This window comes from Mycobacterium sp. MAC_080597_8934, from assembly GCF_000523975.1.
Lineage (GTDB): Bacteria > Actinomycetota > Actinomycetes > Mycobacteriales > Mycobacteriaceae > Mycobacterium > Mycobacterium avium.
Window position 1 is genome coordinate 230,686 of the sequence record NZ_JAOS01000004.1, and the last position, 227,501, is coordinate 458,186.

Consider the following 227,501-nt stretch of genomic DNA (forward strand, 5'->3'; position numbering starts at 1 on the left):
CGCGCCGAAGAAGTCCCGCAGACCCTGGGTGAGCGCGGCGGGCAGCCGCTCGGTGCGCAGCGCGTCGTAGTAGGACAGCGCCGAGGAGAAGCCGGGGATCGGGATGCCCAACCGGGTGGCCGTGACCACGACCCGGCGCCAGCCGTCGATGGCGGCCTCGATCGCGCTGCGGAAATACGGCGCGACGATCAGGGTCGGCAGGTCGGGGTTCTCGTCGAAGGCGTCCTTGATCCGGTTGAGGAACTTGGCCCGGATGATGCAGCCGCCGCGCCAGATGGTGGCCAGGTCGCCGGGGGTGATGTCCCAGCCGTATTCGGCGCTGCCGGCCTGGATCTGGTTGAAGCCCTGCGCGTAGGCGATGATCTTGGACGCGTACAGGGCCTGGCGGATGTCCTCGGTGAACTGTGCTGCGTCGCTTGGCTTTTCGCCGAGCCGGCCCGACGCCAGCCCGGTGGTGGCCCTGCGCTGGGCCACCGAGCCCGACAGCGCGCGGGCGAACACCGCCTCGGCGATGCCGGTCACCGGCACGCCGAGGTCCAGCGCCGATTTGACCGTCCAGCGGCCGGTGCCTTTCTGTTCGGCCTCGTCGAGGATGAGGTCGACGAGCGGCTTTCCGGTCTTGGCGTCGGTCTGGCGCAGCACCTGCGCGGTGATCTCGACCAGGAAGCTGTCCAGGTCGCCGGAGTTCCATTCGTCGAACACGTCGGCGATCTGCTCGGCGGTCTTGCCCAGCGCGTCGCGCAGCAGCTGGTAGGCCTCACCGATCAGCTGCATGTCGGAGTACTCGATGCCGTTGTGCACCATCTTGACGAAGTGCCCGGCCCCGTCGGGGCCGATGTGCGTGCAGCACGGCACCCCGTCGACGTGCGCGGAGATCTCCTCGAGCAGCGGGCCCAGCGACCGGTAGGACTCGGCCGGGCCGCCGGGCATGATCGACGGGCCGTTGAGCGCGCCCTCCTCGCCGCCGGAGATGCCGGCGCCCACGAAGTGCAGGCCGCGTTCGCGCATCGCCTGCTCCCGGCGGATGGTGTCGGTGTAGAGGGCGTTGCCGCCGTCGATGATGATGTCGCCGGGCTCCATGGCGTCGGCGAGCTCGTTGATCACCGCGTCGGTGGGGTCGCCGGCCTTGACCATGATCAGCACGCGGCGCGGTTTTTCCAGCGCGTCGAGGAATTCGGCGATGGTTTCGCAGCGCACGAACTCGCCCTCGTCGCCGTGCTCTTTCAGCAGCGCGTCGGTTTTGGCGATCGACCGGTTGTGCAGCGCCACGGTGTAGCCGTGCCGGGCGAAATTGCGGGCGATGTTCGAACCCATCACGGCCAGCCCGGTGACGCCGATCTGGGCGGTGCCGGTGGTGGGACGCGACGGGGTAACCGACGAACTCATGTCTTCGCCTCTCAATTGGGGTCTCGGCAAAAAGCTTTCGGTGACACTGTGGCACAGCGCCCGATCACCGGGTGACCGGTCCCGGCGGCATCAGAGGTTGAGCAGGCGTTCCAGCTCGGTCAGCCACGGCACCGCTAGGGCGACGGTGGGCACCACGAACACCGCCGCGGCGGCCAGGTAGGCGGCCGCCGAGAGCAGGCGGCTGTTGCCGCGCCCGCCGAGCCGGCGCACCCGGACCACGGTGCTGGGCCGCCGGCGGCCAGCGCGCCGGACGGCGCCCGCCCGGATGCGCAGGCGACCAGCGCCCGGGCCAGGGGAGCGCGGCCGGCGGCGCGCACGGCGGCGTCGTCGGCGAGCAGCTCGACCAGCAGCTGCACCGCGCCCAGCGCGTTGGCGCTGCGCACCAGCCGGGGGAACGCGGCGTGCACCGCGGTGAATGCCTCGAGCACCAGGTCGTGGCGGGCCCGCAGGTGCGCCCGCTCGTGGGTGAGGATGGCGGACACCTCGGCGTCGGCCAGGGTGCTCAGGGTGCCCTCGCTGACCACCACCCGGCTGCGCACTCCCGGCAGACAGTAGGCCAGGGGTTGCGGGACGTCCAGCACCCGCAGATCGCGGGTGCGGCTGCAGGGCTGGGACAGCGCGGCGCCGTGGCCCATCCCGACCAGATCGACGACCATCCGGTGATGGGCCCGCCGGCGGCGATTGGCGATGGCCACCCGCACCACCGCGACCATCAATCGGGCGCCGACCAGCACGGTCAGCGCGAAGACGCCGATGTATGCCGTCCACAGCGGCCACCCGAGGCGGCCCTCGGCGCCGAGGATGCTGGTGGTGGGCCGGCCGTCGGGACCGGGCACCAGCACCCGGGTGGCGATGGCGATCCCGGCGCTGAACGCCGAGAGGACCGCGGCCAGCGCGACGGCCTGCCACAACACCATCGCGGCGCGGGGAGCGCGCAGCGGCCAGCGCGCGCGGGCCAGCATCGCCGGCACCGGGCCGGTTAGCAGCACCGCGAGAATGGTGAAGGCCAGGGCGGACACCCTGTTAGTGTCCCTCAGCCCTCCGGGCCGGCGCCAGCAGATGCCGGGTTATTGCGTTGATTGGCTTCCAGTTCGGCGAGTGCGCGGCGCAGCGCCTCGGCCTCGTCGGCGCCGACGCGCTCGACGAAGTGCACCAGGGCGGCCTGCCGGCTGCCGGAGTCCTCGGCTTGGGCCAGCGCGTCCACCATCAGGCCGGCCACCAGCTCGTCGCGGCCGTGCACCGGGGCGTACCGGTGTGCCCGGTCGTCGCGGATCTGGGAGACCAGGTTCTTCTTGGCCAACCGTTGCAGCACGGTCATGATCGTGGTGTAAGCGAGGTCACGCTGGGCCGACAACGCCTCATGGACCTGGCGAACGGTCTGAGGTTCGGGGGTGGACCACAGGTGGTCCATGACGGCCCGTTCCAGATCCCCCAGCCGTGTCAGTTTGGCCATAGTTCGTTCCATCTCCTGAGCGTCGAAACCAGCGTACTCCGGCTTACTACCGGCGGTCGTACGGAACGCTGACAAATGCCTGTGCCGGCCACCGTGGGCGGCACCCGCCCGCACCGGCCCCGCACCGGATCCCGGGGGTTTTCCGGGGCTTTCCGGTGCGTCCCGGGACTTTCCGGGACTTTCCCGGACTTTCCGGGACAAGTTGAACAATACCCCTTGCGAAGTTAGGGCAGCCTTGCCTATTCTAAATCCCGTCGAGCGATAACGGACCGCGTGAGAGTCCTGAGGGCTGCAGTGACCCCCGGTCTACTCGATCGGCGAGCCCCGTGCCCTGTGCACGGGGCTCAGCCGTTTCTGGGGCCGGTATCGGCGACATCGCCGTCCCGCCGCGCCGGCCCGCCCGGGCGATGGTGTAGACACGGGAGCGTGTCAGAGCCGCAGGAAGCGATCATCCCGCCCGACTTTTCCGCACCCTTCGACCGCGAGATCGGGCTGCAGTTCACCGAACTCAGCCCCGACGGCGCCCGCGCCCGGCTCGAAGTCACCCCGAAGTTGTTGCAGCCCATGGGACTCGTCCACGGCGGCGTCTACTGCTCGATGATCGAAAGCATGGCCAGTGTGGCCGCCTACACCTGGCTGGCCACCCGCGGCGGCGGGAATGTGGTGGGGGTCAACAACAACACCGACTTCTTGCGTTCCATCGGCTCGGGCACGGTGTACGGCGTGGTCGAGCCCATCCACCGGGGCCGCAGCCAGCAGCTGTGGTTGGTCACCATCACCGACGACGACGACCGGGTCGTCGCCCGGGGTCAGGTGCGGCTGCAGAATCTCGAGGTTCGCAATACCTGATCGGCGCACGCCGAAAACCCCAGGAATCATGCTGGCGAGCAACGCCTTAGCCCGGGGTTCACTGAAGGCCATTGTGCCGCAACGGGTTTGGTCGATGCGGCCGGGCGGCTAGCTGGCTCGCCGGGCCGCGGGCCGCTTGGTCTCGGCGGCCAACACCGCCAGCTGTTCGAGGCGGGTACGGGCGAACGCCTGCTGCTCGGTGATGGTGAGCTGGCCGCGCCGGGTGCTCAGGAAGGTCACCGTCCAGGACAGCAGGGTGCTGACCTTGGTCTTGAAGCCGACCAGATACACCAGGTGCAGCACCAGCCACGCGAACCAGGCGAACAGGCCGCTGAATTCCAGGGGGCCGATCTTGGCGACGGCCGAGAAGCGCGACACCGTGGCCATCGAGCCCTTGTCGAAGTACTGGAACGGCTCCCGCTCGGCCGGATCGGCGCCGCCCAGTTCGGCCTTGATCGTGTTGGCGACGTACTTGGCGCCCTGGATGGCGCCCTGCGCCACGCCGGGCACGCCCTCGACGGCGGCCAGGTCGCCGATCACGAAGACGTTGGGGTGGCCGGGGATGGACAGGTCGGGCAGCACCTTGACCCGCCCGGCCCGATCGAGCTCGACCGTCGACTGCTCGGCCAGGTCGCGGCCCAGCGGGCTGGCCGATACGCCGGCGGACCACACCTTGCAGGCCGATTCGATGCGTCGGACGGTGCCGTCGGAGTCCTTGACGGTGATGCCGTTGCGGTCGACGTCGGTGACCATCGCGCCCAGCTGGATCTCCACCCCCATCTTCTCCAGCCGATCGGCGGCGCGCTTGCCCAGCTTGTCGCCGAACGGCGGCAGCACGGCGGGCGCGGCGTCGAGCAGGATGACCCGCGCCTTGGTCGGATCGATGTGCCGGAAAGAGCCCTTGAGCGTGTAGGTCGCCAATTCCGCGATCTGGCCGGCCATTTCGACGCCGGTGGGGCCCGCCCCGATCACGGTGAAGGTCAGCAGCTTGGCCCGTCGTTCCGGATCGCGGGACCGCTCGGCCTGTTCGAACGCGCTCAGGATCCGCCCGCGCACCTCGAGCGCGTCGTCGATGGACTTCATGCCCGGCGCGAACTCGGCGAAATGGTCGTTGCCGAAATACGACTGGCCCGCGCCGGCGGCGACAATCAAAGTGTCGTAAGGAGTTTCGTAGGTGTGGCCGAGCAGGTCGGAGACGACGAACTTGCCGGCCAGGTCGATGTGGGTGACGTCACCGAGCAGCACCTGCACGTTGCGTTGCCGGCGCAGCACCACCCGGGTGGGTGGGGCGATGTCGCCCTCGGACACGATGCCGGTGGCCACCTGGTACAGCAGCGGCTGGAAGAGGTGGTGGGTGGTGCGGGCGATCAGTTTGATGTCGACATTGGCGTGCTTGAGCTTTTTCGCCGCGTTCAGGCCGCCGAACCCTGACCCGATGATGACGACTTGATGCCGACGCTCGGGTCCAGCTGTGCTTCCTGAATGGGGGCTCATGTTTCCGCTGCTCCTGACGGGGGCTTCTGGACGCGCGACTGCACTCAGCCACCACGCTAGTCAGGCGAATACCCCGAAACCTAACTCACAACATGTGTAATCAACCACACCAGCAGTATCACTCCAGGTCGACAGCGCACGGTGTGGCGAAGTTATCAGCCGACGAATCATCCGGCCGTTATTGCGGCGAACCTTCTCCCGCGCAGTGGTCGTGGCCCTCTTGAACCGTTCCGCCGGGTACCCGCGCCAGCGCCGCCGCCTCGGCCTCCTCCCGGGTCGGCCCCCAGGCCCCGAAGTATTTGGATTTGGACGCGTTCAGCACCAGCGCCATGCAGCCACCCTGGCCGCTGGCCAACAGGCGGCAGTCGCTGATGCTCTTGCGGCAGGTGTCCATCGCCGCCTTCTCCGCCGCGCCCTGGCTCGCGGCGCCGTCGGCAATGCTGATGTGCCCGGTGGAATCGGAGATGGCCATCGCGATCCCGTTGTTGTCGGCATGCGCGACGGCCGTCGCGGCGAACGCCACCCCGACGGCGATCGCCGCCGCCGATGCTCGTTTGGTCATGGCCTTCCCGGCTTTACTTCCGCGCTGCGCGGTTGTGGCGCAGGTGAACGCTGCTAACGGAAGTATCGCCGCGCCGCGAGCGATCCGCGACTCGGGGGTGCTCCGGCCTCAACGCCTATGCGCCGACGAGCGGGCGCAGCGCTTCGCCGGCGGCCTGGACGATGCCGGGGGTGTAGAAGGGCAGGTTGATGATCACGCTGTCGATTCCGGCGTCGATCACCTTGGTCTTGATCTGGTCGGCGACCGAATCCGGGTTGCCGACCACCATGCGCTGGGTCATCTCGGCGGGGATCTGATCGAGGCTCGCGTTGTCGTCGATCATCACCGTGGTCAGAGTGCTGGTTTCCAGGGTCGCGGGATCGCGGCCCACCTCCTCGCAGGCCCGCCGCACGGCGTCCAGCTTGCGGGGCAGCTCGTCGAACCCGGCGATCACGTTGAGGTGGTCGAAATGCCTTGCGGCAAGCGGGATCGTCTTCTTCTCGCCGCTGCCGCCGATCATCAGCGGAATGCGGTCCCGGTAGCGGGGATTCGCGAACGCATCGCTGGCGCGGTACCACTTGCCCTCGAAGGTTGCCCGCTCGCCTCTGATCATCGGCAGGATGATCTCCAGTGCCTCGTCCAGCCGATTGAACCGGTCGGTGAAGGTGCCGAATTCGAAGCCCAACTGGTCGTGCTCGAGCTGGAACCAGCCGGTGCCGATGCCCAGGATCGCGCGGCCCTGGCTCACCACGTCCAGCGTGGTGATGATCTTGGCCAGCAGGGTGGGGTTGCGGTAGGTGTTGCCGGTGACCAGGGTGCCCAGCTGGACCCGCTCGGTGGCCGTGGCCAGCGCCCCCAGGGCGGTGTAGGCCTCCAGCATCGGCTGATCGGGCGACCCCAGCATCGGCAGTTGGTAGAAGTGGTCCATCACGAAAACCGAATCGAATCCGGCGGATTCGGCCTCGCGAGCCTGGGCGATGACGGTGGGGAAGAGCTGTTCGGCGCCGGTGCCGTAGGAGAAGTTGGGAATCTGCAGACCAAGTCGGATAGCCACGGTCATCACCGTAACGATCGGGCCGGTCGGCGAGAAGGGTGCGGCGTTACGCCTCAGGCGAAATGCGCCAGCGCGCCGTGGCTGACATGCAGGGTCTGGCCGGTGATGTGACGTGCGGCCGGACTGGTCAAAAACAGCGCCAGGCGCGCGACCTCCGCGGCCACCGGCGCGGGGCTGCGGGAGAGCCCGTCGTAGCCCGGCTGGGCGCCGCGCCCGCTGGCCACCGCGTTGACGGTGATGCCGCGGGTGCCGAACACGCTTGCCTGTCCCGCCGTCCAATTCGACAGCGCCGCTTTGACCGCGGCCTGGGCGCTGCCCGCGGGCGGGTTTTCCGGCACCACGCTGATGATCGAGCCGCCCGAGCGCAGGTGATCGCCCACGGTCTGAACCGTCAGCGCGGCCGAAAGCACCGTCGCGTCAAGGGCATTGCGCCATGCGCTGGCCGTGTCGGCGATCGAGTAGGTGCGCGGATCGCCGGCCTCCCAGCTGGGTGCCGGCACGTGGACGATGGTGTCCAGGTGATGCGGGAACAGCGGGCGGGCCTGTTCCAGGGCGGCCGGGTCGGTGGTGTCGCAGACGATCGCCTCGGCCTCGAGCTCCTTGGCGGCGATCTCCAGATCGCTCTTGCGCGCACCCACCAGGGTCACTTTGTGGCCGTCGTCGCGGAAGCCCTCGGCCACCGCGCGTCCCAGCTCGGTGTCTCCGCCGGTAACCAGCACCTCCACCGCCATGACCTCCTCGTCCTCAACCGGGAACCCGGGCGCTGGCGGTTCGGCGCGGTAGCAACACCGCGGCCCCCGTCAACGGCCTGAGATCCCAGCGCGTGATGGCATCAGTTCCAGATATGTTACTGGACGGTAGCTAGTCGGGGAAATTCCGACCGCCGCGACGCGCGGAACATTTGGATAACTATTTCGGGACGGCCCGGGCACCGCTGTCTTGTGCCTTGCTTGCGGAGACAGCACCGCCACGCGGCCCGCATCAGCGTCGGGCTAGGGTGCTTTTATGCGGCGGATCGGGATCCTGACCGGGTTGCTGTCGGTGGTGCTGATTGCCGGTATGACCGGGTGTGGCTCCAAATCCCAGCCGCCGCCGACCGCGGGCAAACTGATGGTGTTCGCGGCCGCGTCACTGCGACCGGCGTTCACCAAGATCGCCGAGCGGTTCAAGGCCCAAAACCCCGGTACCGGAATCGAATTCGAGTTCGCCGGCTCCTCCGAGCTGGCCACCCAGCTGACCCAGGGAGCGACGGCCGACGTGTTCGCCTCGGCCGACATCGCGCAGATGGACGTCGTCGCCAAGGCGGGCCTGCTCGCCGCCGACCCGACGAACTTCGCCTCCAACACCCTGGTCATCGTCACCGCGCCGGGCAACCCGAAGCGGATCGGGTCGTTCGCCGACCTGACGAGGCCCGGGCTGACCGTGGTGACCTGCCAGCGGCCGGTGCCCTGCGGGGCGGCGGCCCACCGCGTCGAGGACAGCACCGGCGTGCACCTCAACCCCGTCAGCGAGGAGCCCAGCGTCACCGACGCCCTCACCAAGGTCACCAGCGGCCAGGCCGACGCCGCGCTGGTCTACGTCACCGACGCCAGGACCGCGGGGAGCAAGGTGGCGACGGTGAATTTTCCGGAGGCCGCCGGCGCGGTGAACGTGTACCCGATCGGAGTGTTGAAGCAGGCGCCGCTTGCCACCCAGGCGCGGAATTTCGTCGACCTGGTGACCTCCCCGCCCGGGCAGCAGATCCTGGCCCAGGCCGGCTTCGCCAAACCCTGACCGCGCACGGCGCCAAGGACAAAGCCGAAATTCCTGCGATTGCGCGCCGCCGGCGGCACCTCATATTTCCCACGCGATCCCTCTTCGCGTTGCATATTTGCGGACGACCTCGCGAATCGACCGCGCGGGCTTAGCCGAATCGCTAGCATCCTGACCGTGGCAGGGGAGGACCTTCGATCACCGCATTGTCGCGCGGTCAAACTTCCTGCGCCGCTGGGTTAACCAAGTAGCGGGTATCGGCAACGCAAGGGAGTTCGGCATGGCGGTCCGTGGCATCAGGGCACTCAAGAAAATCATGCAGACAACATTCGATCCGGAGCTGGTCGTTCCGGACGAAGCCAGGGTTACGGAATTCACCGGCGACAACAGCTTGTCGCGGAAAGACCTTTCTCAGCATCCAATTCCCCCGGGTTCCCTGACATGGAAGTATTGGGGACGGCTTGATGTGATCTTTTTCGGCAGCGGAGTCGTGGGCACCATTGCCGGGGCGTGGCCGCAGATGGCGAAAGCGACCTCGAGTTCCGTTCTTTTTACCGGTGACAGTTCGTTCGGTGCACGCTCCAAGATATATAAGGTACGGCGTCAGAGATCTCGTGAGTACATCTATGGCACGGTGTACGACGCGCCGGAGGATGCGAAGAAATACGGCCTGAAGACTCGGAACATGCACAAGTCCATCAAGGGCACCCTGCAGGAAGGCACCTTTCATGCGTTGAACGCCGACACCTTCTATTTTGGGCATGTCACCTTTTTCTATCATCTGTTGCTCAAGGTGGTTGAGCAGCTGTATTTCGACGGGGCCATGCCGCGTGCGATGAAGGAGCAGATATTCGAGGAATCCAAGGAGTGGTACAGCATGTGGGGGGTGGACGACAGTCCCCAGCCGGCCACCTACGACGATTTCGAGCGGTATCTGGACAACATCGAGCGCAATCATTTGGTGAACTCTCAGGTGACCCAGGTCATGCTGGAGCAATTCATGGAGCGCCGCGTGCCGCCGCGGTGGTGGCCTCCGGTCATGAAGAAGTTCGTGTGGCCCTGGGTGGCGGGTCGGCGGCAAGTCGTCGTCAACAGTTTCCCGCCCCACGTGCAGGAGCTGTTCAATTTGGAGTGGACCCCCGAGGACGAGGAGATCGCGCGCCGCTTCATGCGGATGTATCGACGGCTGTACGCGATTCTCGAGCGTGTTGTCCCGCTGAAGTTCCTGTACTTGCCAATTGCCGTCGAAGGCTTCAAACGGGAAGGGGTCGATCCGCGCAAGATCACCCTGGAGTCCGCACAGCAAGCACTCCGGGAAAATCGCGCTCGCCGCGCCGCGCGGGAAAATGCGTCAGCAGACGAGACCAATGGGGTGCTCGCGTCCGGCTAATAAGGCGCCGGTCCGCGTCGGACCCCCGGGGGTCCTCTTTCGCCCGTCTCGGCCGTACCTGACATGCTGTGCAGCGAATAACCGGCGGCCCCACCTATTCGTCGGCGGGCCGAACGAGGCAGACAAGGCAAAGGGGTAGGCATTAGCAGACGCGGCACGGCGCTGCCCCGCTGGGTGTACCTTCCCGCGGCGGCCGGGACCATGTTCGTGGTGCTGCCGTTGTTGGCGATCGCGGTCAAGGTGGACTGGCCGCACTTCTGGTCGCTGATCACGAGCCCGTCGTCGCGCACGGCGCTGCTGCTGAGCCTGAGGACCGCCGCCGCCAGCACCGCGCTGTGCGTGGCGCTGGGGGTGCCGATGGCGCTGGTGCTGGCCCGCGGCGGGACACGGCTGGTCCGGTCGCTGCGGCCCCTGATCCTGGTGCCGTTGGTGCTGCCGCCCGTGGTGGGCGGGATCGCGTTGTTGTATGCGTTCGGTCGGCTCGGGCTGCTGGGGCACTACCTGGAAGCCGCGGGTATCAGCGTTGCGTTCAGCACCACCGCCGTGGTGCTGGCGCAGACCTTCGTGTCGCTGCCGTTTCTGGTGATCTCGCTCGAGGGCGCGGCGCGCACCGCGGGCGCCGATTTCGAGGTGGTGGCCGCGACACTGGGCGCGCGACCCACCACGGTCTGGTGGCGCGTCACCCTGCCGCTGCTGTTGCCCGGTGTCGTGTCCGGGGCGGTGCTGGCGTTCGCCCGCTCGCTGGGTGAGTTCGGCGCGACGCTGACCTTCGCCGGATCACGGCAGGGCGTCACCCGCACCCTGCCGCTGGAGATCTACCTGCAGCGGGTGACCGACGCCGACGCGGCCGTGGCGCTGTCCATCCTGTTGGTGGTGGTGGCGGCCGTGGTGGTGCTGGGGCTGGGCGCTCGCCGGCTGACCGGGACCGACGCCAGGTAGCCGCCGGCCATGAGCGAATTGCAGCTGCGCGCGGTCGTCTCGCAACGGCGCTTCGAGGTGGAGTTCTCGGTGGCCGCCGGGGAGGTGCTGGCGGTGCTGGGTCCCAACGGCGCGGGCAAGTCGACGGCCCTGCACGTCATCGCCGGGCTGTTGCGCCCCGACCGTGGGCTGGTGCGGCTGGGGAACCGGGTGTTGACCGACACCGCGGCCGGGATCGACGTGCCGACGCACGACCGCCGAGTCGGGCTGCTGCTGCAGGACGCCTTGCTGTTCCCGCATATGAGCGTCGCCGCCAACGTCGCGTTCGGGCCGCACAGTCGCCGGCCGATGTGGCGCCGGGGCCGCCGGGCGGAGAAGGCCACCGCCTTGCGCTGGCTGCGGGAGGTGGACGCCGAGCCGCTCGCCGACCGAAAACCGCGACAACTCTCCGGCGGGCAGGCGCAGCGGGTCGCGATCGCGCGGGCGCTGGCCGCCGAACCCGACGTGTTGCTGCTCGACGAGCCGTTGGCCGGTCTCGACGTCGCGGCGGCCGCGGCGATCCGGTCGGTGCTGCGCAGGGTCGTCACCCGCATCGGCTGCGCGGCGATGCTGGTCACCCACGACCTGCTGGACGTGTTCACGTTGGCCGATCGGGTGCTGGTGCTCGAATCCGGCAGGATCGCCGAAATCGGCCCGGTGGCCGACGTTTTGACCGCGCCGCGCAGTCATTTCGCGGCCCGGGTCGCGGGGGTGAACCTGGTCAACGGGACCGCCGAGGGCGACGGTGCCCTGCTCGCGCGCTCCGGTGCCCGCTGGTATGCCGCCCCGGCGGCGCCCGCCGGCCAGGTCGCGTCCGGCCAGCGCGCCGTCGCGGTTTTCCCGCCGACGGCGGTGGCCGTCTATCGCGAGCAGCCGCACGGCAGTCCCCGCAACACCGTCGAGGTGACGGTCGCCGAGATGGACGTGCGCGGGGCGGCGGTGTTGGTGCGCGGCGCTCAGCAACCCGACGGCGCGCCGGGGCTGGCGGCCGAGATCACCGTGGACGCCGCTTCGGAATTGCGGTTGACGCCGGGGGACCGGGTGTGGTTCTCGGTCAAAGCCCATGAAGTGGTGCTGTATCCGGCAACGGCCGCGGCGGAACGCTGAACGGCGCCCGCCCGGCGCGGCCGCGCTCCGCAGATTGCACATTGGCAACATCAGTGAAACCGCACTGCATTAGTCCGCAATGCTCCTTGCGTCACAGCGGTAACACGGTAGGTTCGTCGCCATGGATCAGGTGGAACCGACCTCGACACGCCGCAAAGGACTGTGGACGACGCTGGCGATCACCACGGTGAGCGGCGCCAGCGCCGTCGCCATCGCGTTGCCGGCGACCTCGCATGCCGATCCCGAGGTCCCGACCCCGGTCCCGCCGAGCACGGCGACCGCCCCGCCCGCCGCGCCGGCGCCCAACGCGCAACCGGCACCCGCCGCGCCGGCGCCCAACGGGCAAACGGCACCCGCCGCCCCGGCGCCAAACGGGCAACCGGCGCCGGCGGCTCCGGCGCCGAATGATCCCAACGCGGCCCCACCACCGGTGGGGGCACCGCCGAACGGGGCACCGCCGGCGCCGCCGAACGGGGCACCACCGCCGCCCGTCGACCCGAACGCGCCGCCGCCCCCGCCGGCCGACCCGAACGCCGGGCGGATCCCCAACGCCGTCGGCGGGTTCAGCTACGTGCTGCCCGCCGGCTGGGTGGAGTCCGACGCGTCTCACCTCGACTACGGCTCGGCGCTGCTGAGCAAGGTCACCGGCCCGCCGCCGATGCCCGACCAGCCGCCCCCGGTTGCCAACGACACCCGCATCGTGATGGGCCGTCTCGACCAAAAGCTTTACGCCAGTGCGGAAGCCAACAACGCCAAGGCCGCGGTGCGGCTGGGCTCGGACATGGGCGAATTCTTCATGCCCTATCCCGGCACCCGCATCAACCAGGACAGCACCCCGCTCAACGGCGCCAACGGAAGCACCGGCAGCGCGTCCTACTACGAGGTGAAATTCAGCGACGCGTCCAAGCCGAACGGTCAGATCTGGACCGGCGTCATCGGTTCGGCCAACGGCGGCAACGCGCAACGCTGGTTCGTCGTCTGGCTGGGCACCTCGAACGACCCGGTGGACAAGGTCGCGGCCAAGGCGCTCGCCGAGTCGATCCAGGCGTGGACGCCGCCGGCCGCCCCGCCGGCGGCTCCGGGCGGACCAGGGGCACCGGCTCCAGCGGCTCCAGGCGCGCCGGCGGCTCCGGCTCCAGCAGCCCCGGGGGCCCCGGCGGCACCGGGCCAGGCGCCGGCCGTCGAGGTCAGCCCCACCCCCACACCGACACCGCAGCAGACCCTCTCGGCCTGAGCGACCGACGAGTCCGGGCCGTCGCGTCGGCAACCGGTTGATCAACCGTCGCCGATTCGTCACTCGATTCGTGACCCAAACTGGGTATACCGAAGTGACGGCCCAGCAAACAGCTGGGCTTTGCCAGCGATTGCGAGGAGATCCTCATGGACGTCACTGCTGCCACCGAATACCTGGCCCGCTCCACCACGCTGACCAGCGTCGGCATCATCGGCTACATCATCATCGGCGGCCTGGCCGGTGCCCTGGCCAGCAAGATCGTCCGGGGTAGCGGCGCCGGCATCCTGATGGACATCGTGATCGGCATCGTCGGCGCGCTGATCGGCGGCTTCATCCTGAGCTTCTTCGTCAACACCGCGGGCGGCGGGCTCATCTTCACCTTCTTCACCGCGCTGCTCGGTTCGGTGATCCTGCTCTGGATCGTCGGCATGGTGCGCAGGACGTAATCGCCTTAACCCGTTGCGGCCGTGGTGGTTAGCGGCATGATGGGGTGATGTCTTCTCCGGTGACCACCACGGCGATGCGCGCCTGGCGGGTGCGTCGGCCCGGTCCGATGGACACTCATCCGCTTGAGGAAGTGACCACCGAGGTGCCGCGCCCCGGGCCGTCCGACCTGCTGGTCGCGGTGCGTGCGTGCGGCGTGTGCCGCACCGATCTGCATGTCACCGAGGGCGACCTACCCGTGCACCGCGACCGGGTCACGCCCGGTCATGAGGTGGTCGGCGAGGTCATCGAAGTCGGCGCCGAGGCCGGCGACGAGTTCGGCGTCGGGGACCGGGTGGGCATCGCCTGGCTGCGCCACACCTGCGGGGTGTGCAAATACTGCCGGCGCGGCGACGAGAACCTGTGCCCCGAGTCCCGCTACACCGGCTGGGACGCCGACGGCGGATACGCCGAATTCGCGACCGTGCCAGCGGCTTTCGCGCACCCACTGCCCGGCGGTTATAGCGACAGCGAGCTCGCGCCGCTGCTGTGTGCGGGCATCATCGGCTACCGGGCGCTGCTGCGCGCCCAGCTACCGCCGGGCGGACGGCTGGGCCTGTACGGTTTCGGCGGCAGCGCGCACATCACCGCGCAGGTCGCCCTGGCGCAGGGCGCCGAGGTGCACGTGATGACCCGCGGCGAGCGGGCCCGCGAGCTGGCGATCGAACTCGGCGCCGCCTCCGCGCAGGGCGCCGCCGACCCGCCGCCCGTCCCGCTGGACGCCGCCATCCTGTTCGCCCCCGTCGGCGATCTGGTACTGCCCGCGCTGGCGGCGCTGGACCGCGGCGGCACCCTGGCGATCGCCGGCATTCACCTGTCCGACATCCCGTCGCTGAACTACCAGCGCCACCTGTTCCAGGAGCGCCAGGTGCGCTCGGTCACCTCCAACACCCGGGCCGACGCGCGGGCCTTCCTCGACTTCGCGGGCACGCATCACATCAGCGTCACCACGCCGGAATATCCCCTCGGACAAGCGGATCGGGCGCTGGCGGATCTGAGCGCCGGGCGCATCGCCGGTGCGGCGGTGCTGCTGGTCTGAGCAGCCTCGGCCCTCAGGTGGACAGATGCCAGACGAACGCGGCCGCCAGCGCACCGAGCCCGTTCAGTGACCAGTGCAGGGCGATGGGCGCGATCAGGCTGCCGCTGCGCCGGCGCAGCCAGCTGAACACGAACCCGGCGGCCCCGGTGGCCAGCACCGCCCCGGTCACCCCGGCCATCATGCCCACCATCCCGCCGCCGAACAGTCGGGTGAACCCGACGTTGCCGCTGGTCAGGCCGAATGACGTGGCAACGTGCCACAGGCCGAACAGCAGCGAACCCGCCAGGGCGACGCCGCGGAAGCCCCAGGCCCGGTTGAGGGCGCCGTGCAGCACGCCGCGGAAGGCCAGCTCCTCGGGGATGACGGTCTGCACCGGGATGACAACCATCGAGGCGATCATCGCCCCGGAGATGGTGGCGTAGCGGTTGTTCATGAACATCGGCCGGGTCGCCGGCAGCAGCACCCCGATCGCGATCACCGCGGCCACCACCGCCACGGCGGCCAGCGCATAGCCCACTCCGGATTTCCAATGGTCACGGCCCAGCCCGAGGTCGGCCCAGCCCAGCCCGCGATAGCGCATCAGGATGACCAGCCCGACGGCGGCGGCGGGGACGGTGCCGATGCTCGCCCACGGCGTGGTGAAGTGCGCGACCAGGTTGGTCAGGACCAGCACCACCACAACGACGGCGATGTCGAGATGGATCCGGAACCGGTGCAACCCGGGGGGCTGGGACGCCTGCAGGTCGGCTGTCGCGGTGGCGTCACGCATCCGGCCAGTTTACCGGCGGCCAACGGCGCGAGGGGGCATGCGATTGCCGTCACGCGAATCTCCGCCGCTCGACTCCCAGGTCCAATGGGTCGTCTCGCTCCCGTCACTCACTACGTGAGTTCCGCTCGCTCGGCTCCCAGGTCCAATTGGCGATCGCCGGGTCGTCCTCGCCGTGCTCGCGGGTGTACATCCGCGCGGCGAGCCGGGCGTCGACCATGCGCTGGCGCAGCATCGCGGCGCGACTGGCCAGCCCCTCCACCCGGTCGAGCACGTCGATGACGAGGTGGAAGCGGTCCAGGTCGTTGAGCATCACCATGTCGAAAGGCGTTGTGGTGGTGCCGCGTTCCTTGAAGCCGCGCACGTGCAGCTGCGCGTGATTGGCGCGGCGATAGGTGAGCCGGTGGATCAGCCAGGGGTAGCCGTGGTAGGCGAAGATGACCGGCCGGTCCCTGGTGAACAGCGCGTCGAATTCGCGGTCCGGCAGCCCATGCGGATGCTCGGAGTCGGGCTGCAGCCGCATCAGGTCGACGACGTTGACCACCCGCACCGCCAGGTCGGGTAGCTCCCGGCGCAGGATGTCGGCGGCGGCCAGCGTCTCCAGCGTCGGGATGTCGCCCGCGCAGGCCAGCACCACATCGGGTTCGGCGCCAATCGATCGGGCGGTGCTGGCCCAGTCCCAGATGCCCAGCCCGCGGGTGCAGTGCGCGATCGCGGCGTCCATGTCCAGGTAGGCCAGCGCGGGCTGCTTGCCGGCGACGATCACGTTGATGTAGTCGCGGCTGCGCAGGCAGTGATCGGCCACCGACAGCAGCGTGTTGCCGTCCGGCGGCAGGTACACCCGGGTCAGCTCGGCGCGCTTGTTGGCGACCAGGTCGATGAACCCGGGGTCCTGATGCGAGGCGCCGTTGTGGTCCTGGCGCCACACGTGCGACGTCAGCAGGTAGTTCAGCGACGCGATGGGTCGCCGCCACGGCAATTCCCGGCTGGTGGCAAGCCATTTCGCGTGCTGGTTCAGCATCGAGTCGACGATGTGCACGAACGCCTCGTAGCAGTTGAAGAGGCCGTGCCGCCCGGTCAGCAGGTAGCCCTCCAGCCAGCCCTGGCACAGGTGCTCGGAGAGCACCTCCATCACCCGGCCGTCGGGCGCCAGGTGCTCGTCGTCGGGCTCGGTCGCCGACAACCACACCTTGTCGGTGGCGCCGTAGACGGCGTCGAGCCGGTTGGAGGCGGTCTCGTCGGGCCCCATCATCCGGAACCGGTCTTTGTTGCGGGCGATCACGTCGCGCAGGAAGGTGCCCAGCACCCGGGTGGCCTCGTGGGTGACCGACCCCGGCCGGGACACCGGCACCGCATAGTCGCGGAAGTCGGGCAGGTCGAGGTCGTGCAGCAGCAGCCCGCCGTTGGCGTGCGGGTTGGCGCTCATCCGGCGATCACCGATGGGCGCCAGCGCCCGCAGCTCGGCCCGCAGCCGCCCGTCGTCGTCGAACAGCTGCTCGGGACCGTAGCTGCGCAGCCACTCCTCGAGCTGGGCGCGGTGTTCGGGGTTGTCGTGCGTCTCGGCGAGCGGCACTTGGTGCGACCGCCAGGTGCCCTCAACCCTCTTGCCGTCCACCACCTTCGGCCCGGTCCAGCCCTTGGGGGTGCGCAGCACGATCATCGGCCACACCGGCCGCTGCACCTCACCGCCGCCGCGTGCCGCGCCCTGGATGGCGGCGATGCCGTCGAACGCCTCGTCGAGGGCGGCGGCCAGCTGACGGTGCACGTCGGTCGGATCGTCACCGGCGACGGTGATCGGCCGGTAGCCGTAGCCGCGCAACAGCGCTTCCAGCTCGGTGTGCGGGATGCGGGCCAGCACGGTCGGGTTGGCGATCTTGTAGCCGTTGAGCGCCAGGATGGGCAGCACGGCGCCGTCGGTCACGGGGTTGAGGAATTTGTTGGAGTGCCAGCCGGCGGCCAGCGGCCCGGTCTCCGCCTCGCCGTCGCCGATGACGCAGGCCACCACCAAGTGCGGGTTGTCGAAGGCGGCGCCGTAGGCGTGCACCAGCGCGTAGCCCAGCTCGCCGCCCTCGTGGATCGATCCCGGCGTCTGGGCCGCGACGTGGCTAGGAATGCCGCCGGGAAAAGAGAACTGCCGGAACAGTTTTCGCAATCCCTCGGCGTCCTCTTCGATGCCGGTGTACACCTCGCTGTAGGTGCCTTCCAGATAGGCGTTGGCGACCAGGCCCGGCCCGCCGTGCCCCGGTCCGGTCACGTAGATGACGTCGGCGTCGCGGTTGCGGATGATCCGGTTCAGGTGCGCGTAGACGAGGTTCAGCCCGGGCGTGGTGCCCCAGTGCCCCAGCAGCCGCGGCTTGACGTGCTCGGCGCTCAGCGGCTCTTTGAGCAGCGGGTTGTCCAGCAGGTAGATCTGCCCCACCGACAGGTAGTTGGCGGCGCGCCAATACTTGTCGATGAGGTCCAGTTCGCGGTCGGAGAGCGGAGATCCGGCGGGCGTGGTGGTTGAGGTTTCTAGGCTCACCGAGCCGATTCTGCGCGCCTTCGGTGAAGAATGCTCGTCCCCGGCTACTGTTCGCCGCGGGCCCGCGCCTCGTACGCCTGCCGTTTTTCCACGTCGACGGCGTCGGTGAAGACATGTTCGCCGCCGAGCAGCCGGTTCAGGCCCTCCGACAGCGCGCGCGGCATGAACTTCTGCGAGGCGATGATCGCGCCCGCGGTTCTGGTGACCCGCACTCGTGGCCGCGGGTGGGCCACCAGCTTGACGATCGCGTCGGCGATGTCGGACGGTTCGGCGTTTCTGACGCCCTTGGCGCCCGACGTGCCCGCGATCAGTTCGGTGTTCACGAACGTCGGCTTGACCACCGAGAACTTCACCCCGGACCGGCGGTATTCGATGCGGGCGGCGTCGGTGAAGCCGACGACGGCGTGCTTGCTGGCGCAGTAGGTGGCCGCCCCGGCCAGGTAGGTCTCGCCGGCCAGCGAGGCGACGTTGATGACGTGTCCCCGCCCGCGCGGAATCATCCGCGCCAGCGCCAGCTTGCTGCCCAGGATCACGCCGTAGACGTTGATGTCCAGGATCCGTCGGGTGACGGCGTCGGACTCGTCGACGACCCGGCCGAGCGGCATGATGCCGGCGTTGTTGACCAGCACGTCGATCGGGCCGAGCTGGCGCTCGACCTCGTCGAGGAAATCGGAGAACGAGTGCGGGTCGGTGACGTCGAGCTTCCCGTAGACGTCCAGGTCCAGCGCGGCGCCGGACTCCTTCACCCGCACCTCGTCGATGTCGCCGATGGCCACCTTGGCGCCCAGCTTGTGCAGCGCGGTCGCGGTGGCCAGCCCGATCCCGCGGGCCCCGCCGGTGATGACGACGACCTTGTCCCGCACCTTCAGCCCGATCGAAGCGGTGTCTGCCATCTGCCCTCCAGATTCTTGACGGGTGTCAACATCGACGGGCTAAGCACAGCACTCGGCGTCGGCCCGCGCAACAAGCGGCCGGTCGGTGGCCCCCGGTCAGCGCAGCGCGAGCCACACCAGGCTGGCGCCGCCGGCCACGGCGCAATAGATCGCGAACGGCGTCAGCGTTCGGGTCTGGAAGTACCGGGTGAGATAGCGCACCGCCAGGTAGGCGCACACGAACGAGGCGACGCTGCCGGCCAGCACCTGCCCACCGATCCCGGCGCCGAGCGGCCCGAACAGCTCCGGGATCTTGTACACCCCGGCGGCCAGGATGATCGGCGTCGCCAGCAGGAACGAGAAGCGGGCGGCGTCCTCGTGCGACAGGCCGCGCCACAACCCGGCCACGATGGTGATGCCGGAGCGGCTGATGCCGGGCAGCAGGGCGAGGATCTGCGCAGCGCCGATCAGCACGCCGCGGCGCAGCGGAAGTTGGGCGAGGCGGTTGTCGGAGGCCTCGTCGCCGTGCTGCTGCTCCGCGTCGGGCACCGCGGGCTCATCCGCCACCGGCGCGACGCGTCGGCGCAGCACCTCACCGGCATACAGCGCGACGCCGTTGAGCAGCAGGAAGGCCGCCGCCGGGACGGGCTTGCCGAGGGTGGTGCGGAACAGCTGCTCCAGCGCCAGCCCGGCCAACCCCACCGGGATGGTGCCCACCACGATCAGCCAGGCCAGCCGCTCGTCGGGGGTGCGGATGCGGCGATGCCGCAGCGAGGAGAAGAAGCCGGCCAGGATGCGCACCCAGTCGCGCCAGAAGAAGACCAGCAGCGCGGCCGCGGTGGCCACGTGCAGGCCGACGATGAACGCCAGGTAGGGCGATCGGTGGGCCGACACGCTCAGGTCCTGCGCCCAGCGCCCGCCGACCAGCGCCGGCACCAGCACCGCGTGGCCGAGGCTGGAGACGGGGAACAGCTCTGTGACGCCCTGGAAGGCGCCGACCACCACGGCCTCGACGTAGCTCAGGTGCGCGGTCATAAGGGGATGCCTCCATCGGACGACAGGTCGCGGATCGGCCTGTGACGATAGCCGACCGCCCGCCGCGGCGAGCGGCGCAGGGCCGATGCGCGCCGAAACAGCTTGCCCGCCCGGCATTTTGGGCCGGCGCGGTATCCCGATGGCGCGCTCAACGCCCGCCGCGCGGCGGCCTGACCAGGCGGGTACGGTGTGCAGATGGCCGACCGGTTGCTCGACGCCGTGCGCGTCCTGGACTTGTCGAACGGCGTCGCCGACGCGGTCACCCGGCTGTTCGCCGACCTCGGCGCCGACGTCCTCAAGGTCGAGCCGCCGGGCGGCTGCCTGGGGCGTGACGCGCTGCCCACGCTGCGCGGCGCCAGCATTCCGTTCGCCGTGCACAACGCCAACAAGCGCAGCACCGTGCTGGACCCGTTCGACGACGAGGACTGCGCCCGCTTCCTGGACCTGGCCGCCGACGCCGACATCGTCGTGGACACCGGCGTCGACGAGCGCGGCGCCATGTTCGGCACCTCCGCCGAGGAGCTGGCCGCCCGCTACCCGCACCTGGTGGTGCTGTCGATCACCGATTTCGGCGCCACCGGCCCGCGCTCGTCGTGGCGCGCCACCGATCCGGTGCTGTATGCGATGTGCGGGGCGCTGTCGCGATCCGGCCCCACCACCGGCACTCCGGTGTTGCCGCCGGACGGCATCGCGTCGGCAACCGCGGCCGTTCAGGCTGCGTGGGCCGCACTCGCTGCATACTACAACCGATTACGTTGCGGCACAGGCGATTACATCGACTTCTCGTGGTTCGACGCCGTCGTGATGGCGCTCGACCCGGCGTTCGGCGCGCACGGGCAGGCCGCCGCCGGCATCCGGCGCAGCGGGCGGTGGCGGGGCCGGCCGAAGAACCAGGATGCCTACCCGATCTATCCGTGCCAGGACGGCTACGTCCGGCTGTGCGTGATGGCGCCGCGGCAATGGCACGGGCTGCGCCGCTGGCTGGGGGAGCCGGAGGACTTCCAGGATCCCAAGTACGACGTGATCGGCGCGCGGTTCGCGGTGTGGCCGCAGATCAGCGAGCTGCTGCAGAAGCTGTTCGCCGGGCAGACCATGAAGGATCTGGTGGCCGCCGGCCAGGCGCACGGGGTTCCGATCGCCGCGGTGCTGACGCCGTCGCAGATCCTGGGATCCGACCACTTTCAGGCGGTGGGCGCCATCACGGACGCCGAACTCGTCCCCGGCGTGCACACCGCCGTGCCGAGCGGATATTTCGTCGTCGACGGCCGGCGCGCGGGCTTTCGCGCGCCGGTGCCCGCCGCCGGCCAGGACGAACCGTACTGGCGCGGCGCCCCGTCGGTGGTGCCGTCGCCGGTGGGCCGGCTCGGCGACCATCCCTTCGCCGGCCTGCGCATCCTGGACCTGGGCATCATCGTCGCCGGCGGCGAGCTGAGCCGGCTGTTCGGTGACCTGGGCGCCGACGTCATCAAGGTCGAGAGCGCGGACTACCCCGACGGGCTGCGCCAGGCCCGCGCCGGCGAGGCCATGGGCGAGTCGTTCGCCTGGACGCACCGCAACAACCGGGCGCTGGGACTGGACCTGCGCAGCGCGCAGGGCAAGACGATCTTCGCCCGGCTGGTGGCCGAGGCCGACGCGGTGTTCGCCAACTTCAAACCGGGAACCCTTGCCGCACTGGGTTTTTCCTACGAACAGCTGCGCGCGATCAACCCGCGGATCGTGCTGGCCGAAAGCAGCGCCTTCGGCGACACCGGGCCGTGGAGCACCCGGATGGGCTACGGCCCCCTGGTGCGCGCCACCACCGGGGTGACCCGGTTGTGGACGTCCGACGATGCGCGGGAACACGACGACGACGGCCGGCACGCGTTCTACGACGCGACGACGATCTTCCCCGATCACGTGGTAGGGCGGGTCACCGCGATCGCGGCGCTGGCCGCCCTGATCCACCGCGACCGGGCCGGCGCCGGAGCCCACGTGCACATCTCGCAGGCCGAGGTGGTGGTCAACCAGCTCGACACGCTGTATGTCACGCAGGCCGCGCTGGCCGCCGGTGTGGCCCAGATCCGCCCGGACACCGGCCTGCACGCGGTCTACCCTTGCGCCGGGGACGACGAGTGGTGCGTCATCTCGATCCGGTCGGATGACGAATGGCGGCGCGCCGCTTCGGTTTTCGACCACGCCGAATGGGCGGACGACCCCCGCTTCGGCACCGCGGAGGCGCGGCTGGCCCATCGCCGCGAGCTGGTGGAGCTGGTCTCGGCATGGACCCGCACCCGCACCCCGGTGCGGGCCGCCGAGCTGCTGCAGGCGGCCGCGGTGCCGGCCGGCCCGATGAACCGCCCGCCGGACATCCTGGAGGACCCGCAGCTGATCGCCCGCAACCTCTACCGCCCGATGCGGCATCCGCTGATCGACAACCCGCTGCCGGCCGAGACCGGCCCGGCGCCGTTTCGCCACATCCCGCCGGCCCGCCAGGCCCCGGCGCCGCTGCCCGGCCAGGACACCGTGGCGATCTGCCGCGACCTGCTGGGCATGAACACCGCCGACATTCGGCGGCTGATCGACGAGCGGGTGCTGTTCGGGCCCGCCGACCCGGCCGGTCCGGCGCCGGGGCCGACGGCCCGGCCGGATTCATAGCCACGCTAAATTCGTTGCATGACCGTCGACCCCCGCACCCCGGTGCTGATCGGCTACGGCCAGGTCAACCACCGCGACGACATCGACCCGGCGGTCCGCTCCGTCGAGCCCGTCGACCTGATGGCCGCCGCCGTCGAGCGGGCCGCCGACGCCGCGGTGATCGAGGCGGTGGATTCCATCCGGGTGGTCAACATCCTCTCGGCGCAGTATCGCGATCCCGGGCTGCTGCTCGGCCAGCGCATCGGCGCCCGCGACTTCGGCACGCTGTACACCCCGGTCGGCGGCAACGTGCCGCAATCGCTGGTCAACCAGGCATGCCTGGATATCCAGCGGGGCCGCGCCAACGTGGTGCTGCTGGCCGGCGCCGAAACCTGGCGCACCCGACGGGGATTGCGGGCCAAGGGCGGCAAACTGGTCTGGACCGAGCAGGACCGCTCGGTGCCGATGGCCGAGGTCAGCGGCGAAGACGTGGCGATGGCCGGCGAGGCCGAGATCAGGATCTCCCTGGACCGGCCGGCCTACGTCTACCCCCTGTTCGAGCAGGCGCTGCGGGTGTCCACCGGCGAGTCGGTCGAGGACCACCTCACCCGCATCGGGCGGCTGTGGGCGCGGTTCAACGCGGTGGCGGTGGACAACCCGCACGCCTGGATCCGCACCCCGCACAGCGCCGACGACATCTGCCGGGCGGGGCCGCACAACCGGATGATCAGCTGGCCGTACACCAAGTTGATGAACTCCAACAACATGGTCGACCAGGGTGCGGCGCTCGTACTGACCTCGGTGGAGCAGGCGCGACGGCTGAAGGTCCCGCCCGAGCGGTGGGTCTACCCGCTGGCGGGCACGGATGCGCATGACACCGCGTCCATCGCCGAACGCCACGAGCTGCACCGCTCGGCGGCCATCCGGATCGCCGGCGCCCGGGCGCTGCAACTGGCCGGGCTGGGCATCGACGACGTCGACCACGTGGACCTGTACTCGTGCTTTCCCTCCGCGGTACAGGTGGCGGCGGCCGAACTCGGGCTGGGCCTCGACGACCCCGCCCGACCGCTCACGGTGACCGGCGGGCTGACGTTTGCGGGCGGGCCGTGGAGCAACTACGTCATGCACTCCATCGCCACCATGGCCGAGTTGCTGGTGGCCAATCCCGGGCGGCGTGGTTTGATCACCGCCAACGGCGGCTACCTGACCAAGCACAGCTTCGGCGTCTACGGCACCGAACCGCCGGCCGAATTCCGTTGGGAGGACACCCAATCGGCCGTCGACCGGGAGCCGACGACCGATGCGGCGGTCGAGTGGGAGGGCGTCGGCACCGTTGAGGCCTGGACGACGCCCCACGACCGCGAGGGTGAGCCGGAGAAGGCGTTCCTGGCGGTGCGCACCCCGGACGGGTCGCGCGCCCTGGCCGTCGTCACCGATCGCGCCGCCGCGCAGGCAACCGTGCGCGAGGACATCGGTGGCGCCAAGGTCGCCGTCGCCGCCGACGGCAGCGCGGCGCTGCAGTAGCCCGGGGCAGTGGCCCGGGCCCCGGCGCCGGCGTCACCGCCGGTCATCGAACCGTTACCGGACCGACGGTCGCGTAGCCAGTGCCTATTTGCCTATTGTTGAGTGCTGAGGGTTGGGGGAGGTGAGCCCAGGTGCACATCCTGGTTACCGACGCCACCGGCGCACTCGGGCGGCTGGTCGCTGGGCAGCTGATCGCGGCCGGGCACACCGTCACCGGAATTGCTGAGCTGCCGCACCCCTGCCTGGACGGCAACGTCGAATTCGTTTGCGCGCCGCTGCGCGACCGGGTGTTGCGCGAGCTGACCGACGAGGCGGACGCGGTCATCCACCTGGCCCCGATCGACCCCACCGCGCCCGGCAACGCCGCCATGGACGGGCTGGCGCGCGTCACCGACGCCGCCGCCCGGGCCGGGTCCCGGCTGTTATTCGTGTCGCAGGCCGCCGGCCGGCCCGAGCTGTATCGACCAGCCGAGGACCTGGTGGCCTCGAGCTGGGGGCCCAGCGTGGTGGTCCGGATCGCGCCGCCGGTCGGTCGTCAGCTCGACTGGATGGTGTGCCGCACGGTGGCCACCGTGCTGCGCACCAAGGTGTCGGCGCAGCCGATGCGGGTGCTGCACCTCGACGACCTGATGCGCTTTTTGGTGACGGCCCTCGACACCGACCGCACCGGCGTGGTGGACCTGGCCAGCCCGGACACCGTCAACCTGGTCACCGCCTGGCGGATGCTGCGCGCCACCGACCCCCGTTCCCGGCTGCACCGGGTGCGCAGCTGGTCGCAGCTGATTCCGGATCTCAATGTTGCTGCCGCGCAAGAGGATTGGCTGTTCGAGTTCGGCTGGCACGCGCTGGACGCGGTCGCCGACACCGCGCGTGGGCTGGTCGGGCGCCGGCTGGACACCGCGGGCGCGATCAATCACGGCGCCCAGCTCGCGCTGCCCGTCGAGGTGCTGCCGCAGCGGGCGGGCAACGGCGCGCACAGCGCGGCGCCCGAAGGCGTGGAAGGCGAATTCGACGACCGGATCGATCCGCGGTTCCCGGTGTTTTCGGCCACCGCGCTCACCGATGCGCTGCCCGGGCCGCTCACCCCGATCACGCTCGACGTCCAACTGAGCGGGCTGCGCACCGCGAGCCGGGTGTTGGGCCGGGTGCTCGCGCTGGGCGGCGCGGTCGGCGAGGAATGGGACAGCAGGGCCATCGCGGTGCTCGGCCACCGGCCCTATGTCGGGGTGTCGGTCAACATGGTCGCCGCCACCCAGCTGCCCGGCTGGGACCAGGACGCCGTCGCCCGCGACGCCCTGGTGGGCCGGCCCCAGGTCGGCGATCCGCTGCCGTTCGGTGAGCCGGCGTTGGCGGGCGGGGCGCTCGGCTCGATCGCCAAGGCGGTGGCCGCGGGACGGTCGGTGGCGCTGCTGCGGCACTTGCGGGCGAACACCCGCGACTACTGCGCCGCCGCCGTCGCCGAGCAGGTGGACGCCGCCCAACTGGCATTGCTGCCGCAGGCCGCGCTGGAGGTGCGGCTGCGGCTGTTGCGCGACCGCATCCACCAGGGCTGGATCCTCAACGCGCTGTGGCTGCTCGACACCGGGATCACGGCGGCGGCGCTGGTGCGCAGCCAGGCCGGGCAGAGTGTGCCCGGCCTCGGCATGATCACCGAAAGCGGCCTAGTGGCAGCCGAAACCGCCGAGCTGGCGGCGATGTTGGCGGCCGACCCGCCGTTGTGTGCGCTGGCCGCCGACGGCAACCTCGCCAGCATCCGCGCGCTGGCGCCGAAGACCGCCGCCGCCGTGGACGCCGCGGTGGCGCGGATTGGACACCGCGGGCCCGGGGACGCCGAGCTGGCCAGCCAGACGTTCGCCGACGACCCGGCGATGCTGCTGAGCGCCGCCGCCGCTGCCGCCGCGGCGCCCGCCGAGCCCGCCGCGCCGGCGACGCTGGCCGAGCGGCTGGCGGCCAACGCCCGCGGCTCTAAGGAGCTGGCCCACGACGCCACCATGCGGTTCACCCACGAGCTCCGAATGACGTTGCGCGCCTTGGGATCTCTGCGGGTGGAGGCGGATCTGATCGACGCCGTCGACGACGTGTACTACCTGACCTGCAACGAGCTGGTGACCATGCCCGGCGATGCCCGGCTGCGGATCAAGCGCCGCCGCACCGAGCGGGAGCGGTTGCAGGTGCAATGCCCACCCGAGGTCATCGACGGCCGGTGGACGCCGCCGCAGCACTGCGCCGAGGGATCGCCGGCCCAGCGCCCCGCGGGCTGACCCGTCAACCGAGCAGCTCGCCCAGCGGTGCGCCGGGATCACCGAGCCGGTCGGCGTCGATGGGCGCCCGGGACCGGATCAGGGCCTTGACGTCGTCGAGCACATCCCAGATGTTGACGTTCATCCCGGCCAGCACCCGGTCGTCGGCGTCGAGCCAGAACGCGACGAATTCGCGGGCTGCGACGTCGCCGCGGAACACCACCCGCTCGAACCGGGGCGCATGCCCGACGTACTCCATGCCCAGGTCGTACTGATCGGTGAAGAAGTAGGGCAGTTCGTCGTATTCGCCCGGCCTGCCCAGCATCCCGGCCACGGCGATCGCGGGCTGTTTGAGCGCGTTGGCCCAGTGCTCGGTGCGGATCCGGGTGCGCAGCAGCGGATGTTCGGCGGCGGCGATGTCGCCGACGGCGTAGATGTCGGGATCGCTGGTGCGCAACGACGCGTCGACCAGCACACCACCATCGGCCAGGGACAGCCCGGCCGCCTCGGCGAGTTCGATGTTGGGTCGGGCGCCGACGGCCACCAGCACCGCGTCCGCGGGGATCGCCGACCCGTCCGTGGTGCGCAGGCCGGTCGCCGAGCCGTCGGCCCGGGTGATCTCTCGCACCTGCGTCTCGAGCCGCAGATCCACGCCGTGCTCGCGATGCAGCGTGGCGAACACCTCGCCGACGGTTTCCCCCAGCGCCGCGGTCAGGGGTTGTCGGGCCGCCTCCACCACCGTGACCTCGACACCGCGCTGGCGCGCGGCCGCGGCCACTTCCAGCCCGATCCACCCCGCACCCACCACGGCCAGCGACTTCCCTTCGCCCAGAAAGGAATTCAACGCCACCGCGTCTTCATACGTGCGCAGGTAATGCACGCCGGCGCAATCCGATCCCGGTATCGGCGGGCGCCGCGCGGCCGATCCGGTGGCCAGCAGCAGCTTGTCGTAGGCCACGGTGGTGCCGTCGGGGAGCCCGACGGTGTGGCCGGCGGCGTCCAGCGCGCACACCCGGGTGTTGAGCCGCAGGTCGACGTCGTTGTCCCGGTACCAGTCCGAGTTCTGCACGGTGAAGTCGGTCAGTGACTTCTTGCCGGCCAGAAACTCCTTGGACAGCGGCGGCCGTTCGTAGGGCAGGTGCTCCTCGTCGGCGAACACGATGATGCGCCCGTCGAAGTTGTTGTCCCGCAATGCTTCCACGGCTTTTGCCGCCGCAAGTCCGCCGCCGATGATGACGAAGCCGGTCGCGCTGGCCATGATGGGTTGCTCCGTTCTGTCGAAGTTTCAGCCTACTCGCGGGCGCTCAACCCACCAGCTCGCGCAGCGCGAGCGCGTTGCGTACCGCGTGGCCGCCCAGGTCGTTGTTGAAATACATCCACACGTCCTTTCCGTCACCGTCCCAGGCGGTGATCCGCTCGGCCCAGCACCGCAAGTCGTCGTCGGAGTACGAGCCGGCATAGTTGGCGGCCGGGTCCGGTCCGTGCATCCGGATGTAGACCAGGTCGGTCGTCGCACGCGGGATGCACGCCAGTCCAAGGCCGCTCGTCACCACGTACGCCGCACGGCGGCGCTCCAGCAGCGCATACACCGCGGGGTCGTTCCACGACGGGTGGCGCAGTTCGACGGCGACGCGGATGGACGCGGGCATGCGCTCCAAGAAGGAATCCAGGCGGGCGTCGTCGCGCTGCTGCTCGGGATGCAACTGCACCAGCAGCACGCCGCGCCGATCGCCCAGCAACTCCCAGCACCGCTCGAACCGTTCGATCCACGGTTCGGGGGAGGCCAGCCGGCGGTAGTGGGTGAGTCCGCGGTGCGCCTTGACCGACATGGTGAAGCCGTCCGGCAACTGCTCGCGCCACCCCGCGAACGTCGAATCCTTGGGCCAGCGGTAGAAACTGGCGTTCAACTCGACGGTGTCGAACACCTCGATGTAGCGGGCCAGCCGGCGCGCCGACGGCGTTCCCGGCGGGTACAGCACATCCGCCCAGTGGTCATACGACCACCCGGAGGTACCGATGCGCACGGTCACGGGGCGGTCAGCCGCTGACCTGCCGGCGCACGTCGTCGTCCAGCGACGCCCGCACCAGGGCGGCGGCCAGCCGCGCATTGGCTTGCGGCGCAAGGCTTCCCAGCTGTCCCGGCTCGGCGGGCAGCCCCAGTTTCTTGGCGGCTCCGGTGGCCCGGTCATCGAAGTAGGGCTGCACCCAGGTCCACACGTCTTGGACTTCGCGCAGAAAGATGTCGGCGCCGGTGTCGCCGATGCCCTTGAATTTCTTCAGCATCCGTTTCGCCGACGCCGTGTCGTGCTCGCTGCGAGCGGCCAGTTCGCGCAGATCACCGGAGTAGTCGTCGCGCACGCGCTCGGCCATGTCGGTGAGCCGGGTGGCCGAGCTCTCGTCGTAACGCACGTAGTGGGCGCGCCCGAACGCATCGATCATGGTCTGCCGATCCGCGTCCAGCACGGCCTTGGGGGTTCGCAGACCCGCCTTGAACAGTTCGGCCGCCGCGCCCACGGCGATGGCCGCGTCGATCGGCTTGCTGGCCAGCATGCACAGCACCAGAAGCTGAAACAGCGGCATGGGCTTGTCGCTCAGCTTGATGCGCGCCTGCGCGGCGTACGTCTGGCCGGCGACGTCGAGCAGTCGTCGCACTCGCTGGTCGCGGTTGCTCATACCGGTTCGCGTACCCCCGGCGTGCGCGGGCAAACGGCGCCGCTACTTGGGCGGCAGGCTTTCGGCGTATCCGACGCCGCGGGCGACCCAACCCGCAAGCTGGCGTTTGGTCCGCACCCCGGCGGCGTCGACTCGTAACCAGCCACGGGTCTCCCGCCCGGCCATCACCACCGGGCCGACATGGGCGCGCGCGGCGAGTTTGTCGGTGTCCTCGGGCGGCACCCGCACCAGCAGCCCGCCCTGGCCGCTGGCCGCCACCGACATGTTGCCGTTGAGCAGAAACGCCAGCCCGCCGAACATGCGCTTCTCCTCGATGCCCGGTTGACCGCCGAGCAGCTCGCGGATCCGGTTGGCCAGGTCCTCGTCGTAGGGCATGCGCCGACCTTAATGCCGGCCGCCGACACGGGCGTCGAGGTCAGTCCAGGTCCACCCGGATGGTCAGCAGGTCACTGCCCATCAGGCGCACCATCGCGCTGTTGAGGCGGGGCAGGTTGCCCAGCCGCTGCACGGGGTCGTCGTCCGGCAACAAGTGCGCGGTGCCGGTGCGCCAGCGGCCGCCGACCCGCACGCGGACGGCCGGATTGGCCTTGATGTTGCGCACATAGTCGGAGTGTTCGCCGTGTTCGGAAACCATCCAGAACTGGTTGTCCACCACGCGTCCGCCCACCGCGGTCCGCCGCGGCTTGCCGCTCTTGCGTCCGGTGGTTTCGAGCATGGTCATCGGCAATTGCCGGCCCACCGGGTTGACCAGCAGGCGTTGAACTCGGTGTACCACTCGCCGTTTGAGACTCACGCGGTCATTCAACCGCGACACCCGGCGTCACGCCAGCGTGGCGTTCGGCGCCGAGAGCCACGCCGGCGTGACGCTGGAGGCGCGGTCATGCCGCGGCGGCGGCCGGCGCGGTGACGGGTTCCAGCGCCTGCGCGACGATGTCGGCCACGTCGGTCATGGGCGTGACCGTCAGCGCCTCGAGCACCTCGGCAGGCACGTCATCGAGATCCGGCTCGTTGCGCGCCGGGATGAAAACCGTTGACAGCCCGGCACGTTGGGCCGCCAGCAGCTTTTGCTTCACGCCGCCGATCGGTAACACCCGACCGTTCAGCGTGACCTCGCCGGTCATGCCGACGTCGGAGCGCACCTGGCGCCCGGTGGCCATCGACACCAGCGCGGTCACCATCGTGACACCGGCCGACGGGCCGTCCTTAGGCACCGCCCCGGCGGGCACGTGCACGTGGATGCGCCGGTCCAGCGCCTTCGGGTCGACCCCGAGCGCGGCGGCGTGGGAGCGCACGTAGGACAGCGCGATCTGCGCCGACTCCTTCATCACGTCACCCAGCTGACCGGTCAGCTGCAACCCCGGCTCCCCGTCGGTCGCCCCGGCCTCGATGTAGAGCACATCGCCGCCCAGGCCGGTGACGGCCAGGCCGGTCGCCACCCCGGGCACCGCGGTGCGTTCGGCCGACTCGGGCGTGAACCGGGGCCGGCCCAGGTAGTCGACGAGATCGGGCTCGTCGATGGTGACCGGCCCAGGCTGCTCTGCCAGCTTGGTCGTCACCTTGCGCAGCGCCCTGGCCAGCAGCCGTTCGAACTGTCGCACGCCCGGCTCGCGGGTGTAGTCGGCGGCGATCTTGCGCAGCGCCGCATCGGTCACCGTCACCTCGTCCTCGGTCAGCGCCGCCCGCTCCCGCTGCCGGGGTAGCAGGTAGTCCCGGGCGATGGCGACCTTGTCGTCCTCGGTGTAGCCGTCGATGGTCACCAGCTCCATCCGGTCCAGCAGGGCCGACGGGATGTTCTCGACGACGTTGGCGGTGGCCAGGAACACCACGTCGGACAGGTCGAGGTCCAGATCCAGGTAGTGGTCGCGGAACGTGTGGTTCTGCGCCGGGTCGAGCACCTCGAGCAGCGCCGCGCTCGGGTCGCCCCGGTAGTCGGAGCCGACCTTGTCGATTTCGTCCAGCAGCACAACGGGATTCATCGATCCCGCCTCGCCGATCGCACGCACGATTCGGCCCGGCAGCGCGCCCACGTAGGTGCGCCGGTGGCCACGGATCTCGGCCTCGTCGCGCACCCCGCCCAGGGCGACGCGCACGAACTTGCGGCCCAGCGCCCGCGCCACGCTCTCGCCCAGCGACGTCTTGCCGACGCCGGGCGGGCCGGCCAGCACCATCACCGCACCCGAGCCGCGGCCGCCGACCACCTGCAGCCCACGCTGGGCGCGGCGGGTGCGCACGGCCAGGTACTCGACGATGCGGTCCTTGACGTCGTCGAGGCCGTGGTGGTCGGCGTCCAGGATGTCCCGGGCCGCCTTCAGGTCGGTGGAGTCGTCGGTGCGCACGTTCCACGGCAGCTCCAGCACGGTGTCCAGCCAGGTGCGGATCCAGCCGGATTCCGGGCTCTGGTCGCTGGCGCGTTCCAGCTTGCCGACCTCGCGCAGCGCGGCCTCGCGGACCTTCTCGGGCAGGTCGGCGGCCTCGACGCGGGCCCGGTACTCATCGGACCCGTCCGGTTCGCCCTCGCCCAGCTCCTTGCGGATCGCGGCCAGCTGCTGGCGCAGCAGGAATTCCTTCTGCGTCTTCTCCATGCCCTCGCGCACGTCCTCGGCGATCTTGTCGCTGACCTCGACCTCGGCCAGATGCGAGCTGGTCCAGTCGATCAGCACCCGCAGCCGCTCGGCCACATCGACCGTTTCCAGCAGCTGGCGCTTCTGCGCGCTGGTCAGGTAGGACGCGTAGCCGGAGGTGTCGGCCAGCGCCGACGGGTCGGTCAGCCGGTTGACGTAGTCGATGATCTCCCAGGCCTCGCGGCGTTGCAGCATGGCCAGCAGCAGCTTCTTGTACTCCGCGGCCAGCGTCTTGATCTCGTCGGTGATCGCGGCGTCGGGGACCGGGGTCGCCTGCACCCACAGCGCCGCGCCGGGCCCGGACGCGCCGGCCCCGATCTGGGCCCGGCGCTCGCCGCGCACCACCGCGGCGGTGCCGCCCCCGGCGATGCGCCCGACCTGCACGATCTTGGCGATCACGCCGTGCGACGGGTAGCGGTCCTCGAGCCGGGGGGCGATCAGCAGCTGACCGGATTCGCTCGCCTGAGCGGCGTCGATCGCCGCGCGGGCCGCGTCGTCCAGCGCGATCGGCACCACCATCCCGGGCAACACGATGGTGTCGGTGACGAACAGCACCGGCACCGAGTAGGCCTCAGCCATCAAATCCTCCAAAAGTTGAGTCTGATGCGCTTAACCCAGCCCGGCGCCGGTTTGTTCCCGAGGACGGTTTCGCTACCAGCGTCACGCCCGCGCACCGTCGGCCGGCGAGCGTCACGCCGGCGTCACTGGCGGCTCGACGGGCGGCAGCGGCGCCAGCCGCCGCAGCGGCGTCACATGCCGCGGCGACAGCTCCTCGAGACAGGTGACGCCCAGCAGCCGCATCGTCCGGATCACGCCTTCGGCCAGGATCTCGATCGCCCGGGTCACGCCGGCCTCACCCCCGGCCATCAGCCCGTACAGATAGGCCCTCCCGACCAGGGTGCAGCGGGCCCCCAGCGCGATCGCCGCGACGATGTCGGCGCCCGACATGATCCCGGTGTCCAGCAGGATCTCGGTGTGCTTGCCCAGCTCGCGCGCCACGGTGGGCAGCAGGTGGAACGGCACCGGGGCCCGATCCAGTTGGCGCCCACCATGATTCGACAACACGATGCCGTCGGCGCCGCGGTCGACGACGGCGCGGGCGTCGTCCAGCGTCTGAATCCCCTTCACCACCAGCTTTCCCGGCCACCGCGCCTTGATCCACTCCAGGTCGTCGAAGGTGAGGCTGGGGTCGAACATGGTGCTCAGATACTCGGCGACGGTGCCGGGCCAGCGATCCAGCGACGCGAACGCCAGCGGCTCGGTGGTCAACAGGTCGAACCACCATTTCGGGTGCGGCACCGCGTCCAGCACGGTGCGCAGCGTCAGCGTCGGCGGGATCGTCATGCCGTTGCGGTTGTCCCGCAGCCGCGCCCCGGACACCGGGACGTCGACGGTGGCCAGCAGGGTGTCGAAACCTGCGTCGGCGGCCCGGCGCACCAGCGCCATCGAGCGTTCCCGGTCTTTCCACATGTACAGCTGAAACCACTTGCGCGACTGGGGAACTGCGGCCGCCAGGTCCTCGATCGCGCAGGTGCCCAGGGTGGACAGCGAGAACGGGATGCCCGCCCGCGCCGCCGCCCGCGCACCGGCGATCTCGCCCTCGGTGTGCATCAGCCGGGTGAAGCCGGTCGGGGCGATCCCGAACGGCAGCGCCACGGGCCCGCCCAGCACATCCCATCCCGCGGTCACGGTGCTGACGTCACGCAGGATCGTCGGGTGAAACTCGATGTCGCGGAAGGCTTGTCGGGCGCGCTGGATGGACAGCTCGTCCTCGGCGGCGCCGTCGGTGTAGTCGAAGGCCGCCTTCGGGGTGCGGCGTTTGGCGATGCGGCGCAGGTCCTCGATGGTGTGGGCGGATCGCAGGCGGCGTTTGGTCGCGTTGAACTCGGGCCGCTTGAACTGCATCAGTGGCGCGAGGTCGCGCACCCTGGGCACTCGCCGTTGGACTCCCACATGTGCCACCGTAGTCATATGGACTCGGCCGCCGACCCGTTCGATCTCGAACGCTTCGTGGACGCCCAGGAGCCGGTCTACGCCGACGTCGTCGACGAGTTGCGTGCCGGGCGAAAACGCCGCCATTGGATGTGGTTCGTCTTTCCGCAGCTGCGCGGCCTGGGTGGCAGCGCGATGGCGGACCGGTACGGCATCTCGTCGCTGCCGGAGGCCCGCGCCTACCTGCGCCACGAGCTGCTCGGGCCGCGTCTGCGCGAATGCGCCCGACTGGTCGAGCGGGTGCAGGGCCGATCCGTCGGGCAGATCTTCGGCTCGCCCGACGACCTGAAGCTGTGCTCGTCGATGACGCTGTTCGCGCACGCGACCGACGACAACGCTGACTTCCTGGCGGTCCTGCAGAAGTACTACGACGGCCGGCAGGACCCGGTGACGCTGGCCCGCCTGGCGGACTCCTAGATCGGGCTCAGGATCCGCCAGCCCTGCGGCTCGACGACCACCGTGTCGAGCACCTCCGGCGGTGGGGCTGCCGAGCCGCCGATCACCCGCCCGCGCCGGCCGCCCAGCTCGTCGAGCGAAACCCGCAGCGGCTCATCGCCGATGTTGAGCACGATCAACAGGGCCTCATCGCCGCTGCGGGTCTCGTACACGTAGTGCCGGTTTTGCAGCAGCAGCGCGGTGGTGGTGGCCGCGTGCAGCCAGGGATGGCGGCGGCGCAGCCCGATCAGGTACTGGTGCAGCCTCCACACCTCGGTGCCGAAGTCATCCAATGGTATTGGGGGAGAGCAGAACTCGGGCCGTACCGCGTCGTCGCCGCCGAACCGTTCCTCCTTGACCCCGCGAAAGCCGAGCTCGTCGCCGGCGTACACGCTGGGCACCCCGCCGACCGTCAGCAGCAGCACCAGGGCGTGCGCCAGGTGCGCGGGGTTGTTCAGCTGGCTGGCGATCCGGGTGACGTCGTGGTTGCCGATGAAGGTCAGCGGCGAGAACCGGCCCAGAAATGCGTTGTGCCGCTGCAGCGCCCAGTCCAGTTCATAGAAGTTGCCGTCGTTGAGGCTGCTCCAGATCGCCTTCCACAGCTCGTATTGGGTGGCCGAGTCGAAGCCGGTGGCCCGCACCACCGCGGCGTAGTCGCCGTGGATCAATTCGCCGACGAACCAGGCCTGCGGGTAGCGGTCGCGCACCCGGGGCAGGGTGGCCGCCCAAAACGTTTCCGGCACAGCGTAAGCCGCGTCCAGCCGCCAGCCGTCGGCGCCGCGTCCCAGCCAGTGCGCCATGACGTCGACGGTGTAGTCGACGACCTCGGGATTGTCGTGGTTGAGGGTGATCAGGCCGTCGTGGCCCTCGAAGGTGTGAAAACGCCCGCGACTACCGCGAAACCAGCGGGCGGCGGCGTGATCGTCAGAGTCGATGGCGGCGCGATACCGCGGGAAATCCACACCGACGTGGTTGAACACGCCGTCGAGCAGCACCCGCAGGCCGCGCCGGTGCGCTTGCGCGATGAGGTGGTCGAAGTCGGCGTCGTCGCCGAGCCGGGGATCGATGCGGTAGTGGTCGGTGGTGTCGTAGCCATGGGTGCGCGAGGTGAAGATCGGGCCCAGCGCGATGCCGGAGGCGCCGAGTTCGATCGCGTGGTCGAACCAGTCGACGAGCCGCCGCAACCGGTGTTGTTCCGGTTGCGGCGGCTCGCTGGACTGCGGTAGCGGGTACGCGCCGACGAACCCCAGCGGGTAGACCTGCCACCAGATGACGTGCTGGACCCAGTCGGGTCCGGTCACGACACTGGCCACGACGGCACGGTCAGCCGGCGGTCGCCAGCGTCTGGGAGGTGACGATCGCTTGGGCCACACCGGAAATGATCGCGGCGGCCTTGAGCGCCTCCTGGATGGTCTCCCGGCTGACGCCGGCCTCGCGCAGCGTGTGCTCGTGCGAGGCCACGCAGTCCGGGCATCCGTTGATGGCCGAAACGGCGAAGCACCACAGCTCGAAGTTCGCCTTCTCCACGCCGGGATTGCCGATGATGTTCATCCGCAATCCCGCACGCAGGTCGTCGTACTTGCCGTCCAAGAAGCCGCGGCCCCGGTAGAACACGTTGTTCATCGCCATCACCGATGCGGCGCCCAGCGCCGCGTGGTACGCCTCGGCGGACAGGGTGTCGGCCGCCTCGGCGCCAATCTCGGTGAGCACCTGCGTGTTTCGGGTCGCCGCGGCGCTGGCCAACAGCGTGCCCCAGAGCTGCTCCTCGTTGAGCTCGGTGGTGCGCGTGACCGAGCCCAGGTTCAGCTTGAGATCCTTGGCGTACTCCGGCAGTGCTTCCTTGAGATTCTCGACGCTCATCTCGCCTCCTGATCAGGCTTGTACCCAGCCGGGCCCGGATTAAGCAGAGGCCTTGAGCAGTTCGGTGGCGTTCAGCGTCGGGTCACCCTTGCGCCAGTTGCACGCGCACAGCTCGTCGGACTGCAGCGCGTCCAGCACCCGCAGTACTTCCTCGACGTTGCGGCCCACCGAACCCGCGGTGACCGAGACGAACTGGATCTCGTTGTTCGGGTCGACGATGAAGGTGGCCCGGTCGGCCACGCCGTCGGCGTTGAGAACACCCGTGGCCAGGCTCAGTTCGCGCTTGATGTCCGAGAGCATCGGGAACGGCAGGTTCTTGAGGTCCTCGTGCTGGGCGCGCCAGTTGAAGTGGACGAACTCGCTGTCGATCGAGACGCCGAGCACCTGGGCGTCGCGGTCCTCGAACTCGTCGTTGAGCTTGCCGAAGGTGGCGATCTCGGTGGGGCAGACGAAGGTGAAGTCCTTGGGCCAGAAGAACACCACGCGCCACTTGCCGGCGTGGTCCTCGCTGGTGATGGTGGTGAAGTAGTCACCGGGCTGCTTGGCGTCGACCTTGGACAGGTCGCCCGCGATCAACGCGGTCAGCTCGTAGGCGGGGAACTGGTCGCCGATGGTCAGCAGAGGCATGTCGCTCCTATCTGGATCTACTTATCTGGATCAACTCAAGATTAGCTTTCGTCCACCATGTTGCCGCGTACCCTCAATGAAGTAAAGGTGATATTTCCCACTACACTTATAGGTATGCCCGATAAGACTTATCAGCCCACGATCGCCGGTCTGCGCGCCTTCGTCGCGGTCGCCGAGAAGCGCCAATTCAGCGGTGCCGCAACGGCTTTGGGAGTCAGCCAGTCGACGCTGTCGCAGGCGTTGGCGGCGCTGGAGGCGGGGCTGGGCACGCAGTTGGTGGAGCGCTCCACCCGGCGTGTCTTCTTGACACCCCAGGGCGCCGAGCTGCTGCCGCACGCCCAGGCCGTGGTCGAGGCGGCCGACGCCTTCACCGCGGCGGCGGCGGGTTCGGCGGACCCGTTGCGGGCCGGCATGCGGCTGGGGCTGATCCCCACGGTGGCGCCCTACGTGCTGCCGACCGTGCTGGCCGGAATCGCCGAACGGCGGCCCGGCCTGACCCTGCGGGTCACCGAGGACCAGACCGAACGGCTGCTGGCGGTGCTGCGCGAGGGCGCGCTCGACGCGGCGCTGATCGCGCTGCCCGCCGAGACGGCGGGCGTCACCGCGATCCCGATCTACGACGAGGATTTCGTGCTCGCGCTTCCGCCGGGCCACCCGCTGGCGGGCAAGCGCCGGGTGCCGGCGACGGCGCTGGCCGACCTGCCGCTGCTGCTGCTGGACGAGGGGCACTGCCTGCGCGACCAGGCGCTGGACGTCTGCCACAAGGCGGGTGTGCGGGCGGAGCTGGCCAACACCCGGGCCGCCTCGCTGGCCACCGCGGTGCAGTGCGTGACCGGCGGCCTGGGGGTGACGCTCATCCCACAGAGCGCGGTCCCGGTGGAGGCGTCGCGCAGCCGGCTGGGCCTGGCCCAGTTCGCCGCGCCGCGCCCGGGCCGGCGCATCGGTCTGGTGTTCCGCTCGTCGAGCGGGCGCGACGACTCCTACCGCGAGCTGGCCGGGCTGATCGGCGAGCTGATCAGCAGCCAGCACCAGGTACGGCTGGTGAAGTAACCCTGTCGGCGGCCCGGCGGGGGTAGGTTTCGGCTCATGGAAAAAGTGATCGCCGTGCTTATGCGTGCCGATTCGGAGGAGGACTGGTGCGCCCGCCAGCGCGGCGTGGTCGCCGATGCGCTGCTCGAGTTGGGCCTGCCCGGGCTGGCGGTCAATGTCCGCGACGATGCGGTGCGCCGGTCGTTGATGACGTTGACCACGCTGGACCCGCCGGTGGCCGCGGTGGTCAGCATGTGGACCCAGCAGTGCTACGGCGAGCAAGTGGCGGCCGCGCTGCGCCTGCTCGCCGCCGAGTGCGAGCAGCTGGCCGCCTATCTGGTGACCGAGTCGGTGCCGCTGCCGGCGCCGCAAACCGAACCAGCCTCTCGCACACCGGGTTTGGCCAACATCGCGTTACTGCGCCGGCCGGCCGGCATGGACCAGGAGACCTGGCTGACCCGCTGGCAGCGCGACCACACCCCGGTGGCCATCGAGACCCAATCGACGTTCGGCTACACCCAGAACTGGGTGGTGCGCACCCTCACCCCGGGCGCACCGGAGATCGCCGGCATCGTCGAGGAATTGTTCCCCGCCGAGGCGATCACCGATCTGCAGGCGTTCTTCGGGGCGGCCGACGAACAGGACCTGCAGCACCGGCTGGGCCGAATGGTGGCCAGCACCACGGCTTTTGGCGCCAACGAGAACATCGACACGGTGCCGACCAGCCGCTACGTCGTCAAGACACCGTTCGCGCAATGAGGTACCGGAGATGACCACACTCGACGACGCCGTCGCCCTGGCCGCCGCGGAAAACGGTCTGGCGGTGATATCCACCGTCCGCGCCGACCAGACCGTGCAGGCCTCGCTGGTCAACGTCGGCCGGTTGGCGCACCCGGCGAACGGTCAACCGGTGCTGGGCTTTACCACCTACGGCAAGGTCAAACTGGCCAACCTGCGGGCCCGGCCGCAGCTGGCCATCACCTTCCGCAACGGCTGGCAGTGGGCGACCGTCGAGGGCCGCGCCGAATTGGTCGGCCCGGACGACGCCCAGCCGTGGCTGACCGACGCCGACCGGCTGCGACTGCTGCTGCGCGAAGTGTTCACCGCCGCCGGCGGCAGTCACGACGACTGGGACGAGTACGACCGGGTGATGGCCCGGGAGCGGCGGGCCGTCGTGCTGATCGCCCCGACCCGCGTCTACAGCAACGGCTGACCTAAGCTGCTGGCGTGACGCTGCAGATCGACGACGACAAGCGGGTACGCACCCTCACGCTGAACCGCCCGGAGGCGCTGAACGCGTTCAACGAAGCCCTCTACGACGCCACCGCCGAGGCGTTGCTGGCCGCGGCCGAGGATCCCGAGGTGGCGGTCGTGCTGCTGACCGGGGCGGGGCGCGGGTTCAGCGCCGGCACCGACCTGGGCGAGATGCAGGCCCGCATCACCGACCCGGACTTCACCCCGGGCAAGCATGGCTTCATCGGACTCATCAACGCGCTCAGCGCATTTCCCAAGCCGCTGATCTGCGCGGTGAACGGCGTCGGCGTGGGGATCGGTGCCACCATCCTGGGCTACGCCGATCTGGCGTTCATGTCGTCGACGGCCCGGCTGAAGTGCCCGTTCACCAGCCTGGGGGTGGCCCCCGAGGCGGCCTCGTCCTACCTGCTGCCGCAACTGGTCGGCCGGCAGAACGCCGCCTGGCTGTTGATGTCCTCGGAATGGGTCGACGCCGACGAGGCGCTGCGGATGGGCCTGGTCTGGCGGGTCTGCGCGCCCGACGAGCTGCTGCCGCAGGCCCGTCATCACGCGGAAATCCTTGCCTCCCGCCCGATTTCGAGTTTGATGGCGGTCAAGCACACGATGATGGAACCGGTCCGGCCGCAGATCGCGGCGGCCACCGCGCGGGAGAACGCGCACTTCGCGGAGCTGATGGGCGCCCAGGCCAACGCGGCCGCGCTGGCCGACTTCAACAAGCGCTGAGCGGCAGGCACCAGGCAAACAGCACTAAGCGGCCCAGCTGAGGCGGGGGAGCGGCCTCAGACCGACGGGGCGGTCTCCAGCTCCGCCGAAGCGGCCAGAATCGCCCGCAGCGTGCGCCGGCACCGGCCGCAGTCGCCGCCGGCCCCGCACGCCGCGGCGATCTCCTTGGAGGTGGTGGCGCCCCGCGCCACCACCTCGGACACGGTCTGGTTGGTGGCCCCGACACAAAGGCACACGTACATCAGCGCACCCCTCGCACGTAGGCATCCCCTTCGTCGAACGCTCGGACGGGCGACGCCGCGCCGCCTCGGCCGGTGGCCGCCGGGGGCGTCGATCGCCCACGCGAAACCACCGGACACAGCTGCCGCATATCCCGCCGCATATTAGTGGAGTCTAACCTAAGTCAGTTAGTGGAGTCTAACCTAACAAGAAGCGATCTAGCTCACCCGTAACACGCACTGAGCGCAGCCAAACCTTGCTGGAAGATTCGCTGTGGCCGTGGCAAAGTGCTGCTACAGCCCAGGTTCGTGCGCTCCAGCCCGGCGCACCGACCGCGGCCGAACAGCCAGCCGCTCACACCGTAGGAGTGAAAATGCAAGGGGATCCGGAAGTTTTGCGTCTGCTCAACGAGCAGCTGACCAGCGAACTCACCGCGATCAACCAATACTTCCTGCACTCCAAGATGCAGGACAACTGGGGGTTCACCGAGTTAGCTGAGCACACCCGGGCCGAGTCCTTCGACGAGATGCGCCACGCCGAGGCGATCACCGACCGCATCCTGCTGCTCGACGGGTTGCCGAACTATCAGCGCCTGTTCTCGCTGCGCATCGGCCAGACGCTGCGCGAGCAGTTCGAGGCCGACCTGGCCATCGAATACGAGGTGATGGACCGGCTCAAGCCGGCCATCATCCTGTGCCGGGAGAAGCAGGACTCCACCACCGCCACGCTTTTCGAGCAGATCGTCGCTGACGAGGAAAAGCACATCGACTACCTGGAGACGCAGCTGGAGTTGATGGACAAGCTGGGCGTGGAGCTCTACTCGGCGCAGTGCGTGTCGCGGCCACCGAGCTGATGCCGGAGCGGCACGGCACGCCCTCGGGGTCAGCGGGCTGACAAATCCACGCCGACAGCTGGGTACTCATAGCCGACGCCGATGCGACGGAAGGCAGCCATGACGACCCCGAGAGCAGCAGTGAGTGCACCGGCCCGCGCCGATACCGGATCCGGCGGCGAGCGGATCAGCCCGCAGCGGCGCAACCTGATCTTCGTCGCGATCGTGCTCGGCATGCTGCTCGCGGCGTTGGACCAGACCATCGTGGCGACCGCGCTGCCGACCATCGTCGCCAACCTGGGCGATGCCGGCCATCAGTCCTGGGTCGTGACCAGCTATTTGCTCGCCTCGACCATTGTCACCGCGCTGGTGGGCAAGCTCGGCGATCTATACGGCCGCAAGCGCGTCTTCCAGGCCGCAGTCCTGTTCTTCGTGGCCGGCTCGGTCCTGTGCGGACTGGCCCAGTCGATGGCCATGTTGGTGGGAGCGCGTGCGCTGCAGGGCATCGGCGGCGGCGGGATCACCGTCACCGCCAGCGCGCTGATCGGTGAGGTCGTTCCGCTGCGGGAGCGGGGCCGGTACCAGGGCATCCTCGGGGCGGTGTTCGGCGTCACCACGGTCATCGGCCCGCTGTTGGGCGGCTATTTCACCGATTACCTGAGCTGGCGCTGGGCGTTCTGGGTGAACGTGCCGGTCTCGGTGATCGTCATTTTCGTTGCCGCCGCGGCGATTCCCGCGCTGGCCGCATCGGCCAAACCGGTGATCGACTACGCCGGAATCGTTTTCGTCGGCCTGGGCGCGGCCGGCCTGACGCTGGCCACCAGCTGGGGCGGCAGCCGCTATCCGTGGGGCTCGCCGACGATCATCGGCCTGTTCGCCGCCGCCGCGGTGGCGCTCGGCGTTTTCGTGGTGGTGGAACGCCGCGCCGCCGAGCCCATTCTGCCGGTCCGCTTGTTCGCCAGCCCGGTGTTCACCGTGTGCTGCGTGCTGTCCTTCGTGGTGGGTTTCGCCATGTTGGGCGCGATGACGTTCCTGCCCACCTACATGCAATACGTCGACGGGGTCTCGGCCACCACGTCGGGGTTGCGCACCCTGCCCATGGTGGTGGGCATGCTGTTCACCTCGACCGGCAGCGGCACCATCGTCGGGCGCACCGGCCGGTACAAGATCTTCCCCGTGGCCGGCACCGCGCTGATGGCGTTGGCGTTCCTGCTGATGTCGCGGATGCAGCCGTCGACCCCGGCGGTGATCCAGTCGCTGTATCTGTTCATCCTGGGCGCCGGCATCGGGCTGTCCATGCAGGTGCTGATCCTGATCGTGCAGAACACGTCGGACTTCGAAGATCTCGGCGTCGCCACGTCCGGGGTGACGTTCTTTCGGACCATCGGAAGTTCCTTCGGCGCAGCGATATTCGGCTCGTTATTCGTGAACTTCCTGAACCGCCGGATCGGTCCGGCGCTGGCGGCCAGCGGCGCGCCGCCCGGCGCGGTCAGCTCGCCGGGCGCCCTACACCGCCAGCCTCATGAGGTGGCCGCGCCCATCGTGGCGGCCTATGCGGAATCGCTCACCGAGGTGTTCTTCTGGGCGGCCCCGGTCGCGCTGGTGGGTTTCGTGCTGGCGCTGTTCCTGCGCGAAATCCCGCTGCGCGACATCCACGACAGCACAGTCGATCTCGGTGACGCATTCGGCATGCCGACCACCGAGACACCCGACCAGATGCTGGAGAACGCGATCGCCCGGATGTTGCGCGGCGAGACCGGGATGCGGTTGCGCAGCATCGCGATGCGACCCGATTGCCGGCTCGACGTCGCCGGGTTGTGGGGAGTGTTGCGCATCAACCGCTACACCCAGATGTACGGCACCGCGCGACTCACCGACATGGCGGAGTATCTGCGGATTCCGTTCGAGGTGCTCGAGCCGACCTTCTCGCGCCTGGTCACCGCCGGTTACGCGGGCAGCGACGGCGACCGGCTGTGGCTCACGCCGGCCGGGGCCCAGCAGGTCGGCTACGTGCATTCGCTGCTGTTGGCCTGGCTGGTCGACAAACTCGGGCGGTCGCCCGGCTTCGAGGGGCGCCCGGACCGCCAAGCGGTGCAGGCCGCCCTGGAACGCGTTGCGTATCGCGTTCTCGCCCAACGTGATTGGCATGACGAGCAGCCGACCGCGGCGATCACGGCGGCGGCCCGCTAGCCGGGCCGAGCACTCGTCGCCGGCGGCCGGCGAACCCGGGCGTACCATCACGCCATGAGCCGAATCGGAACATTTGCTGACGACGACCTGGCCGGCTGGTTCGTGAAATCTCCGGACATCGGCGCCGCGCTGGGCGCGTTCAGCCAGGCGGTCTACACCAAGAACCGGTTGCCGTTGCGCACCCGGGAGCTGGCCCGCGCCGTGATCGCCCACCGCAACGAGTGCGTCGTGTGCGTCAACACCCGCGACGAGGACGGCCCGGCGGCGGGCGTCGACGAGGAGCTGTACGACCACGTCCATGAGTGGCGCACCTGGCCCGGCTACAGCGAACAGGAGCGGCTGGCAGCCGAATTCGCGGACCGCTTCGCGACCGATCACACCGGTCTGCGCGACGACGAAGACTTTTGGAGCCGCTGCGCCGAGCACTTCTCCGACGAGTTGCTCGCCGATCTGGCCCTGTCCTGCGCGCTGTGGGTCGGCATGGGCCGGGTGCTGCGGACCCTCGACATCGGGCAGGCCTGCAAGCTGACCATCCCCAGCCGCGGATAGCCCGGCGTGCGACGCCGACGGGGGAGGCGCCGATGAAGATCCGCTTCGGCGTCGGGCTGGGCGCCGACAACGCCCCCGCCGAGCTGGGCGCCATCGTCGACCATCTCGAGTCGACCGGGGTGGATTCGCTGTGGTTCTCCGAGCTGGTGTACTCCCCGGCGGTCGATCCGGTGGTCGGGATGGCGTTTGCGCTGGCGCGGACGCACCGGTTGAAGGTGGGCACGTCGGTCGCCGTGCTGCCGGGGCGGCACCCGGTGCTGGTGGCCAAGCAGTTGGCGTCGCTGGCGGCGGTCGCGCCCAAGCGGGTCCTTCCGGTGTTCGGGCTGCGCTCGGCGATTCCGGCCGAACGCGAGGTGTTCGTGGTTCCCGACGGCGAGCGGGCGGCGGTGTTCGACGAGTCGCTGCGGCTGCTGCGCGCGGCGCTGGTGGAGGATTCGGCGACGTTCACCGGGCGGTATTTCAGCGTGACCGGTGCGGCGGTCACGCCCAAACCCGCACCGCCACTGGATATTTGGCTGGGCGGTTCGGCGCCCGCGGCGTTGCGGCGGATCGGTGCGCTGGCCGACGGCTGGCTGGGCAGCTTCCTCACCCCGGCGGAGGCCCGGGCCGGGCGCGAGGCGATCGAGCGGGCCGCGGCGGCCGCCGGACGGCACATCGAACCCGACCACTTCGGGATCTCGCTGGCCGTCGCCGACGGCGAACTGCCGCCGCCGGCGATCGCGGCGGTGCGGCGCCGCCGCCCCGACCTGGACCCCGACGAACTGATCGCGAGCGGATGGGATCAGCTGCACCGCAAACTCGACGCCTACCTCGATGCGGGACTGACGAAATTCGTCATCCGGCCGGCGGGCACGGCGCCGTTGGACGGCTTTCTCGATCGGTTCGTCACCGAGTTGGTCGGCCGCCAGAACTGAAATCGCGGGCGCCGCGCCCGCGACCCTGCACAATGACTGCCATGACCGGACACCGCTTGCCGCCGCGGCGATCGCCCAGCTGGAGGCCGAGGGCGTCGACACCGTGATCGGGACGGTCGTCAATCCCGCCGGGCTCACCCTGGCCAAGACGGTTCCGATCCGGCGGACGAACACCTTCGCCGATCCCGGTCTGGGCGCCAGCCCGTCCTGGCATGCCTTCGCCGTCGACCAAACCGGCATCGCGTTCACCGCCGAGGTCGGCGTGGTGGGGGACCAACGTCTTCGGATCGACCTGTCCGCGTTGCGCATCGTCGGCGACGGCCTGGCCTGGGCGCCGGCCGCGTTTTTCGCCCAGGACGGCACGCCCATACCCAGCTGCGCCCGCGGAACGCTGAAGCGGGTCGAGGCCGCGCTCGCCGACGCCGGCATCGACGCGGCCATCGGGCACGAGGTCGAATTCGTTCTGGTCGCCCCGGACGGGCAGCGGTTGCCGTCGACGTTGTGGGCGCAGTACGGCCTTGCCGGGGTGCTGGAGCACGAGGCGTTCGTCCGCGATGTGATCGGTTCGGCGACCCGGGCCGGCATCGCGATCGAACAGCTGCACCCCGAGTACGGCGCCAACCAGTTCGAGCTCTCGCTGGCGCCGCAACCCCCGGTGGCCGCCGCCGACCAGCTGATCTTGATGCGGCTGATCATCGGCCGCGCGGCCCGCCGGCACGGGTTCCGCATCAGCCTGTCACCCGCACCGTACGCCGGTGATGTGGGATCCGGTGCCCACCAACACTTTTCGCTGTCCATGGCGGAAGGGCCGCTGTTCTCCGGCGGCGCAGGCACGGCGGGCATGACCCCGGCGGGGGAGAACGCGGTGGCGGGCGTGATCCGCGGGCTGCCCGAGGCGCAGGGTGTGCTGTGCGGGTCGATCGTCTCCGGCCTGCGGATGCGCCCGGGCAATTGGGCCGGCGCCTACGCCTGCTGGGGGACCGAAAACCGGGAAGCCGCAGTGCGGTTCATCGTCGACGGCCCCGGCAGCCCGCGCGGCGGGAACGTCGAGGTGAAGATCGTCGATCCGTCGGCGAATCCCTACCTGGCGTCGGCGGCCATCCTCGGGCTCGCCCTGGACGGAATCAAGTCGCAGGCGGCGCTGCCTCCCGAGGTGACGGTCGACCCGGCGGCGCTGTCCGACGCCGACCGTGACCGCGACGGTGTGGTGCTGCTGACCGATTCGGCCGCAGAAGCGATTGCGGCCCTTGATGATTCGGAGCTGATGCGGCACATCCTGGGCGACCCGGTGGTCGACATGGTGGTGGCGGTGCGCCGCCTGGAGCAGGAACGCTACGGCGACCTGGACCCCACGCAACTGGCGGACCGGTTCCGCATGGCCTGGAGCCTGTGACGACGCCGCCATGGTCTCCGACACCGATGCCCTGGCCGAACACATCGGCGCCGTGTCGCTGATCGACCAGCACGTCCACGGCTGCTGGCTGACGACCGGCGGGCGGCGACGATTCGAGAACGCGCTGAACGAGGCCAACACCGAGCCGATCACCGGTTCGGGTTTCGACTCGCAGCTCGGGTTCGCCGTGCGCGCCCACTGCGCTCCCATCCTGGGGCTGCCCAGACACGCCGACCCGCAATCCTATTGGGAGCGCCGTTGCCAACTCAGCGAACACGAACTGGCGCGGCTGTTCCTGCCGGCCGCCGGGGTCAGCAACTGGTTGGTGGACACCGGAATCGGGCACGGCGTGGTCGCCGGTGTCGCCGAGATGGCCGAGCTGGCGGCCGGCCCCGCGGCCGAGCTGGTGCGTCTCGAGGAGGTCGCCGAGCAGGCGGCGCAAGCGCCGGGCGACTACGCGGCGGCGTTCGACGAGATCCTGGCCGCGCGGGCGGCCGGCGCGGCCGGCACCAAATCGATCCTGGCCTACCGGGGCGGGTTCGACGGAGACCTGAGCGAGCCGTCGGCGACCGAGGTCGCCCGGGCGGCGGCCCGGTGGCGCGAGCTCGGCGGCACCCGGTTGCGCGATCGGGTGCTGCTGCGATTCGGGCTGCACCGGGCGCTGCGGTTGGGCAAGCCGCTGCAATTGCACGTCGGGTTCGGCGATCGTGATTGCGATCTGCACAAGGCCAATCCGCTGCTGCTGCTTGACTTCCTGCACCACAGCGGAGATGTGCCGATCGTGTTGCTGCACTGCTATCCCTACGAGCGGGAGGCCGGCTACCTGGCGCAGGCCTTCAACAACGTCTACGTCGACGGCGGGTTGAGCGTGAACCACTTGGGGGCGCGGTCGCCGGCGTTCTTGGCGCGCCTGCTGGAGCTGGCGCCGTTTTCCAAGATCCTCTATTCCTCCGACGGATTCGGTCCCGCCGAACTGCATTTTTTGGGAGCGGTGCTGTGGCGCAGGGGTATTCACCGCGTGCTGCGCGAGTTCGTGGAAGCCGGTGACTGGAGCCGCACCGACGCCATCCGGGTGGTTAATCTGATCGCCCGCGAGAACGCCGCGCGCCTCTACGGCCTGGCGCCGTAACAGCCCGCCGGGCCCCGATGGGCCGGGGCCGCGCCGTGCGCCGCCGCGCGCGAATTTTCCCGATTCCGCCTGTTATTGACAACGCCGTCAGCTAGGCTGCCATCGACGAATCGGGCAACGTCACCCAACTCACGAGGAAGCAAGGAGGTTTGGGCAGATGTTGTCCCGTGCTGCCTTCTTCACGGCGGCCGTCACCGCAGTTCTCGCCGGTCCGGCCACCGTCGCGCCGCCGGCCGACTCGTCACCCGCCCGGGCCAGCTAGTCACGCCCTGCCCCAGTCTGCGCCGGGGCATCGCCGGAATGGCCAATGAGGGGTGGCCATTTTCCCGAGTCCCGGCAAGAGATCGCTCGACCAGTCCGGCCCCGCCCGGCCGACGGCCGGACTGGTCGCGATCACCGGCAATTCGCGCGGGCACACTCGTAATCGCTCAAAACCGGTCGCCGCTGGCCGCGCGCGCGTAACGTTCTACCGCACGGACGACCCGTCCCACGCCCGAGCTGGGGGTCAGACCATGTTGGCGACCATACAAACGGCAGCGACCACGCAACCGGCGGCGGCCACGCAATCGGCTTTCGACGACCGCATCGAAGGGCGCCTGGAAACCCTGCGCAAGGTGCTGACGAAGGATTCGGTCAAGAAGCTTCGGCTCGCGCCGATCAAATTCCTGTCCGCGCTGGTTTCCGACGGGGACCTGCGCAACCTCAAGTTCGACCGGAACGCCGACCCGACAGCCTCCGGCCCGCGCGAGCAGTCGATGGAAATCGACACGTCGCTGCGGCAGCCGGTGTATCGCATCAGCCGGCGGACCCGGGAAGCCATGGCCCGGGTGCAATCGAATCTGGGGCTCGACAACCAGGACACCGATTGGATGATCGACAATTACTTCATCCACGAGCTGCTGCACAACTCCCAGGGGATGTCCGGCGGCAACCACTCCGAGCTCAGCCGCCATGCCCCGCGGGTGCTGCTGGACGTGGACTACCAGGCCGACGCCCTGGCCGCGGTCACCGCGACCGCGCTCGCCTGGCTGGTGCCGCGCGAGTTCGGATTCCGGGCAAATCGGTGCGCCAACGAGAATCACTGGACGCTGTACGAGCGTGCGCTGAAAGCGATCCTGAGTCAGATGGAGATCTTCACGCTGCTCGGTTACTGGAACACGCCGCGAGCCCAGATCTCGCTGGTGGCCACCGGCCTGGAGCGGATTCTGCGAATTGCCACCTGGCACTACCAATTTCATCGGCTGAGGTCGCCGTTCAGGCCGAAGCGCCCGCTGGCCGACTTCCAAATCCTCGCCCAGCCCGTGCTGGACTTCCGGAACCTGGCGTGGGCGGCGATTTTCGAACCCAGCACGCTGTGTAAGGATTGGCCGTCGAACGAACGCGCCAACGTGGCGAAGTGGCTGAAACGAAAGTCGTTGCGGGGCCGCCTGTTTCCGTTGCACGGTCGCCCGCAGTTGGTCGTCACGGCCGCGACACCGCTGGGGACGACGCGGTTCATCCGGCACAACTCGACCGAAACCCATTACGAGGACGCCTTCGCGGGCTTCTTCGACAACGAACCCAGGCGCAGCAAGGAGTTCTTCACCACGTTGTTCATGCAACAGCAGTGGCTGCGGGGCGGGGCCGAAGCCAGCGCATTCAACTACGCCTGGTTGAACCTGCGCAAAGACCGCCAGGTCGACCTGCTCAAGGTGACCCAGGGGCTGGCGCCCGACCTCAAGCCCGAGCAGCGGGGCAAGGTGCTCGACCAGCTGATGACGCCGTCGAGATCGCAGATCCTTTCGGCGCTCTGACGTCTCGGTCAGACCAATGCTGAAGCGTCAAAGACCCAGCTAGTGTCCCCATTTGCCAAGCCCTCGAAGTGGTTCGGGGGAGCGAAGGCGACGAGGCTTTGCATGTCCCAATAGTCTTTCCAGACGGTCACTTTGCCATCGATCACCTTGTGGACGGTGACGAATCGCAGCACGCCCTGCTCGCCGGTGGCGAACGTCCATGTCTCGGAGTGCTCGTAGAGCACGTCGGAGCCGTTGGACACCAGCACGCCGGGGTGGTTCTGGTAGCCGGCCAACTGCTCGAGCCCCATCTTGAGCCGCTTGACGATGTCCTCCGGGCCACGGGCCGACAACGCCGGAACGGGCATGTCGACATACAGGCAGTCGTCGGACAGGAAGGTCTTGACCGCATCCCAATCACGCCGCGACAGGGCCTGCCACAGCCCGCGCACGACATCCTCCACCGCGATCATAGAAACCTCTGTCATAGCGGCAAATGAAACTCCGTCGGCGCGGCGGTGTCAACCGCCCGGTTCACCCGGCGGTCGGCTCATCCGGTCGGCGCTTCCGCGGCGGCCAGCGAGCGGGCCGGGCCCAGCCGCACCGGCAGCGACGACCATCCCCGCAGCACCCGGGTCTCGCGCCGGCTCCCCGCCCCCGCGGCACGCGCCTCGGGGAAGCGCTCGAAGAAGGTGCGCAGCCCTACCTCGCCCTCGGCGCGGGCCAGGGCCGCGCCCAGGCAGAAATGCCGTCCGCCGGAGAACGCGAGATGCCTTCCGGCGTTTGGCCTTTCGATGTCGAAGCGGTGCGGATCGCCGAATACCGCCGGATCGCGATTGGCGGCCGCCAGATACACCAGTACCAGATCGCCGCGGTGCAGCTGCCGGCCCGCCACTTCGACGTCGTCGAGCGCCATCCGCGCGGTCAGCTGCACCGGCGATTCCAGCCGCAGGATCTCCTCGACGGCGTTGGGCCACAACTCGGGCCGGCGCCGCAGCGTGTCGAGGTGCTCCGGCGCGTCCAGCAGCATGCGGATGCCGTTGCCGAGCAGGTTCACCGTGGTCTCGAAGCCGGCGGCCAGCACCAGCCCGGCGATCGCCGCAAGCTCGGTCTCGTCGAGATAGGTTTCGGCCGAACCGCTTTCGGCGGTCTGGATCAGCTGGCTCATCAAATTGTCGCTGGGGTTGCTGCGCAGCTGCTGCAGATGCCCGGCCAGCCAGGAGCTGAAGCCGGCGATGCCACGCTGCACGCTGCGGTATTGGCGCCACGGCAATCCGATGTCCAGGCTCGGGGCGGCCAGTTCGCCGAATTCGAGCACCCGGCTGCGGTCCTGCTCGGGGACGCCGAGGATCTCGCTGATGATCGCGACCGGGAGTTGCGAACAGTACCGTCCCACGATGTCGACGACGCCCGGCCCGCCGGTCAGCTGGTCCAACAGCTCGGCCGCGGTGCGCTCCACCCGGTCGCGCAGCGCGACGACCGCGCGGGGCGTGAACACCGCCGACACGGTCTTGCGGTAGCGGGTGTGCTCGGGCGGCTCGACGGCCAGCAACGACGGGGCGCGCAGCGGGTGCAGCAGGTCGTCGCGGGTGCGACGCTCCAGCCACCGCAACGGCGCCGGCAGGTTCGATCCGAAGACCAGCACCCGGAAGTCCTCGGAGCGCAGCAGCTCGTGGGCGAGCGCGTGGTCCGCCGTCAGATAGGCGACGCGACCCTTCACCAGCGTGCCGCGGGCCCGAGCTTCGTCGTAGAAGCGCGCCGGATCGGCGGCCACCGCCGGATCGGCGATCAACCGGGCGTGCACGTCACCGCGGCGGGCGCCCAGCGCGGCGGCGCCGCGGATGAAGCCGTGCATCGCGAACCAGTGCAAGCGTTCCTTCACCGGCCCCTCCCTCGTTCAGCCGTCGTCACCAGCGTATGCCCCGGCCGACACGAGAATCAGCACTCGGCAACGATTTTGAAGTCGGTGGTCACCACTTTGTTGGGGTTGGCGCTGTTGATGCCGTACGCGCTGCCGGTGATGGTGTATGCGTCGTTGGTGAGATCGACGTGCGCGTCGCCCACTCCGCCCTGCCAGTAGCTGCCGGTGAAGCCGTCGACGTTGCGGATCTTCACCCACTGCGGCATCACCCGGTAACCGCTGAGCAGCACCACCGCTTCGATTCCACCGTCGTGGTCGGGGATATTGATGGTCCGATACATCTGGTCCTGCCGGCAGGACGGCGGGCGGGTCGTGTGGGTGGCGCCGTCGATGGTCAGCCGGGCGGCCTTGCGCGGCACGGTCTGCGCCGCGCTGCACCCGGCGATGCCGGCTACAACGGCCGTCAGCACCAAAACGACTGTGGGCAAGCGTTTTTGCACCAGCCGAACTCCTTACTGCCGCTTCGGCATCAGCGCGGGCAACGACTTGACGATGCTACGCCGCACGAATTCCGGACTCAGACCCTTGAACACGTCGATCAGGCGAATGCTCCTGGGCACGTACCAATGCAGCCGCCGCGGATGGTGGTAGGCCCGCCACGCCACCTCGGCCACGCTGCTGGCCGGCATCAACCGCAGCATGCCCTTCTTGGGCGCGGTGGCGCGAAGCTCCTCGGCGGTCATCGGCGCGGCGCCGTCGTTGGAATGGTTGGTCGTGGTGGTGAGGATGGCGGTGTCGATCAGACCGGGCAGCACGTCGGCCACCCGCACCCCGTGCCGCTGCCACTCCACGCTCAGCGCCTCCGTCAACCCCTTGACGGCGTGCTTGGTCGACGAATAGACGGCCAGCCGCGGCATCCCGTAGGTGGCCGAGGACGACGACGTGGAGAACATCAGGCTGCCGGCCGACTTCTTGAGGTAGGGCAGCGCGCCGTACGCCCCGGTCAGTACCGCCTTGTAGTTGACGTCGACCACGCGCATCGCGGCGTCGTACGGCACGTCCTCGAACCAGCCGGATTCCCCGATGCCGGCGTTGTTCCACATCATGTCGAGCCCGCCGCCGGTGTTGCCGGCGCAGAAATCGGCCAGGGCGCCGTCCAGCGCCGCCTTGTCCGTCACATCGACGGCGCGGGTCCACAGTCGATGGTCACCCAGCTGCTGCTGCAGCGTGGCCAGGCCGTCGTCGTTGCGGTCCACGGCGCCGACCCGCCAACCCTTGGCGTGGAACAGCTTTGCGCCCTCGCGACCCATGCCGCTGCCCGCGCCGGTGATGAAGATCGATTTCACGGCGCGTCGGCCTCGACCACGTCTTTGATCCTGTTCAGCGTCTTGGTCATATCGCGGATGTTGCGGCGCTTGCGCAGAAAGCCGCCGAATACCCAGTACACCGGGAGCCAGGGCGCCGGATTGAGCCGAAACGACTCGGTCACGTCGGTGCCGCCACCGCTGGGCGCCAAGCGGTAGTGCCAGTTGTTGACCTCGCGGTCACCCAGGAGCACGGTGAAGCCGAACTCGCGACCCGGTTCGCAGGCGGTCACCTTGCACGTCGTCCAATACACCGGTCCGATCTCGTTGCGCCGGACGTGACCGCGGAATTTCGCGCCGAGGGCCGGGCCGGTCGCGCCGCCCAGCCACTCGGCCTCGAACACCTCGGGGGAGAACCGCCCCATGTTGCGCACGTCCGCGATGAGGTCCCAGATCTTGGCCGCGGGCGCCGCCATGTGCACCGTCGCCGAACCTTCCATGGGCTGATCCAAACACAGCTTGCGGCCGGCTCATAGACCTCGGCGGCGTTTGATCAGCGCGGGACCGCCGCCTGGATCAGGCCGTTGATGATCTGCTTGATGCCCTGCGCGGGGTGCGAGTACCAGCCGATCGGCAGGCCGGACTGGGCGCCGCACTTCGGCCACGGCTCCACGCCCTCTTCGGCGAAAACCCGGTTGGCCACGGCGATCTGCTGTTCGCGGGAGGCGGCCGCGGGGTTGCCGACGCCGCCGTAGCGGGCCCAGGTGGCCGGTTTGAATTGCAGTCCACCGTATTCGCCGTTTCCGGTGTTGGCGTGCCAGTTGCCACCGGATTCGCATTGAGCGATCGCGTCCCAGTTGGGCGTGGGCTCGGCGCTCACCACACCCGTGGACGAAGCCATCGACGCTGCAACGAACCCGCCGACCACTACGGACTTGACGAGAAGCTTGCAGAGATTTGTCATGTCCAGGATTTCGGCCCGTGTGGCCAAAGCGTTACCTATTCGAAAATGCCGCGAGATATGCCTTCTATCTGCGAAAACCGCCATTTCGGCAGGCGAAAACAAGGCGTTAGAAATTGGTGAGGAAAAATTAAATTATTGCTGGCAATACGACTGCGTGGCCGAGGTCAGGGCCCGTTGGTAAAGGGTGTCGAGCCGACGGTCGCCGACGACGGCGCGCCGCGCGTCGGCCAGCAGCGCCGCGCATGCCGGCGAATGCAGCAGCGGCCAATCGGCCGCCAGCGCAGTCAGCATGGTCCGGCTGAGGTCGTCGATCGCCGCCCGCGAGGCCGTCAGGTCGGGCGCGTCGGCCGGGGCCTCGCCCGGATTCAGCTTCCAGCTCGCGAACCGGCTGTATTCGATGGCCTCGGTGGCGCGGATCTGGTCGCCGAAAACCCGGGTGACGTAGTCGCGGTCGATGTTCTCGGCGGCGGCCTGGTCGCCGAGTAGGGCCAGCTGTTGGGCGACGCGTGCCGGGTCTTCGACGGCACCGTGGCTGTTCCATTTGTAGGCGGCCACCGGCTCGGCGAGCTGCAGCCGCTGGACGGCGGTGTCGACCAGCTCGGTGAGCGGATCGGCGGTGTCGGCTCGGGCCTTCGCCGCTGGCACCGCGAAGGCCCCGGCGAGGGCCCCGGTCACCAGACAGCCCGCCACGACCACACGGGCGGCCCGACCCCTGGCGCCGCGGCGCCCGGTCGGGGCCGCAACAGCACTACTGCGCCCGACGGTGTCATCGTCGAGCGCAGTAGTGGCCGCGAGCGGTCGAGGGGTTATCCGCCGCCACCCGGGGACGCGCCCAGGGTGCCCTGCAGGTCGGGCTTCATGGCGTTGAGCTGGGCTCCCCAGTACTCCCAGCTGTGCGTTCCGTTGGCGTTGAAGTTGAACACGGCGTTGTGGCCGCCGGCGCCGTTGTAGGCGTCCTGGAACTTCAGGTTGCTGCTGCGCACGAAGTTCTCCAGGAACTCGGCGGGCATGTTGGCGCCACCCAGCTCCGACGGTGTCCCGTTACCGCAGTACACCCACAGCCGGGTGTTGTGGCCGACCAGCTCGGGGATGTGCAGGCTCGGGTCGTTGCGCTGCCAGGCCGGGTCGCTGGACGGGCCCCACATGGCGTCGGCCTTGTAGCCGCCGGCGTCACCCATCGCCAGACCGATCAGCGACGGCCCCATGCCCTGGGACGGGTCGAGCAGCGCCGAGAGCGATCCGGCATAGATGAATTGGTCGGGGTGGTTGACGGCCAGGATCATCGCCGAGGATCCGGACATCGAGATGCCGACCGCGGCGCTGCCGGTGCGCTTCACACCCTTGTTCGAGGCCAGGTACGACGGCAGCTCGCTGGTCAGGAAGGTCTCCCACTTATAGGTGGAGCAACCGGCCTTGCCGCACGCGGGCTGGTACCAGTCCGCGTAGAAGCTGGACTGTCCGCCGACGGGCATGATCACCGACAGGCCGGACTGGTAGTACCACTCGAAGGCGGGGGTGTTGATGTCCCAGCCGTTGTAGTCGTCCTGCGCCCGCAGGCCGTCCAGCAGATACACCGCGGGGGAGCCGTTGCCGCCGCTCTGGAACTGGACCTTGATGTCGCGGCCCATTCCGGCGGAGGGCACCTGCAGGTACTCGACGGGCAGGCCCGGACGCGAAAACGCATTCGCGGTCGCCGCGCCGCCGGCAAGACCGATCAGGCCCGGCAGGGTTACAGCTGCCGCTGCGCCGACCAAAAGCCGGCGCCCCCAGGCCCGGACCTTCTCGCTCAGATCTGTCATACCTGCCCCTTGTCGGATGTGGTCGCATGTGATCGTGGTCTCACAGGAATTTACCGTGTGAGTCCGTCAAATGTCGATTGGGACGCGAACGAGTCTCGGTTTCGCATCTCTTTTCGTCTCGCAGGTTTTCACCTCGCAATTTCGCCGCCCGCAGCGCCGGGCGGCGACGGGTGCGGGGATACCCGGTCGGCGCCGGTCCAACCAGTTGTCCAACCGGCGTGCGGCAAAACATCCGGGTCGGCGCGGATTTCTGCGCGTTGGTCAGCGCGCCATCCGGTCGCCGGTTTCCTTTCGCGTGCAATTCGCGATCGGGGAATCGATGCACTCCGCCCTGCCATGCGACCCGTTTTCCGGTGGGTTATCAGGTGATTCGGCCACCGGTTTGTTCCCGACGGCTGACCGGGCGCTGCCGGCCTTTCGCGGACCGCGTAGGCTCTCTCGGAGCAAGCCGATGAAGACCACGCTATCCCGCGTCTGTTCCGGCTCTCACGAACCCGTGTACCAGCGGTTTCATGGTGCGCGTCAGCGTGTCTGGGAGCGGAGCGCGGGACCGATTGGGGCACAGATTTGGACACGGTACTTGGCCTGTCGGTGACACCGACCACCGTTGGGTGGGTTCTCGCTGAAGGACATGGCGCGGACGGCACCATCCTGGATCACCAGGAATTGGCGTTGCGCTCGGGCGGCGCTGTGCGTGCCGCCAGTGCCGCGGAGCAGGTGGTCGACGAGGTGTTGAGGGTCGAGGCGGCGGCGGCCGGCAGCGATCGGCGGCTGCGTGTCATCGGCGTGACCTGGAACGACGATGCGTCCGTACCGGCAGCGCTGGTGCTCGAGGCGCTGACCGACGCGGGCTTGCACAACGTGGTGCCGGTCCGGTTCCTGCAAGCCGTCGAGACGCTCGCCCAGGCCATCGCCCCCGTCATCGGGTACGAGCAGACCGCCGTCTGCGTTCTCGAGCACGACTGGACGACGGTCGTCATGGTCGACTCCCACGACGGGCAGACCCAAACCGCCACCAAGCAGGTGCGCGGCGGTTTCGACGGCCTGACCCGCTGGCTGACCGGCATGTTCGAGCGCGACGGCTGGCAGCCGGGCGGCATCGTCGTCGTCGGCGCCCACAGCGACATCGACGGCTTGTCCTGGCAACTCGAAAAGGCTTTGCCGGTACCGGTTTTCGTGCAATCAATGGCCCAGGTGACGATCGCGCGGGGCGCGGCCCTCTCGGCGGCGCGCAGCACCGAGTTCACCGACGAACAACTCGTGGCGCGCCGCAGCGAGCCGGTGACCCCGGCACCCGTCCGGCACCGGCGGTTGTCCTACGCCGGAGCCATGACCGCGCTGACCGCCGGGGCGATCTCCTTCGTCGGCTCGGTGTCGCTCGCGGTGGGCATTCACGTCGGTCCGGCGAGTGCGACCGCGTCCGCCAAGCACGCCACCCATCCGCCCGCGCCGCAGGTCGCCGAGGCGGTCAAGGCCGTCACACCGCTGCCGGCGGTACCGCAGACCAAACCGCAGACCAAGCCGCCGAGCGGGCCGGCCCCCGCGCCCGCCGGCGAACCGGCCGCTCCCGATGAACAGCCCGGCATCGGCGACGACCGGCAAATGGAGTCCGGCAACCGGCAGCCGTATCTGACCCGGGTACTCGAGCACATCCCCGGTGACACCGGTGAGCCGGCGGCCGATTCGGCGCCGCGTCCCACGCTGGACCCGCAGCCCTGATTTCACCCCCAGCGGCTCACCGGTACTCCGCCCGATCCTTGGCGTGCACCGCGGTGAACGACAGTGACACGTCGTCGGCGACCTGGACCGACCCCATCAGCAGCGAGAAGGGCTTGATGCCGTAATCGGATTGCCGGACGGTCGTTTCCACCGACAACCGCCAGGCCTCGCCGAGATCCTCTGTGCCTAGATCGATTACATGGTCTCGGGCAGCGCCCCGGATCTGTAGCTTGCCGGTCAGCCGGTACCCGTCGCCGGCGCGCTCGATGACGTCGGAGGTGTAACGAATCTCGGGAAAACGGCTGGCGTTCAAGGACTTCAAGGCATTCGACCGCACCAGCGCTTTCTCGGCCGTGGACAGCCCCTTCACGCCGCCCTCACCGCGCAGCACCTCGAACGAGTCCACCTCGACGGCCAGCTCGGCCCGCACGGGCCGCGAGCCGGCCCAGCTGACGCCGCCGCGCCACCGGGTCATCGCGATGGTGAGGCGATGGCCCATGCGCGCCGCCCGACCGCTGACACCGGTGTGCAGCAGCAGTTCACCGTCGGCAGGGCCGATGGTCCACGCGTCGTCGGATGCCACGGATCGACTGTGTCAAAGTCACACGTCAAAGTCACACGTCAAAGTCACACGTCAAAGTCACACGTCAAAGTCACACGTCAAAGTCACATGGTCAAAACGGTGCGGTAATGCGCTCGCCCGCCTTCCAGGGCGGCGTAGCCGTCGGCCGCCCGGGACAACGGCAGCTCCTCGATCCAGGCGCGCACCCCGGACAGGACCGCGAACTGCATGGTGTCCTCGACGTCCTTGGCGGTGCCGGAGGGATGACCGACGATGCTGAGGCCCGGCGTTATCAGCTGCAGGGGACTGATCGGCAGCGGCTCGGGCGTGACGCCGATGGTGACAAGCTCGCCCTGCGGCGCAAGACCGCCGACCGTGGCGGCCATGGCCTGCGAATTGCCGGCGGTGGCCAGCACCACCGCCGCGCCGCCCAACGCCCGCAGCGCGTCGGCGGGGTCTTCGGCCGTGGAGTCGATGTAGTGATGGGCGCCCAGTTTCCGGGCGTCATCGGCTTTACCGGTACCGCGGTTGATCGCGATGGTCTCGAAACCCATTGCGGCGGCGAATTGCACGCCGAGATGACCCAGGCCGCCGACCCCCAGGATCGCCACACGATCGCCGGGCAGCGCCTTGGTGTGCCGCAGGGCGTTGTAGGTGGTGACCCCGGCGCAGCCCATCGGGGCGGCTTCGGCGTCGGTGAGCTCCTCGGGGATGCGGGCCAGCGCGCTGGTCGGGACCGTCACCGATTCCGCGTATCCGCCGGGATAGTGCCAGCTGGGTACCTTCCCGTTCACGCAGTGGATGAAAAGGCCTGCGCGGCAAGGGTCGCACCGGTAGCAACACCCGCCGAACCAGCCGACCGCGACCCGCTGGCCGACCGCGAACCCTTCGACACCCTCGCCCAGCTCGGCGATCCGGCCGGCGATTTCATGCCCCGGCGTCAACGGCCACGACAGGCCGGGGAATGCACCGTTGACGAAGTGAGCGTCGGTGCCGCAGATGCCGCAGGCACCGACCGTCAGCCGTACCTCGTCCCGGCCCGGCGGCCGGGTTTCGGTGTCGACCAGTTCCAACGCTGCGCCGGCGGATTGAATCTGGACGGCTTGATGTGTTGGCATCGGTCCAGCCTAGATGGCCTTAGCCTAATGCGCGACAGGGCATTTCGACGACCCGTTGGTGTGATAGTCGACCTGCCAGTGCTTGATTCCGTTGAGCCAGCCCGACCGCAGGCGTTCGGGTTTGCCGATCGATTCGAGATCGGGCATGGCGTCGGCGATCGCGTTGAACATCAGATCGATCGTCATTCGCGCCAGGTTGGCCCCGATGCAGTAGTGTGCGCCCGTGCCGCCGAACCCGACGTGCGGGTTGGGGTCACGCAGGATGTTGAAGGTGAACGGGTCGTCGAACACGTCCTCGTCGAAATTGGCTGAGCGGTAGAACATTACGACGCGCTGACCTTTTTTGATCTTCACCCCGGACAGTTCGTAGTCTTGCAGCGCCGTCCGCTGGAACGACGTCACCGGCGTGGCCCACCGCACGATCTCGTCGGCCGCGGTGGCGGGCCGCTCCCTTTTGAAAAGCTCCCACTGGTCGGGGAAGTCGGTGAAGGCCATCATGCCTTGGGTGATGGAATTGCGGGTGGTCTCGTTGCCGGCCACGGCCAGCAGGATGACGAAGAACCCGAACTCGTCGTCGGAGAGCTTGTGGCCGTCGATGTCGGCCTGAACCAGCTTGGTGACCAGGTCCTCGCCCGGGTTCTTGGCCCGGTCGGCGGCCATCTGCATGCCGTACATGATCAGCTCGACGGAAGCGGTGATGGCGTCGTTGCTCGCGAACTCGGGGTCCTGGTCACCGACCATCTCGTTGGACCAGTGGAACAGTTTCTTGCGGTCCTCCTGCGGCACACCCATCAGACTCGCGATGGCCTGCAGCGGCAGCTCGCAGGACACCTGTTCGACGAAGTCGCCGGAACCCTCGGCGGCCGCGGCCTCGACGATGCGGCGAGCGCGCTCGCGCAGGTCGTCGCGCAGGCGCTCGACCGCGCGCGGCGTGAAGGCCCGGGAGATGATCTTGCGCAGCCGGGTGTGTTGCGGCGCATCCATGTTCAGCAGCACGAACTTGCCCCGTTCGACCTGCTCGGCGACGGTGCCGTCCTTGTAGCGGGGCAGGGCGGTCTTCTGCAGGCTGGAGAAGACGTCGCTGCGCAGCGAGACCTCCTTGACATCCTTGTGCTTGGTCACCACCCAGAAGCCGCCGTCGTCGAACCCGCCCGCGCCGATCGGCTGCTCGTTCCACCAGATCGGCGCGACGCGACGCATTTCGGCCAGTTCTTCCACCGGCAGCCGCTCGGCGTAGATGTCGGGATCGGTGAAGTCGAATCCAGGCGGCAGATTGGGGACCGGCTTGGTGGTTGGCTCGACGGTTGCCATGGGCCCGCTCCTCGAGGACGAAGTGGTCTAGTCGTCTTTGTGCAAGGAAACCACTGCCACGCCACCGTTGGGAAGCATTGGCGCAAGATCGCCGGGCGCGAATTGGAACGTGTTCTCTGTCCCGGGCGGATCCGGCCGATCGGCCCTTGTGGCGCGGGGTTCGGCGGATATGCTTTGGTGCAGGTCACCGGCGAGCACAGGCGGGGTGGAAGATGATTCGGGAACTGCTCACTGCGGTTTCGGTAGCGGGCATCGCGGTCGGCGTGGCGCCGGTTGCGGCAGCCGGATACGACGGCGACGTGCCGGGCATGAATTATCAGGCGTCCTTGGGCGCGCCGTGCGACAACTACGAGCGGTTCATCTTCGGTCGAGGGCCCAGCGGGCAGGCCGAGGCGTGCCACTTCCCGCCGCCCAACCAGTTCCCGGCGGCCACCACCGGATACTGGGTCATGTCCTACCCGCTGTACGGCGTCCAGCAGGCCGGCGCGAAGTGCCCCGGTCCGCAGGCCGCCGCGCAATCGGAGGCCGGGCTGCCCATGCTGTGCCTGGGTGACCGCGGGTGGCAGGAAGGATGGTTCACCGGGGCAGGGTTCTTCCCGCCCAGCGGATGATCGGCGCCGCCATGAGCCCGGCCCCCTGTGAGCGCAGTCGGACCGCCGAGTCCGGCAAACCGCTGGTGCCTCGCTGGCTGCGGTTCGTGCTGGCCTCGGATCGCGCCGGGTCGGCCTGGTACATCGGCACCGGCTTCTTCTTCGCGCCGGTGCTGGCGGTGCTCTCGCCCTGGCCCGTCGTCACCGCTGTGCTGTGGGGTGTCATTGCCCTGGCCGGGCTGTGGCTGGGACTGCTGGGCATCGCGATGGCCGTCGGGCTGGCCCGGATAATGCGCTCCGGGGCCGAAATCCCCGAGGACTACTGGCGCTCCCTGGTGCACTACTAGGCCCACTGTCGGCCCGTTGCCCTTACCGACGGGCCCTCCGGCGCCGGCGAGAAATGACCCCCCGACCCGTCTAGAGTTCCGTCTAGGGTCAGGGCAACGGCCCTGCGATAAGTCCTGTGACAAAAGGAGACTCGAGATGGCCTTCAACCCCAAGGATGCGGTCGACGCGGCGCGGGACATCGCGACCAACGCGGTGGAGAAAGCCTCCGACATCGTCGAGCACGCCAGCGACATCATCCGCGGCGACATCGCCGGCGGCGCCAGCGGCATCGTGCAGAACTCCATCGACATCGGCACCTACGCGGTGGACCGGACGAAGGAAGTCTTCACCGGCCGGCACGACGTCGACGACGTCGACGAGGTCTAGCCCCGTCGGTCAGACGGACGCGGCCTCGTTCAGCTCGTCCAGCCGGTTGGTCGCTTCCAGGTACTCCTGCACCCAGCGCTCGATGACGGTCGCCGTCTTCTCCACCTTGGTGAACTGCCCGACCACCTGACCGACCGGGTTGAACGCCACGTCGACCGATTCGTTCGGGTACTTGTTGGTGGCCCGCACCGCCATGCCGGAAACCATGTACTGCAACGGCATCCCGAGCGGCTTGGGGTTGCCCGGCGCCTCCCAGGCCTCGGTCCAGTCGTTGCGCAGCATGCGGGCCGGCTTCCCCGTGAACGAACGGCTGCGCACGGTGTCGCGGCTGCCCGCCTTGGCGTAGGCCGCCTGCTGGACCGGGGTGTTCGAGGACTCCTCGACCATCAGCCACTGCGAGCCGGTCCACGCGCCCTGCGCGCCCAATGCCAGGGCCGCGGCGATCTGCTGGCCGCTGCCGATGCCGCCGGCAGCCAGCACCGGCAGCGGGGCGACCTCCTTGACCACCTGCGGCCACAGCACGATCGAGCCCACCTCGCCGCAGTGCCCGCCGGCCTCGCCGCCCTGCGCGATGATGATGTCCACGCCGGCGTCGGCGTGCTTGCGCGCCTGCGAGGGGGAGCCGCACAGCGCCGCCACCTTGAGCCCGGCGTCGTGGATGTGCTTGATCATGTCGGCCGGCGGGGTGCCGAGCGCGTTGGCGATCATCTTGACCTTGGGGTGCTTGAGCGCCACCTCCACCTGGGGCGTGGCCGTCGCCTCCGTCCAGCCGAGCAGCTGCAGGCTGTCGCTGTCGCTGTCCTCGATCGGCACGCCGTGGTCGGCCAGGATCTTCTTCCCGAAGTCCAGGTGCTCCTGGGGCACCATCTTGCGCAGCGTCTCGGCCAACTCTTCGGCGGACAGGTGGGAGTCCATGCCCTCGTATTTGTTCGGGATCACGATGTCGACCCCGTACGGGTGGTCGCCGATGTTCTCGTCGATCCACTTCAGCTCGATCTCCAGCTGCTCGGGGGTGAAACCGACGGCGCCGAGCACGCCGAACCCGCCGGCCTTGCTCACCGCCACCACGACGTCGCGGCAGTGGGTGAACGCGAAGATCGGAAACTCGATACCGAGCTCATCGCAGATAGCGGTGTGCATGCCTACTCCCTGGGCGGTGGCGGAATTGAAACGTGTTCTAGTTTAGTACGGAGCGCACTGACGTGGCCAGCGGGTCCTGACCTGCGTTTTGGTACTACGGCCCGTCGCCATCGGCTTGCTTGTCGGCCGGTCGAGCTACCATTCGCACATGCGTTCGATCATCGCCCGCGAGGACATCCAGGACGACTATGACGTCCTGCGCGCCGTGGTCGCACGCATCCAGCGGCATTCCTACGATGCGCTGACCAACCCGGAACGCATCCGGCTGCTCGAGGTCCTCGAACACCAGACGCGCCGACTTCAAGTTCCCGGTCACCAACTGATCAACCAGATCGAGCAGGACGCCACGCCGGCCGAGATCGGCGGCAAACTCGCCCACGTGCTGGCCGACCGATTGCTCATCACCCGCGCTGAGGCTGCCCGCCGCATCGACGACGCCCGAGATCTCGGCGTCCGGCGCACCCTGACCGGCGAGCCGTTGCCGCCACGGTATGCGGCCACCGCCGCCGCCCAGCGGGACGGGCGCATCGGCACCTCGCACGTCGCGGTCATTCGCCGCTTCTTCGACCAGTTGCCATGCTGGGTGGACGTTCCCACCCGGGACGCCGCCGAGGCCGACCTGGCGCGCTGGGCCGGCGAGCACCGCCCCGAGAGCCTGCGCAAGGTGGCCGACCGGATCGCCTGCTACCTCAATCCCGACGGCGTGTTCCACGACGAGGATCGGTTGCGTCACCGCGGACTGACCCTGGGCGCCCAACAACCCGACGGCATGTCGCAACTGCGCGGCTGGTTGACGCCCGAGGCCCGGGCGACCATCGAGGCCGTGCTGGCCAAACTGGCCGCGCCGGGCATGTGCAACCCCGACGATCCAGCACCCGTCGTCGACGGCCCGCCCGGCCAGGAGGCGATCCAGCGCGACAGCCGCAGCGCGGCCCAGCGCAACCACGACGGCCTCAACGCGGCCCTTCGTGCGCTGCTGGCCGGCGGAAAGCTGGGGCAGCACAACGGGTTACCCGCCAGCATCGTCGTCACCACCACGCTGCGGGACCTCGAGTCCGCGGCCGGTAAGGGGCTGACGGGCGGCGGCACCCTGTTGCCGATGTCCGATGTGATCCGCCTGGCCCGCCACGCCCACCACTACCTCGCCGTCTTCGGCAACGGCAAACCGCTGGCGCTGTACCACACAAAACGCCTGGCCTCGCCGGGGCAACGAATCGTCTTGTACGCCAAGGACCGTGGCTGTTCGCACCCGGGCTGCGACGTTTCGGGCTATTACTGCGAAGTCCATCATGTCACCGGTTACGCCAAATGCGGCCGCACCGACATCGACCAACTGACCTTCGCCTGCGGCGGCCATCACCCGCTGGCCGAGCAGGGCTGGATCACCCGCAAGAACGGCCGAGGCGAGACCGAATGGATCCCACCACCGCATCTCGACCACGGCCGGCCGCGGACCAACGCCTTCCATCACCCCGAGAAGCTGGTCGCGGACAGCGATAACGACACCGGCGACAACACGTCCGACGCCCCCGACGACCCCGCAGCCGCCGATCCCTTGATCCGGCGCCGAGCGACCGGGTAGCGTAGTGCTGCAATTACGAAACGATGCGTAGCGTAATTGGGGCTACGGGACCATCACGTATCCGACCATTACCTATCCGACCATCGAGAGGACATCGGCTTGATGCGCAGCCGCTACGCCGGCGAACCGTTTACCACCTCCACGGCCGAGATCGCCGCCGCCCTCGAGGATGTCAGCATCCCGACGCTGTTGCTCTCGCTCGTCCACATCACCGGCGACCCACGCTTCATCCGCGACTTCAAGCAGATGGGCATCTTCCTCAACGAGGTCCAGGGGTTCATGTCCGAGGAGGACAAGGCCCGGGCCCGCGCAGAGGCGCTCTCGGTCATCACCGACTACCGCGACCGCGGTTGCCCCGAACCCGAGCCGCTCAGCCCCGAGCTCATCCGGGAAATGATGGACTGGGCCGCCTGCGAACACGTGCCCGACGACTACCTACCGCTGATCTGCGAAGAGCTGGACCTCGACGGCGTCGACCCGCGCCGCCCCGCCGCCTTGCCGGCCGAACGCGCGGCCGGGCTCCCGGTGCTCGTCGTCGGCTGCGGCGAGTCCGGCATCCTGGCCGGCGTCCGCCTCAAGCAGGCCAACATTCCGTTCACCATCGTCGAGAAGAACGCCGGCCCGGGCGGAACATGGTGGGAGAACAGCTATCCCGGCGCCCGGGTGGACGTGGCCAACCATTTCTATTGCTACAGCTTCGAACCCAACAACGACTGGACCCATTTCTTCGCCGAGCAATACGAGCTGCAGGACTACTTCACCAAGGTCATCGACCAACACGACCTGGCCGGCCAGGTGCGCTGGCAGACCGAGGTGCTCGCGGCCGAATGGGACGACGGCGACGGCACCTGGACGGTGTCGCTGCGCTCGGCCGACGGCCACACCGAAACAATGCGGGCGCGGGCGCTCATCACCGCGGTGGGACAGCTGAACCGGCCCAACATCCCGGCCTTCGACGGCGCGCAGACCTTCCGGGGCCCGTCGTTCCATTCGGCGGCCTGGGATCACTCGGTGGAGCTGAAGGGCAAGCGGGTTGCTCTCGTCGGCGCCGGCGCCAGCGGATTTCAGATCGCACCGGCGATCGCCGCGGACGTCAAGCGGCTCACCGTGTTCCAGCGCACCGCGCAGTGGATGTTCCCCAACCCGATGTATCACGACGAGGTCGGCGACGGAGTGCGCTGGGCGATGCGCCATCTGCCGTTCTACGGCCGGTGGTATCGCTTCCTGGTGTTGTGGCCCGGCTCCGACAAGGGCCTGGACGCTGCCGAGGCCGACCCGAACTACGCCGACCAGGAGCACGCCGTCAGCGACGTCAACGCCGCCGCCCACATGATGTTCTCGCAATGGATCACCAGCCAGGTCGGCGAGGATTCGGAGTTGCTGGCCAAGGTGATGCCCGACTATCCCGCCTGCGGCAAACGAACCCTGCAGGACAACGGCAGCTGGCTGCGCACCCTGCAGCGCGACAACGTCGAACTGGTGCGCACGCCCATCGACAAGATCACGCCGCACGGCATCGTCACCGTCGACGGGGCGGCGTACGACGCCGATGTCATCGTGTACGCCACCGGATTCCGGCACACCGATGTGCTGTGGCCCCTGAAGGTGACCGGCCGCAACGGGGTCGACCTGCACCAAATGTGGGGGAGCCGGCCGTATGCCTACCTGGGCATCACCGTGCCGGAATTTCCGAACTTCTTCATCATCTACGGCCCGGGAACCCACCTCGCTCACGGCGGCAGCCTGATCTTCCAGTCCGAGCTGCAGATGCGCTACATCGACCAATGCCTGGCGCGGCTGTGCGAGCCCGGTGTGCATTCCATCGAACCGAAACCCGACGCCGCCATCGATTGGCACCGGCGCACCCAGGCCCAGATCAAGAAGATGGTGTGGTCACACCCGGCGGTCAAGCACTCCTATTTCAAGAACGCCGACGGCGAGATCCATACGGTGAGTCCATGGCGTCTCAACGAGTACTGGTCCGCGGTGCGCGAGCCCGATTGGTCGCAGTTCGTGGTGCGGATGAAAGATGCTGTGCCACAAGGGAATCGACAGGGACAGCAATAAGGAAAGTGAGCACGACACTATGCGCACCGTAGTCGTCGACGGGCCCCGCAGCATCCGGGTGGACACCCGCCCCGATCCCGTGCTTCCCGGGCCCGACGGGGCGATCATCGAGGTGAGCGCGGCCGGTATCTGCGGATCCGACCTGCACTTCTACGAGGCCGACTTCCCGATGCCGGACCCGATTGCGCTGGGCCACGAGGCGATCGGCACCGTTGTGGAGGCCGGGCCGCAGGTGCGCAACGTCAAGGTCGGCGATCAGGTCATGGTGTCCTCGGTCGCCGGCTGCGGCAGCTGCGCTGGCTGCGCCACCCGGGATCCGGTGCTGTGCCACTCCGGTTTCCAGATCTTCGGGGGTGGTGTGCTGGGCGGCGCGCAGGCCGATCTGCTGGCGGTGCCCGCGGCCGACTTCCAGCTGCTGAAGATCCCCGAGGGCATCAGCACCGAGCAGGCGCTGCTGCTCACCGACAATCTGGCCACCGGCTGGGCCGCCGCGCAGCGGGCCGACATTCCCTTCGGTGGCACGGTGGCGGTCATCGGGCTGGGTGCGGTCGGCTTGTGCGCACTGCGCAGCGCGCTGTTCCAGGGCGCGGCAACGGTTTTCGCGGTCGATCAGGTTGACGGCCGGCTGGCGCGTGCCGCCCGGTGGGGGGCGACGCCCGTCAAGGCGCCGGCGCTCGAGGCGATCCTCGCGGCCACCGGCGGCCGTGGCGCCGACGCGGTGATCGACGCCGTCGCCACGGACGCCTCCCTGACCGAGGCGCTCAACGCGGTGCGGCCGGGCGGCACGGTCTCGGTGGTCGGCGTGCACGACATGAACCCGTTCCCGCTCAACGCGCTGGGCTGCCTGATTCGCAGCATCACGCTGCGGATGACCACGGCGCCGGTGCAGCGCACCTGGCCGGAATTGATTCCGCTGTTGCAGTCGGGCCGGCTGGACGTCGACGGAATCTTCACCACGACAATGCCTTTGGACGAGGCGGCCACCGGGTATGCGACCGCGGGGTCGCGGTCGGGCGACGACGTCAAGATCCTGCTGAAACCGTAGCGGTGTTCACCGGGCCGCGGTGATGTACTGCGACCGCATGAAGCCGTCGATCTTGACGTCCACCTCCGGCGGCGTCATGCCGTAACCGGCTTGCAGATCAAGCGTGTTGCGGACGGGGTCGACCACCCAGCCATGCGCGGCCAGCCATTCCGCGGGGTCGGACTGCGGTTCGTACGTCAACGCCGAGAAATCGACATTCCCGGACACGTCGACCCCGGGGTGACTTTCCTCCAGGGCGTGCAACTGGTCGTGGTCGAGGCGCGACCCCAGCGCGCCGATGGCGATTCGGCTGCCCGGCGCGCTGAGCCCGCTGATTCGGGTGAACAGCGCGTGTTGGGCTTCGTCGGTCAGGTAGGGCAGCAGCCCCTCCACCGACCAGGCGCTCGGGCTCTCCACGTCGAACCCGGCCGCTTCCAGCGGCCGGGACCAGTCGGCGCGCAAGTCGGCGGCGACCTCGACCCTGCGCGCCTTCGGCACGGCGCCCTGCTCGCCGAGCACCCGCGCCTTGAACTCGAGGACCTTGGCTAAATCGACTTCGAAAACCGTTGTCGCTGGTGGCCATTCGAGACGGTAGGCCCGCGAATCCAGTCCGGCGGCGATGATCACCGCCTGTCGTATGCCCGCCGCGCCCGCGGCGTCGAAGAAGTCGTCGAAGAACCGGGTCTGCACGCCGTACAGGCGCGGGAAGGCCAGCTCGTCCTCCGACGTCCCCGGATTGGCAAGCACCCCAGTCAAATACGGATCCCCTGACGCGGCGATGAAGGTCTTCGCGTAGTCGTCGCGCACCAACGGCCGCGGGCTCACCGTGTGCAGGGCGCGCCATCCCGCCACGAGCAGCGCGGTGTATCCGACGCTGCTCACGATGTCCCAGTTGTCATCGTCGGAACGTTGGGAGCCGAACTGCGGTGTGGTCATAGCAGTCAAACCTACCCCGCGGCCGGGGCGCTCACAGCTCGAGAAGCACGGTGACCGGACCGTCGTTCACCAGCTCGACCTGCATGTTCGCCCCGAACACCCCGGTCTGCACGTCGGCGCCCAGTCCCCGCAGGGCCGCCGCGAACTCGGTCACCAGCGGCTCGGCGATCGCCGCGGGCGCGGCCGCATTCCAGGACGGGCGGCGGCCTTTGGCGGTGTCGGCGTACAGGGTGAACTGACTGACCACCAGAATCGGCGCACCGACGTCGGACGCGGATCGCTCATCGGCGAGAATCCGCAGCTTCCAGAGCTTTTCGGCGAGCCTTCGCGCCTTGTCGCGGTCGTCGGAATGCGTGACGCCGACGAGCGCCAACAAACCCTGGGCATCGGGCCGGAGGGCGCCGACCACCGCGCCCTCGACCGTCACCGCCGCCGACGAGACCCGTTGCACCAACACCCGCATGGGTTTCGATGGTGCCAGACCGGGCCACCACCCTCAGACCTTTGGCGACCCAGACCTCCCGTCGTTGGGTACGCTCGGTCGGGTGTCCGTGCTCGTCGCGTTCTCCGTCACCCCGCTGGGCGTGGGTGAGGGTGTCGGCGAGATCGTCGCCGAAGCGGTTCGGGTGGTTCGCGATTCCGGTCTGCCCAACAAGACCGACTCCATGTTCACCGTGATCGAAGGCGAGACATGGGAAGAGGTGATGGCGGTCGTGCAGCGCGCGGTGGAGGCGGTGGCCGCCCGGGCGCCGCGGGTCAGCACGGTGATCAAGGCCGACTGGCGCGCCGGGGTCAGCGACGCGATGACGCACAAGGTCGCCTCGGTCGAGCGCTACCTGTCCGACGGCTAGCCTGACACCGCCGCGCGAAACGCCCGCACACCCCGTCGGCAGACCCATCAGTAGGCTCGTGCCGGTGAGCGCACGCGCAGGCATCGTTGTCACCGGAACCGAGGTCCTCACCGGCCGTGTCCAGGACGCCAACGGCCCCTGGATCGCCGATCGGCTTTTGGAGCTCGGCGTCGAGCTGGCGCACATCACCATCTGCGGCGACCGCCCGCACGACATCGAAGCCCAGCTGCGCTTCCTCGCCGACCAAGGCGTGGATCTGATCGTCACCAGCGGCGGACTGGGGCCCACGGCCGACGATATGACGGTCGAAGTGGTGGCGCGTTTCTGCGGCCGCGAGCTGGTGCTGGACGCCGAGGTCGAAGAGAAGATCGCGAACATCCTCAAGAAGCTCATGGCGCGCAACCCCGCGTTCCAATCCGCCTTGGATCCCGGCACATTCGAGTCGCTGCGGGCCGCCAACCGCAAGCAGGCGATGGTTCCGGCCGGAGCGCAGGTGCTCGACCCGGTCGGCACCGCGCCCGGCGTCGTGGTGCCCGGCAAGCCGGCGGTGATCGTGCTCCCGGGGCCGCCCCGGGAGCTGCAGCCGATGTGGCACACGGCCATCCAGACGCCGGCGGCGCAGCAGGCGATCGCCGGCCGGACGGTGTATCGGCAGGAGATGCTGCGCATGTTCGGGCTGCCGGAGTCCGGGCTTGCCGAAACGCTGCGCGAGGCCGAGGCGGCCGTCCCGGGGTTCGGGCAACTCGAGATCACCACCTGCCTGCGGCGTGGCGAGATCGAAATGGTCACCCGCTACGAGCCGACGGCCGCGACGGCCTACGCGCAGCTGACCAAGCTGCTGCGGGACAAGCACGGTGACCAGCTGTACTCCGAGGACGGTTCCCGGGTCGACGATCTGGTGGCGCGGCTGCTGGCCGGCCGCCGGATCGCGACGGCGGAGTCGTGCACCGCGGGGTTGCTGGCGGCGCGACTGACCGACCGGCCCGGATCGTCGGACTACGTGGCCGGCGGTGTGGTCGCCTACTCGAACGAGGCGAAGGCCGAGTTGCTCGGCGTCGACCCGGCGTTGATCGAGGCGCACGGCGCCGTGTCCGAACCAGTTGCTCAGGCGATGGCCGCGGGCGCCCGGCAACGCTTTGCCGCCGACACCGCCGTGGCGATCACGGGCATCGCCGGCCCCGGCGGGGGTACCGAGGAGAAGCCGGTGGGAACGGTGTGCTTCAGCGTGCAGGTCGGCCCACCCGGTGCCACGGCCCGCTCGGACACCCGCACCCTGCGGCTTCCGGGCAACCGGTCGGACACCCGCGAGCGCTCGACGACGGTGGCCATGCACCTGCTGCGGCGCCTGCTGACCGACGCCTGAGGCCGAGCGTCACGCCAGCGTGGCCGCGGCGGCCCGGCGTCACGCTGGCGTGACGCTCGGGGCCGGTTGGTGCGCCGTCACGTCATTTCGGTTGGCAGGAAAGCGCTTTCGCTGGTCGCGAAGCGTATGCCGGTGGCGTCCTTGCCGATCAGCGTCAGCACCGCGACGGTGAGCAACACCGGCACGATCGTCGCCGCCAACGCGAACGGGTAGCCATGGGTCTCGGCGAGGCGCTCCTGAATCGGTAAATTGAACGCCGCCAACAGGTTTCCGAGTTGATAGGTCACGCCGGGGTAGAGGCCGCGGATCGCATCGGGCGACATCTCGGTGAGGTGGGCGGGAATCACGCCCCAGGCGCCCTGCACGAACAGCTGCATCAAAAACGATCCCAGACACAGCATCGCCGCGGTGCGCGAGTAGGCGAACAGCGGCACGATCGGCAGCGCCAACATGGCGCAGAACACCACGGTGTAGCGGCGGCTGAAGCGCTGGGACAGCGTGCCGAAGACGAGTCCGCCGATGATGGCGCCGACGTTGTACACCACCACGATCCACTTGACCGTCGTGCTGGACAGACCTGCGCCGTGATTGGCGTGCGCCCCCAGGAACGTCGGGTAGACGTCCTGCGTCCCGTGGCTCATCCAGTTGAAGGCCGTCATCAGCAGGACCAGGTAGACGAATCGGCGGATGATCGCGCCGTTGCGCAGCACGTCGCGGATCCGGGTGCTGGTGAGCCGCAGCTGATCCTGCGCGGCCTCCCACACCTCGGACTCTTCCACCCGGTAGCGGATGATCAGGCTGATCAGCGCGGGCACGATGCTCAGACCGAACAGCCAGCGCCATGACAACTCCAGCCAGTCCATCACCACCAGCGAGGCGACACTGGCCAACAGGTAACCGAACGCGTAGCCCTCCTGCAGCAGTCCGGAGAAGAACCCGCGCCGCTCGACCGGCACTTTCTCCATGGCCAGCGCGGCGCCCAGCCCCCACTCGCCGCCCATGCCGATGCCGTACAGCAGCCGCAGAATCACCAGCACGGTGAAGTTGGGCGCGAACGCGCACAGGAACCCGACGACGGAGTAGAACATCACGTCGACCATCAACGGCAGCCGCCGTCCTACCCGGTCCGCCCACAGCCCGAACAACAGGGCACCGACCGGCCGCATGATCAGCGTGGCCGTGGTGACGAAGGCGACCTCGGCCTTGCTGTGGTGGAACGTCTTTGCGATGTCGGCGTAGACGAGCACGACGATGAAGTAGTCGAAGGCGTCCATCGTCCAGCCCAACAACGCGGCGATGAAGGAATTACGCTGGTCGGCGGTCAACTTCCGGCCGGGACTTGGTTTGGTCACGTCAGCATCGTGGCCTACCCGGGCCGTCGGCGCGACCCGTTCCGCCGGGCGCGGCGCGGGAGTAAGTTCGCCAGACATGCGGATCATCGACGCCGACGGTCACGTCGCCGAGAATTCCTCGCTGGCGATCGAGGCGATCCAGCGGTGGCCGGAGCACGTCAAGCCCGGCCGGCACGGGCGGCTCGGCCTGATGATCGAGGGCCGCAACTACCCCGAGGACCGCGGCCCGGGCGCCGGGTGTCCGCCCGAGCACGGCATCAGCGACGCCCCCGACATCAACTGCCGGTCCGCCGAAGGCGTGCTGGGCGACGCCGACCGCGATCACATCGACACCATGGTGCTCTATCCCAGCCTGGGCTTGTGCGCACCGAGCCTGCGCGACCCCGAGTTCGCCGCCGGGTTCGCCCGGCTGTACAACCGGTGGGTCGCCGACTACTGCGCCCAGTCGGGCGGACGGCTGTGCGGCGTCGCGGTCACGCCGATCGAACACGGCCAACTGGCGATCGACGTCATGAGGGAAGCCAAAGACCTTGGGCTGGTGGCAACGTTGGTGCCGCCGGCGCTGCAGAGCCGCAACCTCGACCACCCCGATCTCGACCCGTTCTACGACGCCGCCGTCGAACTCGAGATGCCGCTGGGCGTGCACGGCGCGCCCGGCATCCATCTGCCGAAGATCGGCGTGGACCGCTTCACCAATTACATTCAGGTGCACTGCATCAGCTTCCCGTTCGACCAGATGACCGCGATGACCGCGATGGTGTCCGGCGGTGTCTTCGAGCGGCACCCGAAGTTGCGGGTCGCCTTCTTGGAGGCGGGCGCGGGCTGGGTGCCGTTCTTCATCGATCGCCTGCACGAGCACTTCGAGAAGCGCGGCGACTGGGTCGAGCGCGGCTGGCGCCGCGATCCGCACGAATACCTCAAGGCGGGCAACATCTTTGTGACGTGCGAGCCGGAGGAACCGATCCTGCCCGGGGTGATCGACGTGCTGGGCGCCGATTTCATCATGTTCGCCAGCGACTACCCGCACTGGGACGGCGAATGGCCGGAGAGCACCAAGCATCTGCGCACCCGCGCCGATATCAGCGAGGAAGCCCGGGAGAAGATCGGCGGCTTGAACGCGCAACGCTTCTACAACCTGAACTGACCTGATCGGGGTGCCCACGCGGGCGACGGGTGACAGGATGGCGGGATGGGCCCTTTTGTGCTGCGCGCGGCATTGACCGGATTCGCGCTGTGGATCGTCACCCTGTTCGTGCACGGCCTGACGTTCGTCGGCGGTGACACGAGGCTGCAGCGGGTCGGCATCATTTTCGTCGTCGCCGTGATCTTCGGTCTGGTCAACGCGTTCATCAAGCCGATCGTCCAGATCCTGTCCATCCCGCTCTACATCCTGACGCTGGGTCTGATCCATATCGTGATCAATGCCCTGATGCTCTGGATCACCGCGTGGATCACCGAGCACACCACCCACTGGGGCCTGCAGATCGACCACTTCTGGTGGACCGCGATCTGGGCCGCCATCGTGTTGTCGATAGTGAGTTGGCTACTGTCCCTTGTGATTCGACGCACCGCCGGCTGAGGTCAGCGAGCGTCGTCCACCAGGGCCAGCACGTCACGCGCGCAACCCCAGGACAGGGTGACGCCGTTGCTGCTGTGCCCGTAATTGTGGATGCAGCGTGCCCGTCGGAGCGGTTCGGCCTGCAGGCGCACCGACGGACGGTCCGGCCGCAGCCCGGTGATCACCTCGATCACCTCGGCTTCGCCCAGTCGTGGCTCGATTCGGCGGCAGCGCTGCAGAATCCGTTCGGTCACGGCGGGGTCCGCGGTGGTGTCCCAGCGGCCGGCAATGCTGATGCCGCCGCACACCACCCGCTGCGGGTGCGGAAAGTAGCAGGTCCACTCGGGGCCGTCGTTGAGTTCCATAAACAGTTGGCGCACACCGGGATTGGTGAGCACGACGTGCTGACCGAACAGCGGCCGGACGGTGTCGTCTCCGGTGAGCGTGCCCGCGCGCAGGCCCGCGCAGTTGACGACGATGTCGGCGTGGTCGGTGACCTCGTCCAGCGAGCCAACCCGGTGCTCCTCGATCTCGCACCCGGCCGCCGTCAGCCGCCGGGTCAGATAGCCGAGATAGTGCGGCATGTCGATCATCGGCACGGTGGCGTGAAATCCGGTTCGATAGCCGGGCGGGAGGTCGGCCGGGTCGGCCGGGCGCAGCTCGGGGATCAGCGAGGCCGCCGTCGACATCGCCTCGGAGGCGGTCAGCTCGCCGACGGCCAGCGCCGGCGCCAGCTGCACACCCGAATCGGGGTCGCGGGCGAGTTCGGTGAACACCCGCAACGAGTGCTCGGTCCAGCGCAGCGTCTCGGCCGCGCGTTCGGCGGGCCGCGGCGGTGCCCAGACGGCGCCGGCCACCGCCGAGGTCGTGTCCGCCGGCATCGTGTCCGCCCACACGCGGACCGGCCATCCCGCCTCGGCCAGACAGATGGCCGACGTCAGTCCGCTCACGCCGGCCCCGATCACGACGATCTGCTGGTTCCGGGCCATTGCGGGGCTCACCGGGTCGCGACGGGCCGGTCAGGGATGAGCGGCTTGCGGGGCCGGTGCGGCCGCGGGCGACTGCGCGCCGGACGGCGGAGCGGCGGGCGCCGATGGGGCCTGCTGTCCGGCTCCCCCAGCAGGCCGTTGAGAATGCCGAGCGTGCCCTGCACCCCGGCGGGCGGGGCGCTGGGCGGCGGAACCGCGTCCGGGGTCAGCTGCCAGGGCTGACAACCCGACGTCTTGAACGATTTGTCGCCCGGATCGATCTGGACGACCTGCGGCTTTTTGGTCATCGCGTTGTCGATCACGGCGCCGTCCGGGTTGCCCATCCGCTTCCAGTAGCAGGTGCCGTTGCCGACGGGTCCGCCGGAACTGTAGACGCCCGGCGCGATGTCGGTTCCCACCGCGTAGATGCCGTCCTTGTCGATGGTGGTCTTCGGTGCCGCCGGCGCGGGTGCGGGGGAGGCACTCGGCGACGGGGAGGCGGCGGGGGACGGGGAGGCCGAAGGCGCTGGTGACGGTGTCGCGGCGGGACCGGGCGCCGGTCCGTGCGTCTCGTCCGGGTCGGCGCCGGCAACGACCGTCGACGCGGCCCAGCCGGCCGCCATGAGACTGGCGGCGGCCGTCCTCGCCGCGATGGCTACTGCACGCATAGAAGTCGAGGGTACCGGGGCCGACGAGCTAATTCATGTCCCTGTGAAATCGCCCGCCGGCCGGAGGCCGCCGAGTCGACGCGCCTAATGGGGCCGGCTAATCGAGGCGCCTAATCGAGGCGCCGCACGCGCCCCGCATGGCCGAGCGCACGCTGATAGGTTTCGAGGTTGTCGCGGGAGATCTTCGCGTGCACGGGGCGCTCGAGCAGGAACCGCAGCACCGGGTTGTAGGCGTGGTAGGTCTCGTGGAAGGTCAGCACGGTGGTGCCGTCGGGTTGCTCGTCGAGTCGGTGATAGCCCTCAGCGCGCGACCACAGCGGCTTGCCGACGGCCACATAGCGTGACAGCTTGTTGATCTCGGCCTCGGTGACGGTCTCCCACGATCGGCCCTTGCCACCGGACAGCAGATACTTGGGGACTGCGAATACGCAGGTGCGGACCAGCCCCTCGCCGGCCTCATTGCCCTCGTTCAGAATTTCCATGCTGCCGGTGGGCCAGGTGAGGATCCTCGGGCGGGGCGCATTCGGCGGTGCCGGCGGATGCAGCACCCGCCACACCCGCTGCGGCGGCGCCTCGACGTGGAAACGCACGGTGTACGACCGCATCACGGTTCTCCCCGGCTGTTCTCCCAGGTATTCCAGAAGGTGATGGTCTCCGGGGGCGGCCGCTTGGCCGGCCGGAAGTCGGTGCCGATGGCGTATGCCACCGGGAACAGTGCCGCCTGAGTGACCGTGGCCGGGATGCCGAGGATATCGGCCACCTGTTGCTCCCTGGCCAAATGCATTGTGGTCCATACGGATCCGAGCCCACGGGAGCGCAGGGCGAGCAGGAAACTCCAGCCGGCCGGGATGATCGACGCCCAGGCCGACGCGGCCGTCAACAGGTTGGCGTTGTCGATGCGTTGGACCTCGGCGATGGCGGCGCGTTTGTCGGCGTCGGTGACGACCAGCCAGCGCCAGTCCTGCGCATTGCTCGCGGTGGGCGCCTGCATCGCCAGCTGGATGCACTCCAGGATCACGTCGCGACCGACCGGGCGGGTCAGGTCGAGGCGTTTGCGAACCGACCGTGTGGTGCTCAGCAGCTCGTCGACAGTGGCGATGTCCATGGGTTCCTTTCCGATGGGTGATCAGAGGTCGATGGCACCCGACCGGTCGATGCAAAGGCGTTGGCGCGCAGTGCATCCCGGATAACTGACGGATGCGGCGACGCTGTCGTCGATCATGGCGGCTCCACCACCGGTGCCATCCGGCACGTTGATATGGGCCATCGCGCACTCCTGCCCGCGCAGACAAGGCGGAAATCAGCTAGCCAGCTGAGCAAACCAGACTCGTCGCCCGGCTGTCTAGGGCGCGGCGTCGCGGTTGAGGATGCGCTTGGCGTCACCGACCATCTCGGCGACGATCTCCGCCACGGGCCGGATCTCGCGGATGCGCCCCACCCCTTCGCCGACGAGGATGGCGGCGGTATCGAAATCCTCTGCGGCTACCGCTGTTTCGTAGGCATCGATCGCTTCGGGCAGCCGCGCCGACAGCTCGGCCTCGTTGCCGTGCCAGGTACCCAGGAAGGCGTTGTTCAGGGCCCGCACCGTGTATCCGGCGGGCCAATCGAGGCGGCGCACAACGTCGTAGACCCGAGTGCGCACGGTGTCGTCGCCGCCGGCCGCCACGGCACGCTGCTGCGCTTTAGGCGAGACGAGCGCTTCCGGCGTCGCCCAGAACCGGGTCCCGACGACGGCGCCGTCGGCTCCCAACGCCAGCGCGGCGGCCAACCCGCGGCCATCGCCGACCCCACCCGCCGCCGCCACCAACGTGGCCGGAGAGCGGTCCGCCACGACGTCGACGACCTCGGGCACCAGGGTGAACGTCGACCGCACGCTCATGCCGTGTCCGCCGGCCTCGCCGCCCTGCGCCACGATGACTTCCGCGCCGGCATCGAGGGCGCGACGGGCCTGATCGAGGTTCTGCACCTGCGCGATCAGCGGAACGCCGGCCGCATGGATGCGATCGGCGAAGGGCGCCAACTCGCCGAACGACAGCATCACCGCCGCCGGGCCCCGGTCCAGCGCGAGGTCGAGCACCCCCGGGTTGCGGGCCAGGCTCCGGGTGATGAACCCGTATCCCACCCGGGCGCCCTCGGCCCGGTCGATCTGCCGCTGCAGCCATTCGGCGTCGGGATAGCCCCCACCGATGAGCCCCAGCCCGCCCGCCCGCGTCACCGCCGCCGCGAGTCGGCCCCCGGAGACCAGGGCCATCGGCGCGAGCAGGATCGGCTGCTCGATCCCGAATAGGTCGGTCAGGCGTGTCGGCAAACCCGTGGCGGCGCTCACGTGAGTTCACCGGTCAGGAACTGAGCCCTCCCGTGGCCGAAAGACCAGTCCTCGTCGTCGTTTTCGGTGATCGAGACGATCAGGTCGGCGGGGTCGAGCCCGCACCGGCCGGCGAGGCGCGACGCCAGCAGCTCATAGAACTTCTGCTTGAGCTCACGCGGCCGCCGTCGGCTCACCACGTGCAAGACCACCTGGCGAGACGACCGATCGATGCCCAGACCGGTGTCCAGCGTAACGATTTCGTGTGCCGGGTGGGTATGCACCACCTGGTAGCGATCCCGCGGCGGACGCCGAACGCATCGACAACCGTGTCGTGGATCGCGTCCAGCAGGGCACTGACCTCCGAGGGCGTCCGACCCTCGATGAGGTCGATATACAACAGCGGCATTTGTCCTCCTGCGAACAACAGCGCGGATTGCGCTTCCAGTGCAACCGACGTTAGGTCTCCGGGAATCCCGCGTGAAATGCCTTGTGTGAAAGATCTATGCTCATCGGGCATGGACGTGGTGCAGGCCGGCCGAGTCGAGTTGCGTCACCTCCGCGCGTTCGAAGCGGTGGCGCGCCTCGAATCGTTCACGCTGGCCGCGCAGGAACTCAGCATCACCCAGCCCGCGCTGAGCCGAACCATCAAACAGCTCGAAGACGCGCTGGAAGCGTCGCTGCTGGACCGCACTTCGCGCCACGTGGCGACCACCCCGGCCGGGCGGGTCTTCCTCGGTCACGTCGAGCGGATCCTGACCGAGCTGGGGCGTGGCGTCGACGCGGTCCGGCAACAGGCGAGCATTCGCCTCGGATTCAGCTGGCTGCTGCCCGATCCGTGGGCACAGGACACCGTCGCGCGGTTCGAGCGGACCACCCGGACCACCGTCAGCCTGATCCGCACCGACGACGCGCTCGGGGCGGTCCAGCAGGGCCGGGTGGACATCGCCCTGGTGCGCGGGCACGTGACCTCGACCGCCGTTCGCATCGTGCATCTTTTCGATGAGCCCCGGGTGGCGGTGTGTTCGGTGCATTCGCCCCTGGCCAAGCGGGCGAAGCTGGACTGGGCCGAGGTGCCGCGCTGGCCACTGGTGGTCAACACGGCCAGTGGCACCACCGGGCCCTGGTCGTGGCCGGCGGGGGACGGGCCCAAAACCATAGTCGAGACAACGAATTTCGACGAGTGGATCGAATCCGTCGCGGCCGACCGCGGCATCGGGGTCATTCCCGACGTGGCGATCAGGCGCAACATCCACCCCGGCGTGCGGTTCGTCGCGCTGCGGGACGCGCCCGACATTCCCGTCGCGTTGGCGTTTGTGAAGCGGGCCAGCGGCCCCGTACTGCGGCGCTTCATCGAGGCGGCCGTGGACGCCGCGGCAAACCAGTGATTCGGGCGTGGGCGGCCGTCAGGCCAGCGGCGCCAGGCCGGAGCGGATCAGAGCCAGACTCGCGGTGACGTCGTCGCCGAGCTCGCCGGAACAACCTCTGCGGCCCCAATTCTCCACCGCGGCAACCAGTGCCGCGGCGACCGCGGAACCCGCAACCTCGGCGAACAGATCGATGTTCGCTAGCTGCGGGTTGCGTGCCCTGACGAAGTCCGTGAGCACGCGGGCGAACGAGGACTGCACGACTCGCAGGTGACCGGCAATCCGCTCGGCGCTGATCAGTTCCGCACGGGCGGTCGCGGCTTGGCGCACCACTTCGATGTCGTGCGGGAAGGCGGCGACGCTGGCCAGCACGGCATCGAACAGCGATTCCGACGGCGGGCGCTGGGCGAGCGCTTCGGCCAGCCACTCCAACTGGGTCTCGTAGTCCTGGAAGAGCACGGATTCCTTGGTCGGGAAATGCCGGAAGAAGGTGCGTTCGGTGACACCGGCCTCGCGGGCCAGCTCCGTGACGGTGACGTTGGCAAACCCCTTGCGCGCGAAGCTCTTCAACGCCGCTTGGCGAAGCGCCTCGTGCGTCGATCGTCGTCGTTGTTCATGACGGTTGCCCGGGCCGGTCATCAGCGGTGATCGTATCCCAGGCGAGCGGGTCAGAACTGACATCTTCCAATTATGTCAGTACTGACATATCCTGGCACGCGGTTGCCGGATGGAAACGAGGGCCCGACATGAGCGACACGAACTACGACGCGATCGTGGTGGGCGCCGGGCACAACGGCCTGACCGCCGCGGCGATCCTGCAGCGGGCCGGCTTGCGCACCGTTTGCTTGGAAGCCAACACGTATGCGGGCGGCATGGCGGCGACGGTCGAATTGATCGACGGCTTCCGGTACGAGATCGCCGGTTCGGTGCAGTTCCCCATGGCAGCCGAGCTCGCCAAAGACCTCGGGCTGGACACGCTGCCGGCGGTGGAGCCCGACGTGATGTCGACGAACATCGGTGAGCACGGCGAAGAGCCGATGATCTTCTACCGCGACCCGGTGCGGCTGATGACGCATCTGAGCGACAAGCACGGGCTGAACGCGGTCACCGGCATGGCCGACTTGATCGGCTGGAGTCGGGGACCGGCGAAGGCGCTGGGCCGCTTCGACGTCCGCCAACCGCCCAAGACACTCGACGAGATGTATGCCTGCGCGGTCGACGACAACGAACGCCGGGCGATCCACGAGATGCTTTTCGGCTCGGCCATGGACGTGATCGACCGCTATCTGCCCGACCGGGACAAGCACGCGGTCATGCGTGGGATGCTGGCATTCCTGGCCGTCAACTCGACGTACCGCGGCCCATACACTCCGGGCAGCGCAGCATGTTTGGCGTTCGCGCTGGCCGTACCGGACGACAGCACCGCGATGATGACCAAGCTGCGGGGCGGCATCGGCGCGCTCACCGAACACCTGCGTGAGCTCTTCGTCTCCCAGGGCGGCGAAATCCGGTTCCGCACCAAGGTCGAGGAGATCCTGGTCACCGGGCGGCAGGTGACCGGCGTGCGGCTACGCGACGAGTCGACGGCCTCGGCGCCGATCGTGGTGTCCAACCTGTCGCCCGACATCACGCTGACCGAGCTGATCGCGCCCGAACACGTTCCCGCACAACTGGTCTCGCGAGTCTCCGGCCGCGACCACCGGGCCTCGTTCGTGCAGATCCACTTCGCGCTAGTGTCCTGAGTCATTAATTCGTGGGTTCTTGTTATAGTAGGTGATGCCGTCCCCGCATGCCGCGAAGATCGTGTTGACCGAGGATGAACGCGCCGAGTTAGAGGGTTGGGTGCGGCGCCGCAATAGTGCCGCGGGGTTGGCGCTGCGGGCCCGGATCGTGCTGGCGTGTGCTGATGGCGGCAGCAATGTCGAGGTCGCCGACCGGCTGGAGTTGGATCGGAACACGATTTCCAAGTGGCGCAACCGGTTCGCCGCTAAGCGGTGCGACGGACTGCTCGACGAGCCGCGACCGGGCCGGCCTCGGGTAGTGGGTGACGAGCAGATCGAGGCGTTGATCACTGCGACGTTGGAGACAGCGCCACCGGGTGCCACACATTGGTCAACCCGGTCGATGGCGCAGCACCTGGGACTGAGCCAGTCGATGGTCTCACGGGTGTGGCGGGCGTTCGGATTGGCTCCACACAAACAGGATTCGTGGAAACTGTCCAAGGATCCGCTGTTTGTGGCCAAGGTCCGCGACATCGTCGGGCTCTATCTGGACCCGCCGGAGCGGGCCATGGTCTTGTGCGTGGACGAGAAGACTCAGATCCAGGCGCTTAACCGCACCGCACCGGTGTTCCCGATGCTGCCCGGCACCCCGGCGCGAGCCACCCACGACTACGTCCGTCACGGCACCTCAAGCCTGTATGCCGCGCTGGATCTGGCCACCGGCAAGGTGATCGGCTCTCTGCATTCGCGGCATCGCGCCCAGGAGTTCCTGGCTTTCCTGAAGAAGATCGACGCCGAAGTCCCCGCCGATCTGGACTGCCACGTCGTGCTCGACAACGCCTCCACCCACAAAACCCGGCGGTAAAACGTTGGCTGACCAACCATCCCCGCTTCGTTCTGCACTTCACCCCGACCAGCTCAAGCTGGCTCAACCTCGTCGAACGCTGGTTCGCCGAACTGACCACCAAGAAACTACGCCGCGGCACCCATACCTCAGTCCGCCAACTCAACACCGACATCCGCGCCTGGATCGAGCACTGGAACGACAACCCTAAGCCCTACGTCTGGACAAAAACCGCCGACCAAATCCTGGAATCCGTCGCCAACTACTGCAAACGAATTAATAACTCAGGACACTAGACGGGCTGCCCGAATTCGCCCCGCCCCACGAGTTCCTCAATGAGGAAGGCATGCAACAGTCGGTCGGAATTTTCGGGTCACCCGAGGAGCAACAGCTGCACTGGGAAAACTGCCGCCGGGGCGTCGTTCCGGACAACCCGTCGATGGGCATGCAGATTCCGTCGGTGCACGACCCCAGCATGGCTCCGCCCGGCAAGCACGCGGCCAGCGCGTTCGCTTACGCGTTCCCGGTCGAAGTCGCCCGCGACCAGCATGGCCATCTCAAAAACGCTATGGCGCAACGGGTTATCGACAAGATCACCCGGTTGGCGCCGAACTTCAAGGACATCGTGATCCGCCACATCACCTTCGCGCCCTACCACATGAACACCATGTTCGGCGCGCCCTCGGGCGACTTCTGCCACGGGCTGCTGCACCCCGACCTGATGGGCCCGAACCGGCCCGGCCCGAAGGGCTTTGTCGACATGCCCATCGAAATCGACGGTCTCTATCTCGCCGGCGCCGGATGCCACGGCGGGCCCGGCATCACGTTCACGCCCGGTTACAACGCCGCCTATCAGGTTCTCGACGACGCATCGTGACGGGCCCGATCAGCCGCCGAACACCCCGGTGAGCTGAGCCTGCGCGGTCGCGGCGGCGCCGATCGTCTGCGCCGCCTGCGCCCCCGCCAGGCCGGCGGGCAGCTGATAGTCGTTGGGCAGCTGATAGAGGGTGAACCGGTAGTGGTGGGTGCCCGTTCCGGCGGGCGGACACGGCCCCTGGTAGCCGGCCTGTCCGGCGGTGTTCGGCAAAGTCGTTGTGCCGGGCGGCGTTTGGCCCGCGGACGTGCTGCCGGAGCCCGGGGCGATGCCGGTCACCACCCAGTGCACGTACGGCCCCGCCGGGGCGTCGGGGTCGTCGACCACCAGGGCCGCACCCGTCGGCGCCGACCACGCCAGCGGCGGTGCGATGCCCTCGCCCTTGCAGGTGTACCGCGCCGGGATCGGGGCGCCGTCGGTGAATGCCGGGCTGGTGATCGTCAACGGCCCGCCGGCCGGGGCGTTCGGCGCCGTGCGGCCCAGGGTGGTCACCCTGGGTGTCGACGCAGTCGTCGTCGGGCCATGACCGTGGCCGCCGCAACCGACCGCGCCCGCCGGCAGCGCCAGCGCGCAGATGATCGTGCCGATCCGGCGAGAGGTGTCCACCAGCGTCGCTTCCATACCGCACAGTCTGACGCCCCGGTGGGCGCCGCGGAAGCATCCGTTCCCGGCCGGGCGACGGCACCGGGCCACAGCGAAGAGCAACGGTTATGAGGCCGCGCGCTTCTTGACCTCCGCCACCCGCTTGCGCAGGCCTTCGGTGGCGGTGTCCATCAGGCTCTTGGACCCCTTCTTGATGAGGAATCCCGGCACCGGCATCACCAGGTCGACGGTGAGCTCGAAGTGCACGCGCGTGGCGTCGCCTTCGGGCGTCAGGGTGTAGCGACCCTGTTGAGCGCGTTGCTGTTTGGAGCTGACCAGCGTCCAGCCCACACCGTCGTCGTAAATGGTGTACGCGAGTTCCTGTTCGTCGCTGATGCCGACGAGCTTGACCACCTGCCTGGACCTGATGGGGTGGTTCTCCTCGTCGCGCTCGAGCACCTCGACCTTCTGGTGTGCCGACGACCACTCGGTCAGCGACTCGAGGTCGAACAGCACGTCCAGGATCTCCTCCGGTGTCGCTTCGATGACGACTTCGCGGGAATCGGTGATAGCCATGCCCGGGAGATAGCCGGTGCGGTGCCGCCCGAAACCCGTGGCATCGGCAGCTAGTCGACGGCGACCCGGGCGAGACGGGGGAGCACGGTGTCGCGCCAGCCCGGGCCCATCTGTTCGAAGGCCCGGGCCATGCGGGCGTCGTCAAGGTCAAATCCGCTGTGTTCCAAGAAGACTCGGGTTCCCTCGCCTTCGGCTTCCAGCCGCCAGGTCAATGTCCAGGCCGCGGTGAAGGTGTAGACGAAGCGGCGCGGCGGGTCAACCTCGAGCACCTGGCACGGCTGCTTGCCGTAGCCCTGCATGTCGAGCGTGAATCGGTGTCCCACCACCGCGGCAACCTGCCCCTCGGCCCACCACAGTTTCATCAGCTCGGGTTCGGTCAGCATCCGCCACACCTTCGCCGGTGGCGCCGCCACGAATTGGTCCACCCGGATCGTCGCGAACCTGGACGTGTCCGTCATTCCAGCTCCTCTGCTACCTCGGCGAGCCGGCGCAGTCGTGTGCGCCAGAACTTCTCGAATGGATGCAGCCATTCGCCCAGCTCGGCCAGCGGCTCCGCGGTCAGGTGGTAGATGCGCTGGCGGCCGCGCCGCTCGTCGGCCACCAGGGCGGCCTCGCGCAACACCTTGAGGTGCTCGGCGACCGCGGGCCGGCTGAGCTCGAACCGTTCGCTGAGTTCCCCGGCCGACAGCGGATGGCGGGCGAGGAGCTGCAGCAGTTCGCGGCGCACCGGGTTGGCCAGGGCGAGAAAGACGCGATCGACGCCGGTCACGACCACCAAGATACGTCGGACATTTCCGACATGTCAACTTTTTCCGACACATCGCAGGGCGCATCGGCGGGCGGGGTGCGGACCCGACGCGGGCGGCCCTGCTGCGGCTACCTTGCTGGTGTGCATTTCGCGTGGGAGCGGCTGACCGGCAGTGTGCATCGCTGCCGGCTGCCGTTCTGCGACGTCACCGTCGGGCTGATCTGCGGCCGCAGCGGAACCCTCCTCGTCGACACCGGAACCACGCTGACCGAAGCGGCCGCGATCGACGCCGACGTCCACCGGCTCGCCCGACGGCCGGTGAGCCATATTGCCTTGACGCACAAGCACTTCGACCACGTGCTGGGTTCGTCATTGTTCACCGACGCCGAGGTCTACTGCGCGCCGGAGGTGGTCGAGTATCTCGGGGCGGCGACGGATCAAATCCGCAACGACGCGCTGCGCCATGGCGCCGACGCCGCCGAGGTGGATGCCGCCATCGCGGCCCTGCGGCCAGGGCAGCAGGGGGTCCGCGACGCCCGGATCGATCTGGGGGACCGCACGGTGACGATCACCCACCTGGGTGCCGGCCACACCGCGTCGGACCTGGTGGTGGTCGTGCCCGCGGCGCGCGACGGCGAACCCACGGTGGTGTTCACCGGTGATCTGGTCGAGGAATCCGCCGACCCCGCGATCGACGCCGACTCCGATGTGACGGCCTGGCCGGCCACCCTGGACCGGCTGCTGGCGCTCGGCGGGCCCCGGGCCCGTTACGTGCCCGGGCACGGCAGGGTCGTCGACGCCGCGTTCGTCCGTCGTCAGCGCGAGTGGTTGCGCGCCCGCGCGGCCATTCGGTGAACGGCGCCCGCGTTCAATGCCGAAAGGCGTGGCGAAAAGTGTTGTGTCCCAAGGGTTGACGCCAACGACCGACCCGCCGCCGAACCCGACCGCACCGACGGGCGCAAGTACCGGATGCGGCAACAGTTTTGGTTCAACTCCTGCGACTCCTGATTGAACGGCCCTTTCCGGGGATAGACTCGCGGTCAGGGGAATCGTGCCGAGAGGAGCGTAAGACCATGGCGATCATCGACAAAGAGACGCAAGTCCGGCCATCGTTCGACGACGAGGTAGCCGCCACGCAGCGCTACTTCGACGACCCCCGCTTCGCCCGCATCACGCGCCTCTACACCGCTCGGCAGGTGGCCGAGCAGCGCGGCACCATCCGCACCGACTACACCGTGGCACGCGACGCGGCGGCCGCGTTCTACGAGCGGCTGCGCGAGCTGTTCGCCCAGAAGAAGAGCATCACCACCTTCGGCCCGTACTCGCCCGGCCAGGCGGTCACCATGAAGCGGATGGGCATCGAGGGCATCTACCTCGGCGGGTGGGCCACCTCGGCCAAGGGCTCCACCACCGAGGACCCGGGGCCCGACCTCGCCAGCTACCCGCTGAGCCAGGTGCCCGACGACGCCGCGGTGTTGGTGCGCGCGCTGCTCACCGCCGACCGCAACCAGCAGTACCTGCGGCTGCAGATGAGCGAACAGCAGCGCGCCGCCACCAAGGAGTACGACTACCGGCCGTTCATCATCGCCGACGCCGACACCGGCCACGGGGGAGACCCGCACGTGCGGAACCTGATCCGCCGTTTCGTCGAGGTCGGGGTGCCCGGCTACCACATCGAGGACCAGCGGCCCGGCACCAAGAAGTGTGGCCACCAGGGCGGCAAGGTCTTGGTGCCCTCCGACGAGCAGATCAAGCGGCTCAACGCCGCGCGCTTCCAGCTCGACATCATGCGGGTGCCCGGGATCATCGTCGCCCGCACCGACGCCGAGGCCGCCAACCTGCTGGACAGCCGCGCCGACGAGCGCGACCAGCCGTTCCTGCTGGGTGCCACCAACCTCGACATCCCGTCGTACAAGGCGTGCTTCCTGGCGATGGTGCGCCGCTTCTACGAGCTGGGTGTCAAGGACCTCAACGGCCACCTGCTCTACGCGCTGCCGGAGGCGGAGTACGCCGAGGCCACCGCCTGGCTCGAGCGCCAGGGCATCCAGGGCGTGATCTCCGACGCCGTCAACACCTGGCGCGAGAACGGGCAACAGTCCATCGACGACCTGTTCGACCAGGTGGAGTCGCGGTTCGTGGCGGCCTGGGAGGACGACGCCGGGCTGATGACCTACGGCGAGGCCGTCGCCGAGGTGCTGGAGTTCGCCGCGAGCGAGGGCGAGCCGGCCGACATGAGCGCCGACGAGTGGCGGGCCTTCGCGGCGCGCGCCTCGCTCTACTCCGCCAAGGCCAAGGCGAAGGAGCTGGGCTTCGACCCGGGCTGGGACTGCGAGCTGGCCAAGACCCCCGAGGGCTACTACCAGATCCGGGGCGGCATCCCGTACGCCATCGCCAAGTCGCTGGCCGCCGCGCCGTTCGCCGACATCCTGTGGATGGAGACCAAGACCGCCGACCTGGCCGACGCCAAGCAGTTCGCCGACGCCATCCACGCCGAGTTCCCCGACCAGATGCTGGCCTACAACCTGTCGCCGTCGTTCAACTGGGACACCACCGGCATGACCGACGAGCAGATGAAGCAGTTCCCCGAGGAACTCGGCAAGATGGGCTTCGTCTTCAACTTCATCACCTACGGCGGACACCAGATCGACGGCGTGGCCGCCGAGGAGTTCGCCACCTCGCTGCAACAGGACGGCATGTTGGCGCTGGCCCGCTTGCAGCGCAAGATGCGTCTGGTCGAATCCCCTTACCGCACACCGCAAACGCTCGTCGGTGGGCCCCGCAGCGATGCCGCACTGGCCGCCTCGTCGGGCCGCACCGCGACCACCAAGGCGATGGGCGAGGGCTCGACCCAGCATCAGCATCTGGTGCAGACCGAGGTGCCCAAGAAGCTGCTCGAGGAGTGGCTGGCGATGTGGAGCGAGAACTACCACCTCGGCGAGAAGCTCCGCGTGCAGTTGCGGCCCCGCCGGGCGGGTTCGGACGTGCTGGAACTCGGCATCTACGGCGACGGCGACGAGCAACTGGCCAATGTCGTCGTCGACCCGATCAAGGACCGGCACGGCCGCAGCATCCTTCAGGTGCGCGACCAGAACACCTTCGCCGAAAAGCTCCGGCAGAAGCGGCTGATGACGTTGATCCACCTGTGGCTGGTGCACCGCTTCAAGGCCGACGCGGTGATCTACGTGACTCCGACCGAGGACAACCTGTACCAGACCTCGAAGATGAAGTCGCACGGCATCTTCAGCGAGGTGTACCAGGAGGTCGGCGAGATCATCGTCGCCGAGGTGAACCGGCCCCGTATCGCCGAACTGCTGCAGCCCGACCGGGTAGCGCTGCGCAAGCTGATCACCAAAGAGGGTTAGCCGCCGGCCCGGACCGGAGTTTGCACGCCCGCGCCCCCGGGTAAGAAACAGAGGGCGTCGCGGCGCGGCGCCCCTTCGAGATTGGGGTTGCGATGAGATCTGGACCGAGGACGACGATCGCCGTGTTCGGCGGCGCGGCCATGCTCGTGCTGGCGGTCGGCTGCGGCGGCGGCCATAAGGGCGGCCCGAGCACCACCAGCACCACCACCCCGACGACGACGCCGTCGACGAGCGTCGTGCCGTCCACCACACCCGGCGGCGGTGGCACCGTGCCCGGCGGCCCGACCGGTGGCGGCGGCCCCGGCGGCGGTGGCGGCAGCATCCCCGGTGTCGGCGGGGGCGGCGGCGGACCGGGTGGCGGCGGCGGTTGCGTGGGCAACGTCTGCGGCGGCTACCCGTGATCGCCCACCGCCGTTGAGTCGGCGCGGTTGACCCCGCGCTTTCTGTAGCTCCCTCGCTTGTTTCGCTAGCCGGTGGGGCCATGTTCATCTGGCCCCACCGGCTGATACCTTTTCGGGTTTTTGCTTCCGGCTCGGCGTCGGGCACGGCTATGGTTCGGGGGACTCGACTGCAAGGGGAACCCCATGGGCAAGCTCAGGTTTGGTTACTTCATCGCCCCGTTCCACCGTGCGGGCACCAATCCGACGCTGGCCCTGCAACGCGACCTGGAATTCATCGAGCATCTCGATGCCCTCGGTTTCGACGAGGTCTGGCTGGGCGAACACCACTCGGCGGGCAGCGAAATCATCAGCTCCCCGGAGATCTTCATCGCCGCCGCGGCCGAGCGCGCGAAGCGCATCCGGTTCGGCACCGGCGTCATCTCGCTGTCGTATCACAACCCGCTGTGGGTGGCGGACCGGCTGATGCTGCTGGACCACCTCACGCACGGCCGCATCATCGGCGGGGTGGGTCCGGGCTCGCTGCCCAGCGACTCGTCCATGATCGGGCTGACTCCCACCGACACCCGCGAGCTGCTGGAGACCAATCTCGACATCGTGGTCCGGCTGTTGGCGGGGGAGACGGTCAGCGCCAAGACGGCCAACCACCAGTTGTTCGACGCCAAGTTGCAGCTGGCCCCGTACTCCGACGGTGGCATCCCGCTGGCGGTGGCCGCCGTCGCGTCGCCGACCGGCGCCCGGCTGGCGGGCAAGCACGGCATCGGGCTGCTGTCCATCGGGGCGACGCTGACCGTCGAGGGTTTCAATGCGCTGTCCTACCACTGGGGCATCGTCGAGGAGCGGGCGGCGGCCTTCGGCACCCAGGTCGACCGCACGAATTGGAGCCTGGTCGGTTTGTTTCATCTGGCCGAAACCGAGAAGCAGGCCCGCGAAGAGGTCAAGTTCGGCATCGAGCCGTGGTTCCGGTACTTCCAGAAGGTGGCCGCCTTCCCGCAGATGACGATGCCGGGCGATCAGCTCGACGAGATGATCGACGTCATCAACGAGAACGGGGCGGGCGTGATCGGCACGCCCGAGCGGGCGCGCGAACAGGTGCAGCGGTGCTGGGATCAATCCGGCGGGTTCGGCTGCATGCTGCAGATGGGTCACGAGTGGGCCAACCCGGCCGCGACCAAGCGCTCCGCCGAACTGTTCGCCGCCGAAGTGATGCCGCATTTCCAGGGCCAGGCGCAGCCGACGCTGGACGCGGCCGCGCGCGCCGGCCAGGCCCGCGACAGCCTCGCGCAGTCGCAGTTGGACGCCGTCGCGCACATGACGAAGAAGTATCAAGACGAGGTCGAGTCCAAGTAGCCGCCGGTACACGAATTAGCTTGGGGCTGAACGAGACCGGGTCAGCGCGCCTGGCCGGCTTCCCGCTCGGCGGCCTTCACCAGCCGGCCCGCGAAAAACTTCACCGCGCCGCCCATGGCCACCCGCATCAGCGGGCCCGTCCCGCGCACGCCCTCGGTGAACGAGCCGGTCCAGCGGATGTCGGTGCCGCCGGCCGGATTCGGCGTGAAGACCACCTCGCCGGTGTAGTCCTTGGCCGGGCTGGGCGGCCCCACCAGCTTGTAGGCGTGACGGCGATCGGGCTCGTACTCCGTGGTCTCCTCCTGAACCAGCACCGGCCACAGGCCGACCTTGCGGATCGCCCCCACCCCGCCCGGCGCGGGATCGCCCTGGCGGGCCCAGCTCGAATGCAGCACGATCGGCTTTGCCCACCGTGACCAATTCGCGCCGTCCGCCACGAGCCGGAACAGGGTCGCGGCGGGCGCGCTGCTGGTGCGGGTGACTTCGAAGGAGAACTTCCGGCCCGGCATGCCGGTAGGCTACCGCCCAACCCGCGCGGCCGGCGGATCGGGTGGATCGCTCGCCCACGAAGACCTGTCCACGAAGATACCGCGCTACCGCCGGAATGAGCGAATACGGCCGTCGCTCTTGCGGTTTGCCCGAACGTCACCGACCCCGGCCGGCCGCATCGCGTGCCTAGACTGCACGGTATGGATGACGCCCTTCGGCGCGACGATGGTGTGCCCGGCCTGCTGCGGATCGAGGACTGCCTGGACGCCGACGGCGGGGTCGCACTGCCGCCCGGCGTCAACCTGATTTCGCTCATCGACCGCAACATCGCCAACGTGGGGGACACCGTCGCGTATCGCTACCTCGACTACAGCGGTTCGGACGACGGCACCGCGCACGAGGTGACCTGGAGCCAGTTCGGTGTCCGGCTGGAAGCCATCGGCGCGCGCATCCAGCAGGTGGCCAGTCGCGGTGAGCGCGTTGCGGTGCTGGCGCCGCAGGGCATCGACTACGTCGCCGGGTTCTACGCGGCGGTCAAGGCGGGCACCATCGCGGTCCCGTTGTTCGCCCCGGAACTGCCCGGGCATACCGAGCGGCTGGACACGGCGCTGCGCGATTCGCAGCCCAGCGTCCTGCTCACCACCACCGTCGCGCGGGATGCGGTCGAGCAGTTCCTGGCCGGCCACCCGCACCTGCACCGGCCGCGGGTGATCGCCATCGACGAGATACCCGACTCGGCCGCCGAGTCGTTCGCGCCGACCGAACTCGGCATGGACGACGTCTCGCATCTGCAGTACACGTCGGGCTCCACCCGGCCACCGGTCGGCGTGGAGATCACCCACCGCGCGGTCGGCACCAACCTGGTGCAGATGATCCTGTCCATCGACCTGCTGGACCGAAACACCCACGGCGTCAGCTGGTTACCGCTCTACCACGACATGGGGTTGTCGATGATCGGCTTCCCCGCGGTGTACGGCGGCCACTCCACGCTGATGTCACCCGCGGCGTTCGTCCGCCGGCCGCAGCGCTGGATCAAGGCCTTGTCCGACGGGTCGCGGCACGGCAACGTCGTCACCGCGGCGCCCAACTTCGCCTACGAGTGGGCCGCGCAGCGCGGGCTGCCCGGCCGCGAGGACATCGACCTGCGCAACGTGGTGATGATCATCGGCTCCGAACCGGTCAGCATGGATGCGATCCGGACGTTCAACAAGGCGTTCGCTCCGTACGGGTTGCCGCGGACGGCGTTCAAGCCGTCCTACGGCATCGCGGAGGCGACGCTGTTCGTGGCGACCATCGCGCCGCGGGCCGAGGCGACGGCGGTGTATTTGGACCGCCGGCAGTTGGGCGCCGGGCATGCGGTGCGGGTGCCGGCCAACGCCCCCGATGCCGTCGCCGCGGTGTCCTGTGGCCAGGTGGCGCGGAGTGAATGGGCGGTGATCGTCGCCGACGGGGCCGAGTTGCCGGACGGCCAGGTGGGCGAAATCTGGTTGCAGGGCAACAACATTGGCCGCAGCTACTGGGGTATGCCGGAGGAGACCCGGCGGGTGTTCGGCGCCACGCTGCGGTCGCGGCTGCCGGACGGCAGCCACGCCGCGGGGGCCGATCCCGACGGCAGCTGGCTGCGCACCGGCGATTTGGGTGTGTATCTCGACGGCGAGCTGTACGTGACGGGCCGGATCGCGGACCTGGTGCGCATCGATGGCCGCAACCACTATCCGCAGGACATCGAGGCCACCGTCGCCGAGGCGTCGCCGATGGTTCGGCGTGGTTATGTGACGGCGTTCTCGGTGCCCGCCGTGGACGATCCCGAAGCGGGCCGGCTGGTCGTGGTCGCCGAGCGCGCTGCGGGCACCAGCCGTCAGGATCCGCGGCCGGCGATCGAGGCCATCCGCGCCGCCGTCGCGCAGCGGCACGAGCTGGCCGTCGCCGACGTGCGGCTGCTGCCCGCCGGCGCCATCCCGCGGACCACCAGCGGCAAGCTGGCCCGCCGGGCCTGCCGCGCCCAATACCTCGACGGCAGCCTAGGCGCCCGCTAATCGGGCGGGTCGACGGCACCGCACCGGCCCGGCGCCGGTGGCATCCTGGCCAGGTGGGGTTGCTGATCAGAGTGGCCGAGCTGTTGATCCTGGTGCTGCCGCTGGTCGGCGCGACCGTCGCCGTGGTGCGGGCGTTCGGCGCGCAGCGGCGGCGCACCGACGAGCCGGCGCGGGAAGTCGACGGGGCCCGGCCGCCCGAGGCCCGCGCCGGCGCCGACAATCAGGCGGCCCGGTGGCGCTCGATCCGGCGGGTCCTCGACGAGCACAGCCGCACCGACGAGCGGTGGCTGGACTACGAACTCGACGTCGCCAAGCTGCTGGACTTCCCGCTGATGACCGACATGCGCGATCCGCTGACCATCGCGTTCCACAAGGCCAAGCTGCGCGCCGACTTCCTGCGACCCGCCAAGGCCGAAGATCTCCTGGACGATCCGGACGCGGCCGCGCACTACCTGGCCGCGGTCGAGGACTACGTAACGGCGTTCAACGCCGCCGAGGCCGAGGCGACCCGCCGGCGCCGCACCGACTTCTCCCGCACCGACCAGCAACGAATTGCCCGGGCGCAGAGCCTGTTCCGGGTGGCGGCGGACCCCGCGGCGGCGGCGCACGAACGCCAGCGCGCCTACGATGTGGCCCGTCACGAACTCGAGGGTCTGCTGGTGTTGCCGCCGGCGACCCGGGCGAACATCGAGCGCGCGATCTCCGGGGAGATCGAGGGTTGAAAACCCGAGTGCGCCACCGCTTTTCGTTCCGGGCTACGGGCAGCTGTATCCGCCGTCGATAACGATGTCCGAACCGGTCATGTAGCTGGACGCCGCGCTGGCCAGATACAGGTAGATGCCGGCGAGTTCGTCCGGCCGGCCCATCCGGCCGAGCGGGATCTTGGGCTGCCACTGCCGATGGTATTCGTGCAGCGGTTCGACGAGCTCGGTGCGGATGTAGCCGGGGCTGACGCTGTTGACCCGGATGTCGTGCGGCGCGAATTCGACGGCCATGGCCTTAGTCAGCTGGATCACGGCCGCCTTGCTGGCGCAGTAGTGGCCGACCTGCTGCGGGACGTTGATGATGTGCCCGGACATCGAGGCGGTGGTGATGATGGCGCCGCCGCGGCCCTGCCGCACCATCGCCCGGGCCGCCGCCTGGGCGGTGAGAAACACCCCGGTCACGTTGGTGTCCTGGATGCGCTGGAATTCCGCGGCCGGCATCTCGAGCATCGGGGAGACCGAGATGATGCCGGCATTGCAGACCGCGATGTCGATGCCGCCGAGTTCGGCGATCATCCGGTCCACCATGCCGCTCACCTCATCGGGTTGGGTCACGTCGCAGCGGATCGCGACCACACCGCCGGTACCGCCGGCGGTGAGCGCGTCCGCGGTGCGTTGCAGCGCCTCGAAGTCGCGCGCCGCGATGGCCACCCGAGCGCCGGCTTGCAGATACGCCTGCGCCACCTGCTTGCCGATCCCGCTGGACGCCCCGGTGACCAGCGCCCGCCTGCCGCGCAGGTCGAACAGATCCAACACGCTCATTCGCCATCCCCATTCGCCACGACCGACCCGATGAACTGACCCGAAAAACGGGAGAACACGTTCTAGTGTGTCCGCTATGGGCCGATTCACCAGGGCAGAAATCGAGATCGCCGTCGACAATTACACGCGGGTGGTCGAAGGATGCAGCGCGTCCGGCGACTGGCGCCCCTTCGCGGACCTGTTCACCGAGGACGTCGTCTACACCGAGCATCACTACGGGGTCTTCCGCGGCCGTGAGGCGGTGCGGGACTGGATCGTCGCGGTGATGGCGCCGTTTCCGCACATGCGATTTCCGTCCGGCTGGACCGCCTACGACGAGGACAACGACGCGGTCGTGGTGATGATCAAGAACCTGCTGGATCACCCGACCGACCCGCAGGGCGAGCCGTTCTGGTTCCCCAACTGGACCCGGCTGGTCTACGCCGGCGACGGGCTGTTCAGCAGCGAGGAGGACATCTACAACCCCAACCGTGATGCGCCCGGGGTGATCGCCGCCTGGTTGCAGGCCGGCGGCCGGCTCGCCTCCAGCGAGATCCTGCAGCCCAACCCGTGATCAGGCCGGCGACAGATCCGGTTGGCGCCTGCGCCGCCGGGACCTGACCCTGTCCAGCGCCTGATCCCAGGCCAGCAGGGCGGTGGCCTTGAGGTAGGTGGGGGACAGGCTGTCCCGCGAAAGCAGCGCCGTCGCAGCGGCTTTCGTGCTCGCCGACGCCTTGGACAAATGACCCGAGTCGAACGGCGGCTGCGGGTCGTACTCCAGGGCGAGCTGGATGGCCTTGGCGCGGCCGTCGCCGCCGATCTGCGCCGCCAGCCACAGCGCCAGGTCGAGCCCGGCGGACACACCGGCACTGGTGACGATGCCGTCCTCGTGCACGATGCGTTCGTCGGCCACCGCGGTGACGCCGAACGCCTTGAGCGCGGGGATGGTCAGCCAGTGCGACGTCGCGCGCCGCCCGTCCAGCAGGCCCGCGGCCGCCAGGATCAGCGAACCCGTGCACACCGACGTCGTCCAGGTGGCGGTGCGGTGCGCCGCGCGCAGCCAGTCGAGCAACGCGTCGTCACGGGCATGGACCGCGGTGCCCGGGCCGCCCGGCACCAGAATCACGTCGGGAGAAGGTGTTTCGGCCAGCGAATGCGTAGCACCGATGACCAGCACACCGGAATCGGCGGTGATCGGTCCGGTTTCGTGCCAGACGAACCGGACCTCGGCGCCGGGCAGGTTGCGCAGCACCTCGTACGGGCCGATCATGTCCAGCGCGGTGAATCCCGGATAGGCTAGGAACGCGATCTGAGTCATCGGGGTGGTCCTTTCTCCATCAAGCCCGGGGCATCACGCGAATGCCTTGCGGTATTGGTCGGGTGAAATGCCAACGCGGCGAATGAAATTGCGCCGCATCGTTTCCGCGGTGCCGAAACCGCACCGGGCGGCGATGGTGACGACGGTGTCGTCGGTCTCCTGCAATTGACGCCGCGCCGCCTCGGTGCGAATGCGTTCCACGTACTGGCCGGGCGCCTCACCGATTTCGGCGGTGAACACCCGGGTGAAATGGCGCGGGCTCATCGCCGCCCGGCGGGCCAGCTCGTCGACGGTGTGCGGGCGCCCGGGCTCGGCCTCGATGAGCTCCTGCACCTCGCGGATCGAGTCCCGCCGGGCGCGCGGCATCCACACCGGCGCCGCGAACTGCGTCTGCCCGCCCGGCCGGCGCAGATACAGCACCAGCCAGCGGGCAACCGTCTGTGCGACCTCGGTGCCGTGGTCGTCCTCGACCAGCGCCAGCGCCAGGTCGATGCCCGCGGTGACCCCGGCCGCGGTCCACAAGGTGTCCGAGCTTCGGACGAAGATCGGGTCGGCGTCGACGTCGACGGCGGGGAACTCGCTCGCCAACCGATCGGCGAAGGCCCAGTGGGTGGTCACCCGGTGCCCGTCCAGCAGTCCCGCCTCGGCCGCAAGGAACGCGCCGGTGCACACCGTCACCATCCGCCGGGCACGCCCGGCGACAGCCTTGATCCAGGCGATCAGCTCGGCATCGCCGCGCGCGGCGTCGACGCCGGCGCCGCCGGGCAGCACGACGGTGTCGATCGGTCGGCCCGGGTTCGGCAGCGCGGTGGCGACGAACCCCAGCCCGGCAGGCGTCGTGACCGGCTGCCCGTCAACCGAGGCCAGCACCACCTGATACCCGCCGCCGGTCAACAACGATGCGCCGGAGAAGACGTCGTGCGGTCCCACCACATCGAGCGCCTGCACTCCGGGAAACCCGACGATCACCACCTGGCGCGGCACCAACTCCGGCATGAACTCAGTGTTGGGCACCCGGCCCGCGTCGTCTACGCCATGCACCCCACGAATCAGGACACGGGACCTGCCCCACGGCGGCCGCGGCGGGCTTGGCAGACTGTGCCCCATGGCACAGATAACGTTGCGTGGAAACCCGATCAACACCGTCGGCGAGCTGCCCTCCGTCGGCTCCAAGGCCCCGGCCTTCAGCCTGACGGGCGGCGACCTGAGCCCGGTCACCAGTGATCAATTCAGCGGTAAGCCGTTGGTGCTCAACATCTTTCCATCCATCGACACGCCGGTGTGCGCGACCAGCGTGCGCACCTTCAACGAGCGGGCCGCCGGCGCCGGCGCCACCGTGCTGAACGTGTCCAAAGACCTGCCGTTCGCGCAGGCGCGATTCTGCGGCGCCGAGGGCATCGAGAACGTCAAGACCGCGTCGGCCTTCCGGGACAGCTTCGGCGACGACTACGGGGTCACCATCGCCGACGGGCCGATGGCCGGGCTGCTGGCCCGGGCCATCGTGGTGGTCGGCGCCGACGGCAACGTCGCCTACACCGAGCTGGTGCCCGAGATCGCCCAGGAGCCCAACTACGACGCGGCGCTGGCCGCGGCGGGCTAGCGGCACGGCTACCTAGGCGTCGTCGGCCCAGTCCAGTCGCGCCGAGGTGGCCGCCAGCACCTCGCGGCAGCCTTTCCACATCTGCTTGATGATGTCGGCGGCCGGGGGGAGGTCGCGGATACGCCCGGCCACCTGGCCGGTGTTGGCCACGCTGGCGTCCAGGTCGCCCTCGAAGTAGAGCCGCTGCACGCGTTGCAGCGCCGCGGCGCCCTCGCCGGCGGCGCCCGCGGCCTCCAGCCGCTCCGCGGCGGGCGTGCGAATGACGCGCATCATGCGTTTGCCGTCGAGGGGGAGCAGGACGGTGGCCGTCTCGTCGGCCGCGACGACCGCCTGCTTGAGGTTGACGTGCACCGGCGAGTCCGCGGAGGCGAGCAGCCGGGTGCCCATCTGCACGGCTTCGGCGCCGAGCACGAACGCGGCCGCCATCGATCGGGCGTCGCAGATCCCGCCGGCGGCCACGATGGGGACGTCGACGTGGGCGGCCACCAACGGCAGCAGCACCATGGTGGAGGCGCCGAACCGGTTCTTGAATCCGCCGCCCTCGACGCCCTCGACCACCAGGCCGTCCACCCCGGCGTCGACGGCCTTCTTGGCCGCGGCCAGCGTGCCCACCACGTGGAACACGGTGATGCCCGCGTCGTGCAGCCGACCGGTGAACAGCGCCGGATCCCCGGCCGAGGTGGTGACGAACCGAATGTCATTGGCGACAAGCAAATCCAGCATCGCCGGGTCACGGTTGAACAGCAGCGCGATGTTGGCGCCCACCGCACCGGCGGTCAGCTCGCGCACCCGTCGCAGGTCGGCCCGGCCCTGATCGGACGTGGTCTCGATGATGCCCAGCGCGCCGGCGTTGGAGACCGCGGCCGCCAGCTGGGCGCCGGCGATGTAGGTCATCGGGGCGCCGAGGATCGGTATGTCGATGTGTGCCAGGCGGCAGACCCGGTTGGCAGCGGGGACTGGGGCGTCGGTACTCATCGGTGCCGCGGCTCGATCAGGTCACGGAAGCTGTCTGACCCCTGCACGCGGGCGCCCAGATTCCGCACCCGTTCGGCCAGGGTGCGGTCGGAGGTCACCACGCAGATGCCGGGCGGGTCGGGGTCGACCGTGACCAGCCGGACGATCTCGTCGTCGGCCGAATTCGCCGCCGCCCGGGGTGCGTGGGCGATGCCGATCACCGACGAGGTGACGACGGCCGCCGGTGGCCGCTCGAAGACCACGGTGACGTCGTCGTCGCGGCCCGACGCCCATCGGTCCAGGCTCTGTACCAATGCGACCATGGCGCCGTCGCGGTCCTTCCACCAACCGTCCGGGCGGCTGCCAATCACATTCATTCCGTCGACTATCCACCGCACAACGCTTACCGTAAGGCTGCTGCTGCCGTCGCACCCAGCGATGAGGCCACGATGGGAAGGGCCACATGACATCGATCGCCGACACCGATGACCGGGTGGTCGCCCTGGCCCGCGGGATGCGGGACCTGGTGCAAGACCAAGCTGCCGAATCGGAGCGGATGCGCACGCTGACCCCGGCGATCGTCGACGCGATGTGGGCGAGCGGGCTGATGTCGGCGTTCAACCCGATCGAGGCCGGCGGGGTCGAGCCGTCGTTCACCGAGATGATCGAGACGTGGATCGAAATGGCTTGGCAGGACGGCTCATTCGGCTGGGTGGGCATCGCCAACCTGCCGTCGTCGTTCGCCGCGGCGGCCTATCTGCCCGACGACGGCTTCGCCGAGGTGTTCACCGCGCACGACAACCACGTCACCATGGGCGGCCAGTTCTTCCCCAACGGGCAGGGCGCCGCCGTCGACGGCGGTTACCTGGTGAGCGGGGCGTGGAACTTCGGCTCGGGGATCGGGCACTCCCAGTACGTCGCCGCCGGGTTCCTGCCGATGGACAACGGCGAGATGCGTTGGATCAGTGAGGGTTTCCCGGAGATGCGGGTTGCCGTCATTCCCCGCGAGCAGATCAGCTTCGACGACGGCTGGTACGTGCAGGGCCTCAAGGGCACCGGCTCCTACGACTACAGCGCCCGGGACGTGTTCGTGCCCGCCGCCCGCACCTTCGAGCTGTTCGCCCGGGCGCCGTTCCGCGGCGCCTCGCCGGCCACCCGGATGGGGCTGATGCCCGTCACCGCCGCCGGGCACGCGTCGTGGGCGCTGGGGGTGGCCAAGAGCATGCTCGACGACGTGCAGGAGCTGGCGGCGACCAAGTTCCGGATGAGCGACATGGCGTCGCTGGCCAGCCGCCCACCTTCCAGAAGGGGCTGGCGCATCACCGCGCGGCCTGGCGCGCGGCCCGGCTGTTGGTGCTGGATGCGTTCACGACCGCCGAGGCGGCGGTGGCGGCCGGGCAGGAGCTGACTCCGGCGCTGCGCGCCGACATGCGGGTGGCCGCCGTCTACGCCACCGACACGGCCCGCGGCTGTGCCGAGTGGGCGCACCTGGTCGCCGGCACCAGCTCGATCCGCGAGGGCAGCCGGCTGGAGCGGGCCTTCCGCGACATCTACACCGGAACCCAGCACGCCTTCATCAGCGAGAAGGTGGCCATCGACGTCGCGCAGATCTGGCTGGGCATCATCGAGGACCAGCCCGGCTTGTGAGTCCCCGCCTTTCGCTCCTGCGGCGACATCGTGTCCCGCTACCATCAGCGGATGCGTGGCTCGAAAATCCTGATCACCGGCCCGACCGGTCAAATCGCCACCCCCGTCGCCAGGGCGCTGGCGGCCGACAACGAGGTGTGGGGCATCGCCCGCTTCACCGATGCCGCCGCGCGAGAAAGCCTTGAGCAGGCCGGGATCCGGTGCCAGACGGTGAATCTGGCCGCCGGCGACTTCACCGGTCTGCCAAGCGATTTCGATTTCGTCCTCAACCTCGCGGTGGCCAAGAGCGGAAGCTGGGACAAGGACCTGGCGGCCAACGCCGAGTCGGTGGGTGTGCTGATGGCCCACTGCCGCAACGCCAAAGCCTTCCTGCATTGCTCGTCGGCCGCGGTCTACGACCCGCCCGGCGACGAGCCGCGCAGCGAGCGCTCCGCCCTGGGCGACAACCACAAGCCGCTGTTTCCCACCTATTCCATCTCCAAGATCGCCGGGGAGGTGGTCGCCCGGTCGGTGGCGCGCATCGTCGGGCTGCCCACCACGATCGCCCGGCTCAACGTCCCCTACGGCGACAACGGCGGCTGGCCGTTCTACCACATGGAGATGATGCTGAGCGGCATCCCGATCCCGGTGCCACCCGGAGAACCCGCCCGCTACAACCCCATTCACGAGGACGACATCATCGCCACCATCCCCAAGCTGCTCGACGTGGCGTCGGTTCCGGCGACCACCGTCAACTGGTGCGGTGACCAGACCGTCAGCCTGCAGGAGTGGTGCGGCTACCTCGGCTCGCTGGTGGGCAGGGAACCGGTCTTCGAGCCGAGCGAGCGCGCGCTGCGCGGCAACCCGACCACCGTCGACCGGATGCACGAGCTCATCGGCGGCACCACGGTCGACTGGCGCGACGGCATGCGCCGGATGGCGGCCAAGTTCCACCCGGAGCTCGTCGGCGTCTGAGCCCGGCCACCCCCGGCGGATGCTTGACCACGCAGCGCGCACAATGCTAAGCAAGTGCTCAGCACTGAGCGCAGTGGGCGCTGGGCACGACGGCTCGCCAGAGGACTCGCCAGAGGAAAGGGATCAGATGACGGTGCAGGCGGTATTGGACGACATTCGCAAGCGCCCCGGAACGGGTGACGTCATCGCGGTCATCGATCCCGCGACGGAGGAGAAGATCACCGAATTCACCGACTGCGGCGCCGAAGCGGTCGACGAAGCCGCCGCCCGGGCGAAGGCGTCCTTCGAGTCGGGCGTCTGGTCGCAGCTGCCGGGCCGGGAGCGGGCCAAGATCCTGTGGCGGATCGGGGATTTGATCGACGAACACGCCGAGGAGTTCGCCCAGCTGGATTCGCTGAACACCGGTATGCCGTTGCTGCAGGCGCAGCTGCAGATGTCGACGTGTTCGGAGTTCTTCCGCTACTACGCCGGCTGGTGCTCGAAGATCAACGGCACCGCCTACGACGTGAAGACCGACGGCATCGCGACCGACACGTTCGTCAACATGCACGCCTACACGCTCAAGGAGCCCTACAGCGTGGTGGGGCTGATCTTTCCGTGGAACGGCCCGATCTTCAACGCCAGCGCCAAACTCGCGCCGGCGCTGGCCGCCGGATGCAGCCTGCTGGTCAAGCCCGCCGAGGAGACGCCGCTGTCGGCGCTGCTGCTGGACCGGCTGGTGCACGAGGCCGGGGTTCCCGAGGGTGTGGTCAACCTGCTGACCGGCTACGGCCACACCGCGGGCGCGGCGATCACCGCGCATCCCGACGTCGAAAAGGTCGCCTTCACCGGGTCGACCGAGGTCGGCAAGGAGATCGTGCGGGCGTCGGCCGGCAACCTGAAGAAGGTCACGCTCGAGCTCGGCGGCAAGTCGCCGGTGCTGATCTTCGACGACGCCGACCTGGACAAGGCCATCCTGATGGCGTCGCTGGGCATCTTCGTGCACTCCGGCCAGGGCTGCGTGTGCGGGTCGCGGATCTTCGTGCAGCGCGGCGTGTACGACCGCGTGGTCGAGGGCATCGCGATGATGGCCAACACGTTCAAGCTGGGCGCGCCCAGCGAGGAGGGCTGCGTGAGCGGGCCGCTGATCAGCCAGAAGCAGCTGAACCGCGTGATGGGCTTCATCGACGAAGGTAAGAACGACGGCGTCGAGGTGGTCACCGGCGGCTACCGGCTGGACCGCAAGGGTTACTTCGTGCACCCCACGGTGCTCACCAACGTCGACCCCGGCATGCGGCTCTACCAGCAGGAGATCTTCGGTCCGGTGGTCGCCATCCTGCCCTTCGACGACGAGGACGAGGCGGTGGCGATGGCCAACGACACCACCTACGGCCTGGCCGCCACCGCCTGGACGGAGAACCTGGGCCGCGCCCACCGGATCGTCAAGCGGCTGCAGGCGGGCAGCGTCCAGGTGAACTGCCAGTTGGTGTTCGACCACGACGTGCCCTTCGGCGGATACAAGCAGTCCGGCTGGGGCCACGAGTTCGGTAAAGAGGGCCTGGAGATCTACCTGAAGACGAAATCGGTCTGGGCGCAGCTGTAGACCAGTCGCCGCAGCGACGAGAGTTGGTGAACTGCAAGCACATTCGCCAACTCTCGTCGCCGGTTGGTCGGTTACGACCCCTTGGTGTAGCGGCTCAGGAACCCGATTGCCGCAATCCCGGCGACCACGCCGATCACCCCCCACAACACCACCTGGAAGACCATCGCGCCGAACAGCCAGCCGAATGTCATCCCGAGGTAGACAAGCCAGAACAGCCGAAAGACGCTCCACGCCGCCACGGCGCCGGCGCCGAGCCCGATGTAGAGGCTGCGCTGCCGATCCACGCGGTTGATCTGTTCTTCGATGCTGGCGGGCACGATCTTCATTGCTGGCTTCCTTTCGGTGGGGCGGCGCCGGAGTGGCGCCGTCGCTGCGCCCAGTACAAGCCCGGCCGGCGGCTACCGATCCCAATCACGTCCGGGACGCACTACCCTGCACGGCAGGGGGCTGTCGGAAGGGTTCGCCGGTGAACGTGTCGCGAGTTGCCCTGGTCCCCATCGGCGTCCTGGCCTGGGCGCTGATCCTGCCGGCGGGATCCGCGGCGGCCGATCCGCCAGCCACCCAGGTGATCACCGTCGTGGCGGTCGGGCCGGACGGCCAAGCCATCAACGGCTATCGGGTGGCGTCCGGGCCCGACAGCGTCGGGCACGCATCCGAGTGTTCGCAACCGTCACCGTCGGCGGTCGACGACAACGTCTACTACTGTTCGCCGAGCGCCGCCGGCGCCGGCACCTGCTGGCCGTCCACGCCGGGATCCCTTCTGTGCGTAGACAATCCGTGGGACAGGCAGATGCACCGGGTGACGTTCGACGGGCAGCTGGCACCCGTGCGCGCGGCCGCCGACCCGGACCCGTTCGCGCTGACCCTCGACGACGGCACCCGCTGCCTGCTGCGCAACGGCGGCGCGTGGGGCGGGCGGGCCGACGGGTACGTCGGCGTCTACGGATGCGGCGGCGCCGGTTCGGATCTGGCCGTGCTGTGGCAGCCCAGCCAGGGCCGCGGCTCCTGCATCGACCGCTCGGCACCGGCGTGGACCGTCAAGGTCGGCCGGCTCGGGGCGCCGGACGCAGTGCTGCCGCCGCCGGCGACCCGGACGGTGACCGCCGCCTGGCTGGCCGGCGGCAGGGCCGGTCAGTAGCGCCGCCGCCGTACTGCTATAACGCACGTATGTCAGGCCCAGGGCACACCATCACCCATGTTTCCGACACGGCGCGCTGGACAGCGTTGCACCGGGCCACCGAATCGGCGCGGCCCGACGCGGTTTTCCGTGACCCGCTGGCCGAACGTCTCGCCGGTGACCACGGCCGCGCGATCGTCGACCACGTGCCGCGCACGACGCGCAACGGGTGGTGGCTTGTCGCGCGGACCAAGATCATCGACGACGCCATCGCCGAGGCCATCGCCCAGGGCTGCGACCGGGTGCTGAACCTGGCCGCCGGGCTGGACACCCGGCCGTATCGGTTGAACCTGCCGCCCGACCTCACCTGGGTGGAGGCGGACCTGCCGGCGTTGCTCGCCGAGAAGACGCAGGTTCTCGCCGACGAGGTGCCGCGCTGCCGGTTGACCCGAACCGCCGTTGACCTGGCCGACGCGGCGGCCCGGGACGCGTTTTTGAACGAGGCGCTGGACGGTGCGACCAAGGCGCTGGTGCTCACCGAGGGCCTGTTGATGTATCTGGACGACAGTGACGTGTCCGCGCTGTCGGCGGCGCTGCAGCGGCCCGAGGTCCGCTGGTGGATGCTCGACTTCGCCGGACCCGGCCTGAAGAAGATGATGAACAAGAAGATGGCGGGCATGCTGGCCAACGCGCCGTTCAAGTTCGCCCCGGACAACGGGTTGGCCTATTTCGAAAACCTGGGTTGGCGAACGGTCCAGGTGGAGGCGCTGTATTCGGCGGCCCGCCGGCTGCGGCGCTTGCCGCTGGTGATGCGCCCGCTCGGCTGGCTGCCGCAGCCGGATCCGCGCCGTCCGGGTCGCCGGGCGTGGAGCGCGGCCGCGCTGCTGACGCACTGACGGCGCCGGCGGGCGTTGCTACCAGACGCGGATCCAGTCGATGAGCATGTCCGCGGGATAGCTGCCCGGGCCGGGGTCGCCGCCGCCGGACCCGGCCACCGCCAGGTTGAACACCGGAAAAACCGTGTAGCCCGGGCCGTTGAACGGCCAATCCGGCAGCGAACTGGCGGGCACGTCGAAGTACGGTTGCGCGCCGTCGACGTAGTCCTTCCAGAACCGGATGCCGGCCTCGTCCCACTGGCATCGCCAGGTGTGCCAGGCGCTGTCCACCGCGATGTTGTGGGTCTTCCACTCGCCGCCGTTGGCTTTGGCATGCACGGTGGTGGCCGAGGGCCAGTTGCCGTTGCCGTACCACTCCATGACGTCGATTTCGCCCTGGTCGTCATTACCCAGCCAGTAAGCCGGCCAGGCGCCGGCGGTCAGGCAGTCCAGTTTGATCCGGGCCTCCCAGGTGTGGCCGACGCCGCCGCGCCACAGACTCTGCACCTTGCCGCTGTAGTAGGTGGGGCCGTCCTTGGCGGCGCGCAGCACCAGGTTGGACTTGCCGTCGAGGAAGACGTTGCGGCGGTCGTCGCGGTACTGCCCGATGTTCTCCGGGCGTTCCCAGTAGGTCGGATCCTTGATCGTCTCGCGGGCTTTGGCCACCGCCCATTTGGACGCGTCCGGCGCCGAGCCGGCCGGACCGTCGAACTCATCCTGGAAGAGGTAGGTCCCGGATTGGCCGCTGGGCGCCGCGGGCGGCGGGGCCGGGCTGGCCCCGGCTCTCGGGTTCGGCAGCGCCGCTGCGAGCACGCCGATTCCGGTGGTCACAATCATGCGGCGGCGATCGATCTCCGGCATAAGCAAGGGACCCTAGCAGCCCGCCGGCGCGGATTCGAAACGGCAAATGTGTCGGTGGTCGTCGCTATCGTTCGGTCCGGCCGGCATGGACGGCGGCGGGCAGTGGCACCGGATTGCGCATATGCGAATTCACGGCCAATTCTCATCCTGGCGGATGGTTTGGTCTCAGGATTCGGCGGGCATTCTGGAATCACGATCCGATAACCACTGTCCCGGCTTTTGCGAGTGGTGCTGAGAGGAGTGACGATCGTGGCGAATACATCAGAAGGCACGGTTATTTTCCTTCAGTCCCATCCGCTATGGGCCGCCGCTCAGCGCCGCGAGCGGGAACGCAGTGAAGCGATGCGTCGCCACCCGTCCTACCGCGCCCGGCAGCGCGCCGCGGCCTCGGGCACCGGCAATCCCGTCGTTCCGATGACCCGCAACTTCAAGCTGTATTCCAGCGGTAACACTCCGGCGTGAATTCGAAGCCCTGAACTGTGGGGGCCCGAATTCGGCTTCGCCGATCTGCCAAGCCTCGCGCGCCCCGGAATTAAGACTTGCCACCGCGATTTGCGCGCGACCCGACACCGAATTCCGCACGTGCCCGGATAACCGCGCCGCGACTGCGGGCGCCGCGGCGATCGGCTCGGCAACGCCGGTGCCGTCGATCAGAGCTTGCCGGCCACGAAGTCGGCGGCCTGGTCGGCCATGCCCGCGTCGATGTAGGCGCCGGCGAGATGCTGCGGCCAGTTCTGCTTCCACGTGTTCGGGTCGGCCGGGTTGCAGATCGGGTCGGCGCCGTGGCACAACTCGATGGTCCGGTCGTTGTAGGTCGGGTTGAAGTTGGTGATCGGACCCACCCACTGGCTTCCGTTCCCGAACAACGCGACGGCGGCGATGTGCTGGTCTACGCCCGGCGGCAGCGGGCTGTCGAATCCGAATGCGCCGACGGGTGCCGCGAGCACCACGTCGGTGACCGCCGCGCCGAGCGAGTAGCCGCCCAGCACCAGCCGGGTGTCCGGGCAGCTGTTGACCATGTCCTGAATGTGGCGGCTCATGTCGTTGGCGCCCTGGGCGACCTCGGTGTCGGCCGGGTACTGCACGGCGTAGACGCCGACGGTCCTGTTCACCCTGGACCGCAATGCGCTGATGAACGCATTGCCCAGCACGCCCGGTCCGGGGGACTCGTTGCGGCCGCGGGCAAACACGACCTGCACCGGGGTGCAGTTCGCGGCGGACGCGGGCGCCGCCGCCCCAGGGGTGCCGGGCGGGAGCAGCAGGGCGGCCGCCATGGCAACGGCCGTCATGGCAACAGCGGCGGTCACGACGGCCGGGCGGACGGCACCGGGATCACGGGTCAACGAGGCGCGCACACCGATGATGTTAAGGCGCGGTCGCTTCGCCCGCCGGACAGCCGGTGCGCCGGCCCGCGGTGATCGCTCAGCACGAACATCGACCACGGTGACGGCGGTGTCGCGCAAGGCGATAGGTTCGGCTGATGAATCACGTCGACGAGCGTTTGTTCGCCCTGGCCGAACAGGTCCAGGGTTTCATGCCCGCCGAGGAGGGACGCGCGCTCTACGACACCGCGCTGCGCTACCTCGACGGCGGCACCGGCGTCGAAATCGGCACGTACTGCGGCAAATCCACGCTGTTCCTCGGCGCCGCGGCCCAACAGACCGGCAGCGTGCTGTACACGGTCGACCACCATCACGGCTCCGAGGAGCACCAGGCCGGCTGGGAATACCACGATGCCTCGTTGGTGGACGAGGTGACCGGCCTGTTCGACACGCTGCCGACGTTTCGTCGCACCCTGGACGCCGCCGGGCTGGACGACCACGTGGTGGCGGTCGTGGGGAAGTCACCGATCGTGGCCCGGGGCTGGCGATCACCGCTGCAGCTGTTGTTCATCGACGGCGGCCACAGCGAGACCGCCGCGAACCAGGACTTCGACGGATGGGCCAAGTGGGTGACGCCCGGCGGTGCGCTGGCCATTCACGACGTCTTCCCCGACCCCAGGGACGGCGGCCGGCCGCCGTATCACATCTATTGCCGGGCAATCGATTCCGGTCAGTTCAGGGAGGTGTCGGCCACCGGGTCGCTGCGCGTGCTGGAGCGGATCGGCGGCCGGGCGGGCGAGCCGGTCGAACAGGACTAAAGCGTCAGCGGCCGCTGGCCACGCATTCACAATCGAAGTCGGTCTGCAGGCCCACCGGCAGCGCGTCGCCGCGGAAGATCCCGGCGCCGGCGGTGGCATCCGACAGGGCGTCCGCCGCCAGGATCATCGCCGCGCCCGTCCACGTGGTGCGCTCCTCGGGCCAGCGTTTTCCGTCCGCGAAAACCAGTCCCGTCCAATATGATCCGTCGCCCTCGCGCAGGTGTTGCATCGCGGCGAACTGGCGATGAGCCTCGGAGCGCCGGCCCAGTGCCTCCAGCGCCATCACCAGCTCGCAGGTTTCGGCGCCGGTCACCCACGGGCGATCGCCCACGCACCGGATGCCCAGGCCGTCGACCACGAAGTCGTCCCAGCGCTGCTTGATCCGGGCGGCCGCCGCCGGACCGCGCACGGCGGTACCGAGAATCGGGTAGTACCAGTCCATCGAGTAGCGGTCCTTCTCGGTGAACGCCTCCGGATGCGCGGTGATCGCGTGGCCCAGCCGGCCCAGCGCCAGCTCCCACTCCGGCTGCGGGTCGTCGACCAGGCCGGCCAGCGCCAGCGCGCACCGGATGCTGTGGAACACGCTGGAGCACCCGGTCAGCAGAGCCTCGGGCAACAGGCCGGCTTCGCTTCGCGCCCAAGCGATCTCGCCGTAGCCGACCTGCATGTCGATGACGAAGTCGATGGCCTTGCGCACCACCGGCCACATCTCGGCGGCAAACGAGTCGTCACCGGTGACCAGCACGTGATGCCACACCCCGGCGGCGATGTAGGCGCAAAAGTTGCTGTCGCTGTTGGCGTCTTCGATGACGCCCGCGCGGAATTGGATGGGCCAGGAGCCGTCGGGCCGCTGGGTCCGACGGCTCCAGTCGAAGGCCGCCCGGGCCGGCTCGAGCAGCCCGGCGGTGGTGAGCGCCATCGCGCACTCCACGTGGTCCCACGGATCGGTGTGGCCGCCGTCGAACCAGGGGATGGCGCCCGACGGTTCCTGCGCGGCCGCGATCGACAGCGCGGTCTGCCGGCATTCCTCGGGTGTGAGCACCCCGGGGACCGCGGGCAGGCTAGACCGATGCAATGGAATATCCCGCGTTCGCTTGGCTTTTCGCGTCCTGCTGTTTGACGAAGTACATCGCCACGCTCTTGCCCACCAGCGGGTTGAGCAGCGACTCCGCCAGCTGGGTGATCTTGGGTCGCCGCATCAGGTCCCAGACCAACAGCTTGTGGTAGGCGGCCACCGCGCGGTGATCGGTGTTGTTTACGCCCACAGCGCATTTCAGCCACCAGAATGGGGAGTGCAGGGCATGGGCGTGATGCGCGTGGGTCAATGTCATTCCCCCGCTGAGGATCTTGGCGCGCAGGTCGCTGGCCCGGTAGATGCGGACGTGGCCGCCTTCGTTGCTGTGGTATTCGTCGGACAGCAGCCAGCAAACCCGCTCCGGCAGCCAGCGGGGCACACTGACCGCCAGCGTGCCGCCGACCTTGAGCACCCTGATCAATTCGGCGATGGCGGCGTCGTCGTGCGGGATGTGCTCGAGGATCTCCGACGCGATGACGCAGTCGAATGTCTGGTCGGCGTAGGGCAGCTTGAGCGCGTCACCGACGACCACCGTGGCCGACGCGCCGGCGGGCGCCTCGCCGCTGTCGGCCATCGCGCGCAGGACGGTGTCGACCGAACGCAATTCGGCCTCGTTCTGGTCGAAGGCGACGACGTCGGCGCCGCGCCGGTAGGCCTCGAACGCGTGCCGGCCCGCGCCGCAGCCCACGTCGATGACCTTGCTCGACGGCCCGATGCCCAGCCGGTCGAAATCGACCGTCAGCATGGCGCCCGGCCCGCTGCGTTGCGCGCGATCGCGCGCTCGTAGACCCGAACGGTCTGCGCCGCCACGGCTTCCCAGCTGAACACGTCGACCGCGCGGGTGCGGCCCGCCCGGCCCAGGCTGCGGCGCTTTTCCGGCGAATCCAGCAGCTCCCCCAGGGCGCGGGTGAGGGCGTCGACGTCGGCGGCGGCACCAGCTCGGCGCAGGCGCCGTCCGTGCCGAGTACTTCCGGCAGTGCGCCGACCCGGCTGGCGACGATCGGGGTGCCGCTGGCCATGGCTTCCACGGCCGGCAGCGAAAACCCTTCGTACAGCGAGGGGATGCAGGCGACCTCCGCGGAGGCGAACAAGGCGGCCAGCTCGACGTCGGACAGCCCGCTGGTGATGTGCACGATGTCGGAGATCCCGAGCTCGGCGATGAGTTTGTGGGTGGGGCCGTTGGGTTCGACCTTGGCCACCAGCCGCAGCTCGAGGTCCCGCACGGTGCGCAGCCGGGCGACCGCGTGCAGCAGGGTGCGGACGCCCTTGAGCGGTGTGTCGGCGCTGGCGATGGCGATGATCCGGCCGGGCTGGCGCGGGCCCGAACCCGGCTTGAACAGCTCGGTGTTCACCCCGAGCGGCACCACGTGCAGTTGCTCGGGGGAGACCCCGAAATCGGAGATGATGTCGGCCGCCGACGACGACGAGACCGTCAACAGGTCGGGGATGTGGCGGGCGACTTCCTGCTGCATGGCCAAAAACCCATACCAGCGGCGCACCAACGGTTTTCGCCACCATCGTGCGGCGGCCAGATCCAGCACCCGATCCCGGGTGATCGGATGGTGCACGGTGGCCACCACAGGAAGTCCCGCGCCGGCGATGCTGAGCAGGCCGGTGCCCAGGCTCTGGTTGTCGTGCACGACGTCGAAATCGGCTGTGCGCCCGGCAAGTAACCGCGCGGCGCGCAGCGTGAACGTCCGCGGTTCGGGGAAGCCCGCCGTCCAGGTGGTCAGCAGTTCCAAAAGGTCGATGGAGTCCCGTATTTCGCTCGGCCGCGGCACCCGGAACGGGTCGGGTTCGCGATACAGGTCGAGGCTGGGCACCTCGGTGAGCCGGACCCGCGGGTCGAGCAGGTCGGGATACGGCTGCCCGGAGAACACCTCGACGTCGTGACCGAGCTCCACCAGGCCGTGGCTGAGATGGCGCACGTAGACGCCCTGTCCGCCGCAATGGGTCTTGCTACGGTAGGACAGCAGGGCAATTCGCATACTCAACTCTTCTTTGCTGGAAAATGACCGCGGAATGGCGCCGAATCCATCGCGGTCAACGGACTCCCGAACTCCGCGACAGCAAACTGGACATGTGTCCAGACTATAGTTCGATCACCTAAGCGAGCGCAACGAGTCCGGAATCCGCCGTCCCGCGCGTAGGCGGCCCCCGGGATGTCCGACACGCAAAGATCATGCCACTGGCTCGTGGGCGTCCTCCGTCCGACCGGTCGGTAGCCCGGCGCGCGGCGCGCCCGGCGGCACACCGGCCGCGCCCGGCTGACCGGCGGCGACGACCCGAAACCGCGACCGCGGGTTTTGCTACCATCGCGCGGTGCGGGATTCGGCCGGACCGGGTGCACGCGGCGATCGACGACCGCCGTCACGGCGCGAGGTCCTCGGCTACGCCGCCGGATGCGCCCTGGCGCCGGTGCTGCTGAGCCTGGGCGCGGTGGCCGGCGCGGGCGGTCCGACCGCCCGCGCCGCCGGGTCGAAGCTGATCGACTTTGCCGAGCGCAGGATCGCGCCCGAGGAGATCAAGGCGGCCGGCTACGACGGCGTGGTGAACTACGTATCGCTGTCGCGGCCGGGCGCCGACTTCGAGGCCAAACCGCTGACCCGGGACTACGCCGACGCGCTGCGCGCCGCGGGCCTGCACATCGTCAGCAACTTCCAGTACGGCAAGCCCGGATGGCCGGACCCGTCGGACTTCACCCGCGGCTACGACGGCGGCGTCGCCGATGCGCACACGGCCACGCAGCTGCACGCCGCGGCCGGCGGCCCGGACTCGGCGCCCATCTTCTTCAGCGTCGACGACGACATCGACGCCGACACGTGGAGCAACGCTGCGGTGCAATGGTTTCGGGGGATCAACTCGGTGCTGGGCGTCGGCCGCACCGGCATCTACGGGCATGCCCGGGCGTGCGGGTGGGCGATCCGTGACGGCGTCGTCGGGCCGTCCAGCACTCCCGGCCACCGGTGGGCGTGGCAGACCCGGTCGTGGTCGCATGGCGAGCGGGAGCCCGCGGCGGTGCTGTACCAGGCCGTGGTCAACAGCCCGGGCAGCCCGGGCCCGCTGCTGGGCGGCATCAACGTGGACGTCGACGACGTCCTCGCCGCCGACTACGGGCAGTGGGACTTCGCGCGGTGACCTAAATGCACGACACCCCGCGAGCCGGTGACTCGCGGGGTGTCGCCCGATGTCACTTCAGGTCGAAGCGGTCGTTGTTCATCACCTTGACCCAGGCCGCGACGAAGTCCTCGACGAACTTGCCCTGATTGTCGTCCTGGGCGTAGACCTCGGCCAGCGCCCGCAGCACCGAGTTCGAGCCGAACACAAGGTCATTCGCGGTTGCGGTCCACTTGAGCGCGCCGGTGGCCCGGTCGTGTCCCTCGTAGACGTTCTCGGCGGTCTCCGACGCCTTCCACTCGGTGCCCATGTCGAGCAGGTTGACGAAGAAGTCGTTGGTCAACGCGCCCGGCCGGTCGGTGAACACGCCGTGCTTGCTGCCGCCGTGGTTGGCGCCGAGGGCGCGCAGCCCACCGACCAGCACCGTCATCTCCGGCCCCGTCAGCCCCAGCAGGTAGGCCCGCTCCAGCAGCAGCTGCTCGAGCGGGGCCTTCTCGCCCGGCCGCGCGAAGTTGCGGAATCCGTCGGCCCGCGGCTCGAGCACCGCGAACGAGTCCACGTCGGTGCTCTCCTGCGAGGCGTCGGTACGCCCGGGCGCGAAGTGCACCGAGATCTCGTAGCCGGCGTCCTTGGCCGCCTTCTCGACCGCGGCCGAGCCGGCCAGCACGATCAGGTCGGCCAGGGAGATCTTCTTACCGCCGGACGCCGACGCGTTGAAGTCCTGCTGGATCTTTTCCAGCACGGGCAGCACCTTGTCCAGCTCCGAGGGCTCGTTGGCCTCCCAGTTGCGCTGCGGCTGCAGGCGCAGCCGTCCGCCGTTCGCGCCACCGCGCTTGTCGGTGTTGCGGTAGCTGCCGGCCGCCGACCACGCGGTCTTGACCAACTGCGGCACCGACAGCCCGGAGGCGAGCACCTTGTCCTTCAGGGCGGCCACGTCGTTGTCGTCGACCAGCGGGTGGTCGACGGGCGGAACCGGGTCCTGCCACAGCTGCGGTTCGGGGACCCACGGCCCCAGGAACCGCGAGACCGGTCCCATGTCGCGGTGCAGCAGCTTGTACCACGCCTTGGCGAAGGCGTCGGCCAACTCCTCGGGGTGGTCGAGCCAGCGCCGGGTGATGTCGCGGTAGATCGGGCTCTCGCGCAACGAGATGTCGGTGACCAGCATCGTGGGCGCGCGGCCCGGCCCGCCGAACGGGTCGGGAATGGTGCCCGCGCCGGCGCCGTCCTTGGCGGTGAACTGCCAGGCCCCGGCGGGGCTCTTGGTCAGCTCCCACTCGTAGCCGTACAGGGTCTCCAGGAAGGTGTTGTCCCACTTGGTCGGGGTGGGCGTCCAGACCACCTCCAGGCCGCTGGTGATGGCGTCCTTGCCCACGCCGGTCCCGTACGAGCTCTTCCAGCCCAGACCCTGCTGTTCGATCGGGGCCGCCTCGGGCTCCGGGCCGACCAGGTCGGCGTCGCCGGCCCCGTGGGTCTTGCCGAAGCTGTGGCCGCCGACGATCAGGGCTGCGGTCTCCTCGTCGTTCATCGCCATCCGGCCGAAGGTCTCACGGATGTCGATGGCCGCGGCGATCGGATCCGGCTTGCCTTCGGGCCCTTCGGGATTCACGTAGATCAGACCCATGGTGGTGGCCCCGTAGGGCTGTGCCAGCTCGCGCTCGCCGGTGCCCGGGTAGCGCTTGTCGGTGCCCAACCATTCGTCCTCTTCACCCCAGAGGATCTCCTCGGGCTCCCAGACGTCCTCGCGGCCGAACGCGAAGCCGAAGGTCTTGAATCCCATCGACTCCAGCGCGCAGTTGCCGGCGAAGATGATCAGGTCCGCCCAGGAGATCTTGTTGCCGTACTTCTTCTTGACCGGCCACAGCAGCCGCCGGGCCTTGTCCAGGCTCACGTTATCCGGCCAGCTGTTGAGCGGGGCGAACCGCTGCATGCCCTGCCCGCCGCCGCCGCGGCCGTCGTGGATGCGGTAGGTGCCCGCGGCATGCCAGCTCATCCGGATGAACAGGCCACCGTAGTGGCCGTAGTCGGCGGGCCACCAGTCCTGCGAGGTGGTCATCACCGAGATCACGTCGGCCTTGAGCGCCTCGACGTCGAGCTTGGCGAATTCCTCGGCGTAGTCGAAGTCTTCGCCCAGCGGATTGGCTTCGGCGACATGGGGGTGCAGCCTGGACACGTCGATCTGGTTGGGCCACCAGTCCCGGTTGGTCAGGGGGGCATTCGACTTCGGGTGCGGCGAAGGGATTGCTGGGTTTTCGCTTTCGCTTTTGCTGGCCGTCCCGGTGTCTGGTTGGGGTGGGCGGCTGGCGGATGTATCAGATGACACAGCATTCCTTTCGAGGGTGGGTGAATCGGGCTGCGATCAAGAACCTGCCGTCGAGCAATCGGCGCACAGGCCCCAGTAGATGACTTCGGCCTCGTCGAGGACGAAGCCGTCGAGAACGTTGTCGTCGTCCGACGGCGTCAGGCAGGGAGCCTCGCCGACCGCGCAGTCGACGTCGGCGATGGTCCCGCAGGACCGGCAGACGACGTGGTGGTGATTGTCGCCGACCCGCGACTCGTAGCGGGCGACCATGCCCAGCGGTTGGATGCGCCGGACCAGGCCCACGGCGGTCAGCGCGTTGAGCACGTCGTACACGGCTTGGCGGGACACGTCGGGCAGGGCCATTCGCACCGCCGAGAAGATCGTCTCGGTGTCGGCGTGCGGGTTGGCGTCCACGACTTCCAGCACGGCAACCCGGGGCCGGGTCACCCGCAGATCGGCCATCCGCAACCTGTCCGCGTAATCGGCCGTCGATGACACCGCACCAGAATGACTCACTTATTTGGAACGAGTCAAGAGTTTATTGTGAAGTGGAGCACAACAGCGGATGTCCAATGAGCTGCGTCACCCGCCTCAGGTGGGTTTGAGCGCGGAGCCCCGACGCCACTGATCCCAGCTCAGCGTCCAATCGCCGTTCTGCGCCAGCGTCAGCGGCGGGCCGCCGCTGTTGCGGACCTCGACCACGTCGCCGGGCACCGAGAAGTCGTAGAACCATTTCGCGTTGTCGGCGTTGAGGTTCAGGCAGCCGTGCGAGGTGTCCTGGTGGCCCTGCGCCCACACCGTCGCGTCGAGCTCGTGCAGATAGATACCGTCCGAGCTGATCTTGGTGGCGTAGTTGATGGTTTCGCGATACCCGAGCCGGGAATTCTTGGGCAACCCGAACGTCGAGGAGTCCATGACGACCGGGTTGCCCTTGTCGAGCACGGTGTAGACGCCCGGCGGGGTCCACAGCGAAATCGACCGACCGCCGATGTTCTCGGTGCCGCCCATCCCCATGGACGTGGGCATGGTGCGCACCAGGACGCCGTTGTCGAACACGCTGACCTGGTGGGTGGCGTCGTCGGCGATCGAGACGTGCGCGTCGCCGATGCGGAATGACACCCGGCTGTCGTCCTGCCCGAACAGGCCGTCGCCCAACGCAATTCCGTAGATCTTCGCCTCGGCGGTGACGGTGGTGCCGGGCGCGTAGTAATGCTCGGGGCGCCAGTGCGCGTTTTGGCCGTCCACCCAGAACCACGAGCCCGTGACCTTCGGATTGGTGGTCACGGTCAGGTGCCGCTCGGCGGCGGCCCGGTCGGCGATCTGCTCGTCGAAGTGCGCGACGATCACCGTCCCGACGCCGTAGCTCGCGCCGTCGCGCAGCGGCGATTCCGACGTGGTGGTGAACGACACCTTGGTCTGGTTCGAGGGCCGCAGCGTGGAGAACGTCGAAACCTGTTTGGTCTCAACACCATCGGTGCCGCGGCTGGTGATCGTCAGCGTGTAGTTGCGGCCGTAGCCCAACGCGACGGTGGGTTTCCACACCAGGTTGTCGGGGGTCATCACGCCCTGCACCGCCGTGCCGCCCTCGTTGACCATTTCGACGCCGGCCAGGGTGCCCGTCTCGGCCTTGACCAGCACCGGCGCGACGGGGTCGACATTCCGCGCGCCGGGGCCCGGGGTGATCCTCACGCGCGCCGGCCCAGTGGTTTTCGGGGCGGCGCCGCCGGGGCAACCGCCGTGCGGGCACGGTGCGGCCGCCGCCAGTTGGATAGCGCCGGCCAGCGCGACGACGACGAACACCGCGGCCAGGAATCGGCGCGGCCGGCGGACGCCGAGGATGCGGCCGACGAGCCGATCGCTGCTCTTGGACGCCATGACGCTGTTCGAATCCCGCTTCCTCATCACCCGCCGACGATGGTGTGCTCGATGTTGTAGGTCAGGTATCCCGGGACGTACCGTTTTTAAACCGACCGGCATCCGCGGGAGAGCATGGCTTCATGGCCGACGAGGACCTCGACACTCTCTACTGGGCGCCGCCGCAGCAGTTCACCGCCGAGCGCGCCCGGCTGGCCGCGGCGGCCTCGGCGCGTGGCGACGATGCCGCGGCCCAACGGATTTCGGCGGCCCGCAAACCCACCGCGGCGGCCTGGATCGTCAACCGGTTGGCCTTGCGGCACAAGGACGCCCGACAGCGACTGGCCGACCTCGGTGAGCGGTTGCGGGCCGCGCACGCCGCTTTGGACGGGGCGCGCATTCGCGAATTGTCCGCCGAGCAGCACCGGCTCATCGACGAACTCACCGGCGCCGCGCTGCGGGCGGCCGACGTGCGCACGCCGTCGGCCGCCGTCCGCGAAGACCTGACCGGCACGCTGCAAGCCGCCGTCGCCGACCCGCAGGTGCGGGCGCGCCTGGGCCGGCTCACCCGGCCCGAGCGGTGGTCGGGCTTCGGTGACTTGGGTGACTTGGCTGACGTGGGTGACGCCCCGAGCCCCGAGCCCGAGCCGGCGAACCGAAAGCCGGCGCGCGCCGCCGCGCAGAACCGGCACGCGCAGCGGCTGCACGCCGCCGTCGCCGCCGCCGAAGACGCCAAAGCCCGGGCCGACGCGGAGTTGTCCGAGGGCAGGGCCCGACGCGATGCGGCCCGGCAGCGGCGCGACGCGGCGGCCCGGGAACTACGGGACGCCGAGCGGGAACTGCGCGGCGCCGAGGGCGACTACGACACGGCGGAAAAGGCCAGCCGCGCCGCCGCGGAAACGCTGCAGCAGGCCAGGGCCCGGCTACGACAGGGCTGAGCCCGCGGCGTTTCTTCCGGCCGGGCCGGGGTATCAGCACAGCCGTGACTTCTTTGTGGATGAGCGAGCGCACCGAACGTCCTTGGGCCGCAAGCCAGCTTGACCAGGGGCCGGCGTCCGCCGACGTGATCGTGGTGGGCGCCGGCATCACCGGCCTGATGACGGCGGCACTGCTGGCACGCGCGGGCAAGGACGTGCTGGTGCTGGAGGCGCGCACGGTGGGCGCCTGCGCGACCGGCAACACCACCGCGAAAATCAGCCTGCTGCAAGGCAGCCAGCTGTCCAAGGTGCTGCCGCGGCACGGCCGGGAGGTGACGCGCGCGTACGTGGACGGCAACCGCGAGGGCCAGGAATGGGTGTTGGGCCACTGCGAGGCGCACGGCGTGGCGGTGCAACGCGAAGACGCCTACACCTACGCCCAGTCCGTCCGGGGCGTGCCGTCGGCGCGCGCCGAGTTCGAGGCCTGTCAGGCGGTCGGGCTCCCGGTGGTGTGGCAGGACGACGCCGACGTGCCGTTCGCCTATCACGGCGGGGTGCGCCTGGCCGACCAGGCGCAGTTCGACCCGATGCCCTTCCTCGACTCGCTGGCCGTCGAACTGCTCGGCCGCGGCGGCCGGCTGGTCGAGCACACCCGGGTGCGGCGCGTGTCCTGGCGCGGCAAGGGGGTGCGCGTGCACGTCAACCGGGGCAGCGATGCCGCCGGCCACGACGTCGAACTGCACGCCGACCAGCTGGTGCTCGCCACCGGCATCCCGATCCTGGATCGCGGCGGCTATTTCGCCCGGGTCAAGCCCAGCCGGTCCTACTGCCTGGCCTTCAAGGTCCCCGGCAACATCACCCGGCCGATGATGATCTCCACCGACTCGCCGACCCGTTCGGTGCGGTACGCGCCGGTGCCCGACGGGGAGCGGCTGATCGTGGGCGGCGCGGGTCATACCGTGGGCCGCGAGAAGAGCCCGTCCGATGCGCTGGATGAACTGTCGGCGTGGACCCGCAAGCATTTTCCGGGTGCGGTGCAGACTCACTTCTGGTCGGCCCAGGACTACACGCCCATCGACCACCTGCCCTACGTGGGCCCCATCCTGCCCAACAGCGAAACCATTTTCGTGGCAACGGGTTTCAACAAGTGGGGGATGACCAACGGGGCCGCGGCGGCGTTGGCGCTGTCCAGCCGGATCCTGGGCGGGCGAATGGACTGGGCGCGCGCGTTCGCCAGCTGGAGCCCGCACGAGCTGTCGGGTCTGGCCACCGCCGTGCAGGCCAACCTCGAGGTCGGCTTCAACCTGACCAAGGGCTGGATCACTCCGGCGGTGCGGATCGGGCGCCGCAGCCCGGTCGACGGTGACGGCGGTGTGGTCAGCGGCCCGCCGTGGCACCTACAGGCCCGCTGCCGCGTCGACGGCACCGAGCACCGCGTGTCACCGGTGTGTCCCCATCTGGGCGGCATCGTGAACTGGAACGACGCCGACAAGGCGTGGGAATGCCCGCTGCACGGGTCGCGCTTCGCACCCGACGGCACCTTGCTGGAAGGACCGGCGACCCGGGACCTGACCGCGTCGCGCTGAGCGACTCATCCGGCGCGGGTCTTGGCGAAGACGATCCAGCGCAGTTCGATCGGGGAGTCGTCCCGTTCGACGTCGAACACGTCGAGGCCACCGGCCCAACCCTCGAACCACCCGGTGGGCGGCCAGGATTCGGCGGGCGAATGGGTCTTCTCGTACTCGTAGGCGGAGTCATCGGCGACGAGCGCGAGCGGCAGCCCGCCCGCCGCGCCCATCACCTCGTCGCGGGTGAAGACCATGCTGTTGCACTGCTGACTGAATTGCACCGCGGCGGCGTCGGGAACGTAGCCGTCGTGGGCCAGGAAGGTGTTGAAGACCAGCCGTCCGCCGGGCGCCAGGCATTCGGCGGCGAGTTCGAACATGCCGCGCAACTCGTGGGCGGTGCGGAAGTCGGGCACCACCTCGGAGAGCACCATCAGCTGGTAGCGGTCGCGGGTATTCTCCATCGCCGTGAACACGTCGCTTTGAATAACGTTGACGCCCAAGGATTCCCGCTCGGCATCGGCGCGCATCGCCTCGGCGAACTTCGCGGTCATCTCCACCGCGTCCACCGGGTGACCGCGCCGGGCCAGCGCCAGCGCGTTGCGCCCGGTCCCCGCGCCGACGTCGAGCACCCGATAGGTGGCGGGGTCGTCGGCCTCGGCGGCCAGGGTCAGCACCCGCGCGTCGGGCTCGGTGCCGAACAGCGGCGGCGGACGCACGGCGACCCACTGTTCGTAGTCGGCCTCGATGGTGCGCCAGTCGGCCTGGACGTGGAAGTTCACGCCGGTGCCGAACGGGGCGTGATACGAGATGAGCACGTCCGACCGGGGGGAGGCCTTGAAGGCCTTGGCCAGTTCGACTTCCAGCGCCGAGCGCAGCTGCGCGAACTGCTCAGGGGCATACCAGACGCCCAGGGTGGCGCAGACGTTGCCACACAACTGGAGGTATTCGTCGATCATGGCCGGGACGGCCGGCACCCTGATGGTGCCCTCGGCCGACGTGCGGCGGTAGATCCGCCGGATCACCGCCTCGCGCAGCAGCGACGGATCGAACGAGCGATTCGGCGGATCCTGCACCAGAACCTTCTACACGACGGGCCGGCTTTGCACCACCGCTCGGGCACCCCGGCGCCGATCAGCCCCCGCGGGCGGCCTCCTCGAGCAGATCCGCCGCGGCCGCGACGCTTTCGCCGGGTTTGGTCATCCGGGTGGCGACCTCCCGGGCCCGGTCGTGGTAGCGCCCGTCCAACACACAGCGAAGATCGGCGGTCAATGAGTCCAGGGTGGACGCCGAGAACGCGCGCGCGAGGCCGACTTCCAACGCGCTGACCGCCTCGGCCCAGACCGGCTGATCGAGCCACAACCACAGGATCAGCATCGGCACGCCGGCCCGCAAACCCGCGGCGGTGGTGCCGGACCCGCCGTGGTGCACCACCGCGCGGCAGGCCGGAAAGACCGCGGCGTGGTTGACCGCCGGCACGATTTTCACGTGGTCCTCGGGCGGGATGCCGGTGAAATCGTTTGGGCCACTGCAGATCAACGCCCGTTCGCCCACCCGCGCGCAGGCAGCGCTGATCACCGCGACCGTCTCGGCGGGGGAGCTGACGGGGGTGCTGCCGAAGCCGAAGTAGACGGGCGCGGTCCCGTCGGCGATCCAGGACAGTACCTCGTCGTCGACGCCGGTCGGCAGGCCCAGGGTCAGCGACCCCACGAACGGCCGCCGGTGCCCCGCCGTCGCCCACTGCTCTGCCAGTCCGGGCACGCACAGCTCGTCGTAGGCCTGGATCTCCAGCGCCGCCCGGTCCGATCGCCCGGCGTCGACGGGCAAACCGAGCGCCTGACGCTGGGCGGCTTCGGCGGCGGCGGTGACGTGTGACTGCATCCAGCCGAGCCCCAGCGTGTCGGCGGGGAAGAAGTGCAGCGCCGCCAGCGGGGCGCCGACGCGCTGGGCGACGTTGGCGGCCAGCCGCTGCTCGTTCATCCCGGCCACCAGCAGATCGGCGCCTGCCGCCAGCGCGGCGAGCGTTTCGCTCTTGGCGGCCCACACCGCGGTGACCCGCTCGGTCAGCTGCGGTAGCGCGCTGATCGGATTCTGCACCGTGTGGACGAAATCGGTGGCGGTGTTGATCTGCTCGCGGCTGTCCGGCCCGTAGGCCACCGCGCGCAGTCCGGCCGACTCCGCCAGGCCGAGCTGGTCGGGCGACAGCGCGATCCGGATGTCGTGGCCGCGGCCCTGCAACTCCCGGGCGACGGCGGCGCAGGGTTCGACGTCGCCCCGGCTGCCGTAGGCGGCCAGCACAATCTTCATCAACCAACCTCACTCACGGATGCTGCTACGAATCCAAGCAGAACCCCCCCGGGCCGGCCGGCCGGAAGGTTCCGGCGGGCCTGCGGGCCGAGGTGACCACGGTTTTTGCTGGAAGCGCGCGGCTGAGACCGCACTGAGAACAATTTGCTCACGACGCGTCATACCCTTGTCGATCGCAGCCGTCACGCCCCGGTAACCTAGCGTTAACCCACCGCAACAATTTCGCTGTATTCGTGAACGTGGGCGACAGTTGCAGATGTGTGCGACCGATCCTGGACAGTTGGGGGCTCTCATCCGGCTGGACTTCGATGCGGTACCGGCAGTACCAGAAGGATTGCGATTTGTTTGCTGCTCAGGTGGCTATCCCCAGATCACGGCCCACATCACGCACGCCCGGCATGACCCGCGCTGACGCCATCCGTCCCGGCACGGCCAGCGCAGCGATCGGAGGAGAACGACATGGACTTCGCGGTACTACCGCCGGAGGTTAACTCCGCGCGGATTACGCCGGTCCGGGGTCGGGACCCATGCTGGCCGCGGCGATGGCGTGGGACGAGCTGGCCGCCACCCTGCATTCGACGGCGGACTCCTATCAGGCGGAGATCACCGCCCTGACCTCCGGGCCGTGGGTCGGGCCGTCGGCGGCCGCGATGATCGCGGCGATCACGCCCTACCTGACGTGGATGCGCACCACCGGAGCCCAGGCCGAGGAGACCGCCAACAACGCCCGGGCGGCGGCCTTCGCCTACGAGACGGCGTTCGCCGAGACGGTGCCGCCCCCGGTGGTCACGGCCAACCGCACGCTGCTCGCCCAGCTGGTCGCGACCAACATCCTGGGGCAGAACACGCCGGCGATCGCCAGCACCGAGGCGGAGTACGCCGAGATGTGGGCGCGCGACGCGGCCGCCATGTACGGCTACGCCGGCGCCGCCGCCGGGGCGACCCGGCTGACCCCGTTCACCCAACCGGATCCGACCACCAACTCCGGCGCCGATCAGTCGCAGGCGGTGTCGAAGGCCGCGGCCACCGCCGCCGGCAGCACCCGCAACACCGTGACGCAGCAGCCGTTCTCGGCGGTGCCCAACATGCTGAACAACCTTGCGGTGTCGCCGAACGCGCTCGGCGACCCGTCGGTGACCGACCTGCTGGGGCTGGAGAGCGACCTGATCGCGATCTTCCTCGACGCGCCGGCCAGCGTGGTCGGGATGGGCGTCGACGCACCCTCGGCCACGATCGCGCTGCCCTTCGACATCGCCGGCGCCCTGACCGGTTTCCACACCGACGACATCGTCAGCGGCTGGGCCGGCGTGCAGCCCTGGCCGGGCACCGGAGCGGTGCCGCCGTCGCCGTTCCCGGTCATCACCAACCCGGCGGGCGGTTTCGGGACGCTGGCGTCGGCGGGCCTGGGCCAGGCGAACACCGTCGGCACCTTGTCGGTGCCGCCGACGTGGACGGCCGCGGCCCGGCGATCCGGCCGGCCGCCCTGGCGCTGCCGGCCACCACGGTGACCGCCGCCGCCGAAACCGCGGCCACCGCCGCACCCGCTGGCACGGGAGTTTGTTCGGCGAGATGGCCGCGGCGGGTTTGGCCGGGCGCGCGATGGCCGGCACCACCGGCCTCGGTCGCGAGCGGGCCCGGGCCGAGGCCGCCAAGGCGCCGCGCGAACCGGGCCAAGAACCGGGCAAGGCGCCGAAGCAAGAGCCGGCGGCGCCGGCCGTCAGCGCGGGCGGACCGATCACCAGCATCGCCGCCGAGCTGCGCGAGCTGGCATCGCTGCGGGACGCGGGGATCCTGACGCAGCAGGAATTCGAAGAACAGAAGAAGCGCCTGCTGCCAGGCTGATTTCCAGGGTTCACGGTGATTTGGCCCTAGCGCCGCGCCCAGAGTGCTACCGTTTGCTGGCCCTTCGACCGTTCGACGAGATCCGGTAGCACGCATGCCCACCCTCCGCCTCGGCCGCGCCGCCCGGGTTGCCGTGCTCGCGGTGTGCATCGGGTTGGCCGGCGCGCCGCTCGTCGCGGGGTGTGGCGCCGCCCCTCCGGCCACCACCGCGGCGACCGCGTCGGTGACCACGTCGGCGACCAAAGCCGTTGCAGCACAAGATAATCCGTCGTCCACGACCGCTACTCCCGGCCGGTACGGGAATCCCGCGGCCGCCGCCCGCTACTGGGCGGCGCAGTCGCTCGAGGACAACTGCGGACTGGTCTCCGTCGCCGACGTGGTGGGCGAAATCACCGGCACCGCACCGAGTGAACGGCAGATGCTCGACCTGGCCGAGTCGACCCCGTCGGGCACCAATCCCGGTCCGATCTACGCGCCGCGCAACGACCCCAGCCATTCGGGCCCCAACGCCGGCATCGAGTTGGCCGATCTCGTCGTGCTGCTCGATCACTTCGGCATCAAGTCGGAGATGGTCTCGGCGACCGAGCCGGACCGCACCGGCCTGCCCGCGTTGGAGCAATACCTCGCCAAGAACCGCAAGATCATCGCCTTCGTCAACTCCTCGGTCATCCTGAACGCCGATGACCAGCGCACCAAAGCCGACCACTTCCTGGTCGTGACGGGCATCGACACGGACACCCAGATCGTGCACCTCAACGACCCGGGTATCGACCACGCCGACGAACAGGTCGGTGTCGCCACGTTCATGACGGCCTGGGAGACCAGTGATCAGTCGATCGTGGTGACCGCGGCGCCGATCTGAACGGTGGTGCGGCCCCGGGGTTTCGGGCACAGTGAGCACAGCGAACAATAGTGTGCAGTTGCGCCGAGTGAAGGTGTGTGATGGACGAGTCGACGGCCGCCCGCGCCGCGGTGCCGATGCGGGTCGAGGCCTTGCTGCGTTACCCGGTGAAGTCGATGCTGGGCGAAACGCTGGACCGGCTGGCTGTCGACGAGCACGGCGCCCAGGGCGACCGGCGGCTGGCGCTCGTCGACGACGAAACCGGACACGTCGCCAGCGCCAAGAATCCCCGGCTCTGGCGTGACCTGTTGACGTGCACCGCGCGCGCCGATGCGAGTGGGGTGCGCATCAGCCTGCCCGACGGGATGGACGTGGCCGCCGATGACCCCGGCGTCGACGAGTTGATCTCCCGGTTGACGCGACGCCGGGTCCGGCTGATCGCGCGCCGCCCCGACGGCGCCACGCTGGTGCGCCCCGATCCGGAGCAGCTGCTCGAGCGCGGCCTCGACGCCGAGGTCGACGGCCGCATTCTGCGGATCTCCGCGGCCACCCCGGGTCATTCGTTCACCGACGAAGCCCCGCTGCATGCGATCACCACCGCCACCCTGCAGCACATCGGGGTGGAGGCGCTGCGCTACCGGCCCAACCTGGTGATCGCCACCCCGCCGGGCTACCCGCCGTATGCCGAAAACGATTGGGCGGGAAGCGAAATCACGGTCGGGGAGGCCAGGTTGCGGGTGCTGACGGCCACGTCGCGCTGCGTGGTTCCCACTCTCGAGCACGGCCGGCTGCCGCGGGCCCCGCACGCGCTTCGCACCCCCGCGGCCGAAAACCGTTTGGACACAGGCGGTCACGGCCCACAGCCGTGCGCCGGGGCCTATCTGGCGGTGCTGGCCGAGGGTGTCATCACCGTCGGCGACCCGGTCACCATCGAATCGTAGCGTCCGGCGCGGCGGGCAGTTGTGCGGTTATGGCGGCCTACCCCCTTCGTCGCGGCACCGACTCGCGGCGAGCCGGTCACCGAGACGCCTACCCGAATCGTCGGACCTTTAACGCAGAGCCGTCAGTCATCGGCGTTGGGCGTGGGGCTTTGGGCGGATTCCCATTTCGCCTCGAGTGCCCGGGTCACCCGGGTGCCGGCGGGAAGGTCGAGTTGAAAGGTCTCGCCGCCGTCGCTTTCCAGGGTGACGAGATAGCCCCCGTCGGTGGCGTCCTTGAAGACGACCTTGTAGGGCCGTTCGCCGGAACCGCGGTCGACGGCGATGAGGTCGCCCGGGGTGACGTCGTCGATCAACTCGTTGCCGGAGACTTTGGACATAGCCCCGACGGTAGCCGATCGGCCGGGGCCGCTCAGAGCTTGGCGCCCAGCCCCGCGATCAAGTTGATCGTGACGGCAAGGATCACCGCGCCGAGCAGGTAGGACAGCAGGGCGTGGCGCAGCACCGTGGACCGGATGGCGGTCAGCCCGATCTCGGTGTCGGACACCTGGTAGGTCATGCCGACCGTGAACGCCACGTAGGCGAAATCCCGGAAGCGGGGCGGCTCCGGGTCGTGGAAGTTGATGCCGCCCGGCTGACCCGAGTAGTACAGCCGCGCGTAGTGCACGGTGAACAGGGTGTGCACGGCGAACCAGGACGCGGCGACCGCCAGGATGCCCAGCACGGCGGCGGCCACCGCCCGAGCGCCGGCATGCGACCCGGCGGCCACCACGTAACCGACCCCGGCCAGGCTCGCGACGCTGGCCGACAAAATGACCGCGTCGGCAACCCACCGGGTGGGATCCTCCCGCGTCGCCCAGACGCGGGTCTGCTCGGCGTCCATGCCGAACAGGATGAGCTGCGTCCACACCACATACACCCCGGCCGTCACCACCCAGCCGACCAGCGCGAACCGCCAGCCGACGGTGTTGCCCACCACCACCGCGACGGCGACGCCGAGCAGCACGGCCACCGACATCCGCACCGCGACGGTGTCGCGGAACAACTTGACCAGGGGCAACGCCGCAGCCACGGTGAGCGGTCGCTAGGTGCGCGGCGAGCCCTGGTTGAGGTGGTTGGCCGCGAACGTCGCGGCCTGCGCGGTCATGCCCGCGTCGATGTAGGACACGTGCGCCATGATGTTGCCGCCGCCGGAGCAGATCGGGTCGTCGGGGGCGCACAGGCTGATCGTCTTGCCGCCGTAGAGCGGGTTGATCGTCGGCAGCGGCTGGCCGCCCCACAGCATGGTGGAGAAGCCGCTCGAGGGCTCACCGAACAGGGCCACCGCGGCGACGTGGTCGGCCACCGAGGGTGGCATCGCGTTGGTGGCCAGGTCGATCACGGTCGAGCCCTGCGAGTAGCCGCCGAGCACGATGCGCGAGTTGGGGCAGGCGGCCACGGTGTCCTGGACGTGCGCGCTCGCGTCGTCGGCGCCGGCGTTCGCGCTGTTGTGGTAGTCGTCGTTGGCCGGGTAGTTGACCGCGTACACGTCGACGGACCGCCCGCCGAGCTGCGAGGTGAGCGAGTCGACGAAGGCCTGGCCGATGTTGCCCAGGCCGGGTTCCTGGTGGGTGCCCCGGGCGAACACCACCGAGACGTCCGAGCAGGGGTCGGCGGCGGCGACCGGGTTGCCCACGGGTGCACTCAGCAGCGCCCACGTCGTCACAACCGAGATACCAACCAAGCGGGCAAGTCTGCGTGCATTCATCCTGGAATCCTGACACACCGCCCGGCGCGGCGGTGCCGGTGCCCGGCCGGCACGCCTCACCGGGCGCGCCATTGCGGCTTGCGTTTCTCGGTCCAGGCCCGGATGCCTTCGGCGACGTCCTCGGTGGCCCCGGCCACCTTGCGCATGGTCTCGCCGAAGCGCACCGACTCGATCCAGCCCATGTCCGCGGTGCGCCACGCCACCTCTTTGGTCGCCCGCTGGGCCAGGGGTGCGGCCTCGGTCAGGGTGCGGGCCCAGGCCCGCGCCTCGGCCTGCAGCCGGTCGGGCTCCACCAGCTTCCAGACCAGCCCGATCTCCTTGGCCCGCTCCGCGCTCATCGGCTTGCCGGTCAACAGCAGCTCCATCGCATTGGCCCAGCCCACCCGGCGGGGCAACCGGATCGCCCCGACGATGGTGGGCACGCCGATCGCCACCTCGGGATAGCAGAACGTCGCCTCGGTGCTGGCGATGACGAAGTCGCAGAACAACACCCCGGTCAGGCCGTAGCCGATGCAGGGGCCGTGCACGGCGGCGATGGTCGGCTTGAACAGTTCCATGCCGGACTCGAAGGAGTTGATCGTCGGCTTCTCCCAGAAGGTGCCGCCGAAGGTGCCGACCGAGCCTTCGCCGTCCTTGAGGTCACCGCCGGCGCAGAACACGTCGCCGTTGGCGGTCAGGATCCCGACCCAGGCGTCCAGGTCGTCGCGGAAGCGGTCCCAGGCCGCATTGAGGTCCCGGCGCAGCGCGCCGTTGATGGCGTTGCGCGCCTCGGGGCGGTTCAGGGTGATGGTGGCGACGTGGTCGTGCAGCTCATAGGTGACCAGACTCATGAGGGGAGACTATTTCCCCGTCGCCATCGCGTTCGCACAAGGCCGCCGCCCACCCGGCTCACGGTGTGCGCGGCCGCCGCACATCGCCGAAAATATTAAGGCGCCCAACGGTTTTAGCGGGTGAGCGTTTTGCTTCGTCGAACCTGACGCTGACCCGCTCGAAGGCCTTGACGCGTTCGGCCTTGACCTTCTTGGTGTAGGTCCGGCGATCGGCCGACGTGAGATCCGCGTCGTCGCTGAATGCGCCGAGCAGGGCGCGCGGGTACAGCCGCTCCACCAGAACGACATTGACCTCCGCGCACACCACCAGCACGGTCGACGCCAGGAACAGAAAGGCCAACGCGCCCAGCACCAACGCGAACACGCTGTTGGTGGCGCTGGCCCGCTTCACCACGTGCGCGACATAGCCGGCCCCGAACCATTGCAGGAGTCGCCAAACGAGCGCTGCGGCAACGGCTCCCGGCCACACCTGCCGGTAGGACAGCGCACGCGCGGTGGTGAGGCGGAACAGCACCAGGCAGATCAGCGCGTTGATGGCCACCGAGGCGAGTGCAAGTCCCGCCTTGCCGAGGAAGCCGAGCCCCGCCGTGGCCTGGCCCGCCGCGGCCAGCAGGGTCGCCGCGATGGCCGCCGAGCCGAGCACCAAAAGCAGCAGCAGGCTGCGCAGCCGCGACCGAATCGGGTTGGGGCGCTTGTGTTTCGGCACTGCCCACACCGAGTCCATGGCGTTCTGCACCGCCTGACCCACGCCCAGGCCGCCGTACAGGGCACCGGCCAGGCCCACGATCACGCCGGCCGCTCCTCCGCTGAGGCCCTCGGGGTGGTGCAGCTGGCTTCCGATGACCGGGAACTCGCTCAAGGTGCTGTGCAGCACCTGGGCCTGCAGATCGGGCCGGCCCGCCAGGATCACCCCCAGGCCGGTGGTCAACAGCAGCAGCAGCGGAAACAGCGACACCAGCGCGTAGTAGGTGATCAGCGCGGCGAGGTAACCGCCCTGGTCGTCGTTGTATTTGTAGACGACACCGACGATCACGCCGACGGCCCGATTCCGTCGCTGAAGCCTGTCCAGCCAACCGACCATCGCCGATCACTTCCCCCACCCGAGCCGGCTTCCCATTGGATGCGCTTGCCGCCTGATACCCGCATTCGGCCGCCGTCAACCGCGGGCGGGCCGCAGCCCGGGATCTCGCCTCCTGCGCTTGGCGCTGTACAGCTCCGCGTCCGCGGCCGCGTACAGCGACGCGATGTCGGCGCTCGCGCCCGCGCCGGACGCCGTGCCGACGCTGGTGTCCGGGGTGTGCCGGCGGACGCTGGCCACGAACTTGTCCGCCTTGGCACTGGCGGGGTTGTGGTCGGCGATGCACACCGCGAACTCGTCGCCGCCGAACCTGGCCAGCACGGCGCCGGCGGGCGCGACCTGGCGCCAGAAGGCGGCGCACCGCACCAGATACTGGTCGCCGGCGACGTGGCCCTCGGTGTCGTTGAGTGTCTTGAAGTTGTCGATGTCCAGCGCGACGACGGTGACGGTGGCTGCGGCCGAACGGGTTCGGGACAGCAGGTCCGCGGTGGCGATCTCCCACCCCGCACGGTTGAGCAGGCCGGTGAGGGGATCGGTGCACGCCGCCGTGACGAGGGCGCGCGTCAGCAATCCGAACGACTCGGCGGCTCCGATGATCGCGATCACGAAGATCGCGTAGTCGATCGACAGCTTCGGCGTGGGCGCGACCGCCAGGGCCGCCACGGACAGGCCGGCGAGCACGGCGACCAGGGCCGCGCCGCGGCGCGGCGAGTAGAACGCGCGCAGGTACATCGCCAGGAACATCGGCGCGATCAGGCAGACGAACTCGGCGATGATCACCCGGTGGAAGGCCATCACGATCGGCGTGGCCACGATCGCCGTCACCGTCGCGGGCGCGGGTTTGTCGGGCCGGGCGGCCAGCCAGGCCAGCGCCCCCAGACCGAGGCCGACCGCGACGATGCCGCCGGCCGGATTGGACAGGGTCAACCCCGCGCGGATCGGGAACAAGGTGAACACCACACCGTAGGCGTAAAGGAATGTGGTGGCCCCCAAGAAGATTCGCAACATGCGGGCCTGTTGGGTGCGGTAGAAGACGCTGCCGGCATCGGCGCGCAGCCGCAATCGATAGGGACGGGCGTCTTTATCGCCGGATGGGTGGGGGAGGCTTCGGCCCATCCCGTCAAATCTCCTCGTCACCCCCCGGTATGGCGACGTGCGGCATTGCCATTTTGACACCGCGTCGGCCCCGACGCGTGACCGGACGGCCGTGCGCGGCCGTCGCCGAAGGACGCCTATCGTGGCAGCAGTGGCCGAACCGTCCTTCCCGGTGTCCGGGGCGCAGCTGCGCGGCCGGCTTGACGGTCTGACCATTCGCGACGCCGCGCGCCTCGGCCGGCGGCTGAAGAAGCTGCGCGGCGCCGCGCCCGACGAGCTGCGCCAGCTGGCCGATCAGATCGCCGCCGCGGAAGCGGTCGTCGCCGCCCGCCACGCCGCCGTCCCGGCCGTCAGCTATCCCGATCTGCCGGTCAGCGAGCGGCGCCGGGAGATCGCCGACGCAATACGCGCGCATCAGGTGGTGGTGATCGCCGGGGAGACCGGATCGGGCAAGACGACCCAGCTGCCCAAGGTCTGCCTCGAGGCCGGCCGGGGCATCCGCGGAACCATCGGACACACCCAACCGCGCCGGCTCGCCGCGCGCACCGTCGCGCAGCGCATCGCCGACGAGCTGGGCAGCCCGCTGGGCGAGACGGTCGGCTACACCGTCCGGTTCACCGACCAGGTCAGCGACCGCACCCTGATCAAGCTGATGACCGACGGCATCCTGCTCGCCGAGATCCAGCGCGACCGCCGCCTGCTGCGCTACGACACGTTGATCCTCGACGAGGCGCACGAGCGCAGCCTGAACATCGATTTTCTGCTGGGCTACCTGCGCGAGTTGCTGCCCCGCCGGCCGGATCTGAAGCTCATCATCACCTCGGCGACGATCGAGCCGCGGCGGTTCTCGGAACACTTCGCCAACGCGCCCGTCATCGAAGTGTCGGGACGCACGTACCCGGTGGAGATCCGCTACCGGCCGCTCGAGATCGCCCTGCCCTCCGCAACCGCGGACGATCCCGACGACCCCGACCACGAGATCGTGCGCACCGAGACACGCGACGAGGTCGAGGCGATCGTCGACGCGATCGCAGAGCTCGAGGCCGAGCCGCCCGGGGACGTGTTGGTGTTTCTGTCCGGGGAACGCGAAATCCGGGACACCGCAGAGGCTTTGACGGGGCTGAAGCACACCGAGGTGCTTCCGCTGTACGCCCGGCTGCCCACCGCCGAGCAGCAGAAGGTGTTCGCGCCCCACACCGGCCGGCGGGTGGTGCTGGCGACCAACGTCGCCGAGACGTCGCTGACCGTGCCCGGCATCCGCTACGTCGTCGACCCGGGAAACGCCCGCATCTCGCGCTACAGCCGCCGGTTGAAGGTGCAGCGGTTGCCGATCGAGCCGATCTCGCAGGCGTCGGCCGCGCAGCGGGCCGGCCGCTGCGGCCGCGTCGCGCCCGGCGTGTGCATCCGGCTGTACTCCGAGGCCGATTTCGCGGCCCGCCCGCGCTACACCGAACCCGAGATCCTGCGCACCAACCTCGCCGCGGTGCTGTTGCAGATGGCGGCGCTGCGGCTGGGCGATATCGAGAACTTTCCGTTCCTCGACCCGCCGGACCGGCGCAGCGTCCGCGACGGTGTGCAGCTGTTGACCGAGCTCGGCGCGTTCGACCGGCAGGGCGCGATCACCGAGCGGGGCCGTCGGCTCGCCCGGCTGCCGGTCGACCCCAGGTTGGGCCGGATGATCCTGGCGGCCCAGACCGAGGGTTGCGTGCGCGAGATGCTGGTGCTGGCTGCGGCGCTGAGCATCCCGGATCCGCGGGAACGGCCGAGCGACCGGGAGGAGGCGGCCCGCCAAAAGCATGCCCGGTTCGCCGACGAGCACTCCGACTTCATGTCGTATCTCAACCTGTGGCGCTATCTGCGTGAGCAGCGAAAGGAGTTGTCCGGCAACCAGTTTCGGTGGCTGTGTCGCGCCGAATTCCTGCACTATCTGCGGATTCGGGAGTGGCAGGATCTGGTCGGGCAGTTGCGCGGCATCGCCCGGGAGCTGGGCATCACCGAAGAGTCCGGTGAGCCGGCCGACCCGGCCCGGGTGCACGCGGCGCTGCTCGCCGGGCTGCTGTCGCACGTGGGTATGCGCCGCGAGGACTCCCGCGAGTTTGCCGGTGCGCGCAACTCCCGTTTCGTGCTGGCCCCCGGGTCGGTGCTCAGCAAACGGCCGCCGCGCTGGGTGGTGGTGGCGGAGCTGGTCGAGACCACCCGCCTCTACGGCCGCACCGCCGCGCGCATCCAGCCCGAGGCCGTCGAGCGGGTGGCCGGCGACCTGGTGCAGCGCAGCCACAGCGAACCGCATTGGGACCCCGACCGCGGCGAGGTGATGGCCTACGAGCGGGTGACGCTGTATGGGCTGCCGCTGGTGTCGCGCCGGCGGGTCGGGTATGCCCGCATCGATCCGGTGCTGGCCCGCGAGTTGTTCATCCGGCACGCGCTCGTGGAGGGGGACTGGCACACCCGGCACCGCTTCTTCGCGGACAACGCCCGGCTGCGCGGCGAACTCGAGGAGCTGGAGGAGCGCGCCCGCCGCCGCGACCTGGTGGTCGGCGACGACGACGTCTACGCGCTCTACGACGCCCGCATCCCCGCCGACGTGGTGTCCGCGCGGCACTTCGACGCGTGGTGGAAAAAGCAGCGACACCAGACCCCGGATCTGCTCACCTTCACCCGCGCCGACCTGCTGCGCACCGAGGAGACCGGCGACGCCGACCGTCCCGACAGCTGGCGGGCCGGCGACGTGACGTTGCCGCTGACCTACCGGTTCCAGCCGGGCGCCGCCGACGACGGGGTCACCGTGCACGTGCCGATCGACGTGCTGGCGCGGCTGGGCGGTGACGAGTTCGCCTGGCAGGTGCCGGCGTTGCGCGAGGAGCTGGTGACCGCGCTCATCCGGTCGCTGCCGAAAGACCTGCGCCGCAACTTCGTTCCCGCGCCCGACACCGCGCGGGCGGTGCTGGGCGCCATCGATCCGGCCGCCGAGCCGCTGCTGCCTGCGCTGCAGCGCGAATTGCGCCGGCGCAGCGGGGTTTCGGTGCCCATCGACGCGTTCGATCTGGACAAGCTGCCGGCGCATCTGCGGATGACGTTCGCGGTGGAGTCCACCGACGGCACCGAACTCGCCCGCGGCAAGGATCTGCGGGCACTGCAGGAACGGCTCACCACGCCGGCGCGGCAGGCCGTCGCCGACACGGTCGGGGCCCGGCTGCAGCGCACCGGGTTGCGCGGCTGGCCCGACGACCTCGACGAACTGCCCCGCGTCGTGCAGCGCAGCCTCGACGGCCGCACGGTGCGGGGCTACCCGGCGTTCGTGGACACGGGCGCTGCGGTCGACCTGAGGGTGTTCGCGACATCGGCCGAACAGGTCCGCATGATGGGCGCCGGTCTCCGCCGGCTGGTACGCCTGAGTATTCCGTCACCGGCCAAAGCCATTGCGCGTCAACTTGATCCACGCACCCGCCTGGCGCTGGGCGGCAACCCGGACGGCTCGTTGCCGGCGCTGCTGGAAGACTGCGCCGACGCCGCGACCGACGCGCTGGTGCCGCAGCCGGTGTGGACCCGCGACGAGTTCACCGCGCTACGACAGCGGGTGGCAAAGACGCTGGGGCCCACCACCATCGAGCTGGTGGGCCGTGTCGAGCAGGTGCTGGCCGCCGCCCAGCAGGTGCAACTGGCGTTGCCCGCGACGCCGCCGCCTGCCCAGGCCGACGCGGTTGCCGACATCCGCGCCCAGCTGGACCGGCTGTTGCCGGCCGGCTTCGTCACCGCCACCGGCGGCGCGCGGCTGGGCGATCTCACCCGCTACCTGTCGGCGATCCGTCGCCGCCTGGACGGGCTGGCCCGGGCCGGCCAGGCCGACCGCGACCGGATGCGGCGGGTGCACGCCGCGCAGCACGCCTACGACGAGTTGGTGGATGAGCTACCCGAGGCCGCGAAGACGGCCGCCGACGTCCGCGACATCGCGTGGCAGATCGAGGAACTGAGGGTGAGCCTGTGGGCCCAGCAGCTCGGCACGCCGCGACCGGTCAGCGAGCAACGCATCCACCGGGCGATCGACGCGGCGCGGCAGCGCTACCGCGTGGCTTTGCCTCCCACTCTCAACCTATAGCGCACCCCGGGGCTTGCCGCAAGACCGGGGCGGTGACGCAAAATCGCTGTCTCGAACCACAATTCGGAATGGGGGCGAAATGCGGGGTGTGCGTTTCTCGGAGCGGTCGGTCCGCGACCATGCGGTGCTTGTCGCCGGAGCCGGCCCGACGGGGCTGATGCTGGCCGGCGAGTTGGGGTTGGCCGGAGTCGACGTCGCGCTGGTCGAGCGGCGGGCCGACCAGCAGCTGATCGGCTCGCGCGCCGGCGGTCTGCATGCCCGAACGCTCGAAATCCTCGACCAGCGCGGGATCGTGGATCGTTTCCTGGCCGAGGGGCAGGTGGCGCAGGTCGCCGGCTTCGCCCAAATCCGGCTGGACATCAGCGACTTTCCCACCCGGCACCCCTACGGACTGGCGCTGTGGCAGAACCACATCGAGCGCATCCTGGCCGACTGGGTCGGCGAACTCGGTGTGCCGATTTACCGCGGCCACCGGATAGCGACCTGCACCCAGGACGACACCGGCGTGGACGTCGTCGCGTCCGACGGCCGAACCCTGCGCGGGCAGTATCTGGTCGGCTGCGACGGGGGCCGCAGCGTGATCCGCAAAGCGGCCGGTATCGACTTCCCGGGCTGGGAGGCGACGACGAGCTATCTGCTCGCCGAGGCCGAAATGGATTGGCGGACAGGGCAATCACCGCAGTGGGGGATTCACCACGATGCGCTCGGCGTGCATGCCCTGTCCGAGACGGAGCCGGCCGGGGGTGTGCGGGTGCTGGTCACCGAGCGGCAGCTGCAGAGCGCGGCCGAGCCGAACCTGGACGACCTGAGGCAGGCGCTGATCGCGGTCTACCGCACGGATTACGGAATCCACAGTCCCCGTTGGATTTCCCGGTTCACCGATGCGGCACGCCAGGCCGCGCGCTACCGTGACCGGCGGGTGCTGCTGGCCGGGGACGCCGCACACATCCATCACCCGGTGGGCGGGCAGGGACTGAACACCGGCGTGCAGGATGCGGTGAATCTGGGCTGGAAGCTGGCCCTGGTGGTCGGCGGCGCGTCGCCACCCGCCCTGCTGGACACCTACCACGCCGAACGGCATCCGGTCGGCGAGCGCGTGCTGCGCAACGCGATAGCGCAGATGGCACTGCTGCGTCCCGACGAGCGCACCCGGGCGCTGCGCGACCTCGTCACCGAGCTGCTGGGCATGGACGAGCCGCGGAAACGGTTCGCCGCGATGATGTCCGGCCTGGACGTTCACTACGACCTGGGTCCGGGGCATCCGCTGCTGGGCCGGCGCATGCCCGATCTCGACCTGGTCACCGCCGACGGCGCATCGCGGGTGTTCGCCCTGCTGCAAAACGCCCGGCCGGTGCTGCTCAATTTCGCCGGCGCCGGGCGCCGCAGCGTCGCCGGCTGGGCGGATCGCGTGCGCGTCGTCGACGCGAAATGTGTGGCGGATTGGGAACTTCCGGTGCTCGGGCGGGTGAGCGGACCGCCGGCGGTGTTGATCCGGCCGGACGGCCACGTCGCGTGGGCCGGCGACCCGAACGACCCGGGGCTGCACGACGCCCTCACCACCTGGTGCGGGCCGCCCGCGGCCGGCGGATGAGCGCGCGCCGATGGTGACTTGTGCCGGCGCCCCCAGGGTGTAACGTGCGTGTTCGCTGATCGAGAGCAGGAAGCACGTGGACATGGCAACCGACCAACCGGCGCCGCCGCCGGTGACGTGGGCCGAAGCCCAACCGCTGCTCAGGCCGGTGCTACGCCCGCAAAGCTACGCCAACCGGCTGGTCAACGACGGCGCGCAGCCCTGGGTGCGTCCGGTGTTCCCGCTCATCAACGAGATGGTGGTCGTCGACCTGCCCGCGGTGCGGGCGATGGTGACACCGGCCGAAACCGGTGCCTGGGGCATCACCGGCGATCAGGCCTTCACGGTGGCCCGGGAGAACCTGACCGCGCGTCAGCAGATTCTGACCCCGGGGGAGAAGTACCTGCTGAGGGACACCGACGGCGACAGCTACATCGACTCGATGGTGTTGGCGACGGGTTGGCTGGGCTCGCTGGCGGTCCCGGGCGGCCCCCGGCCGCTGGTGTTCTTTCCCGGCGACGGGTCGTTGGTGCTGGGCACCGACGCGCCCGACGGCGTGGCCGAGCTCTTCGAGGTCGCCGAGCAGCTGTACCTGGCCGCCGAACAGCCCGTCTCCCCGCAGGGGTACACGATCGCCGGCGCCATCATCGTGCCGTTCGACCAGGCTGGCCCCCACCCGGGGCGCGGGCTGGCGCTGAGCGCCCGAAGCCTTTTGGCCGCAACGGAATACCGGCACCAGACCGAATATCTGCGGGAACACTATGAGCGCGAACGGTTCCCGCAGCAGGTGGCCGAGGCGCGGCTGATCGACACGCCGTGGGGCCGCCGCACCACCACGGTGTGGGCGCAGGGGTCGGCCTGGGAGCTGCCGCACACCGATTACGTGACGTTCGCGACCGGTGACCCGTCGAACGCTGCCGACACGTTCACCGTGCCGTTCCCGACGGTCGTCGATGCGGTGGGCTTGCTGCCCGTCGCGGGGATCAGTCCCGTCCGGTACCGGGCCGACGAGTGGCCGGCGGCCGACGTGCTGGCGGCCTTCCGCGCGCACGCCGTGGACCTGCCCGACCGATGAGGCCCGACGCGGTCCGGCGGCCGCGCTAGTCAGGCGGCTCGTCGTCCGAGCCGCGGACGGCGGCATCCTCCCGGTCGCTGGGCTTTCCGGGAACACCCTCGGCTTCGCGGTCGTCGGCGACCTTCTCCTCGAGTTGGTCGACGATGTTCTCCAGCTCCTGAGCACGGCTCAGCGGGTCTTTGTCGGGTTCGCTCATATCGCTTTCCATCGGCGCATTCCATTGGGGGTGGCGCGGGCTTGGTGTGGGGGCCCAGGCGCGGGCAGCCCGCCGGTATCCAGTACCCGATCGTAGGACCGCTAACCCGAGCAGACGCGACACGGCAGCGCGGCGATGGAAGTATCGCAGGGGTGGCTACCCAGAAACCGCAGACCATCTCCTACCCGGCTCCCGAGGCCCGGCCGCGTCGTCACCACACCGACCCGCTCGACCCTCATGTGATCGTCCTGTTCGGCGCCACCGGGGATTTGGCGAAACGCAAGCTGATCCCCGGTTTGGCGTATCTGGACCAGTCCGAGCTGGCACCCGACATCCAGATCGTCGCCACGTCGCTGGAGGACCTGAGCAACGACGAATTCCGCGAGCTGGCCAAGAACGCGATCGACTCATTCGGCACGCACAAGCTGACGCCCGACCAGTGGCGCAACTTCGCCGACATCATCACCTACATCCCGCAGAGCGCTGGCTCCGACGCGCTGGCCGCCGCGGTGGCCGACGCCGAGGCCAAGCTGGGGCCGAACGTGCGGCGGCTGCATTACCTGTCGGTGCCGCCGAAGGCGGCGCGCGCGGTGATCACTATGCTGCGCGACGCCAAACTGGTCGAGCGGTCGCGGGTGGTGATGGAGAAACCGTTCGGCACCGATCTGGCCAGCGCGGTGGCGCTCAACAACTTCGTGCACCAAACCTTCGAGGAATCCCAGATTTTCCGCATCGACCACTTCCTGGGTAAGGAGGCCGCCCAGAACATTCTGGCGTTCCGCTTCGCCAACGGGTTGTTCGAGCCGATCTGGAACCGCAACTTCATCGACCACATCCAAATCGACATCCCCGAGGCCCTCGGCCTGGATCAGCGGGCGAGTTTCTACGAGGAGACCGGCGCCTACAAGGACATGGTGGTCACCCACCTGTTCCAGGTGATGGCCTTCGTGGTGATGGAGCCGCCGACGGCGCTGGAACCGTTCGCCATCAGCGAAGAAAAGAACAAGGTGTTCCGGTCGATGCTTCCGGTCAAGCCCTCGAACGTGGTTCGCGGTCAGTACATCGGCTATCGCGAGGAAGACGGAGTGGCAAAGGATTCCGACACCGAGACATTCATCGCCCTCAAGGTCGGCATCGACAACTGGCGGTGGGCCGGGGTGCCCGTCTACCTTCGCACCGGCAAGAGGATGGCCGAGGGCATCCGCATCATCTCGATCGCGTTCAAGGAGGCACCGCGGACCATGTTCCCGCCCGGGTCGGGGGTGGGCACGCAGGGGCCCGACCACCTGACGTTCGATCTTGCGGACAATTCGCGGGTGTCGCTGTCGTTCTACGGCAAGCGGCCCGGCCCCGGCATGAAACTGGACAAGCTGTCCATGCAATTCTCCACCCAGGAGATCGAAACCGCGGTCGACGTGCTGGAGGCCTACGAACGGCTCATCCTGGACGCGATGCGCGGCGACCACACCCTGTTCACCACCGCCGAAGGCATCGAATCACTGTGGGAGCGTTCCGAAGAGCTGCTCAACGACCCGCCACCGGCCAAGCTGTACCAGCCGGGGACGTGGGGCCCCAACGCAATTCACCAGTTGATCGCGCCCAACGCGTGGCGGCTGCCGTTCGAGCGCGAGTGGCGCGATCCCAGACCCTACCCCGGAGTGGGCGGCTGAGAAGTGCTGCGGTTCAGCCCAATTCGGCGCTGAGATAACTGATGGCCTGGCGGAATTCCCTGAGGATTTCGTTGTCGGGCAACTCGAAGCCGTAGTCGGCGTACACCCGCTCGGTGGGCAGGCGGGTGACGCTCCAGCCGGTGGCCTCCAGGTGGTCGCCGGCCGGGCGGCGCTCGCCGAGCCAGACCAGTTCGGCGACGTCGATGTCCAGTCCGTGCTGGCGCCAGGTGCTGCGCATCGCCCGGGCGCGTTCGTCGGTGAACACCCGCATGTCGGTGATGTTCTCGGTGGCCAGCCTGCTGCCCGGCGCGCTGAGCGCGGTGATGTTGTCCAGCAGCCGGTCCTGGGCGTGCGGCGGCAGGTAGGGCAGCAGCCCCTCGGCGATCCAGGCGGTACGGGCGCTGCTGTCAAAGCCGTTGTCGCGCAACGCTGTTGACCAGTCATCGCGCAAATCGACGGCGACGGTGCGGCGCTCGGCGGTCGGTTGCGCGCCCAGCCGGGCCAGGGTGTCGGTCTTGAAGGAGATGACCTCGGGCTGGTCGACCTCGAACACCACGGTGCCCGCCGGCCAGGACAACCGGTAGGCCCGCGCGTCGAGTCCGGCGGCCAGGATGACGGCCTGGCGAATGCCGACGGCGGTCGCTGAGCGGAAGAAATCGTCGAAAAACCGCGTCCGCACCGTGATTTGCTCGCGCCGCTGCTGCAGCGTCATCGGCATGTCGTCGGTGTCGAGCGGGATCTGGCCGTCCAGCATCCGGACGAAAAAGGGATGCCCGACCGCGCGCACCAACGGTTCGGCGAACCGGTCGTCGAGCAGCGGGTCCGGACCGCGAGAGGCCAGCGCCCGGGAGGCCGCGACCATGGTCGCGGTCGCCCCCACGCTGGAGGCCAGATCCCAGCTGTCGCCCTCGGTACGTGCCGAACCGGTCGATGACATCTGTTCTCCCCTTCCGCGATCCGGCCGCCGCGGGACCGATTGGCCCCCGGCCCGGTCGCCACCCGCGACTACACCGCCGGTATCGAAGGGTACTTTCTGGCTATGCCGCGCGCATCGCGCACGCCGGTGATCCCCCGCTGAGCCCGACGACAGGAAGTGAATCGCCCGATGGCACCGACCCTGCGCCCGCGCCGATCGGCCCTGTACCTGCCCGGCAACAAGCCGCGGGCGCTGGAGAAAGGCAAATCGCTGCCGGCCGACGTGCTGATATTCGACCTCGAGGACGCCGTCGGGCCCGACGCGAAAGGCGAATCCAGAGCCGCGGTGTGCGAGGCGATCTCGTCGCCGGATTACCGGCCCCGCGAGATCGTGGTGCGCATCAACGGCCTGGACACCGAGTGGCACGACGACGATCTGGCGGCGGTGGCCGGGTCCGCCGCCGACGGCGTGCTGGTGCCGAAAGTCGAGACGGCACAACAGGTTCAAGCCCTGGACCGGGCGCTGGACACGTTGGGCGCCGCGGCGTCGCTGCAGCTGTGGGTGATGATGGAAACACCGCGGGCCTTCCTGCGGGCCGAGGAGGTCGCGTCGGCCAGCGACCGCCTGGCCGGGCTGGTGGTCGGCACCAATGACCTGGTCAACGAGTTGCACGGCCGGCACGTCGCGGGGCGCGGCCCCGTCTTGCCGGCGCTGGGCCTGGCGTTGTTGGGGGCGCGGGCGGCCGGAAAGGTCGTCTTGGACGGCGTGTTCAACAACATCACCGACGACGCGGGTTTCCGGGCCGAGGCGGCCCAGGGCCGGGAGATGGGATTCGACGGCAAGACGCTGATCCACCCGTCCCAGATCGCCCCGGCCAACGAGGTGTTCGGCCCGTCACAGCACGAGCTGGCCGACGCCCGCAAGGTGGTGTCGGCCTACCAGCAGGCGCAGGCCGCGGGAACCAGCGTCATCACCGTCGACGGCCGGATGATCGAGAGTTTGCACGTGCGCGATGCGCAACGGATCCTCGCCCTCGCCGATCTGATCTCCGAACGGGACGCGGCGTCCTAGCAGCGCGGAAGCCCGGGCCGGGGCCACTGGCGTCGGCCACACGGTAGGTTGAACGCGATTCCCAGACCGGAAAGGAGACGAGGTGGGCCAGACCGCGGCCATGGCCGAGGCCGACCGCACGTGGATGGTGGACACGCTGCTGGCGCTGCTGCAGACCCCGAGCCCGTCGGGGCGCACGGACGCGGTGATGCAGGTGATCGGCGACATCCTCGACGACTTCGGCGTGCCCTTCACGCTGACCCGGCGCGGGGCGCTGACTGCCGAGCTGCCGGGGGAGTCGGCGACCACCGACCGCGCGCTGGTGGTGCACTCCGACACCATCGGCTGCATGGTCCGCGGGCTCAAGGACAACGGCCGGCTGGAACTCGTTCCGGTCGGCACCTTCTCGGCCCGATTCGCCGCGGGTGCACGGGTGCGCATCTTCATCGACGATCCCGAGGAGTTCATCACCGGCACGATCCTGCCGCTCAAGTCCAGCGGCCACGCGTTCGGCGACGAGATCGACACCCAACCCACGGGCTGGGAGCACGTCGAGGTTCGCATCGACCGCAAGGTGTCGTGCCGGGACGACCTGGTCCGCCTCGGTCTGCAGATCGGTGATTTCGTCGCCCTGATCACCAGCCCCGAGCTGACCGCCGACGGCTTCGTGGTCTCCCGGCATCTGGACGGCAAGGCGGGCGTGGCGATCGCGCTCGCCCTGGCCAAGAACTTCGCCGAGAACAAGGTGGTGTTGCCGCATCGCACCACGATCATGGTCACCATCACCGAGGAGGTCGGTCACGGCGCCAGTCATGGTCTGCCGCCGGACGTCGCCGAACTGATCTCCGTGGACAACGCGGTGTGCGCGCCCGGCCAGCACTCGCTGGAGGATGGGGTGACGATCCCGATGGCCGATATGCACGGCCCGTTCGACTACCACCTGACCCGCAAGTTGTGCCGGCTGGCCCAGGACCGCGGAATCCCGTTCGCGCGCGACATCTTTCGCTATTACCGGTCCGACGCCGCCGCGGCGATCGAGGCGGGCGCGAACACCCGCGCCGCGCTGGTCGGCTTCGGGCTCGACGGCAGCCACGGCTGGGAGCGCACCCACATCGATTCGCTGGAGGCCGCCTACAACCTGTTGCACGCGTGGCTGCAGACGCCGTTGACGTTCGCCAAGTGGGACGCCAAGCCGACGGGGAGCCTGCGCGACTTCCCGTCCTCGAAGCAGCCCGCACCCAGCGAGCGGTGGGTGCCGTTGTCGCGCGGCGACTACGAAAGCCCGGGGGACGCGTCGCCGGGGACGCACTGGCCGCCCTCGCAGGGGCCGCAGTCCTGACGCGGGGCGCCCGGGGCGGTCAGCCGGCGCGGGCGATCCGGTCGGCGCGCCAGCACCGGGACTGCATCGGGATGTCGATCGCGTCGGCCCCGGGGAAGCGCTCGGTCAACACCGCCCGGGCCTTGGCCAGCCGGCGGGCGCGGTCGGCCGGGGACGCGGTGATGATCCTGCTGTAGGTGGCCAGCATCGCCACCGCGTCGTCGAGCGTCATGGTCCGCACGAACGTGAACGTCTCGCGGGCGACGTGGTGAAAGATCTGCGGATCGGGGAGCACCACGTTCTCGTGTCGCCGCCGGAAGCGATCGGGCGCGTCCGCCTCGCTGGTGTCATCGCCGGGCAGCAGGTCGAGGTCGCGCACCCAGTCGACGTCGCGGTCCCGGCTGGTCCAGATCAGCCCGAAGCGCCCGCCGTCGCGCAGCACCCGGCCGATCTCCGGGACGGCCCGCTGCGGGTCCATCCAGTGCCAGGCCGACGAGACGAACACCGCGTCGGCGCAACGGTCGGGCAGCGGTATCGCCTCGCCGCGCCCCTCGAGCACACGGACAGCGGGCGACCGGTCGGCCAGCACGGCCCGCATCCGCGCGTCGGGTTCGACGGCGATGACGTGCGCGGCCCGGCCGGCGAGTGCCCGGGTGAACAGGCCGGTGCCGGCGCCCACGTCGACGGCCACCCCGCAGTCGGGCGGCATCAGCCAGTCGACCGCCTCCGGCGGGGCTTGCGGGCGCAGGCCGTCGTAGTCCTCGGCGATCGAGCCGAAAGACATTGCGCGCTCTTGACGATCGGTCACAGCCGACAAGGTAATCCAGCGGGCTGTGCGGGACATGAGAGGCGTTACCACAGCGCGCTGTGGTTGACCAGCGCATCGGCGATGAGCCCGACCCCGAAGACCAAGAACAACAGCCGCACCGACATCGGGCCGTAGCGGGTCAGCGCACGGACCAGCCCGCGCTGAATGCGCATCGCCCGCGGTGTGCGTCGCAGCGACAGCGCGAGGATGGCCAGCGGCGGCGACACGGCGATGGCGCAGTAGGCGATGATGACCAGCGGCCACAGCGGCGGCCGCGGATCCAGCGCGGCCAGCATCGCCAAGCCGGTCAGGTAGGGCACCGCCGTCGGCGCCTGCCCGCTGCCCACCGCCAGCCCGAGGAAGCCGAGCAGCCAGGGCCGTTTGCGCATCGCCGCCATCGCCCAGCCGGGAGCCGACGACTGCGCGGTCAGCGGGAAGTACGCCAGGCAGATCAGCGCGATGCCCAGCACCAGCTCGCCGCGGAACCGGATGGCCGGCGTGACGTGGAAATCCAGCGCCGTGGTGATGAAGCTGATGCCCAGCACCGTGCACAGGCCGAAGGTGGTGGTCACCGCGAACACGCCGGCCACGAAGCTCAGGGCGCCCGGGACGGGTGATCGCCGGCTGAGCCGGCTGTCGAAGATGACCGCCGAGACCACTCCCACGTTGAGGACGTTGAGCGAATCCAGAAACGCCAGTCCGGCCAGCGCGAATACCAGGGCTGCCACGCCGGTGCCCGGCCTAGCGGGCGGCCCCGCCGGCTGACCCGGGCTCGCTGGGCACTGACCACGGCGACACGATCCAAGCGGCAATCACGCTGCAGACAATACGAGACCGGCCGACCGCGGGGGAGCCGTGGCGGCGCCGCCCTGGCCGCGCGGCATGATCGGGAGTCGGCGACACCGGCAGGTGGGCCGCCGCGGCTACGTCAGGAGTGTGGATGGGACTGCTCGACCGCAAGACCGCCGTCATCACCGGCGCCAACTCCGGTATCGGGTTGGCCACCGCCGAGCGGTTCCTGGCCGAGGGCGTCGAGCGGGTGTTCATCACGGGCCGCCGGCAACGCGAACTCGAAGACGCGGCAAGGCAATTGGGGGCGCGGGCCACCGCCGTGCGCGGCGACGTCGGGGCACCGCGCGACCTGGACCGGCTTTACGGCGAGGTGGCGGCGGCCGGCGCGGGTCTGGACATCGTGATGGCCAACGCCGGGACGACGAGGGTGGCGCGGCTGGGCGAGATCACCGACGACGACCTCGACACCCTGCTGGGCACCAACGTGAAGGGCGTCGTGTACACCGTGCAGAAGGCGCTGCCGCTGCTCAACGACGGCGCCTCGATCATCCTGACCGGCTCCACCACCGCCGACCGCGGCCGAGCCGGGCTGAGCATCTACGCGGCCACCAAGGCCGCGGTGCGATCGCTGGCCCGGGCCTGGGCCAACGAACTCGCCCACCGCAACATCCGGGTCAATGTCCTCGTGGCCGGGTCCACCGCCACTCCGGGGAGCGACCGGCTGGCCGCGCAGACCGACCCCTACGTGTCCGTCGAGGAGTTCCGCGCCGGCCGGATCGCGACCATCCCGCTGGGCCGTTTCGCCGATCCCGTCGAGATCGCCCATGCCGCAGTGTTTTTGGCCAGCGACCTGTCCAGCTTTTGCACCGGGTCCACGGTCACCGCCGACGGCGGGTTCAACCAAGTCTGACCCCGACCACCTCACCAGCGTTGCGGCACAGGCGAATCGGCGCACAGCTAGGTCGTGGCGCCGAGGATCTTGATCGCGAAGACCAGCGTGTCGCCGGGGCGGATCCCCGCGCTGGGCTGGCCGTCGGGATAGCCGTCGGCGGAGGTCATGGCGACCGCGACGGTGGACCCGACCTTTTGCCCGGCGATGGCCTTCTGGAAGCCTGGCACGACGCCGCCGAGGGGGAAGTCGACCGGGGCGCCCCGCTGGTAGCTGCTGTCGAACACCGTGCCGTCACGCCCGTTGACGCCCATGTAGCAGACGGACACCCGCGCGGTACCCGGAACGGCGGGCCCGTCGCCGGCGCGCAGCGTGTGCACCTGAGTCTGGGTCACGCTGAACGGTGCCGTTACGTTCACCACCGGAGCGGCGGTATCGGTGGATCCGGTGACCGCGACGCTGCCGGTGGTCCCGGTCAGCGTCCAGTCCGGCGTGCCACCGCTGGGCGGCGCGGCGGTCGGGCAGGAGTCGGCGGCGCCGGCCGTGCCCGCACCGGCGAGCATCGCAGCGGCGGCCGTGAAACAGGCCGCGAACGCGGCGGCAGAAAACGTCCGGACGGAGTTCACGGCCGTCACGCTACCGGCACGGCGCCGTTCCTCGGCCGGCGGGCGGGGTGGCGCGCGGGACCGCGAATACCGTCGGCGGGGGAGGTCGCTCGCAGATTTGACGGCAACATTTTTCGTGGCCATGCTTCCGTGAATTGCCCGGTACCTGCTATTTCGCAATTAGACAAATGCACAATAATACGAATTTGGCCCTTTCCGGCGCGGCGGTAAGGATATTTATCCGGTAGGAGAGTGCGGCTCTCGGACGTCGCTTCGCGGTGTGATGTAACTAACAGTTTCATCCCGGCTCTGGCCTTGCCCAGCTAGCCAAATGTACGCTAACGCGAGCCGCGAAAGCCCCTCTGACGTGCGCGTATAACTGGCCGACTATGCGCCGCCATTAGTAGACATTCGTGGAATAAGGCTGCCGACATCCGTCGCATGGCCTTTAGTAGACATCAGTAAAATAGCCGTCAACCGGCGACTTATCCGCCTGGATTTGGCGCCCCTATCGCTGCAGCCTTCCGGTAATTCCGCCGCAGCTCCGAGGAGGTTTTGTGGTCACATTCGGGACGGTGCATAACTGGGATCCGGGAACCGGTTCGGTCATTTCCTGGCACGCGACTCCGGCGGCGCGGGAAAAAGCCCGGCAGGCACCGATTAGCGACGTGCCGGCCAGTTACCAGCAGTTGCATCATCTTCGCCGGTTCAGCGAACACGCCGCCCGGGGCCTGGACATGGCGCGGCTGAACATCGGGGTCTGGGATATCTCCGGCGTGTGCGACGTGGCGGCCATGACCGAAGCGATCAATGCCCATCTGCGCCGGCACGACACCTACCACAGTTGGTTCGAGCATCGGACCGACGGCCGCATCGTCCGACACACCTTCGCCGATCCCGCCGACATCGAGTTCGCTGCGCTGCAGCGCGGCGAGATGACGCCGACCGAGCTGCGCGCCCACATCCTGGCCACCCCGAATCCGCTGCGGTGGGACTGCTTCACCTTCGGTCTCGTCCAGCACCCGGATCACTTCACCTTCTATATGAGTGCGGACCATCTGGTCATCGACGGGATGTCGGTTGGCGTGATCTTCCTCGAAATCCATCTGACGTATGCCGCTTTGGTGAGCGGCGGGCGCCCGCTGCCGCTGCCCGAGCCGGCCAGCTACCACGACTACTGCCGCCGGCAGCACCAGCACACCGAGGCGCTGACCCTGCAGTCCCCCAGGTGCGCGCATGGATTCGATTCGCGCAGGACAACGGCGGAACCCTCCCGAGTTTCCCGCTGCCACTTGGCGATCCGTCGGTGCCGTGCGGAAGCGGTGTGGTGGTCGCACCGCTCATGGACGAGAGTCAGACCGAGCGGTTCGACGCCACCTGCACGAAGGCGGGGGCTCGCTTCAGCGGTGGCGTGTTCGCCTGCGCGGCCTTCGCCGAGTACGAGCTGACCGGGGCGGAGACGTATTGCGCGATCACGCCGTATGACCACCGCAGCACGCCGGCCGAATTCGTGACTCCGGGCTGGTTCGCCAGCTTCATCCCGGTCACCGTCCCGGTCGCCGGGGCCTCGTTCGGTGACGCGGTGATCGCCGCGCAGGCGTCCTTTGATTCCGCTATCGGTCTGGCCGACGTCCCCTTCGACCGCGTTTTGGAGCTGTCGTCTTTCCGCGGGCGAATCAGCAAACCGACGGGCGACGTCCACATGCTCTCGTTCGCCGACGCGCGGGGGATCCCGTTCAGCGGGCAATGGGACGGCCTGAACGCCGGGATTTACGGCGACGGCCGGTCGTCCGATCAGGTGCTTATGTGGGTCAACCGATTCGACACCGAGACCACCTTGACGGTGGCGTTCCCACAGAATCCGGTCGCCCGCGATTCGGTCGAGCGCTACATCCGGGCGGTCAGGGCGATGTGTCTGCGGGTGGTGGAGCACGGTGCCGCCGCGGTGCCGAACCGCCGGCGCGTCGTTGCCGCGGTCAACGCGTCGGCCGCCCGATCGACCGCCAACGCCGCCGACCGCACCGACCGTCGCCTGCAAGGCGCGGGCTTCGGCGCCAACCCGGTCCTTCGGTGACCTCGCCGCGCTCAACCCGGGCCGGACACGGCTGCACCCTCTGCCACGGCGGATCAGTACCGGCGATGCCAGCGCACCGGGCCCGCCCGCAGCGGCGGTTGCTCGTCGGCCGGCTCGATGCGCGTGACGCGCGTGACGGCGGGGCGGATGCGCTGGTGCACCCGATGCTCCCGGTCGTAGTCGGCCCGCCGGGCCGGATCGCGCAGTAGCGCATAGGCCGCGAGGATTTCGCTCAGCCGTTCGCTGCCCTCGGTCGCCGAATCCGGCGGGACGTGTCGGGGTGGTGGGCGCGAAGGTGGCGCCGGTAGGCGCGGGTGATTTCGGCTTGCGTCGCTGTCGGCGAAACACCAAGCACCAGATAGGGATTCGTCATGGACAGCCACCGTGCCTTACGCCGGGGTCGACAGCCTGACCGCGGGTGAGGGGCGCGCGCCGGGATCACACGCGCGCCCCGGTCCCGCCGGTGATCTCCCGTGCGGTCCACCAATGGCGGCCACGAAAGTGGCGGTGCGCGCGCAATCTCATGCGTCGGTCGCTGTCCGTACGCAGCAGTAAGTGGTGGGCGGCACGGGGATTCACCGTGTCAACTTCGGCTGCCGACGCATCACCTCCTTGTCATCACCGACAAGTTGGAATGATCGGGTCGCAACCGCGGCCGACCTGCACCGCGGTTGCGACCCCGCTCTCAGGCGTTGATCGCCGTCTTGTGGTTGTGGTTGATCTCGATCCGCCGCGGCTTGGCCTTCTCGGCCACCGGGATGGTCAGCCGCAACACGCCGTCGTGGTAGTTCGCCTCGATCTTGTCGGTGTCGAGGTTGTCGCCAAGGAACAGCTGCCGGCTGAACACACCGCGGGGGCGCTCGGCCGATACCATCTCGCGGTTCTGGTCCAGGTCGGGTCGTTCGGCACGGACGGTGAGCACGTTGCGCTCCACGTCGAGGTCGAGCGAATCAGCATTGACGCCAGGCAAATCGAATTCGACGACGAACTGGTCGCCGTCCCGCCAGGCGTCCATCGGCATGACCGCCGGCCGCGCCGCGGTGCCCAGCACCTGTTGGGTCCACCGGTCGAGGTCGCGGAACGGATCTGTACGCATCAACACCATGATTCACCTCCAGCTCAAAGCAGAAGATCTATGTCTGTTGACATATGTTTTTGATACCACTACTGGTATACTTCTGCAAGTAGTAGTCAGATATTTTCTGGAGGGGACTGACTTGAGAGGTGATCCGACACCCCGCTCGGCGCGCGGCGTCTACGGCATCTCGGTGGCTTCCGAACTGTCCGGGATCCCCCCGCAGACGCTGCGGCACTACGAGCGGCGAGGGCTGCTGACCCCCGCGCGCAGCGATGGGGGGACCCGCCGCTACAGCGACGACGATCTGGCGCGCCTCAAGCGGATAAGTCAGCTGGTCGATCAGGGCGTCAACCTGGTCGGGGTCGCCCGCATCCTGGATCTGGAAAGCAAGAACGATCAGCTGAAGGCCGACTACTCGGCGCTCGAGCTGCTCAACGCCAAACTCAAGACCCGGCAAAAGTCGGAACGGGCCGCGGCGCCGCGCCAATGTCGTGGCGAGGCGCGGCGAGAAGCCGTCTGATCAACGCCTGGACCCGCGTCGGGGGCTGTCCCTGCCGGAACAGCCCCCGCCGATTTGCGCTCACGCGTTGATGGCGCGCTGGTGCTTGCCCGCGGCCACTTCGATCTTGCGCGGCTTGGCCGCCTCGGCCACCGGGATCGTCAACCGCAACACCCCGTCGACGTAGTCGGCGTGGATGTTGTCGGTGTCGAGGCCGTGGCCCAGGTAGACCTGCCGGCTGAACACGCCGCGCGGGCGTTCGGACACCACACCATTGCGGTCCTCGTCGATGGCGGGTCGTTCCGCACGCACCGTGAGCACGTCGTGCTCGACGTTGACGTCCAGCGACTCGGGCAGCACGCCGGGCAGATCGAACTCCACCACGAACTTCTCGCTGTCGCGCCAGGCGTCCATCGGTACCAGGGCCGGTTGCGCGGCGGTGCCCCAGGGCACGGCGCCCCACAGCTGCTGCGTCAGGCGGTCGATGTCGCGGAAGAACGGGTCAAACGTCAGCATGTTCACCACCTCCTTTAGGCCAAGGACGATGATCTATTGTTTTCAGAAGAGAAAACTTATGGCGTAGACATCATATTCCTGCGCGGAGACGATCCACCCGGCCCGGGTGTGGCCCACGCATCGGTCTGGGCGGCGTGGTAGCGGGGTAGTCGGTAGCCGGAGGTGAACGAGACGTGCACATGCAATGCTGTGTTCTGCTCAAGTACGGGGAGATGGTGCTCAAGGGCGGCAACCGGCGCTGGTTCGAGCAGTGGCTGCTGACCAATCTCGACGACGCACTGTCGGCGTGGCCGCCCGAGCACCGCCCCGCGGTCCGGCGCCGTGGCGGCGTGCTGGTGTTGTTCACCTCCCCGGCACTGCAGGACGAGTTGGTTACGTTGGCCCGCAACCTGATCGGCATCAGCCTGGTGCAGCCGGTCTGGCGGGTGCCCAGGTCCGCTCGGGCTGCCGAAACCGCTGCGGTGGAGTTGCTCCGAGACCACTGCACCCAGGACGGGGCGCCGACGTTCGCGGTGCGCTGCCACCGCCGCGACAAGCGGTTCGGGTTGAGCTCGGAGCAATTGGCCGCCCGCATCGGCGCCCGCGTCCGCGCCGACCTGGGGTGGCGGGTCGACCTGTCGCACCCGGAGCTGGAATTGACCGTCGAGGTCGACCGGCGCGAGATCTTTCTCGGCACCCGAACGCATCCCGGACAGGGCGGCTTGCCGGTGGGGTCCAGCGGCCGGGCGGTGGTGTTGCTCTCCGGCGGGTTCGATTCGCCGGTGGCGGCATACCGCGCCATGCGGCGCGGACTGGCCTGCGATTTCCTGCACTGCACCGGCGCCCCGTTCACCGATGCCTCCTCGACGTACAAGGCGTATGCGTTGGTTCGCCAACTCACCCGCTTCCAGCCCCGATCCCGGTTGTACGTGGCCGCGGTGGGCCGGGCCCAGCGGACATTGGCGGCCAGCGGCGCCGGGGAAGCCCAGATCGTCGCCCAGCGGCGGCTGTATCTCCGCCTGGCCTGTGGCCTTGCCGAACGGATCGGCGCCCAGGCCGTCGTGACCGGCGACAGTTTGGGTCAGGTGGCCAGCCAGACGCTGCCCAACCTGGCCGCCACCGAACAGGCCGCCACCCTGCCGGTGCTGCGGCCGCTGCTGGGCTTCGACAAGCAGGAAATCCTCGCCGAGGCCCGGCGGATCGGCACCGCCGAGATCGCCATGCTGCCCGACCAGGACTGCTGCCAGCTGTTCCTGCCGCGCCGGGTGGCCACCCATGCCGCCGTGGACCAACTCCTGCCGGTCGAGGCCCGGGCCGGCGTCGACACGCTGGTGGGCAACCTGCTGGACCGTATGCAGCGATTCGATTTCGGACCTGAGGCCGCCGATGTCGAGCTCGCCGCGACGGCATCCAGGGTGGGCTAATCCGTGCGCCCGGCCAGCCGGTGTGCGATCGCGTCGAATGCGCTCAGCGTGTCCAGCATGTGCGGCTCGTGGGAATGTGGCTGGGTGGACACCTTGGCGGCCACCATCTCCGCGGCGCGGTTGACATAGATCATTTGACCGCACATGCCGAGGCACAGCAGCACGTTGTCGCCCGGGTAGGACAGCCACATCTGGTTGCGGTACATCCCGCCGGACATCTCGTTGTCGTCGGGGCTGGCGGCGAATGCCTGACGGGAGTCGGGCCCGCCCCTGAGGGTGTCGACGATCCACGCCTCCGGCAGTACGCGCCGGCCGGTCAACGAGACACCCTCGCGCAGGAACAGCGACCCGAACCGGATCATGTCGGTAAGGCAGGCACTGATCCCTCCGTCGAAGAACCCGGTGCCGGCCGGGTCGACCGCGATGGTGGCGTCACGCTGCGCGCCGATCCGGCTCCACAGCAGTTCCGACATCAGTGCGGGCATCGGCTGGTCGGCGGCCACCTCGCAGATCCACCCGAGCACATCGGTCTCGCACGAGCGGTATTCGAACGGTCCGCCGTGCACCGACTTCTGTCGCAAGGTCAGCAGGAAGTCGCGCAGCGTTGCGGGCGCGTCGGGCCGGTGGTTGGGCGCCCACCCGACCGCCTGGTCGAGCAGGTGTATCTGCGCGGCCGGGTCGTCGTAGTTCTCGGAGAACGCGACACGCGATCTCATGTCCAGCAGGTGGCGCACCGTCGCCCCGGCATAGCCGCAATTAGCAAGGGCAGGAATGTATTTGGTGACCGGCGCGTCGAGCTCGATAGCGCCGGCGCCGTGCAGCGCGCCGACGACCGCCGCCACCAGGGACTTGCTCACCGAGAACAGCAGGTGCCGGGTCTGGCGACGCATGCCCTCGAGGTAATGCTCGGCGATCATCGCGCCGCGGTGGGCGACGGCCCATCCGTCGGTCGCGGTGCCGGCCATCACGGCGCCGACCGTACTGGCCGTCCCGTCGGTCACCGCCACCCGGATTTCGGCCAGCTCGGACGGGGCGGTAGGTATCGCGGCGACGGGTCCGGTTCCGCGCGCGATCACCGCGGTCGGCACGAAGTCTTCGACGTGCTGGAAGGACCACCGCGCGTAGGGCGGCGACAGCCAGTTGTCCAGGGAGATGCCGGCCGGGGCGTTCACGCGCGCGCGACGAGCCGCGAGACGATCGGCGTGGCCGGCGCCAGGGGAGTGGAGGCGAACTTCGCCTTCATGCCCTTGACCCAGCGCTGGCAGCGCTCGGTGAGCCGGTAATCGTCGGTCTGCAGGTGTCCGCGGGTGACCAGCACACCGAGTTGTGCGCCCTCGGAACGCAAGTCGCCCGGCGCGGCGACCCGCATGTAGAACGCCTCGGACCCGTCGAGCAGCGTGGCCCAGTCGTTGGCGGTGCGCGAGAAGGAGACCCGGCCGTCGTCGTCGATGCGCCACACCCCGGTGCGGGGCGTGGCCGTGAAAAGCTCAACGTCCGGCGAGGTTTCCGCGAGGATCACCTGCCCCCACACCTCGTCCTCGCCGTAGCCCCGCTCCCAGCGGGCGTTGATCCCCTCGATGTCGAGCTCGTAGTCCACGTCCATGTACTCGAGCAAGTGAAACAGGAACAGCGGCATGTCAGCGTAGGCCTCGGTGGTCAGGTTCGTCATCGGGCTGGCGCCGGACAGACGCGGGTTCACCTCGCCGAGGTAGAGCTCGTCGGAGTCCAGGTCGTGCAGCAGGTCCACTTCGAAGTAGCCGCGGTACCCTTCACGGCTCAGGATGTCGCCCAGCTTTCCCACCATTTGCCGCGCGGCGTGCGTCTGGCCGGGTGGCAGCACTTCGCGCCAAATGTCGTTGCCGCACCAGGCGCCTCGGTGCGGAGTCAGCTCCGGATAACCGACCAGGCTTGTCATCGCGGGCCCGATCACGGTGCCGTGGCGCGTCACCGCGCCCTCGAGGCACACCTCGACGTTGCGGATGCGCTTCATGACTTTGAATTCCTGCTGCGCGGTCAGGTCACCGGCGTGCTCGTCCCAATCGCGCTGGCCGCGCACGAAGAATGTCCCGCTGCCGGCGGCGCCGTAGGGGATCGAGACGACGAGGTCGTCGCCCAGTCCGGCGTCCTGCGCAAGCGTCAGCAGTTCCTGGTAGGAGCCGGCACGACCCATCACGTGCGGCACGCTCGGGATGCCCGCCTCATCGGCCAGACGCGTCATGACGGTCTTGGAACCCAGCCGGTTGCGCAGTTCCACCGGCGGATGCATGACCTGCAGACCCGCCTGCCGCGCGAGGGCCTGAGTCTCCTCGTCCATCATCACGAAGCAGGCCTTACCGCCGGGTCCGCGACCCGCGATGAACTCGAGCGTCTCGGGATCGCGCAGCAGGTGGTTGCAGACATCGCCCATGGAGTCGAAATCGATGCGGTCGCGCCGCCGGGGCACGAACACGCGCGAGTGTATGCCCTCGAACGAGTCAAAGTAGGTGAGGTAGAAGAAGTTTCGTATCCAGCGGTCGATGCCGAGCAGGTTGAACGGGGTGGGGGAGATGAAGTACAGCGGCACCGAGTTGGTGTGAAAGAACGCGCGGATGTCGGACAGCCCGTTGAGCACGCGGCGCGGCTGGGGCTCGCCGGCGTGCGTCATCACGCCCGCCCCGGCGACGTCGAGGGCGGCCTCCGGCGACGAGATGGCGGCGGGGGCAGGGCTGCTCCGCCCGGCGCGCTGATCGTGAGCTCACATTCGTCCATTGCCCCAGTGTGCGCCCCGCCCATGGCGGTGTCGAAACACGCTTTCGCTCAACGCCGGACGAACATCCGTCCCGCGCCGGCGGGCGCGGTCATCAGCCGTCGTTGGGTCCGTAGGCGCGGGCGATGGCGGGGGAGTCGGGCCAGCCCGAATAGGTGGGCCGGGAGGGCCAGCCCTGCGGGGAGTCCTGCCAGTCCTCCTGGCGCCCCCACGGCAGGATGTCGATCAACCCGAAGGAGTGACTGAGCTGCTCGGTGCCGCGTCCGTTGGTGTGCCAGGTGCGGTATACCGTGTCGCCGTCGCGCAGGAACACGTTGACCGCGAAGCCGCCGCCGGGCGGTGCGTCCATGTCGGCGCCGAACGTGCTCTGCGATGACGAGTACCAGTCCATCCGGTTGCCGACCTTGTGCTTGTAGGTCTGACCGGTGGGCGGCCACGAATTCATCGGACGGCTTCGCCGCCGGGCCGTCGCCCGCAACTTGCCCGATGGCCTTGACCCGCAGGCCCGGACTCGGTTCGATGACGGGTAGCAACGAGGGGAGACCCACCATGAAGACATTTGTTCGCCAGCTTGTGGTCGTCGCCATGTTGGCGTTCGCGTCGATGGCGGCCGTGACGATAGCGACGCCGGCGGTGAGCAAGGCCGACTGCGCGGACGGCGAGTGGTGGGATCCCACCGGCAAGGTGTGCCGACCGCTCGGGGTCGGGCCGCAACCGTTGGCCTGCGACCCGGGCCAATGGTGGGACCCGACGGCCAACGTGTGCCGGCCGCTGGGGGTCGGGCCGCAACCGCTCGCCTGCGACAACGGCTGGTGGTGGGACCCGGGCACCAACGAATGCCGTCCGCCCGTAGTGCCACCCGCCGACTAGCCGGTATCAATGCCGGCGCGCTAGGCAGCCGAAAAGGGTTGCGCGAGTAGCCAACCCGACGCCGTTGTCACGTGCACAGGCTGGGGGCGTCGCACACATTGCCGGGGCAATAGATGTTGTGGGCGGCGTTGACCAGGCTGCCGACGTCCAACAACGTCACGCCCTTGTTGTCCAAGCGGGCATGAAGGTCGTCGGCGATCTGTTGCGGCGTCCAACCCCACGTGAGGTCGTAGCAGACGTCGTGCGCCTCGGCAATGAGTGCCTCTTCGGTCTTCGGGGGCCAGGTGAGGCCGGCCGCGCGCAGTTGCGCCAGGTAGGCGTCGTCTTGCGGTGTGGCAGCCGCGATCCCAGCGCCACCGACCAGCGCGGCGCCGATCATCAGGGGGGTGGCAACTCTGGCCAAGCACCGAAGTGGGGACATGGCGTTGCCTTCCTCATCGTGGCGTGGTGCGGACGCCGCCAGTATGCGGGTACACGGCAGCCCGAATGTGAAGGATAGCCAAAACGCCCGGTTGTGATCGCCGAACTGGTCAGTTCGGCGGGTTTGCTCCGCCGTAGTCCCCGAACGACCACAGGTTGCCTTCCGGATCGCGGACGGTGAATTCGCGTGCACCGTAATCGGTTTCGGCAAGGGGGCGGACGATCTCGGCGTTGTGCTGCCGGACGCGCCGGTAGAGCGCATCCGGATCCGCGGTGACGACGTAGCCGCCGGCGGTTCCGGGTTCGCGACACCACTCGGCGCCGGGCTTGTGGCTGCCGAGCATGATGCCGCCGCTTCCCTCGGGCCAGTTCAGTTGCGCATGGTCGACGGTCTCGCCGTCGCCGTAGCGGGCCGTCAGAACGAAGCCGAATGTCTCGACGTAGTAGTCGATCAGTTTGGGTGCGTTATGGGCTTGCAGTGTCAACCAGACGGTCGGATTCGAAGCAGTCATGCTCCCACTGTGACCCGAGCGAGTGCCCGCCGTCTTGAATGTTTCGGAACTCTTCGGCCAGCCACCGCTGCGGCGGCACACCGGCGAACCGGACGAATTCCCGGCTCAGGTGCGCCTGGTCGCTGTAACCGGTGTCGGCCGCGACCCGGGCGAGGTCGACGCGACCGTGCCGGCGCGCCGACTCGGCGATCCGCCCCGTAGCGTGCTGGAACCGCATCAGCATCGCGACCGTTTTGGGCGAGTGACCGACCTCCCGCCGGAACAACGTGGCCAGATGTCGCGTGGTGACGCCGACCGCGTCGGCCAGGGCCGTCACCGGCATCAGGCCGCGGCTGCGCTGCAGCAGGTGCCAGGCATGCAGCACCTCGGGACGCACCGTCGCGCCGTCTCGACGCCGTCGCGCATCGATCAGGTACTGGGCGACCAGCCCGAACACGTCGGGCCACCGGTGCGCTTCGGCCACCCGGTGGTGCAGGTCGACGATGTCTCGTCCCAATACGGCGGTCGCGTCGTAGTCGGCGACGGGAAGCTCGGCGCTGGGCAGACCGAACAGCGCGCGCGAGGCCAGCGGATGCACCGCGAGCTGCACGCCGGCCTGACCGCGGCGTTGCCGCACGTGACTCGCCCGCAGGTGCAGGCCGCCGAGGATCAGCGGCGTGGGTCGGGCAGCCGGCAGCGCGGTCGCGGTGTCGGCGGCTTCCACCCCATCGTCGAGACTGACGATGAAGGTCAGCATCGACGACGGCATGCCGCGGTGCACGCCCTCGGGCACATCCAAGGTGCGGTAGCCCACCATGGACGTGACTCCGGGCGCGCTGCCCGGCGCCGCCGTCGTGTAATCCCAGGCCTGACCCACGATGCCACGCTAGCGCGCAGGCCGGCACCTTGCTTGCGGGTTGAACCTTGGCTCCCGGTGGATCGCGGCCGAAATTTCATGCCGGTCTCGGTTGGGCAAAGGTCCGGTAGCCTACCCGCGCTGCGAGGGCCGAGATCGCCTGTCCGGCTTTACCTTGGCTGCCATGGCTGGACTGGACAATCACCTGAAGCGCTGCCGCACAGCGCTTCACGGAGCCGTGTCGGCGGTGATCGTTGCCGTGGTGGCGGTCCTCGGCCTCGCCATCGCCCCGGTGGCCGATGCGGCCGCACCCATGGCGACGTTGACGGTCGAGCATACGTGGCAGACCGGTTTCATCGCCCGCTTCGCCATCACCAACTCGAGCACGGTGCCACTGTCCGATTGGAAGCTCGAATTCGACATGCCGGCGGGCCAATCCGTCCTGCACACGTGGAACAGCACCCTCACCCAATCCGGCACGCATTACGTTCTGACGCCGGCGAACTGGAATCGCGTCATCGCACCCGGTGGTTCGGCGACGGGTGGTTTCCGAGGAGTGTTGACCGGCACCTATTCGCCACCGACGAATTGCGTGCTCAACGGTCAATACCGTTGCACCTGAACCCGGCTGCCGACGGAGGTTGCGACGGCTCGGATGGGCTTTGACGGCTCATCGGCTTGAGCCACGAATTCCTTGTGTCGCTTTTTGTGGGATATACGGCTCAGCAGTCATGGGCCTGCACGGCCCGCCGGGCCCAGACTGGCTCCAGGCGCACCGCCATCACGATTCCAAGGAGCAGTCCATGCCGTCGCGACGGGTTTTGATCACCGGGGCATCGAGGGGTATCGGCCGCGCGGTGGCCGATCGGCTGGCCGAGGGCGGCTACGAACCAATCGGCCTTGCCCGGAGCGCCCCCAAGGATTTTCCGGGGGAGTTCTACGAGGTCGACTTGGCCGACCCGTACGCAACCGCGGCGACGCTGGACAAGATCGTCGGGCACGCTGCCGTGCACGCCGTGGTCAACAACGTGGGTTTCGCCCGGTTCGGCCGACTCGGCTCGATCGAGCTGGACCACCTGTTCGACACCTACGACCTGAATGTGCGCGCCGCCGTTCAGGTCGTGCAGACGGCCCTGCCCGGCATGCTCGACGCGGAATGGGGCCGCATCGTCAATGTGACCAGCTTGACCACGCTCGGCACGCCCGAGCGGACCCCGTACGCTGCGGCCAAGGCGGCGCTCGAGGCGTGCACCCGCATCTGGGCGGGCGAGCTCGCCTCGGCCGGCATCACGGTGAACGCCGTGGCACCGGGACCCACCGAAACCGACATGTACCGCGAACGCAGCCCGGTCGGATCGGAACGCGAAGCCCGCTTCCTGCAAAGCATTCCGCTGCATCGGGTCGCCAGGCCGCTGGAGATCGCCCACGCGATTTGTTTTCTCCTCGACGAGGACGCCGGCTACATCACCGGTCAAATCCTACGCGTCGACGGGGGCGGAAGTATCGCCGCGTAATGCCAAGGCGGCCAACACAGTCCAGCTCAACCGAGGAGACATATCATGACCACCACTTCGTCGATCGAAACCATCGCCGACATCGCCATACCCGACACCGCATTGGTTCGCGAGATCACCGAGTTCATCCGGGATGCCGAGGACGACCTGCTTTTCCACCATTCCCGACGGGTATTCCTCTTCGGCGCGCTGCAGGGCCGGCGCCGGGGACTGCAACCGGACCTGGAACTGCTGTACGCGGGCGCCATGTTTCACGACCTGGGCCTGACCGAGCGCTACCGCGATTCCGCCCTGCGCTTCGAGGTCGACGGCGCCAATGCGGCGCGGGAGTTCCTGCTGCACCGCGGCGTCAGCAAGGCAGACGCCGGCAAGGTATGGCTGGGCATCGCCTTGCACACCACCCCGGGGGTGCCCGAATTCCTGGATCCCGAAATCGCCTTGGTGACCGCCGGTGTCGAGACCGATGTAGTGGGCGTTGGCCGCGACGATCTTGCTCCCGAAGCGCTCGCGGCGGTGATCGCCGCCCATCCGCGCCCGGATTTCAAAACGCGCATTCTGCAGGCCTTCAACGACGGGATGAAGCACCGCCCGCACAGCACGTTCGGCACGATGAACGCCGATGTGCTCGAGCACTTCGACCCGACGTTCGCCCGGGACAACCTCGTCGATCTGATCCTCAACAACGGCTGGCCCGAATAGCATCGCGCCGCAAGGTCGCCGCTTCAGTCCGATGCGGCTGAATGTCCTGCGGATCGCTTGCCTTGCTCGGTGTACATCGCGTCGATCTGGGCGGCGTATCCGGTGGCGATCGGTTTACGTTTGAGCTTGGCCGTCGGTGTGAGGTATTGGCTGCCGGGTTCCCAGACGTCGGCCAACACCGTGTAGCGCTTGATCTGTTCGACCCGCGACAGCCGGCGATTGGCGGCCGCCATTCCCTTCTCGATTTCGGCGCGCACCGCCGGATTGCGGACAAGTTCGCGGAGCGAACCCGAAAGACCGTGCGCGTGCGCATATTCGGTGACGGAGTCGGGATCCAGGGTGATCAGGGCGGTGTTGTACGCCCGAGCATCGCCGATCACCACGACGGGGCCGGCCAGCGGGCAGCTGGCGGCGATGGTGTTTTCGATGTTGGTTGGCGACATGTTCTTGCCGGCGGCGTTGATGATGAGTTCCTTTTTGCGGTCGACGATGCGCAGGTAGCCGTCTTCGTCGATCTCGCCGATATCGCCGGTGTGCAGCCACCCATCGGAATCGATTGCCTCCGCGGTCTTCTCGGGCGCCTTGCGATAGCCGCGCATCACGTTCTTGCCCCGCACCAGCACCTCCCCGTCGGAGGCAACGGTTACCTCAGTACCCGGAACCGGGATACCAACCGTTCCGATCTTGATCCGTTCCGGACGATTCACGGTCGCACCGGCCGCACATTCGGTCATCCCGTACCCCTCGCATACCGGGATGCCCAAGCCCAAGACGAACTCGTGAACCTCCCGCGGGATCGGGGCCGCGCCGGTGACGCCGATCCGGAGCCGGTCCATGCCCAGCCGCCGGCGCACCTTTGACAACACCAGCCGGTCGGCGAACGCGTACCGAAGCTTCTCGGCAAGTCCGACCGGGCGGCCATCTGACACGGCCCGGGCCCTCGCGCGGCCGACCCCGAACGCCCATTTCGCAAGCGCTCGCTTGCCGGCAGGTTCCGCATCTACCGCGGCTTCCAGACCCGCCTTGGCCTTGATCCACACCCGCGGCACGCCAAGGAAGAGCGTCGGCCGCACCTCGGTCAACGCGGGCAGCACAGCCTTGAAATCGCCGACGGTGGTGATCTGCAGGCCGTAGAGCAGGTTTTGATAGTGAGTGATCCAGCGGTTCGCGGCGTGTGCATCGGGCAGATAGGACACCGCCCGGTCGGCATGCGTGATCCCACCCACCTCTTCGGTGATCCGGGCGTTCTCGATGAAGTTGGTGTGGGTGAGCTCAACGCCTTTCGGAGGGCCGGTGGTGCCCGAGGTGTAGACGATGGTCAGCACGTCGTCCGGCCCGACCGCCCGCCATGACCGCTCGAAGTCGAAACCGGCTGCGGGGGAGGCCTCGAGTTGATCGAGCCCGATGGCACCGTTCGCCGCGCCGTCGACGCACACGACGTGTTCGACAGTGCCGCCCTGCTGCGCCGCGGCGAGAACCTGCGGCAGGAAAGTGCCTTCGCAGATCACCACGTGGTTGTCTGCGTTGTCGAACTGATACGCCAGCAGCTCGGGTGGATTGGTGTTGTACACCGAAAACGGTGTGGCACCCGTTTGCAGGACCGCAGTGTCGCACAAATGGAACTCGGGGCGGTTACTCATCATCAGCGCAACGGTGTCGCCGTTCCCTACGCCGAGCCCGGCCAGCCCCGCCGCGATCGCCCGCACCCGGTCGCGGTACTGACGCCAGGTGATGGTCGTGGCATCGCCGAGGGTGCGCAGCGCCACCGCGTCCGGGTGCTTGGCTGCGGTCGCCTGGAAGGCTTCGCACAGGGTGGTGGGCCGGCTGGCCGGTGCATGGGTCATCAGCTGCCTTGAACTAGTCATCAACGTTGTTTACAGTACAGCTGTATTGTCACGTAGCGATCGCGCAGACGCAAGGTGGGAACCATGGGGAGTGGCCGGCGGGGGCTAGGGCCGCGTTTCGACCCCGAAAGCCGCGCTGAGGGCTTGTTTCGGGAGCCGCGGGTAGCCTACGACGCGACGACGGTGGCGACGCACGACGGCGCGCAGCTGCATGTGCGCAGTTACGGTTCGGCGTTCGGCCAGCCGATCGTGCTGATCCATGGTTTCGGATGCCGCATCGAGTACTGGAACCCGCAGATCAACGCTCTTGCCGCCAAGTATCGGGTGATCGCCTACGACCAGCGCGGGCTGGGCCGCAGCACGCTGGGCTCTGACGGCGTGCGCCCCGACGTGCTGGGGCGCGATCTTGCCGCCGTGCTCGACGCGGTGTTGGCACCGGGGGAACGGGCGGTGTTGGTGGGACACAGTTTTGGTGGGATCACCATCATGGCGTGGGCACAGCGCTTCGCCGCCCACGCGGTGTCGGCGGTGCTGTTGGCCAACACCATCGCCGAGCGCTTCAGCGCCACCACGATGCTGCTGCCATTCGCCGACCGCTATCGCCACATCCGCCGACCGTTGATCACCGCGTTAGCGGGCTCGACGATGACGCTTCCCTCGATCCGCTGGTCACGGTGGCCCCTGCAGCGGATGGCATTGTCCCGCTACGCCGATCGGCAGGCGGTGGACTTCGTCTATGAGATCCTGGCCGATTGCCGCACCGATGTGCGGGCGGTGTGGGGAGCGGGGCTGTCCGGGTTGGACGTCACCGCCGGGTTGGAGAAACTCCCGGTGCCGACCACCGTGGTGACCGGCACCGAGGATCGGCTGACGCCGCCGGCAGTTGCACACCGGATCGCCGAGACACTACAGGTCCGGGGCAGTCTGCACCGGTTCGCGCGGTTTCCCCGCGCCGGGCACTGCACGAATATCGAAGTGCCATACGCGTTTAACGCCGAGATCGAACAGCTGGCGGACGCGACCCGCTGATAACCGGCGCCGGGGCCACGTTAGTTTTCGACGGTGATGCGCAGCCGGGGCTTGCGGGCGTCAGTCGGCTTGGCGACGCGGTCCCACACCGCGTCGACCATGGGCTGCAACAGCAGCTCGCCCATTTGGCGAATCAAGACGCCCAGGATCTGGTTGGACTCGGGGCGTTTGGTGGATGCCACTCCCGAACCCCGCAGGGCCGTGATCTCGCGGCGAGTCAGCTCGATGAGCGCATCGAGCAGGTGCAGCCGATCCTCGGAGGGATCGAGCACCGCGCGCCGCACGTAGTTGACCACCGGGGGGTTGTCGCGCAGCATGCGGGCGACCGCCTCGTCGCGGGCCGCCGCGACGTGCCGCGCACTGCCCTCGGCCGGAACCTGAGCCAGCGCGTGGGCGAAGTAGTCCACCACCAGCTGGTCGACTGCATCGCGCACGCCGGCCTTGGTTTTGAAGTGGTGTTGCACCAACCCCAGGGTGACGCCGGCCGCAGAGGCTATGTCGCGCAGCGAAATTCGATCTTCGCCATATTGCGCGTAAAGGTCCAGCGCGGCGTTGCGAATTCGCGCCTTGGCCGTCAGGTCCTCGTTGGTCGCCCGCGGATTGGTCATCACCACTGCTCCTCGTCCACGCCGCTATGTTAGCGCCTTACCCAATTAGCTCTACGTTTGATCTATTTCCAATACATCTGTATCGTACGCTGGGGAATGGAGGATGACGTTCTATGCAGCCCCTGATCGGTGTCACGGTGGTGTCGTTGGCCGTGAACCTGCCCGGTCCGCTGGCGGCGGCCCGGCTCGCCGAACTGGGTGCCGCGGTGACGAAGGTGGAGCCGGCGACGGGGGATCCGCTCGCCGCCGCCGCGCCCGACTGGTACGCGCGGCTGATCGAGCACCAAAACGTGCTGACGCTCGATCTCAAGGACACCGGTGATCGCGCCAAGCTCGACGAACTGCTGGCGGGCGCCGACCTGCTGATCACCTCGATGCGGCCCTCGGCGCTGCATCGGTCAGGCCTGGCGCGCCCGCAGCAGAAGTTTCCGCGGTTGTCGTTGATCGAGATCGTCGGGCATCACGGCGAGCACGCCGAGACCCCGGGCCATGACCTGAACTACCAGGCGGCCCAGGGCACGCTGACCCCGCCGCATATGCCGAAGGTGCCGATCGCAGATGTGCTGGGCGCCGAACGCGCGGTGTCGAGCGCGCTCGCGGCGCTGCTGCAAGCCGCGAAAGCGGGTGCGGGACAACGCTACCGCGTCGTGTTGGAGGAAGCCGCCGCCCGGGCTGGCGATGCGGTGCGCTACGGGCTGATGGGGGAGGGCGCGGTGCTCGGCGGCGCCTACCCCGGATACGGCATCTACGCGTCCGCCGACGGCTACGTCGCCCTTGGGGCGATCGAACCGCACTTTTTCGCCCGCACGTGCCAGGTGTTCGGCGCCGACGGGAGTCACGAAAGCCTGGGTGCGGCGTTCGCGGCCAAGACCACCGCCGAGCTGGAAGACCTTGCGCGGCATATGGATATTCCCCTGAACGAAGTGAGGTAGATATGTCCGAATTGTTTCCCGATTACCGTCCGCGTTGGGAGACCGACCAGCACCGCGAGCTGCGCAAGCACGCCGCGGAGTTCTTCCGCAAGGAGGCCACCCCGAACCAGGAACGCTGGGCCGCCCAACACGCGGTCGATCGGGAGTTCTGGAACAAAGCCGGGGATGCCGGTGTGCTGGGCCTGGACCTGCCCGAGGAATACGGCGGCGCGGGCGGCGACTTCGCGATGAACGTCGTCGTGCAGGAGGAGCTGGCCTACGCTTACGACCAGGGCTTCGGATTCGCCGTGCACTCGCCGATCGTCGCGCACTACATCTGGGCCTACGGCAGCGACGAGCAGCGCAGGCGGTGGCTGCCCAAGATCATCAGCGGTGAGGCGGTGTTGGCCATCGCGATGACCGAACCAGGTACCGGGTCGGATCTGCAATCGGTGAAGACCACCGCGCGACGCGACGGCGACTTCTACGTCATCAACGGGTCGAAGACGTTCATCTCCAATGGAACTCACTGCGACCTGTTGGTGATCGTGGCCAAGACCGACCCGTCGAAGGGGGCTGCCGGGGTGTCGTTGATCGTGGCCGAAACCGACGAGAACCTGGCGGGTTTCGAGCGTGGCCGGGTGCTGGCCAAGATGGGCCAGCACGCGCAGGACACCCGCGAGCTGTTCTTCTCCGACATGCGGGTGCCGGTGGCCAACCTGCTCGGCGCGCAGGAGGGTCTGGGCTTTTACCAATTGATGGAGCAGCTTGCCCGCGAACGGCTCATCATCGCGACAATCTGCGCGGCGCTCGCCGAGGTCGCGGTGCTCGAGGCGATCAAGTACTCGCGGGAGCGGGAGGCGTTCGGCCGGCCGATCGGCAAGTTCCAGCACACCAAATTCGTGCTGGCCGAATGCAAAACGGAGGCGCTGGCGATCAAGACGATGGTGGACTACGCCGTCGGGCAGTACCTCGACGGCAAGAACGACCCGGCAACCGCGTCGATGGCCAAGCTGTTCGCCGCCGAGAAGAGCGACCAGATCGTCGACAAGTGCCTGCAGATCTTCGGGGGCTACGGCTACATGACCGAGTATCCGATCGCCAACATGTACACCGCGTCGCGGGTCAACCGGATCTACGGCGGTACCAGCGAAATCATGAAGGAAATCATCAGCCGCTCGCTGTAAGGACGTTGAATTGACTGAGGCATACATTTACGAGGGAATCCGCACCCCGCGGGGCAAGGGCAGAGCCAGCGGCGCGCTGCATTCCGTGAAGCCGATCTCGTTGGTGGTCGGGCTGATCGACGCGCTGCGCAGCCGCTTTCCGGACCTCGACGAGGACCGCATCTCCGACGTCGTGCTCGGCGTCGTCACCCCGGTGGGCGATCAGGGCATGGACATCGCGCGCACGGCGGTCACCGTGGCCGGGCTGCCCGACACCGTGGGCGGGGTGCAGCTCAACCGGTTCTGCGGGTCGGGTCTGGACGCCGTCAACGTCGCGGCCAAGGCGGTGCGCTCGGGTTTCGACGAGTTGGTGATCGCCGGTGGGGTGGAGTCGATGTCGCGGGTCGAGATGGGCAGCGACCGAGGGGCGATGGCTTACGACGCGGCGACCGCCTACGACAACTACTTCATCCCGCAGGGGGTGGCCGCCGACCTGCTGGCCACCATCGAGGGGTACACCCGCGAGGACGTCGACGCCTACGCGGTGCGTTCGCAGCGGCGCGCCGCCGAGGCGTGGTCGGGCGGCTACTTCGCGAAATCGGTTGTGCCGGTGCGGGCTATCAACGGGTTGACCATCCTGGATCACGACGAGCACATGCGGCCGGACAGCACGGTGGAGGACCTGGCCAAGTTGGCGCCCGCGTTCGCGGGCATCGGCGAATTCGGTGGCTTCGACGCCGTCGCGATGCAGCGCTACCACTGGGTCGAAGCGATCAACCACGTGCACACCGGCGGCAACAGCTCGGGCATTGTGGACGGCGCCTCGCTGGTGCTGGTCGGTAGCGAGCAGGCCGGCGCGGCGTCCGGTCTGACCCCGCGGGCGCGCATCGTGTCCGCGGCCACCAGCGGCGCCGACCCGGTGCTGATGTTCGGCGGCCCAATCCCGGCCGTGCGCAAGGCACTTGACCTTGCCGGCCTGACCATCGACGCCATCGACCTGTTCGAGATGAACGAGGCCTTCGCGGCCATCGCCATCAAGATCCAACGATATTTCGGCATCCCCGACGAGAAGTACAACGTCAACGGCGGTGCTATCGCGATGGGTCATCCGCTCGGTGCCACCGGCGCCATGTTGTTGGGCACCGTCCTCGACGAGCTGGAGCGGCGGGGTGGACGCTACGGCCTGATCACGCTGTGCGTCGCCGGCGGCATGGGCGTGGCGACCATCATCGAAAGGGTTTGAGTTCAATTGAGTGACAGCATTATTGGCTGGGACAAGGACGCCGACGGGATCGTCACGCTGACGATCGATGACCCCGACAACGGCGCCAATATGCTCACCGACGCCTACGTCGAGCAGATGGGCGCGATGATCGACCGGCTCGAGGCCGAGGTCGACGAGACCACCGGTGTGGTGATCACCTCGGGTAAGTCCACGTTTTTCGCCGGCGCCGATCTGACCCAGATCCGCAGCGCCGGACCCGAGCACGCGCAGCAGCTGTTCGACGGCTCCACGGCGATCAAACGTGATCTGCGTCGGCTGGAGACGCTGGGCAAACCGGTGGTCGCCGCGATCAACGGCGCCGCGTTGGGCGGCGGGCTGGAGCTGGCGCTGGCCACCCATCACCGCATCGCGGCCAACGTGGCGGGCAGCGTGATCGGCCTGCCCGAGGTGATGCTGGGGGTGCTGCCCGGTGCCGGCGGCGTGGCGCGCAGCGTGCGGCTGCTCGGCATCCAAAACGCGCTGATGCAGGTGTTGTTGACCGGCAACCGATTCAAGCCCGCCAAGGCCCAACAGGTCGGCCTCGTCGACGAACTGGTCGAGTCCGTCGACGAATTGGTGCCGGCCGCCAAGGCGTGGATCCTGGCCAACCCGGGCAAGCATGTGCAGCCGTGGGACGTTCCGGGTTTCGAGATTCCCGGGGGCAGCCCGTCCACACCGGCGTTTGCGGCCAACCTGCCGGCGTTCCCGGCCAACTTGCGCAAGCAGCTCAAGGGCTCGCCGATGCCGGCGCCGCGAGCAATCATGGCGGCCGCACTCGAGGGAGCCCAGGTCGACTTCAACACCGCCCAGCTCATCGAAACGCGCTACTTCGTCAACCTGGTCACCGGCCCGATCGCCAAGAACATGATTCAGGCGTTCTTCTTCGATCTGCAAGCAGTGCAGAGCGGGACGTCGCGCCCCGCCGATGTGCCCGAGCGCACCATCCACAAGGTCGGCATCCTGGGCGCGGGCATGATGGGCGCCGGGATCGCGTATGTCACAGCGAAAGCCGGCATCGACGTCGTCCTCAAAGACGTCACGCTGCAGGCGGCCCGCAAGGGCAAGGCCTACTCGGAACACCTCGAGCAGAAGGCGTTGGCGAAAGGCCGTACTACCGAGGCGAAGTCGCGGGCGCTGCTGGACCGCATCATCCCGACCGCCGATGCCGCCGACTTCGCCGGCGTGGATTTCGTGATCGAGGCGGTGTTCGAGAACACCGAGCTGAAGAACAAGGTGTTCGCCGAGATCGAGAACATCGTCGAACCCGGCGCCGTGCTGGGCTCCAACACCTCGTCGCTGCCGATCACCGACCTGGCCGCGGGGGTGAGTCGGCCGGAGAACTTCGTCGGCATCCACTTCTTCTCACCGGTGGAAAAGATGGACCCGATCGAGATCATCCGTGGCGCAAAGACATCCGACGAGACCCTGGCCCGGGTCATCGACTACACGCTGGCCATCAAGAAGTACCCGATCGTGGTCAACGACGGCCGCGGGTTTTTCACCACCCGGGTGTTTTCCACCTACCTGCTCGAGGCCTTCAACATGCTCGCCGAAGGCATCGACCCTGCCACCATCGAGCAGGCGGCTTTTCAGGCCGGCTACCCGGCCGGGCCGCTACAGGTAGCCGACGAGCTCGGCTTCGGCACCATCCGCAAGATCATGGATGAGACGGTGCAGGCGGCCGCAGCCGACGGCCTCCCGCTCGACGAGTCGGTGCGCGTGGCCGCCGAGGTGCTCGCCACGCTGATGGACACGTTCGACCGTACCGGCAAGCAGGGCGGCGCGGGTTTCTACGACTACGCCGACGGCACCCGCGCCGGGTTGTGGGACGGGCTGCGAACGGCATTCAACACCAAACGCGCACTGTCGGCTCCGTTCGACGACCTGCAGGACCGCTACCTGTTCATCCAGGCGATCGAAACGCAGAAGGCCTACGACGACGGCGTCATCAGCTCCGACCCGGACGCCAACGTCGGCTCGATCTTCGGCATCGGTTACCCGCCGTGGACCGGCGGGGTGCGCCAGTTCGTCAAGGGCTATCCGGGCGGCGCCGATGCGTTCCGCCGGCGCGCCGACGAACTGGCGGCCGCGTATGGAGGGCGGTTCCGGTGGATCTGACGGACAAGGTCGTCGCGATCACCGGCGGCGCACGCGGCATCGGGCTGGCGACGGCGAAAGCGGTTCTGGCCGAAGGCGCCAAGATCGCCCTCGGTGACCTCGACACCGAACTCGCCGAGAAACAGGCCGTCGAACTCGGCGGCGATCCGGCGGTGGTCGGGCTGCCGCTCGATGTCAGCGATCCCGCCTCGTTCGCCGCGTTTCTGGACGACGTCGAGGCCCGGCTGGGTCGGCTCGACGTGCTGGTCAACAATGCCGGCATCATGCCGACCGGCCCGTTCGTCGACGAGTCGCCGACCATGAGCCGCCGCATGATCGACGTCAACGTCTACGGGGTGCTCAACGGGTCTCGGCTGGCGGCAGCGCGGTTCGTGCCCAGGGGAGCGGGACACATCGTCAACATCGCGTCGCTGGCCGGCGTCACCGGTGAGCCGGGAATGGCGACCTATTGCGGCACAAAGCATTTCGTGGTCGGCTTCACCGAATCGCTGCACCGCGAACTGCGCCCGCACCGCGTCGGGGTCAGCCTGGTGCTTCCGGGCATCATCAATACCGAATTATCCGCGGGCACAAAGGTTCCCGGCTGGGCCAGGCCACTGGCCACCGCCGAGCCCGAGGACGTCGCCGCCGGCATCGTCGCCGCCATCAGCAAAAACAAGCCACGCAAGACCGTGCCGGCCACCCTCGGCGCCCTACTCAAGTCCGTCTCGCTGCTGCCAGACACGCCGCGTTTTGCCGTCGCGCACGCCGTCCGGTTCGACCAGCTCGTCAGCGGCGCCGACCCCAACGCCCGCGCCGCCTACCACCGGCGGCTGGCCGAGGATCATGACAGGGGCTGAAGAAACGAATCTCGTGCAGCGGGTACCCGGCGAGCAGCGCTGAGGTTTACTCGGGTGCTCTGGCTTGCTGCCAGTGCTAGCGGCGTAAGTTCGTTCGGAGCGATGAAGACCGCCGGCGAGGAGGTGGCCGCACCTTGACCCACTCCATCGGACGACGCGAGAGGAACCCCGTGAAAACGACCGCACACCGCCGTTCGGCAGTCGTCGGCCTGGCCGCCGTCGCGCTGATCACCGTGGGATGCAGCAATGGCAAGAGCGTCGACGCGTCGGCACCGCCCCACGCGGCAGCGAGCGCCACCTCCACGTCGGCGAACCCGGCGCAGCCCACCGAGGTGAAGCTCATCGGGGAGAGCAACGTCGAGGTGACGCTGACCGGGCCGATCGCGGCCAAGTACGCGTCGGCCACCGACGATCAGAAGAAGGCTCTCGGCAAGCCACTGACGGGTGACCGCAACGCGGGGAAACGGGAGAGCGGCGTGGTGTTCCAGCAGTTCGAGGGCGGCGTGATCACCGCCAAGAACGACGCGCCCGGAACGCCCGCCTATATCACCCTGGGCAAGATCCGGGAGGCCTGGAATGTGCCACGCGGCGCGGACGGCACGCCCGAGATCACCGGCACCAACGGTTCGGCAGGTCCGCTGGGATTGCCCGTCAGCGACCAGAGCTCCGTCGGCGATGTGCTCGTGTCGAACTTCGAGCACGGCACGATCCAATACGACCCGAAGACCGACCAGGTCGCGGTGACGGTCAACGGCAAGGTTGTGCCGTCCGGGCTGTAGCCCGAATCAGGCGTTCACCCGACCGGCTAGCTCTTCCAGACCACCTTGTCCGTACCTCCGGCGTCCCGGTAGACGACGCTGTCGGGGTTCGTGCCGTTGCGCACGTCGAAGTAAAGGCGTCCCGTGACGGGGGTGCCCAGGGGCAGTGGCCCCTCGGGAAGACCGTCGGTCTGGTTGCCCTTCATCACCGCGAACGTGGAGCTGTTGACGGCCCGCGCGTTGAAGTCGGCAATGTTGGGAACCGCGTTACCACTGACACCCTTGGCCGTGACGTCGGAGTACCACACGCCGTCGTTGTGGCCGCTGGGTTGCAGGTTGCTCACGGTGTAGTCGATGGTGCCACCGTTGCTGGAAATCTCTGCCATCTGGCCGAATTGCAGGATTTGCGGATCGGCGAATGCCGGGGTCGCGGCGAGGAGTCCGGCCGCCGCCAGCGCGGCCGTCGCTGCCGTCGTTTTCGATGCAATGTGTGAGAACGCCACGTCGGGCTCCCTTCCTGATGTGCCGCTATCCGGGGAGCGGCAGTTGAAGCGAGGTCTATCCAAAGCGTGGAATTTCAAACCCTGGCATTTGCTGGCGTGCGTTTCGATCGGGCTCGATCCCGCGTGGGCTACGGGTTGTCCGTCGTGCTCGTCGTAATGTGCACGGTCGACTGAGGTGCCGAGAGTCCGTTCATGAAGATGTCGAGTAACCGGGTGGCTTGCTCGCTGTTGCCGCCGGTCGGGGCCACCGTGAAGATGCCGATGAGGCCGGCCGCGACGTCTTCGGAGCTGATGTGGTCGCCGATGTCACCCGCGGCGCGACCGGCCGCGAGGATCTTATCGATGGCGGCCAGCAACTCGATGCGGGTGTGACCAGAGCCGAGTTGCTCGTTATTGATCATCGCCCGCAGGGTGCCGAGCATGCCGTGCTTGGTGGCCAACCAGTCGGTGAACAGATCCATCCAGCGGCGCATGGCCTGCGCGGGTGGATGATTCTCCAGCAGCTGATCGGCGCCTTCGGTCAGGCGACGCACCTGGTCCTGGTACACGGCTTCGACCAATGCCTCGCGAGTGGGGAAGTGGCGGAACAACGTGCCGACCCCGACACCGGCCTCGCGGGCGATCAACCGCAGCGAGGGTTCGTCGCCGCCGGCGGCCGCGGCGAACAACCTGGTCGCGACCTCGATGAGCGCCTCGCGATTGCGCGCCGCGTCGCTGCGAACGGGTTGAGCCACGCGGGCCACTCTAGCGGAACACGTTCCGGTTATGTACTCTCGTCAGCTAATCGGAACGCGCTCCACTTAGCTTCGAGGGGGAATCTCGTGCACGTGTTCGTCACTGGAGGCTCGGGCCTGACCGGGCCCGCCGTCGTATCGGAGCTGCTGTCTGCGGGGCACCGGGTCACCGGGTTGGCCCGCTCGGCCGCCTCGGCGGATCGCCTGGCTCGCCTGGGAGCAGGGCCGTTCGCGGGTTCGCTCGACGATCTCGACCGGCTGCGCGAGGGCGCGGCAGCCGCCGACGGCGTCATCCATATGGCTATCGGTGGGGACTCCGGCGATTTGTCCGGCATCACCAAACGCGACGTCGATGCGATCGAGGCCATGGGGGCCGCGTTGGCCGGGACCGGCAAACCGTTCGTGTCAACGTCCGGGACCATGGTGATGGCTCCGGGACGGGTGAGCGAGGAGACGGACGCGCCCGACCCCGACGCGTTCGCCGCGTACCGGATCCCCGGCGAGCGGGCTTGTCTGGGATACGCCGAGCGGGGAGTGCGCTCGAGCGTGATCCGGCTCGCCCCGACTGTGCACGGCCCGGGTGATTACGGGTTCGTGGCGATGTTGGTGGCGACCGCCCGCAAAACGGGTGTCTCGGCGTATATCGGGGACGGGACCAACCGGTGGCCCGCGGTCCACCGTCTCGATGCGGCAACCCTGTTTCGGCTTGCGCTGGAGAAGGCGCCGGCCGGAACTGCGCTGCACGGAACGGCGGAAAGCGGTGTGCCGCTGCGGGACATCGCCGAAAAGATCGGTCGAAAGCTTGATCTGCCGGTCGTGTCGGTCGAATTGGACGACGCGCCAGCCCATTTCGGGAGCGCGGCGCTGAGCTCGGTGTTCGCCGCTGACGTGCCGGCTTGCAGTGCGCGCACCCGCGCGCTGCTCGGCTGGAACCCGAGCCACCACACGCTGCTGGAAGACCTCGAGCACGGCGACTACTTCACCGTCGTGGAAGGTGCCGGACAGGGGTGACCCAAGCACGCGTTTGCTTTTTCTCAGCCGCCGCGCCCGAGGCTGGCTTTAGTCTTGATCGGATACCGGCCGGCCAGAGAAAGGCCAAACAGCGGTGACCTTTACCAAGTTGACCGACGCCGAGCTGGCGCAGGTGATCGCTGATCCGCAACAGGCCAGGAGCATTCTGTGGCGGCTGCCCACCGGCGACGGACCGAGCGGCTCGGTCGACAAGGCAATCGACGGCATCCAGTTCCTGCTGTCGGCCGCCGACGTGCCGATCGCTATCGCTCCCCAACACATGCCCGGCGAGCCCATCCCGACCCAAAACGGTGAGATCTACTTCGGTTTATCGGCAGACCACGTAGCTGCCATCGCAACACAATTGGCGGCGACGCGATTCGCGTGGGCCAGTCGACGGGCGATTCACCGAAACGAGCACCTGCCGGTGCGGCTGATCGCGGCGTGGACTCGGCGGCGAGACGTCAAGCGCTGCGCATGGTCCATTGCTCCTAGAGCATGGACGTTGTGCTGCGACCGTTAAGGAGCGTTGCCGCAATCTTGATCTCGCACTCTTAGCGTGGAGATACGAGATAACGCCTATTGGCGACCGCAATCCTGGGGGTTCATATGACGACCGCATTAGCCGCGCACGAGGCAATCGAGAAGGATGCGGACGACGCGGACGATCTTCTTTTGGCGGTCGCGGCAATGAACGCGTTTGCGCCCCAAAGGCGCACCGTTCTTGCCGACAAACCCCGCTGGCGCCTCACGGAAGAAGAGATCGTGGGCGCGTCGATGTCAATGGCCAAGTAGAAGTCCCCGCTGGTGGCCAGCAGAAGTCCCCACTCCGCTGCGGGTGGTTGGCTAATTCTTGGCGGCTCCCTTCTTGTGGTCGGCGTGGCGCATCCGGTAGGACTCGCCGGAGGTGACGACGATGCTGGCGTGGTGCAGCAGCCGATCGAGGATGCTGGCGGCGGTGGTGTGCTCGGGCAGGAATCGCCCCCATTGTTCGAAGGGCCAATGCGAGGCGATGGCCAGGGAGCGGCGCTCGTAGCCGGCAGCCACGAGCCGGAACAACAGTTGAGTCCCGGTGTCGTCGAGCGGGGCGAAGCCGATCTCGTCCAAGATGACCAGATCCGCGCGGAGCAGGGTGTCGATGATCTTGCCGACGGTGTTGTCGGCCAGGCCGCGGTAGAGGACCTCGATCAGGTCGGCGGCGGTGAAGTAGCGGACTTTGAATCCGGCGTGGACGGCAGCGTGCCCGCAGCCGATGAGCAGGTGACTTTTGCCCGTACCAGGTGGGCCAATGACCGCCAGGTTCTGTTGTGCCCGAATCCATTCCAGGCTCGACAGGTAGTCGAACGTGGCTGCGGTGATCGACGATCCGGTGACGTCGAACCCGTCGAGGGTCTTGGTGACCGGGAAGGCTGCGGCCTTGAGACGGTTGGCGGTGTTGGAGGCATCGCGGGCAGCGATCTCGGCCTCAACCAACGTCCGCAGGATCTCCTCCGGTGTCCAGCGTTGCGTCTTGGCGACTTGCAACACCTCGGCGGCGTTGCGGCGCACCGTGGCCAGCTTCAACCGCCGCAGCGCCGCGTCAAGGTCAGCAGCCAGCGGTGCCGCCGAGGACGGTGCCACCGGCTTGGCAGCGGTGGTCATGAGGCCGTCCCGTCGGTGGTGTTGATCTTGTAGGCCTCCAACGAGCGGGTCTCGACGGTGGGCAGATCGAGCACGAGTGCGTCGCCGGCGGGGCGGGGTTGTGGGGTGCCGGCGCCGGCGGCCAGGATCGAGCGCACGTCGGCAGCGCGGAACCGGCGAAACGCAACCGCCCGGCGCAGCGCGTCAATCAAAGCCTGTTCGCCGTGGGCGGCGCCAAGGCCGAGCAGAATGTCGAGTTCGGATTTCAGTCGGGTGTTGCCGATCGCAGCAGCACCGACGAGGAACTGCTGCGCTTCGGTTCCCAATGCGCAGAATCGTTTCTCTGCTTGGGTTTTCGGGCGAGGACCACGCGAGGGTGCGGGTCTGGGTCCGTCGTAGTGTTCATCGAGGATGGACACCTCACCTGGGCTGACGAGCTCGTGCTCGGCCACGATCACACCGGTCGCAGGTTCCAACAGGATCAGGGCGCCATGATCGACCACCACCGCCACGGTGGCACCGACGAGCCGCTGAGGCACCGAGTAACGAGCTGAGCCGTAACGGATGCACGAGAGGCCGTCGACCTTACGGCGCACCGACCCCGAGCCGATCGTCGGCCGCAGCGAGGGCAGCTCCCTCAAGACGGTGCGCTCGTCAACCAAGCGATCGTTGGGCACGGCGCAGATCTCCGAGTGGACCGTGGCATTGACCTCGGCGCACCATAGTTGCGCCTGGGCGTTGAGGGCACGTAGGTCGACCTGCTCACCGGCTAACGCAGCTTCGGTCAGCAGCGGCACCGCAAGGTCGTCCTGAGCGTAGCCACAGAGGTTCTCCACGATGCCCTTCGATTGCGGATCCGCACCGTGGCAGAAGTCCGGAACGAAGCCATAGTGGGACGCGAATCGCACATAATCCGGTGTTGGAACAACAACATTGGCGACGACACCACCTTTGAGGCAGCCCATCCGGTCGGCCAGGATCTTGGCCGGAACCCCACCGATCGCCTCGAGGGCTTCGGCGATCATCGCCAGCGTGGTCGAGGCTTTCTCGTCGGCGGCGAACCGCACAAACCGCCACCGCGAATAGGCCAGCACCGCGCAGAACACCATCAACCCCGGTGCAGCTTCGGCCCAATCCATCACCAGATAGTCACCGGGTGACCAGACCGCCGGACGGCGTTGATGCCGGTTAGCGTTGCGCCACAATACTTTCTGCTCGGCTACCAGGCGGCGGAAGTTACGGGCCGAGCCCTGATACCCGGCAGCTCGGGCGATCGGCAGCATCCGCTTCGCCGACATCTTGCCGTGTGATTTCTCGACTCGGGTGGCGACTAGATCGGTGAACGCGTCGAGGTTGCGTGGCCGTGGTTCCCGCGGGGGCGCGCCACCGGCCTCGGCCCGCTCGATGACCCGCTTGACCGTCTTGTGCGTAGTACCGCACAGCTCGGCCGCGCCGCGATACGACCCGACCTGGTGATACGCCGAAATGATGTTCATACGCTCCCTTGCAGACTTCAATAGAGCTCCCTGGGCGGTGATCAAGTGACAGTTGGCGCTATCACCGTCACCGCCCAGGCCCTCAGCTCCCGGAAAAGACACGACGAGCCCGCAAAGGAGTGGGGACTTCTACCTGGCCACCAGTGGGGACTTCCTACTGGCCACAGATGGGGACTTTCTCATGGCCATGGACACGTCGATAACGGTGATCTTGGTGTCCATCATGGTGGTGATCAGCGTCGCCGTGGGCACGATCTTGACACTGAGTTAAGGACCGGATCCGGTCGACCGCGCACGGTGAGGCGCTTTTCAGCGGTTGCGAGCGGTTTGTAGGTTTTGCCTAGTCCCACCGTCAACGGTCCGAACGCACCTTCAGACGAGTTCGGCGCAAGGGGTGACCCGACAGTCGCCCCTCGCGCCGAACGTGAAGTGAATGAAGCGTTATCCAGGCAAGGTGATGGTTCGGCACGGACCGCCTGGTACGCACGCGATTCCTCCACCCGGCCCCGCTTTAGCCCAGGGGCCACCGGGGATTCCGGCCGAGACGTGGCCATCGGAGCGCGCCAACGCCCCTGGGCCGCCCGGAATTTCGGCACCGGCTCCCTGCGGGCCCGCCGACGGCGTGCAGGGGGTGCCGTCAGGGTTATAGCAACCGGGAGCCGGAGGGGCCGGCGGCGGGGGTTCCGGATCGGCGAAAGCGGAGGGTGCGACTGCGATTCCTGCGGCAGCGACACCGGCGAAGAGAACTGGTGTGAGCTTCGAAAGTTTCGCGTTCATGCCATCTCGTCTACCCGCACGGACGAAATGGTTAATCCAACTAACTATGTCTCGTGCGTCACAGGGGACCGAAGTCCTACGCTGGCCGCCGCACCGGGGACCGCAACCGGCTGGTGGCGACGTTCGCCAAGCTCGCCGAGCGGCACCTCGGACCCTGGCGCCGAACGTCGAGTTGTTGTGCCGAATCGGCCATTTCGACGCCAACAACTCCACGCTCGGCGGTCGGCCGAGGTAGTAGCGCGCACTCCTGAGCTGCGGGCCTATCACCACGCCGGCTTTTTCACCGACGGCCGGCGCGCGACGTGGGAGTACCCCCGGATCACGCCAGAGGGCGATAGTGTTTACGTTCACACACCATGGGGCTCGTTGATCATCGCGCTCAACTACTCGCGATGGTCGCCATCTTCGGGGTCCCGTGCTTTTGCCTGGAGGGGGAGAGGTCGCCCCTTTTGGGGCACTAACTCGGCCGGCGATGAGGTGTTGAGGGCATCGAGGCCGGCCGTCACGCCTTGATTTCGTCCTGCTGCGAGGCGACGGGCTTGGTGGGCCACAGCGCCATGCGATCGAGGAGCCGGTCGCGCAGGCCGAGCGTATGAAAGAGGACCGCGCAGACGTGGGCCGTGAAGGTCAGGAAAAGCAGGAAGGCGCCGACGTTGTGGGCTTGGCGCAGCGCCGCATAGACGTCGACGTTGTGCGGTGCGATGCCGGGCAGATGCACGGGTCCCACCAAGACGACCGGGAACCGCGCCGCCGACAGCATCGCCCACCCGGTCAAGGGCTGGGCTAGCAGCAGGGCATAGAGCAGGTACTCCGACCATGTCGCGACGCGCCGTTCGACGGGGCCCATCGTGGCAAGGAAGGGCGGCAGCCGGTGGGTGAACCGGTTCGCCAGGCGCACCACCGCAAACGCCAGGATCAAGGCGCCCAGCGGCCGGTGGATGGCCAGCAGCAGCGGATAGTAGGTCAACGATGTGATCATGACCACCCCGATGAGCAGCTGCCCGATGACCATCGGCGCCATCAGCCAGTGCAGGATGCGCGACGGGAGGGCGAAACGCGTTGGAGCCGTGGTTGTTTCGTTTGTCCCGCTGGTCATGGCAGCACCCGCGCCACGTTGACCTCGCTGGGCGACTTGGGCTCCTCGGCGCGACGGGTGAAGGACCGCGCGTACACGGCCGACCTCGCCGCGGGCAACGGATCGTCGGACGGCGTGATGCCGTCGGGCAGCACCAGCGGGTCGAAGTTGATGTCGCGCGCGTTGCCCTCTTCCTCGGTGTGCACCGCGGTGATGGTGACGGTGCCGGCGTCGACGGTGCGCCGCGATTGCGGCCACGGCTTGGTGGCATCGTGGGTGGGATCGCCGGGCTCACCCACCGTCAGAATCAGCCGCCACTTCAGCGGCCGCTGGGCCAGCGTGCGGATCAGGTCGTCGAAAAGAAAGTCCTTGCCACGCGTCGGCCCCGATGCGCCGGCCACGCCGCCGTCCTGCGGAACTACCGACCACCGCACCGGAACGGTGGCGCCGGCGCTGTTGGTGAACAAGAAGGCGTTGAGCCCGTAGAACGTGGTGTCTGCAAACCCGGCACTCGGCGGCGACTGCTTGATGATTTTCATCGCCGCGGCCGTCTCGGGGTGACGATCGAGAAACGCGGCCATCTTCTGCGGGTCGGGCTTCCCGGTTGAGAGCACGGGTTTGGACGCGAGCAGGCGCTCGTAAAACCCCTCCGGCGTGCTATCGGTGAAGACCGGCACGTTGACCATGGCGGTGCGCCATTGCTGGCCACCCGCGTCGAACAACAGCCCGAGGCCGCGGACAGTCTCGGGCTTGTCCGCCTGGTCCGGCAGGCCCCCGCCTAGCGAAAACCGGCCGACGACCGGGACGGTGCCCTCCCGGAAGACCGCCGCCCGGCAGATCGCCGCGCCCGCGCCGGTGCTCGTGAACGACCCGGTAGCGCTGAGGCCCTTGGCGTGATTTCGCCGGAACCCGTCGTGGCGGCCGTAGACGTGCTCGAAGCGATCGGCGAACCGCGGCGGCGTGAGCGGGGAGTCGGGGCGCAGCCACCCGCCCGCGTAGGCGAACCCGCCGACGTCCACCGCGGCGAATCCGGCAACCGCGCCCATGCCGAGCAATGCGTTCCGCCGAGTCAGCATGAAGCGGCGGCGACGCTCGGTGTCGCCTGGTGTTTCGTCCTCTTGGCCATCCTGCTCAAAGGGCTCCATGCCCACCGTCCTCTTCCGCATTTTCGGGGCTAGCCGCGCAGCCCGGGAACGAATCGGCGGAAGCAATTCACCCATGGGCTGGTGGCGTGCGCAACTGTTGTGGCGAGCCTCGCGCACGCCCGAACCACGGGGCGGGAGGCGAACTGGTTCAGTCGGATTCCACGCGGGCGGCCGCGACAGCCCCCAACCGCGCAAGCGGATTGGGCGGCAAGCTCGGCGTGGCGTTGGGTGACTTTGTGGCTGTAGCCGAGCAGTTCGGCGACGGCAGGGGGTGGGCTCTGATTCGTCATGCAGTACGACGGGTTTGACTGGTAACCCTCAGTATTCGATTCCACCGTATTCCGTGCGATCGTCCTGTCTATTGGATCGGCTGCCGCACCGTACCGGCTTTACGTTGCGGCCGTAGATCCGCAGGACTCAGCGGCTGCTTTGGTAGCGCCATTCGACGGTTCCGGCAGGTGGCACCGAACGGGATTCCAATGGTTTTGGCATCAGCGGGTTCGCAGGCCGTCACTCACCGTGGCGATGTACGCGGCAAGAAGGCGGTCGATGGTTTCGGGGCTTTCCTGAAGGCCCCCGGGACGCCAGGCCAGTGCGAGTAGACCGTTGAAGGTTGCCCACAGTGCAGTGGTGACGTCGTCGGGATCGAGGTCTGCGCGAATGAGACCGGCGGCCATGCCTTCGCGGAGCACCGCAGTGAGGCGTGCGTTCTGGGCACGGGTGAGCTCGGCGATGCGTGCGACAGCCTCGGGTTCGTTCGGCGGCTCGACCAAAATCCGGAACTCGTGTGGCCTTTCGCGCGCAAAACGCGCATAGGCGTTGGCCGCCAACATCATTCGCTCTTCCACGGTGCCGTCCGCCTCATAGGCCGGATCCATGTAGACGCGACTCTCTTCGAGTGCCTGTTCGGCCACTGCGGTCAGTAGAGCGGAACGCCCGCCGACGCGGTTGTAGATGGTCTGCACAACCACGTCGGCCTTTTCGGCGACGGCCTCAAGAGTGAGGGCCTCGACGCCCTGCGTCGCGATGATCTCCCGCGCAGCGTCGATGACCGTACGGCGATTTTCGGCAGCGCGCTGCTGGGTGCGGGTCATCGGCGCAGGTGCAGGAGCGGCGGCGTTCACACCAGAACTGTAACCCATGCAATAGTTGGATTCACTTCCAATCTTTGTATTCCTTCCATTACTGTGTGCGTCATGACCCGAAGCGACCTCACTTTTACCTCGGCCGACGGCACCTGTGCCGCCTGGCTCTACACACCCTCTTCGCACTCCGCAGACGATCGACGGCCCGTGATCGTGATGGCGCACGGCCTTGCCGGGGTCAAAGAGATGCGGCTGGATGCCTTCGCGGAGCGGTTCACCGCTGCCGGCTACGTCTGCCTGGTCTTCGACTACCGCCACTTCGGCGCGAGTTCCGGCGAACCGCGCCAACTGCTCGACATCGACAAGCAACTGCAGGACTGGCGCTCGGCCGTCGCCTACGCGCGGACCCTCGATGGCATCGACCCCGACCGAGTCGTGGTGTGGGGCACCTCCTTTGGCGGCGGCCACACCATAATCACCGCCGCCCAGGACAAGCGCATCGCCGCCGCGATCTCGCAGTGCCCATTCACCGACGGGTTCGCCTCCTCATTCGCCATCCCACCGGTGAGTTCGGTCAAGGTCACCGCCCTTGCCGTGCGCGATGCCATCGGCGCCCGGCTCGGACGTCCGCCGGTGATGGTGCCGTCCTATGGCCCGCCCGGATCGGCTTCGCTGATGTCCTCTCCCGACAGCGTCGCCGGCGTGTCCGCGCTGATCCCCGAAGGGCAGCACGTACCGAAGGAGGTGGCCGCCCGCTTCGCGCTCGACATCATCCGGCACTTCCCGGGACGTCAAGCCCGCAAGGTGTCATGCCCGATCTTGTTCGCCATCTGTGCGAACGACACTGTCGCCCCCGCCAAGGCGACCCAGAAGTACGCCGCCCAGGCACCGCGCGGCGAGATCAAGCTCTACGACGCAGGCCACTTCGACATCTACGTCGGTGCGGACTTCGAACGCAACGTCACCGACCAGCTCGACTTCCTTAGCCGCCACGTGCCCGTCAGCTAATCAATTCGATTACCCCTGAGAGCTGGATTCGACGTCGGCGAGGCGGGGGATCGAGTCCGTGCTGTTGTGCATGCCATGAAAGGGGTCACTTGGAACGTCGGTGATTCATCTGATCGCTGACTTGACATAATGTTGCTTATCGGTAGAACGGCTGCCAGTGTCGAGGCCCGGACTACACCTCGGAACTCGGAGATGGATCGGCCCGCGTCTCGAGGCTTCACCGCATGGACCCGACTCGCCCGGCTCTTCACTACTTTCGGCCGGCTCGCGAGAAGCCATTCGCCCACCAGGAACGTATTGATACTTCCCAAGGACAGTGCGTGGTTCCGTCTCGCCGCCCAGATCCTCGAAACCCGCTCCCGCGCCGACGGTCTCGCCCCCGCCCCGCCCTGCGTTGCATTTCGTCACCGTGACGTATTGACGCTGTGGATCGAGCAGAGCGGTTCCCATCGAAGTGTTCGACCAAAGGGAACATTCGTGGGCCGTCCGAATGTCCGCGCCTACGACGGCTTTAGGGCCACTGGTTCGTCGCCCTGCCCGCGCCTTCAGTGCCGGATCACGAGAACCCGACAACTTCGGCGCAAGACGCGGAATCATCACATGCAATCCCCCGGAGTTTGGTCGAACGAAATTGCTGCGCACGGCCGGGTCAGGCAGTGGGCGCCCCACAGCGTATCGTTTTGTCACTGTGACGCTTTCCTGCGGATCGCCCGACCGAGGGTGTTACGAAGCCGAATAAAGACGAGCGAACCAATATGAAATCGGGTGCTCAGCAGGATAGCTGGGTGGCGAGGTCGAGCAAATCTGCAGCGTTGACATCGAACGCGTCGTCGTATGCTGTGTCGGCCAATCCCAAGGGTCCGAACTCGAATGGACGGGCAACGAAGGCTGTTTGGAAACCCAGGCTCGCGGCCGCACGAATGTCGTATTTGTGGCTGGCCACCATCATGATCTGCCGCGGTGCGAGTCCCAGGTATCGCGCCGCCATATGGTAGATCGCCGGATCGGGCTTGAACACGCCGGCCATTTCGGCGGCGAACACTGCATCCCAGGGCAGTCCGCCACGTTTCGCGATGTTGATCAGCGCCGACACGTCCGCGTTCGACAGGGTGGCAATAATGAACTTCTTCTTGAGCCGTGTCAGCCCCGGTAGCACGTCGGGCCACGGCACGAGGCGCTGCCACGCCAGGGTGAGTTCCTCACGCTCAGCGGCGGTCAAGTCGGTGATGCTGTATTCGGCCAGCAGTGATTCGAGGCTGCTGCGGTATACCGAGTGCACCGTGATCCAATTGTCGCGGTCCGGTTTCGCCGCCTCCAGACAGCTGAAGTACGCAGCACGCCAACTGTTTACGAAGTCGCTCCAGTCCACGTCCTGATTCCGGCTGCCGCAGATACGCTGAGCTTCGCTGCACACGGTCGAGTGGAAATCGGTAACCGTGCCCTGAACATCGAACAGCAACGCCTTGGCTGCAAACCCTGCCGAGTGGGTCATGAGTGCCATTGTTCATGACCACCGCACTCGCCGCCCGCCTGAGTCGCTCATTGACCGCGGCCGGCATCGACCCCGCACCGCCATCGAACACACCCGCGCCGCGCAACTGCTCCAACAGCGCAGCCGAGCCCTCGCCTAGCTGCGCGACATCGCCCAGACTCCAACATGATTGGATGCGATCTCCGAGCACGACCGCGTGCTCCCGCTCGGGCCGCCACCAGGACCGAGAAAATGGCCGACAACTCTAGCCACACCGATGCCACGACCGTGCTTGAATGCGAAGATGAACAACCCTCCGCCGTGGTGGCTCACATGGCCGGTCGCCGAAGTGGCCGCCACCATCCTGCCGCTGTTTGCGCGGTCTCCTTGGGAAAACGGCAACGGTCAGATGCACAGCATTGTCGGCTGGTGCAAGACAGGTCAATACCACCCACCTCGTGGGCCGGGCCGCGAAGATGAATTCGATGATCCCGACGTTCGGGCCATCACCGAAGCAACACAGATCCTTGAACGCGCATGCCTGCTCATACGCACGTTTGGCAGCAGCGGATCATCTGCCATCGGACTAACCCGGCTCGGGATGCAGGCCCTGCACACCGACACCGTGCGTCAACATCTCGGACTCGGCGACACCCCGCCGCGGCACTGACTCGCCACGCCGCCAAACCCCATCCCACTGCCGCGGCGGCGACTTACGTGCCCGCCCAATTTTTTCATTCGCCACTCCCCACCTGCCTGGTCACAACGGTCAGCTCGAGAACCCGAGCCTGCGCCGCACGGCTGGGTAAGACTGCGACGTGATCACAACGAAGGTATTATCGACACAAGCGGTCACCAGGCGGGCGATGCAGCCCACTTCCTGCCTGACCTTACCGACGAAATCCCTTCTCCTTCTTCCTATTTCGTGAGGACGCCATGCGCGACGAACTGTTTTCCGGCTTCAGTGACTCCGGATGGGACCAAGCCCCCTGGGATGTGGAACCGACCTTCACTGCCGAAGAGTTGCAGATCCTCCTCAACCCCGCACTCTCGGTCGCCGAGGCCGCCGAACGTGTCGGCTGTGTGCAACGCGACGTCATCAGGTTGCGCCGAACATCCTGAAAGGCCGCAGGCTCCGCACGAGCTGCCCGCGCCATGACAGGATTTCATGCTGTCTGCGGAGGGAAGTACATCTCTTGCTTCACCGTGCATACCAGTTCGCCGGTGCGGTTGAACATTGTCCCACTCGCCAGCGCCAGCGAGCCGGCACTGCTGGGTGACGACCGGTCGTAGAAAAGCCAATCCGACAACACCGCCCGACCGTGAAACCACACCGAGTGGTCACGCTGAGCTGACGCCCCGACACCGCCACGCGCCGCGAATGCCGGCTCCGTCAGCGTCACCGCCGACATGTAGGCCACCAGGCTGGCGGTCAGCACCGGATCATCAGGCACACGCCCGTCGGGTCGCCACCACATCGGCGCCCGTGCGGGTGGGACGGTCTCGGTCTCGATGGTCCGGCGCTCGAACCAGCGCAGGCTCGCCCATCGCCCCCGGGAGCCCTCGTCGGCCTCCGCCAGGTGCGGCGCAACCCATGGCAGGGATTCCGGGCTGGGAGCCTCCGGCATGTTTGGTTGGTAAACGACCTGCGCGGCTGCGGAATTGACGACTTTGAACGACGACATCGCTTCCATCAGGATCTTGTCGTCCTGGCGTGCTGTGACCCGTCGCGCCGAGAACGTCCGGCCCTCTTGGAGGTCAACCACTTCGAAGTCAACCGGTTGACGCGAATCCCCCGGCCGCAGAAAGTAGGTATGGACGCTGTGCGGTTCGCGGCCCGCCGCGGTGCGACTTGCCGCCAACAAAGCCTGCGCCGAGATGTGCCCGCCGAGAATATGATTGGCGGGCGCCGGAAGCTGCTGCCCGACGAAGCGCCACTGGCCGACCCTCTCGAGCTCCAAGGTGGCGAGCACGTCGCCGAGCGAAGATGACATCACGACGTATCTTGCCGGATCGCCTCTCAGGCGCTGAGCCGCAGGTATCGCTGCAGCCGCCGCGACGCCTGCCCCCACGCCGGACCGTAGACCGGCTGCAGCGCGCGATCGAGTCGCGCCCGCACAGCGGCGACGTCGAGATGCATTCCGATGGCCACCAGACGGTTGGCCGTGGCCTTCGGCGGCGCCTTGGCGATGTCGATTGCGCTACCCACCAGGTTGACGACATAGTTCCGCACCGTCGCGCGCTGCCGCACCGCCACGACGCCTTTCATCCGGAACACCTGCGGCGGTGGGTTTTCGAGAAGGTTGAGGAGGGCATTGGGGTCGATGCAGCCATCGCTGTGGGCGGTGACGGCGTCCGCATGGACGTGGTCATGCTCGTGCTCGGGCACCAGGTCCACAAAGGACAGCTGCCCGGTCGGCTCAGGCCTGGCGGACGCGTCGAAGAGCAGCTCCGGGGCTATCCGACCTCCGATTGTGCCCACCACATGTATGCGCGGATTGCGTTGCGCCGCACGTTCTCTAACGCGTTGCACCACGACCGACCGTTCCCGCTCGGGCACCTGGTCGAGCTTGTTGACGACGATCAGCGAGGCCGCGCCGTAGCGTACCGGCGGCAGCGAGCCACGATCCACGGTGTCGAAGTGGTTCACGGCGTCGACGACGTCGACCAACCCGCCCGGACGGACCCCCCGGATTTCGCTGAACCCGATGAGCCGCGCGATTGCCACCGGGTCGGCCAACCCGCTGGCCTCGACGACGATGGCGTCCAGGCGCCGAGCCGGGTCCGCGAGCTTGCCGAGTGCTTCGTCGAGCCCACCGCCGTCGGGCAGGCAGCAGATGCATCCGCCAGCGATCGAAGCCGGCTCGTCGACTTGGCCGGCGACCAGACCGGCGTCGATGTTGATGTCGCCGAAGTCGTTGACTATCACACCGATTCGCGTACCGGGATGGTGTAACAGGTGGTTGAGCAGTGTCGTCTTGCCGGCCCCGAGGTGACCGGTGAGCGCAATGACCGGGATCGCAGCCAAAGCCTCACCCTCCACGTCGACACCGGGGACATCCGATCTTAACCGCCGCACCATTGATAGCCCGGCCAGCGTCGGCGTGGCCGTATTGCTCCTCTGAGTCGCGGTCCCCGGCGATCAGGCGTCGTCGCGCACGCCCACTGCTGACCAGTTTGGACCAGTTGGCACGATGCGCGGTGGCGGAGGTGGCGTCGAAGACCAGCTTGTGTGCCCGACCACCAGGCGGCCCTCCGCGGTCCGGCGATTCAGGTTGGCCTGCTGGGTGGCGTAGGCGGCGGCGACGTCCAGGCCGGGGAAGCGTTCGGTGAGCGGCCCGATCGGCCTGCGGGTGCGCTGCGCGTCGTGTAGCAGATCGGCCGCCTCGCGGATCGCGTTATGCCTCAGCATCATTGACCGGCATTCTCCGAAATCATCCGCAGCGCCGCGTCGTACAACGCTCCGGCGTGCAGCTCGAAGAGCCCCACCAGGTTCACCGCATCGCCACCGATCTCCCTGGCGATGAACAATCCATCGGCGCCGGCGATCGCATAAGTGACCAATTGGTCGATCTGCTTGTCGGTGAGCCCCGGGGCGAGTTCGCGCACGATGTCGGCAAGCTCGTCATAGGCCTGGGCCCGGGCCTGGATGAACATCGCGCGGGCGCGCGGCTCGACCGGTCGGCGTTCCAGCGCCAGCATCAGCCCGAGCCGGATGAAGTCGGGCGAGTCCATCAGCGCCTTGGCGATCTGCATCGCCAGCCCGGCCAGCCGGTCGCGTGGGGCGCCTTCGTCGGGAACCTGCCACGCCTTGCGCCAGTCGGCGAAACTGCGCTCGATGACCGCGGCGATCAGGTCATCTTTGTTTTTGAAATGCCAGTAGATGGAGCTGGCGGGCAGGCCGCACTTCGCGCTGACCAGCCCGATACTGGTGGCCTCGTAACCGCGCTCGGCGGCGATCGCGGTGGCGGCGTCGAGGATGCGTTCACGCGACATTTCACCGTCGGCGCGTTTGCGCCGTTTCGGCTGCTTCGTGGCCGCCATATCCGCTCTCCTCCCCCGGGTGCTTGACTCCGTAGTGATCACTACATTACCGTAGTGATCACTACAGGACAAGCCCTCGACGATGCGAGACGACTGTGCCCACTTCAGACATCTATGACGTAGCGGTGATCGGGTACGGGCCGACCGGCGCGACCGCCGCCAACCTGCTCGGCCGGCTTGGCCTGAAAGTGCTTGTGCTCGAGCGTGACTCTGATGTGTACGGTCGTGCCCGGGCGATCTCCACGGACGAGGAGGTTATGCGGATCTGGCAGTCGGTCGGTCTGGCCGACCGACTGCAGCGCGACATGCTGCCTGACCGTCCGCTGAACTTCGTCGACGCCGCCGGGGTGCCGTTCATCGACTTGAAGATCACTCCACGCGGGTGCGGGCATCCGCCGCAGCAGTTTCTCTATCAGCCGGCGGTCGATCATGTCCTGCGCGAGGGGGTGCGACGATTCGTATCCGTCGACGTGCTGTTGGAACACGAATGCCTTCGTGTCCGACCAGATGGCGACGGTGTCGAGCTCATGGTGGCCGACCTGCGCACGGACACTTTCAGACGATTCGGCGCTTCGTATGTGATCGCCGCCGACGGCGGATCGTCACCCACTCGCGGCCAGCTGGGCATCGGGTATTCCGGCCGCACCTACGCGGAGCGGTGGGTTGTCATCGACACCAAGGTCCTCAAGGCGTGGGATGCCCATGACCGACTGCGGTTTTGGGCCAATCCAAACCGCCCCACCGTGGATTGCCCGACTCCACTCGGCCACCACCGCTGGGAATACCCCGCCCGCACGGATGAGGATGAGCCGGAGTTGCTTCGCGAAGAGGCGATCTGGCAGGTTCTGGGCGATCAGGGCATCACCGCTGAACACGTCGAGATCCTGCGCGCCGTGATCTACAGCCACCACGTCCGCGTCGCCGAGCGCTGGCGGGTGGGACGGATCTTCCTCGCCGGAGATGCCGCGCACGCCATGCCGCCGTGGATCGGGCAGGGCATGTCCGCCGGGGTGCGTGACGCGGCCAACCTGTGCTGGAAACTTGCCGCCGTTCTGCGCGGGCAGGCGCCGGAATCGCTGCTCGACTCCTACCAAACCGAACGCGAGCCGCACGTCAGGGAGGTCACCCGCCGCGCGTGTCGTGTCGGACGGGTCATCACCGAGCGCAACCGCGCCGTCGTCGCCCTCCGTAATCACGGCTTGCGCGCGTTGACGCGGGTGCCCGGTGTGAATGCCGGGCTGCAGAAGCTGACGTGGATTCCCGGCGCCCGCTACCGGGACGGCTTCTTCGCCGCCGGAAAAACGCGCGCTGTCGGCTGGCAGATCCCGCAGCCGTGGGTGGCCGAACCGAATGGTGCGCGAATTCGCCTCGACGATCTCCTTGGAGGGCAGTGGGCAATCCTGCATATTGGGCCAGCGCCAGCCGGCGCGCAGGAGTGGACACGGCTAGACGTCCCGCTGATCCAGATCACCGATGCCCCTCTCATCCGCTGGCTAGGGCGCAAAAAAGCCGCCGCAGTGGTGCTCCGTCCCGACGGATTCATCTATGCCGCAGCGCAATCCGAGCATCACCTACCCAAGCCACCGCCCGGCTACAGCGGCAACACCGTTACCACCCCGAGCAAAACGGAAGTCTCCGCATGACGACGAGCAACATGGCCGAGCACGCCGTCACCGTGAACGGCAAATCAATCTTCTTCGCCGAAAAGGGTACGGGCGCGCCGGTACTGCTGCTGCACGGCGGCGGACCCGGCGCCTCGGGCGTGTCGAACTACTCGCGCAACATCGACCCGCTTGCGGAGAAATTTCGCGTGATCGTGCCGGACATGCCGGGATACGGCAGATCTGCCAAAGGCGTCGACCAGTCGGACCCGTTCGGATACCTCGCCGACACGATGCGCGGATTGCTCGATGAGCTCGGCATCGATTCCGCGCACCTGGTGGGCAACTCCTACGGCGGATCGTGTGCTCTGCGTCTGGCCCTTGACAATCCCCGGCGGGTGGGCAAGCTGGTGCTGATCGGCCCCGGCGGCATCGGAACCACCCGGGGACTTCCCACGGCCGGTCTGAACAGCCTCCTGGCCTACTACGGCGGTCGCGGGCCCAGCCGCGACAAGCTGGAAGCTTTCATCCGCAATTACCTTGTGTACGACGGCGCCTCGGTGCCCGACGAGCTGATCGACCTGCGCTACCAAGCCTCCATCGATCCGGAAGTAGTGGCGGATCCGCCGCTGCGCCGCCCATCGGGCCCGATGGCGCTGCGCACACTGTGGCGCATGGATCTCACCCGCGACCGCCGGCTGAAGCGACTCCGCACGCCGACGTTGGTGTTGTGGGGGCGCAACGACAAGGTCAACCGTCCGGCGGGCGGGCCGATGCTGCTCAATCTGATGCCCAACGCCGAGTTGGTGATGACGTCGCGCACCGGCCACTGGGTGCAGTGGGAGCGCGCCGACCTGTTCAACAAGCTCGTCACCGAATTCCTGGACAACACATCGGTTTTCGCCCAATGAACATCTTCGGCAACGTTCACCTCGGCTATATCGTCATCGAAACAGACAGGTTCGCCGACTGGCGCCGGTTCGGCCGCGACGCCATCGGCATGCACCTCGACGACGTCCTGCCCGACGCCATGCGGTTTCGGCTCGACGACAACGCATGTCGGTTCCTGTTGCAGCGCGGCGCGGGCGAGGACGTCACCGCTCTCGGGTGGCAACTCGACGACCACGCCACGTTCGAGGAAATCCTCGCCCGCCTCACCCGGCACGAGGTGCCCCTCACTGAGGGCACGCCTGAGCAGGCCGCCCTGCGCGGTGTCGACCGCTTGGTGCGGTTCCCCGGCCCCAACGGGCTGGCACACGAGATCTTCACCCGGGCCCGTACCGGCCATACGCCACTGGACATGCGGGTGGGCGGCGGCTTCGTCACCGGCGAAGGCGGCATGGGTCACGTGGCGATCGTGTCGAAGGAGCCGCAGCAGATGCGCGGTTACTACGACACCGTCTTCGATGCCCGCTTAAGCGATTACATCGACGAGACGATCAGCGGCCTCAAGTTCAAGATCCGTTTCCTGCGGGTCAACCAGCGTCACCATTCGGTGGCGATCGCCGCGGCCAACCGGCTGCCCATCAACCCGATCCGCACTCGCATCCAGCACTGCAACATCCAGGTCGGCGACCTCGACGACATGACCGCGTCGTATCAGCGAGTCAAAGCGCTCGGGTTCAAGATGGCGCTGTCGGTGGGCCAGCACACCAACGACCGGGAACTGTCCTACTACGCCATCTCGCCCTCGGGATTCGAATGGGAAGTCGGCTGGAACCCTGTCGTCGTCGACGAGAACACCTGGGAACCAACGACATACCAAGGAATCAGCATCTGGGGTCACACCCCGGAGGGCCAGACCATCATCGACAAACTGGCCCAATTCAAGTCCGCAGCCATCTCGCTGCTGCACCGAGAAAACACCGTACCCGCATTCGCGCGCACCGGAATCCCCGACGACTGACCCAAAGGAGCTCGCAATGCTGCGCATCGACACCCATCACCACCTGATCCCACCCGACTACCGGAAAGCACTACAACAGAAAGGGATCGACGAAGCCGGCGGACGAGCACTGCCCGACTGGAGCCCGGAGGCGTCGTTGCAGACCATGGCCGAGCTCGACGTCGGGACCGCCATCCTGTCGGTATCCACGCCCGGCACTACCTTCCTGTCCGAGCCGGCCGACGCCGCCGCGCTGGCACGCGACCTCAACGACTACACCGCCGAACTGGCGGCGGCGCAGCCCGACCGATTCGGGTTCTTCGCCACCGTGCCGATGCCGCACGTCGACGCCGCGGTCGCAGAAACCGTTCGTGCACTTGACGAATTGAACGCCGACGGGGTTGTACTGTTGGCCAACAATGCGGGCGTGTACGTCGGGCAGGACGGGCAGGACGCGCTGTTTGACGCCCTCAACCATCGCTCCGCCGTGGTGTTCATCCATCCCGCCGAATTGCCAGGACCCACCGTGCCCGGCGTTGCCCCGTTCGCGGCCGACTTCCTGCTGGACACCACTCGATCTGCCTACCTGTTGGTGCGCAACGGTATTCGGAACCGGTATCCCAACATCCGGTTCCTGCTCAGCCACGCGGGCGGGTTCGTGCCCTATGCGAGTCACCGGATGGCGATGGCTATCATGGCCGACACCGGTCGCAGCTTCGCCGATGTCCTCGACGACTTCTCCAGCTTCTACTTCGACACCGCGCTATCCTCCAGCGCGGCGGCGCTACCCTCGCTGCTGGCCTTCGCCAGACCGGGGCACATCACCTTCGGATCGGACTGGCCGTTCGCCCCGGTCGCCGTCGGCAAACTGTTCGCCGCCGGATTGGAAACCTACCCAGCCCTCGGCACCAGCACCCGTGGTGCTATCGAGCGCACCAACGCGTTGGCCCTATTCCCGCGGCTCGGCACCGCACCCCACCCCATCCCGCAGTCCCCCGCCCAGCGAATACGCCACTCCCTCAGCCGTGGCGCCATGCGCATCGTCGCTCGCATGACGAGCACCAGCTGATCGACGTCGACCAAGCGGCGCCACAGCCCATTCGCTCCGTATATACAGGAACTTTCCAGCATTATTTCCGCATTTGCGGATATCAGGCGACATACACTCATGGCTTCAGGCCTCGCTACAGCGGCCGAAAGGAGTCAGCCGGTGATGGGTCGCGCCCCCCATGGCGGTCACGCACGGGTCGTTTCGAAAGCCACTGCAACACCTTGTAATTCGGAAGGCCGGCAGTGACCGCGCCGATCTGGATGGCGTTCCCGCCGGAGATCCATTCGGCGCTGCTGTCCAGCGGGCCCGGACCCGGGCTGCTGCTGGCATCGGCGGGCGCGTGGAGCTCACTGAGCACCGAATATGCAGCAGCCGCCAGCGAACTGACCGCGCTGCTCGATGAGGTTCAAGCCGGAGCCTGGGAAGGACCCAGCGCCGCCCAGTATGCGGCCGCTCATGCGCCCTACGTGGCCTGGCTGACACAGGCCAGCGCGGACACCGCCGCAATGGCCGCACGGCAGGAAACCGCCGCGACCGCCTACACGACCGCCCTGGCGGCGATGCCGACGCTCGGCGAGCTGGCCGCCAACCACGCGATGCACGCGGCGCTGGTCTCGATGAATTTCTTTGGCGTCAACACCATTCCGATCGCGCTGAACGAGGCGGACTATTCGCGAATGTGGGTGCAGGCAGCCACCACCATGAGCACGTATCAGGCCGTCTCGACAACCGCCGTTGCTTCCACGCCGCAGGCCACGGCGGCCCCGAAGATCATGAACGCCGGCATGAGCGGTGGCTCCGGGATGAGCGGCGGCAATCCGTACGTAATGGGAACCGCACTGCCGCAAAACCTTCAGGAATGGCTGGAAGCCCTGTTTCCGTTCAACCCGTTTTCGCCGCAGGGCTGGTCGATGCATCCGAGCCTGTCGATGTTTTTGTCACGGGTGGAGACCTTGATTCCGATGTACGCGCACGACCCCGCGCAACTGCTCGAGACCATCGTGATGCTCGCACTTCAGTTCGTGATCCACCGAACCCTGTACCTGATCTGGCTGATTCTTTACAACCCGGCCGGGCTGCTGAGCTTCTTTCTCAGCAATCCGGTGTACACCCTCGCGCTGACCACACCCTTGCTGATCGTGCCCGCGGGAGCGGCCGGAGGCTTGGCGGGCCTGACCGGCCTGGCGGCGGTCCCGGCGCCCACGCTGACCCCACCGGTGTCACCGTCCACGATTCCGGTGACCGACGCTCCCCCGCCGCCGACCGTCGGCGCCGCACCGACCATGGGCACGGCGTCGTCGCCCGGCGCGGCCCCGATGCCGGCATCACCGGCGACGGCGGCTACCCCGGGCGCACCACCCACACCGCCACCGACGATCATTGGACCCGAAACATCGTTTACTGCACAGGCTTTCGTTTCACCCTACTTGGTGGGGGTTCTCGGGGCGGCGACGGAGTCGAGCGTTTCGGGCAAGAACTGCCGCCCGGCCGCCGATGCCACCGCGGCGGCCGCGGCCGCGCCGGCCCCGACCGCGGCCGATCGACAAACCCGGCGACGCCGGCGAAACGCCCCCAGCCGCGTCGACCGCGGCTACCGCTACGAATTCCTCGACCCGGAGGCGGACACCGAGCCGGACGAGCGGGCCGCGGCAGAAGTTGTCCCACAACCGAATTCGTCTTTGACCTCCGAGCGCGGCGCGGGCCGGCTGGCTGTCACCACGGTGACCGGGCGGCGAGCGTCGGGATTGGCCAGGATGGCCGGCGACGCATTCGGTGGCGCACCGACCGTTCCGATGATGCCCGGCAGCTGGAGGCCCGCTACGGGGTGAGGCGTACCCGCGATTCGCAAACCCCGTCGACACTATCCCGGTCCTGTATGGTCAGCGTGTCCACCGGCGCACGCAGACCGCACGGAAACCGAGGGCACTCGATGGCTGACCGGCTCCCCGACAATGCCTTCACGGCGCCCCAGGTGGTGGATCCCGATCTGCGCAAGGTGGCTCGATTCCTGCCCCGCGGGTACGCCCTGCACCGCGGTCTCAAGCTGCAGCGCGCCATCATGAACCTGATGGGCAACGCGGGCCGCCTCCGCACGGTGCCGGTGGTCGCGGTCAACGAGCACGTCACCGTCCGGCTGCACCGTCCACCCAACCTCGCCGAGCATGCGCCCGCGCTGCTGTGGATCCACGGCGGCGGCACGGTCATGGGGCACGCCGCCCAGGACGACAAGTACCTGCGCAAGCTTTCGCACCGCACCGGTGTCGCGATCGCGGCGGTGGAACACCGGTTGGCTCCCGAACACCCGTACCCCGCGCCGGTCGAGGACTGTTACGCGGCCCTGCTGTGGCTGGCGCGCCAGCCGTGGGTGGATCCGGAGCGGGTCGCCGTCGGTGGGGCAAGTGCCGGTGGACTTTTCGCGGCCACCCTGGCGCAGCGGGCGCACGACCGCAACGACGTCAAAATCGCCTTCCAGATGCTGGTGTATCCGATGCTCGACGATCGCACCGGCGCCCAACGCGACGGCCCCCGACGCCTCATGTGGACCGAATCCGACAACCAGCTGGCCTGGCAGTGGTACCTCAACGGGGCCGATCCCGACGAGGCGGCACCGGCCCGCCGCAAGGACCTGTCGGGCTTGCCGCCGGCCTGGATCGGCGTCGGCACCCTGGACCTCTTTTATCCGGAGTGCCTGGAGTACGCGCGGCGTCTGCGCGAGGCCGGCGTTCCGGTGCAGGAGGAGATCGTCCCCGGCGCGTTTCACGCCTTCGACCAGATCGTGGACAAGGCGCCGATCTCCGCCAAATTCTTCGAAAGTCAGTGCGATTTTCTGCGCGGTGCTCTCGCCCCCAACGGGTGACAAGCCAGCCCGGCCCGGTACACCGCTGAATTCCATTGTGCGACAAGCGCTCTCACGCGCCACGGGCACCACCCGCGGCTCTGCTCAGCCCCGCCGGACAAGCCGCGCCATGTTTGCCGGCGCGGCGGACGGGGCGGTCCGCCCGGCCCCGAGCCGACGGCTTTTGAGTGCAAAGTGTGCACGACGTGCAACTATATGAGTATGGCCAATCCCGTTGGGCTACGCGAGCGCCGTCGCCGCCAGACGAGCGCCGACATCCGCGATGCCGCGGTGCGCCTCACCCTGGAACGCGGATTCGACAAGGTCACCGTGGACGAGATCTGCGCCGAAGCGGGAATCTCGACGCGCACGTTCTTCAACTACTTCCCCAACAAGGAATCCGCGATCGCCTACGGCCCCTCGGACATACCGCCGGAGTTGGTCGCCGACTTCGTCGCGGCCGGACCGGCCCCCTACTCGGTGGTGCTGGCGGAGCTGATCACGCTGGCGGCGCACCACCTGCGTGACGTGCCCCCACGACGGGAACACGCCGCCAACATGCTGGAACTCGCCAAGACCTCCCCCGCGGTGTTGGCCGCGTTCCTCGCCGATCTGGAACGATTCCAGAACCAGTTGACCGACATCATCGTGCGCCGCCAAGGCATGCAGCCCGACGACGAGATGGCCCCGCTGATCTCCGCGCTGGCCCTGACGGCGGTGCGTTCCGGCATCGAGAAGTGGGCGAGCGGCGAGGCGAGTGAAACCGACGACACGCCAATGCCTTATGTTGAGCGGGCCGCGGCGCTGGTGAACAGCATCTTCACCAAGTGACCTGAAACACCTCCAGCAAATGTTGCATAAACTGCAAGGTATGCAGATCATGTACTATGCGCTGGTGGCGGTACGCGGGGAGGCTTCAGCAACAAGGCGATCCGGGTGTCGCTACCGGGAACGTCAGCCGGTGTAAGGGCCAGCATTCACCGCGCGTGACGCTCGAGCGCACACGAACCACGGCAATCGACGTAACTCGTTGTTGAGCAGCGCGGCGTGTGGGCACTCGCTTGCCCACGGCCCCGGCGGCACAACCGCTGACCCGCGTCACGACCGCGTGATGGGGAAGGGAACTAGGTGCAGATTTCGAGACTTGTGCGCAACGCCTGGTTGCCGCTGCTGATCGTGGCGGTGGTGCTGGTCGGCGGCTTCGCCGTGGTTCGGGTCAAGTCCTTCTTCGGCGCCCACGACACCGGTATCCTGACCAGCCCGCGGCTCGACGATTCCAAGCCGTTCAAACCCAAGGTCGTCAAGTACGAGGTGTTCGGTTCGGCCAGCCAGGCCAACGTGAATTATCTGGACCTGTCCGCCGACCCCAAGCGCGTCGATGGCGCGCCGCTGCCGTGGACGCTGGTGCTGTCCACCACCGCCCCGTCGGTCTTCCCCAACCTTTCGGCGCAAAGCGACGGCAACACCCTGGGGTGCCGCATCACCATCGATGACGAAGTCAAGGACGAGAACATCACCCACGGCGTACACGCCCTGACCTTCTGCTTGGTGAAATCCGCATGAGCACAACGTTCGACGACACCAGAACCGACGCCATCCCCGTCGTCAAGGAGCCCGTGCGGGAGAAGATCCCCCGGTTCATCCGGACGTTCGCCGTGCCGATCATCATCGGCTGGATCGCGCTCATCGCGGTGCTCAACGTCGTCGTCCCGCAGCTCGACGAGGTCGGCAAGATGCGCTCGGTGGAGATGACTCCCGACGACGCGCAGTCGGTCGTCGCGACCAAGCGCATGGGCGCGGTGTTCAACGAGTACAAGTCCAACAGCTCGGTGATGATCGTGCTCGAGGGCCAACAACCCCTGGGCGCCGACGCCCACGCCTACTACGACGAGATCGTGCGCCGGCTTAACGCGGACACCAAACACGTTGAGCACGTTCAGGATATGTGGAGTGATCCGCTGACCGGGGCGGGGGCGCAGAGCAACGACGGGAAGGCGTCCTACGTCCAGGTCTATCTGGCCGGTAACCAGGGTGAGGCGCTGGCCAACGAGTCGGTGGAATCGGTCCAGAACATCGTCAAGAGCGTGCAGGCACCCAACGGGGTCAAGGCGTATGTCACCGGCCCGGCCGCGCTGTCGGCGGATCAGCACACCGCCGGTGACCGCAGCCTGCAGCTGATCACGGCGGCCACCTTCACGGTCATCATCGGGATGCTGCTGCTGGTCTACCGGTCGGTCATCACGGTGTTGCTGACGCTGGTGATGGTGGTGCTCGAGCTGTCCGCCGCCCGCGGGATGGTCGCATTCCTGGGTTATTACAAGATCATTGGCCTGTCGACGTTCGCCACCAACCTGTTGGTCACGTTGGCGATCGCGGCCGCCACCGACTACGCGATCTTTTTGATCGGCCGCTATCAGGAAGCCCGGGCGGTCGGCGAGTCCCGCGAAGACGCGTACTACACCATGTACAAGGGCACCGCGCACGTGGTGGCCGGCTCGGGGATGACGATCGCCGGCGCCACGTTCTGCCTGCATTTCACCAACCTGCCCTACTTCCAGACGCTGGGCATCCCGCTGGCCATCGGCATGGTGGTGGTGGTCGCGGCGGCGTTGACACTGGGCCCCGCGGTCATCTCGGTGGCCTCGCGTTTCCGTCAGACGCTGGAACCCAGGCGCACGCAACGGATTCGGGGATGGCGCAAGGTCGGCGCCGTCGTCGTGCGCTGGCCCGGCCCGATCCTGGTCCTCACGATCGGGGTGGCACTCGTCGGGTTGCTGACCCTGCCCGGATACCGCACAAACTACAACGACCGCAACTACCTGCCCACGGACCTGCCCGCCAACGAGGGGTACGCGGCCGCCGACCGGCACTTCTCGCAGGCGCGGATGAACCCCGAAGTGCTGATGATCGAAAGCGACCACGATCTGCGCAACTCGGCGGACTTTTTGGTGATCGACAAGATCGCCAAAACGGTCTTCCGGGTACCCGGGATCGGGCGGGTGCAGGCCATCACGCGGCCGCAGGGCACCCCAATCGAGCACACCTCGATCCCCTTCCAGATCAGCATGCAGGGCGTCACCCAGCAGATGAACCAGAAGTACCAGCAAGACCAGATGGCCGACATGCTGCATCAGGCCGACATGATGCAGACCACCATCGACAGCATGGAAAAGATGCAAAGCATCACCGTGCAGATGTCCAACGACATGCATGTGATGGTGCAAAAGATGCATGACATGACCATCGACATCAACGACTTACGCAACAAAATGGCCGATTTCGAGGACTTCTTCCGGCCCATGCGCAGCTACTTCTACTGGGAAAAGCACTGCTACGACATCCCGGTGTGCTGGTCGCTGCGCTCGGTGTTCGACGCGCTCGACGGTATCGACACCATGACCGACGACATCCAAAGCCTGCTGCCCATCATGGATCACCTGGACACGCTGATGCCCCAGATGGTGGCGTTGATGCCCTCGATGATCGAGAACATGAAGGCCATGAAAACCACGATGCTGACCATGTATTCGACCCAGAAGGGTCTACAGGATCAGCAGAACGAGGCGCAGAAGAACTCCAACGCCATGGGCAAGGCATTCGACGCCTCCAAAAACGACGACTCGTTCTACCTGCCCCCGGAGACCTTCAACAACAAAGAGTTCAAGAAGGGGATGAAGAACTTCATCTCCCCCGACGGGCACGCCGTGCGGTTCATCATCAGCCATGACGGCGATCCGATGACCCAGGAAGGCATTTCGCACATCGGGGCGATCAAGAAAGCCGCCTACGAAGCGCTCAAGGGAACACCACTGGAGGGCTCCAAGATCTACCTGGCGGGCACCGCGTCGATCTACAAGGACCTCAGCGACGGCAACAACTACGACCTGTTGATCGCCGGAATCTCTTCGCTGTGCCTGATTTTCATCATCATGCTGATCATCACCCGCGGCGTGGTGGCCTCGGCGGTCATCGTGGGCACCGTATTGCTCTCACTGGGTGCATCGTTCGGGCTGTCGGTGCTGATCTGGCAGCACCTGATCGGCATCGAACTGCACTGGATGGTGCTGGCCATGTCGGTCATCATCCTGCTGGCCGTCGGCGCCGACTACAACCTGCTGCTGGTGGCCAGGTTCAAAGAAGAAATCCACGCCGGCTTGAACACCGGCATCATCCGGTCGATGGGCGGCACCGGCTCGGTGGTGACCTCGGCCGGGCTGGTGTTCGCCTTCACCATGATGACGATGGCGGTCAGCGAACTCACGGTGATCGGACAGGTCGGTACCACCATCGGCCTGGGCCTGCTGTTCGACACCCTGATCGTGCGGTCACTGATGACCCCCTCGATCGCCGCCCTGCTGGGCAAATGGTTCTGGTGGCCCCAACGAGTCCGCCAACGCCCCGTCCCCTCCCCCTGGCCGAAGCCGGCCGCCCAAGAGCGCGAGGTGCTTGCGGACGCCTGAACCACGCGAAAGTGCAACTGCCGACGGTCCCACTCGGGAAATGCGTCGGCAGTAGCACTTTCGCGGCAAAGGGCTAGGTGACCCAGTCCGGCTGAGCGTCGGTCTCGACGTTGGAGAAGTCCTTGTGGCCCAGGCCGGCGGTGGTGCCGCCGTCGACGACGAACTCCGAGCCGGTGGAGTAGCTGGATTCGTCGCTGGCCAGGTACACCACCAGGTTGGACACCTCCTTGGGTTCGGCGGCGCGGCCCAGGGCGCTCTGGAAGATGTCCTCGGGAACCCATTCGGTCATCGGGGTTTTGATCAGCCCGGGATGGATCGAGTTCACCCGAATTCCGCTGGGGCCCAGCTCCAATGCGGCCGACTTGGTCAGCCCGCGCACCGCGAATTTGGTTGCGGTGTAACCGTGGCAGGCGATGGTGCCGGCCATGCCCTCGATCGAGGAGATGTTGATGATCGAGCCGCGGCCCGCTTCCTTCATCGGTTTGACCACGGCGCGGATGCCCAGAAACACTCCGGTCAGGTTGATGTCGAGGATCCGCTGCCATTCCGAGAGCGCGTAGTCCTCCAGGGTGCCGATGTTGATGATGCCGGCGTTGTTGACCAGCACGTCGATCCGGCCGAATTCGGCCAGGGCGGTGGCCACCGCCGCGTCCCAATCCTCGGGCTTGGTGACGTCGAGATGCAGGTATTGTGTCGCCTCCCCCACCTCGGCCGCGACGGCCTTGCCCTCGTCGTCGAGGATGTCACCGAAGACCACCTTGGCTCCCTCGGCCACCAGCGACCGCACATGCGATGCGCCCATGCCGCGGGCACCGCCGCTGACCAGGGCCACCTTTCCGGCCAACCGTTCTGCCACTGCGTTTCTCCCGTCATCCCGGTGCCCGGATCGGCACGTATGAGCACCATACATATGGCAAGCGATGTATGACCAGGGTTGCGCTGCGGCGCTGACGCAGCAGCGGTCAGGGCAGCGGAGCCACCCAGCGCAATCGGGTGCCCCCGCCCGCGGCGGCGCCGACGGTCAGCGTGCCCCCGACCCGTTCGGCGCGCCGGCGCAACGTCTTCAGCCCGGCCTCGCTGACGTCGTCGGGCAGGCCCTTGCCGTTGTCGATGACCTCGATGCTCACCTCGTCGGCGACTTCGACGGCGATGGTCAGCTTGGTGGCCGCGGTGTGCCGCACCGCGTTGCCGATGGCTTCGGCGACGACGGCTTCGGCCTGGTCGGCGAGCTCGCCTTCCACCACCGACAGCGGCCCCTTGTACTGCACGGTGGTGGCCAAACCCTCTGCCAGCCGGCCGATCACCTCATCGAAACGCTGCCGCAGCCCGGGGACATCGGTTTTGGTGTGGCGCAGGTCGAAGATCGCGGTGCGGAAATCCTGCACCACCGCGTGAAGATCGTCGACCGCCGCATTGAGGCGTTGCTGCACATCGGCCGAACGCGCCCGCGGGATGGTGCCCTGAAGCGCGAGACCGACGGCGAAGACGCGTTGGATGGCATGGTCCTGCAGATCGCCGGCGATCCGGTCCCGCTCGGCGAGCACCTCGGCCTGAGCGCGGGTTTCGGTGAGCTCCGCCTGGACGGCCAACTGCTCGGTGATGTCGCGGATGGCCGCCGACACCATCACCCCCTGTTCCGTCTGCAGCGGGCTCAGACTCACGTCGACCGGGAATACGGTTCCATCGCAACGCATCCCCCACAGCTCCAGGCCGGCGCCCATGCGCCGGGCTGCCGGGGCGGCGAAGAAGCCGGTGCGATAGCGCTCGTGGGAACCGCGATGCCGGGGCGGTATCAGAATCTCCACTTCCCGGCCGATCAGCTCTTCGCGCGGATAGCCGAACATCTGGTCGGCCTGAGCGTTCGCCAGCACGATGCGCCCGTCCGGACCGACGATGACCATCGCGTCCGGTGCCGACTCGAGCAGCGCGTGGAACATGGTTTCCGCTCGTTGGTGTTCGGCGGTCACATCGCGCATCACCGTGGTGAACCCGATGGCGCTGCCCGCGTCATCCGTGAATACGGACAACGCGACACCGGCGCGAAACCGTTGGCCGTTCTTGCGTGCTCGCCAGCCTTCGAATTCGCAGCGGCCCGATTCGCGCGCCGCGGCCAATTCGCGTTCGGCCAGTCCGGCGGCGCGGTCCTCCGCGGTGTAGAGCAGCGCCGCCGGCCGGCCAAGGGCCTCGGCCGCCGAGTAACCCGTCATCGCCTCGGCGCCGGGGCACCAGCGCGCCACGTCGCCGTTGGCGTCGAGCTGGATGATCGCGCAGTCGGTGATCGCTTCCACCATGGCCTCGAGGTCGCGAAGACGCTCGGGCAGGCTCTTGTTGCGAAACGCCGCGCTCAGATAGCGGTCGGCGCCGGGCGATGTCATCAGGCGCGGCCCTCTCTGATTGCCTCCGACGGCACAGATACTACCGCCCGGACGGCTACCCGAGCCGCGGCTGCGAGCGCCGGCGCAGCTCGCCGGGTGCCGTCGGTGGATCACGCTGTCGGGCAGGCGTATTCACACCGCGCGGGCGTGACGCTTTACGACGGCCGGGCCACGATCACCGGCATGCGCACCGAGTGGACGACGGCATTGCTGACCGAGCCCAGCAGGGTGCCGGCCAGGCCGCCGCGGCCGTGACTGCCCACGACGGTCAGCTGCGCGGATTCGGATTGTTCGATCAACTGGCGAGCCGGCCTGTCACAGACCACCATTCGGTGCACCGTGACATCGGGATAGCGTTCTTGCCAACCGGCCAGCCGTTCGGCCAGACTCCGCTCTGCTTCCGACCTGACCGCCGGCCAGTCCATGCCGGGCAGCCCGAAAACTTGCGTGTCACTCCACGCATGAACCGCGTTGAGGTCCACACCGCGCCGTGACGCTTCGTCGAAGGCGATCGCCGTGGCGAGTTCCGATGCCGGCGATCCGTCGATCCCGACCAGCACCGGCGCCCGCTGCGGGTAGGGCATCATCGGATCCTCGTCGTGGATGACGGCGACCGGGCAGCGGGCGCGTCGCACCAGGCCGGAACTGACCGAACCGAGCAACACCCGGCCGATCGCTCCGCGCCCGGTGGAGCCGACCACGACCAGTTCCGCCTCCTCCGACAACTGGGCCAGCGTGGGCGCCGGCGGTGCGTGCCACAGTTCGGTGGTGATCGCGAGTTTCCGGCCGTTGCGGGTGGCGTCTTCGGCGATCTTGACCGCCTCCTGCAGGACCCGGCGACCGTCGTCCTCCTGCCACGCCACGGCTTCGGCCGCCATCGGCACCTGGGGCCACACCGTGGCGGCGTTGACCATGTGGACCAGCGTCAGCGGCACATTGCGCATCGCCGCGTCGCGCGCGGCCCAGCAGACAGCGAAATTCGACGCCGGCGATCCGTCGACTCCGACCAGGACGCCACAGCGCTTGCTGGATGCGGCCATTTCGTTCTCCCTCCGTCATCGGACACGCTATGTCTGAAACCGCGGCCGGTCAGGAGACTTTCGTCCCCAACCGCATGGACGACAGACCTTCGTCGGCCGCTCGCGAAGTGGTGGCGCGCTGAGCAGCCAGCCGGACATGCGATGGGCGTGACGCACGGTCACCGCCCACGGACCACGATCACCGGCGCCGTCGCCGATTGCGCGACATGCGAGCTGACCGAACCCAGCAGCATGCCGGGGAACCCGCCCCGTCCGTGGCTGCCGACGACGACTAGTTGAGCGCGCTCGGCTTCCGCGACCAGCCACCGAGAGGGCTTGTCGCACACGACCAATCGCTTCACATGCACGTCCGGGTACTGTTCCTGCCAGCCGGCCAGCCGCTCGGCCAGCAGTTCCTCGCCCTTCGCCTCGCTGTCGCGCCAGTCCATGCCGAGAATGGGAAACACGCCGACGTCGCTCCAGGCGTGTAGCGCCACCACGCCGACGCCCCGGCGAGCCGCTTCGTCGAACGCCAGGGCGATCGCGGCCTCCGAGGCGGGTGACCCGTCGGTACCCACCAGCACGGGCGCGTCGGCGGCGCGAGCAGCATGGTCATCGGTGTGGACGACCGCCACCGGGCAGTGCGCATGCGCAAGGAGTGCGGCGGTGACCGAACCCAACAGCAGCCGGCCCAACGCCCCGAGCCCCTGGCTTCCGGCGACGATCATCCAGGCGTCCCGCGACGCGTCGATCAGCGTCGGCGTCACGGCCGAATAGATTATCTCGGTGCGCATTTCGGACGGTGTCCCGCCGCCCTGGTTGGCGATGACGATCTTGCGGGCCTGGTCGATGACCCGCTGCGCGCCCTCTTGCTGCCATGCGGGCATGTCGGCGTACAACTGCCCGACCGGCCAGCCCACGACGACGGGCGCGACGGCGTGGATGACGGTGATGGGCAAGCCGCGCATGGCCGCCTCGCGGGCCGCCCACGCCACCGCGGCGTCGGACGCCGCCGATCCGTCGACGCAGACCAGGATGCCGCGGTGTTCAGGATCGGACATGTCGTACTCCTCACGAAATAGGCTGGGCGGCCCGTTGGCCCCGAAGACACGGCCCTGGAAGCGGTTTCAGCGATCGGACAGCGGCCGGAATTGCACGACGTCGCCGAGCGGTCGCCGCGGCGTCGGGCGGGGCGGCAACTCCCCCTCCGGTTCGACGCCCACCCGGATCAACACCTGGGGCACCGCGGCGGGATCGGCCATCAGGTGCCGGATCAGGTCCCGGCCTGCTTCCAGCTCGGTGACATGAGTCACCGGGCAGGTCGCCAGTCCGGCCGCCGTGCACTCGAGCAAGATCCGCGACAGCACCTGCCCGACTCGGAGGGCGTCGGCCCGGGTGTCCTCCGGGGTGGACAGCACAAGGATTTTCGCGTCGTCGTAGCTGCCCGCGGAGCTGCGCTCGTCGAGCGGGTCGACGGGGAATCGGCGGTTCACGTCGACCCGGCGATCGTCGGCCTCGGACACCAGAGCGCTTTCGGGGATACCGTCGAATTTTCTGGACGGCGATGTCCACCAATCCAATTCGTGGTGGTAGTCGTCGTCGTAGCGGCGCAGGGCTTCAGCCAGCCTGGCCGCCTCAATCAGGCCCGGCCGCGCGTCCGGGCCCAACACGTCGAGGGCGACGGAGTGATCTCGCCCCGCGTCGCGCAGCACCGGTTCCAGCGCCGACCAGTGCTTGGGCGCCCGGAACGGCAGCCGGTTCGTCCGGCGACGCAGTATCGCGTCGGCAAGGTCGCGGCGAGCCCGGGCGACGTACTCGGTGGGCACGACGTCGATCGAGGCGAGGTGGTCGAGGTTGTTCGGGTTAGGAAACTGCGCGACGTTGCTGCTCCAGCCGGCCGCGGCCATCGCGACCCGGAAGTGGTCCAGTGCGGCGCCACAGCTGATGATCGCCTCGCGACCGGATTTGTCGGCCGATTTCACTGTTCGGCGCGGATCGACGAACAGATCGACGCCGGTGCTGCCGGCGACCCACCGCCAGGGCTGGCTGTTGTGCAGCGACGGGGCATGGCACGCCAATTCGATTGCCGCCGTGATCACCTCGGTATCCGCGGTCATTTGCATCATCACTGTCACCTGCCTGTCCGCTAGCTACGACCACCTACGACCTTCGGCCGTCCACGCCGCCGGCGCTAGGGTCCTAGGTCCCGTCGAACCCGCGCTTCGGCACGCGATCGCGGTCATGCCGACGCACGTCGACCAATGTCCCCACGGTGCGGGACTTTCGGTCCCTGGCCCGGGGTCACGCACAGTGCTACGGATGAGGGGGCAAATCGCACACGCCGAGCGACCCGTCACCAATGGAGGTGTGGCACATGAGCACTACAAGACCACCGGAGCTTCGCACCCGCATGTTCGCCCGTGTGCTCGGCCCGTTCCTGGTCGTCTTCACCGCGACGACCGTGGCCCGTGCGTCGGACATGCGCAAGCTGCTGTCGGATTTCGAGTCGAACTCGGCATTGCCGTTGGTCACCGGCGGGTTCCTGCTGTTGGCGTCGCTGGTCATCATCGGTCTGCATCGGTGCTGGCGAGGCGCGCCGGCCGTCACGGTCTCGGTGGTGGGATGGGTTTTCGCGGTACGCGCCTTGCTTCTCATGGCCTTTCCGCATGCGTTCATGGCAGCCGCCGACGCCGCCGTCCGGATGACCGCGTTGTGGGTAAGCGGCGACGTCGTCGTCGGCGTGGTAGGCCTGTATCTGGCTTACGTCGGCTGGAAGCCGGTGACTTCGCTGTCCACGCCGGCCACGACCTCGACGCCGGACGTCCCGCGTGCCGCATAAACCACAGACGCCGGCCGCCGGAAGGCAACGCGGCATCCGCGTTGCGCGCTTGCTCGATTACCCTTGCGCCCCTTGGGCAAGTGCCGGACCTGGTGGGCAAGCCGGTACCGTTGCCCAACGTAGGGCGACGCCGCCGCGCACGCTAGGGTCGTTAGACCTCGGGTCAGCGGCTCCCTGCTACGAGTCCGCGCCCGCGGCCCACTGCTTGGCACGCTCGAGCTCGCCGAGTCCGAACACGGCGAGCTCACCGGGCACCATCCAGGCCAGCGCGTGCAAGGTGTGCGCGACCCACTCCTTGTCCGAGACGACCGCGATGCGCCGGAATGCCGAGTGGTGCGGCAGGACCGCGCCCAGGCCGAGCTTGAGATCCTCGACCAGTCCGCCGGGCCCGAAGCCCTGGTAATCGGAGTCGATGACTTCCACGATCCTGATCTCGCCGCTTTTCAGCGACTTCTCCAAAGTGGGCCTGACCTCGCGCAGTTCCTGCCCGCTCAGCCGGCCCGACACCCGGACACCGGTCACTCCCGGCGGCATGTCTGGCAACATCTCGATCATCGAGTCCTCCTTCCCGGCTACCCCAACTCTGCCGGTGCCCGGGCGAACCGGCTAGTGGGGAGATCACTTTCGCCGAAGCGCCCCGGCTATTCGGCGATGCCCGGTTCCCGGTCGGTCATCCATTCGACGAAATCGCAGAGTTCGCGGCGGGGTGTCGCCGGCAAGGGGTCGGCGTTGATCGGTGGCCAGCCAATCCGAAGCAGCATCTGCGGGTAGTTGCTGCCACCGAAGATTTCGGTCCGCACCGCCTCCCGGGTGTCGGCAACCTCCAGCGGTTCGGTGACCGGGCAACTCGCCAAGCCCATCGACGTCGCGGTCAGCAACACCATGCTGGTGGCCTCGCCGGCGCGGAGCCGGGCCAACCTGTCGTCACCGCGGGTGCCCAGCGCCAGCAGTACCGAATTGTCCTCGGCTGCAGACGATCCGGATGGCATCGCCAACATGGGTCCGGCGAACAGCCGTCCCGGAATCTTGGCGCCGGGATCGGACTTGGGTGTGTTGCGCGCCGGAACCCCGGCGACCGCGGCGTAGCGTCCACTCCACGCGGCGAGCTCGATGAGGTAGTCGCGATTCATGTGGTCCCAGACCGATTGCTTCACGATCTCGTGCAGCTTGTCGGCGTCCTCGACCTGGCACAGCGTCACTCCATTGCGGGCGGCCCGGGCGGCCATCAGCGCGATGTCCCCCACCGGTACCGGCCAGGAACTGTAGTGCCGCCGGTCGGTCCGCCGCCGCGGTATCGCCGCGGCCAGCGCGATGTCGACGGGATCGGCTGTGCCGCCGGACAATTCGATTGCGGCAAGGTGATCGGGGTCGGCCGGGTTGGGCAACCGGGTCACCCGGGCCTGCCATCCCACCGCCGCGAAACCGACGACGCAGTGGTGAAGCGCCGCACCACAACTCAGAATCAAGTCGCGGCCGTCGGGATCGGTGTTCGGCAGTTGCCGGCCACCGTCGGCATACAGATGCAGGCTCTCCTGCCCCACCAGCCATCGCCACGGTTGCGTGTTGTGCACGGACGGAGCACGGGACGCCAGGGCCAGGACGGTGCGGATGGTGCCCTCGTCGGGAAAGCGGTTGGTCATGTCGGTCGACCCTTCTCCTTGCCTGCTCACCCCGATCGTGGTCGGGTCACGGCGGCCGCACGAGGGGACGACGTCCTCTGTCGGGAGGGACTTTGTGCCGTAATACCCGCGTTAGGGGCATCTGACCCCGGCGCAGCAGCCGGGACCGGCTCAGCCGACGACCTCGAAGATTGCCGCCGCGGAGGTGACGGCCTTGTCGGCGTTGCCCTCGTCGTGCAGCAGCATCCGCACGCCGACGCGGCCGGACCCACCGGGGTGGGCTGTGCCCTCCACCCGGAACGGGCCCACCTTGCCGCGCGACATGAACATCACGTGCCAGCTGACGACCTGCAGCTTCCTGGTCCCCGCGACCTCGGCGGCCAGATCGATGGCCGCGGTCTCGAGGACGACGTGCTGGGGGCCGATGTGCAGCGCGGCGTCCGGGGATGCCAACTCGGTGCTCAGCTCGGGCAACGTCCAATGGCCGTCGCCGCGCCGGCTCGCGCCGAAGGCCCGCCACAGCGGCGGCAGCTCGTCGGAATCCTCGATCACCAATTCGGTGCCCGAAACATCCATCCGGTCAAGGCCTTCCGGCGGAACGCCGATGATCGCTCCCTGCCCCTCGTTGAACGCAATCACCCGCCCGGGGTTATCGGCGTCGACGATGGTGCATCGCCCGTAGCCCATGGTGCGGCCCTGGTGCACGATGCCGGACCCGACGATCTCGACCCGTTTCACGTCGTAGCCGGGGTCGATGATCTGTACCGACGCGATCACCGGGTTGGGGACGGCGACCATGTCGGTCTGACAGCCCTCCGGGGAGGAAATAGCCAACGGCGCCACCATGATTCCGCCGGCCTCGTTGCGCATGTCGCGGCGGATCGTGACAGTGTCGTCGGTCTCGCCGAGATTCATCGACGAGTGTTTGCGGCCGATGTAGCGGTAGCTCAGCAGACCGGTCCAGCGCCGGTACAGTTCGTCGCGGTAGGCGTCGGTGTCTCCGGCCAACTCCCGGATGTCACGAAGTCGGTCACTCAATTGCGTTGGCCTCCTGGGTTTCTGCCGCGCCGCACCTGGTTGAACGGGACGCCACGGTCGTCGGCGCGCTCGCGCGGGAAGCCGAGCACCCGCTCGCCGATCACGTTGCGCGCCATCTCGGTGGTGCCGCCGCCGATGCTGGCGATCTGACGACCCAGATAGCGCGTCCCGATGTCGAGCAGGCCACCGGCGCCGTCGACCACGGCCGCCGGGCCGGCCACCGCCAGCGCGGTGTCGGTTTCCACGTTGTGCACCTCGGCCATGGACAGGCGGATGATCGATCCCGCGGCCGGCGGCAGGGTTCCGTCGACCACGGCGTGAAAGACGTGCTCGCTGAGCTGTCCGTGCACGGCCCGGTGCACCAGCGCCCGACCCACCGCTTCCTGCAGCCGCGGGTCGCCGGGACCGCCGACGGCGTCGATCAACGACAGCAGATCGACCGAAACGTCTTGGGCCTCAGCGATTCCCGGGCCGCTGGTGTACTCCGAGCCGTCTCCCATCGTGCGGCGCTCGTGATAGAGCTGCCGCGACGCGACGTCCCATCCTTTCCCCGGTTCACCCAGCACCGCGTCGTCGCCCACGTCGACGTCGTCGAAGAACTCTTCGCAGAACTCGACCGAGCCGTTGACCTGCCGGATGCGATTGATGGTGACGCCGGGATGGGCAAGCGGCACCAGAAACATGGTCAGGCCTTCGTGTTTGGGCACCTGCCAGTCGGTGCGGGCCAGGCACAGGCCGTAGTCCGCTGCGAACGCCCACGTGCTCCAGGTCTTGGCGCCGTTGATGATCCAGCGATCCCCGCGGCGCTCGGCCCGGGTGAGCACACCGGCCAGGTCCGATCCCCCGCTGGGCTCGGACAGCAACTGCACCAGCACTTCCTCGCCGCGCAGCGCGGCCGCGATGTGGGTGCGCTTCTGCTGCTCGCTGCCCATGTCCAGGATCGTGGCGCAGCAGATGGCGAAGGACGGGACGTTGAGCAGCAGCGGCGTCTCGTAACCCACCGACTCGGCGTCGAACGCCTTCTTGTATTCGTAGCTCAGCCCGAGCCCGCCGTATTCGCGCGGGAAACAGATTCCGGCGAATCCGCCGTCGTAGAGCAGCTTTTGCAATTCCCGGGCCCGGTACCAGGAGCTGAGCTCGTCGCGCTGCAGCAGCGCCGCCCGGGCGGGATCGAGTCGCGGCATGTTCGCGGCCAGCCAGGCCCTGGCCCGGCCCCGAAATTCCTCGACCGACTCCGACGTCACCGGATGGCCTCTCGTTGCAGCGTCGACCTTGTGCTGGGCGACTGTACAGCACCGCCGCGGCGGGTGTACAGACAGCTCCCTACGAACGGACCGGCCGGGTCCGCGAGACCCGGTGTCCGGTCGCGGCGTCGCCCGCAAGTAATCTGCGTCGAACCGCCATGACCGACACACATGTTTTCGATGAAGCGCTGCGCCTCGACACGCTGGGCGCCGATGCCCGGCGTGGCCGCACCCACCCGGAGTGGGCCAACATGGTCGGACCGTTCGGCGGCATCACGGCCGCCACGCTGCTCAGCGCCGTCCACGCCCACCCCGACCGCATCGGCGACCCGCTTGCCCTGACCGTCAACTATGCCGCGCCCATCGCCGACGGCGACTTCGACGTCACACTGCGGGCCGCCCGCACCAACCGCACCAACCAGCACTGGATTGTCGAGCTCAGCCAGGACGACGTGGTCAAGACCACCGCCACCGCGATCTTCGCGCTGCGGCGCGACAGCTGGTCGGACACCGAAGCGCGGCCGCCCGGCACCCCGCCGCCCGAGCGGCTGCCGAGCGTCGATCCGGGCCTGGTTCGGTGGACCGGCCGCTACGACATGCGGTACGTCGAAGGGGCGATGCCCGGGCGAGACGCGGATCCCAGCCCGTCGTCGACCAGCACGCTGTGGGTCCGCGACAAGGCGGGACGCCCGGTGGATTATCCGGCGCTGGCCGCATTGTGCGACATCTTCTACCCGCGGGTGTTCTTGCGCCGCGGCGGCTTCGTGCCGTCCGGGACCATCTCGCTGACCACCTACTTCCACGCCGATCAACACGAGCTCGACGCCGTGGGCGACGACTTCGTCCTGGCCAGCGCCCACGCCAACCGCTTCGACCGCGGCTATTTCGACCAGAGCGCCCGGGTGTGGACCCGGCAGGGCGGGCTGCTGGCCAGCAGCCATCAGGTCGTCTACTTCAAAGGCTGACGGGTTTACACTTCGCCAGGAAAACGTCACGTGCAGACCCGTGCGAGAAGAATCGAGCCGCAATGACCGAGCGCGCGCACAGCGCGGTCGCCGACACCCTGCCGGCGATCGAATCCATCAAGCAACTCAAGGCGCGCTACTGCCGCTACCTGGACACCAAGGACTGGCCGGCCTGGCGGACGATCTTCACCGACGACTTCCTCAGCGACACCTCCGAAGCCGGCGGCGCGGTGATCGCCGGCGCCGACGACTTCGTGGCCTTCACCCGCCGGGCACTCGGCCGCGCCACCCAGCCCACGGCGCATCAGGTGCACAACCCCGAGATCGAGCTCACCTCGGCGACGACCGCGCGCGGGACGTGGGCGCTGCAAGACGTCGTCCGCTTCGGGCCCGGGATAACGTTGGTCGGCTACGGCCACTACCACGAAACCTACGAAAACATCGACGGCCAGTGGTTCATCAAGAGCTCCAAGCTAACTCGACTGCGCGAGGACATCGTGACTCCCCTCTTCTCGATCTACGTCTCCCCCCGGATCCGCGCCGCGATCGGCACCATCGCCGGCCGCCTGATGGATCGGTGACCCGGCCATGACCGCCAACACCGTTCTGGTCACCGGCGCGTTCGGACAGGTCGGCAAGCGCTGCACGCAGCTTCTGCTGCAGCGCGGACGCACCGTCGTCGCGATGGACCTGCGCAACGACAACACCGCCGCCGTCGCAACCGAACTCGCCGCCGGCGGCTATCCCGGCACGCTGATTCCCGCCTACACCGACCTGCTGGACGCCGAGGCGGTGCGGGACCTGGTCACCGCCCACCAGCCCGACGCCGTCGTGCACCTGGCCGCCGTGGTCTCCCCGCTGTCATATCGCAAACCCGACCTGGCCCGGCGAGTCAACGTCGGCGGCACCGAGAACCTGTTGGCCGCCTGCACGGCGCTGCCCCGCCCGCCCCTGTTCCTGATGGCCTCCAGCGCCGCGGTCTACGGGTCGCGAAACCCCTACCGCCAGCCGGAGCGGATCACCCCGGATACCCCGGTGAACCCGATCGACCAATACGGCCAGGACAAGGTGCTGGCCGAGGCGGCAATCCGGGCCAGCGGGCTGCCGTATGCGCTGTTCCGGCTCGGCGGGATCATCTCGCCGGACACCCACGCCTCCATCAACGGCGACTACCTGCTGCTGATGCGATCGATGCCCAGCGACAACCGGATGCACGCGGTGGATGCGCGGGACGTGGCGCTGGCCTTCGCCAACGGCGTCGATCGTGCGGCCACCATTTCCGGCAAGGTGCTGCTCATCGGCGGCAACGAGTCTTACGTGCTCACCCAGCGCGAACTGGAGGACGCCATGATGGAGGCCGTCGGGCTGGGCCGGCTCGGCCCGTCGGCCAGTTTGCCCGGCAACCCGGCCGACGACCGGGGCTGGAGTTTCACCGGCTGGTACGACACCACCGAAGCCCAGCAGCTGCTCGACTTCCAGGAGCACGACTGGAGCCAGACGGTGGCCTGGCTGGCCGAATCGCAGGGCCGCAGCCGGCTCGCCCTGCGACTGCTGGGGCCGCTGCTGCGGCCCCTCCTGCGCACCATCTTGATCGTGCAGCGCCGGCTGGAGGGACGCGGCCCCTACGCCGACCCGTGGACGTTGATCGAAAAGAAGTACGGCACAGCGGCATTGGCGACCGCCGACTAACCGGTTCGGTCAGCGGTCGATCCACGCCAGCTGCGCGTCGGCGTGGTGGCCGCCCACCGGCGGCGTGAGTCGATCCAGCCGGGACAGCTGCTCGGTAGTCAGCTCCAGCGCGTCGGCCCCGACGTTTTCTTCCAGGCGGGCGACGCGTTTGGTGCCCGGGATCGGCACGATGTCGGGGCCTTTCGCCAGCAACCAGGCCAACGCGACCTGGGCCGGCGTGGCGCCGACGTCCGCGGCGATGTCCCGCAATTCGTCGGCGCAGCGCAGGTTGTGGGCGAAGTTCTGTTCCGCGAACCGCGGGTTGGTCCTGCGGTAGTCGGTGTCGGGCAGCTCGTGCGCGGAGCGGATAGCGCCGGTGAGGAAGCCGCGGCCCAGCGGTGAGTAGGCGACGAACCCGATCCCCAGTTCGCGCAGCACCGGCAGTATCTCGTCTTCCTGGTCGCGGGTCCACAGCGAGTACTCCGATTGGACGGCGGTGATCGGGTGCACCGCGTGCGCACGGCGGATGGTATTCACCCCGACCTCGGAGAGACCGATGTGCCGGATCTTGCCGGCGGCGACCAGTTCGGCCAGCGCTCCGACGGTGTCTTCGATCGGGGTTTGGCGGTCGAGGCGGTGCTGGTAGTACAGGTCGATGCGGTCCGTGGCCAGCCGGCGCAGCGAACCATCCACGGCGACACGGATATTGGCGGGGCTGCTGTCCAGGCCGTCGCGGCCGGTGTGCGAGATCAGGCCGAACTTGGTGGCCAGCACCACCCGATCGCGCCGCCCGCGCAGCGCTCGGGCCAACAGTTCCTCGTTGACGTAGGGGCCGTACACCTCGGCGGTGTCGATCAGCGTCACACCCAGCTCGATGGCGCGGTGCACGGTGCGGATCGATTCGGCGTCGTCGGTGCCGGCGCCGGCGTAGGCCACCGACATTCCCATCGCCCCCAGGCCCAGCCGGCCCACCTGCAGTCCGCCGAGTTGAGCCTGCTTCATGGCGCGTCTCCTGTTCCTGACGTGGTTGCGCGCGGGGCCGAACGGTAGCGTGGCGCTGTGTCCCGCGTCGAGCTTCCCGCGATCTGATGCAGCACGCAAACAGCGCGCGGCCGGCGCGCAATCTGGCGGTCGATTATTACCGCGTGTCCGGGGTGGTGCTGATCGTGCTCGGGCACTGGCTGGCCGGATCGGTGACCTATCACGACGGGCAGTTCGGCCGGCAGAACCCGTTGGTGGACATGCCCTGGACGCAATGGCTGACCTGGCCGTTCCAGGCGGTTCCGACCTTCTTCCTGGTGGCCGGGTACGCCGGCGCAGTGTCCTGGACGCACCGGCACGACGAAGAGGGAGTGCCCCGTCGGTCCTGGCTGCAGCGCCGGCTGGCCCGGGTCCTCGGGCCGACCGCGGTGTATGCGGTGCTGGTGTCGGCGGTGGTGGTCGCGCTGGCCGCCTGCGGCGTGGCGGGTTCGGTGCTCGAGTACGCCGGTTGGGCGGTGGCCATGCACCTGTGGTTTTTGGCGGTGTATCTGGTGGTGGTGTCGTTGACGCCGATTGCGCTTGTCGTGCAACGCCGTTGGGGGCTGTGGGTGCCCGCGGCACTCGCTGTGACGGTGGCCGTGGTCGATGCGGCCCGGATCGGCGCCCATCTGCCCCACCTCAGCTGGGTGAACTATGTGTTGGGCTGGGGAACGCTGTATCAGCTCGGGATCGCTTGGCACGAAGGGTCATTGGCGGGCCGTCGGCCGTGGCTGCTGGCCGGCGTCTCGGCGGTGCTGCTGGCGGCATTGATCTGGCTGCGCGTGTATCCGGTCAGCATGATCGGGGTTCCCGGCCAGACCATCGACAACACCACGCCGCCCACCGTGGCGCTGCTGGCCTTCGGCGGCGCCCAAACCGGAATCGTGATGGCGGCTGCACCCGCGCTCAACCGCGCGCTGCGCGCCATCCGGGCCGAGCGGGGGCTCTCGATCGCCAACAACAACATCATGGCCCTCTACCTGTGGCACATGATTCCAGTCGTGATCGTGGCGATCGTCGGATATCCGGCCGGGCTGTTGCCGCAGCCCCCCGAAGGCAGCGTGCAGTGGTGGCAGGCCCGGCTGGAATGGGTGGCCGTCCTGAGCGCGGTGACGGCGGTCGAAATGGTGCTGTTGTGGTGGGCCCGAAGGCTTTTCGCCGCGCCGCTGCCGCTGCTTGGCGTTCCCCTGCCCGCGCGCGCCGCCGAACCCGTGCTGCTGGCCGGTGCGGCACTGGCGGCCTACACCCTGTCCGTGGTGGCCGCCGAGGGCTTTGCGCCCGACGGGCGGTTCCCGTGGCCGACCGCCCTGGTTTTCGCGGCCGGTGTGCTGCTCGCGGCGTTACGTCCCACCGCTCGCCCGGTGGAGCGGCCGGCGTGAACCGGGTTGTTCGGCCGGCGGCGCGGCCGCGTGCTCAGGCCGGCGGTCGCGCGACGATGACCGGTACCCGCACCGAGTGCAGGACGGCGTTGCTCACCGAACCCAGCAGCAGCCGGGCCAGCCCGCCCCGACCGTGGCTGCCGACCACGACCAGCTGCGCGGTTTCCGAGCTGCTGATGATGTGTTGCGCCGCCCGGTCGCGGGCGACCAGGCGATGGACGGTCACGTCGGGATAGCGTTCCCGCCAGCCCGCCAGGCTCTCGGCGAGGTGCCGCTCCGCTTCGGCTTCGACTATCGGCCAATCGATTTCGAATACCTCGGTGACCGCGGTGTCGCTCCACGCGTGGATGGCCACCAGATCGACGCCGCGCCGGGATGCTTCGTCGAACGCGATTTCGGTGGCCAGTTCGGAGGCCGGTGAGCCGTCGGTGCCCAGCAGCACCGGCGCGCTGTGCGGATCCGGCAGCTCTTCGTCCCGCACGACCGCGACCGGGCAGTTCGCGTGACGGACCACCGCCGAGCTGACCGAGCCGAGCAGACCGCGGGCCAGCAATCCATGTCCGGCGCTGCCCAGCACCAGCATTCGTGCGGTGCCGGACAGCTCGAGCAGGGCGGGCACCGGGGCCGAGTAGAGCAGTTTTCGGCCGATCGGAACCTGGCGGTCGGCCGGCATCGCCTCCTCGGCGATCTTGGTGGCGTGCAGGATCGCTTGTTTGCCTTCGTCTTCCAGGTTGGTGGCCAGCGCCTCGGGGTACGGGACCGGCGGGTACATGGTGGTCGGGGTCGACACCGCATGCACGATGGTCAGCGGGCAGTGGCGCATCGCCGCTTCCCGGGCCGCCCAGTAGGCGGCCGCGTTCGAGGCCGGCGAGCCGTCGACCGCGACGGCGATGCCGAGTTGCTGGACGGGTGCGGACATTTCATTCTCCCTCCATCGGTGACCATGCTATTCCGCGGAGGGGGTGTCGGTCGTGAGGCTTTGGTCCTCAGCCGTCGGGCCGGAGGGCTCCCGTCGAAAGGAGGCGGCGCCGCTGCAAGTGCGCGATGATCCAGAACGGCAGCGCCACGAAGACGGTACCGCCGATCAGGTTGCCCACGGTGGTGACGCCGATGTTGGTCAGCAGGCCGTGGTCGCCGAATCCCCAGCCGATATCGCCGCGCGCGGCGATCGGGTGAAACAGGTTGAGCAGCAAGGGAAGTCCGACGAACCCGACGTTGGCGATCACGTGCTGGGTGCCACCGATCACGAACGCGAACGGGCCGTAGAACGCCAGCGCCATCCGGGCCACGTCGCTGCGGGCCTTGAAGAACATGCACATCGAGGTCTGCAGGAACCACGTGCACAGCACGGCGAGCAGCAGCGCCGTCCAGAACGGCTGGCCGGCCTTCTGGGTACCGACGGTCGCGGCGCGGTCGGCGAAGGCGCCCAGGTAGGGGCCGCCGGCGGCGGCGCACACGGTGACGAACACCAGCGCGCCGACGATGTTGCCGACCAGTCCGACGGCGACCAGCACCACGTAGCTGCGGATGCTCAGCGCCCGTTGCAGCACGGCGAGAAAGCCGGCGGCCATGTCGGCGGTGATCAGCGACATGCCCGACACCAGGATGAGGACGAAAGACATGCCGAATGCCAGGCCCATCAACAGGCTCGCCACCCCCGGTGTCTTGACGCCGGTGCTGACCACCAGGGCCAGCAGCACACCGAAGGCCACCATCGCGCCGCCGACCAACGAGCGCATCAGGAACGCCCACGGGTGCGCCGCCTTTTCCACCGCCATGGCCGAAACCCGGTCCACCATGGCGCCGACCGTCAGCGGCTCGAAGGGATCCGCGGTGCCGCCGTCGCCGGCGACGGCGGCGGGCAACGCGGTGACCGTGTCCACCACCGCCACCGCGCCCTGGCGCTGCGGCGCTGAAGCGTTGATCGTCATCGGTGTTCGCCTTTCGTCAAGGTGTTGAGCGCGTTGAGGATTCGGGTCACGTCGTGCTCGCCGAGCTGCTCGCCGTCGAAGACATGGCGGAGCAGGATCTTGAGGTCGAGCATCTGTTGCAGGTAGACCAGGCACGGCGGGCACTCGTCGAGGTGCTTGGCCACGATCGGCCCCCACTGCTGCGGGTCGGCGTCGACGAGGTCGTCGACCAGGCGAACGAAGTCGACGCAGTCGATGGCGGGGACGGTGTTGTCGGGAACGGTCATGGCTGGTACCGCTTTTCCAATTCGTTTCGGAGATTTCCCCGGGCCCGGTAGAGCAGCGCCCGCTGCGCCTCGGCGGACAGTTCCAGCAGCTCCGCCGCCTCCTCGGCCGAGATGCCGACGAGATCCCGCAGGATCACGAGTTGGCGCTGGCGCGCGGGCAACGCGTCCAGCGCCTCGCGCAGGTAGCCCAGCAGCTCACGGTGCACGGTCTGGTCTTCGGGCAGGAACCGGCGCGATGGCGGCACCCTCCAGTGGCCGGCATCGGGATGCCCGGCGGGATGCATGCGGCCGGAGAGCGGGTCGACGGCCTCGATGTCCGCGTCGGCCAGCACCTCGTGACGGCGGATCCGCGACTCCCGGCGGCGGTGCCGCGCGGCGGTGTGCTTGACGATGCCGAACAGCCAGGTGCCGACCGACGATCGGCCCTGAAACGAGTCCGAGGATCGCAGCACCTGCAGCCACGCCTCCTGCACGGCCTCTTCGGCCACCGCCGGCGAATCCACCATGGTGCGGGCGAAATTCAGCATCGGCCGGTGAAAGTCGCGCACCAGGCGGGCCAGCGGCACACCGCCGACCAACCGCCCCGCGTCGGTGCCCTCCGGCGGCACCGCCACCGGGGTCACCATCGACCCGTGCTCAGCCGCATCCGGCCAGCTCCCAGCGCAGCTGCGCCTCGGACGGGGACTGGACCGGAATGAACGCCGCCTCCCGGTAGCGCCTGCTCGCCGATGTCCTGCTCGCATAACCCTTGCCGCCGGCGGTGCGGATCTCCACATCGGCGCTGGCGGCGGCCAATTCGGCCGCGGCCAGCCGAAGTGACAACAGCTCCTTCTTGCTCGGCGCCGCCGGCCCGCCCACGGCCGCGGCCAGTTTCGCCAGCGTTTCCTCGGCTGCGCCCAGCTTCTCGGTGATGGCTTCGACGTCGGCGCGAAACACCGCGTTGACTCCGCCCAGCCCGAGGCCGGCCTGCCGCACCGCGGTCCGGCTCAGCCCCAGGCACATCGCGGATTGCAGCACAAGGAAAGTCGGCCGGACCGCCTGCAGGAAGCCGTCGAAATCGCGGGACAGCACCTGCTCGTCCGCGATGTGAGCGCCGTCGAAGTTCAGATACGACGAGGCGGTGCTGCCCAGGGCGAGCAGATCGAAGTGCTCGCCCAGGATCACCCCGGGCGTGTCCAGCGGCACCGCGACGATCAACCGCTCGCCGGCCTCGGTGCGCACCGCGGTCACCATCGTCGAATCGGGATACAGGTTGCTGGCCCACCTGATCGGCCCGGACACCCGGTAGCCCCCGGCCACCGGCGTGGCGGTCAGCTCCACGCTGCCACAGCCCGCCGCCTCCTTGAACGCGGCGGCCATGCCGGTGACCCCCAGTGCGCTTCCGCGCAGCAGCGGCCGGACCGCGGCGGCGCTGAACGGGGTTGCGGCCGTGAGCAAATACTCGACCGTCATGCGGTGCGCCCACAGCGAGAAGCCGGTGCTCATGCAGATCCCGGAGATGGACCGGATCACCTCGGCCATGACCGGCAGCCGGCCGTCGCGGTTGCCCGGGGCGCCGATCCCGAGCACGCCGGCCTCGCCCAGCGCGGTGAAGCTGCGCCGGGCGCTGTCCTGGCCGCGGTCCAGCACCGCGGCATGAGCCCGGATGTCCTCGACCAGCGCGGCGTCGAGCAGGCCGGTTGCGCCATCCACGGTCGCCGTCATGCCATCACCTCCGGCGTCCCGGCATCGAATGCCGTTGGGGCCCAGCGCAGTTCGCGGTGCTCATCCGGTGACCAGGGTGGAGTCGACGCTGACCGGGTTGCGGAAGGTGTTCACCACCGGCGACCAGGCGATGGCGTTGTCGTGGATCTCCTTCAGCGTGGCCTCGTCCGCGTCCCCGGCCAGGCTCACCGTGCAGCGCACCGCGCTGAACCCGAGCCGCTTTCCCGGCGGGGTGTCCCCGACACCCCACACCGCGGAGATGTCGATGTCGGCTTCCATCTCGACCTCGATCTTGGTCAGCGTTACGCCGCGGTGCGTGGCGTTGGCCAGCAACCCCACCGACACGCAGGAGCCCAGCGCGGCCAGCGCGGTCTCGGAGGGGTTGGGCGCCGAGTCGTCGCCCAGCAGCGCGGGGGGCTCCCCCACCAGCATGGGCGCCAGGTCCCGGACGTAGGTCATGTTGCGGAATCCCTTCTCGCACACCGTCTTGGCCTTCAGCGTCTTCTTGCCGGTCTCGGGGTTGGCCTTGGCGTTACAGGACAGCCGGTCCAGGCCTTCGGCGTCGATGACGAGCGCGTCGGTCATATGACTTCTCCGTTTCTCGCTGATTGTGCGGCTTCACGGAGTTGGTGCTCGGCGGGCGCCGACGCGTGACGGCGGGCCGGCCTGCTGCGGCGGTGAGCCGGCCCACATCGGCGCCGGCCACCGGCGGCGCGGTTACCGCCGCGCGCCGCGCGGCGGAATTTGCTCAGCGGAACAGGCTTTGGGCGATGTAGTGGCCTTCAGCGGGCGGGGGCGGGACGGCGAAGATTGCTGACCCGATGTGGCGGATGTACTCGTTGAGCAGGTCGTGGGCGCCCAACCGGTTCTGCAGCCGGATAAAATCTTGCGGATCTTTTTGATACGAGATGAACAGCAGGCCGGCGTTGAGTTGGCCGTTGGCGTCCAGGCCGTCGGTGTAGTTGTAGGACCGCCGTCGGATCATGATGCCGTCGTTGTTCTCCCGGGCGGCGAGGCCGACGTGCGACATCGGATCGATGAGCGGATTGCCGTCGGGGCCCTTGGCGGTGAAATCGGGGGTGTCGAATTCGTGCCTCCCGGACAGCGGCGCGCCTTCTTCCTTGGTGCGGCCGAAGATCCGCTGCTGATTGCCGATCCGGTCGACGTCCCATGTCTCGAGCAGCATCCGGATCTTGCGGACCACTTGGTAGGTTCCGCCGTTCATCCACGGCTGGTCGCTGTTGTCGACCCACACGAACCGATCGTGTTCCGCCTGGCTGGCGATGTTGCGGGTGCCGTCCTTGAACCCCAACAGGTTTCGCGGCGTGTGCTGGCCGGGGCCGGCCGAGGCTCGGCCGAAGCCGAGCACCGCCCAGAACGGCGAGACGATGTTGCGGCCCAGCCGGGCCAGGTTGCGCACGGCGTGGTAGCAGACCTGCGGGTCGTCGGCGCACGCCTGCACGGACAGGTCGCCGCCGTGCAGGCGAGGATCCAGGTTGTCGCCGTTGAGCGGTGGCAGGTCGGTGAACACCGCGGGCCGGCGCGCGGCCAGTCCGAAACGATCGCCGAACAGCGACGGCCCCAACCCGATCGTGACGGTGAGGCTGGCCGGGCTCAACCCGTCGGCCTCCCCGGTGTCGGCCGGGGGCTGCACGTCGACCTGCGGCTGCACGGTGCCGACCGGCTTTCCCTGCTGCAGGATCGCGGCCGCCGCCGACCAGCGCGCCAGCAGGGTCTGCAACTCGGTGCGGCCGGCACCGGACGCCAGGGAGAACGACATGAACATGGCGTAACGCTGTGGCGGCGTGTCGATTCCGCCCTGGTGCGGCTGGCCGTAGAAGGGGTAGCTGCGGCGCAGGTCGACGGTGTCGTGGTCGTCGCCGCGCTGCCCCGCCGCCACGGCGTGCCCGGCGAACCCGCCGCCTACGGCGCCGATGGCGACGCCGCTGAGGCCGGCCAGCACCGCGCCGCCCAGCGCGCGCCGGCGCGACACGGTCGTCGAATCAGGTTCCACGCCTTCGCTTTTCGGCGCGCTGTCGGTGGGTTCGATGGGGTCGTCGGTCATGGTCAGCCGGCCGAGACGACTTTTTGCGCGACGGTGGACAGGCTTTGATGCAGCGGCTGGATGACCGCGGTCAGCTTGGGCGCGTCGCTGGCCTTCAGTGCCGGCGTGTAGGTGCGGTAGCCGCCGAGCGCGCCGGGGTCGCGATATCCGTCCAGGGTGGCGAGCACGTTCTGGAACTGCTGGTCGATCTGGTGGACCAGGTTGTTGTCGATCTTCTCCAGGCCGGGGCGCAGCGACGCGTACGCCTGCTGGGCGCCTTCCACGTTGCCGGAAAAGTCGACCAGGTCGATGTGGCTGAAGGCCTCTTCCTCACCGGTGATCTTGGTGTTCTGGATTTCTTCGATCAGGTCGCTGGCGCCGTTGGCCAGGTCCTCGGGCTTGTACTGCAGGGTGGCGACGATGCCGTGCAGTTTGCCGACGTTGCCCACCAGCTCGGTGCTCAGCGCCTTGGTGCCCGGGGTGATCGCGCCGGCCTGCCACAGGTCGCGCTCGATCGCGTGGAAGCCTTTCCACCCGACCTTGGCGTCGACCGGGGTGGACTCCCGCATGTCGATCAGATAGTCGAGGCTGCCGGCGTTGTCGCCGACCGCGAAGCCGGGCAGCACGAATCCCTCCACGGTGGATTCCGAACGCTCCCAGTACAACCGGGCTTTGGCGTAGGCCGCCTTCGCGGCGTCGAGGTTGCCCGCCTGCACGGCCGCGTCGAGGGCCTTGGCGCCGTCGTTGAGCTGACCGATCTGGTTGACGATATAGGCCGCATAGTCCTTGGTGCCTTGGCTGAGGACGGTCGCGACGGTGCCCGTCGGCGTCGCCGGAGCTTTGCCCGTCACCGTCAGGGTCTGGTACTCGGTGCTGGCCCCGGGGCAGTAGAGCTGGTAGGAGCCGCCGTCCAGGGTGAGGGTGAACGACACCGGGTCCAATCCCGGTGCCAGGTTCTCCTTTTCACCGACGATGCGCTGGTCGCGGAGCAGTTCGACCTCGCTGATGCCGGGGGCATTGGTGTTGGCCACGGTGAAGGTGACCGGCCCGGCGGGCACGTTGGTGGTGTCCAGCGCGCAGCCGTCCTTGCCGGCGCTGTTGGTCAGGGTGATCTTGACCGCGCTGCCGCCGCCGGGCTTGGACTGCGCAGCATGGTTCGCGTTGTCGCCGGAGTGGCCGCATGCGGTCACCGACAGCATCGTCGTCGCAACGAGAACCGCTGCGGGCCAAGCGGATTCACGAGACCGGCACGTTGCCCCGGCGATGCGCCTCACCATCGATTGCTTTCCTCTCATCTTCTCGCTTGCGGTCCATGCGCACCGAGGCTAGCGCCGACAGCGCGCACGCCACCGCGAAACCGGCGATTACCAAGGGAAGCCAGACATTCCACAGCTGTCCCTCCCCCCGGTTGCGGTCGCCGGCGGCGATCGCGGCGGTGGTCGCGTGGTCTTCGGCGGCGGACGTGGACCAGTCGGTCGCCAGCCCGCCGAGACTGACGGTCTTGGCCCCGGTCAACCCGCCGCCCGTCAGCACCGCCGTGCGGTTGCTCGCCGCTTTCGCACTGATCACCGTGTCGCCCCGGGTGAGCACCGTGTACACGGTGGTCGTCGACCATTGGCCCTGAAACGGCCCCGGGGTGCGCGCCGCCGCCAGACCGACCGGCAACCGGCCGCCGGTCATGTCGCGCAGCTGGTCCAGCGTGATCTCGGGCGCGCCGTCAACCCCGGCGGTTTCGGAGGCCTGCCACGCCTGGACCGGCAGCCCGTCCACGCTCTGGTCGTCGGCCGGGACAAGCTGGATGTGGTGCACGGTCGAGGTGCCCGCGGGGGTGACGGTCAGTTCGCGCCCGTGCGGCCCGGTCGCCATCGACACCGCGGCGGCGTGCCCGGCGCGGTCGGTGACGGTGCGGGTGCGCGCGGCGTCGACCGTGTCCCGGGCGGGCGCCGCGACCGCGAGCACGGCGGCGATGGCCAGCAGCAGCGTGGCGGCGGTCGCCAGCAGCCGGCCTCGGGCGCGCGGGGTGGCCGCCAGCCGGGCCGGCCACAGGAACACGACGAGCACCGGCACGGCGTACAGCAGCCAGCCCAGCACCTCGACCAGACGGGGGTCGGCGGGGATGCCGAGCACGCCGGTGGTGACCGCGCCCAGCACGGAATCGCTCGGGATCCAGCCGGACAGGTCGAAAAGCTGCCGCTGGCCGATGTTCAGCCAGCCGGCCTCGTGCGCGGTGCGCAGCGCACCTAGCACCAGGCCGGCGGCGATCAGCACCAGGAACACCCCGGTCACCCGAAAGAACCGGCCCAGGTTCAGCCGCAGGCCGCCGAAGTACAGGCCCACGCCGAGCCCGATCGACGTCGCGATGCCCAGCACCCCGCCCAGCACGGCGAACCACCGGCTGCCGTGCGAGGTCTCGGCCGCCGCCAGCAGGAACACCGACGTCTCGAAGCCCTCCTTGAGGACGGCGAGGAAGGCCATGGCGCCCAGGGCCAGGGCCCCGCCGCGGTGGACCGCCTGGCGGGCTTCGCGCTCGAGTTCACCCTTGAGCTGCGCGGCGTTGCGGTTCATCCAGATGATCATCGAGGTCACGAACACCACGGCGACGGCGTTGATGACGGTTTCCATCATCTCTTGCTGGGCCTGCGGCAGGCTGGTCGCCAGCAGGTCCAGGCCGACGCCCACCGCGACGCTGAGCAGCACCGCCACCGCGACGCCGGCGAACATCGGGCGCAGGGTCTGGCCGTTTCGCTTGAGGAAGGCGGCGACGATGCTCACGATCAGTGACGCCTCGAGGCCTTCACGCAGACCGATGAGAAACGTGCCGATGAATACGCCGAATACGCCCTGCATACGCCCGATTTCTGTCCCGCCGATCGGGACTTTCGGCTTAGCGTAGCCTAGCTAAACTCCGGCCGGCGGCCAGGTCCTGCGGGCGCCGGGTCAGGCGGCCGGCTGCGTCACGAAGTCGATGAGTTCTTCGACCCGGCTGATCAGCGCCGGCTCGAGGTCGTTCCAGTCGCGCACCCGCGAACGGATGTGCCGCCACGCCCGGGCAATGTCGGCCTGATCGGCGTGCGGCAAACGCAACGCCCGGCACACGCCGTGCTTCCACTCCACGTGCCGGGGCACCTCCGGCCAGGCCGCCAGGCCCAGCCGCTGCGGTTTGACCGCCTGCCAGATGTCGACGTAGGGGTGGCCGACGACCAGCGTGTCGGTGCCACCCGGCCCCCGTCGCACCGCGTCGGCGATGCGCGCCTCCTTGGAACCGGGCACCAGGTGGTCGATGAGCACGCCGAGCCGACGCCCCGGGCCGGGTGCGAACTCGGCGACGATGTCCACCAGATCGTCGACGCCGCCGAGTTGCTCGACGACGACGCCTTCGATCCGCAGGTCCTCCCCCCACACCTGCGCGATCAGTTCGGCGTCGTGACGGCCCTCGACGTAGATGCGGCTGGCGCGGGCAACCCGCGCTCGCGCGCCCGGCACGGCGACCGATCCGGACGCCGTCCTGGCCGCGGCGGCCGGCGCCGGCCGCCGCGGCGCTGTCAAGATGACCGGGCGGCCTTCGAGCAAAAACCCAGGGCCCAAAGGAAACCCACGCACATGACCGCGCCGGTCTTCCAGATCCACCCGACCGTATTCCACCCGCACCACCGCGCCGACGTAGCCGGTTTCCACGTCCTCGATCACCAGCCCCGGCTCGGCCGGATGCTCGGTCGAGCGGGGCTTGCGCCGACCCGGCGCAAGGACATCCGTTCCATAGCGATCCATCACGCGGCGATACTAGAAAGCGTTGGGGCCAAGCATCGTTACGGCGCGCCACCGTGTGCGAATCGTGACCGAGACCGGCGCCGCTGAAACCGTGCCGGGGCTGCCAGCACCGCCGGCGAGAAAAACGCGTTTAACTGTGTGGCGTTACCTGGCTGATCGCGTTACCGATGGTACGTTGCTAGCCAGGTAAAGCACTGCCGCTTAAGCGCAACCGCGGCGGTTAGCGAGGTGGACGTATGGACCTGGCACACTGGGTGACCAGCATTGTGGCTTTCGTGCGGGCCGGCTACCCCGCCGGCATGCCGGCCACCGGTCACGTGCCGTTGGTGGCGTTGGCGCACCGGCGTCTGTGCCACGACGACATCACCGCCATCGCAACCGATCTCATCGCCCGCCGACTGTGGCCGATCAGCTCCGTTGACATCGGGGTGGAGATCACCCGGTTCACCAATCAGCTGCCCTCACCGCAGGACGTCGACCTGGTGTTGCGCCGCGTTCACGCGATCCGCTGCTCGCGCGGATAGCCAATTGCCCGGCGGTCCACCGCCGTCACGGAGTTTCGGGCACCGGGCCGCCGCAGGCCTTCAAGTAGTCGGCGTAGTTCCAGGTCTGCAGAAACTGTTGGCCCGCTTGCCTTCCCCGTTCGCAGAGAGCTTCGCGTTGCTGTGCGGTGATGGCGAAGTCGATCGGGCTGACGTCCTCGGCAGGCACGAAGATGGTGCGCCGCACGGTGCACGGGTCGTCGATGTAGGCGTTGTCCTGGTTGCTGACCAGCGTCTCGATCGCCGCGATCCCCAACGACACCGGGCCGTGTACGGGATGGGTGGGCGGAATGCCCGGACGGGCCGACAACCGGATCCCGAAGGTGGGCCATTGCGGTTGCCCGTCCGGCCGGTCGAACAACTCGACCGGAAAGTCCGACAGCAAGCCGCCGTCCACCCAGGTGGCACCGCCGACCCGAACCGGCTCGAACACATACGGAATCGCCGACGAGGCGTGCACCGCGCGGGCCACCGGGAAGTCGTCGGGGTCGATGCCGTACGAGCCGAGGTCCCAGGGGATGCGTACCAGCCGGCGCCGGGACAGGTCGCTGGCGGTCACCACCAGCGACCAGGCGAACTGCTCGGGCGCCTCGCCGGTGCGCAGATCGCCGAACGTCCGCACGCCCAGATCGCCGAGCAGACCGGCCAGCAACTGCTCCAGGTAAGCCCCGCGGTACACGCCGTCCGACGTCAACAGCGACAGTCCCCCGCCGATCACCGGCACGTGGCCGATCAGGTTGCGGTCCAAGAACTTCCGGTAGTCGATGGTGCGCATGATGTCGGTCAGCCGGCTCAGCGGCTCGCCGGCGGTCTGCAGGGCCGCCACCAGCGAGGCGACCACCGCGCCGGCGCTGCTGCCGGCCACCCGGGGAAACCGGTAGCCGGCCGCGGCCAGCGCATCCACCGCCCCGACCAGCCCGATGCCGCGGACGCCGCCGCCTTCGCACACCAGGTCGGCACGCACTGTGTTCACCATGACCCCCTTACCCGATTCGCTGGCCGTTGCGACCGAAGAAGTGCAGGTGCCCGGGCGCGGGATGCAGGCGCACCCTGCTGCCCTTCTCCGGGGGGTTGCGCCCGTCGACACGCGCGACGATCGGCGCGTCGATCACCTTGCCCGAACCGGTGATCCGGCCGTACAGGTAGGCGTCGGCACCCAACTCCTCGACCACGTCGACCTCCATCTCGACACCGAGGCCGCCCAGCTCGAAATGCTCGGGACGCACCCCGACGACGACTTCGCTTGCCGCGGCGGCGATCTCGCGTGGCAGTGCGATCGGCCAATCACCAAGTGACACAGCCGAATCCACTACCGGCAAGGTGAACAGGTTCATCGCCGGCGATCCGATGAAGCCCGCCACGAAGACGTTGCTCGGATTGCTGTAGAGCTCCCGGGGCGGCGCGAACTGTTGCAGCACACCGTCGCGCAGCACGGCGACGCGGTCACCCATCGTCATCGCCTCCACTTGGTCGTGGGTGACGTAGACGGTGGTGGTGCCCAGCCGCCGCTGCAGCGCGGCGATCTGGTTGCGGGTCTGCACCCGCAGCTTGGCGTCGAGATTGGACAGCGGTTCATCCATCAGGAAGACCTGCGGCCGGCGCACGATCGCGCGACCCATCGCCACTCGCTGCCGCTGACCGCCGGACAGATCTTTGGGTTTGCGATCCAGATACGGTTGCAGGTCAAGCAGTTTCGCGGCGTCCAGCACCCGCTCGCGGATCTGCGCCTTGGGGATCTTGGCGATCTTCATGGCGAACCCCATGTTCTGGGCCACCGTCATGTGCGGGTACAGCGCATAGTTCTGGAAGACCATCGCCACGTCTCGTTGCTTGGGGTCGACGTTGGTGACGTCCCGGTCACCGATCAGGATGCGTCCGGAGTCCACGGTTTCCAGCCCGGCCACCATCCGCAGTGAGGTGGTCTTGCCGCATCCGGAGGGTCCGACCAGCACCACGAATTCACCGTCGCCGACAACGAGGTTCAGGTTGTCCAGGGCGGGCCGGTCCGCCCCCGGGTAACGCCGGGTCGCTTGCTGGAACGTCACCGAAGCCATGCTCACCCGCCCATCCCGGTGACGGCGATGCCGCGGACGAACGAGCGTTGCGCGATCGCGTAGATGATGACCAGGGGCAGCATGATCAGCATCGAGGCTGCCATCAGAACCGGCCAGCGGGCAACGTATTCGCCCTTCATCCGGACCAGGCCCAGGGTCAGGGTGGCCAGGCTGCTGCGCTGAATCATCAACAGCGGCCACAGGAAGTCGTTCCAGACGTTGACCCAGGTGAGCACGGCGAGCACCATCACCGCCGGCCGGGCGTGCGGCAGCAGGATCCGCCAGTAGACCTGCCACGGTGTGCAACCGTCCAGGATCGCCGCTTCCTCCAGATCGGTGGGAAGGGTGCGGAAGAATTGCCGCATCAGGTAGGTGCCGAAAGCGCTGCCGAAGAACCCGGGCACGATCATCGCCCACGGGGTGTCGACCCACCCCAGCGTCCGCATGATCAGGAATTGCGGGATCACCGTCACCGTCAGCGGCACCATCAGCGTGCCCAGGTAGACCACGAACAGCGTGTTGCGGCCGCGGAAATCCAGTCGGGCGAAGGCGTATCCGGCCAGGGAGCAGAAGAAGACATGCCCGGCGGTGACGCAGCCGGCGTACAGCACGGTGTTGACGAACATCCGCCCGATCGGCATCAACGCGAACACCTCGGTGTAGTTCGACCAGCGCGGGCGGGCCGGCACCAGCGTGGGCTCGCTGACCTCGCCCTCGGTTTTCAGCGATCCCGACACCGCCCACGCGATCGGGAACAGCGCGCACCAGGCGATGCCCAGCAGCGCGGCGTAGACGGTGGCGGCGCGGAGCACGGTGCGCTTGATGACGGCCTCACTTGAGCCACGGGAAGTCTCCAAGGAACGTCGATGGCTGACCCGCAACTGCACCACGGTCAGCACCAGCAGGACCGCGAACATCACCCACGCCAGCGCGGAGGCGTATCCGAATTCCAGGAACGAGAAGGCATGCTGGAACAGCATGATGCCCAGCACGTAGGTCGCCGACTCGGGTCCGCCGCTGGGGCCGGTGAGCACGTAGACCATGTCGAATGCCTGGAATGCGTGGATGATCGAGATGATCACCACGAACGAGATCGACCCCCGGATCAGCGGCACGGTGATGGCGAAGAATTGCCGGATCTCGCCGGCGCCGTCGATCCTGGCCGCCTCGTACACCGTTTCCGGAACGCCCTGCATCGCCGCCAGCAGGACCACCGTGGCGAACGGGACGCTGCGCCACACGCTGACGATGCACAGCGACGCCATGGCCCAGCGGGGCTCGACCAGCCACGGCACCGGGCCCAGCCCGACCCAGCCGAGCATGATGTTCAGCAGCCCGTTGTCGGTGTTGAAGACGAATTGCCACACCACCGCCATCACCACCGAGGAGATGGCCAGCGGCAGAAAGACGATCGTCCGGAAAATGCCGATTCCCCTGACCTTTTGGTTCAGCACACCGGCGACGGCCAGGCTGATGGCCACCGTCGGGACGACCGATCCCAGCGTGAAGATCACCGTGTTGCGGATCGCGATCAGAAACAACGGGTCGGAGCTGAACAGATCCGTGAAGTTCTTCAGCCCCACGAACTTCGGCGGGGTGAACACGTCCCACCGCTGAAAGCTCATGTACAGCGAGAAGCCCAGCGGAAAGAGCATGAACACAGCGACCGCCACCATGTTGGGCGCGACGAACAACCGGCCCGCCCATGCGTGCCGGCGCCACGGGCTCGGGTTCTTCGGGGTCCGCCGGGCCGCCTCGGTGTCCAGCGCGGTCATGGGCTGCGCAGCACTTCGTCGACGGAGCGGGACAGCCCGGCCAATGACGTCGCGGGCCGGCTGCCCCGCAGGATCGGCCCGAAGTTGCGGTCCATCAACGCATTGACCTTCTCCCACGCCGGGGTGATCGGCAGGCCCTGGGAGAAGGCCGGTCCGTCGGTCAGCACGCCGAGGTTGCCGACCCGCCGGTGCGCCCTGGCGAATCCGTCCGATTTGAGCGCCGAGCGCAGCACCGGAACGAACAGGCAGGATTCACCGATCAGCGCCTGCCCGACGGGCCCGGTGGCGAACTTGACGAACTCCCAGGCCTGCTCCTTGCGCGGGCTGCTCGATGAGATAGCCAGCCCGGTGGCGCCGATGTCGGAACAGGCGGGCTGCCCCTTGCCGACCGCCGGACCGACCGGCAACGGAGCGACGTCGAAATCAAGGCCCTCGGCGCGGAGGTAGGTCTGGTAGCGCCAGTGCCCGCCGAGCGCCATGGCGGCCCTGCCCACGGCGAACAGGTTGGGCGTCGACATCGACTGTGTCTCCGAGGCATTGGGGGCGACCCGGTATTTGTTGGCCAGGTCGGCATAGAACTGCACCGCCTCCTGGAAGGCGGCGTTGTCGAAGTTGAAGTGTGTCGGGTTCAGCCGCGGATCCGACCAGGGCACGCCGTTGTTCATGGCGAACAGGCCGGCCGAGTAGTAGGAGCCCCAGGTGTTGACGAATCCGTACTGGGCGGCCCGGCCGGAGGCGTCGCGCTTGGTCAGCGCGCGCGCCGCGTTCAGGAATTCGGTGAAGTCCCAAGGGTGTTGCCACGCCGTGGGCGGCGACGGCACTCCGGCCTCGTCGAAGAGCCGCTTGTTGTAGAACAGGTAGTTGCCCGACCATTGCTCGGGAAGGGCGTACTGCTTGCCGTTGAAGGTGAAGGTCTCGTACAGCGCGGGGATGCTGTCGGCCTGCAGCTGCTGGGCGAACGCCTTGTCCCGCGCCAGCAGCGGGCCCAGATCCAGCAGCACACCGCGGTCGGCGAGTTCGGCGTAGGACAGTTCCCACGCCATCAGCACGTCGGGGCATCTGCCGCCGACGCAAAACGTCGAAAGTTGTTGCATCACGCCGGGCCCGGACAGCACCGCCCGCACCTTGATGTCGGGGTGGCGGCGCGCGAACTCGTCGATGATGCGCATCCGCGCGTCCCGCTCCTCCGGATTGGCCGCGAAGAAGAAGGTCAGCGCGCCGTCGTCGGAGCCGCAGCCGGCCGACCATGGGGCGAGCGCCGCCGCGGAAAGCGCGCCCGCACCGCGCAGCAGGCTGCGCCGTCCGAACGGCCTATCGAGCATGGTCCTCCCGGTCTGGCCCGGTGCCGGTCCGGTGGCCGGCGTCCTCTGACGTCCTTGGTACCCGATCAGGTTGTGATGTTCCTGAACCGGCCGGCGGGTGGCAGCGCCAGCGTTGCCCGGCGGATGCGCTCAGGGTCGCCGGTGATGTCGATCGTGTGGATGCGATCGTCGGCCCCGATGCCGATCATCAACAGGATCTGGGCGCGCCCGCGGGCAGCGATCACGATGCCCGGTGTCCCGTCGATGAGCATGACAGCACCGGCGCGGGCCCGCCCGGCGAATCGACAGGTCTCCTGCGCGACCCGGGTGGCGCCGCGCAGCGCGGTCGGCACGTCCGCGGGCACCAGGACAGGATCGACCGTGCGCAGTACGTCGGGGGCCAGCAGCTGCAGCAGCGCGGCGATGTCACCGCCGCGCGACGCCGCCAGGAACGCCTGCACCACCTCGACGTGGCGCTCGATCCGGTGCCCGTCCCGGCGGGGTGGGCCGGCCGGGGCGGCGTGCAGCCGGGCGCGGGCCCGGCTGGCCAGCTTCTTGGCGGCGTCCGGCGACCGGTTCAACAATTCGGCGATCGTCTCGAACGGCATGGCGAACACGTCGTGCAGGACGAAGGCGACGCGCTGCGCCGGCGAGAGCCGATCGAGCACCACCAGCAGCGCGGTGCTCACCGACTCGGCCAGCAGGGTGTCCTCGTCGGCCGGCGACGACGCCGGCACGGCCAGCCGGTCCAGCTCCTCGGGCGCGGCGAGCGGTAGCTCGGCCCGCCGTTTGCGCGCCCGCAGCTGATCGAGGGCCTCGCGCACGGTGATCGTCGTGAACCAGCCGGACAGGTTGTCGACCGCCGCGAAGTCCGCGCGGCTGGCCTTGAGCCAGGCCGACTGCACCGCATCGTCGGCGTCGGCCAGCGAGCCCAGCAGCTGGAACGCGACCGACCTCAGGTGGCGCCGGTCGTCGTCGAAACGCTGCGCCAGCTCCGCCAAATTTCGTGGGGCGTTCATGGGTCACCTTTTCCGCACGGCAGTCGTCAAGTTGGTGACCGCATCCCTCCGACATGCCAAGGAGACCACCATGACCATACCCATCACGGGTCGCGGGGCGCTGTGTACCCGCGCGGCCGGCCGCGGCGAGAACCCCGGAAACGGCTGCGCGGCAAGGGATTGATGCACATGAACACCGTATTCGTCGGGATCATACTGTTCACCGCGGCCATCACCGCCGCGATCGCGGTGGCCGACTTCGTCCCGGCGCGATTCGTGCTGGCCAACTCGGCCGAGGTCGGGGTGCCGCGGTCCTGGCTGCCCGCGCTGGGTGCGGCGAAATTGGCCGGGGCCGCCGGCCTCGTCGTCGGGCTGCTGGGGTTGCCGGCGCTGGGAATCGCCGCGGCCGCCGGGCTGGTGGTGTTCTTCGTCGGTGCGGTGCTGACGCACCTGCGGGCCGGCGTGCTGTACAACATCGCGTTTCCCGGGGCCTACCTGTGTCTGTCCGCGGCATCGCTGGCCTGGATGGCTCTGCGCTGAATCGGGCGCGAGGTCAGGCCGGGAAGTAGCGGATCCGGTTGATCGCGTTGGCCCGCCAGGCCACATCGGCGAACATGATGGCGCGGCCGTGACCCGAATACAGCGAGACCGCCACGGCGGGGCCGGCGCTGTTCATCTTGGTGAGGCCCACCCCCGCCAACTGTTCGGCCAATTCGGCCAGTTCGATCGGGTCGCGGTCGCCCAAAGTTATTGCCGCCGTTGATGACAACGCCTGCGCAGCGGCGAACTTGTCGCCGGCTGCGACGGCGTCGAGGAAGCGCCGCACCAGCCGTTGGTGCGGCGCGCCCACGCGGCGGAATCCGGCCATGAAGCCCGCGCTGCCCCGCCATCCCTGATTGCGCAGCAGCCCGCGGCACAGGTCCACGGCAGGGCGCGCCGCGCCCGGGCCGCTGCGCAGGAACTGGACCATCATGGCCGGAAGCTCCCAATAAGCACGCAGCGCGCCGATTAGCCACTCGCCGTTGGTTTCTCGAAGGTCGTAGCGCAGGAACGCGGGAATGTACATGGTGACCGCCGGGCCCATCGCCACCTCGAGCTCCAGATCGCGCAGCACCGCCGTGCCGAAGACGATGTCGAGATCGCGGTGGAACCTGATGTCCCGGGGGGCGATGAACGTGTCATAGAAGCGGCCGATCTGCGTCCGCCCGAGGTGGGGTCGCGAGCCGACCGGGTCCTCGATCCGGCCGTCGGGGGTGAACAACGCCACCCACGCGGCGCGGTCGTGCGCGGCGGCGGCCTGCGGCGAGCGCTCCACCGCGGCCAGCAGCTGCTGCCGATCCAGGGGCGCCACCATCAGCGTGCTCCGACCAATTCGATTCCGGCGCTTCGCATTTCGTCCAGCGCCCGGGCCGCCGAATCCTGCGCTGCGGCCGCGGTCAGGTGCACCAGCACCCGGGTGGTCAGGCCCGCGCGCGCCGCGTCCTCGGCGGTCCGCCGCACGCAATGGTCGGTGGCGATGCCGACCACGTCGACCTCGTCGACCCCGCGCCGGCGCAACCATTCCAGCAGCGGCGTCCCGTTGTCGTCGACGCCCTCGAAGCCGCTGTACCCCGCGGCGTAGGCGCCCTTGCGGAAGACGGCGTCGACGCGGGTGGTGTCCAGCTCGGGCCGGAAATCGGCGCCGGCGCTGCCGGCGAGGCAGTGCACCGGCCAGGACGACGAATAGTCGGGCCGGTCGGAGAAGTGATCACCCGGGTCGATGTGGAAATCCTGCGTCGCCACCACGTAGTCGTAGCCCGGAGCGTCGTCCAGGTAGGCGTTGATGGCGGGCGCCACGGCCGCGCCACCGGCCACCGGCACCGAGCCGCCCTCGCAGAAATCGTTTTGCACGTCGACGATGATCAACGCTCGCACCACTTCACCCTAGCCGCACCCGCCGGGCCGCCGCAGCGCCGCGGCGCGGCTCTAGCTGGGCATATCGGCACCACGGTTTGCTCGACAACGAGCCGGGTAATACACCGGCCATGGTGATCAGGAGAATCGCGCGACCCCTGTTATCAGTGGCATTCATCGGGCAAGGAGTCAACTCACTGCTCAACCCGAAATCGGCGGCCGAGGCGGCGGCGCCGGCCGTGGACGGGCTGCAGGCGTTACCGGATTCGGTGAGCGGCAACATTCCCAGCGATCCTGAGACGGTCGCACAGATCACGGCGGCGGTCCAGATCGGCGGCGGTCTGCTGTTGGCCACCGGCAAGCTGCCGCGCGTCGCCTCGGCCGCGCTCGCGCTGACGGTGTTGCCGGCCAACCTCGGGGCGCACTCGTTCTGGAACGAAAGCGACCCGGTGGCCAAAGCCCAGAAGCGCCAACAGTTTCTCACCGACCTGAGCCTGCTGGGCGGATTGTTGATCGCCTCCGCGGACACCGCGGGCAAGCCCTCGCTGGGCTGGCGCGGACGGCGGGCCGCCGAGCGGCTCTCGGAACGGGTGTCTTCGGCGTGGCCCGGCTCCGACGACTCGGGATTCGAGGCCGACCTGTCGGAGCTGGGCGAGCGGATTGCGCACGGCCTGCAGATCGGCGCCGAGCGGGGTCGCGAATTGGCCAGCACCGCAGCCGAACGCGGCGCGCCATACGCCGAGGCGGCACTCGAACGCGGTCGCGAATTGGCCAGCACCGCAGCCGAACGCGGCGCGCCGTACGCCGAGGCGGCACTCGAACGGGGCCGCGAATTGGCCAGCACGGCCGCCGAGCGCGGAAGGCC

218 protein-coding genes and 13 pseudogenes (2 of these 231 only partly in view) are annotated in these 227,501 nt (G+C 68.6%); 103 read left to right on the forward strand and 128 right to left on the reverse strand.

Annotated features, from left to right (window positions below):
* The 3 genes and pseudogenes from gndA to NF20_RS03815 all read right to left on the reverse strand — a co-directional run.
* Nucleotides 1–1,386, reverse strand: partial view of an NADP-dependent phosphogluconate dehydrogenase gene (gene gndA, locus NF20_RS03805; protein ID WP_031344201.1) — the 5' portion only. It extends 84 nt beyond the left edge of the window; 1,386 of the gene's 1,470 nt are visible here — the first part of the coding sequence; the start codon lies at nt 1,384–1,386; its stop codon lies beyond the left edge, outside the window.
* A 90-nt stretch (nt 1,387–1,476) separates the two neighbouring features.
* A pseudogene (locus NF20_RS03810) lies at nt 1,477–2,426 on the reverse strand (M56 family metallopeptidase).
* A 14-nt stretch (nt 2,427–2,440) separates the two neighbouring features.
* Complete coding sequence (locus NF20_RS03815; RefSeq protein WP_003876524.1) at nt 2,441–2,860, reverse strand: BlaI/MecI/CopY family transcriptional regulator; 420 nt, start codon at nt 2,858–2,860, stop codon at nt 2,441–2,443.
* A 426-nt stretch (nt 2,861–3,286) separates the two neighbouring features.
* On the opposite strand from NF20_RS03815, the gene NF20_RS03820 reads away from it, so the two are divergent.
* Nucleotides 3,287–3,709: a PaaI family thioesterase gene (locus NF20_RS03820; protein WP_003876525.1), complete on the forward strand. Its 423-nt coding sequence runs from the start codon at nt 3,287–3,289 to the stop codon at nt 3,707–3,709.
* 108 nt (nt 3,710–3,817) lie between these two features.
* Here the strand turns inward: NF20_RS03820 and NF20_RS03825 are convergent, their stop codons facing one another.
* The 4 genes from NF20_RS03825 to NF20_RS03840 form a co-directional block, all read right to left on the reverse strand.
* Complete coding sequence (locus tag NF20_RS03825; RefSeq protein WP_003876526.1) at nt 3,818–5,203, reverse strand: NAD(P)/FAD-dependent oxidoreductase; 1,386 nt, start codon at nt 5,201–5,203, stop codon at nt 3,818–3,820.
* A gap of 178 nt (nt 5,204–5,381) precedes the next feature.
* Complete coding sequence (locus tag NF20_RS03830; protein ID WP_019732045.1) at nt 5,382–5,765, reverse strand: DUF4189 domain-containing protein; 384 nt, start codon at nt 5,763–5,765, stop codon at nt 5,382–5,384.
* 115 nt (nt 5,766–5,880) lie between these two features.
* Nucleotides 5,881–6,804 carry an LLM class F420-dependent oxidoreductase gene (locus NF20_RS03835; RefSeq protein WP_019732046.1) on the reverse strand — a complete coding sequence of 308 codons (924 nt, stop codon included), beginning with the start codon at nt 6,802–6,804 and terminating at the stop codon, nt 5,881–5,883.
* Between the two features lie 47 nt (nt 6,805–6,851).
* Nucleotides 6,852–7,529, reverse strand: coding sequence for an SDR family oxidoreductase (locus NF20_RS03840; RefSeq protein ID WP_019732047.1), 678 nt, complete (start codon nt 7,527–7,529; stop codon nt 6,852–6,854).
* A 274-nt stretch (nt 7,530–7,803) separates the two neighbouring features.
* On the opposite strand from NF20_RS03840, the gene modA reads away from it, so the two are divergent.
* The 7 genes from modA to NF20_RS03875 all read left to right on the forward strand — a co-directional run bounded on the left by modA (nt 7,804) and on the right by NF20_RS03875 (nt 14,760).
* Nucleotides 7,804–8,571: a molybdate ABC transporter substrate-binding protein gene (modA, locus tag NF20_RS03845; protein ID WP_019732048.1), complete on the forward strand. Its 768-nt coding sequence runs from the start codon at nt 7,804–7,806 to the stop codon at nt 8,569–8,571.
* A gap of 259 nt (nt 8,572–8,830) precedes the next feature.
* Nucleotides 8,831–9,940, forward strand: a complete 1,110-nt coding sequence (locus tag NF20_RS03850) for an oxygenase MpaB family protein (protein WP_023871168.1) — start codon at nt 8,831–8,833, stop codon at nt 9,938–9,940.
* A gap of 201 nt (nt 9,941–10,141) precedes the next feature.
* Complete coding sequence (locus NF20_RS03855) at nt 10,142–10,879, forward strand: ABC transporter permease (protein WP_085989644.1); 738 nt, start codon at nt 10,142–10,144, stop codon at nt 10,877–10,879.
* A gap of 9 nt (nt 10,880–10,888) precedes the next feature.
* Nucleotides 10,889–12,004: a sulfate/molybdate ABC transporter ATP-binding protein gene (locus NF20_RS03860; protein ID WP_023861663.1), complete on the forward strand. Its 1,116-nt coding sequence runs from the start codon at nt 10,889–10,891 to the stop codon at nt 12,002–12,004.
* A 121-nt stretch (nt 12,005–12,125) separates the two neighbouring features.
* Nucleotides 12,126–13,238, forward strand: coding sequence for an alanine and proline-rich secreted protein Apa (locus NF20_RS03865; RefSeq protein ID WP_033717215.1), 1,113 nt, complete (start codon nt 12,126–12,128; stop codon nt 13,236–13,238).
* 146 nt (nt 13,239–13,384) lie between these two features.
* A complete protein-coding gene (locus tag NF20_RS03870) occupies nt 13,385–13,684 on the forward strand; it encodes a GlsB/YeaQ/YmgE family stress response membrane protein (RefSeq protein ID WP_003876535.1) in 300 nt (99 codons plus the stop codon).
* Nucleotides 13,685–13,731: 47 nt separating this feature from the next.
* On the forward strand, nt 13,732–14,760 hold the full coding sequence (locus NF20_RS03875) for a zinc-binding alcohol dehydrogenase family protein (protein WP_031347966.1): 1,029 nt from the start codon (nt 13,732–13,734) through the stop codon (nt 14,758–14,760).
* 13 nt (nt 14,761–14,773) lie between these two features.
* On the opposite strand, the gene NF20_RS03880 is transcribed toward NF20_RS03875, so the two are convergent.
* From NF20_RS03880 to NF20_RS03895, 4 genes are all read right to left on the reverse strand, one after another.
* Complete coding sequence (locus NF20_RS03880) at nt 14,774–15,529, reverse strand: CPBP family intramembrane glutamic endopeptidase (RefSeq protein ID WP_023861661.1); 756 nt, start codon at nt 15,527–15,529, stop codon at nt 14,774–14,776.
* 103 nt (nt 15,530–15,632) lie between these two features.
* The gene (locus NF20_RS03885; protein WP_023861660.1) at nt 15,633–18,047 is read right to left on the reverse strand and encodes a phosphoketolase; all 2,415 of its coding nucleotides are present in this window, start codon (nt 18,045–18,047) and stop codon (nt 15,633–15,635) included.
* A 44-nt stretch (nt 18,048–18,091) separates the two neighbouring features.
* A complete protein-coding gene (locus tag NF20_RS03890; protein WP_011725097.1) occupies nt 18,092–18,940 on the reverse strand; it encodes an SDR family oxidoreductase in 849 nt (282 codons plus the stop codon).
* Between the two features lie 96 nt (nt 18,941–19,036).
* On the reverse strand, nt 19,037–19,954 hold the full coding sequence (locus tag NF20_RS03895) for an undecaprenyl-diphosphate phosphatase (RefSeq protein ID WP_023861659.1): 918 nt from the start codon (nt 19,952–19,954) through the stop codon (nt 19,037–19,039).
* Between the two features lie 189 nt (nt 19,955–20,143).
* On the opposite strand from NF20_RS03895, the gene NF20_RS03900 reads away from it, so the two are divergent.
* From NF20_RS03900 to NF20_RS03910, 3 genes are all read left to right on the forward strand, one after another.
* On the forward strand, nt 20,144–22,588 hold the full coding sequence (locus NF20_RS03900; RefSeq protein WP_033712997.1) for a CaiB/BaiF CoA-transferase family protein: 2,445 nt from the start codon (nt 20,144–20,146) through the stop codon (nt 22,586–22,588).
* Between the two features lie 18 nt (nt 22,589–22,606).
* Nucleotides 22,607–24,091, forward strand: coding sequence for an acetyl-CoA acetyltransferase (locus NF20_RS03905; RefSeq protein WP_011725094.1), 1,485 nt, complete (start codon nt 22,607–22,609; stop codon nt 24,089–24,091).
* 131 nt (nt 24,092–24,222) lie between these two features.
* Nucleotides 24,223–26,352, forward strand: coding sequence for an NAD(P)H-binding protein (locus NF20_RS03910; protein ID WP_033712995.1), 2,130 nt, complete (start codon nt 24,223–24,225; stop codon nt 26,350–26,352).
* Between the two features lie 4 nt (nt 26,353–26,356).
* Here the strand turns inward: NF20_RS03910 and NF20_RS03915 are convergent, their stop codons facing one another.
* The 7 genes from NF20_RS03915 to NF20_RS03945 form a co-directional block, all read right to left on the reverse strand.
* Complete coding sequence (locus NF20_RS03915; protein ID WP_023861657.1) at nt 26,357–27,589, reverse strand: NAD(P)/FAD-dependent oxidoreductase; 1,233 nt, start codon at nt 27,587–27,589, stop codon at nt 26,357–26,359.
* A 46-nt stretch (nt 27,590–27,635) separates the two neighbouring features.
* A complete protein-coding gene (locus tag NF20_RS03920) occupies nt 27,636–28,361 on the reverse strand; it encodes a DUF72 domain-containing protein (protein WP_011725091.1) in 726 nt (241 codons plus the stop codon).
* A gap of 7 nt (nt 28,362–28,368) precedes the next feature.
* A complete protein-coding gene (locus tag NF20_RS03925; protein WP_031344191.1) occupies nt 28,369–29,004 on the reverse strand; it encodes an endonuclease in 636 nt (211 codons plus the stop codon).
* A 42-nt stretch (nt 29,005–29,046) separates the two neighbouring features.
* On the reverse strand, nt 29,047–29,379 hold the full coding sequence (locus tag NF20_RS03930) for a TfoX/Sxy family protein (RefSeq protein WP_023861655.1): 333 nt from the start codon (nt 29,377–29,379) through the stop codon (nt 29,047–29,049).
* 40 nt (nt 29,380–29,419) lie between these two features.
* Entirely contained in the window at nt 29,420–29,797 is a 378-nt protein-coding gene (locus NF20_RS03935; protein ID WP_011725088.1) for a nitroreductase family deazaflavin-dependent oxidoreductase, read from the reverse strand.
* Nucleotides 29,798–29,882: 85 nt separating this feature from the next.
* Entirely contained in the window at nt 29,883–32,204 is a 2,322-nt protein-coding gene (lon, locus tag NF20_RS03940; RefSeq protein ID WP_031347964.1) for an endopeptidase La, read from the reverse strand.
* 111 nt (nt 32,205–32,315) lie between these two features.
* The gene (locus tag NF20_RS03945; RefSeq protein ID WP_023861652.1) at nt 32,316–33,578 is read right to left on the reverse strand and encodes an alpha-hydroxy acid oxidase; all 1,263 of its coding nucleotides are present in this window, start codon (nt 33,576–33,578) and stop codon (nt 32,316–32,318) included.
* Between the two features lie 18 nt (nt 33,579–33,596).
* Between NF20_RS03945 and NF20_RS03950 the strand changes: the two genes are divergently transcribed.
* Nucleotides 33,597–34,034, forward strand: a complete 438-nt coding sequence (locus NF20_RS03950; RefSeq protein ID WP_011725086.1) for a DUF1810 domain-containing protein — start codon at nt 33,597–33,599, stop codon at nt 34,032–34,034.
* Here NF20_RS03950 and NF20_RS03955 read toward each other — a convergent pair.
* From NF20_RS03955 to NF20_RS03965, 3 genes are read right to left on the reverse strand one after another with little or no spacing between them, the layout of a single operon-like run.
* Nucleotides 34,031–35,365, reverse strand: coding sequence for an alpha-amylase family protein (locus NF20_RS03955; protein WP_023861650.1), 1,335 nt, complete (start codon nt 35,363–35,365; stop codon nt 34,031–34,033). The two genes, NF20_RS03950 and NF20_RS03955, sit on opposite strands and share 4 nt — an antisense overlap.
* Nucleotides 35,366–35,375: 10 nt before the next feature.
* Nucleotides 35,376–35,912: an alkyl hydroperoxide reductase gene (locus tag NF20_RS03960; RefSeq protein WP_023861649.1), complete on the reverse strand. Its 537-nt coding sequence runs from the start codon at nt 35,910–35,912 to the stop codon at nt 35,376–35,378.
* Between the two features lie 39 nt (nt 35,913–35,951).
* Nucleotides 35,952–36,539 carry a peroxiredoxin gene (locus tag NF20_RS03965; protein WP_009976955.1) on the reverse strand — a complete coding sequence of 196 codons (588 nt, stop codon included), beginning with the start codon at nt 36,537–36,539 and terminating at the stop codon, nt 35,952–35,954.
* 114 nt (nt 36,540–36,653) lie between these two features.
* On the opposite strand from NF20_RS03965, the gene NF20_RS03970 reads away from it, so the two are divergent.
* The 4 genes from NF20_RS03970 to NF20_RS03985 are packed head-to-tail and all read left to right on the forward strand — an operon-like array spanning nt 36,654 to nt 39,545.
* Nucleotides 36,654–37,589, forward strand: coding sequence for a hydrogen peroxide-inducible genes activator (locus NF20_RS03970; RefSeq protein WP_011725083.1), 936 nt, complete (start codon nt 36,654–36,656; stop codon nt 37,587–37,589).
* A 36-nt stretch (nt 37,590–37,625) separates the two neighbouring features.
* Nucleotides 37,626–38,327, forward strand: coding sequence for an EthD domain-containing protein (locus NF20_RS03975; protein ID WP_023861648.1), 702 nt, complete (start codon nt 37,626–37,628; stop codon nt 38,325–38,327).
* A 10-nt stretch (nt 38,328–38,337) separates the two neighbouring features.
* Nucleotides 38,338–38,781, forward strand: a complete 444-nt coding sequence (locus NF20_RS03980; RefSeq protein ID WP_023861647.1) for a TIGR03618 family F420-dependent PPOX class oxidoreductase — start codon at nt 38,338–38,340, stop codon at nt 38,779–38,781.
* A gap of 14 nt (nt 38,782–38,795) precedes the next feature.
* Nucleotides 38,796–39,545 carry an enoyl-CoA hydratase/isomerase family protein gene (locus NF20_RS03985; protein WP_023861646.1) on the forward strand — a complete coding sequence of 250 codons (750 nt, stop codon included), beginning with the start codon at nt 38,796–38,798 and terminating at the stop codon, nt 39,543–39,545.
* 56 nt (nt 39,546–39,601) lie between these two features.
* On the opposite strand, the gene NF20_RS03990 is transcribed toward NF20_RS03985, so the two are convergent.
* Nucleotides 39,602–39,787 (reverse strand): (2Fe-2S)-binding protein, encoded by a 186-nt coding sequence (locus tag NF20_RS03990; RefSeq protein ID WP_023861645.1) that lies wholly within the window; start codon nt 39,785–39,787, stop codon nt 39,602–39,604.
* 350 nt (nt 39,788–40,137) lie between these two features.
* Here NF20_RS03990 and bfr point away from each other — a divergent pair, with 350 nt between their 5' ends.
* The 7 genes from bfr (at nt 40,138) to NF20_RS04025 (ending at nt 48,564) form a co-directional block, all read left to right on the forward strand.
* The gene (gene bfr, locus NF20_RS03995) at nt 40,138–40,617 is read left to right on the forward strand and encodes a bacterioferritin (RefSeq protein ID WP_003876561.1); all 480 of its coding nucleotides are present in this window, start codon (nt 40,138–40,140) and stop codon (nt 40,615–40,617) included.
* A 120-nt stretch (nt 40,618–40,737) separates the two neighbouring features.
* On the forward strand, nt 40,738–42,786 hold the full coding sequence (locus NF20_RS04000) for an MDR family MFS transporter (RefSeq protein WP_033712992.1): 2,049 nt from the start codon (nt 40,738–40,740) through the stop codon (nt 42,784–42,786).
* A 54-nt stretch (nt 42,787–42,840) separates the two neighbouring features.
* Nucleotides 42,841–43,335 (forward strand): carboxymuconolactone decarboxylase family protein, encoded by a 495-nt coding sequence (locus NF20_RS04005; RefSeq protein WP_003876563.1) that lies wholly within the window; start codon nt 42,841–42,843, stop codon nt 43,333–43,335.
* Nucleotides 43,336–43,367: 32 nt separating this feature from the next.
* Entirely contained in the window at nt 43,368–44,249 is an 882-nt protein-coding gene (locus NF20_RS04010; protein ID WP_033717216.1) for a TIGR03854 family LLM class F420-dependent oxidoreductase, read from the forward strand.
* A 25-nt stretch (nt 44,250–44,274) separates the two neighbouring features.
* On the forward strand, nt 44,275–45,642 hold the full coding sequence (locus NF20_RS04015) for a glutamine synthetase family protein (protein ID WP_033712989.1): 1,368 nt from the start codon (nt 44,275–44,277) through the stop codon (nt 45,640–45,642).
* Between the two features lie 10 nt (nt 45,643–45,652).
* Nucleotides 45,653–46,771, forward strand: a complete 1,119-nt coding sequence (locus NF20_RS04020; protein ID WP_033712988.1) for an amidohydrolase family protein — start codon at nt 45,653–45,655, stop codon at nt 46,769–46,771.
* Between the two features lie 512 nt (nt 46,772–47,283).
* Nucleotides 47,284–48,564 carry a hypothetical protein gene (locus NF20_RS04025; protein ID WP_023861641.1) on the forward strand — a complete coding sequence of 427 codons (1,281 nt, stop codon included), beginning with the start codon at nt 47,284–47,286 and terminating at the stop codon, nt 48,562–48,564.
* A gap of 8 nt (nt 48,565–48,572) precedes the next feature.
* Here the strand turns inward: NF20_RS04025 and NF20_RS04030 are convergent, their stop codons facing one another.
* The 8 genes from NF20_RS04030 to ag85B form a co-directional block, all read right to left on the reverse strand.
* The gene (locus tag NF20_RS04030; protein WP_019731776.1) at nt 48,573–49,016 is read right to left on the reverse strand and encodes a nuclear transport factor 2 family protein; all 444 of its coding nucleotides are present in this window, start codon (nt 49,014–49,016) and stop codon (nt 48,573–48,575) included.
* 77 nt (nt 49,017–49,093) lie between these two features.
* Nucleotides 49,094–50,425, reverse strand: a complete 1,332-nt coding sequence (locus NF20_RS04035) for a cytochrome P450 (RefSeq protein ID WP_033712986.1) — start codon at nt 50,423–50,425, stop codon at nt 49,094–49,096.
* A gap of 56 nt (nt 50,426–50,481) precedes the next feature.
* Nucleotides 50,482–50,904 carry a lipoprotein LpqH gene (locus NF20_RS04040; RefSeq protein WP_033712985.1) on the reverse strand — a complete coding sequence of 141 codons (423 nt, stop codon included), beginning with the start codon at nt 50,902–50,904 and terminating at the stop codon, nt 50,482–50,484.
* Between the two features lie 12 nt (nt 50,905–50,916).
* Entirely contained in the window at nt 50,917–51,750 is an 834-nt protein-coding gene (locus tag NF20_RS04045) for an SDR family oxidoreductase (protein ID WP_023899817.1), read from the reverse strand.
* Complete coding sequence (locus tag NF20_RS04050) at nt 51,747–52,226, reverse strand: SRPBCC family protein (protein WP_170924232.1); 480 nt, start codon at nt 52,224–52,226, stop codon at nt 51,747–51,749. The genes NF20_RS04045 and NF20_RS04050 overlap by 4 nt, the downstream gene beginning before the upstream one ends.
* Before the next feature lie 35 nt (nt 52,227–52,261).
* Nucleotides 52,262–52,672 (reverse strand): resuscitation-promoting factor RpfC, encoded by a 411-nt coding sequence (gene rpfC / locus NF20_RS04055; protein ID WP_003876574.1) that lies wholly within the window; start codon nt 52,670–52,672, stop codon nt 52,262–52,264.
* Between the two features lie 132 nt (nt 52,673–52,804).
* Nucleotides 52,805–53,368 (reverse strand): chorismate mutase, encoded by a 564-nt coding sequence (locus NF20_RS04060; RefSeq protein ID WP_009976935.1) that lies wholly within the window; start codon nt 53,366–53,368, stop codon nt 52,805–52,807.
* Nucleotides 53,369–53,478: 110 nt separating this feature from the next.
* Nucleotides 53,479–54,471 (reverse strand): diacylglycerol acyltransferase/mycolyltransferase Ag85B, encoded by a 993-nt coding sequence (gene ag85B / locus NF20_RS04065; RefSeq protein ID WP_003876576.1) that lies wholly within the window; start codon nt 54,469–54,471, stop codon nt 53,479–53,481.
* Between the two features lie 567 nt (nt 54,472–55,038).
* On the opposite strand from ag85B, the gene NF20_RS04070 reads away from it, so the two are divergent.
* The gene (locus tag NF20_RS04070) at nt 55,039–56,190 is read left to right on the forward strand and encodes a hypothetical protein (protein WP_033712984.1); all 1,152 of its coding nucleotides are present in this window, start codon (nt 55,039–55,041) and stop codon (nt 56,188–56,190) included.
* Between the two features lie 16 nt (nt 56,191–56,206).
* Here NF20_RS04070 and NF20_RS04075 read toward each other — a convergent pair whose 3' ends face one another.
* The 3 genes from NF20_RS04075 to NF20_RS04085 form a co-directional block, all read right to left on the reverse strand.
* Nucleotides 56,207–56,773 carry a YceI family protein gene (locus NF20_RS04075; RefSeq protein WP_033712982.1) on the reverse strand — a complete coding sequence of 189 codons (567 nt, stop codon included), beginning with the start codon at nt 56,771–56,773 and terminating at the stop codon, nt 56,207–56,209.
* Nucleotides 56,774–56,856: 83 nt separating this feature from the next.
* Entirely contained in the window at nt 56,857–57,870 is a 1,014-nt protein-coding gene (locus NF20_RS04080) for an alcohol dehydrogenase (RefSeq protein ID WP_023899814.1), read from the reverse strand.
* A 24-nt stretch (nt 57,871–57,894) separates the two neighbouring features.
* Nucleotides 57,895–59,181 carry a cytochrome P450 gene (locus NF20_RS04085; RefSeq protein WP_011725062.1) on the reverse strand — a complete coding sequence of 429 codons (1,287 nt, stop codon included), beginning with the start codon at nt 59,179–59,181 and terminating at the stop codon, nt 57,895–57,897.
* Between the two features lie 212 nt (nt 59,182–59,393).
* Between NF20_RS04085 and NF20_RS04090 the strand changes: the two genes are divergently transcribed.
* The 3 genes from NF20_RS04090 to NF20_RS04100 all read left to right on the forward strand — a co-directional run bounded on the left by NF20_RS04090 (nt 59,394) and on the right by NF20_RS04100 (nt 60,485).
* A complete protein-coding gene (locus NF20_RS04090) occupies nt 59,394–59,792 on the forward strand; it encodes a hypothetical protein (protein WP_023869200.1) in 399 nt (132 codons plus the stop codon).
* Between the two features lie 11 nt (nt 59,793–59,803).
* Nucleotides 59,804–60,118 carry a hypothetical protein gene (locus tag NF20_RS04095; RefSeq protein WP_044544380.1) on the forward strand — a complete coding sequence of 105 codons (315 nt, stop codon included), beginning with the start codon at nt 59,804–59,806 and terminating at the stop codon, nt 60,116–60,118.
* Between the two features lie 136 nt (nt 60,119–60,254).
* Nucleotides 60,255–60,485 (forward strand): hypothetical protein, encoded by a 231-nt coding sequence (locus NF20_RS04100; RefSeq protein WP_003876583.1) that lies wholly within the window; start codon nt 60,255–60,257, stop codon nt 60,483–60,485.
* 9 nt (nt 60,486–60,494) lie between these two features.
* On the opposite strand, the gene NF20_RS04105 is transcribed toward NF20_RS04100, so the two are convergent.
* Nucleotides 60,495–61,625, reverse strand: a complete 1,131-nt coding sequence (locus NF20_RS04105; RefSeq protein WP_003876584.1) for a nitronate monooxygenase — start codon at nt 61,623–61,625, stop codon at nt 60,495–60,497.
* A 148-nt stretch (nt 61,626–61,773) separates the two neighbouring features.
* On the opposite strand from NF20_RS04105, the gene NF20_RS04110 reads away from it, so the two are divergent.
* From NF20_RS04110 to NF20_RS04120, 3 genes are all read left to right on the forward strand, one after another.
* Nucleotides 61,774–63,207 (forward strand): HNH endonuclease signature motif containing protein, encoded by a 1,434-nt coding sequence (locus NF20_RS04110; RefSeq protein WP_050593744.1) that lies wholly within the window; start codon nt 61,774–61,776, stop codon nt 63,205–63,207.
* 102 nt (nt 63,208–63,309) lie between these two features.
* Nucleotides 63,310–65,274: a flavin-containing monooxygenase gene (locus NF20_RS04115; protein WP_033712981.1), complete on the forward strand. Its 1,965-nt coding sequence runs from the start codon at nt 63,310–63,312 to the stop codon at nt 65,272–65,274.
* A gap of 19 nt (nt 65,275–65,293) precedes the next feature.
* Nucleotides 65,294–66,319 carry an alcohol dehydrogenase catalytic domain-containing protein gene (locus NF20_RS04120; RefSeq protein WP_033712980.1) on the forward strand — a complete coding sequence of 342 codons (1,026 nt, stop codon included), beginning with the start codon at nt 65,294–65,296 and terminating at the stop codon, nt 66,317–66,319.
* Between the two features lie 6 nt (nt 66,320–66,325).
* Here the strand turns inward: NF20_RS04120 and NF20_RS04125 are convergent, their stop codons facing one another.
* Nucleotides 66,326–67,234, reverse strand: a complete 909-nt coding sequence (locus NF20_RS04125) for a class I SAM-dependent methyltransferase (RefSeq protein ID WP_023899806.1) — start codon at nt 67,232–67,234, stop codon at nt 66,326–66,328.
* A 31-nt stretch (nt 67,235–67,265) separates the two neighbouring features.
* On the reverse strand, nt 67,266–67,697 hold the full coding sequence (gene dtd / locus NF20_RS04130) for a D-aminoacyl-tRNA deacylase (RefSeq protein WP_023899805.1): 432 nt from the start codon (nt 67,695–67,697) through the stop codon (nt 67,266–67,268).
* 82 nt (nt 67,698–67,779) lie between these two features.
* Between dtd and NF20_RS04135 the strand changes: the two genes are divergently transcribed.
* Both NF20_RS04135 and NF20_RS04140 read left to right on the forward strand, forming a co-directional pair.
* The gene (locus NF20_RS04135) at nt 67,780–68,085 is read left to right on the forward strand and encodes an MTH1187 family thiamine-binding protein (RefSeq protein WP_003876604.1); all 306 of its coding nucleotides are present in this window, start codon (nt 67,780–67,782) and stop codon (nt 68,083–68,085) included.
* Between the two features lie 58 nt (nt 68,086–68,143).
* Nucleotides 68,144–69,448 (forward strand): competence/damage-inducible protein A, encoded by a 1,305-nt coding sequence (locus tag NF20_RS04140; RefSeq protein ID WP_023874522.1) that lies wholly within the window; start codon nt 68,144–68,146, stop codon nt 69,446–69,448.
* Nucleotides 69,449–69,525: 77 nt separating this feature from the next.
* Here NF20_RS04140 and NF20_RS04145 read toward each other — a convergent pair whose 3' ends face one another.
* Entirely contained in the window at nt 69,526–70,878 is a 1,353-nt protein-coding gene (locus NF20_RS04145; protein ID WP_019733004.1) for a sialate:H+ symport family MFS transporter, read from the reverse strand.
* On the opposite strand from NF20_RS04145, the gene NF20_RS04150 reads away from it, so the two are divergent.
* Both NF20_RS04150 and NF20_RS04155 read left to right on the forward strand, forming a co-directional pair.
* Nucleotides 70,877–71,944: an amidohydrolase family protein gene (locus NF20_RS04150; protein WP_033712979.1), complete on the forward strand. Its 1,068-nt coding sequence runs from the start codon at nt 70,877–70,879 to the stop codon at nt 71,942–71,944. The two genes, NF20_RS04145 and NF20_RS04150, sit on opposite strands and share 2 nt — an antisense overlap.
* 45 nt (nt 71,945–71,989) lie before the next feature.
* On the forward strand, nt 71,990–72,379 hold the full coding sequence (locus tag NF20_RS04155; protein WP_019733002.1) for a phage holin family protein: 390 nt from the start codon (nt 71,990–71,992) through the stop codon (nt 72,377–72,379).
* Nucleotides 72,380–72,381: 2 nt separating this feature from the next.
* Here NF20_RS04155 and NF20_RS04160 read toward each other — a convergent pair whose 3' ends face one another.
* The 7 genes and pseudogenes from NF20_RS04160 to NF20_RS04185 form a co-directional block, all read right to left on the reverse strand.
* A complete protein-coding gene (locus NF20_RS04160) occupies nt 72,382–73,347 on the reverse strand; it encodes an FAD-dependent oxidoreductase (protein ID WP_033712978.1) in 966 nt (321 codons plus the stop codon).
* A gap of 8 nt (nt 73,348–73,355) precedes the next feature.
* Nucleotides 73,356–73,994: a hypothetical protein gene (locus NF20_RS27990; RefSeq protein ID WP_255343431.1), complete on the reverse strand. Its 639-nt coding sequence runs from the start codon at nt 73,992–73,994 to the stop codon at nt 73,356–73,358.
* A gap of 110 nt (nt 73,995–74,104) precedes the next feature.
* Nucleotides 74,105–74,599, reverse strand: a complete 495-nt coding sequence (locus NF20_RS04170; RefSeq protein WP_011725050.1) for an SRPBCC family protein — start codon at nt 74,597–74,599, stop codon at nt 74,105–74,107.
* The gene (locus NF20_RS04175; protein WP_033712975.1) at nt 74,599–75,099 is read right to left on the reverse strand and encodes a nitroreductase family protein; all 501 of its coding nucleotides are present in this window, start codon (nt 75,097–75,099) and stop codon (nt 74,599–74,601) included. Before NF20_RS04175 ends, NF20_RS04170 begins: the two co-directional genes overlap by 1 nt.
* 21 nt (nt 75,100–75,120) lie before the next feature.
* Nucleotides 75,121–75,261, reverse strand: a complete 141-nt coding sequence (locus NF20_RS27065) for a hypothetical protein (RefSeq protein ID WP_155725805.1) — start codon at nt 75,259–75,261, stop codon at nt 75,121–75,123.
* A 75-nt stretch (nt 75,262–75,336) separates the two neighbouring features.
* Nucleotides 75,337–76,320, reverse strand: a complete 984-nt coding sequence (locus NF20_RS04180) for an NAD(P)H-dependent flavin oxidoreductase (protein ID WP_081759501.1) — start codon at nt 76,318–76,320, stop codon at nt 75,337–75,339.
* Nucleotides 76,317–76,708: pseudogene (locus tag NF20_RS04185) on the reverse strand (tautomerase family protein). The gene NF20_RS04180 and the pseudogene NF20_RS04185 overlap by 4 nt, the downstream one beginning before the upstream one ends.
* 109 nt (nt 76,709–76,817) lie before the next feature.
* Here NF20_RS04185 and NF20_RS04190 point away from each other — a divergent pair.
* Nucleotides 76,818–77,687, forward strand: a complete 870-nt coding sequence (locus NF20_RS04190) for a LysR family transcriptional regulator (protein ID WP_033712974.1) — start codon at nt 76,818–76,820, stop codon at nt 77,685–77,687.
* Between the two features lie 18 nt (nt 77,688–77,705).
* On the opposite strand, the gene NF20_RS04195 is transcribed toward NF20_RS04190, so the two are convergent.
* Entirely contained in the window at nt 77,706–78,305 is a 600-nt protein-coding gene (locus NF20_RS04195; RefSeq protein WP_033712973.1) for a TetR/AcrR family transcriptional regulator, read from the reverse strand.
* Between the two features lie 107 nt (nt 78,306–78,412).
* Between NF20_RS04195 and NF20_RS04200 the strand changes: the two are divergent.
* The 3 pseudogenes from NF20_RS04200 to NF20_RS04210 form a co-directional block, all read left to right on the forward strand.
* Nucleotides 78,413–79,399: pseudogene (locus NF20_RS04200) on the forward strand (phytoene desaturase family protein); the annotation flags it as partial.
* A gap of 43 nt (nt 79,400–79,442) precedes the next feature.
* Nucleotides 79,443–80,527, forward strand: a pseudogene (locus NF20_RS04205) (IS630 family transposase).
* A pseudogene (locus NF20_RS04210) lies at nt 80,524–81,108 on the forward strand (phytoene desaturase family protein); the annotation flags it as partial. The pseudogenes NF20_RS04205 and NF20_RS04210, both read left to right, overlap by 4 nt.
* A 9-nt stretch (nt 81,109–81,117) precedes the next feature.
* Here NF20_RS04210 and NF20_RS04215 read toward each other — a convergent pair.
* The 4 genes from NF20_RS04215 to NF20_RS04230 form a co-directional block, all read right to left on the reverse strand.
* Entirely contained in the window at nt 81,118–81,726 is a 609-nt protein-coding gene (locus NF20_RS04215) for a YbhB/YbcL family Raf kinase inhibitor-like protein (RefSeq protein WP_033712065.1), read from the reverse strand.
* Between the two features lie 87 nt (nt 81,727–81,813).
* Nucleotides 81,814–82,263 carry an SRPBCC family protein gene (locus tag NF20_RS04220; RefSeq protein WP_033712068.1) on the reverse strand — a complete coding sequence of 150 codons (450 nt, stop codon included), beginning with the start codon at nt 82,261–82,263 and terminating at the stop codon, nt 81,814–81,816.
* Between the two features lie 50 nt (nt 82,264–82,313).
* Entirely contained in the window at nt 82,314–82,721 is a 408-nt protein-coding gene (locus tag NF20_RS04225) for an SRPBCC family protein (RefSeq protein ID WP_033712069.1), read from the reverse strand.
* Entirely contained in the window at nt 82,718–83,041 is a 324-nt protein-coding gene (locus NF20_RS04230; RefSeq protein WP_003877960.1) for a metalloregulator ArsR/SmtB family transcription factor, read from the reverse strand. The genes NF20_RS04225 and NF20_RS04230 overlap by 4 nt, the downstream gene beginning before the upstream one ends.
* A gap of 111 nt (nt 83,042–83,152) precedes the next feature.
* Here NF20_RS04230 and NF20_RS04235 point away from each other — a divergent pair, with 111 nt between their 5' ends.
* From NF20_RS04235 to NF20_RS04250, 4 genes are all read left to right on the forward strand, one after another.
* Complete coding sequence (locus NF20_RS04235; RefSeq protein WP_033712070.1) at nt 83,153–83,866, forward strand: MBL fold metallo-hydrolase; 714 nt, start codon at nt 83,153–83,155, stop codon at nt 83,864–83,866.
* Between the two features lie 218 nt (nt 83,867–84,084).
* Nucleotides 84,085–86,373, forward strand: coding sequence for an isocitrate lyase ICL2 (gene aceA, locus NF20_RS04240; RefSeq protein WP_009976895.1), 2,289 nt, complete (start codon nt 84,085–84,087; stop codon nt 86,371–86,373).
* 92 nt (nt 86,374–86,465) lie between these two features.
* The gene (locus tag NF20_RS04245) at nt 86,466–86,774 is read left to right on the forward strand and encodes a hypothetical protein (protein ID WP_033712071.1); all 309 of its coding nucleotides are present in this window, start codon (nt 86,466–86,468) and stop codon (nt 86,772–86,774) included.
* 183 nt (nt 86,775–86,957) lie between these two features.
* On the forward strand, nt 86,958–88,121 hold the full coding sequence (locus NF20_RS04250) for an LLM class flavin-dependent oxidoreductase (protein ID WP_019734182.1): 1,164 nt from the start codon (nt 86,958–86,960) through the stop codon (nt 88,119–88,121).
* 41 nt (nt 88,122–88,162) lie between these two features.
* Here the strand turns inward: NF20_RS04250 and NF20_RS04255 are convergent, their stop codons facing one another.
* Nucleotides 88,163–88,630, reverse strand: a complete 468-nt coding sequence (locus NF20_RS04255) for an SRPBCC family protein (protein ID WP_019734183.1) — start codon at nt 88,628–88,630, stop codon at nt 88,163–88,165.
* Between the two features lie 180 nt (nt 88,631–88,810).
* Between NF20_RS04255 and NF20_RS04260 the strand changes: the two genes are divergently transcribed.
* Nucleotides 88,811–90,646: a fatty acyl-AMP ligase gene (locus NF20_RS04260; RefSeq protein ID WP_033712073.1), complete on the forward strand. Its 1,836-nt coding sequence runs from the start codon at nt 88,811–88,813 to the stop codon at nt 90,644–90,646.
* Nucleotides 90,647–90,699: 53 nt separating this feature from the next.
* Entirely contained in the window at nt 90,700–91,368 is a 669-nt protein-coding gene (locus NF20_RS04265) for a hypothetical protein (protein WP_029248485.1), read from the forward strand.
* A gap of 33 nt (nt 91,369–91,401) precedes the next feature.
* Here the strand turns inward: NF20_RS04265 and NF20_RS04270 are convergent, their stop codons facing one another.
* Nucleotides 91,402–92,172, reverse strand: a complete 771-nt coding sequence (locus NF20_RS04270) for an SDR family oxidoreductase (protein ID WP_023871147.1) — start codon at nt 92,170–92,172, stop codon at nt 91,402–91,404.
* A 76-nt stretch (nt 92,173–92,248) separates the two neighbouring features.
* On the opposite strand from NF20_RS04270, the gene NF20_RS04275 reads away from it, so the two are divergent.
* Nucleotides 92,249–92,725: a nuclear transport factor 2 family protein gene (locus tag NF20_RS04275; protein ID WP_031344181.1), complete on the forward strand. Its 477-nt coding sequence runs from the start codon at nt 92,249–92,251 to the stop codon at nt 92,723–92,725.
* On the opposite strand, the gene NF20_RS04280 is transcribed toward NF20_RS04275, so the two are convergent.
* Nucleotides 92,726–93,469 carry a DJ-1/PfpI family protein gene (locus tag NF20_RS04280; protein WP_019734218.1) on the reverse strand — a complete coding sequence of 248 codons (744 nt, stop codon included), beginning with the start codon at nt 93,467–93,469 and terminating at the stop codon, nt 92,726–92,728.
* A 33-nt stretch (nt 93,470–93,502) separates the two neighbouring features.
* Nucleotides 93,503–94,453 (reverse strand): GlxA family transcriptional regulator, encoded by a 951-nt coding sequence (locus NF20_RS04285; RefSeq protein WP_033712117.1) that lies wholly within the window; start codon nt 94,451–94,453, stop codon nt 93,503–93,505.
* Nucleotides 94,454–94,574: 121 nt separating this feature from the next.
* Here NF20_RS04285 and tpx point away from each other — a divergent pair, with 121 nt between their 5' ends.
* Entirely contained in the window at nt 94,575–95,069 is a 495-nt protein-coding gene (tpx, locus tag NF20_RS04290) for a thiol peroxidase (protein WP_009976879.1), read from the forward strand.
* A 12-nt stretch (nt 95,070–95,081) separates the two neighbouring features.
* Here tpx and NF20_RS04295 read toward each other — a convergent pair whose 3' ends face one another.
* Together NF20_RS04295 and NF20_RS04300 are read right to left on the reverse strand one after the other, a co-directional pair.
* Nucleotides 95,082–96,044 (reverse strand): NAD(P)H-dependent flavin oxidoreductase, encoded by a 963-nt coding sequence (locus NF20_RS04295; protein ID WP_023865965.1) that lies wholly within the window; start codon nt 96,042–96,044, stop codon nt 95,082–95,084.
* Entirely contained in the window at nt 96,041–96,421 is a 381-nt protein-coding gene (locus tag NF20_RS04300) for an NYN domain-containing protein (protein WP_023899791.1), read from the reverse strand. Before NF20_RS04300 ends, NF20_RS04295 begins: the two co-directional genes overlap by 4 nt.
* Before the next feature lie 65 nt (nt 96,422–96,486).
* Between NF20_RS04300 and NF20_RS04305 the strand changes: the two are divergent.
* The 3 genes and pseudogenes from NF20_RS04305 (at nt 96,487) to NF20_RS04315 (ending at nt 100,206) form a co-directional block, all read left to right on the forward strand.
* Nucleotides 96,487–97,670 (forward strand): annotated as a pseudogene (locus NF20_RS04305) (acyl-CoA dehydrogenase family protein).
* 51 nt (nt 97,671–97,721) lie between these two features.
* A complete protein-coding gene (locus NF20_RS04310; protein ID WP_003877965.1) occupies nt 97,722–98,624 on the forward strand; it encodes an NAD-dependent epimerase/dehydratase family protein in 903 nt (300 codons plus the stop codon).
* A gap of 127 nt (nt 98,625–98,751) precedes the next feature.
* Nucleotides 98,752–100,206 (forward strand): aldehyde dehydrogenase family protein, encoded by a 1,455-nt coding sequence (locus NF20_RS04315; protein ID WP_011725029.1) that lies wholly within the window; start codon nt 98,752–98,754, stop codon nt 100,204–100,206.
* Nucleotides 100,207–100,277: 71 nt separating this feature from the next.
* Here the strand turns inward: NF20_RS04315 and NF20_RS04320 are convergent, their stop codons facing one another.
* Complete coding sequence (locus NF20_RS04320) at nt 100,278–100,532, reverse strand: hypothetical protein (protein WP_003876639.1); 255 nt, start codon at nt 100,530–100,532, stop codon at nt 100,278–100,280.
* A 140-nt stretch (nt 100,533–100,672) separates the two neighbouring features.
* Here NF20_RS04320 and NF20_RS04325 point away from each other — a divergent pair, with 140 nt between their 5' ends.
* Both NF20_RS04325 and NF20_RS04330 read left to right on the forward strand, forming a co-directional pair.
* Nucleotides 100,673–101,344: a hypothetical protein gene (locus NF20_RS04325; protein ID WP_033712077.1), complete on the forward strand. Its 672-nt coding sequence runs from the start codon at nt 100,673–100,675 to the stop codon at nt 101,342–101,344.
* A gap of 29 nt (nt 101,345–101,373) precedes the next feature.
* Nucleotides 101,374–102,219 (forward strand): class I SAM-dependent methyltransferase, encoded by an 846-nt coding sequence (locus NF20_RS04330; protein WP_033712079.1) that lies wholly within the window; start codon nt 101,374–101,376, stop codon nt 102,217–102,219.
* Nucleotides 102,220–102,237: 18 nt separating this feature from the next.
* On the opposite strand, the gene NF20_RS04335 is transcribed toward NF20_RS04330, so the two are convergent.
* Entirely contained in the window at nt 102,238–103,059 is an 822-nt protein-coding gene (locus tag NF20_RS04335; RefSeq protein ID WP_011725026.1) for a family 16 glycosylhydrolase, read from the reverse strand.
* A 240-nt stretch (nt 103,060–103,299) separates the two neighbouring features.
* On the opposite strand from NF20_RS04335, the gene NF20_RS27070 reads away from it, so the two are divergent.
* Nucleotides 103,300–103,521 (forward strand): hypothetical protein, encoded by a 222-nt coding sequence (locus NF20_RS27070; protein WP_085988254.1) that lies wholly within the window; start codon nt 103,300–103,302, stop codon nt 103,519–103,521.
* Between the two features lie 188 nt (nt 103,522–103,709).
* Here NF20_RS27070 and NF20_RS04340 read toward each other — a convergent pair whose 3' ends face one another.
* Entirely contained in the window at nt 103,710–104,348 is a 639-nt protein-coding gene (locus NF20_RS04340) for a cutinase family protein (protein WP_369798128.1), read from the reverse strand.
* Nucleotides 104,349–104,539: 191 nt separating this feature from the next.
* On the opposite strand from NF20_RS04340, the gene NF20_RS04345 reads away from it, so the two are divergent.
* The gene (locus NF20_RS04345) at nt 104,540–105,199 is read left to right on the forward strand and encodes a class I SAM-dependent methyltransferase (RefSeq protein ID WP_009976859.1); all 660 of its coding nucleotides are present in this window, start codon (nt 104,540–104,542) and stop codon (nt 105,197–105,199) included.
* Between the two features lie 4 nt (nt 105,200–105,203).
* Here NF20_RS04345 and NF20_RS04350 read toward each other — a convergent pair whose 3' ends face one another.
* From NF20_RS04350 to NF20_RS04360, 3 genes and pseudogenes are all read right to left on the reverse strand, one after another.
* Nucleotides 105,204–106,274 carry a prenyltransferase gene (locus NF20_RS04350; RefSeq protein ID WP_023899785.1) on the reverse strand — a complete coding sequence of 357 codons (1,071 nt, stop codon included), beginning with the start codon at nt 106,272–106,274 and terminating at the stop codon, nt 105,204–105,206.
* Complete coding sequence (locus NF20_RS04355; RefSeq protein ID WP_023899784.1) at nt 106,261–107,019, reverse strand: class I SAM-dependent methyltransferase; 759 nt, start codon at nt 107,017–107,019, stop codon at nt 106,261–106,263. The genes NF20_RS04350 and NF20_RS04355 overlap by 14 nt, the downstream gene beginning before the upstream one ends.
* Nucleotides 107,013–108,262, reverse strand: a pseudogene (locus NF20_RS04360) (glycosyltransferase family 4 protein). The gene NF20_RS04355 and the pseudogene NF20_RS04360 overlap by 7 nt, the downstream one beginning before the upstream one ends.
* 334 nt (nt 108,263–108,596) lie before the next feature.
* Between NF20_RS04360 and NF20_RS04365 the strand changes: the two are divergent.
* A complete protein-coding gene (locus NF20_RS04365; protein ID WP_033712083.1) occupies nt 108,597–109,412 on the forward strand; it encodes a DUF1906 domain-containing protein in 816 nt (271 codons plus the stop codon).
* Between the two features lie 52 nt (nt 109,413–109,464).
* On the opposite strand, the gene katG is transcribed toward NF20_RS04365, so the two are convergent.
* The 3 genes from katG to NF20_RS04380 form a co-directional block, all read right to left on the reverse strand.
* Nucleotides 109,465–111,711 (reverse strand): catalase/peroxidase HPI, encoded by a 2,247-nt coding sequence (gene katG / locus NF20_RS04370; protein WP_023899782.1) that lies wholly within the window; start codon nt 111,709–111,711, stop codon nt 109,465–109,467.
* A 36-nt stretch (nt 111,712–111,747) separates the two neighbouring features.
* The gene (locus NF20_RS04375) at nt 111,748–112,188 is read right to left on the reverse strand and encodes a Fur family transcriptional regulator (protein ID WP_023861604.1); all 441 of its coding nucleotides are present in this window, start codon (nt 112,186–112,188) and stop codon (nt 111,748–111,750) included.
* A gap of 93 nt (nt 112,189–112,281) precedes the next feature.
* Nucleotides 112,282–113,565: a L,D-transpeptidase gene (locus NF20_RS04380; RefSeq protein WP_033712085.1), complete on the reverse strand. Its 1,284-nt coding sequence runs from the start codon at nt 113,563–113,565 to the stop codon at nt 112,282–112,284.
* A gap of 122 nt (nt 113,566–113,687) precedes the next feature.
* On the opposite strand from NF20_RS04380, the gene NF20_RS04385 reads away from it, so the two are divergent.
* Both NF20_RS04385 and NF20_RS04390 read left to right on the forward strand, forming a co-directional pair.
* Nucleotides 113,688–114,482, forward strand: coding sequence for a hypothetical protein (locus NF20_RS04385; protein ID WP_033712086.1), 795 nt, complete (start codon nt 113,688–113,690; stop codon nt 114,480–114,482).
* Nucleotides 114,483–114,541: 59 nt separating this feature from the next.
* Nucleotides 114,542–116,047 (forward strand): FAD-dependent oxidoreductase, encoded by a 1,506-nt coding sequence (locus tag NF20_RS04390; protein ID WP_033712088.1) that lies wholly within the window; start codon nt 114,542–114,544, stop codon nt 116,045–116,047.
* A 5-nt stretch (nt 116,048–116,052) separates the two neighbouring features.
* Here the strand turns inward: NF20_RS04390 and NF20_RS04395 are convergent, their stop codons facing one another.
* Both NF20_RS04395 and NF20_RS04400 read right to left on the reverse strand, forming a co-directional pair.
* On the reverse strand, nt 116,053–117,102 hold the full coding sequence (locus NF20_RS04395) for a class I SAM-dependent methyltransferase (RefSeq protein ID WP_033712090.1): 1,050 nt from the start codon (nt 117,100–117,102) through the stop codon (nt 116,053–116,055).
* A gap of 58 nt (nt 117,103–117,160) precedes the next feature.
* The gene (locus tag NF20_RS04400; protein ID WP_033712091.1) at nt 117,161–118,333 is read right to left on the reverse strand and encodes a glycosyltransferase; all 1,173 of its coding nucleotides are present in this window, start codon (nt 118,331–118,333) and stop codon (nt 117,161–117,163) included.
* Between the two features lie 459 nt (nt 118,334–118,792).
* Here NF20_RS04400 and NF20_RS04405 point away from each other — a divergent pair.
* From NF20_RS04405 to NF20_RS04415, 3 genes and pseudogenes are all read left to right on the forward strand, one after another.
* Nucleotides 118,793–120,175: pseudogene (locus NF20_RS04405) on the forward strand (PPE family protein, SVP subgroup).
* Between the two features lie 94 nt (nt 120,176–120,269).
* Nucleotides 120,270–121,037: a C39 family peptidase gene (locus NF20_RS04410; protein WP_023871136.1), complete on the forward strand. Its 768-nt coding sequence runs from the start codon at nt 120,270–120,272 to the stop codon at nt 121,035–121,037.
* An 80-nt stretch (nt 121,038–121,117) separates the two neighbouring features.
* Complete coding sequence (locus NF20_RS04415) at nt 121,118–121,957, forward strand: MOSC domain-containing protein (protein WP_033712093.1); 840 nt, start codon at nt 121,118–121,120, stop codon at nt 121,955–121,957.
* A 122-nt stretch (nt 121,958–122,079) separates the two neighbouring features.
* Here the strand turns inward: NF20_RS04415 and NF20_RS04420 are convergent, their stop codons facing one another.
* From NF20_RS04420 to NF20_RS04445, 6 genes are all read right to left on the reverse strand, one after another.
* Nucleotides 122,080–122,334 carry a hypothetical protein gene (locus tag NF20_RS04420; RefSeq protein ID WP_003876660.1) on the reverse strand — a complete coding sequence of 85 codons (255 nt, stop codon included), beginning with the start codon at nt 122,332–122,334 and terminating at the stop codon, nt 122,080–122,082.
* Between the two features lie 32 nt (nt 122,335–122,366).
* The gene (locus NF20_RS04425; protein ID WP_023861599.1) at nt 122,367–123,026 is read right to left on the reverse strand and encodes a DUF1345 domain-containing protein; all 660 of its coding nucleotides are present in this window, start codon (nt 123,024–123,026) and stop codon (nt 122,367–122,369) included.
* 12 nt (nt 123,027–123,038) lie between these two features.
* Nucleotides 123,039–123,701 (reverse strand): cutinase family protein, encoded by a 663-nt coding sequence (locus NF20_RS04430; protein ID WP_003876662.1) that lies wholly within the window; start codon nt 123,699–123,701, stop codon nt 123,039–123,041.
* Nucleotides 123,702–123,757: 56 nt separating this feature from the next.
* Nucleotides 123,758–124,531 carry an enoyl-CoA hydratase/isomerase family protein gene (locus tag NF20_RS04435; protein WP_023899773.1) on the reverse strand — a complete coding sequence of 258 codons (774 nt, stop codon included), beginning with the start codon at nt 124,529–124,531 and terminating at the stop codon, nt 123,758–123,760.
* 58 nt (nt 124,532–124,589) lie between these two features.
* On the reverse strand, nt 124,590–125,612 hold the full coding sequence (locus NF20_RS04440; RefSeq protein WP_023899772.1) for a YihY/virulence factor BrkB family protein: 1,023 nt from the start codon (nt 125,610–125,612) through the stop codon (nt 124,590–124,592).
* A 75-nt stretch (nt 125,613–125,687) separates the two neighbouring features.
* Complete coding sequence (locus NF20_RS04445) at nt 125,688–126,671, reverse strand: GGDEF domain-containing protein (protein WP_033717217.1); 984 nt, start codon at nt 126,669–126,671, stop codon at nt 125,688–125,690.
* Nucleotides 126,672–126,846: 175 nt separating this feature from the next.
* Between NF20_RS04445 and hrpA the strand changes: the two genes are divergently transcribed.
* The 3 genes from hrpA to NF20_RS04460 all read left to right on the forward strand — a co-directional run bounded on the left by hrpA (nt 126,847) and on the right by NF20_RS04460 (nt 133,445).
* Nucleotides 126,847–130,800 carry an ATP-dependent RNA helicase HrpA gene (hrpA, locus tag NF20_RS04450; protein WP_170945444.1) on the forward strand — a complete coding sequence of 1,318 codons (3,954 nt, stop codon included), beginning with the start codon at nt 126,847–126,849 and terminating at the stop codon, nt 130,798–130,800.
* Nucleotides 130,801–130,879: 79 nt separating this feature from the next.
* A complete protein-coding gene (locus tag NF20_RS04455) occupies nt 130,880–132,391 on the forward strand; it encodes an FAD-dependent monooxygenase (protein ID WP_033712100.1) in 1,512 nt (503 codons plus the stop codon).
* 76 nt (nt 132,392–132,467) lie between these two features.
* Nucleotides 132,468–133,445 (forward strand): hypothetical protein, encoded by a 978-nt coding sequence (locus NF20_RS04460; protein ID WP_033712102.1) that lies wholly within the window; start codon nt 132,468–132,470, stop codon nt 133,443–133,445.
* A 25-nt stretch (nt 133,446–133,470) separates the two neighbouring features.
* Here the strand turns inward: NF20_RS04460 and NF20_RS25650 are convergent, their stop codons facing one another.
* A complete protein-coding gene (locus tag NF20_RS25650; RefSeq protein WP_003876669.1) occupies nt 133,471–133,653 on the reverse strand; it encodes a hypothetical protein in 183 nt (60 codons plus the stop codon).
* Nucleotides 133,654–133,793: 140 nt separating this feature from the next.
* Between NF20_RS25650 and zwf the strand changes: the two genes are divergently transcribed.
* Nucleotides 133,794–135,311 carry a glucose-6-phosphate dehydrogenase gene (zwf, locus tag NF20_RS04465; protein ID WP_033712104.1) on the forward strand — a complete coding sequence of 506 codons (1,518 nt, stop codon included), beginning with the start codon at nt 133,794–133,796 and terminating at the stop codon, nt 135,309–135,311.
* Nucleotides 135,312–135,324: 13 nt separating this feature from the next.
* On the opposite strand, the gene NF20_RS04470 is transcribed toward zwf, so the two are convergent.
* On the reverse strand, nt 135,325–136,248 hold the full coding sequence (locus NF20_RS04470; RefSeq protein WP_023899769.1) for a class I SAM-dependent methyltransferase: 924 nt from the start codon (nt 136,246–136,248) through the stop codon (nt 135,325–135,327).
* Nucleotides 136,249–136,416: 168 nt separating this feature from the next.
* On the opposite strand from NF20_RS04470, the gene NF20_RS04475 reads away from it, so the two are divergent.
* Nucleotides 136,417–137,298: an HpcH/HpaI aldolase/citrate lyase family protein gene (locus tag NF20_RS04475; RefSeq protein ID WP_023899768.1), complete on the forward strand. Its 882-nt coding sequence runs from the start codon at nt 136,417–136,419 to the stop codon at nt 137,296–137,298.
* 82 nt (nt 137,299–137,380) lie between these two features.
* The gene (locus tag NF20_RS04480; protein WP_019732210.1) at nt 137,381–138,616 is read left to right on the forward strand and encodes an osmoprotectant NAGGN system M42 family peptidase; all 1,236 of its coding nucleotides are present in this window, start codon (nt 137,381–137,383) and stop codon (nt 138,614–138,616) included.
* A 19-nt stretch (nt 138,617–138,635) separates the two neighbouring features.
* On the opposite strand, the gene NF20_RS04485 is transcribed toward NF20_RS04480, so the two are convergent.
* Together NF20_RS04485 and NF20_RS04490 are read right to left on the reverse strand one after the other, a co-directional pair.
* Nucleotides 138,636–139,403 carry a class I SAM-dependent methyltransferase gene (locus NF20_RS04485; RefSeq protein WP_033712106.1) on the reverse strand — a complete coding sequence of 256 codons (768 nt, stop codon included), beginning with the start codon at nt 139,401–139,403 and terminating at the stop codon, nt 138,636–138,638.
* 44 nt (nt 139,404–139,447) lie between these two features.
* A complete protein-coding gene (locus NF20_RS04490; RefSeq protein WP_003876677.1) occupies nt 139,448–140,131 on the reverse strand; it encodes a GAP family protein in 684 nt (227 codons plus the stop codon).
* Between the two features lie 212 nt (nt 140,132–140,343).
* Between NF20_RS04490 and NF20_RS04495 the strand changes: the two genes are divergently transcribed.
* Complete coding sequence (locus NF20_RS04495; protein ID WP_003876678.1) at nt 140,344–141,105, forward strand: SDR family NAD(P)-dependent oxidoreductase; 762 nt, start codon at nt 140,344–140,346, stop codon at nt 141,103–141,105.
* A 47-nt stretch (nt 141,106–141,152) separates the two neighbouring features.
* On the opposite strand, the gene NF20_RS04500 is transcribed toward NF20_RS04495, so the two are convergent.
* Nucleotides 141,153–141,710 (reverse strand): FKBP-type peptidyl-prolyl cis-trans isomerase, encoded by a 558-nt coding sequence (locus tag NF20_RS04500; RefSeq protein ID WP_003877981.1) that lies wholly within the window; start codon nt 141,708–141,710, stop codon nt 141,153–141,155.
* A gap of 536 nt (nt 141,711–142,246) precedes the next feature.
* On the opposite strand from NF20_RS04500, the pseudogene NF20_RS04505 reads away from it, so the two are divergent.
* Nucleotides 142,247–143,763, forward strand: a pseudogene (locus NF20_RS04505) (condensation domain-containing protein).
* Nucleotides 143,764–143,816: 53 nt separating this feature from the next.
* Here the strand turns inward: NF20_RS04505 and NF20_RS04510 are convergent.
* A pseudogene (locus tag NF20_RS04510) lies at nt 143,817–144,136 on the reverse strand (J domain-containing protein).
* A gap of 312 nt (nt 144,137–144,448) precedes the next feature.
* On the reverse strand, nt 144,449–144,868 hold the full coding sequence (locus tag NF20_RS04515; RefSeq protein ID WP_003876682.1) for an Hsp20/alpha crystallin family protein: 420 nt from the start codon (nt 144,866–144,868) through the stop codon (nt 144,449–144,451).
* A gap of 112 nt (nt 144,869–144,980) precedes the next feature.
* On the opposite strand from NF20_RS04515, the gene NF20_RS04520 reads away from it, so the two are divergent.
* Entirely contained in the window at nt 144,981–145,361 is a 381-nt protein-coding gene (locus NF20_RS04520; protein WP_019732292.1) for a MerR family transcriptional regulator, read from the forward strand.
* Between the two features lie 60 nt (nt 145,362–145,421).
* On the opposite strand, the gene NF20_RS04525 is transcribed toward NF20_RS04520, so the two are convergent.
* Nucleotides 145,422–145,865, reverse strand: coding sequence for an Hsp20/alpha crystallin family protein (locus NF20_RS04525; RefSeq protein WP_019732291.1), 444 nt, complete (start codon nt 145,863–145,865; stop codon nt 145,422–145,424).
* 164 nt (nt 145,866–146,029) lie between these two features.
* Between NF20_RS04525 and thiI the strand changes: the two genes are divergently transcribed.
* Nucleotides 146,030–147,259, forward strand: a complete 1,230-nt coding sequence (thiI, locus tag NF20_RS04530; RefSeq protein ID WP_019732290.1) for a tRNA uracil 4-sulfurtransferase ThiI — start codon at nt 146,030–146,032, stop codon at nt 147,257–147,259.
* On the opposite strand, the gene NF20_RS04535 is transcribed toward thiI, so the two are convergent.
* The 3 genes and pseudogenes from NF20_RS04535 to NF20_RS04545 form a co-directional block, all read right to left on the reverse strand.
* Complete coding sequence (locus NF20_RS04535; RefSeq protein ID WP_033712108.1) at nt 147,256–148,431, reverse strand: serine hydrolase domain-containing protein; 1,176 nt, start codon at nt 148,429–148,431, stop codon at nt 147,256–147,258. The two genes, thiI and NF20_RS04535, sit on opposite strands and share 4 nt — an antisense overlap.
* On the reverse strand, nt 148,428–149,903 hold the full coding sequence (locus NF20_RS04540) for a biotin carboxylase (protein WP_009976816.1): 1,476 nt from the start codon (nt 149,901–149,903) through the stop codon (nt 148,428–148,430). The genes NF20_RS04535 and NF20_RS04540 overlap by 4 nt, the downstream gene beginning before the upstream one ends.
* 196 nt (nt 149,904–150,099) lie before the next feature.
* Nucleotides 150,100–150,420: pseudogene (locus NF20_RS04545) on the reverse strand (DUF899 family protein); the annotation flags it as partial.
* A 134-nt stretch (nt 150,421–150,554) separates the two neighbouring features.
* Here NF20_RS04545 and NF20_RS04550 point away from each other — a divergent pair.
* The gene (locus NF20_RS04550) at nt 150,555–150,875 is read left to right on the forward strand and encodes a hypothetical protein (RefSeq protein WP_019732287.1); all 321 of its coding nucleotides are present in this window, start codon (nt 150,555–150,557) and stop codon (nt 150,873–150,875) included.
* A gap of 67 nt (nt 150,876–150,942) precedes the next feature.
* On the opposite strand, the gene NF20_RS04555 is transcribed toward NF20_RS04550, so the two are convergent.
* The 3 genes from NF20_RS04555 to NF20_RS04565 form a co-directional block, all read right to left on the reverse strand.
* Nucleotides 150,943–151,254, reverse strand: a complete 312-nt coding sequence (locus NF20_RS04555; protein WP_009976812.1) for a DUF732 domain-containing protein — start codon at nt 151,252–151,254, stop codon at nt 150,943–150,945.
* 151 nt (nt 151,255–151,405) lie between these two features.
* Nucleotides 151,406–151,807 (reverse strand): VOC family protein, encoded by a 402-nt coding sequence (locus NF20_RS04560; RefSeq protein WP_031351645.1) that lies wholly within the window; start codon nt 151,805–151,807, stop codon nt 151,406–151,408.
* Nucleotides 151,761–152,603 (reverse strand): AraC family transcriptional regulator, encoded by an 843-nt coding sequence (locus NF20_RS04565; RefSeq protein ID WP_019732286.1) that lies wholly within the window; start codon nt 152,601–152,603, stop codon nt 151,761–151,763. Before NF20_RS04565 ends, NF20_RS04560 begins: the two co-directional genes overlap by 47 nt.
* Nucleotides 152,604–152,826: 223 nt before the next feature.
* Between NF20_RS04565 and NF20_RS04570 the strand changes: the two genes are divergently transcribed.
* The 3 genes from NF20_RS04570 to NF20_RS04580 all read left to right on the forward strand — a co-directional run bounded on the left by NF20_RS04570 (nt 152,827) and on the right by NF20_RS04580 (nt 154,855).
* On the forward strand, nt 152,827–153,264 hold the full coding sequence (locus NF20_RS04570; protein WP_003876693.1) for a cellulose-binding domain-containing protein: 438 nt from the start codon (nt 152,827–152,829) through the stop codon (nt 153,262–153,264).
* A 181-nt stretch (nt 153,265–153,445) separates the two neighbouring features.
* On the forward strand, nt 153,446–154,156 hold the full coding sequence (locus NF20_RS04575) for an SDR family oxidoreductase (protein ID WP_033712121.1): 711 nt from the start codon (nt 153,446–153,448) through the stop codon (nt 154,154–154,156).
* Nucleotides 154,157–154,201: 45 nt separating this feature from the next.
* A complete protein-coding gene (locus NF20_RS04580) occupies nt 154,202–154,855 on the forward strand; it encodes an HD domain-containing protein (protein WP_019732284.1) in 654 nt (217 codons plus the stop codon).
* A 23-nt stretch (nt 154,856–154,878) separates the two neighbouring features.
* On the opposite strand, the gene NF20_RS04585 is transcribed toward NF20_RS04580, so the two are convergent.
* Nucleotides 154,879–156,699 (reverse strand): AMP-dependent synthetase/ligase, encoded by a 1,821-nt coding sequence (locus tag NF20_RS04585; RefSeq protein WP_019732283.1) that lies wholly within the window; start codon nt 156,697–156,699, stop codon nt 154,879–154,881.
* Nucleotides 156,700–156,843: 144 nt separating this feature from the next.
* Here NF20_RS04585 and NF20_RS04590 point away from each other — a divergent pair, with 144 nt between their 5' ends.
* Nucleotides 156,844–157,728, forward strand: coding sequence for an alpha/beta fold hydrolase (locus tag NF20_RS04590; RefSeq protein ID WP_019732282.1), 885 nt, complete (start codon nt 156,844–156,846; stop codon nt 157,726–157,728).
* A gap of 20 nt (nt 157,729–157,748) precedes the next feature.
* Here the strand turns inward: NF20_RS04590 and NF20_RS04595 are convergent, their stop codons facing one another.
* Nucleotides 157,749–158,336, reverse strand: a complete 588-nt coding sequence (locus tag NF20_RS04595) for a TetR/AcrR family transcriptional regulator (protein ID WP_033712124.1) — start codon at nt 158,334–158,336, stop codon at nt 157,749–157,751.
* A gap of 113 nt (nt 158,337–158,449) precedes the next feature.
* Between NF20_RS04595 and NF20_RS04600 the strand changes: the two genes are divergently transcribed.
* From NF20_RS04600 to NF20_RS04625, 6 genes are all read left to right on the forward strand, one after another.
* Entirely contained in the window at nt 158,450–159,268 is an 819-nt protein-coding gene (locus NF20_RS04600; protein ID WP_019732280.1) for a CoA transferase, read from the forward strand.
* A gap of 2 nt (nt 159,269–159,270) precedes the next feature.
* Nucleotides 159,271–160,434 (forward strand): acyl-CoA dehydrogenase family protein, encoded by a 1,164-nt coding sequence (locus NF20_RS04605; RefSeq protein ID WP_019732279.1) that lies wholly within the window; start codon nt 159,271–159,273, stop codon nt 160,432–160,434.
* 10 nt (nt 160,435–160,444) lie between these two features.
* Nucleotides 160,445–161,656 carry an acetyl-CoA C-acetyltransferase gene (locus NF20_RS04610; RefSeq protein ID WP_019732278.1) on the forward strand — a complete coding sequence of 404 codons (1,212 nt, stop codon included), beginning with the start codon at nt 160,445–160,447 and terminating at the stop codon, nt 161,654–161,656.
* A 6-nt stretch (nt 161,657–161,662) separates the two neighbouring features.
* Nucleotides 161,663–163,795 carry a 3-hydroxyacyl-CoA dehydrogenase NAD-binding domain-containing protein gene (locus NF20_RS04615; protein ID WP_019732277.1) on the forward strand — a complete coding sequence of 711 codons (2,133 nt, stop codon included), beginning with the start codon at nt 161,663–161,665 and terminating at the stop codon, nt 163,793–163,795.
* Entirely contained in the window at nt 163,786–164,634 is an 849-nt protein-coding gene (locus NF20_RS04620; protein WP_033712111.1) for an SDR family oxidoreductase, read from the forward strand. The genes NF20_RS04615 and NF20_RS04620 overlap by 10 nt, the downstream gene beginning before the upstream one ends.
* A gap of 170 nt (nt 164,635–164,804) precedes the next feature.
* A complete protein-coding gene (locus NF20_RS04625; protein WP_019732684.1) occupies nt 164,805–165,413 on the forward strand; it encodes an LGFP repeat-containing protein in 609 nt (202 codons plus the stop codon).
* 26 nt (nt 165,414–165,439) lie between these two features.
* Here NF20_RS04625 and NF20_RS04630 read toward each other — a convergent pair whose 3' ends face one another.
* On the reverse strand, nt 165,440–165,895 hold the full coding sequence (locus tag NF20_RS04630; RefSeq protein WP_019732683.1) for an MPT63 family protein: 456 nt from the start codon (nt 165,893–165,895) through the stop codon (nt 165,440–165,442).
* 128 nt (nt 165,896–166,023) lie between these two features.
* The gene (locus tag NF20_RS04635; protein WP_019732682.1) at nt 166,024–166,638 is read right to left on the reverse strand and encodes a TetR/AcrR family transcriptional regulator; all 615 of its coding nucleotides are present in this window, start codon (nt 166,636–166,638) and stop codon (nt 166,024–166,026) included.
* 78 nt (nt 166,639–166,716) lie between these two features.
* On the opposite strand from NF20_RS04635, the gene NF20_RS04640 reads away from it, so the two are divergent.
* The 3 genes from NF20_RS04640 to NF20_RS04650 all read left to right on the forward strand — a co-directional run bounded on the left by NF20_RS04640 (nt 166,717) and on the right by NF20_RS04650 (nt 168,435).
* Nucleotides 166,717–167,640, forward strand: coding sequence for an SDR family oxidoreductase (locus tag NF20_RS04640; protein WP_033712113.1), 924 nt, complete (start codon nt 166,717–166,719; stop codon nt 167,638–167,640).
* A 94-nt stretch (nt 167,641–167,734) separates the two neighbouring features.
* The gene (locus NF20_RS04645) at nt 167,735–168,163 is read left to right on the forward strand and encodes a DUF1877 family protein (RefSeq protein ID WP_019734529.1); all 429 of its coding nucleotides are present in this window, start codon (nt 167,735–167,737) and stop codon (nt 168,161–168,163) included.
* Nucleotides 168,164–168,249: 86 nt separating this feature from the next.
* Entirely contained in the window at nt 168,250–168,435 is a 186-nt protein-coding gene (locus tag NF20_RS04650) for a hypothetical protein (protein WP_019734530.1), read from the forward strand.
* A 51-nt stretch (nt 168,436–168,486) separates the two neighbouring features.
* Here NF20_RS04650 and istB read toward each other — a convergent pair whose 3' ends face one another.
* The 5 genes and pseudogenes from istB to NF20_RS04675 all read right to left on the reverse strand — a co-directional run bounded on the left by istB (nt 168,487) and on the right by NF20_RS04675 (nt 174,847).
* Nucleotides 168,487–169,281: an IS21-like element IS1612/ISMav1 family helper ATPase IstB gene (gene istB, locus NF20_RS04655; RefSeq protein ID WP_009979999.1), complete on the reverse strand. Its 795-nt coding sequence runs from the start codon at nt 169,279–169,281 to the stop codon at nt 168,487–168,489.
* A pseudogene (istA, locus tag NF20_RS04660) lies at nt 169,278–170,777 on the reverse strand (IS21-like element ISMav1 family transposase). The gene istB and the pseudogene istA overlap by 4 nt, the downstream one beginning before the upstream one ends.
* 1,258 nt (nt 170,778–172,035) lie before the next feature.
* Nucleotides 172,036–172,629 carry a cytochrome b gene (locus tag NF20_RS04665; protein ID WP_033710826.1) on the reverse strand — a complete coding sequence of 198 codons (594 nt, stop codon included), beginning with the start codon at nt 172,627–172,629 and terminating at the stop codon, nt 172,036–172,038.
* Entirely contained in the window at nt 172,626–173,753 is a 1,128-nt protein-coding gene (locus NF20_RS04670; RefSeq protein WP_286203389.1) for a catalase family peroxidase, read from the reverse strand. The genes NF20_RS04665 and NF20_RS04670 overlap by 4 nt, the downstream gene beginning before the upstream one ends.
* 491 nt (nt 173,754–174,244) lie before the next feature.
* A complete protein-coding gene (locus NF20_RS04675; protein ID WP_019732061.1) occupies nt 174,245–174,847 on the reverse strand; it encodes a TetR/AcrR family transcriptional regulator in 603 nt (200 codons plus the stop codon).
* A gap of 102 nt (nt 174,848–174,949) precedes the next feature.
* On the opposite strand from NF20_RS04675, the gene NF20_RS04680 reads away from it, so the two are divergent.
* Nucleotides 174,950–175,846: an alpha/beta hydrolase gene (locus tag NF20_RS04680; RefSeq protein ID WP_170945447.1), complete on the forward strand. Its 897-nt coding sequence runs from the start codon at nt 174,950–174,952 to the stop codon at nt 175,844–175,846.
* 769 nt (nt 175,847–176,615) lie between these two features.
* Here the strand turns inward: NF20_RS04680 and NF20_RS04685 are convergent.
* Entirely contained in the window at nt 176,616–177,347 is a 732-nt protein-coding gene (locus tag NF20_RS04685; protein WP_019732060.1) for a haloacid dehalogenase type II, read from the reverse strand.
* Nucleotides 177,348–177,621: 274 nt separating this feature from the next.
* Here NF20_RS04685 and NF20_RS27075 point away from each other — a divergent pair, with 274 nt between their 5' ends.
* Both NF20_RS27075 and NF20_RS04690 read left to right on the forward strand, forming a co-directional pair.
* Nucleotides 177,622–177,987 carry a hypothetical protein gene (locus NF20_RS27075; protein WP_031354081.1) on the forward strand — a complete coding sequence of 122 codons (366 nt, stop codon included), beginning with the start codon at nt 177,622–177,624 and terminating at the stop codon, nt 177,985–177,987.
* A gap of 266 nt (nt 177,988–178,253) precedes the next feature.
* Nucleotides 178,254–178,439, forward strand: coding sequence for a hypothetical protein (locus NF20_RS04690; RefSeq protein ID WP_015632645.1), 186 nt, complete (start codon nt 178,254–178,256; stop codon nt 178,437–178,439).
* Between the two features lie 44 nt (nt 178,440–178,483).
* Here NF20_RS04690 and NF20_RS04695 read toward each other — a convergent pair whose 3' ends face one another.
* The 4 genes from NF20_RS04695 to NF20_RS04710 form a co-directional block, all read right to left on the reverse strand.
* A complete protein-coding gene (locus tag NF20_RS04695; RefSeq protein ID WP_019732059.1) occupies nt 178,484–179,311 on the reverse strand; it encodes an acyl-CoA thioesterase in 828 nt (275 codons plus the stop codon).
* Nucleotides 179,312–179,337: 26 nt separating this feature from the next.
* Nucleotides 179,338–180,345, reverse strand: coding sequence for a CobW family GTP-binding protein (locus NF20_RS04700; protein WP_019732058.1), 1,008 nt, complete (start codon nt 180,343–180,345; stop codon nt 179,338–179,340).
* 114 nt (nt 180,346–180,459) lie between these two features.
* Nucleotides 180,460–180,732 (reverse strand): hypothetical protein, encoded by a 273-nt coding sequence (locus NF20_RS27080; RefSeq protein ID WP_023861562.1) that lies wholly within the window; start codon nt 180,730–180,732, stop codon nt 180,460–180,462.
* Complete coding sequence (locus tag NF20_RS04710; RefSeq protein WP_023881598.1) at nt 180,729–181,361, reverse strand: TetR/AcrR family transcriptional regulator; 633 nt, start codon at nt 181,359–181,361, stop codon at nt 180,729–180,731. The genes NF20_RS27080 and NF20_RS04710 overlap by 4 nt, the downstream gene beginning before the upstream one ends.
* Before the next feature lie 95 nt (nt 181,362–181,456).
* Between NF20_RS04710 and NF20_RS04715 the strand changes: the two genes are divergently transcribed.
* From NF20_RS04715 to NF20_RS04755, 9 genes are all read left to right on the forward strand, one after another.
* A complete protein-coding gene (locus NF20_RS04715) occupies nt 181,457–183,004 on the forward strand; it encodes a bifunctional 3-(3-hydroxy-phenyl)propionate/3-hydroxycinnamic acid hydroxylase (RefSeq protein ID WP_033710828.1) in 1,548 nt (515 codons plus the stop codon).
* Entirely contained in the window at nt 183,001–183,873 is an 873-nt protein-coding gene (locus NF20_RS04720; protein ID WP_033710829.1) for an alpha/beta fold hydrolase, read from the forward strand. The genes NF20_RS04715 and NF20_RS04720 overlap by 4 nt, the downstream gene beginning before the upstream one ends.
* Nucleotides 183,870–184,868 carry a VOC family protein gene (locus NF20_RS04725; protein ID WP_033710830.1) on the forward strand — a complete coding sequence of 333 codons (999 nt, stop codon included), beginning with the start codon at nt 183,870–183,872 and terminating at the stop codon, nt 184,866–184,868. Before NF20_RS04720 ends, NF20_RS04725 begins: the two co-directional genes overlap by 4 nt.
* A 16-nt stretch (nt 184,869–184,884) precedes the next feature.
* Nucleotides 184,885–185,916 (forward strand): amidohydrolase family protein, encoded by a 1,032-nt coding sequence (locus tag NF20_RS04730; protein ID WP_033710831.1) that lies wholly within the window; start codon nt 184,885–184,887, stop codon nt 185,914–185,916.
* 224 nt (nt 185,917–186,140) lie between these two features.
* The gene (locus tag NF20_RS04735) at nt 186,141–187,727 is read left to right on the forward strand and encodes a PPE family protein (protein ID WP_033710832.1); all 1,587 of its coding nucleotides are present in this window, start codon (nt 186,141–186,143) and stop codon (nt 187,725–187,727) included.
* A 101-nt stretch (nt 187,728–187,828) separates the two neighbouring features.
* The gene (locus NF20_RS04740) at nt 187,829–188,755 is read left to right on the forward strand and encodes an alpha/beta hydrolase (RefSeq protein ID WP_033710833.1); all 927 of its coding nucleotides are present in this window, start codon (nt 187,829–187,831) and stop codon (nt 188,753–188,755) included.
* A 201-nt stretch (nt 188,756–188,956) separates the two neighbouring features.
* Nucleotides 188,957–189,565 (forward strand): TetR family transcriptional regulator, encoded by a 609-nt coding sequence (locus tag NF20_RS04745; RefSeq protein ID WP_010949340.1) that lies wholly within the window; start codon nt 188,957–188,959, stop codon nt 189,563–189,565.
* A gap of 297 nt (nt 189,566–189,862) precedes the next feature.
* Entirely contained in the window at nt 189,863–190,297 is a 435-nt protein-coding gene (locus NF20_RS04750) for an MmpS family transport accessory protein (RefSeq protein WP_011724837.1), read from the forward strand.
* Entirely contained in the window at nt 190,294–193,194 is a 2,901-nt protein-coding gene (locus tag NF20_RS04755) for an RND family transporter (RefSeq protein WP_033710834.1), read from the forward strand. Before NF20_RS04750 ends, NF20_RS04755 begins: the two co-directional genes overlap by 4 nt.
* A gap of 73 nt (nt 193,195–193,267) precedes the next feature.
* Here NF20_RS04755 and NF20_RS04760 read toward each other — a convergent pair whose 3' ends face one another.
* From NF20_RS04760 to NF20_RS04780, 5 genes are all read right to left on the reverse strand, one after another.
* A complete protein-coding gene (locus tag NF20_RS04760; protein WP_023881592.1) occupies nt 193,268–194,050 on the reverse strand; it encodes an SDR family oxidoreductase in 783 nt (260 codons plus the stop codon).
* Nucleotides 194,051–194,156: 106 nt separating this feature from the next.
* A complete protein-coding gene (locus NF20_RS04765) occupies nt 194,157–195,569 on the reverse strand; it encodes a PAS domain-containing sensor histidine kinase (protein WP_033710835.1) in 1,413 nt (470 codons plus the stop codon).
* A 155-nt stretch (nt 195,570–195,724) separates the two neighbouring features.
* The gene (locus tag NF20_RS04770) at nt 195,725–196,609 is read right to left on the reverse strand and encodes a universal stress protein (RefSeq protein ID WP_009976768.1); all 885 of its coding nucleotides are present in this window, start codon (nt 196,607–196,609) and stop codon (nt 195,725–195,727) included.
* Between the two features lie 158 nt (nt 196,610–196,767).
* A complete protein-coding gene (locus NF20_RS04775; RefSeq protein ID WP_033710836.1) occupies nt 196,768–197,649 on the reverse strand; it encodes a universal stress protein in 882 nt (293 codons plus the stop codon).
* 66 nt (nt 197,650–197,715) lie between these two features.
* Nucleotides 197,716–198,717 (reverse strand): Acg family FMN-binding oxidoreductase, encoded by a 1,002-nt coding sequence (locus NF20_RS04780; RefSeq protein WP_019732504.1) that lies wholly within the window; start codon nt 198,715–198,717, stop codon nt 197,716–197,718.
* Between the two features lie 281 nt (nt 198,718–198,998).
* Between NF20_RS04780 and NF20_RS04785 the strand changes: the two genes are divergently transcribed.
* Nucleotides 198,999–199,427, forward strand: a complete 429-nt coding sequence (locus tag NF20_RS04785) for a hypothetical protein (protein ID WP_019732503.1) — start codon at nt 198,999–199,001, stop codon at nt 199,425–199,427.
* A 177-nt stretch (nt 199,428–199,604) separates the two neighbouring features.
* Here NF20_RS04785 and NF20_RS04790 read toward each other — a convergent pair whose 3' ends face one another.
* From NF20_RS04790 to NF20_RS04805, 4 genes are all read right to left on the reverse strand, one after another.
* The gene (locus NF20_RS04790) at nt 199,605–199,982 is read right to left on the reverse strand and encodes an STAS/SEC14 domain-containing protein (protein WP_009976763.1); all 378 of its coding nucleotides are present in this window, start codon (nt 199,980–199,982) and stop codon (nt 199,605–199,607) included.
* Nucleotides 199,983–200,068: 86 nt separating this feature from the next.
* Complete coding sequence (locus tag NF20_RS04795) at nt 200,069–201,067, reverse strand: Acg family FMN-binding oxidoreductase (RefSeq protein ID WP_019732502.1); 999 nt, start codon at nt 201,065–201,067, stop codon at nt 200,069–200,071.
* A 150-nt stretch (nt 201,068–201,217) separates the two neighbouring features.
* Nucleotides 201,218–202,084 carry a hypothetical protein gene (locus tag NF20_RS04800; RefSeq protein ID WP_033710837.1) on the reverse strand — a complete coding sequence of 289 codons (867 nt, stop codon included), beginning with the start codon at nt 202,082–202,084 and terminating at the stop codon, nt 201,218–201,220.
* Nucleotides 202,081–203,328 carry an acyl-CoA dehydrogenase family protein gene (locus tag NF20_RS04805; protein ID WP_033710838.1) on the reverse strand — a complete coding sequence of 416 codons (1,248 nt, stop codon included), beginning with the start codon at nt 203,326–203,328 and terminating at the stop codon, nt 202,081–202,083. The genes NF20_RS04800 and NF20_RS04805 overlap by 4 nt, the downstream gene beginning before the upstream one ends.
* Nucleotides 203,329–203,486: 158 nt before the next feature.
* On the opposite strand from NF20_RS04805, the gene NF20_RS04810 reads away from it, so the two are divergent.
* The 3 genes from NF20_RS04810 to NF20_RS04820 all read left to right on the forward strand — a co-directional run bounded on the left by NF20_RS04810 (nt 203,487) and on the right by NF20_RS04820 (nt 205,982).
* Nucleotides 203,487–204,293 (forward strand): acyl-CoA thioesterase, encoded by an 807-nt coding sequence (locus NF20_RS04810; protein WP_033710839.1) that lies wholly within the window; start codon nt 203,487–203,489, stop codon nt 204,291–204,293.
* Between the two features lie 62 nt (nt 204,294–204,355).
* Nucleotides 204,356–204,874 carry a nuclear transport factor 2 family protein gene (locus NF20_RS04815; protein ID WP_033710840.1) on the forward strand — a complete coding sequence of 173 codons (519 nt, stop codon included), beginning with the start codon at nt 204,356–204,358 and terminating at the stop codon, nt 204,872–204,874.
* Between the two features lie 7 nt (nt 204,875–204,881).
* Nucleotides 204,882–205,982 carry an NAD-dependent epimerase/dehydratase family protein gene (locus NF20_RS04820; RefSeq protein ID WP_003876723.1) on the forward strand — a complete coding sequence of 367 codons (1,101 nt, stop codon included), beginning with the start codon at nt 204,882–204,884 and terminating at the stop codon, nt 205,980–205,982.
* A gap of 9 nt (nt 205,983–205,991) precedes the next feature.
* Here the strand turns inward: NF20_RS04820 and NF20_RS04825 are convergent, their stop codons facing one another.
* Entirely contained in the window at nt 205,992–206,963 is a 972-nt protein-coding gene (locus NF20_RS04825) for an aldo/keto reductase (protein WP_033710842.1), read from the reverse strand.
* An 86-nt stretch (nt 206,964–207,049) separates the two neighbouring features.
* Between NF20_RS04825 and NF20_RS04830 the strand changes: the two genes are divergently transcribed.
* Entirely contained in the window at nt 207,050–208,360 is a 1,311-nt protein-coding gene (locus NF20_RS04830) for an acyltransferase family protein (RefSeq protein WP_033710844.1), read from the forward strand.
* Between the two features lie 34 nt (nt 208,361–208,394).
* On the opposite strand, the gene NF20_RS04835 is transcribed toward NF20_RS04830, so the two are convergent.
* From NF20_RS04835 to NF20_RS04880, 10 genes are all read right to left on the reverse strand, one after another.
* A complete protein-coding gene (locus tag NF20_RS04835) occupies nt 208,395–209,279 on the reverse strand; it encodes a universal stress protein (RefSeq protein WP_033710845.1) in 885 nt (294 codons plus the stop codon).
* Between the two features lie 67 nt (nt 209,280–209,346).
* Nucleotides 209,347–210,291 (reverse strand): formate/nitrite transporter family protein, encoded by a 945-nt coding sequence (locus tag NF20_RS04840; RefSeq protein ID WP_009976750.1) that lies wholly within the window; start codon nt 210,289–210,291, stop codon nt 209,347–209,349.
* Entirely contained in the window at nt 210,288–210,557 is a 270-nt protein-coding gene (locus NF20_RS04845) for a hypothetical protein (RefSeq protein WP_003876728.1), read from the reverse strand. Before NF20_RS04845 ends, NF20_RS04840 begins: the two co-directional genes overlap by 4 nt.
* Nucleotides 210,554–211,183 (reverse strand): RNA polymerase sigma factor, encoded by a 630-nt coding sequence (locus tag NF20_RS04850; RefSeq protein WP_033710846.1) that lies wholly within the window; start codon nt 211,181–211,183, stop codon nt 210,554–210,556. The genes NF20_RS04845 and NF20_RS04850 overlap by 4 nt, the downstream gene beginning before the upstream one ends.
* A gap of 10 nt (nt 211,184–211,193) precedes the next feature.
* Nucleotides 211,194–212,261, reverse strand: coding sequence for an acyl-CoA dehydrogenase family protein (locus NF20_RS04855; protein WP_033710847.1), 1,068 nt, complete (start codon nt 212,259–212,261; stop codon nt 211,194–211,196).
* 60 nt (nt 212,262–212,321) lie between these two features.
* Nucleotides 212,322–212,846 (reverse strand): OsmC family protein, encoded by a 525-nt coding sequence (locus tag NF20_RS04860; RefSeq protein WP_009976745.1) that lies wholly within the window; start codon nt 212,844–212,846, stop codon nt 212,322–212,324.
* Between the two features lie 163 nt (nt 212,847–213,009).
* Complete coding sequence (gene efeB, locus NF20_RS04865; protein WP_033710848.1) at nt 213,010–214,326, reverse strand: iron uptake transporter deferrochelatase/peroxidase subunit; 1,317 nt, start codon at nt 214,324–214,326, stop codon at nt 213,010–213,012.
* Nucleotides 214,327–214,328: 2 nt separating this feature from the next.
* Nucleotides 214,329–215,504, reverse strand: a complete 1,176-nt coding sequence (gene efeO, locus NF20_RS04870; RefSeq protein ID WP_172975538.1) for an iron uptake system protein EfeO — start codon at nt 215,502–215,504, stop codon at nt 214,329–214,331.
* A gap of 37 nt (nt 215,505–215,541) precedes the next feature.
* Nucleotides 215,542–217,152, reverse strand: coding sequence for an iron uptake transporter permease EfeU (gene efeU, locus NF20_RS04875; RefSeq protein WP_033710849.1), 1,611 nt, complete (start codon nt 217,150–217,152; stop codon nt 215,542–215,544).
* Between the two features lie 90 nt (nt 217,153–217,242).
* Nucleotides 217,243–218,076: a DUF3097 family protein gene (locus NF20_RS04880; protein WP_033710850.1), complete on the reverse strand. Its 834-nt coding sequence runs from the start codon at nt 218,074–218,076 to the stop codon at nt 217,243–217,245.
* A gap of 233 nt (nt 218,077–218,309) precedes the next feature.
* Between NF20_RS04880 and NF20_RS04885 the strand changes: the two genes are divergently transcribed.
* The gene (locus NF20_RS04885; RefSeq protein ID WP_009976737.1) at nt 218,310–218,597 is read left to right on the forward strand and encodes a DUF3349 domain-containing protein; all 288 of its coding nucleotides are present in this window, start codon (nt 218,310–218,312) and stop codon (nt 218,595–218,597) included.
* Nucleotides 218,598–218,622: 25 nt separating this feature from the next.
* Here the strand turns inward: NF20_RS04885 and NF20_RS04890 are convergent, their stop codons facing one another.
* From NF20_RS04890 to NF20_RS04915, 6 genes and pseudogenes are all read right to left on the reverse strand, one after another.
* Nucleotides 218,623–219,591: a patatin-like phospholipase family protein gene (locus NF20_RS04890; protein ID WP_033710851.1), complete on the reverse strand. Its 969-nt coding sequence runs from the start codon at nt 219,589–219,591 to the stop codon at nt 218,623–218,625.
* A gap of 7 nt (nt 219,592–219,598) precedes the next feature.
* Complete coding sequence (locus NF20_RS04895) at nt 219,599–220,669, reverse strand: ABC transporter ATP-binding protein (RefSeq protein ID WP_033710853.1); 1,071 nt, start codon at nt 220,667–220,669, stop codon at nt 219,599–219,601.
* Nucleotides 220,670–220,671: 2 nt separating this feature from the next.
* A complete protein-coding gene (locus NF20_RS27575) occupies nt 220,672–221,493 on the reverse strand; it encodes a carbohydrate ABC transporter permease (protein WP_033717221.1) in 822 nt (273 codons plus the stop codon).
* A gap of 9 nt (nt 221,494–221,502) precedes the next feature.
* Nucleotides 221,503–222,404: pseudogene (locus NF20_RS27580) on the reverse strand (carbohydrate ABC transporter permease); the annotation flags it as partial.
* Nucleotides 222,405–222,440: 36 nt separating this feature from the next.
* Nucleotides 222,441–223,766 (reverse strand): ABC transporter substrate-binding protein, encoded by a 1,326-nt coding sequence (locus tag NF20_RS04910; protein WP_033710854.1) that lies wholly within the window; start codon nt 223,764–223,766, stop codon nt 222,441–222,443.
* A 65-nt stretch (nt 223,767–223,831) separates the two neighbouring features.
* A complete protein-coding gene (locus NF20_RS04915; RefSeq protein ID WP_033710855.1) occupies nt 223,832–224,764 on the reverse strand; it encodes a sigma-70 family RNA polymerase sigma factor in 933 nt (310 codons plus the stop codon).
* 168 nt (nt 224,765–224,932) lie between these two features.
* Here NF20_RS04915 and NF20_RS04920 point away from each other — a divergent pair, with 168 nt between their 5' ends.
* Complete coding sequence (locus NF20_RS04920; protein ID WP_003878038.1) at nt 224,933–225,283, forward strand: DoxX family protein; 351 nt, start codon at nt 224,933–224,935, stop codon at nt 225,281–225,283.
* 13 nt (nt 225,284–225,296) lie between these two features.
* On the opposite strand, the gene NF20_RS04925 is transcribed toward NF20_RS04920, so the two are convergent.
* Both NF20_RS04925 and pncA read right to left on the reverse strand, forming a co-directional pair.
* A complete protein-coding gene (locus NF20_RS04925) occupies nt 225,297–226,097 on the reverse strand; it encodes a nuclear transport factor 2 family protein (RefSeq protein WP_033710856.1) in 801 nt (266 codons plus the stop codon).
* Nucleotides 226,097–226,657, reverse strand: coding sequence for a pyrazinamidase PncA (gene pncA, locus NF20_RS04930; RefSeq protein WP_155267635.1), 561 nt, complete (start codon nt 226,655–226,657; stop codon nt 226,097–226,099). Before pncA ends, NF20_RS04925 begins: the two co-directional genes overlap by 1 nt.
* Before the next feature lie 110 nt (nt 226,658–226,767).
* On the opposite strand from pncA, the gene NF20_RS04935 reads away from it, so the two are divergent.
* Nucleotides 226,768–227,501, forward strand: the 5' portion of a protein-coding gene (locus NF20_RS04935; RefSeq protein ID WP_050593662.1) for a DoxX family protein. The gene runs 334 nt beyond the window's last position; the window shows 734 of its 1,068 coding nt (coding positions 1–734); it begins with the start codon at nt 226,768–226,770; the stop codon falls past the right edge of the window.

Bases quoted from the DNA above. Each gene is read 5' to 3' on its own strand.
- NF20_RS03815 (WP_003876524.1), bottom strand. From the start codon at position 2,860: ATGGCCAAACTGACACGGCTGGGGGATCTGGAACGGGCCGTCATGGAC.
- NF20_RS03825 (WP_003876526.1), bottom strand. From the start codon at position 5,203: ATGAGCCCCCATTCAGGAAGCACAGCTGGACCCGAGCGTCGGCATCAA.
- NF20_RS03830 (WP_019732045.1), bottom strand. From the start codon at position 5,765: ATGACCAAACGAGCATCGGCGGCGGCGATCGCCGTCGGGGTGGCGTTC.
- NF20_RS03835 (WP_019732046.1), bottom strand. From the start codon at position 6,804: ATGACCGTGGCTATCCGACTTGGTCTGCAGATTCCCAACTTCTCCTAC.
- NF20_RS03840 (WP_019732047.1), bottom strand. From the start codon at position 7,529: ATGGCGGTGGAGGTGCTGGTTACCGGCGGAGACACCGAGCTGGGACGC.
- modA (WP_019732048.1), top strand. From the start codon at position 7,804: ATGCGGCGGATCGGGATCCTGACCGGGTTGCTGTCGGTGGTGCTGATT.
- NF20_RS03850 (WP_023871168.1), top strand. From the start codon at position 8,831: ATGGCGGTCCGTGGCATCAGGGCACTCAAGAAAATCATGCAGACAACA.
- NF20_RS03855 (WP_085989644.1), top strand. From the start codon at position 10,142: ATGTTCGTGGTGCTGCCGTTGTTGGCGATCGCGGTCAAGGTGGACTGG.
- NF20_RS03860 (WP_023861663.1), top strand. From the start codon at position 10,889: ATGAGCGAATTGCAGCTGCGCGCGGTCGTCTCGCAACGGCGCTTCGAG.
- NF20_RS03865 (WP_033717215.1), top strand. From the start codon at position 12,126: ATGGATCAGGTGGAACCGACCTCGACACGCCGCAAAGGACTGTGGACG.
- NF20_RS03870 (WP_003876535.1), top strand. From the start codon at position 13,385: ATGGACGTCACTGCTGCCACCGAATACCTGGCCCGCTCCACCACGCTG.
- NF20_RS03875 (WP_031347966.1), top strand. From the start codon at position 13,732: ATGTCTTCTCCGGTGACCACCACGGCGATGCGCGCCTGGCGGGTGCGT.
- NF20_RS03880 (WP_023861661.1), bottom strand. From the start codon at position 15,529: ATGCGTGACGCCACCGCGACAGCCGACCTGCAGGCGTCCCAGCCCCCC.
- NF20_RS03890 (WP_011725097.1), bottom strand. From the start codon at position 18,940: ATGGCAGACACCGCTTCGATCGGGCTGAAGGTGCGGGACAAGGTCGTC.
- NF20_RS03895 (WP_023861659.1), bottom strand. From the start codon at position 19,954: ATGACCGCGCACCTGAGCTACGTCGAGGCCGTGGTGGTCGGCGCCTTC.
- NF20_RS03905 (WP_011725094.1), top strand. From the start codon at position 22,607: ATGACCGTCGACCCCCGCACCCCGGTGCTGATCGGCTACGGCCAGGTC.
- NF20_RS03915 (WP_023861657.1), bottom strand. From the start codon at position 27,589: ATGGCCAGCGCGACCGGCTTCGTCATCATCGGCGGCGGACTTGCGGCG.
- NF20_RS03925 (WP_031344191.1), bottom strand. From the start codon at position 29,004: ATGAGCAACCGCGACCAGCGAGTGCGACGACTGCTCGACGTCGCCGGC.
- NF20_RS03930 (WP_023861655.1), bottom strand. From the start codon at position 29,379: ATGCCCTACGACGAGGACCTGGCCAACCGGATCCGCGAGCTGCTCGGC.
- lon (WP_031347964.1), bottom strand. From the start codon at position 32,204: ATGGCTGAGGCCTACTCGGTGCCGGTGCTGTTCGTCACCGACACCATC.
- NF20_RS03950 (WP_011725086.1), top strand. From the start codon at position 33,597: ATGGACTCGGCCGCCGACCCGTTCGATCTCGAACGCTTCGTGGACGCC.
- NF20_RS03960 (WP_023861649.1), bottom strand. From the start codon at position 35,912: ATGAGCGTCGAGAATCTCAAGGAAGCACTGCCGGAGTACGCCAAGGAT.
- NF20_RS03965 (WP_009976955.1), bottom strand. From the start codon at position 36,539: ATGCCTCTGCTGACCATCGGCGACCAGTTCCCCGCCTACGAGCTGACC.
- NF20_RS03970 (WP_011725083.1), top strand. From the start codon at position 36,654: ATGCCCGATAAGACTTATCAGCCCACGATCGCCGGTCTGCGCGCCTTC.
- NF20_RS03975 (WP_023861648.1), top strand. From the start codon at position 37,626: ATGGAAAAAGTGATCGCCGTGCTTATGCGTGCCGATTCGGAGGAGGAC.
- NF20_RS03980 (WP_023861647.1), top strand. From the start codon at position 38,338: ATGACCACACTCGACGACGCCGTCGCCCTGGCCGCCGCGGAAAACGGT.
- NF20_RS03990 (WP_023861645.1), bottom strand. From the start codon at position 39,787: ATGTACGTGTGCCTTTGTGTCGGGGCCACCAACCAGACCGTGTCCGAG.
- bfr (WP_003876561.1), top strand. From the start codon at position 40,138: ATGCAAGGGGATCCGGAAGTTTTGCGTCTGCTCAACGAGCAGCTGACC.
- NF20_RS04005 (WP_003876563.1), top strand. From the start codon at position 42,841: ATGAGCCGAATCGGAACATTTGCTGACGACGACCTGGCCGGCTGGTTC.
- NF20_RS04010 (WP_033717216.1), top strand. From the start codon at position 43,368: ATGAAGATCCGCTTCGGCGTCGGGCTGGGCGCCGACAACGCCCCCGCC.
- NF20_RS04020 (WP_033712988.1), top strand. From the start codon at position 45,653: ATGGTCTCCGACACCGATGCCCTGGCCGAACACATCGGCGCCGTGTCG.
- NF20_RS04025 (WP_023861641.1), top strand. From the start codon at position 47,284: ATGTTGGCGACCATACAAACGGCAGCGACCACGCAACCGGCGGCGGCC.
- NF20_RS04030 (WP_019731776.1), bottom strand. From the start codon at position 49,016: ATGATCGCGGTGGAGGATGTCGTGCGCGGGCTGTGGCAGGCCCTGTCG.
- rpfC (WP_003876574.1), bottom strand. From the start codon at position 52,672: ATGACAAATCTCTGCAAGCTTCTCGTCAAGTCCGTAGTGGTCGGCGGG.
- ag85B (WP_003876576.1), bottom strand. From the start codon at position 54,471: ATGACAGATCTGAGCGAGAAGGTCCGGGCCTGGGGGCGCCGGCTTTTG.
- NF20_RS04080 (WP_023899814.1), bottom strand. From the start codon at position 57,870: ATGCCAACACATCAAGCCGTCCAGATTCAATCCGCCGGCGCAGCGTTG.
- NF20_RS04085 (WP_011725062.1), bottom strand. From the start codon at position 59,181: ATGGCAACCGTCGAGCCAACCACCAAGCCGGTCCCCAATCTGCCGCCT.
- NF20_RS04090 (WP_023869200.1), top strand. From the start codon at position 59,394: ATGATTCGGGAACTGCTCACTGCGGTTTCGGTAGCGGGCATCGCGGTC.
- NF20_RS04095 (WP_044544380.1), top strand. From the start codon at position 59,804: ATGAGCCCGGCCCCCTGTGAGCGCAGTCGGACCGCCGAGTCCGGCAAA.
- NF20_RS04100 (WP_003876583.1), top strand. From the start codon at position 60,255: ATGGCCTTCAACCCCAAGGATGCGGTCGACGCGGCGCGGGACATCGCG.
- NF20_RS04105 (WP_003876584.1), bottom strand. From the start codon at position 61,625: ATGCACACCGCTATCTGCGATGAGCTCGGTATCGAGTTTCCGATCTTC.
- NF20_RS04110 (WP_050593744.1), top strand. From the start codon at position 61,774: ATGCGTTCGATCATCGCCCGCGAGGACATCCAGGACGACTATGACGTC.
- NF20_RS04115 (WP_033712981.1), top strand. From the start codon at position 63,310: ATGCGCAGCCGCTACGCCGGCGAACCGTTTACCACCTCCACGGCCGAG.
- NF20_RS04120 (WP_033712980.1), top strand. From the start codon at position 65,294: ATGCGCACCGTAGTCGTCGACGGGCCCCGCAGCATCCGGGTGGACACC.
- NF20_RS04125 (WP_023899806.1), bottom strand. From the start codon at position 67,234: ATGACCACACCGCAGTTCGGCTCCCAACGTTCCGACGATGACAACTGG.
- dtd (WP_023899805.1), bottom strand. From the start codon at position 67,697: ATGCGGGTGTTGGTGCAACGGGTCTCGTCGGCGGCGGTGACGGTCGAG.
- NF20_RS04150 (WP_033712979.1), top strand. From the start codon at position 70,877: ATGCGGATCATCGACGCCGACGGTCACGTCGCCGAGAATTCCTCGCTG.
- NF20_RS04145 (WP_019733004.1), bottom strand. From the start codon at position 70,878: ATGTCTGGCGAACTTACTCCCGCGCCGCGCCCGGCGGAACGGGTCGCG.
- NF20_RS04155 (WP_019733002.1), top strand. From the start codon at position 71,990: ATGGGCCCTTTTGTGCTGCGCGCGGCATTGACCGGATTCGCGCTGTGG.
- NF20_RS04160 (WP_033712978.1), bottom strand. From the start codon at position 73,347: ATGGCCCGGAACCAGCAGATCGTCGTGATCGGGGCCGGCGTGAGCGGA.
- NF20_RS27990 (WP_255343431.1), bottom strand. From the start codon at position 73,994: ATGCGTGCAGTAGCCATCGCGGCGAGGACGGCCGCCGCCAGTCTCATG.
- NF20_RS04170 (WP_011725050.1), bottom strand. From the start codon at position 74,599: ATGCGGTCGTACACCGTGCGTTTCCACGTCGAGGCGCCGCCGCAGCGG.
- NF20_RS04175 (WP_033712975.1), bottom strand. From the start codon at position 75,099: ATGGACATCGCCACTGTCGACGAGCTGCTGAGCACCACACGGTCGGTT.
- NF20_RS27065 (WP_155725805.1), bottom strand. From the start codon at position 75,261: ATGGCCCATATCAACGTGCCGGATGGCACCGGTGGTGGAGCCGCCATG.
- NF20_RS04190 (WP_033712974.1), top strand. From the start codon at position 76,818: ATGGACGTGGTGCAGGCCGGCCGAGTCGAGTTGCGTCACCTCCGCGCG.
- NF20_RS04195 (WP_033712973.1), bottom strand. From the start codon at position 78,305: ATGACCGGCCCGGGCAACCGTCATGAACAACGACGACGATCGACGCAC.
- NF20_RS04215 (WP_033712065.1), bottom strand. From the start codon at position 81,726: ATGGAAGCGACGCTGGTGGACACCTCTCGCCGGATCGGCACGATCATC.
- NF20_RS04220 (WP_033712068.1), bottom strand. From the start codon at position 82,263: ATGGCTATCACCGATTCCCGCGAAGTCGTCATCGAAGCGACACCGGAG.
- NF20_RS04225 (WP_033712069.1), bottom strand. From the start codon at position 82,721: ATGACGGACACGTCCAGGTTCGCGACGATCCGGGTGGACCAATTCGTG.
- aceA (WP_009976895.1), top strand. From the start codon at position 84,085: ATGGCGATCATCGACAAAGAGACGCAAGTCCGGCCATCGTTCGACGAC.
- NF20_RS04245 (WP_033712071.1), top strand. From the start codon at position 86,466: ATGAGATCTGGACCGAGGACGACGATCGCCGTGTTCGGCGGCGCGGCC.
- NF20_RS04250 (WP_019734182.1), top strand. From the start codon at position 86,958: ATGGGCAAGCTCAGGTTTGGTTACTTCATCGCCCCGTTCCACCGTGCG.
- NF20_RS04255 (WP_019734183.1), bottom strand. From the start codon at position 88,630: ATGCCGGGCCGGAAGTTCTCCTTCGAAGTCACCCGCACCAGCAGCGCG.
- NF20_RS04260 (WP_033712073.1), top strand. From the start codon at position 88,811: ATGGATGACGCCCTTCGGCGCGACGATGGTGTGCCCGGCCTGCTGCGG.
- NF20_RS04270 (WP_023871147.1), bottom strand. From the start codon at position 92,172: ATGAGCGTGTTGGATCTGTTCGACCTGCGCGGCAGGCGGGCGCTGGTC.
- NF20_RS04275 (WP_031344181.1), top strand. From the start codon at position 92,249: ATGGGCCGATTCACCAGGGCAGAAATCGAGATCGCCGTCGACAATTAC.
- NF20_RS04280 (WP_019734218.1), bottom strand. From the start codon at position 93,469: ATGACTCAGATCGCGTTCCTAGCCTATCCGGGATTCACCGCGCTGGAC.
- tpx (WP_009976879.1), top strand. From the start codon at position 94,575: ATGGCACAGATAACGTTGCGTGGAAACCCGATCAACACCGTCGGCGAG.
- NF20_RS04295 (WP_023865965.1), bottom strand. From the start codon at position 96,044: ATGAGTACCGACGCCCCAGTCCCCGCTGCCAACCGGGTCTGCCGCCTG.
- NF20_RS04310 (WP_003877965.1), top strand. From the start codon at position 97,722: ATGCGTGGCTCGAAAATCCTGATCACCGGCCCGACCGGTCAAATCGCC.
- NF20_RS04315 (WP_011725029.1), top strand. From the start codon at position 98,752: ATGACGGTGCAGGCGGTATTGGACGACATTCGCAAGCGCCCCGGAACG.
- NF20_RS04320 (WP_003876639.1), bottom strand. From the start codon at position 100,532: ATGAAGATCGTGCCCGCCAGCATCGAAGAACAGATCAACCGCGTGGAT.
- NF20_RS04330 (WP_033712079.1), top strand. From the start codon at position 101,374: ATGTCAGGCCCAGGGCACACCATCACCCATGTTTCCGACACGGCGCGC.
- NF20_RS04335 (WP_011725026.1), bottom strand. From the start codon at position 103,059: ATGCCGGAGATCGATCGCCGCCGCATGATTGTGACCACCGGAATCGGC.
- NF20_RS04340 (WP_369798128.1), bottom strand. From the start codon at position 104,348: ATGACGGCCGTTGCCATGGCGGCCGCCCTGCTGCTCCCGCCCGGCACC.
- NF20_RS04345 (WP_009976859.1), top strand. From the start codon at position 104,540: ATGAATCACGTCGACGAGCGTTTGTTCGCCCTGGCCGAACAGGTCCAG.
- NF20_RS04355 (WP_023899784.1), bottom strand. From the start codon at position 107,019: ATGCTGACGGTCGATTTCGACCGGCTGGGCATCGGGCCGTCGAGCAAG.
- NF20_RS04380 (WP_033712085.1), bottom strand. From the start codon at position 113,565: ATGGCGTCCAAGAGCAGCGATCGGCTCGTCGGCCGCATCCTCGGCGTC.
- NF20_RS04385 (WP_033712086.1), top strand. From the start codon at position 113,688: ATGGCCGACGAGGACCTCGACACTCTCTACTGGGCGCCGCCGCAGCAG.
- NF20_RS04390 (WP_033712088.1), top strand. From the start codon at position 114,542: ATGAGCGAGCGCACCGAACGTCCTTGGGCCGCAAGCCAGCTTGACCAG.
- NF20_RS04400 (WP_033712091.1), bottom strand. From the start codon at position 118,333: ATGAAGATTGTGCTGGCCGCCTACGGCAGCCGGGGCGACGTCGAACCC.
- NF20_RS04410 (WP_023871136.1), top strand. From the start codon at position 120,270: ATGCCCACCCTCCGCCTCGGCCGCGCCGCCCGGGTTGCCGTGCTCGCG.
- NF20_RS04415 (WP_033712093.1), top strand. From the start codon at position 121,118: ATGGACGAGTCGACGGCCGCCCGCGCCGCGGTGCCGATGCGGGTCGAG.
- NF20_RS04420 (WP_003876660.1), bottom strand. From the start codon at position 122,334: ATGTCCAAAGTCTCCGGCAACGAGTTGATCGACGACGTCACCCCGGGC.
- NF20_RS04430 (WP_003876662.1), bottom strand. From the start codon at position 123,701: ATGAATGCACGCAGACTTGCCCGCTTGGTTGGTATCTCGGTTGTGACG.
- NF20_RS04435 (WP_023899773.1), bottom strand. From the start codon at position 124,531: ATGAGTCTGGTCACCTATGAGCTGCACGACCACGTCGCCACCATCACC.
- NF20_RS04440 (WP_023899772.1), bottom strand. From the start codon at position 125,612: ATGGTCGGTTGGCTGGACAGGCTTCAGCGACGGAATCGGGCCGTCGGC.
- NF20_RS04455 (WP_033712100.1), top strand. From the start codon at position 130,880: ATGCGGGGTGTGCGTTTCTCGGAGCGGTCGGTCCGCGACCATGCGGTG.
- NF20_RS25650 (WP_003876669.1), bottom strand. From the start codon at position 133,653: ATGGAAAGCGATATGAGCGAACCCGACAAAGACCCGCTGAGCCGTGCT.
- NF20_RS04470 (WP_023899769.1), bottom strand. From the start codon at position 136,248: ATGTCATCGACCGGTTCGGCACGTACCGAGGGCGACAGCTGGGATCTG.
- NF20_RS04475 (WP_023899768.1), top strand. From the start codon at position 136,417: ATGGCACCGACCCTGCGCCCGCGCCGATCGGCCCTGTACCTGCCCGGC.
- NF20_RS04495 (WP_003876678.1), top strand. From the start codon at position 140,344: ATGGGACTGCTCGACCGCAAGACCGCCGTCATCACCGGCGCCAACTCC.
- NF20_RS04515 (WP_003876682.1), bottom strand. From the start codon at position 144,868: ATGGTGTTGATGCGTACAGATCCGTTCCGCGACCTCGACCGGTGGACC.
- NF20_RS04540 (WP_009976816.1), bottom strand. From the start codon at position 149,903: ATGACGCACGCCGGCGAGCCCCAGCCGCGCCGCGTGCTCAACGGGCTG.
- NF20_RS04550 (WP_019732287.1), top strand. From the start codon at position 150,555: ATGAAGACATTTGTTCGCCAGCTTGTGGTCGTCGCCATGTTGGCGTTC.
- NF20_RS04555 (WP_009976812.1), bottom strand. From the start codon at position 151,254: ATGATCGGCGCCGCGCTGGTCGGTGGCGCTGGGATCGCGGCTGCCACA.
- NF20_RS04560 (WP_031351645.1), bottom strand. From the start codon at position 151,807: ATGACTGCTTCGAATCCGACCGTCTGGTTGACACTGCAAGCCCATAAC.
- NF20_RS04565 (WP_019732286.1), bottom strand. From the start codon at position 152,603: ATGGTGGGCTACCGCACCTTGGATGTGCCCGAGGGCGTGCACCGCGGC.
- NF20_RS04570 (WP_003876693.1), top strand. From the start codon at position 152,827: ATGGCTGGACTGGACAATCACCTGAAGCGCTGCCGCACAGCGCTTCAC.
- NF20_RS04575 (WP_033712121.1), top strand. From the start codon at position 153,446: ATGCCGTCGCGACGGGTTTTGATCACCGGGGCATCGAGGGGTATCGGC.
- NF20_RS04580 (WP_019732284.1), top strand. From the start codon at position 154,202: ATGACCACCACTTCGTCGATCGAAACCATCGCCGACATCGCCATACCC.
- NF20_RS04585 (WP_019732283.1), bottom strand. From the start codon at position 156,699: ATGACCCATGCACCGGCCAGCCGGCCCACCACCCTGTGCGAAGCCTTC.
- NF20_RS04595 (WP_033712124.1), bottom strand. From the start codon at position 158,336: ATGACCAATCCGCGGGCGACCAACGAGGACCTGACGGCCAAGGCGCGA.
- NF20_RS04600 (WP_019732280.1), top strand. From the start codon at position 158,450: ATGCAGCCCCTGATCGGTGTCACGGTGGTGTCGTTGGCCGTGAACCTG.
- NF20_RS04605 (WP_019732279.1), top strand. From the start codon at position 159,271: ATGTCCGAATTGTTTCCCGATTACCGTCCGCGTTGGGAGACCGACCAG.
- NF20_RS04650 (WP_019734530.1), top strand. From the start codon at position 168,250: ATGACGACCGCATTAGCCGCGCACGAGGCAATCGAGAAGGATGCGGAC.
- istB (WP_009979999.1), bottom strand. From the start codon at position 169,281: ATGACCACCGCTGCCAAGCCGGTGGCACCGTCCTCGGCGGCACCGCTG.
- NF20_RS04665 (WP_033710826.1), bottom strand. From the start codon at position 172,629: ATGACCAGCGGGACAAACGAAACAACCACGGCTCCAACGCGTTTCGCC.
- NF20_RS04670 (WP_286203389.1), bottom strand. From the start codon at position 173,753: ATGGAGCCCTTTGAGCAGGATGGCCAAGAGGACGAAACACCAGGCGAC.
- NF20_RS04675 (WP_019732061.1), bottom strand. From the start codon at position 174,847: ATGACCCGCACCCAGCAGCGCGCTGCCGAAAATCGCCGTACGGTCATC.
- NF20_RS04680 (WP_170945447.1), top strand. From the start codon at position 174,950: ATGACCCGAAGCGACCTCACTTTTACCTCGGCCGACGGCACCTGTGCC.
- NF20_RS04685 (WP_019732060.1), bottom strand. From the start codon at position 177,347: ATGGCACTCATGACCCACTCGGCAGGGTTTGCAGCCAAGGCGTTGCTG.
- NF20_RS27075 (WP_031354081.1), top strand. From the start codon at position 177,622: ATGAACAACCCTCCGCCGTGGTGGCTCACATGGCCGGTCGCCGAAGTG.
- NF20_RS04690 (WP_015632645.1), top strand. From the start codon at position 178,254: ATGCGCGACGAACTGTTTTCCGGCTTCAGTGACTCCGGATGGGACCAA.
- NF20_RS04695 (WP_019732059.1), bottom strand. From the start codon at position 179,311: ATGTCATCTTCGCTCGGCGACGTGCTCGCCACCTTGGAGCTCGAGAGG.
- NF20_RS27080 (WP_023861562.1), bottom strand. From the start codon at position 180,732: ATGATGCTGAGGCATAACGCGATCCGCGAGGCGGCCGATCTGCTACAC.
- NF20_RS04710 (WP_023881598.1), bottom strand. From the start codon at position 181,361: ATGGCGGCCACGAAGCAGCCGAAACGGCGCAAACGCGCCGACGGTGAA.
- NF20_RS04720 (WP_033710829.1), top strand. From the start codon at position 183,001: ATGACGACGAGCAACATGGCCGAGCACGCCGTCACCGTGAACGGCAAA.
- NF20_RS04725 (WP_033710830.1), top strand. From the start codon at position 183,870: ATGAACATCTTCGGCAACGTTCACCTCGGCTATATCGTCATCGAAACA.
- NF20_RS04730 (WP_033710831.1), top strand. From the start codon at position 184,885: ATGCTGCGCATCGACACCCATCACCACCTGATCCCACCCGACTACCGG.
- NF20_RS04740 (WP_033710833.1), top strand. From the start codon at position 187,829: ATGGCTGACCGGCTCCCCGACAATGCCTTCACGGCGCCCCAGGTGGTG.
- NF20_RS04745 (WP_010949340.1), top strand. From the start codon at position 188,957: ATGGCCAATCCCGTTGGGCTACGCGAGCGCCGTCGCCGCCAGACGAGC.
- NF20_RS04755 (WP_033710834.1), top strand. From the start codon at position 190,294: ATGAGCACAACGTTCGACGACACCAGAACCGACGCCATCCCCGTCGTC.
- NF20_RS04765 (WP_033710835.1), bottom strand. From the start codon at position 195,569: ATGACATCGCCCGGCGCCGACCGCTATCTGAGCGCGGCGTTTCGCAAC.
- NF20_RS04770 (WP_009976768.1), bottom strand. From the start codon at position 196,609: ATGGCCGCATCCAGCAAGCGCTGTGGCGTCCTGGTCGGAGTCGACGGA.
- NF20_RS04775 (WP_033710836.1), bottom strand. From the start codon at position 197,649: ATGTCCGATCCTGAACACCGCGGCATCCTGGTCTGCGTCGACGGATCG.
- NF20_RS04785 (WP_019732503.1), top strand. From the start codon at position 198,999: ATGTTCGCCCGTGTGCTCGGCCCGTTCCTGGTCGTCTTCACCGCGACG.
- NF20_RS04790 (WP_009976763.1), bottom strand. From the start codon at position 199,982: ATGATCGAGATGTTGCCAGACATGCCGCCGGGAGTGACCGGTGTCCGG.
- NF20_RS04795 (WP_019732502.1), bottom strand. From the start codon at position 201,067: ATGACCAACCGCTTTCCCGACGAGGGCACCATCCGCACCGTCCTGGCC.
- NF20_RS04810 (WP_033710839.1), top strand. From the start codon at position 203,487: ATGACCGACACACATGTTTTCGATGAAGCGCTGCGCCTCGACACGCTG.
- NF20_RS04815 (WP_033710840.1), top strand. From the start codon at position 204,356: ATGACCGAGCGCGCGCACAGCGCGGTCGCCGACACCCTGCCGGCGATC.
- NF20_RS04820 (WP_003876723.1), top strand. From the start codon at position 204,882: ATGACCGCCAACACCGTTCTGGTCACCGGCGCGTTCGGACAGGTCGGC.
- NF20_RS04825 (WP_033710842.1), bottom strand. From the start codon at position 206,963: ATGAAGCAGGCTCAACTCGGCGGACTGCAGGTGGGCCGGCTGGGCCTG.
- NF20_RS04830 (WP_033710844.1), top strand. From the start codon at position 207,050: ATGCAGCACGCAAACAGCGCGCGGCCGGCGCGCAATCTGGCGGTCGAT.
- NF20_RS04835 (WP_033710845.1), bottom strand. From the start codon at position 209,279: ATGTCCGCACCCGTCCAGCAACTCGGCATCGCCGTCGCGGTCGACGGC.
- NF20_RS04840 (WP_009976750.1), bottom strand. From the start codon at position 210,291: ATGACGATCAACGCTTCAGCGCCGCAGCGCCAGGGCGCGGTGGCGGTG.
- NF20_RS04845 (WP_003876728.1), bottom strand. From the start codon at position 210,557: ATGACCGTTCCCGACAACACCGTCCCCGCCATCGACTGCGTCGACTTC.
- NF20_RS04850 (WP_033710846.1), bottom strand. From the start codon at position 211,183: ATGGTGACCCCGGTGGCGGTGCCGCCGGAGGGCACCGACGCGGGGCGG.
- NF20_RS04855 (WP_033710847.1), bottom strand. From the start codon at position 212,261: ATGACGGCGACCGTGGATGGCGCAACCGGCCTGCTCGACGCCGCGCTG.
- NF20_RS04860 (WP_009976745.1), bottom strand. From the start codon at position 212,846: ATGACCGACGCGCTCGTCATCGACGCCGAAGGCCTGGACCGGCTGTCC.
- efeB (WP_033710848.1), bottom strand. From the start codon at position 214,326: ATGACCGACGACCCCATCGAACCCACCGACAGCGCGCCGAAAAGCGAA.
- efeO (WP_172975538.1), bottom strand. From the start codon at position 215,504: ATGCTGTCGGTGACCGCATGCGGCCACTCCGGCGACAACGCGAACCAT.
- efeU (WP_033710849.1), bottom strand. From the start codon at position 217,152: ATGCAGGGCGTATTCGGCGTATTCATCGGCACGTTTCTCATCGGTCTG.
- NF20_RS04885 (WP_009976737.1), top strand. From the start codon at position 218,310: ATGGACCTGGCACACTGGGTGACCAGCATTGTGGCTTTCGTGCGGGCC.
- NF20_RS04890 (WP_033710851.1), bottom strand. From the start codon at position 219,591: ATGGTGAACACAGTGCGTGCCGACCTGGTGTGCGAAGGCGGCGGCGTC.
- NF20_RS04895 (WP_033710853.1), bottom strand. From the start codon at position 220,669: ATGGCTTCGGTGACGTTCCAGCAAGCGACCCGGCGTTACCCGGGGGCG.
- NF20_RS04910 (WP_033710854.1), bottom strand. From the start codon at position 223,766: ATGCTCGATAGGCCGTTCGGACGGCGCAGCCTGCTGCGCGGTGCGGGC.
- NF20_RS04915 (WP_033710855.1), bottom strand. From the start codon at position 224,764: ATGAACGCCCCACGAAATTTGGCGGAGCTGGCGCAGCGTTTCGACGAC.
- NF20_RS04920 (WP_003878038.1), top strand. From the start codon at position 224,933: ATGAACACCGTATTCGTCGGGATCATACTGTTCACCGCGGCCATCACC.
- NF20_RS04925 (WP_033710856.1), bottom strand. From the start codon at position 226,097: ATGGTGGCGCCCCTGGATCGGCAGCAGCTGCTGGCCGCGGTGGAGCGC.